This window comes from Mycetocola sp. TRD_SC_2, from assembly GCF_055361225.1.
In genome coordinates this window covers 224,936-450,514 of sequence record NZ_CM143954.1, presented here as the reverse complement: position 1 = coordinate 450,514, position 225,579 = coordinate 224,936, and the positions used below count along the sequence as shown (strand labels likewise).

The following is a 225,579-nucleotide window of genomic DNA, read 5'->3' as shown; positions in this document are numbered from 1 at the left end:
AGCCGTACTGCTGCGGGTCGAGGTTGTAGACCTCCTGGAACAGGAACGACGATGCCGACAGGTATGCGAACAGGCCCGAGAAGCTCATTCCGCCGATGACGGCGACGCCGACGAACACGCGGTCGCTGAACACTGATCGATAGCGGTCACCGACCGTGGAGTGCCCGGCGACGACCCGTCGCTCCGGCGGCAGGGTCTCGACGATGAAGAGCGACACCGCAACGATCACCAGTACCCCGTACAGCGCGAGGAATACGAACAGTCCACGCCAGTCGAGGAACAGCAACAGCTGGGAACCGATCACCGGAGCGAGGATCGGGGCGAGACCGTTGACGAGGGCCAGGCGTGACAGCATCCGCACGAGGGGTTTTCCGCCGAAGAGGTCTCGGACCATGGCCATCGCAACCACGCCACCGGCGGCGGCGCCCGCGCCCTGCAGAACCCGGAAGACGCTGAGCCAGACGATGTCGGGCGCGAGGGCGACACCGATGCTTGCGGCGATATGCACGCTCGTCGCGAGGATGAGCGGGAGTCGTCGCCCGACCTTGTCGCTCCACGGTCCCATGAACAACTGGCCGACGGCGAACCCGATCGTCGTTCCGGTGAGGGTGAGCTGGATCAGGGTCGCTGAGACGTTGAGGTCGTCCTCGAGCAGGGGGAAGGCCGGCAAGTAGAGGTCGATGGTGAACGGTCCGAGTGCTGTCAGCGAACCGAGAACGAGAATGTAGACGAGTCTCTGGCGGCGCGAAAGGGCGTCACCGGGGTGCACAACGGTAGTCACGAGTTGGGTCCTAGATACGAAGCGAAGGGGCTGCGGATGCCACGGGCAGACTGCCGGTGCCCTGACCGTAACCGCGTCGAAAGCGCGGTATTCCCATCAGGCGATGCATCATCGAACCGATTCGAGACCGACGGTACACAGTAACAGGCGTCTGGACTCCGGCCCTGAGAACGGTCGGGGGCTGACACGACGCGCCCTCGCGTCTACGATCTACGCCCTCTCGACGCTGTCGCGTACCCGGGAATTCAGGCCGGTGCAGCCACGCTTCCGGCGAGTCGCGCCGGGTCGTCGATAAGCGGCTCGAACGCGAGCTCTGCCGCCCCGATCAACAGCAGGTCCGGCCCGAGAGTCGCCCTCACGATCCGCACACCCTCGTACGAGGCGGCGAGCGTCTGAGCGGCAACGAGCCGGTCGAGCAGTTCGGAGTTCGCAGCGTAAATCGAGCCGAGGAACCCGCCGAGCACGACGAGTTCGGGATTGAGCACATTGATCGCGTTCCGGAGAGCGATGCTCAGGATGCCGAGCTGGCGCTCCACCTCACCGCAGATCTCCGGTGCGTCCGACTCGAGCAGCGCCCGCTCCAGTTGAGCAGGATCGGCGGACTTCAACCCGAGCAGGTCGAGGAGCCGGCCACGGTTCACCTCATCCTCAAGCGCCCCGCCCGTCGATGGCTGATCCGGTCCGTCCGGCGCGGTGACGAGGTTGTGCCCGAATTCGCCCGCGTACCCGCCGACTCCGCCGAGCGGGGTTCCGCGAATGATCACGCCACCACCGATACCACTCGCGCCACCGTTGAGGTAGATCAGGTCGGCGACTTCGCGCCCCGCACCGAAGTTGTGCTCGGCGAGAGCGCCAAGGCTCGCGTCGTTCGCCGCCCGCGCCGGATACCCGGTCGCGTCGGCAAGCAGGGTCGCAACGGGTTCGTCGACCCAGCCGAGGTGCGGTGCCAGGCGAACGAGACCGTCCGGCATCCGCACGAGACCGGGCACGGCGACTCCGACGCCGACAATGACAGCGGATGCCGGCAGCTCGGCACGCAGGCCGGCGATCAGTTCCGCCGTCACCCGGACCGTTTCGGCGACACCGAGTGGTTCGTCGACTTCGTGGCGCACCCTGGACACGACCTCGCCGTGCATCCGGACGACACCGACGGTGATGGCATCCTGCTCCGGGTTCACGGCAAAAGCCACGCAATCCGGGTGTGGCCGAACGACGGGTGACGGCCGGCCGACACCGCGGGCGCCGTCGGGTTCGGCCTCAACGACGAGGTGCAGGGCGGCCAGTTCGCTGACCAGCGCCGCGACCGTCGACCGGTTCAGTCCGGTCGCCCTGGTGAGAACCGAGCGCGATACGGCGCCCTCGCGGTGAACCAGCCCGAGGATCCGGGAGAGGTTGTACCGCCGGACCGTGTCGAGGTTGGTGCCGCGATTATTCACTGTTCACACCGGATTCTGTCGCTGGGCGGCGGGATTCCGCCTGCTGGGAACGATACCGACAGCGCGCGCCGTGTGCACCATCCCTCGCCGATTGCGTCAAACGGCGCCACCCCACGCCACCCGCACCACTCGCTAGTCTTGATCAGCTTCCGCCCGCAGTTTCGAGAGGTCCACCGATGTACGTCGACATGCCAGCAGCCCAGCTCCCCGACTACCGCAGCAGCCAGGTCGACCCGGACGACTTCGATGCGTTCTGGGACGAGACGATCGCTGCGGCGCGCGCCGCGGCATCCGCCGTCGTTCTCGAACCGGTGGATTCACCATTGGCAACAATCGATGTGTTCGATGTGACGTTCTCCGGTTTCGATGGGCAACCGGTCAAAGCCTGGCTGCGCGTGCCGAAGGGCGTGACCGGCCCGCTTCCGGCCGTCGTGCACTACGTCGGTTACGGCGGCGGCCGCGGCCATCACCTCGAGAACCTGCTCTGGGCATCGGCGGGCTTCGCTCACTTCCAGATGGATACCCGCGGGCAGGGCAGCGGGTGGTCCATGGGCGCGACCCCGGACCCCGTCGGCACCGGCCCCCAGTACCCCGGGGTGATGACGCGCGGCATCGACAGCCGCGAGAGCTACTATTACCGCCGCCTGTTCACCGATGCCGTGCGGGCGATCGACACCGTTCGTGAGCTTGCGTTCATCGATGCTGGGCGCATAGCGGTCTTCGGCCAGAGCCAGGGCGGCGGTATCGCGCTCGCCGTTGCCGGCCTGGTTCCCGACATCGCCGCCGTCGCCCCGTGCGTGCCCTTCCTGTGCGACTTCCCCCGCGCAACGGTCATGACCGACGCGTACCCGTACAAGGAGATCCGCGACTTCCTCGCCGTTCACCGCGACAAGGCGGAGGCGGTCGCGGCGGTGCTCCCCTACTTCGACGGGGTGAACTTCGCCCGCCGCGCCCAGGCGCCTGCCCTGTTCTCGGCAAGTCAGATGGATGCCGTCTGCCCTCCGTCGACGATCTACGGCGCATACAACCTGTACCCGGGCGAGAAGTCGATCTCGCTCTGGCAGTACAACGGCCACGAGGGCGGCGGTATCGTCGACGAGCAACGGGCGATCTCCTTCTTCCGAACGATCGACGGGAACCGATGACCGAGTACTCGAACCCTGTCCTATCCGGGTTCCACCCCGACCCGTCTGTCTGCCGCGTCGGTGACACCTTCTACCTCGCGAGTTCGTCGTTCGAGTACTTTCCCGGCATCCCCCTGCACTCGAGCACCGACCTCGTCACCTGGAACCGTATCGGCCACGCCATCGACCGGCCCGGGCAGGTGCCACTGCACGATGTCAACGACTCCGGCGGGCTCTACGCCCCGACCCTCCGCCATCACGACGGCGTGTTCTATCTCGCCTGCACGGTCGTCGGTGGCGAACATCCGGGCTCGTTCTACCTCACAGCGACGGATGCCGCCGGGCCGTGGTCTGAGCCGGTCTGGCTCGACGACGCCCAGGGCATCGATCCCACGATCTACTTCGCCGACGGCAAGGCGTGGTGGGCCGGATGCCGCCCCGCTGCGTCACCGGAATGGGAACAACAGACCGAGATCTGGTTGCGCGAGCTCGACCTCGACGCCGGGGAGCTCGTCGGCGACGAGCACGTGCTCTGGACCGGGGCACTCCGGGGTGCGATCTGGTCCGAAGGTCCGCACCTGTTCGACCACGACGGCTGGGTGTACCTCGTGACGGCGGAGGGCGGAACCGAGCGCAACCACGCCGTGTCGATCGCCCGGTCGCGCAGCGTGACCGGGCCGTTCGAGGGCTGCCCGCGCAACCCGATCCTCACGCACCGGCACCTCGGTGAAGACTTCCCGGTACAGAACGTCGGCCACGCCGACCTCGTCGAAGCAGAAGACGGCTCCTGGTGGGCGCTCGTTCTCGGTGTGAGGTCTCTCGACGGATTCCACGTGCTCGGTCGCGAAACCTTCCTCACCCCGGTCAGCTGGCAGGACGGCTGGCCCGTCCTCAACCCGGGCGTCGGCCGGCTCAGCGAGACCGGCTCCACTCCGTGGTCCGGCGGCACACCGCGCCCGGCGACGCTGCACGACGATTTCACGGCGAGCGCCACTCTCGGCGCCCACTGGCTCAGCGTCCGCGGCCCGGCGGACTTCGTCGATTGCGGCGGCGATGGCCTCGTGCTGCTCTCCACCGATACTGACCTCAGCGGCGACGGGACCCCGGCATTTCTCGGCATGAGGTTGCGTGACCCCGAGATGCGGGCATCCGTTCGGGTCGCGCGTCCCGAGCACGCGACGGCGGGACTCGCCCTGCGTCAGAGCGCCGCATTCCACCTCCGGCTCGAGCTCAGCGTCGACGAGCACGGCTGGCGCGCTGACGCGATCGCGCACGAGAACGGTGTCGACTCCGTCGTCGGCACGGTACTCGGCGACCTCGATCCTCATGACGGCGACATGACCCTCGCCGCCGAGCTGCACGGACTCGAAGTACGCTTCAGCATCACGGTCGGCGAGGACACGCACACGGTCGCCGAAGCCGACGCCCGCATCCTCAGCTCGGAGCGTGCGGGCGGATTCGTCGGCACGCTCGTCGGCCCGTTTGTTGCCGGCGGCCTCGGCGCAGCGGTCACGGTGCGGAGCTTCCACTACCGTCCGGGCGTTTCCTGACGCCAGCCAGTGCGGCTCGATGTGGGTTCTGGAGGGAAAACAGGGGATCCGGGCATGTATTTTCGGCGAACCCCGCGATTCTCCGCCCGAACGTTCAGGAGACCGGCGAACGGAGTAGCCGGAACGGCATCCGCCGTGTAATATGTTCACATATCCAACAAATCACCAACGATGCTGAAACCGGAGCATGCAATGAGCCTGACCCCCACCCGCGACGACAAATTCTCCTTCGGACTCTGGACCGTCGGCTACAACGGAGCCGACCCCTTCGGCGGCCCGACCCGTGCTCCGCTCGATGCCGTGCACGCTGTCGAGAAGCTGTCCGAGCTCGGCGCGTACGGACTTACCTTCCACGACGACGACCTGTTCGCCTTCGGCTCGACCGACGCTGAGCGCCAGACGCAGATCGACCGCCTCAAGCAGGCCCTCTCCGACACCGGCCTCATCGTGCCGATGGTCACCACCAACCTCTTCTCCGCTCCGGTCTTCAAGGACGGTGGCTTCACCTCCAACGACCGCGACGTGCGCCGCTTCGCTCTCCGCAAGGTGATGCGCAACCTCGACCTCGCCGCTGAGCTGGGTGCCAAGACCTTCGTCATGTGGGGTGGCCGCGAGGGCGCCGAGTACGACGTCGCCAAGGACATCCGCCAGGCGCTCGAGCGTTACCGCGAAGCCGTCAACCTGCTCGGCGACTACGTCACCGACAAGGGTTACGACATCCGTTTCGCGATCGAGCCCAAGCCGAACGAGCCGCGCGGCGACATCCTGCTGCCGACCCTCGGTCACGCCATCGCCTTCATCAACACGCTCGACCGCCCCGAGCTCGTCGGCGTCAACCCCGAGGTCGGCCACGAGCAGATGGCCGGACTGAACTTCACCGCCGGAATCGCCCAGGCCCTCGATGCGGGCAAGCTGTACCACATCGACCTCAACGGCCAGCGCGGCATCAAGTATGACCAGGACCTCGTCTTCGGTCACGGTGACCTGCAGAATGCGTTCTCGCTCGTCGACCTTCTTGAAAACGGTGGACCGAACGGTGGACCCGCCTACGACGGCCCCCGTCACTTCGACTACAAGCCGAGCCGCACCGAAGACGAGAACGGCGTCTGGGACTCCGCAGCAGCGAACATGCGCACCTACCTCCTGCTCAAGGAGCGGGCAGCGGCGTTCCGTGCCGACCCTGAGGTGCAGGAAGCACTCGCCGCCTCGCGCGTCGACGAGCTCGCCACCCCGACCCTCGGTGAGGGCGAGAGCTACGACGACTTCCTCGCCGACCGCTCCGCCTACGAGGACTTCGACGCCAATGCGTACTTCAACGGCAAGGGCTTCGGTTTCGTTCGCCTCCAGCAGCTCGCTCTCGAGCACCTGCTGAACGCGCGCTAGATCTCCACACCGGGCGTGAGCCCCGTCGGATTGGCGAGCACCATCCGTCGGGGCTTACGTTCTTTTTCTCCCTGAAATCCCCCGAAAGGCCTCATGACCCTCGTCGCCGGCGTCGACTCCTCGACCCAGAGTTGCAAGATCGTGATCACGGATGCCGCTACCGGCGCCATCGTGCGGCAGGGCCGCACGTCGCACCCGAACGGCACCGAAGTGGCGCCGTCCGCCTGGTGGGAGGCACTCACCTCCGCGATCGCCGAGGCCGGGGGTCTCGATGACGTCGCCGCGATCTCGGTCGGCGGACAGCAGCACGGCATGGTCGTGCTCGATGCGGACGGACGCGTCATCCGCGACGCCCTGCTCTGGAACGACACCCGCAGCGCACAGGCCGCGCGCGATCTCATCACCGAAGTAGGCGCTGAGGAGTACGCCCAGCGACTTGGCGTCGTGCCGGTCGCGTCGTTCACCGCGTCGAAGCTCCGCTGGCTGCGCGATGCCGAACCCGAGAACGCCGCTCGCGTCGCCGCCGTCGCACTCCCCCACGACTGGCTGACCTGGCGCCTCCGCGGCTTCGGTCCCGCCGGCGAATCCGAACTCGGCCCCGTGCTCGATGAGCTCACGACCGACCGGTCCGACGCCTCGGGCACCGCATACTGGTCCGCCGTCTCCGGCGAGTACGACCTCGACCTGTTCGAGCGCGCTCTCGGCCGCTCCGCCATTCTGCCCCGCGTGCTCGGCCCCGGCGAACAAGCCGGAACCACGACGGCTGGAACGCTCGTCGGTCCTGGCGCCGGCGACAACGCGGGCGCTGCGCTGGGCCTCGGCGCGGCATCCGGTGACGTTGTTCTCTCGATCGGCACGAGCGGCACCGTCTTCGCCGTCACCGAAACCCCCGCGACGGATGCCTCGGGCACCGTCGCCGGATTCGCCGACGCCTCGGGACTGTTCCTCCCCCTGATCGCGACGCTCAACGCCGCCCGCATCCTCGACTCCATCGCCGCGCTGCTCGGCGTCACGCACGACGAGCTCGGCACCCTCGCGCTCACCGCGGAGCCCGGCTCCGGCGGACTCGTGCTGCAGCCGTACTTCGAGGGCGAGCGCACCCCCAACCTCCCGGATGCCACCGCAACACTCTTCGGCATGACGCTCGGCTCCACGACACGCGAGAACCTCGCCCGCGCCGCGATCGAGGGCCTGCTTTGCGGGCTCGCCGACGGGCTCGAGGCGGTTCGCGCTCAGGGTGTCGAAGCGCGCCGCATCCTCATCGTCGGTGGCGCTGCCCAGAACCCGGCCGTGCAGCAGATCGCCGCCCAGGTCTTCGACGTTCCCGTGGTGATCCCAACGCCGGGCGAGTACGTCGCGGCCGGCGCTGCCGCCCAGGCCGCGTGGGTTCTCACCGGCGAGCGCCCGGCCTGGCCGCTGTCGATCGTCGCCGAACCCAAGGTCGACTTCCGTCCGGTCATTCGCGAGCAATACCGCGCGCACCGCGCCTGACCCCGGCCGTCCCCGCGTCGCCAGCCGCGTTGTCACCCGTTCCGGACGAATACACGCGTCGCAACGAGTGAATCCGACCGGAGTGAGTGAATTCGCGGGCGGGTGCCGCGGCATCCGCCCACGTCTTACGACCACAGCGTCGGCATCGCAGCAGTTCGCCCGTATCCGCGCTCGTCGGTCCACAATGTCGGGTTTCGCCCGATGTTTCCGGCATACCGGACCGATGAGCCGCAACGGAATCCCTCGAGCGCCTTCAGTTGTCACTAACGCAGCCTTCACGGCCTCTTTGCACGCGTTAGTGACAACCAAACCGCGGGCGGCGCGTGCAATTGTCACTAACGCACCTATAACGGCGTCTTTGCGCGCATTAGTGACAACTGAACGGCGGTCGGATGCTGCGGGGCGCGTTCATCCGTCCGGAATGTCGAGATTCAGCCTGGTGTTCCCGGCATAACGGACGGATGAGCTGACGGCCCTACTTCATCGTCCCCTGACTGACCGAACCCTGTAGCTGACGCTGGAAGATCACGTAGGCCACGAGCACCGGCACGATCGTGATGATCACCGCAGCGAACAACGCGCCGAAGTCGACGGCATATCCGGCAGACGACGCGAACGACGCCATGCCCTGCGAGAGCACATAGTTGCTCTTGTCGGTGTTCAACGCCACCGGCAGGAGGAACTGGTTCCACAAGCCGAGAAAGTTGAAGATCGCGACGGATGCCATTCCCGGCTTCGCCATCGGCAACATCACCTGGAAGAAGGTGCGCCACTCTCCGGCGCCGTCGATCGCAGCCGCTTCAGCGATTTCATCCGGAAGCCCCTTAAAGAAGGAGTACAGGAAGAAGACAGTGAACGGCAGAGCGAATGCGACGTAGGTGAGGATGAGGCCGGGCAGCGTGTTGAGCAAACCGATGTTGCGGAGAACGAAAAACAACGGAACGATCGCGAGGAACACCGGGAAGGTGAGGCCAGCGAGCATCAGGTAGTAGATCGCCCTGCTGCCGAAGAACTTGAACCGGGCGAGAACGTAGGCACACATCGCCCCGAGGATCATGACGATCACAAGCGCGAAACCGACGACGATGACGGTGTTGAGGAAGTAGTTGCCGATTCCCTCCTGCGTCCACGCCGAGACATAGTTGTCGAAGTTCCAGTTCTCCGGGAGAGAGAACGGCGACGCGAAGATCTCCTTGGTCGTCTTGAAGCTCGTCATCAGCGTCCACACCAGCGGAAGGATGACGATGAGCGACCAGATGATCAGGACCGTGTGCGAGAACGCTCCGACGGCTTTGTCGCCCGGGGTGTTCTTCGGCTTGCGGGTGAACGCCGGTTTGGGCGTTCTGCGCGTGGGCCCGCTTGTGGTGATCGACCGTGTTGCAGTCATGACCGACCCTCCTCTTCCTTGCCGCCGGCGATCCGGTTAACGGTGAACACGATCGCGGCGAAGATCAGGGTGACGATGGCAAGCACGACACCCATCGCACTGGCCTGGCCGAATTCGCCCTTGTTGAAGGCCGTCCGGAACAGCTGCTGGCTCATCACGAGGGTGGAGTTGTTCGGGCCACCGCCGGGGTTGAGGGCCTGCATGTAGACGAATGCGTCGAGAGCCATGATCCCGAGGTAGATGTACGCGGTCTGGATGTTGTCGCGAATCAGCGGGATGGTGATCGACAACGCTGTGCGCAGTCGACCGGCCCCGTCGATGCGAGCCGCCTCGTAGGTTTCAGCGGGAACGCCCTTGATCGCAGCGACGAACAGCACCATATAGAAGCCGACAAAACTCCACACGATGACGAAGATCGTCGCCCCCATGGCGGTTCGTTCGTCGCCGAGCCAGGGGAACGACTCGAACATGTCGATGCCGATGAGTCCGAGCATGCCGTTGAGGAGCCCGCCCGGCGTGTAGATCTGACTCCACAGGATGCCAATGATGATCGCCGGAATCACGTAGGGGAAGAACGAGACAACGCGGTAGAAGCTCGAGTTGCGCAATCCCCGGATGGGCCCGTGGCTGGGCCCGCCCACGGTCACCATGGTCGCGAGGATGAGGCTCAGCACGATCGTGATGAGCGGAACGACGACCGCCAGCAGAACGTTGTTCCAGAGCGCCGTCATGAAGATGTCGTCGTTGAAGAGTCGGATGTAGTTGTCGATCCCGATGATCTCCATGTTGGGGCTGAATCCCGACCAGTCGGTGAGTGAGTAGAACACGGCCTGAGCGAACGGCCAGATCACGAAGATAAGGAAAATTGCCAGCGGCAGCCCAAGGAAGACCACCATGAAAGTCACGTAGTCGACGGTGAGCTTGCGCCGGCGCCCACCGGCAGCCTTTCGGCTGCCGGTGGGGCCCAGGGTCGTCGCGATCGCCGCCCCTGGGTCTGCGCCGGCGGCTGTCATTTGATTTCGATCTTGTTGACGGAGTCGTCGTTCCTCACCTTGTCGGTGATGGCCTGGAGGCCTGAGGTGAGTGTGGCGACATCCGAGTTGCCCTCGAGGAACGTGTTCCAGACCACGAGCTGGTCGGCGTTGGTTCCGTAGAGGTCGACGAAGCCCCAGGTGAAGATGTTCTCTCCTGCGGCGTCGAGCATTTCGGTCTGCGAGACGAGAGCGGTCGATCCGAATCCGTCTGCGGGCACGAGGTCCTTGACGATTGTCGGGGCGAGCTTCTCTTTGGCGAAGTTCGTCGCGGCTTCCTTCGACAGCATGGTGCGGAGCAGTTCCTTACCTCCGGCGACGTTCTTGCCCTGCGAGGGAACAATGAACGGCTCGCCTGCGGTGGAGTGCAGCGCCTCGACCGGCATGGCCGAATCGCCGGAGACGACCATGGCGGGGAAACCCTTCATGGCGAAGCCCTCTGCCGTGTTGTCCTTCATCTCGTTCTCGATCCACGAGCCTGACGGGTAGAGCAGTGCAGCCTGGTCGTTGCTCCACTGCGCCTGAGCTGCCGTGAACTGCGTTCCCGATCCGCCCGGCTTCATGTAACCGGCAGCGATGACCTCGTGCATTCCTTCGAAGACACTCTGCACGGCGGGCAGCGACCAGCAGCCCTCCTGCAGGTTCTCGAGAGCCAGTCGGACCTCGTCGCCGCCCTCCTTGATCGCGGATTCGATGGCGAGGGTCTGGTAGTACGTTGCCGCTTCCTTACCGAACGCGAACAGGTACTTGCCGGCTTCCTTGGCCTTGGCACCGAGCTCGAGTGCTTCTGCCCACGTGGTGGGCGGCGTCCAACCGTTCTCCTCGAACAGGCTTGAGGAGTACCAGACTCCGTACACCGTGAGCACGTAGTTGATCGCGGCGAGTTTGCCGTCGAAGGTGCCGGGCTTCAGCACTCCGCCGTACAGCGTGTCGCGGATCTTCTCGCCCTCGAGGTTCTCGGCGTCGATGACGTCGGTCAGGTCCTCGAGCTGTTCCAGGATCGTGTTGAAGCCGATGGCCTGCGCACCGGAGTTGTCGATGAGGTCCGGCGGGTTGCCACCGACGAAGCGCGGCTGCAGCTCCTGCGCGATCTGTGTCGACGACGCGACCTTGGCAGAAACTCCGTCGTGGTTCTTCTCGAGAATCTTCGCCGCGAACTCGACGTAGTCGACGCCGTAGCCACCGTCGAAGATGACGGAGTCGACGGAGGAGTCAGCCGCGAGGCCGAACGGATTCTTCGCTGAAACCGCTCCTCCTGGTGCTGCGGGAGCCGTCGGTCCTCCTGTTGCGCAGGAAGCCAGGGTGCTGCCGAGGGGAATGAGTACCGCTGCGGCGATTGCGCCGCGAAGGACATTCCTTCGGTCCATCGTGACGTTCTGGAAATTCATCATTGTGTGTACCTTCCGTGTGGTTGGGGGCTTGGGTAGGGGTCAGGCTGAGCGACGGATGCGGTCGCGGTAGAGATCCTCGAGCGCCGAGTTGTGCTCGTCTCCGCCGGGGATGTTGGCAGAGATGTAGAGCGGTGGCACGGCTCCCCGTTCGGAGATCCGGCGGGATACCTCGATGGTGAGGAGCTGGGCGATGAAAGCCGAGGTGATCGAGGAGATCGCCCCGACTCCGATCTCGCCGGGGAGCGAGAGGGTCGTGTCACCGAACGGCGCGCGGTTGTCGATCACGACGTCGGCAACCTCGCTCAGCCGCTTGCCGCTCGGGTGTTTCGGCTCGACAGCGTTCGTGTGTTCGATGCTGGTCACGGCAACGACGGGGTGACCGAGTTCCTTTGCGCGCAGCGCGACTCCCACGATGGATCCGTTCACACCGGAGTTCGAGGCGATGAGGAACACGTCGGCGGGGTTGATGGGCGACACCGTGAAAAGTTCATCCACGACGGATGGATCACGCTCGAGGCTCGAGCCGCCGAGGACGGAGACGTCGCGGCTGCCGTGCAACACAACGTCGCGGAGCGCGAGGTTGTTCGTCGGGATGAGCCCGCCTGCCCGGCCGGCGATCTCCATCGCGAACGCCTGCGAATGACCTGTCCCGAACGCCTGGACGACCCCGCCGTTGTCGAGTGCGGTGATGATCAACTCGATGGCTTCGTCGTATCCGCCCGCGGATGCGGTGTCGGCGATCGCCTGCAGGCGACTGGTCGCCTGGGCGAGGAATTCGGGGATGAGGTCAGACATTGGCGATACTCCCGGGGGTCGGTCGGGGCTGGACAGCCCGGCGGGTCCCGCGCACAGGGAGTGCGGGGCGGCGGTGCTCGGAAACCGCCATCGCCGAGGCGGCGAGGCGGGTGGCGATCTCGGAGAAGTCGAGCTGGGCGACGAGCAGGTAGAGCAGGTCGAGGACGAAGAGCTGCGAATGCTTCGCGGACAGGTCGTCTGGCTGCAGGTAGAGCTCGGCCGCCGCGGTGATCACCGTGACGTCAGCAAGCTCTGCGAGCGGCGAGTCGGCGCTTGCGGTGAGGGCGATCGTGAATGCGCCGGACGACTTCGCCTGCGACAACATCTGGATGGTTTCCTCGGTGCGTCCGGTGTTGGAGATGCCGACTGCCATGGCGCCATCGCTGAGGATCGCCGCGCTCGTGAGTCCGCCGTGGACCTCTCCCCAGCAGTGCGCGTTGATGCCGATGCGATAGAGGCGGCTCTGCAACTCCGCCGCCATTCCCGCGCTCCCGCCGATGCCATAGATGTCGACGTGGCTGCACGAACTGATGCGGCGCGCGATGCCGGCGAGGAGGTCGATGTCGATGAGGTCGGCGGTGGTCTGGAGCGAGTGCATGTGCGAGTGGAGCAAGGTACTGAGCACATCGCGGGGTGAGTCGTCGGGATCGAAGCCACGGCCGATGTCAGCGCGCCAGGACTCGTGTGCATCTCCCCGCCCGACGTCGCTCGCGACGCCCACCCGGAACTGGACGTAGCCGGAGTATCCGATCAGACGGCAGAACCGGGTGACCGTGGCGGCGGAGGTGCCAGCGCGCTCGGCGAGTTCGGTGATCGACCAGTCCAGAGGGGCAGTGGGATTTTCGAGCAGGAGCTCAGCGATTTTCACCATGACACTGGACATCTGTGGCAGGTTTGCCTGAATGCGATTGGATACACGAACGCCGCCTTCGGTCGATCCCATCGTTGACGTCGTCGTCATAGCTGAAAATCCATTTCATTGATTCTTCGCTTGGATGAAAACTATTCTTATAACTCCCCGCGGTCAATGATCCGATGTGAAAAATAGGTAACGAATGCGTTTCTTCCGGAATCCGGAGCGAGAATGACCGCCTTTCTGGGGGTCGACGCTGGCGGCACGAGCACTCGGGCCGTGCTCGTCGAGGCCGATGGTCGCTGTCTGGGCTACGGCCGGGCCGGCGCGGGTAACCCGATTTCTGCAGGAACGGAGCACGCGGCGGCCGAGATTCTCACCGCTGTTCATACCGCGACCGCAACCGCCGGCATTGCGTCGGCTGATGTGGGGCCCGGCGTCCTCGCGATGGCGGGATCGGGCGTGAACTCCGATGCCTCATGGATCCGGGCGGCCCTGTCCGACGCTGGCTTTCGCGGGACCGTCGAACTTCGCTCCGACCTGCTCGCCACGTTTTTCTCGGGAACATTCGAACCGGACGGGTACGCGCTCGTCGCCGGAACCGGAGCGGCGGGCATCCGGGTGAGAAACGGCGGGGTCGACCTCGCCGCGGACGGCCTCGGCTGGCTGATCGGCGATGTGGGCTCGGGCTACTGGATCGGCGCACGCGTGGTGCGCGACGCGGTTGCCGCGCTCGATGGCCGCGCCGGCCCGACCGCCCTCACCGGGCTGCTCCTCGACGCCCTCGGCATCGAGGCGAGCGGGCGGCACGCAGACGGCAGGCCGGCCGCCCTTCTCGGGGTGACGGATGCCGTCTACCGACTCCGACCGGTGGAGCTGTCACGATTCGCGCCCCTCGCCTTCGCCGCGCACGGCGATGACGCCGCCGCCCGCATCCTCGCCGAAGGTGCCGATGCCCTCGCCCGGTTGTTCGGGGCGGTGGCGATGCCGGGCCTTGTCGCCCCGCTCGTCCTGGGTGGCAGCATCCTCGCCCAAAACAGTGTCGTGGCTGGTGCCGTGATGACGGCGGCGGATGCCTCCGGCCTGGTCTCGCAGATCCGGCAGGTCGACGACGGGGTCGTCGGCGCTGCCGTACTCGCGCTCCACTCGGCCGGAGTACAGGTCGACGCCAGCGTCTTCGAGCGCATCACCGGCTCGCTCGCCGGCCTGCGCTGATCCTCAGGCGCGCAGCATCCGGTACTCGAACGGGGCGAGACGGATGCCGGAGACCTCACGACCGTCGAGGTCGGCACCGTTCACCGCGATGTCGACGTCGTCGCTGCCGTGGTTGATGATCGTGAGAACGTCGCCGCGCCTCGCGACCTCGACACTGCGGTCAAGACCGGCAAGGAGAGGTTGCACGCCGGCGGCCTCGAGAACGAGCGAGACGATCGCGGCCGCTCCGGCGGCATCCGGAACGGTCGACAGGTAGTACGCGCGCCCGTCGCCGTTGTGCCGAACGGTGAACGCTGGGCGTCCGTCCTCCCGGCCTCCCGTGTAGGTGCCCAGCACGGTCGTGCCATCGACGACGGAGATGTCCTCGGCGAGGAAGGACCCCACGACGGTGCCGAACTCGCCGGTGACCGTCGCCGACTCCTGGCCGGGCCCGCCCGGGAACGCGAGCGCTCCGAAGTCCTCGAGACGGATGCCGAGCACGTCGCGCAATTGCGTGAGGAAGCCGCCGTCCCGGAACCGGTCGGCCTCGTCGACGACATCGCTGAAGGCGGTGACGAGGAGGTGTCCGCCGTTCTCGGCGAAGGAGCGCAGGTTCGCCGCTCCCGCCTCGCGCAGAAGATAGAGGGAGGGGGCGACGACAACGCGGTAGCCCGCGAGGTCCGACGTCGGCTGGACGAAATCAATCTGGACGTGGGCCGCGTGCAGTGCCGAGTACCAGCCCTGCACGAGTGCGAGGTAGTCGAGAACGACGGGGTGGTCAGTGCCCTCGATCGCCCACCAGTTCTCCCAGTCGAAGACGATGGCGACGCGGGCATCACGTGATCCCGCCGACAGCTCAGGCAGGGCGGCGAGTTCGGCGCCCAGGCCGACGACTTCGTGCCACGTTCTCGTCTCGGTGCCAGCGTGCGGCAGCATCGCCGAGTGGAATTTCTCCGCTCCCGCTGTGGACTGGCGCCACTGGAAGAAGAGGATGCCGTCGGCGCCCCTCCCGACGGCCTGCATGCTGAGCGCCGCCATCTGGCCCGGCGCCTTCGGCGCGTTGGTCGGCCGCCAGTTGAGTGCGTTCGTCGCCTGCTCCATCAGGAGCCACGGCACCTCCGGCTTGAGCGAGCGAATGAGGTCGCGCTGCAACGCTGCCGCCCGGAAGCTCTCGGGATCGTTCGGGTCGGGGTACGCGTCGTCGCTGATGACGTCCATCTCCTCGGCCCAGCGCCAGTAGTTCGCCGGCTTGAACGCACCCATGAAGTTCGTCGTGATCGGCTGCGTCGCCCCTGACGCCCGAATGATGTTCTTCTCCATGAGGTAGCACTCGAAGAGCGCGTCGGAGGTGAAGCGGCGGAAGTCGAGGGCCTGCCCCGGGTTGTGGCTGTACGGCGCCTTGCGGGGAGGGAAGATCTCGTCGAACGAGCCGTACCGCTGCGACCAGAAGTAGGTACCCCACGCATCATTGAGCACCTCGACCGTCGTGTACTTCTCGCGCAGCCAAACCCGGAACGCGTCTCGCGCGGCATCCGAATAGTCCGCGTTGAGGTGGCAGCCGTACTCGTTGTTGACGTGCCACATCACGACGGCCGGATGTTTCGCGTAGCGTTCCACGATCGCGGTCACGAGCTCGGACGCGAGACGCCGGTACACCGGTGACGACGGAGCGAACTGCTGACGGCTTCCCGGCCAGTAGATGGCACCGTTCTCGTCCTGCGGCAGCAATTCCGGGTAGGTGGCTGACGCCCACGGCGGCGGCGATGCGGTGGCGGTCGCGAGGTCGACGGCGATGCCGCCCTCATGCAGAAGGTCGATGATGCGGTCGAGCCAGCCGAAGTCGAATTCGCCCTCAGCAGGCTGGATCCGCGACCAGGCGAAGATACCGAGGCTCACCATCGTGACGCCGGCCTCGCGCATCCGTGCGACGTCCTCCGGCCAGATCTCCTCGGGCCATTGCTCCGGGTTGTAATCTCCGCCGTAGTGCATCTGGGCCGGCCCTTCGTCGTTGAGGTGGTTGACATCCCATAGGATAGTGAATCGATTCATTAGCTTACAGGCCGACTCCCCTCGTCTGCCGCAGCAAATCAGTGAATCGTCCATCTAGTCCGCCAGTTTTGCCATGTCGGCACACCGCCTTGAGGCGTAGTTTCAGCATGTCGGCCGCTCCCCCGGCGGCTGGCACCCACACCATTTTCTGCAAAGGAGCACCCATGCATCGCACCACTTCCCGCCGAACAGCGAGGTTGGCGGCAGTGACGGCATTCGCCACCGTCCTGATCCTCCCGCTCGCGGCTTGCTCGAGCGAGACGGGCTCGACCTCCGGGTCCGCCGAGGATCCCGTCGAACTCACCTTCCAGGCCTGGGTGCCGAACATCGACAAAGCGGTTGATGCCTTCAACGACGAGCACGACGACATTCACGTCACCCTCGAGACGATCACGGCTGGACCCGATGGCGGTTACGCCAAAATGCTTTCTGCGGTGCAGGCAGGCAATCCTGTTGACGTCGTTCAGCTTGGCTACGACGCCGTTCCCGATTTCCTGGTCAACGATGCCCTCGAAGACATCACGGAATATGCCGGGGACTCCGCGGACCTGTTCACCGAATGGCAGTGGAACACCGGGGTCTTCGACGAAAAGGTCTACTCCATCCCGCAGGCCAGCGGTCCGCTCGGGCAGTTCTACCGTGCTGACATCTTCGAGTCGCTCGGCCTCTCACACCCGACGACCTGGGATGAGTACTACGAAGCTGCGAAGGTCATTCGCGCCTCGGACCCCGATCGTTACATCGCCGCTTTCGCGTTCAACCAGGCGCCGTGGCTCATTGGGCTGTCACAGCAGGGTGGAGCCAACTGGTTCACCCCTGAGAACGATGCCTGGACAGTAGACATCGCGGACGAATCGACGCTCAAGGTCGCCGAGTTCTGGCAGAAGCTCATCGACGAGGACCTCGTCAAGCTCGAGGCGGACTTCTCGAGCGAATGGAACGCCGACATCCAGAACGGCAACGTCGTCAGCTGGATCTCCGGATCATGGGCCGACGCCATCGTTCGCGGCACCGCGCCTGACACGGCGGGCAATTGGGCTGTCGGTGCCGTCCCGCAGTGGGAAGCCGGAGAAGAAGTCTCGGCGACATGGGCCGGCGGATCAGCCAACGCTGTGCTCAAGGGGTCAAAGCACCCCAAGGAGGCGGCGGAGTTCGCTCTGTGGCTCAACAGCAATCCTGAAAGTGTTTCCATCCTCACGAGCGTTGGAGCCGGCTGGCCGGCCATCACCGACCTTGCGAGTGTGGACTCGCTCCAGGACGACCCCGAGGTCTTCGAGTTCTACGGCGGCCAGAACATCTGGGACGTGTTCGCTGAGTCCGACGCCAACGTCGACAACGACTGGACCTGGCCTCCGCTCTCGTCGACGCTCTTCGCCTCACTGACCGACAACGTGAAGTCAGCGGTCGAAAACGGAACCCCGCTGACCGATGCATTCGTCAAGACCGAAGAGGACATGCTCGCGTCCTTCACCGACAAGGGCATCTCGGTCAACAAATAACCACAGATTGGGCCGGGCGTGCTGTCATGCCCGGCCCTTTCGTTGCGCGTCATCAGGAGAAAAAGCATGACAACAATCGCCCCGCCGCCCATTCGCACCGCGAAAGCGCGCGCGAAACGCGGCACTTCCGCCGTCGCGCTGTGGGTGCTTCTCGCGCCCTTCCTTGTCATGTTTGCCGCGTTCTTCGTGCTTCCCATCGGCTATGCCGTCGTCGACAGCCTGTACTCGACGAAGTCGAGCGGACTGGGCTTCGGAGCACCGGAACGCATCTTCGTTTTCCTGGACAACTATGCAGCCGCGTTGAGTTCGACATCGTTCGTAGCCAGCCTCGGTCGGCTCTTGCTCTTCGCCATGATCGAAGTGCCACTGATGGTGGTTACCGCGCTCGTTCTCGCTCTGCTTCTCGAGTCAGGCAAGGGCAAATTCCCGAGGGTTTTCCGGGTGATCTACTTCATGCCGTACGGCGTTCCCGGCGTTATCGCGTCTCTTCTCTGGGGATTCCTGTACATTCCGGCGACGAGCCCCATCCTCCAGGGCCTCTCAAACGTCGGCATCGACATCACTCCGCTCAGCTCCGATTCCGTGCTCTTCGCCATCGCCAACATCGCACTCTGGGGCTTCGCCGGCTACAACATGCTCATCCTCATCGCAGCGCTCAACGCGATTCCGAGCGAACTCTACGAGGCGGCGAAGCTCGACGGTGCGTCCGAGTGGTCGATGATCGTGCAAATCAAGCTCCCGCTCATCCGTCCGTCCATCATCCTGGTGACCCTTTTCACGATCATCGGCACCTTGCAGCTCTTCGTCGAACCTCTCGTGCTCCGGCCGCTCACGACGGCGATCAGTTCGGACTTCGCACCGAACCTCGCCGCATACAACCAATCGTTTTCGCAGGGGAACCCGAACCTCGCGGCAGCCATGGCGGTCATCGTCGCGCTCATCGCCTTCGTGTTTTCCTTCACCTTCCTGCGCATCGTCAACCGTAAGGACAACCGAGCATGGTAAACCCCAAGGCCACAAACGGACGCGCATCGACCGTATTCGTCAACGCCGCGATGATCCTCGCCGCGTCGTACTTTCTCCTCCCGATCGTGTGGGTTCTCATCTCGGCGACAAAGAGCCCGGGAGACCTGTTCAGCACGTTCGGTCTGTGGTTCTCCGACTCGCCCCAGGCCTGGCAGAACCTCACCACTCTGTTCACCCAGGACAACGCCGCCTTCGGTCGCTGGCTCCTGAACAGCCTGCTGTACTCCGGCGTCGGTGGGTTCGTCGCCATGATCCTCTCCGCAGGAGCGGGGTACGCCATTGCGAAGTACGCCTTCCGCGGGAAAGAACTACTCTTCTCACTGGTACTCGGCGGCGTTCTCGTCCCTGCAACGGTCATCGCGCTGCCGCTGTATTTCCTGCTCAACTCGGTCGGCCTCACCGGTACTTACTGGAGCGTCCTCCTGCCGAGCATGGTCAGTCCCTTCGGCGTCTACCTCGCGCGCATCCACGCGAACGGATCGGTACCCGATGAGATCATCGAAGCGGCGCGGCTTGACGGCGCCGGCGACGTGCGCATCTTCGCCACCATCGCGTCGCGCATGATGCTGCCCGCCCTGGTCACAATCTTCCTGTTCCAGTTCGTGACGATCTGGAACAATTACCTCCTGCCGCTCGTCATGCTGAGTGACACCAGGAGTTTCCCGGTCACCCTCGGCCTCACACTCTGGAACTCCCAGACCCAACGGGACCCGATGTTCTACCAACTCGTGGTGACGGGCTCAGCAGTGTCCGCCATTCTCCTCGTCGTCGTGATGATCTCTCTTCAGAGGTTCTGGAAAGCAGACCTCACGGCGGGAGCGACGAAGGGATAACGCGGATGCCCTCGAGCGCCCGGATCGAGACGGTCACCTCCCAGCCGTGGAAGCACGCTCTTCTGCGGCCGGCGATGTCGAACAGCATCGATAGATCCGACCGGATTCGTCTCACGAACCGGTTCGTGGAGATTGACGGCGCCCCCGGGATTCCGGTCTCCGGAGAGATCCACTACAGCCGGGTCCCGCGCCGCCAGTGGGAAGAACGACTGCGTCTCATGAAGGCCGGTGGTGTCACCGTTGTCGCGACGTACGTCATCTGGATCCATCACGAGGAGCACAGGGGTCGGCCACGGTTTGACGGCAATCGTGACGTCGCCGCGTTCGTCGATCTCTGTGCGCACATCGGCCTCGACGTTGTCCTTCGCATTGGACCGTGGTGTCACGGGGAGGTTCGCAACGGTGGCTTTCCGGACTGGGTGGAGGCAGAGGGTACTGTCACCCGCACGAACGACCCAGGCTATCTGGACCTCGTCCAAACCTGGTTCGGGCACCTCGGAAAGCAGCTCGCGTCACGGTGCGCCGCCGACGGGCCGGTCATCGGCATCCAGCTCGAAAATGAACTGTACGATCGGCCGGAACACGTCCGCACCCTCAAACAACTCGCACGGGCGGCGGGCCTGATCGCTCCGGTCTGGACGGCCACGGCGTGGGGCGGAGCCGCGCTCCCCGAGGGTGACGTGTTGCCTCTGTATGGCGGCTACGGTGACGGTTTCTGGGTCGACGCCGACGCTGAGTGGGACCCGACATTCCGTTCGCACTACTTCTTCTCGCACACCTGGGACGACCCCGGTATCGGTGCAGATCTCCGCGACGACGAGCCCGGCGACGGTGGGCGCGCAACCGGCAGTGAACCGTTGGTGGGCAGGATGTTTCCTCCCGCCACCTGCGAGATCGGTGGCGGTATGGCGACCGCTTATCACCGCCGCCCAAAGCTCACAGGACTCGACATCGCAGCGGTCGCACACACGAAAATTGGAAACGGCTCCGCCTGGCAGGGCTTCTACATGTTTGCCGGTGGCACCAATCCGGCGGGCGACACCGGCATGCAGGAGAGCCATTCGACCGGCTACCCAAACGATCTGCCGCGTTTCGACTACGACTTCGGCGCGCCGATCTCCGCTGCCGGGCAGCTCGCCGAGAGCTTCGGCATACTCCGCTCACAACACATGTTTCTCGCAGCGTTCGGACGTTCGCTGGCAGAGATGCCGTCAACCCTTCCCGACCGCCTTCCTTCCGGGATCGATGACACCACGACATTGCGCTGGGCGCTCCGCAGTGACGGAGAGAGCGGAGTCGTCTTTCTCGGATGGCACCAGCCTCACGTGCCGTTGCCGACGGCGCGCGGCGTCCAGTTCCGGGTCACCCTCGGCAGCGAAACCATCGAATTCCCCACCGAACCCGTCGACATTCCCGCAGGCACGCTCGCACGCTGGCCGGTGAGTTTTCCGCTCGGCGCGGCGCGCCTGGACTGGGCGACAGCATCACTCCTCACCCTTCTCTCCGATGGAGAAGGCAAGCCCACGCTGGTTCTCCAGGCAGAACGGGGCATCCCCGTGGACATCGCTCCCGGTGACGGCGCGGTGCTCACTGTCGCTCCCGACTCCAGGGCATCTCTCACGAAGCGCGGAACGTCCTGGCGACTCGAGTTCGGTGATGGGCCAGCTGTCCTCACACTCAACGACGGATCGGCCGACCTTCTTGTACTTCCGGCGGGGCTCGCACCGCACGCCTGGGCGTTGGACACTCGGCTGGGCCGTGAGCTTGTCCTCAGCGAAAATCCGATCTGGGTCGGCGACGACGGCACCCTGCGGGTTCGAGCCTCCCGATACCCGGTGCTGCAGCGATTCGTCCCCACCCAGAGGAGATTCGCTGAGGTCGCCGTCAGCTCCGGAGCCGCACGGACGACTCCTCGTTCCGAGCTCCCGGTGACCAGGCTCAGGTATGCACCATCACCGCCGCACGAATACGGCCTCTCCTCCGGGCGCCAGTCTGCCCCCGGCGACGATCCGAAGATGTCCTCCGTCTATCGGTTCACGTTGCCACCGTCGCCAGGAACCCTGGCCGAGGACGTTCATCGAGTTCTCGAGATGTGCTGGGAAGGCGACGTCGCGCGCCTCGCCGTCGACGGCTCCACCTTCGCCGACCGGTTCTGGGACGGGTCCGGGTGGACAGTGGCGCTCGACGACGTTGCTCCCGGAGCGGATCTCACCGTGTCGATCATCCCCCTGCCTCGCGAGTCATCGGTCCACCTTCCTGCCGACGCGGAACGGCGGCGCCGCAGCACCACTGAGCCGTTGGACGACCTCAGCCGGGTCTGCCTTCTCGAGACGTCTGTCTGGCGGGAAACAATCGTCTGACCTGGCGAAACCTCCCGGGGCCAGGCGGCTCAGCCCTTGCGCTGCGCGCGATAGGCGCTGGGGCTCTGGCCGTGGACCCGACGGAACTGGCGTGAGAAATAGAACTGGTCGGAGTAGCCCACCTCTCGCCCCACCTCAGCGATGCCCAGAGTGGTCGTATCCAGCAGCAGTCGGGCACGCGCCATCTTCAGGGCCGTGTGGTGTGCAAGAACACCGCCGCCGGTCGCCTGCCGGAACAGTGTGCTGAGGTGCGAGGGAGACACTCCGACAAGCGCCGCAAGCTCAGGCACCTGGATCGTTCCGTCGACCCGTTCCGCAAGATAGAGCATCGCCCGTTCGATTGGCTCACCCCGCTCGGGTAGTTTTCGATCCACAGCCAGCTGAGTCATGAGCCGCCATGCCATGCCCGCTGTCGACAGCAGGCGCGCTGGCGACGTGTCTCGTTCCAGCGAGCTGACGATCTCATCGAGCAACGCGGTGACCCGGTCGACGCTCCGCAACATGAGGGCGGGACGGGCGGCCGTTGCTCCCGTCGCCTCGACCAGGTCGGCCGCGTCTGCACCACGAAGATGGCACCACCAGATCGTCCAGGGAGAATCGTCGGATGTTCCATACGAGTGCGGCACTCCCTGCTTGAGGATCACCGCCGTCGACGGTCCGACACGAGTTCGCTCCCCGTCGATCTCGACCCAGCCGACCCCGTGCACGCAGACGATGACGATGGTCTCCGCTATGCCGACCGGTCGCTCACGCCTGTGCCTGTGTGCTCCGGGAAAATAGCCGGCGTCAGTGACAACAAGCTGGCGGGTCACTGGAGCGGTGAGCGCTTCTGCGATTGCCGGGCGCGGAACCACACACATCCGCTGGTTCGCGAAGCCGTCCATCAGGTCCATGAGAGGAAGTCTCGCACATCGTCGGTTTCTCCATATTCTTGCGAGCAAATGTCATGGTGCCTGTAGCGGCGCGCCCGTAGCGTTGGGCGAGTGATTTCATCGTCTGAACCCAGCGCCATCGTGTTGCCTGTAGCGCCTCCTGCTCAACAGGAGATCCTCGACGCTGGCGGGGTTGCCTGCTGGAGCGAACCGATCTCGATCGACACCTACGAGCCCGCCGCGCCAGACCGGTACCCGCTGTTCCTTGACCGGCGCGTGTACCAGGGCTCGAGCGGCAAGGTGTACCCCATACCCTTCACCGACCGCATCTCCCGCGAGAAGACCGCCCGCACCTGGCAGGCCATTCACATCGAAAACGCCTGGCTGCGTCTCGTGCTCCTGCCCGAACTCGGCGGCCGCATCCACATCGGCTACGACAAAACTCGCGACTACGACTTCTTCTACCGCAACAACGTCATCAAGCCCGCCCTCGTCGGACTAGCCGGCCCATGGATTTCCGGCGGTGTCGAGTTCAACTGGCCGCAGCACCACCGCCCGGCAACCTTTTTGCCGATGGACTGGAGAATCGAGCGGGACGGCGATTCGGTGACGGTGTGGCACAGCGACATCGACCCGCTGCAGCGGATGAAGGGGAGTCACGGCATCCGGCTCCGCGGCGACAGCACTCTCATCGAGGTGACCGGTCTTCTGAACAACCGCACTGATGAGCCGCAGACGTTCCTCTGGTGGGCCAACGTCGCCGCGCGCTCACACGACAACTATCAGTCGTTCTTCCCCACGGATGTCAGCCACGTGGCTGACCACGCCCGCCGCGCTGTCACTCGGTTCCCGCGCGCCGATCAGCCGTACTACGGCGTCGACTATGCCGAGCTGGCGAAAGGCGAAAACAAGGACGCCGACCGCATCGACTTCTACGGCAACGTCCTGGTACCGACCTCATACATGATCGTCGATACCAAGGATGATTTTTTCGGCGGCTACGACCACGACGTGAACGCCGGTTTCGTTCACTGGGCCGACCACACGGTGGCGCCTGGCAAGAAGATGTGGACATGGGGCGACGGCCCGGTCGGCCACGCCTGGGACCGGCATCTCACGGACACCGATGGGCCATACGTCGAACTCATGGCCGGCGTTTTCACCGACAACCAACCGGACTTCAGCTACCTGATGCCAGGGGAATCCCGTCAGTTCAGCCAGTACTGGTACCCGATTCAGGACATCGGCCCCGCGCAGCAGGCAACGAAGGACGCCGCTGTGAACCTCGCCGTCGTCGATGGCGCGGCAACGCTCGGCATGGTTGTCACGTCGGTACACGACGATGCCACGGTGCGCCTGCGGCGGGGAGAGGCTGTCATCGGTGAGTGGCAGACCGGTCTGGAACCCGGCATAGCCTTCACCCTCACCACCGCTGTCCCCAAGAACGTCGCGGCACACGATCTCACTGTGGAGGTGAGCGTCGCCGAACGGACTCTTCTGACGTGGACACCGAGAGAAGCTGCCATCGACCCACCGCCGCCCGCTTCGGCGACGGAGCCGCCGTTGCCTGCAGACATCGTCAGCGCTGACGAGCTCTACCTCACCGGTGTGCACCTCAGCCAGAACCGTCACCCCACCCGTGCCGCTCGTGACTACTTCGACGAGGCGCTTCGGCGTGACCCCTTCGACGCACGCTCGAACACCGCCGTCGGAGCGATTCAGTTCGCACGGGGTGAGTATCCGGACGCGATCGCCTCCTTCGTTCGGGCAACCGAACGGCTGACCGCTCGCAACCTCAATCCGACCGACGCCGAGACCAGTTATCGCCTGGGGCTGGCGCACGAACGCGTCGGCAACCTCGACGAGGCGCGTGAGCGCTTTGCGAAGGCAACGTGGGACGGCAAGTGGGCGTACGCCGCGCATCTGGCGCTGGCCCGGCTGTTCGCCCGCGCCGGCTCCACCGAGAACGCCCTGTCACACGTTCGGCTCGCGTCACGGTTCGATTCCGAAGCCGTCGCGCCGCACACCATGGAGGCTGTCATACTGCGTCGGCTTGGCGAGCCGGCCGACGGGTCGGTTGCGGCGGCACTCGATCGGGACGCTCTGGATCCTTTCGCGCTCTACCTCGACGGCAAGCTCGACTGTGTCGACCCGAAGACCCCGCTCGTTCTCGCGATCGACCTCGCCCGGCTGGGTGAGTTCGAGGCGGCGATCACGCTCGCCGGATCCATCCTCGATGTCGCACCCGGGCCGCTGGGCAACCCGGTCCCAATCGCGCGATACCTCCGTGCCACCTGGTTTGACGCGCTGGCTGATCACACCGGAGCGAAGGCCGAGCGCGAGGCGGCGCAGAACGCAGACACCATATATGCGTTCCCTTACGGCCTCGACGAATACGACGCTCTGATCGAAGCCCTTCGCGCGAATGACACGGATGCCGTCGCCTCCGGCCTGCTCGGGTGCTGGCTTCTTGACGCGGGACGAACCGCTGATGCTGCCACGCACCTCGACCGCGCGACATCCTCAGGATCAACGGATCCTGTCGCCTGGCGGAACGCGGCAGTCGCAACGGTGAACACCGGCGGCTCGCTCGATCGCGCCTCCGCTTTTTATGAGGGCGCGCTCACTCTGAGCCCGTCGGACCCCCGCCTCGTGTTCGAGCGTGACCAGTTGGCGAAACTCCGGAACGAGAGCGGTACCCGACGTCTTGCCGCGATCGAAGCGGCGGGCGCCCAGGTGCTCGACCGTGACGACCTCGCCGTCGAGTACGCGACACTGTTGCTCGACCAGTCGCTGCCAGAAGCTGCCCTTTCCATTGTGACGGGCCGCGATTTCCAGCCCTTCGAGGGAGGCGAGGGCAAGGTCCTGGCCGTTTATGATCGCGCCACCCTGATGATCGCCCGTCGCGGTCTGGAAGAGGGAGTTCCGATGGCCGAATACCTGCGCTCAGGCATCGTCCCTCCCGAGAGCCTGGGCGAAGGCCGTCACCCGGCCGACCCTCAATCCGAGCGGCTCGTCCTTCTGGGCGATGCCCTCTCAGCCGAAGGGAAAGCGAACGAAGCGGTTGACGCCTGGCGGAAGGCTGCCGCCGGAAGCGGGCCGCTCGCTGTCGGCGTCCCCGCGTCGAAGGCCACCTACTGGATTGGAGTGGCTCACTCCCGTCTCGGCAACGCCGATCGTGCCGCGGAAATCTGGGATACCCTCGACGAACGAGCGACTGAAATCGAGGCATCCGCCGGGACCGTCGACTACTTCGCAACGTCACTTCCCGAGCTCCTTCTCTTCGACTCCGGTGCCGCGATCGACCGACGCAGCGAGATCGAGACGCTCCGCACGCTCGCAGCTCACGGCCGCACACTCACTCCGACGGAAGGACGCGCATGACCGAGCGATATCTGGGTTCCGGCTACGCGGTCGAGGACACGACGCCGCTCACCGGAAGTGTTCCGGCACACCTGCCTCAGCGTCTTGCGATAACCCTCTTCGACTTCTCCTGGTACACGCGTGCCGGTTCCGGAGAACCCTATGAAGACATCGATCGCGTGGTAGCGGATGCCGCCGACCGCGGCTACAACGCTGTGCGTATCTGTGCGGCTCCTCTCTTGCTCTCCGAAGAGATGGGCCTGGGTGAGCTCTCCTCCGAGCTCGAGATCGAGGGACTCGGCGCTGCACCCTGCGGCGGATTCTACGGTCAGCGCACGCGCTGGTATGACACACCGGGCGGGTATTCGATCGACGTTCACGCCCGACTTCTCGACCTCTTCGCTGCCTGCCGCAAGCACGGACTCGTGGTGATTCTCGCGAGCTGGGAGTACCAGCAATCGACGAGCTTCGCCAGGGATCGTCGATGGTTCGATGCAATCGACGCCATTCCGCTCGACCAGCGTTTCGCTCACCTCGCCCGGGCGTTCGACGCCCTGCTCACCGATCTCGACGAGCACGGCTACTCCGACCTTGTCGCGTTCACCGAACTGCACAACGAGATCGATTTCTCCATACTGCCCGCTGCACCTGACGGCGGGGTCGAGGCGCTCGACTGGCTGCGAAGCCGGCATCCGGGCTCGCTCGTCACCGTGAGCTACGGCAAACCACCCCACCTTGCCATGCACTCGCTGCCCGACAGCTTCGATGTCGCCCAGTTCCACATCTACAGCTACGGCGTGCTCGACGCGCTCCAGAAACTCATCGATATCCGGTCGGAAGGAACCGAAGGGTTCCCGAATGCTCTGCTGACGTCGATGCTGAAACCGGGAGCCCCCAGTGTGGCCGACTACGGTCGCGCCGCCGCGTGGAAATTCGATGCGACGGTCATCACCGACCAGATGATTTACGGTTACGACTGGATCGACGCAGACAAGTGGGACCTCTGGCTCTACAACGCGTACGGCGAGCACCGGGAGGTCATGCACCGCGAGATTGAGTCCCGGGTGACGGCGGTCGCCGCATGGGCTCGGGCACACAACATCCCGACCGTTGTCGGCGAGGGCTGGGTCGGATACACGCCCCTCGAGGGCACGTTCGAGGAGGGCCCCGTTGGCCGCGATCTCGCGGAGCACGGGATTCGCACGGCACTCGCGCAGGGGGTCTGGGGCATGGTCCTCTGCTCGAACGCAGCCCCGCACCACCCGATGTGGTCGAACGTCGACTGGCAGCAGCGGATGAACGCCGAGATCCTTCGGACCCCAGTCGCTTAGCGGACTCGGGCGGCGCGTGCCTCGTCGCGCGCACGCTTGCGTTCGAGGATCACCACGGAGGCGAAGACGAGGCAACCGAGACCGGCGATCACGAGTGGGACGAGCTGCCAGGTGAGCACGATGGCGAGGCCAAGGGCGACCACGAGGTAGACCGCTCCGAGGAGGTCGGCACCAAGCGATGGCAGCGTCGCACGAAGCGCCATGGGCCAGCCGGTCTCGCGCCGCCAGAGCGCGGCGGAACGCACGAGCACCAGCCCTGTGAGCACGAGTCCAACGACTCCCGCGGCAAAGACGAGCGGACCGCCCGGAAGGATCCCGCTTGATGCGAGCGCGAGGTCGAGCGTCAGCACGAGCACCGCGACGATCGTGAGAGCGCCGATCGCGAACGATCCGAGCAGGGCACGCCTCATGTCGCGAAAGAAGATTCCGACGGATGCCTCCTCCGCGGCAAGATACCGGCGCAAGTGAGTGCTCCCCGCAGCGAGCGCAGCCGGAAGTGTGACCAGCGCGATTCCCGACACGGTGACGAGCACGCCCACCCAGAGCACCTCACCGAAGAGAGCAAACGCCCCCGCGGCTCCCGGCCACCGCGCAACGGAACCATCCGTCGACGCGACCCGACGGGCGGCATCCGTTGATCGTCTCGACATTCGCTAGCCCTTGAGCCCCTGGGTGGCGACCCCGTCGACGAGGAATCGCTGGAAGATGATGAAGAACAGCATCACCGGCAGGAGTGCGAGCACGGAGATGGCGATCGTCGCTCCATAGTCCGACGTGCTCGTCTGGTCGTTGTAGATACGCAGCGCGAGCGGCAGCGGATACTTCTCGGGTGAGTTGAGGTAGAGCAGAGGACCGAGGAAGTCGTTCCAGCTCCAGATGAAGGCAAAGATCGACGACGTGATGATCGCCGGCTTGATCAGCGGGAGCGTGATCGCGAAGAAGATTCGCGGGTGGCCAGCGCCATCGATCCGGGCCGCCTCATCGAGTTCGCGCGGCAGGTTCCGGATGAACTGGACCATGAGGAAGACGAAGAACGCTTCTGTCGCGAGGAACTTGCCGACGAGGAGTGGCCAGAAGGTATCGATCATGCCGAGGTTACGGAAGATCATGTACTGCGGGATGATCAGCACGTGGAACGGCAGGAGGAGCGTGCCGATCATGATGGCGAAATAGATCGGCCTGCCCTTGAAGTCGATGCGGCCGAACGCGTACGCAGCCATCGATGATGAGAGAACGGTTCCGACGACGGCACCGACGCCCAGCAGGAGCGAGTTCCAGAAGAACTGCCAGAGCGGAATGCCCGCGACACCCTCGAGGACCTTGATGTAGTTGTTGATGGTGGGGTTCTCGGGCAGGAACGTGCTGTTCCCACCGAACTCCACGTTCGGTTTGAACGAGGCACTGATCATCCACACCAGCGGGTACAGCACGAGGGCGACGAGGACGACCATGGCGATGATCCAGGCGATCGTCGCGCCGCTCTTGCGCCGATTGATCCGTCGCCGTGGCGCGGGAACGGCGGGTGGTGTTGCGACCGGAAGTTCTGTAGCGGTCATTTGGTGTCTCCTGCGTATGTGACCCATCCCTTGGACGAACGGAACAGGAAGAAGGCGATAACCCCGACGGCGAGAAGGAGCACCCAGGCCATGGCCGAGGCGTACCCCATCTGGTTGTTCGTGAATGCGCGGGTATAGAGGTAGACGGTGTAGAAGTTGGTGGCGCCTGCCGGTCCGCCTGTCCCTGACCCGATGATGTACGCCGAGGCAAAGATCTGGAACGCGTTGATCATCTCGAGGAGAAGGTTGAAGAAGATGACGGGCGAGAGCATGGGCAGTGTCACGCTGACGAAGCGGCGCCACGGGCCTGCACCATCCATCGACGCGGCTTCGTAGAGCTCCGCCGGCACACCCTTGAGCCCGGCGAGGAAGATGACCATGGGAGCACCGAACTGCCACACGGCGAGGAGGATCATCATGGGAAGGATCCACTCCGGGATTCCGACCCAGCCGCCGATGTTGATCCCGAACGTACTGAGGGCGCCATCGACGGGGCCGTCGGTCGAGAACATGGCGCGCCAGACGATGGCGACGCTGACGCTCGCGCCGATGAGGCTCGGTGCGTAGAACGCCGAGCGGAAGAACCCGGAGCCCCCACTGCGGTAGTTGAGCAGCATGGCCACGCCGAGCGCAGCCGCGAGTTTGATCGGTGTGCCGACGAGCACATAGATCAGGGTGATTCTCACCGAGTCCCAGAATTTCTCGTCCTGGGCCATGCGGGTGAAGTTGTCGAAACCGATCCACTCGGGAGCGGTGAAGAGGTTGTAGCTCGTGAATGCCAGATAAAGAGACACGAGCATGGGACCGGCGGTGAGGACAACGAAGCCGACAAGCCATGGCGAGAGGAAGAGGTAACCGGCGATGTTGTCGGTTGCCCGCTGGCTCCTGCGCTTGCCCTGGCGCCCGGGCGCCGACCCCGCCGTCCGGCGGGATGAACCCGCCGGACGGCGGTCAGACACCGCAATACCGTTCTTTTCTGGCATGGTTGCCGACTCCGTTGTCATTCGTTGTTGCTAGTTTCCGAGCGTGATGGCTGTTTCATCGAAGAAGCGCTGAACAGCCTCTTCGACGGTCTCGGCACCGAGGCCGATGGACTTGCCGTGGTCCCAGAAGTCCTGCTCGATGGCACCGTAACCGATGACGGGAACGGGCGGGGCGTCACCGATGCGGTCGGCGATGGACTCCTCGTATTCCAGCACCTGCGCGTCGGGACCCTCGAGGGTGGCACCAGCACGCTGGCTCTCAGAAGCGGGGATTCCACGGCTTGCGCCGAAGATCGCACCGACGTCCTCGTTGTTGATCATGAAGTCGATGAACGTCGCCGCCGCCTCGGGGTGTTCGGTCGAGGCGGAAGCAGCCAGCTGCAGGGCGGGCTTGAGGTACAGGTCCTTCGCTGAATCGTCAGACGTCGGAGGGGCAGCCATCAGAATGCTCGACGCGCCCGAGTCGCCCAGGTATCCGGCCAGGAAGTTGTCCCAGCTGAACTCGCTGGCGGCTTCACCAGCGCCGAATCCCGACATCGGGTTCAGCTCTTCGAGGCGCTGCTGCGGGATTCCCGAGTTCTCGCGGATGTCGGCTCCGGACTCCCAGAAGGTGGTGAGTTCTTCTTCCGTGAAGTTGAGCTGGCCGTCTTCGGTGAAGAGGTCCTTGCCCTGCTGGCGCAGCCACAGTTCGAAGTTCTGAATGCGCTGTGTGTGGTCTGTGCCACCGTAAACGCCATCGCCCTTGGAGGTGACGTCAGCGACGAAGGCCTCGTAGTCGGACCAGTCTCCGCCACCCGGGTACTGTTCGGCGCCGACGCTCGAGAGCAGGTCCGCGTTCTGGAACAGTGCCCACGAGTTCGTTCCGGTCGGGAACGCGAAGGTCTGGCCATCGATCTGGCCGGTCTGGAGCACCGATTCCTCGATACCTGACGTGTCGACGGCGGAGTCGGTGAGGTCGAGCAGAAGGCCGCGCTCACCGTATTCACGGAGGTACGAGTAGTCGAACTGCATGACGTCGGGCAGTCCGCCGCCGGCGCCTTCCGTGGTGCGCTTCTCCCAGTACGAGGGGAAGTCGGTGAACGTTCCGTTGACCGTGACGTTCGGGTATTCCTCTTCGAACAGGTCGATGGCTTCGTTGTACCGAGTAGCCCGGTCATCGTTGCCCCACCAGGTGAAGTTGAGCGTGACTTCCTCGTTGGGGTCGAGCGTTTCCTGGGCGTCTGAGCCACCACCGGAGCATCCGGTGAGGGCAAGGGCCGCGGTCGCGGCGATTGCTGTGGCCGTGATCATGGCACGCTTGGTGCGGGTTCTGAACATCTTTGTCCTCCTGGAGAACGTCTTCGTAGTCCGAAATGGGGTTTGCGCTGGGAAAGCGTATTCCGACAGCATAGGTTGAATCGTTCCAGCGGTCAATGCCACGATCGGGAAGCCACACACACTGGAGTACAACGATGTACATAATCCTAGAGAGGGCCGAAAATGCCGCAATTCGATATGCCACTTGCCGAACTGGAGCGATACCTGCCCGAACGGCGGGAGCCCGCCGGCTTCGACTCCTTCTGGACCGAAACGCTCGAGGAATCCCGTCGATTCGACCTCGCACCACGCTTCGAGCCCGTCGATGCTGGCTACACCGAACTCATCACCGAAGACGTGACCTTCGCCGGTTTCGGCGGGCACCCCATCAAGGGCTGGATGCTCCGCCCGCGGCATGCGACCGGCCCGCTTCCCGTCGTGATCACCTACATCGGTTACGGAGGCGGACGTGGGCTCCTCGGCGAATGGACGACGTTACCTGCCGCCGGCTTCGCACACTTCGTGATGGACCTCCGCGGGCAAGGGGCGGGGCACCGCACCGGAGCGACGCCGGACGGGGACGCGAGCGGACCGCACCTCGGTGGCTTCATGACGCTCGGCATCGACGACCCGCACGACTACTACTACCGCCGGTTGTTCACCGACGCGGTCCGCGCCGTCGAAGCGGCCCAGTCGCATCCGTCCGTCGATCCGACGCGCACGTTCCTCTCGGGCGGGAGCCAGGGCGGCGGAATCGCCCTCGCATCGGCCGCGCTGTCGCCGACCGTCGTGGAGCACGCGCCCATCGGTGTGGTCGTGGATGTCCCGTTCCTCTCGCACATCCGCCGGGCGACCGAACTCGTCGACACCGCTCCATACGCTGAGATCGTGCGCTACCTGCGCACCCGCAGGCACAGCGAAGACCGCGTGTTCGAGACCCTGTCGTACGTCGACGGTGTGAACTTCGCGGCGCGCAGCGAGGTGCCCGCGCTGTTCTCCGTCGGGCTGCTCGACGACGTGTGCCCGCCGTCGACCGTCTACGCGGCGTTCAACCACTACGCCGGACCGAAACGGATGGTCGTCTACCCGTACAACGGACATGAGAACGGGGGCCCGTTCCAGGATGCCGAGCACATTTCGTTCTTCCGGGAGCGGCTCGACGCCTGACGCCGGTCACGCGAGCGGCGCACCGGGAAAGACGGGGTCCCTGGTGCAGTTCAGCTCGTCATGCTGCACCGCGACGGTTGCGACGTGAATAGCGGATATCCGCGCGTCATGGCCGGAGGCATCCGCAATTTCGACCCCGTCCCAGCCGGGGTGGGTGAAGTAGAAGACGAGTCCTCGGTCGCCGCGCACCACCACGTCGACATGACGACCGACCTGGGCGTCGAGCGGATGCCTCCCCGCCTCCGCGAGAATCAGTTCGCGTCGTTCCCAGGCGATGCCGTCGATCGACCGGTGGACCCGCTGCCCCCGCCACTCGTCGGTGAGCATCCACCACCATCCGCCGAGCTCGAACACATTGGGGCCCTCGTGCGGTGGACCGTCGATGACGCGCCCTTCGACCGCCCAACCGGCGAGGTGTGCGCTCACGGCAGCCCACGTCGTGCTGTCGTCGGCTTCATCTTTGTACCAGAGGCGATACCGACCATCCGGCGTTCGCGCGACAGCAGCGTCGATCACCCGGTCAGAACTGAGCCGCAGCTCGCCGATCCGGGTCCAGGAGAGCAGGTCGGAGCTCGTGAACTGGACAATCGACCGGGGATGCCCGCTCCAGCCGGTTGACACCCCAGCAATCCAGGTGAGGAAGAGGTGGTATTCGTCGTTCTCCCGGATCACCTCGGGTGCCCAGTGGGTGTTGAGTTCTGGCGCGGATGCCGGGTCGAGCCCGTCGACGACGCCGCGATACTGCCAGCTTCGACCGGAGTCCGTCGACACCGCCACACCGATGCGGCTTCCGTGGACCCAACCGACCCCCTCGGTATCGACAGTCGCGCGACGCTGGGTGTAGAACATCCACCAGTCCCCCGTGAGGTGATGCTGGATCACGGTGGGGTCGGTCGCACCGTCGAACACCGGGTCGCGGAAGATCGGCTCGCTCATGCGGCGAGCGCTGTCGCTATCTGGCCGGCGTCGAGCCGACCGTCGGCGACGAGGAGCGCCCAGCCCCAGGACGCGGTCGCGCGGGCGCCGAGCGTCCACTCGGTGAAAAAGAACGGTGCGGCGCACAGCATCGGGGTCGCGGTACGCACGAACCACGGCGAGAGCGCGACGGGGTTCGAGGTCGCGGCAGCCATCACGACGGTGGCGACATCGGTCGCAAGGGCAAGCCACGGCGCCGTGGCGCCGATCGCCGCGGCCTCGTCGAGTACGCCAGACGGATCGAGAACGACAGCATCCTGGAAGAGCGGGGCGGCTCGCAGGAACAGTCCCCCGTACCCCGCGTTCTCCCGCCCGGCCGTTGTCGGGCTGCCGAAGCGCACAGCCTCGTCGAGGGAGTTCGTCCACTCGCTCGTGATGTCGAGTCGCCACATCCCGGGGTGTTCGGCGACGGGTCGCGGAGTCATCGTCCGACTCTCCGCGAGGAAAGGGCGACCGGAACCGGTCCGCCAGTGAAGGCTCTCACGGACCTCGCCGTCGATCACCTCGATCGACTGCCGAGCCTGGGTGCCGTTGTTGTCGAGCTGCAGGTATCCGCGGTCGGTCGTATAGGTCACGCCACCCCAGAGATTGACGCCGTCCGGTTCACCGGGCACGGCGATGTTCGCCACGGCGAGCGACAACCCCCAGTGCCAGTCATGATCCGGCGGCCGGACGTCGCTCACGACGACGCCCCCTGGGGTACGAATCGGATGCAGGAACGGCCGCGGTGATTCGTGCGCCGGTTCATCTGCCCCGTCACCGTACCCGGCCACCGGAGTGGCGCCGATCCGAAACTCGACCCGCTCGTCGGTCCGTTCGATCGCGATCATTGCTCCGCCAGGCCCGGCCGCAGATCGGTGACCGGCGAACGCATGCCGCCGCGAAGACCCTGCTCCTCGACGATGCGTGACCGCTCAACGGCGGATCCTTCGCGGGCGGACGCATAGAGGGCGGCGACGATCTCGAGCGCGCGAGTCGGCTCGGCGGCGACCGCGGGGAGCGGTGCTCCCGAGCGCAGTGACGCGTACACCTCGCCCAGCAGGGCGTCATGTCCGCTCGGCACTTCCACCTCGGGCAGACGCCAGCTCGCCGCTGTCTTCTCGTCGATGTGCGGCGCCGGAGTGATTCGCCAGTCTGCGTGGCCGTGGCCGTACAGGTGCTCGAGTTCGATCGTCGCGTTCTCGGTGTCGATGCGGATCGCGCTGGACTCGCGTGATGAGACAACGCTCGACAGCACGGATGCCACGGCGCCCGACTCGAACTCGACGGTCCCGGTCGACGTGTCCTCGGTCTCGAGATCGCGTGACACCCGCCAGAGCCTGCCCTCGGCACGCGTCCAGTTGCCGAGGAGGTACGCGAGCAGGTCGATCTGGTGGATGCCATGGCTCAGCGTCGTTCCGCCACCCTCGGTCTCCCATTTGCCGCGCCAGGGCACCGCGTAGTAGTCACTGCCGCGATACCAGAGGGTCGAGCAGGTGGCGAGGAGGGGCCGGCCGAGGGCCCCTGAATCGAGAAGGTCCTTGACGTGGTTCGCCGCGGATCCGGTGCGCTGCTGGAAGACGACGGCGAGTTGCCTGCCAGCGCAACCGGCAGCATCCGTCATCACGTCGACCTCGCTGAGACTCAACGCGGGAGGCTTCTCGACGATGACGTGGGCCCCGGCCGCGAAGGCGATACTCGCCTGCTCCGCATGCCCGCCCGGCGGAGTGCAGAGGTGGACGACGTCGACCGCTGACGACGCGAGGAGCGCCTCAAGGCTGTCGAAGGACGCAGGAACGGCGTGGGTCACGGCGAACTCGGCGGCCCGGCCGGGCATGGGGTCCACAGCGGCGACGAGGTCGACGTCCGGCAGCAGCGCGAGCGCCTCTGCGTGCAGCCGCGCGACCGCCCCGGTGCCGACGATGGCCGCGCGGAGCGGTCCCGGATTTGTTGCATGAACCATCCGAAATGCCCTCCTCGGCGAAGAATGGCTCCCAGAGTAACAGGGAAAGCGTTCTCCGATGCCGGGTGGCGAACGCGGTGCACGCCCGCCTTCGTGCCACAATGGCATCCACTCGCTCCGCCACCGTCGCCGTCACAAGAGAGCCCCATGGATCAGTCCGTTCACTCGAACCCCGTCACCCTCCACGATGTCGCCCGTGAGGCCGGAGTCTCGCTCGCCACCGCATCCCGAGCACTCAACGGCAGTGAGCGCAAAGTGAACGAGGCCTACCGGCAGAAGGTTCTCGTGGCAGCAGCCCGGCTCAACTACACGCCCAACCTCTCGGCGCAGGCGGTCGCTCGCGGTACGAGCAATGCGGTCGCGCTCCTCGTCGCCGACATCGCCGACCCTTACTTCTCCTCGATCGCCGCGGGCACCATCCGGGCGGCGGAAGAAGCGGGCCTCGTCGTCACGATGTCGGTCACCGCTCGCAGCGCGGAGCGGGAACTCGACCTCGTGCGGGCCCTTCGCGGCCAGCGCCCCCGTGTCATGATCCTCGCCGGTTCCCGGTTCAGCGACGCCGACGGTGAAAAAGCCCTCGTGGCCGAACTCACCGCCTACCAGTCCACCGGCGGGCGCGTCGTGTTCATCAGCCAGCAGGCGCTCCCCTTCGACACCGTCATGATCGACAACTACGGCGGAGCCCGGCAGCTCGCCCGCGACCTCGTCGGTCTCGGCTACCGCCGTTTTGCCGCGATTTCGGGGTCCCCAGGACTGCTCACGGCCCGCGACCGGTTGAGCGGTTTTGTCGACGGTCTCGCCGAACACGATTTGTCGATCGACGCCGAAAACATCGTCCACGTCGACTTCAACCGCGATGGCGGCTTCGACGGTGCGACCCGCTTGAACGAGCGTGGCCTCGACGACGTCGACGTCATCTTCGCGGTGAGCGACGTCATGGCGGTCGGCGCTCTCTCCGCGTTGCGCGAGGCCGGCCACGTGCCTGGCGAGACCATCGCGGTCGCCGGGTTCGACGACATCCCGACGGTCCGCGACATCACCCCTGCGCTCACGACCGTGCACATTCCCCTCGAAGAGATCGGGATGCGGGCACTCACGATGGCCCTGTCAGATGAACCGGATGCCGTCTCCGGCGAACCGATCACCACCTCCGTGATCGTGCGGGCGAGCACGCCCCAGCGCTGATCCGCCCCCTCTTTGTTGCGGTGCTGGCGGAATTGAATTTTCTGTCCTACACTCGGGTAAACGCTTTCCCGCATCGCTGCAGGTGCGGAGATCCCCGAACTCAGGAGAAACATCGTGTCAGAGTCGACCATCGGAATCATCATGAACGGCGTCTCCGGACGCATGGGTTACCGCCAGCACCTGCTGCGCTCCATCCTCGCGATCCGCGAAGAAGGCGGCGTTCTGCGCGCGGACGGCACCCGGGTCCAGGTGGAACCGATCCTCGTCGGACGCAACGAGCAGAAGCTCAAGGAGCTCGCCGAGAAGCACGGCATCGCCAACTACACGACGAACCTCGACGAGGCACTCGCCGACGACCGGTGGCAGATCTACGCGGACTTCCTCGTGACGAAAGCGCGAGCATCCGCCATCCGCAAGGCGATCGCCGCAGGCAAGGCGATCTACACCGAGAAGCCGACCGCTGAGAGCTTCGAGGAGGCGCTCGAACTCGCCCGCCTGGCCGAAGAAGCCGGGATCAAGAACGGCGTCGTGCACGACAAGCTGTACCTGCCCGGCCTGCAGAAGCTCAAGAGGCTCATCGACTCGGGGTTCTTCGGGCGCATCCTCTCGGTTCGTGGCGAGTTCGGCTACTGGGTCTTCGAGGGCGACTGGCAGGACGCACAGCGCCCGAGCTGGAACTACCGCAAGGAAGACGGCGGTGGAATCATCGTCGACATGTTCCCGCACTGGAACTACGTGCTCGAGAACCTCTTCGGACGCGTCGAGAGCGTCTATGCCCGTGCCGTCACGCACATCCCGAACCGGGTCGACGAGCGTGGCGACGTCTACGAAGCAACGGCTGATGACGCCGCATACGCCGTGTTCGAGCTCGAGGGCGGCATCGTCGCCCAGCTGAACTCGAGCTGGACCGTTCGGGTGAACCGCGACGAGCTCGTCGAGTTCCAGGTCGACGGCACCCACGGCAGCGCTGTCGTCGGCCTGTTCGGCTGCAAGATCCAGCCTCGCAACGCGACGCCCAAGCCGGTGTGGAACCCCGACCTCGCCGAGACGCATGACTACGACACCGACTGGCTCGAGATTCCGACGAACGATGTCTTCCAGAACGGGTTCAAGACGCAGTGGGAAGAATTCATCCTCCACGTCGTTGATGACGCACCGCACTCGTTCGACTTCCTCGCCGGGGCGCGCGGCGTGCAGCTCGCCGAGCAGGGACTGAGAAGTTCGGAGACCGGCGCCAGGATCGACCTCTCCCCCGTCAGCATCCCTGTCCCGGCATGAGCGACCTCACTCTGCTCGCAGCGGACGGCACGGTGAGCTCGGTCGAGCTCACCGCCACCCCGTCGTACACCCGCCCGCGACGTCCGCTCGAATCGCGGGTCGCGTACGCGGCATCCCACGTCATCCCGAAGCCGTTCGCCGACAATACCCCTGGGCAACCGGCGGACATCGACTGGGATGCCACGCTGGCGTTCCGTCACCACGTCTGGTCCTGGGGCCTCGGCGTCGCTGACGCGATGGACACCGCCCAGCGCAACATGGGCCTCGACGCTGCGGCGACCCGCGAACTCATCTCGCGGAGCGCCGCCGAAGCGCGATCCGTGAACGGGCAGCTCGTCGTCGGCGTCAACACCGACCACGTCGACGACGAGAACATCTCGATCGACGCGGTCATCGACGCTTACAAGGAGCAACTGCACTTCACCGAGGATGCCGGCGCCGGCGTCGTTCTCATGGCCAGCCGCCACCTCGCGAGGGCAGCGCACTCTGCCGACGACTACGTGCGGGTCTACCGGGAGGTGCTCGCGGCAGCGACGACCCCGGTAACGCTGCACTGGCTGGGCAAGGCGTTTGACCCGACGCTCGCGAGCTACTTCGGCTCCACCGACTTCGAGGCATCGAGCGCCACCGTGATCGAGATCATGTCGGAAAACGCCGACAAGATCCGTGGCATCAAGATGAGCCTGCTCGATGCCCAAAGCGAGGTGTCGGTCCGCCGCCGCCTGCCGGCATCCGCGACGATGTTCACCGGTGACGACTTCAACTACGTCGATCTCATCGCCGGGGACGACGTCGGCTACTCGGATGCTCTCCTCGGCGCGTTCGCTGCACTGGCCCCGAGCGCGTCGGCTGCGATCCAGGCGCTCGACGCCGGGAACCCGGACGAGTACCGTCGCATTCTCGGCCCGACCGAAGCGCTGTCGCGGCAGATCTTCGCGGCGCCGACGTTCTACTACAAGACGGGTGTGGCGTTCCTGGCCTGGCTCAACGGGCACCAGGCGGCGTTCAGCATGGTCGGCGGCCTGCACTCCGCGCGCAGCCTGCCGCACCTCTCCGAGATCGTCCGGCTGGCCAACGCCTCCGGAGCGCTCGAGCGCCCCGAACTCGCTGCGGCCCGCTGGCACAGCCTCCTCACCCTGAACGGAATTTCCGCATGACGAACCCCCGGCTGTCGCTCAACCAGGCGACCATCAAGTTCGCCTCCCTCGCCGAAGCCCTCGACGTGACGGCGGAGGCGGGCTATTCGAGCATCGGGCTGTGGCGCGAACCCGTGCAGGAGGTCGGGGTGCGTGAGAGCGTTCAGCTCATCGCTGACTCAGGGCTGCGCGTGTCGAGCATGTGCCGTGGCGGGTTCTTCACCCTCCCTGAAGGTGTCGCCCGCCGCGCGGCCATCGACGACAACCGTCGTGCGATCGATGAGACAGCGGCGGTCGGAGCTCCCGCCCTCGTGCTCGTCGCCGGAGGCCTGCCCGACGGATCACGCGACCTCGCCGGCGCCCGGTCACGGGTGACGGATGCCATCGGCGAGCTCGTCGACTACGCGCTTGAGGCCCAGGTCACCCTGGCGATCGAGCCGCTGCACCCGATGTACGTATCCGACCGCGCGGTCGTCTCGACCCTCGGCCAGGCCCTCGACATCGCCGAGCAGTTCCCGGCCGAAGCGGTCGGCGTCGTCGTCGACACCTTCCATGTCTGGTGGGACCCTCAGGTGCTCGACCAGATCGCCCGCGCGGGCTCCACCGGCCGTATCGCCAGTTACCAGGTCTGCGACTGGGCGACACCTCTCGCCGCCGACGTGCTTCTCTCCCGTCACTACCCCGGCGAGGGCGTCATCGACTTTGAACCGCTGACCCGCGCCGTGATGGACACGGGCTACGCCGGCGATATCGAAGTCGAGATCTTCAATCAGGCGATCTGGGATGCCGCGTGGCCAAAGGTCGCGCGCCGAACGGCATCCGCGTTCGACACCGCCGTCGCACCGCACCTCGCCGACGTGGCGGCCCCTGCCCGCTAAGCACTCGCTCCGCTACGCTTCCCTGAAACGGCAATCGAGAGGGAAGCGGTGACCATGGCCTCATCCATCCGGGCGGGGCTGTGCTCGGTCACCTTCAGAGAGTCGAGCGCCGACGACGTCATCGCCTTCGCTGTCTCGGCGGGACTCGAGTCCATCGAATGGGGCGGAGACGTGCACGTGCCATCCGGCGACGTGCACTCGGCACGGGAGGTGGGCGAGCGCACCCGCGCTGCCGGCCTCGACGTTGCATCCCTCGGTTCCTATTACCGGTGCGACGGGGACTTCGCTCCGGTCCTCTCGACGGCGGCCGCGCTCGGGGCGCCGCGCGTGCGGGTCTGGGCAGGAAGCACAGGCTCGGCGGATGCCACGGCGGACGAGCGCGAGCACGTCGCCTCACAACTGGGAAACGCTGCGTCCCACGCCTGGGACCTCGGTATCGAGCTGGCACTTGAGTTCCACGGCGGGACGCTGGCCGACACCGCTAAATCTGCGCTTGACCTGCTGAGCCGGTCGAGTGCGACGAACGTGTCGTGCTACTGGCAACCCGGCGTTGCTGCCGACGACGACACGGCGCTGGCCGAACTGGCGCACCTGGCGCCACGGCTGTCGACGCTCCACGTGTTCTCCTGGTGGCCGCGGGACGAACGGCTGCTCCTGTCTGCCCGCGGCTCGCTGTGGACCCAGGCTCTCGCGTTCGCCGGGACCCTTCCCTCGGTTACTGACGCGCTCCTCGAATTCCTGCCCGGCGATGACCCGGCTCTCCTCGCCGGTGAAGCGGCCACGCTCCGCACCTGGCTCGATGCGCCGGGGCAATCCCGCTGAAGCCGGCGCACTGGCTCGCGTTTCGATCCGCTCCGGACCGATGCATCCGCTACGCCGGGTGAACTCGTCCGCAACGGAAAACGCGGGGCTCGGTGACTCAAGGAACGGCGGCAATATCAGTATTCGCTGAGAGTTTGCTATGGTCGATGAGTTCGAGGTCGTTGTTCCTCGCCACCAGCCGTTCGTGCCAGAGCAGCCCAAACCGGGCGCCGCCGAATGTTGCAGGTATCGAGTAGGCAGACCCAGGGCGTCGGCGTAGGGCCGACGCAGTGCCCGAAAATCACCCGGTCGTCTGTGAAACCCGCGGACCGGCGGTGAATCCCCACCCGGGGTTCGGCGCGCGTGAAAAGAGGCGGAGCCTGCCCGAAAACGGCTTCGACTCAACCAACGAGAGGACGCCGATGGAAATCGAAATGCAGCAACTGGGGGCGCCGATAATCATCGCCCTGCTCGTACTATTTTTCGGCGGCACGATGGTCATGTCGGTCATGATCAGCAAGAAGAAGGAGAACGCCGACGGTTACATGACCGCCGGGAACAAGATCGGTTTCGGCATTTCGGCCGCATCGATGACCGCCACCTGGATCTGGGCGTCGTCGATGTATGCCTCCGCGACATCCGGCTACACCTACGGCCTCTCCGGGCCGATCCACTATGGGCTCTGGGGCGCCCTGATGATTCTCTTCATCTACCCGTTCGGTCGCCGCATCCGCAAGGTCGCACCCCGCGCCCACACCCTCGCCGAGGTGATGCGAGCTCGCCACGGCCGCTCCAGCCAGCTCATGCTCGCCGGCTCGAACGTGCTCGGAAGCGTGATCAGCCTCACGTCGAACTTCATCGCCGGTGGTGCGCTCATCTCGATGCTCTCGCCGTTCAGCTTCGGACAGGGCATTCTGTTCGTCGCCGGAGGCGTGCTTCTCTACACGCTGTGGTCGGGCTTCCGGGCATCCGTGCTCACTGACTTCGCCCAGGTCGTCGCCATGCTCGGCGCTGTCGTCGTCATCGTGCCGATCGTGTTCTTCGCCTCAGGCGGGACCGACATGATCGCTGCGGGCGCCGCCAACCTCACCCCGGAGCAGTCGAACTTCTTTTCGTCAGACGCGTTCCTCAACCAGGGTGCTCCATACATCGCCGCTGTGCTCGCCTACGCCATCGGCAACCAGACGATCGCCCAGCGACTCTTCGCCGTGCGTGAAGACCTCATCAAGCCGACCTTCATCACCGCGACCATCGGTTACGGTGCCACCATCATCGGTGTCGGCATGCTCGGCGTCATGGCGCTGTATCTGGGAATCGAGCCGCTCAACGGCGACACGAACAACCTCATCCCGCAGATGGCCAGCACGTTCCTCGGCCCGGTTCTGCTCGGCGTGCTGTTCGTCATGATCATCGGCGCACTGTCGTCGACGGCTGACTCAGACCTGTCGGCACTGTCCTCGATCATGATGGCGGATGTCTACGGCCAGAACATCGCCAAGAAGGGAAAAGCCAACCCGAAGACGATGCTCCTCATCGGTCGCATCACGATGATCGTCGCGACGGGCACCGCGCTCTTCTTCGCGACAAGCCAGTTCAACATTCTCGACCTGCTCGTGTTCGTCGGAGCACTCTGGGGGGCACTTGTCTTCCCGGTGATCGCGAGCTTCTACTGGAAGAAGGTCACCAACGCGGCCTTCTCCGTGTCGGTACTCGTGGCCCTGGTCGTGTTCCTCGTTGTTCGCTTCGAGTGGATTCCGCTCACCGGCGCCTACGGCATCGTCATCGACGTGCTCAGCGTCGTCGGCATCGGTGTCGTGCTCGGCATCATGGCATTCGGGTTCTTCGGAAAGCGCGTCGGGATGACCGTCGGAATCGTGGCGGCACTGGCATCCGCTCCGTTCGTCATCGGGTTCCTTCACACGTACGCGGTTCTCAGCGGATCCCTCGTCGCATATGCGGTAAGCACGATCATCTGCTTCCTCATGTCGTTCAGGAGTTCACAGAACTTCGACTTCGCCCTCATCAAGGACCGCACGGGCGACTTCGACCCGGAAACGGCCGATGCACCCACCGTTGCACTCGACCCCGACGCGGCTCCTGCCGCTCGATAGGAGATTCCCATGGCAATTCTCATCACCATTTACATGCTCATCTGGCCGGTCGTCGTCGCCGGCGTGCTGTTCGTGCTTGTTCGCGCGTTCCTCAAGGACTGGCGCGCGTCACGGGCAGCGGGTCGCGACATCATTTAGCCCGCTCATCTCGCGGTGGGGTCCCGTCGTTCGCGGAGGGGCCCCATCGGCCGTTGACGGCGGGTGCAATCGCCGTCCCCCCGCGTTTTCATCCGCTGCGGACGAGCTCACCTTGCGTACCGAGTGTTTTCGGTCCGCAACGGGTGAAGACGCCGCCGGCTATCGGGTGCGCGCGAGCTGCGCGCCCGCCTCCCGCAGCCAGTGCACGGTGTCGGCCATCGCGGCATCCGCACTGCCGGCGAGCTCGGTGAGCGAGACGGCCTCGGCGAAGCCAGCGGGCTCGGCCGTTATTGCACCTGCGACCAGCATCGGCGTGGCACCGAACCGCTCGGCCAGCGACCGGGCGTACGACGGCACCTTGCCTGCATCCGACTGCCCGTCGAAGCGGCCCTCCCCGGTGACGATCACAGATACGGATGCCACGGCCTCCGGCGCCCGCATCACCTCACCGACCGCTTCGGCACCGGCTGCAAGAGCAGCACCCCAGGCAAGGAGCCCATACCCGGTTCCCCCGGCTGCGCCGGCACCCGGAGCGTCGGGGTCGGCACCGAGCAGGGTTGCGAGCCGGGCAAGACCGGCGTCGAGCACGGCGACCTGAACCTCATCGGCGCCCTTTTGCGGACCGAAGATCCGGGCTGCCCCGGTGTCGCCGAGCAGCGGATTGGTGACGTCACTGAAAATGGTGGCGCCACCGACCGGGACCCGCCGGAGCCTGGAGACGTCGACCGAGGCGATGGTACTGAGCCCACGTCCTCCCGGCGTGACCGGAGTGCCGTCGGCATCCGAGAACACGGCGCCGAGAGCTGCGAGTGCTCCCATACCGCCGTCGGTCGATGAGCTTCCCCCGATCGCGAGCACGAGCCGGTCGACCCCGGAATCGAGAGCTGCGGCGATGGCCTGCCCGAAACCGACGGTGTGCGCGTCCATCGGTCGCAACGGGTCGAGCAGAGTGATGCCGCTCGTGGCCGCGAGTTCGATGACGCCCGAGTTGTCCGGGAGCAGGATCCAGCTGGCGTCGACGTCTCTGCCGTCGGGGCCGGTCACCGTCACCGGCATCCTCCGGGCTCCCGGAACGGCGAGTTCGAACGCGTCGAGGGTTCCCTCGCCGCCGTCGGCCAGTGGCATCCGGAGAAGGGTGTCTTCTGGGCGCACCGACAGCCAGCCCTCGGCGAGCGCGTTCGTCACCTCGATGGCGGTCGCTGTGCCTTTGAAGGAGTCGGGCGCGATCGCCACGCGAAGGTCGGTCATGCTCTCAACCCTGCCATGCGCCCCGGCTGTGTTTCGAATTCCGCACAGCAGAGATCAGTGGCGCGGAGGCGCGGTCGATTCACGTACGACCAACTCGGGCACGATGCGAGGCAGGTCGGCGGCGTCCTCGTCCCGCAGCACGGCGAGCAGCTCGGTCATGATGTCGCGACCGAGGCCGTCGAAGTTCTGCCGCACCGTCGTGAGCGGGGGCGCGAAGTGCTCCGCCTCGGGAATGTCGTCGTACCCGACGACGCTGACGTCGCGCGGCACGGTCAGCCCCGCCTGGGCGAGAGCATGGACGACACCGAGCGCCATCTGGTCGTTGCCGACGAACACAGCGGTCATCTCCCGGTCCATCGCGAGCGCCCGGCCATGCCGGTGACCGCTCGCCGGCGTCCAGTCGCCGATCAGGTGCTCCCGCGCGACGAGCCCCGCTTCGGCGAGAGCGTCGCGCCAGCCGCGGAGGCGCTCGAGAGCATCCGTCGAATCGCGCGGACCGGAAATGTGGCGGATGTCGCGGTGCCCGAGGCTGATCAGGTGATCGACGGCGGCGCGGGCCCCCGCGTATTGGTCGAGGGCGACGCTGTGCACTCCGGGGCGGCGCCCAGCGTCCACCGCGACGAGCGGCACACCGAGGTCGATGCCGAGAATCGCGTCGAGTGCACCGGCGTGGGCGGCGATGAGCACGATCGCCTCGACGTTCTGGCGCAGGAGGAGCTCAACAGCGGAACGCAGCGACGCAGGATCCGAATCGAGCATGCTCGCCATACTCACCGCGTATCTCGCGTCGCGCGCGGCGTCGTTGAAGTGCAGCGCCGTCGACGACGGACCGAAGTCGGGCCCGCCCGTGGTGATGAGACCAATCGTGCGCGATCTGCGGGTGACGAGCGCCCGTGCAGCCTGCGACGGCGTGTAACGCAGCTGTTTGATCGCCTTTTCGACGCGGTCCCGTGTGGCCGGCCGCACGTTCGGCAGATCGTTGAGCACCCGAGACACCGTCTGGTGGCTGACGCCGGCGAGCCGGGCCACGTCGAAGATGTTGGCGACGCGATCGCGCTCGTCACCGTTCGTCGTCACCACTTCGGCCCACTCCTGCCCGACGACCCGTGCGCCTGCCTGCTCAATCAATTATCCCGTCTCAGCGAACCGGCAACGTGCACGGATGTCGTCGGGCGGCTCCCTCAGACCCGTCGCGCCGTCAGCACCTTCTGCAGGATGATGAAGACCAGCAGGAGAGCGCCGATGAAGATGCGCGTCCACCACGACGTGAGGTTGCCGTCGAAGGTGATGAGAGTCTGGATGGTTCCCAGGACGAGAACGCCCAGGACGGAACCGAGCACGAATCCGTACCCGCCTGTGAGGAGCGTACCTCCGATGACGACGGCGGCGATGGCATCCAGTTCGGTGCCGATCGCGGTGAGCGCGTAGCCCGACAGCGTGTAGAAGCTGTAGAGCACGCCGGCGAGACCGGAACAGAAGCCGCTGATCACGTACACGAGAACCTTGGTCCGTGCGACCGGAAGACCCATGAGCACGCCGGATTGCTCACTTCCGCCGATCGCGTAGACCGTGCGCCCGAGTCGCGTGTAGTGCAGCACGAAGACCGCAGCCGCGACGACGAGGATCGCGATGATCACGCTGGGAGTGATGCTCAACCGGGGCAGGATCGGGATCCGGGTCTGTGCCAGTGCGACGAACACCGGGTCCACGATCGAGATGGTCGTGTTGCTGATGACGTAGCAGAGCCCCCTGGCGAGGAACATCGCGGCGAGCGTGGCTATGAACGGCTGAATCTGGAAGTAGTGGATCATCAGGCCCACGAGCAGCCCGAGGAACGAGGTCAGGACCAGGACGAGCGGGATGATCACTCCCGGGGACCACCCCGATTGCAGCAGGGATGCCGTGATCATCGTCGACATCGCCAGAACCGCGCCCACGGACAGGTCGATGCCTCCGGTCAGGATGACGAACGTCATACCGACGGCGAGGACCAGGAGGTACGCGTTGTCGATGAAGAGGTTCGCGATGACCTGCGGGTTGGTGAAGCCGCGGTAGCGGAAAGCACCGGCGACAAGCATGCCGACGAGCAGTACGGCGGTCACGATGACGGGACCGTACTTGGGGTTGGTCAGCCAGTCGCGGACCTGACCGAGCCGGCTTGGCGTTTCAGCGGGCCGGGGAGCTGGGGCGAGGACGGTCATGCTGACACCTCCAGAGTGCGGCGCAACTGGGCCCGGCGGTGCCAGGAGTCGATGAGCTCGGTGGTTCTCGGGGATTGGAGAAGGCACACGGCGGTGACGACGGCTGCCTTGAACACCATGGTGGCGATCGGCGGGATGCCGACCGTGTACACCGTTGTCACGAGGGTCTGAATCACGAGGGCACCGATGAGCGTTCCGAACAATGAATAACGGCCGCCGGCGAGCGACGTGCCACCGATGACGACGGCAAGGATCGCATCGAGTTCGATGAACAGCCCGGTGTTGTTCGCGTCAGCCGCTGTCTGGTTGCTGGTGAGGACGAGGCCGGCGATGGCCGCGCAGAACGCGGTGAACACGTACACGCTGATCAGCAGCCCCCGGGAGCGGACGCCGGCGAGGCGCGAGGCCTCCGGGTTGATTCCGACCGCTTCGATCATGAGGCCGAGCGCCGTGCGCCGGGTGAGCACAACGGCGAACAGGAACAGCGCGGCGGCGATGAGAACGGAGACGGGGAGACCAGCGAAGAATCCGGAGCCGAGCACTTTGAACGGTGGGCTGTTCACCGTCAGGATCTGGCCTTCGGTGATGAGCATTGCGACACCGCGTCCTGCGGTCATCAGGATGAGGGTGGCGATGATCGGCTGGATACCGAGAACCGAGACGAGGAACCCGTTCCACACCCCGAGCACGAGGGAGATGAGGATCGCGGCGATCACCGCGACGGCGACGGTCCCCGGGTTCCCTGGGTCGGAGGAGCCGAGGATGATCGAACACGCGACGGCACCCGAGATCGCACAGATCGCGCCGACCGAGAGGTCGATGCCGCGGGTCGCGATGACGAGCGTCATGCCGATCGCGATCATCAGCGTTGGCGATCCGTTGCGGAGAATGTCGATGAGGCTGCCGAACAGGTGTCCGTCTCGGATCTGCACCGAGAAGAATCCGGGGAACGCGATGAGGTTGATGAGGAGAAGGACGGCGAGCATCGCCACGGGCCAGAACAGCCGGTGGGCCATCAGCCGCCTCATGCGACGACCTCCGTTTCGGCGCCGTCGGCGATGATCGCGAGCAGATCATCGGTGGTGAGGTCGTCGTTGTCGATATCGGCGACCATCCGCCGGTCACGCATCACGGCGATCCGGTGACTGAGCCGCAGCACTTCTTCGAGCTCCGCTGAAATGTAGACCACGCTCATTCCGTTCTCGGCGAGGTTGGACACGAGTTTCTGAATCTCCGCCTTCGCCCCGACGTCGATACCGCGGGTCGGCTCATCGAGGATGAGCAGTCGCGGCGCGATAGCCAGCCAGCGGGCGAGCAGCACCTTCTGCTGGTTGCCTCCTGACAGGTGCTTGAGGAGAGCATCCGGATTGGCGGGGCGGATGTTGAGGGCCTGGATGTAGCTCTCCGCGAGCTCGTTCTGCCGCTTCTTCGGGATCGGACGGAACCAGCCCCGGTCCGCCTGCAGGGCGAGGGCGATGTTGTCTCGAACGGTCAGTTCGTCGAGGATACCCTCGGCACGGCGGTTCTCACTCGAGTAGACGACCCTCTTGTGGATCGCCTGCCTCGGGGTGCGGAACCGCGCCGGGTTCCCCGCGACGGTGAGCGTTCCGGCATCCGCCCGATCGACGCCGGAGAGGATGCGGGCAAGCTCGGTGCGGCCGGAGCCGAGCAGTCCGGCGAGGCCGACGACCTCACCCTCGTAGACCTCGAGGTCGATCGGCTCGATCGAGCCTTTGCGGCTGAGACCGAGTGCGCGGACGTATGGCACGAGTTCGTCTTCGTCGACGGTCTGCGCCTTGGTTTTGCGCTCGAGTGCGTCGAGCACGGTGAGTTCCTTGCCGATCATCTTCTGAACGAGTTCGATGCGCAGGATTTCGTCGGTGAGATACTCGCCGACGAGGGTGCCGTTGCGCAACACCGTGAGCCGGTCGGAGATCTCGTAGACCTGGTCGAGAAAGTGCGAAACGAAGAGGATCGCAACGCCATCGGCCTTGAGCTCGCGAATGATGCGGAACAGTTCCTGCACCTCGTCGGCGTCGAGGCTCGAGGTGGGTTCGTCGAGGATGAGGACTCGCGCGTTGATGTCGGTCGCCCGCGCGATCGCGATGAGTTGCTGCACGGCGAGCGAGTGCGAACCGAGCCGGGAGTTCGGGTCGATGTCGAGGTGCAGCCGCTCGAGGAGTTCGACAGCACGCTTGCGCGTCGCTCTCCAGTCGATCGCCCCGAACCGGCGGGGTTCACGACCGAGCATGATGTTCTCGGCCACCGTGAGGTTGGTGAGGAGGTTGACCTCCTGGTAGACGGTGGAGATACCCGCGTCCTGGGCGTCCGCCGTTCCGGAGAACGAGACCTGCTTTCCGCCGAGGGTGATGACGCCGCTGTCGATCCGGTAGACGCCGGTCAGGGCCTTGATCAGGGTCGACTTGCCCGCACCGTTCTCGCCCATGAGCGAGTGCACCTCACCGGGGAACATGCGAAAGCTGACGCTGTCGAGTGCTTTGACCCCGGGGAAGGTGATGGTGATGTTCTCCATCGAGACGGCTGGCTGGGGTTCGGTCATGCTGAAACTTTCTATCGTCGACCGTCGTTGGTCGAGTAGCGACACGAGGAACGAGTGCCGCGTATCGAGACCTGGCGATCTCGATACGCGGCGCGCGGTTTGCTGCCTAGTACTGACGGTCAGGCAGAGCCTCGATGGCTTCTTCCTGGGTGAACGTCGTCTCCTCGGTGATGATGCGCTTTTCGACTTCCTCGCCGGCCACGACCTTCTTCACGATGTCGACGAGCTGCTTGCCGAGCAACGGCGAGCATTCGACAATGAAGTTGATCTTGCCATCGGCGAGTGCCTGCATGCCGTCCTTGACGGCGTCGACGGTAATGATCTTGATGTCTTCACCCGGCGTCATGCCGGCTGCTTCGATCGCTTCGATCGCGCCGAGGCCCATGTCGTCATTGTGTGCGTAGATCACGTCGACGTCAGGGTTCGACTTGAGGAGCGCCTCGGTGACCTGCTTGCCGCCTGCGCGGGTGAAGTCACCGGTCTGGGATGCGACGACCTCGAACTTTTCGTCGTCGGCGATCACCTCGGCGAATCCTTCGGCGCGGTCGATGGCCGGAGCGGCTCCCGTCGTGCCCTCGAGCTGGATGATGCTCACCGGATCGGTCGAGTCCGCGTACTCCTCGACGAGCCATTGCCCGGCCTTCTTGCCTTCCTCCACGAAGTCGGAGCCGAGGAAGCTGACGTACAGCGACTCGTCCTGGCTGTCGACGGCACGGTCGGTCAGCACGACGGGAATTCCGGCGTCCTTCGCCTCCGTGAGCACGGCATCCCAGCCGGTCTCGACGACGGGCGAGAACGAGATCACGTCGACTCCCTGCTGGATGTAGGAACGGATCGCCTTGATCTGGTTCTCCTGCTTCTGCTGGGCGTCGGAGAACTTGAGCTCGATGCCCGCCTCCTCGAACGCAGCCTGTATGTCCTTCGTGTTGGCGGTACGCCATCCACTCTCGGCACCGACCTGCGCGAAACCGACGACGATCTCGCTCGGGTCCTTCGGTCCGTCCCCTGTTCCACCACCGCCGCTGCCGCCGCCCTGGGCGCAACCGGTGAGTGCGAGCATCATGGCGCCGATGGCGACAGCCGCTCCGAATGTCTTTTTCACAACCAAACCTCCTTGTTCGGCCGGCGACGAGACGCATGCTGTGTCGTGGTGCCGGGCAGCCAGTCCGTTCTGGCCGTGCTCGAATGTTAGCGCTCACATTTCCGCCGACACAAGTGCCTCTTTCGGGAATGTTACCGATTTGTGAGCGTTAACACCCGCAAACGACAAAACCCGCCCATCGGCCGTTGGCCAGAGGGGCGGGTTCGTTCGTGTGAGCTTAAAAGCCCTGCGCGAGCCGGTAGTACGCGTTGTTCCAGCGCACCTCGCGGCTGAATCCGCCCAGAGTCGTCTCGTTGTCGATGACGAGGAGCTCCGTGCCGGCGATCTCGGCGAAGTCGCGGAAGACCTCGACATCGACGGCGGTCGTCATCACCGTGTGGTGGGCGGCTCCCGCGGTGAGCCACGCGGCTGCCGACGTGGCGAACGACGGCTGCGGCTTCCACACGGCACGGCCGACCGGCAGGTTGGGCAGTGCCTCGGCGGGCTCGATGACGTCGACGACGTTCGCGACGAGACGGAACCGGTCGCGCATGTCGCTCATCGCGACGACGACGGCGGGGCCCGGGTCGGCGTTGAAGACGAGGCGGACGGGGTCGTCCTTGCCGCCGATGCCGAGCGGGTGGATCTCGAGCGTCGGCTTCTGCGACGTAAGGCCGGGGCTGACCTCGAGCATGTGGGCACCGAGGATCTGCTCCTCACCCGGCACGAGGTGGTAGGTGTAGTCCTCCATGAGCGAGGCTCCGCCGGGGAGCCCTGCCCCCATGACGGATGCCGCGCGCACGAGGATCGCCGTCTTCCAGTCTCCCTCTGCACCGAAGCCGTAGCCCTCGGCCATCAACCGCTGCACGGCGAGGCCCGGCAGCTGCCTGAGCGCGCCGAGGTCCTCGAACGAAGTGGTGAACGCGCCGAAACCGCCCTCCTCAAGGAAGGTCCGCAGTCCGATTTCGATGGCAGCGCCGTCGCGGAGGGACTCGTGGCGGTCGCCGCCCTTCCGCAGCTCGGGCACGACGTCGTACAGCTCTTCGTACTCGGCCACGAGCGCGTCGATGTCGCTCTCGGAAGCCGCGGCGACGGCGTCCGCCAGTTCGTTGACGCCCCAGGTGTTGACCTGAACACCGAACCGCAGCTCAGCCTCGGTCTTGTCACCCTCGGTGACGGCGACGTAGCGCATGTTGTCGCCGAAGCGGGCGAGCTTGAGTTCGTGGGTTGCTGCCCAGCCAGCGGCTGCGCGCATCCAGGTCCCGACCTGCCGGGTGACGGCCGGGTTCGAGACGTGGCCGACGACGGTCTTGCGTGAGACACCGAGGCGGGTCTGGATGTACCCGAACTCACGGTCGCCGTGCGCTGCCTGGTTGAGGTTCATGAAGTCGAAGTCGATCTCACCCCACGGCAACGCGACGTTCGCCTGCGTGTGCAGGTGCAGCAGCGGCTTCTTGAGAGCGTCGAGGCCGGCGATCCACATCTTCGCGGGAGAGAAGGTGTGCATCCACGCGATGAGGCCGATGACCCTGTCGTCGGCGTTGGCGTCGAGCGCCGCGCGACGGATCGAGTCGGAATCCTTGAGCACCGGCTTCCAGACGACCTTGACGGGAACATCGGATGCCGCGCCAAGCGTCTTCGCGATCTCCTGCGACTGGTCGGCGACCTGCTTGAGGGTCTCTTCACCGTAGAGGTTCTGGCTTCCGGTGAGGAACCAGACTTCGTAGGAGTCGAGGGAGGTTGAGAGTTTAGGCATTGGGATCTCCTTGTGAGTCGTTGAGGTATGTCAGCCAATCCGCTGGTCGAGTAGCTCGCGAAGCGAGCGTATCGAGACTCTGCGACGAGATCTCGATACGGCCGCAGGCGGCCTACTCGCTCAGCGGCGCTGAGTCTTGTGAGTCGGCGAGGGCGCCCTGCGGCGCCTGGCCGTAGACGTTCTGATAGCGGTCGAAGAGGGAATCGATGGCGGGCTGCGGAATGGGAACGGGGGCGCCGAGCTGGCGGGAGATGTGCACGGTGCGAGCGACGTCCTCCACCATGACGGCCGCCTTGACGGCATCCTTCGCGTCCTTGCCGATGGTGAACGGGCCGTGGTTGGCCATGAGCACCGCGCGACTGCGGTGGCCTGTCAGCGTCTCGACGATGCCGCGACCGATCGAGTCGTCACCGATGATGGCGAACGGTCCGACCGGGATCTCGTCACCGAACTCGTCGGCCATCGCTGTGATGACGCACGGGATCGCTTCGTTGCGTGCGGCCCACGCCACGGCGTAGGTGGAGTGCGTGTGCACGACTCCACCGACCTCGGGCATATGCCGGTACACGTATGCGTGAGCGGCGGTGTCGCTCGACGGCGAGCGGTCCGACCCTGGCGTGCCGGGAATCACCGCGCCGTCAAGGTCGCAGAGGATCATGTTTTCGGGTGCAAGGTCGTCGTAGCTCACGCCGGACGGCTTGATCACGAAGAGGTCGGCACCGGGGACCCGCCCAGAGACGTTACCGCCCGTCCAGACGACAAGGCCGTACCGCACGAGTTCCCCGTGCAGGCGGGCGACATCCGCTCGGACCCGGGCAATGGCGACTTCGATTTCGGGGGGATAGGTGCTCACGCGAGAGCCTCTCTGTTCGTCATGCGATTCTCGATTCTAACGTTGTAAATCAGGTCGGATGCGGAAAGTTGCGAGTCCACGGAGGCTCGCGTCTTCTCCGCGCAGTTCTGTGGTCAGCCGCGTTCCACTTTGCAGGACGATGCGGTCACACGTCCCGACGAGTTGAGCCGGGTCCCTGGCTTCGAGGATCACGGCGGTGCCAGCGGACGCGATGTCCTCGAGCAGGCGGCGACGGAGTACTGTGTCGGGCTCCGAAAGACCGGAGAACGGCTCGGTGACGAGAGCAACGCGCGGCGGTGCCGACACCCAGCCGGCGAGAACCTCGTTCATCGCGTCTGTCGACGGTCGGGAGCGGGCGCCGGGAAGAGCGTCGAGAAGGGACGGCACCGCGCGGGGCACATATTCCCGCCGCGGGTCGACCACGCCCATGCGGGCAAGCCGGGCGAGGGATTCACCCGAGACGCTCGTGGGGATGCCGCCGATCAGGCCGACATCGTAGGTCGGCGGATGTTCGGAGATGAAGAGCACGCGAGCGGCGATGGCTCGCTCGACCGTGGACAGATCGACCGGTTCCCCGTCGAGAAGTGTCGTCCCCGTCACTGTGCCCCCGGTCGAGGCGCCGAAAATGCCGAGCACCAGATCTTCTGCCCCGCCGAGCCCGACGACCTCACCGGCGCGGACCGAGAGCGACGCGTCCTCGACGACCAGCCGGCCGCGCCGAACCGGATGGGAGACAGAGATGCCTGCGAGTTCGAGAACAACCGGGCCGAACACCTTCTCCGGTCGAGGCGCTGGGGGCTCGATACCCCCGAGGAGATCCGTCAGGTGACTCGCATCTTCGGGTGTCGCCGTACCGACGATGGCGCCGTTCCGCACGACCGCGACGAGGTCCATGGGGCGCGGGCTGAGCCGCACCTGGGCGAGGCTGTCGACAACGACGAGAATCCGGACTCGTTCTGCCGCCCGGGCGAGTGCCGTGAACCACCGCGTCGATTCGTCCTCCTGAAAGCGATCGAACCGCTCGTCGACGATCAGCAGGTCCGGTTCCCGCGCGAGTGCGCGTGCGAGTTCGACCATGCGCTGGCCGACGGCGTCGAGCTCGAGCACGGGAGTGGACGGGTGGACCCCCAGCCCGACCGCGTCGAGCAGAGTCATCGCCCGGCGTTCGCGCGGTGCAGCGCGGAGGAAAAAGCGTGAGCCCTCGGCTCCGAGGAGCACGTTGTCGGCGACGCTCTGGAACGGGATCAGCTGGGACTCCGCCCCGATCACGGATGCTCCGTCAGCGACGGGCAGACCACCGACGACGGCGATCAGCCGCGCGCGGTCCGGCAGTTCGCCGAGGAATGGCATCCGCATCTTCTTTCTTGCAGCGATCCCGGCCGCCGCACTTTCGCGGGCGGCCGGGATCACAGGTGTTACTTGCCGCCTGAGCGGCGCTTGTTATAGACGTCGAAGGCGACGGCGAGCAGAAGCACGAGGCCCTTGACGGCCTGCTGCCACTCAATACCGAGGCCGAGGATCGACATACCGTTGTTGAGCACACCGATGATGAGACCACCGATGATGGCGCCACCGATGGTTCCGACACCGCCCTGCACCGCCGCTCCACCGATGAATGCCGCGGAGATGGCCTCGAGCTCGAAACCGTCACCCGCCTTCGGGCCGGCCAGGTTGAGGCGGGCGGTGAAGATCAGACCGGCGAGGGCCGCGAGCACGCCCATGTTGACGAACAGCAGGAAGTCGGTCTTGCGCGTCTTGATACCGGACAGTTCGGCGGCGTGGCGGTTGCCACCGATCGCGTACACGTGGCGGCCGAAGACACTGCGGTTCATGATGATGCCGTAGATGAGCACGAGCACCGCGAGCACGATCAGGGTGACCGGGATGCCCTTGTACGACGCGAGCGCGTAGGCGAAGAATCCGATGGCGACCGTGATGAGCACGAGCTTGGCGACGAACCAGACGATCGGCTCGACCTCCTGGCCGTACTTGGCGCGGGCGTTGCGGGTGCGGACCTGGCCGACGATGAGCGCGACGACCGCGACGGCAGCGACGATGAGCGTCAGCGGGTCAAGGTCGAGGTCACCGAAGACGTTGCTGAGGAACCCGTTTCCGAGGGCACGGTATTCGGCGGGGAACGAGCCGATGTTGGCGTTACCTAGAACAACGAGCGCGAGGCCGCGGAAGATCAGCATGCCCGCAAGCGTCACGATGAACGCCGGTATGCCGACGTAGGCGATCCAGAAGCCCTGCCACATTCCGACGAGCGCACCGATGCCGAGCGACATGATGATGGCGAGCCACCAGGGCAGTCCCCACGACACGGCGAAGACGCCCGAGCAGGCACCGACGAACGCGGCGACGGATCCGACCGAGAGGTCGATGTGGCCGGCGATGATGATCATCACCATACCGATCGCCAGTACGAGGATGTACCCGTTCTGAACGATGAGGTTCGAGATGTTCTGCGGGCGAAGCAGGATGCCGTCGGTCACGACGGCGAAGAACAGCACGACCGCGAGAAGGGCGAGGAAGATGCCGTTCTTGCCGAGGTCGGAGAGCAGGTGGCTGAGCCAGCTCGTGAACTTGTTCTCTACGGGGTGGATTCCGCCGCCGGCAGCGGTTTCCTCGGTCACCGGGGACTGGGTGTTTGACATGTCAGGGTTCTCCTTGGTGGTGCCGAGCGCGCTAGCGCGGCTTTTCCATGGTCATGAGCTTGAGAAGGGATTCCGGGTTTGCTTCCTCGATCGGAAGCTGGCCGGTGATGCGTCCCTCGCTGAGGGCGTAGATGCGGTCGCAGATGCCGAGCAGTTCCGGCAGTTCGCTCGAGATGACGATGACACCCTTGCCCTGCGCTGCGAGGGCATTGATGATCGCGTAGATCTCGTACTTCGCGCCGACGTCGATTCCTCGGGTCGGCTCATCGAGGATGAGGACCTCAGGGTCGGAGTAGATCCACTTCGACAGAACGACCTTCTGCTGGTTTCCACCAGAGAGCTTGCCGGTCTTGGCGAGAACGTTCGGAGCCTTGATGTTCATGCTCGTCCGGTAGCCGTTGGCGACCTTGTACTCTTCGTTGTCGTTCACGAGGCCGTTCGACGACAGCTTGTCGAGCGACGCGAGTCCGATGTTCCGCTTGATGTCCTCGAGCAGGTTGAGGCCGTAGTGCTTGCGGTCTTCGGTCGCGTACGCGATGCCGTTCTTGATGGCCTCTGAAACGGTGCGGGTCTTGATCTCCTTGCCGTGCATGAAGACCTTGCCGCTGATCCGGCTGCCGTAGCTGTGTCCGAACAGGCTCATCGCGAACTCGGTGCGCCCGGCGCCCATGAGGCCCGCGATGCCGACGATCTCACCGGCGCGCACGTTGATGCTCACGTCGTCGACCATGACCCGGGTGGGGTCCTGGGGGTGGTGGGCGGTCCAGTCCTCGACCCGCAGGATCTCGTCACCGATGTTCGGCGTGTGATCCGGGTAGCGGTGTTCGAGGTCGCGACCGACCATGTCTTTGATGATGCGCTCTTCCGTGACATCCATTTTCTGGATTGTCTCGATCGTCTTGCCGTCGCGGATCACGGTGACCGTGTCTGCGACCTTTTTGATCTCGTTGAGCTTGTGGCTGATGATGATCGACGTGATTCCCTGCTCCTTGAGGTGCAGGATCAGGTCGAGCAGGTGGTCGGAGTCCTCATCGTTGAGGGCGGCGGTCGGCTCATCGAGGATGAGCAGCTTGACCTTCTTCGACAGCGCCTTGGCGATCTCGACGAGCTGCTGCTTGCCGACACCGATCTGGAGAATCTTGGTGGTCGGGTTCTCTTTGAGGCCGACGCGAGCGAGGAGTGAGGCAGCTTCGTGGTTGGTCTTGTTCCAGTCGATCAGCCCGAATGCTCCCTTCTGCTCGTTGTTGAGAAAAATGTTCTCGGCGATGGAGAGGTGCGGGCTCAGGGCGAGTTCCTGGTGGATGATCACGATGCCCTTGGCCTCGGAGTCCCGGATGTCCTTGAACTCGACCACTTCGTCCTCGAAGACGATGTCGCCGGAGTAGGTCCCGTGCGGGTACACACCCGAGAGGACCTTCATGAGTGTCGACTTGCCCGCGCCGTTCTCGCCGCAGATCGCGTGCACAGTGCCACGCTCAACGTCGAGTGTGACGTCCGATAGTGCTTTCACACCGGGGAACGTCTTGGTGATGCTGCGCATCTCGAGGATGTTTGTGGTCACTTCCGCACCTTCTTCATACCGATTACCTGCTCCGTTCGACCGACTGCCGGTGGGAGAGAATACTCTCCCACCGGCGGCGGGCGTTACTGAAGAAGGGTGTTATCCGATTTCTTCTTCGGTCCAGTAGCCGGACTCGACCAGGACCTCGTTGACGTTGTCCGCGACAACGATCTGCGAGTCGAGGAGGTACGACGGAACGACGAACTTGCCGTTGTCGTAGTCTTCCTCGTTGTTCACCTCAGGCTCTTCGTCGTTCAGAACGGCGATCGTCATTTCGACTGCGGCCGTTGCCAGCTTGCGGGTGTCCTTGAAGATGGTCGCGTACTGCTCGCCCGAGTTGGCGATGGCCTTCACGGAGTCGATTTCAGCGTCCTGACCCGAGATGATGGGCCATTCGTCACCGGTCGTGTAACCAGCGTCGGTCAGAGCCGAGATGATTCCACGGGAGATGCCGTCGTACGGCGACAGAACGCCGTTGACCTTCGAGCCGTCGGAGTAGCTCGACGTCAGGATGTTCTCCATGCGCTTCTGAGCGGTTTCGCCGTCCCAGCGGAGCGTTGCTGCCTGCTCGAAGCTGGTCTGGCCACTCTTGACGACGAGCGTGCCTGCGTCAATAAACGGCTTCAGGGTGTCCTGAGCGCCGTCCCAGAAGAAGGTCGCGTTGTTGTCGTCGGGTGAACCGGCGAACATCTCGATGTTGAACGGGCCAGCGGGTGCGCCGTCGACCGGCTCGCCCTCGAGGTCCGTCAGGCCGAGGCCGTTGAGAACGGACGTAGCCTGCTGGACACCGACCTTGTAGTTGTCGAACGAGGCGTAGTAGCTGACGTTCTCGGTGTCGCGGATGAGACGGTCGTAGGCGATGACCGGGATCTCGGCATCAGCGGCGTCCTGGAGGACCTGCGTCAGCGTGGTTCCGTCGATGGAGGCGATGATCAGGGCTTCCGCGCCCTTGGTGATCATGTTCTCGATCTGTGAGACCTGGGTGGGGATGTCGTCTTCTGCATACTGCAGGTCGACCTTGTAACCCTCAGCCTCGAGCTGCTCCTTGACGGCGTCGCCATCCTGGATCCAGCGCTCGCTCGACTTGGTGGGCATTGCGACGCCGACGAGCTGGCCTGAGCCTGCTGCTTCGCCGTCTCCGCCGCCTGCTCCGCCGCCCTGTGAGCACGCTGCGAGCGACACGACCATTGCGCCGGCCGCGAGTGTCGCGATGACAATCTTCTTCACTGTGTTTACCTCTCTGTAATCGGTGCCATGGACGTCTTTGTCGCCTGAAATTTCAGACAGGTGCGGTTTCCGTACGAGCAGGCTGCGTCCATGAATGCCACGCTCGATCCCTTCGCCGGAACGAAGGGAGGTGGGGAACCGTGAAAAAGGTGTGGGGGTTTCTCTGCCGATTTCGCACACCAGCGATTTCGACTGTTGCAATGTGACCGTTCACATTGTCGTCACATGTTACGCAGAAAACCGCCGTCTGTGTCAAGTTGCAAGATCTCGGTTTGGTAACCGCCGCCGGATGCCGTATCCCGCGAGTCAAAACGACGGGCGCGCCGTCGACGCGCGAACAATGAGTTCCGGCTGGATTCTGCCGGTGTATCCGGCCGCCCCGTCGTCCATCGTCCCCAGAAGCTGGGCGACGCAGCGTCTCCCCAGTTCGGGGAAATCCTGCTTCACCGTGGTGAGAGGAGGCCAGAAGTGGGCTGCTTCGGGAATGTCATCGAAGCCGACGATGGAGACGTCGTGCGGCACGTCCTGGCCCGCATCACGGATCGCGTGCATCAGCCCGAGCGCCATCTGGTCGTTGGAGGAGAAGATCGCGGTGAAGTCGCGGACCCGCATGAGTTCACGTCCGGCGTAGTAACCGAACTCGGCTGACCAGTCGCCGAGGATCGGAGCCGTCGTCGGAACATCCTGCGCGTTCATCTCCTCGAGGAACCCGCGCATCCGTGCTTCCGCCTCGATCCAGTCCTGGGGACCGGCGAGGTGGTAGATATTCCGGTGACCGAGTTCGATGAGGTGACGGGTCGCCAGCCGGGCGCCGGCGACCTGGTCGACGGCGACGGCGTGGTCGTCGGTGCCCTCACTCGTGTTCATCGTCACGAACGGCACGCGGAGGTCGAGGTTGGAGATGGCGCGGAAGACCCGCACCTGGGGCGCGATGATCACGAGTCCCTCGATGGCCTGCGCGTTGAGGTGGTTGAGTGCGGTCAGGATCGACGACTCATCCGTCTTCGTGATGTTTGCGGTCGAAACGAGGTAACCGGCATCCTGCGCCGCGCTCTCGATGCTCTGGATGATGCTCGACGGCCCGTATTGCGAGCGCTGGGACGCCAGCACGCCGATGGTGCGTGAGCGGCTGGTGACGAGGGCCCTCGCCGCGCGATTGGGGCGGTATTGCAGGTCGTTCATCACGTCGAGCACGCGCTGCTTCGTCGAATCACGGATGCTCGGGTGATCGTTGAGCACGCGGGAGACGGTCTGGTGACTCACCCCGGCGAGGCGTGCGACGTCGCGGATGTTCGGCGCTTTGCTTCTGTCGACGCTGTCTGTCACCGGAACACCCTTGAATCCATGTGCACGGTCACATCCGCGCCAGTACGTCAATTATGCACGGTGCGAACTGGAGCGCGAGCGGGGGCTCTTCGCGTCGGAACCCGATGTGACACCGAATGTGACGACCTGGGTCGGTTGTCACACACCTGTCACATCGACACGGGCCTCCCGCTGCTCCGGCGCACGGACGCCGGTTCCGACGCGAGACCCGAGGCCGAGCGACAGAACTGACAGCAGGGCAGCGAGGGCGAAACATCCGGCGAACGGCCACGCGCCGCCGAGACCGAGGAGCGCCGCGAAGACGATGCCGGTCGACGCGAGGGCGAGAGCGCCGCCGAGGGAATCGGCGATCGACAATGCTGAGCTGTTGAAGCCCTGGTCGCGTTCTGACGAGTACGACAGCGTCATCACACTGAGCCGCGGATACATGAGTCCCATCCCCGCTCCGCCGAACAGCCAGCCTCCGATGATGACGGCCGGGTGCAGTTCAGCGGCGGCCGTCACGACCGCCAGCAGGATGGCGAGGAGTACGAGGGCGGTGCCGATGCGCATCGCATTCACCGAACTGAGCGAGCTTACGAGTTTGCCCTGCAGCCATGATGCACCGGCCCAGGTCAGCGCGGCGCCGGTGAGGGCGAGCCCGGAGAGCGCGGCCGAGAAGTCGTAGCGCTCCGCGAGCAGGTACGGAATGTAGACCTCGGCCCCGAAGAACGCGGCGGCCACGAGCCCGCGAAGGAGAATGACGGTCGGAAGCCCGCGTGCGGCGCGGAGCGACCCCGGAGGCAGGAGCGGGCGCACCGCCACGAGCGCAACAGCGATCGCGGCGACGGCGACGATCCCGATGAGCGCCCCGTCGAGACGCGCGGAGAGGTTGAGGCCGAGCACCGCTACGGCGGCGAGCACGGCCCACGCAACCTTGCCGAAAGCCCAGGCGGGCTTGTCGGCCGCTGCGTCCTGGGAGCCGCCGCGGAGCATCCGCAGTGCAGGAACGACCATGAGCATCGCGAGAAGCACGAGGCCGACGACTCCGAGGAACACCCAGTGCCAGCTCGTGAGTTCGGCGACGACGCCGGCGGCGAACGGGCCGACGAGCGAGGGAACGACCCACGCGGCGGCGAACCCGGCGAAGATGCGGGCATGCAGCGCAGGAGGGTAGATGCGGGCGACCACGACGTAGAGGGCGACGTTCATGGCGCCGGATCCGAGCCCCTGCACCAGCCGGCCGATGAGGAACACCGTCATGTCGGTGGCGAGGCCACAGATGAACAGGCCGATGATGAACACGGCTACCGAGGAGACGAGCGGCGCGACAGGACCGTTGCGGTCAGACCAGTTGCCGGCGAACACCATACCGATCACCCCGGTGGCGAGCGGCCCGGCGAAGGCGAGCGCGTAGAGCGCAGCACCGTCGAGGTCTGCGCTCACGAGCGGCATGATCGTCGTTACCGCGAGCGATTCGAACGCGGCGAGGAATACGAGGGCGCACGCCCCGATCGTCACCCACAGGTAGGGCAGCAAGAAGATCCCGGGGAGCGCGTCCGGGTCCCGGCTCGCGGACGCCGCTCCGGGAGGGGTGTCGGAAGTCACCCGTCGAGCTTATTCGCTTCCAGCCCCCTTACGCGTGGGCATTTCACGCCTTCGAGGAACGCAAACCGCTGCCAAACCGGCAGCGCAGAGCAGTTTGCGTCCCTCGAAGGGTACTGGCGTCAGTTCGGTGAACCGCCGGAGACCACGAGCGTTGCTCCACTGGTGTAGCTGGCGTCCGCGCTCGCGAAGTAGACGTACGCGCCGGCGATCTCGGCTGGCTGGCCGGGGCGACCATACGGGGTGTCTGATCCGAACCCGCCCAGGTCGTCGGCGTCGCTGGCCGAGTCCGGCTGGAGGTTGGTCCAGAACGGACCCGGGAGTACCGCGTTGACGCGGATGCCACGGGGAGCGAGCTGCTGCGCGAGCGCCTTCGTGAAGGTGACGATCGCACCCTTCGTGGCCGCGTAGTCGAGCTTGTCCGCCGACGGCTTATTGGCCTGGACGCTGCTCGTCGTGATGATGCTGCCACCGGCAGGAATGTGCTCGAGGGCTGCCTTGGTGAGCCAGTAGAGCGAGTACACGTTGGTGCGGAAGGTGAGGTCGATCTGGTCGGTCTCGAGGTCGAGGATGTCTGGCACGTTGTTCTGGTAGCCGGCGACCATCACGAGGGTGTCGAGTCCGCCGAGTTTCTCCGCGGCGGCCGCGATGGCATCCGTGCATTCTTTCTCGTCCGAGATATCGACCTGCAGCGACGCCGCGGTGACCCCGGCCTTCTCGATGTCGGCGAGCGCTTCGGCAGCACCCTCCTCGTCACTGTGGAACGTGAACACCACGTCTGCGCCTTCGCGGGCGAACGCCAGAGCTGTTGCGCGACCGAGGCCGGAGTTCCCGCCGGTGATGAACGCCTTCCTGCCTTTCAGCCGCGCGTTGCCGCTGTAGGTCTCCTCGCCGTGGTCGGGCTTCGGCGACATGACCGGTTCGTCGCCCGAGTCGTCGGCTTCGAAGGGTGGACGTGGGTACTGGTCGAGTGGGTTCTGGAGGTCCATTGCCCCAGTAGACACGTCGAGTCACGCCGGGGTCCACCCCCTGCGAAAAACGGCCGAGCTGCTCTACGATTCACCGCTCAGCGCTTCTTGAGCGCCTTGCCGATGGCGCGGTCGACATCGGTGAGCAGGTCATCGACCGACTCGAGTCCGACCGACAGGCGGATGACGTTCCCGGGCACGGCAAGCTCTGTCCCCGCGACGGACGCGTGGGTCATCTCAGCCGGGTAGTTCACGAGCGACTCGATCCCACCGAGCGACTCGGCGAGCTGGAACACCCGCGTCGACTCCGCGAACTTGCGCGCGACCTTCTCGCCGCCTGCGAAGGCGAGCGACAGCATCCCGCCGAATCGTGACATCTGGGTCCCCGCGAGCGAGTGTCCCGGGTGCGATTCGAGGCCGGGGTAGTACACGGTCTCGATGGCGGAGTGCTCGGAGAAGTACTCGGCGATCGCCTGTGCGTTGTCGCTGTGGCGCTGCATCCGCACGTCGAGGGTCTTGATGCCGCGGCTGGTGAGGAACGCGTCCATCGGTGCCGAGACAGCGCCGGCGGCGAACTGCATGAAGCGGACCTTCTCGTGCATCTCGTCGTCGTTGAGCACGAGTGCGCCGCCGATGACGTCGGAGTGCCCACCGAGGTACTTGGTGGTGGAGTGCACAACGACGTCGGCGCCGAGGGCCAGCGGGTTCTGCAGCGCGGGTGAGGCAAACGTGTTGTCGACGACGACGGTGAGCCCGGCAGCGTGACCGATCTCGGCCAGCTCGGCGATGTCGGTGATCTTCATCAGCGGGTTCGACGGGGTCTCGACCCAGAGCACACGCGTGTTCTCGGTGATCGCCGACTGCACGGTGCGGAGGTTCGACATGTCGACCACGCTGTGGGTGACGCCCCACGCGCCGAAGATGCGCGCAATGAGGCGGTACGTTCCGCCGTACGCGTCGTTGCCGAGCACGATGTGATCGCCAGGCTTGAGGATGCCACGGAGCAGGGCGTCTTCGGCGGCGAGGCCGGATGCGAACGAGAGCCCGTGTTTGCCTCCCTCGAGCGCTGCGAGCTGCTCTTCGAGCCCGTTGCGGGTCGGGTTTCCGCCGCGACCGTACTCGAAGCCGTTTCTGAGCCCGCCGATGTGGGTCTGCACAAAGGTCGACGACTGGTAGATCGGCGGGATGACGGCGCCGGTCGTCGGGTCGAAGTCCTGGCCGGCGTGGATCGCGCGGGTCGCGAATCCGGAGTTCCTGCTCTTCTTGTTCTTTTTGTTCTTGTTCTTCTTGTCGTTCTGGTCGGAGCTCATGGGGTTTTCCTCGTCGTCGTCATTCGCGGGGTCAGTCGCTGAGCGAAGTCAGCAGGTCCTGGCGGGTGAGCACGGCGTCCGGCTTGCCGTCGCGGGTCACCATGAGGGCGTCGGATGCCGTCAGCGCGAGTCGCGCTGCGGCCAGCGAGTCACCGGATCCGATGATCGGCAGCGGGGCCTGGGTGACGGTTGCGATGGCATCCGTCAGCTTCGCATCCCCGGTGAAGACGCTGTCGAGAAGGGAACTCTCCGAGACCGAACCGACGACCTCGCCCATGACGACGGGAGGTTCGGCGCTGAGGACGGGGAGCTGTGACACACCATGCTCGGCCATGATGCCGATCGCGTCGTGCAGCGTGTCTGTTGGGTGCACGTGCAGGAACGCGGGAAGGTCCCCACCCTTGGCGCTGATCACGTCTCCGACGGTCCGCTCCCCCTCGGTGTGGTCGATGAAGCCGTGCGAGCGCATCCACGAGTCGTTGAAGATCTTGGCGAGGTAGCCACGGCCGCCATCGGGCAGCAGCACAACGACGACGTCGTCTTCGCTGAGGCTCTCCGCCGCCTTGAGCGCGGCAACGACGGCCATGCCGCTCGATCCGCCGACGAGGAGGCCCTCTTCGAGCGCGAGCCGGCGGGTCATGGCGAAGGATTCGGCATCATTCACAGCGATGACCTCGTGAACGACACCGGGGTCGTATGCGCCTGGCCACATGTCTTCGCCGACACCCTCGACGAGGTACGGGCGCCCGGTGCCGCCGGAGTAGACCGAGCCCTCGGGGTCAGCGCCGATGATGCGCACGGTTCCGTTGGACGCTTCGCGGAGGAAGCGGCCGGTTCCCGTGATGGTTCCACCGGTTCCGACGCCGGCGACGAAGTGGGTGAGCTTGCCCTCGGTGTCATTCCAGATCTCGGGGCCGGTGGTCTCGTAGTGACTCAGCGGACCGTTCTGGTTGAAGTACTGGTTCGGCTTGAATGCGCCAGGAATCTCGGCGGCGAGCCGGTCGGAGACGCTGTAGTACGACTCGGGGGACTCGGGCGCGACCGACGTCGGCGTGACGACGACCTCGGCGCCGTAGGCGGTGAGCACGTTGCGCTTCTCTTCACCGACCTTGTCTGGCACGACGAAGATGCAGCGGTACCCGCGCTGCTGCGCGATGAGGGCGAGGCCGACTCCGGTGTTTCCACTCGTCGGTTCGACGATGGTGCCGCCTGGCTTCAGCTCACCGGATGCCTCGGCAGCGTCGAGAATGCGCGCCGCGATGCGGTCCTTCACACTGCCGCCGGGGTTGAGGTACTCGACCTTCGCCAGCACAGTGGCACGGGTGCCGTCGGTCACTCGGTTGAGCCGGACCAGCGGGGTGTTTCCCACGAGGTCGACGATGCTCTCTGCGTACTTCACGTTCGTCCGTTCGGTGATGGGTTTTCGTTCGGGTTCGCTCAGGAGGTGCAACCCGGTGCGGCTTGTGGCCGCCGATTCGAGCCTAGCCGCTGCCTCCGTTCTGTTACAGGGCGTGATGCTCTCTCGACGTGACCGTCCCGCTCGGCCAGCCTCGCGGCATCCGCTCTGGCGCCCGCTTGCATCCGTCTCACCGCGTGCTCCCAGCAAACCCCATTCCGGGCCCATAAACTGGAGACGCCCGGACCCCATGCGAGCGTATGGACGAGAACCCGGGTTCCCACACCACGAGAGGCCACTGTGACCCCGCGAAGCGATTCCCCCGGCAGCAAGAGCGGCAACCCTGCGAGACAGCTGACCATCAAGGAGCAGCGGGCCGAGCAGCGTGCCCAGAAGGTCGAAGCGTTCAAGCGGGAGCAGGCGAAGAAGCGTCGCGCCAAGAAGATCGGCATCATCACCGCTGTCGTCGCCGGTGTAGCGATCGTTGGGTTGCTCGTCGCCTCGCTGATCCTCACGCAGCCGAAAAACGCCTCGTACACCGCCGGTGGTTCCGGCGCCGAGATCGAGGGCGTCGAAACCTTCGAGAACACGAACAACCACGTCGAGACTGCTGTGCAGTACCCGCAGACTCCCCCCGCCGGTGGCGACCACAACCCGGCCTGGCTGAACTGTGGCATCTACACCGAGGTCCAGCCGAGCGAGAATGCCGTGCACTCCCTCGAGCACGGTGCGATCTGGGTCACCTATGACCCGTCGATCTCGGACGAGGAGCTTGACTTGCTGAAGACCAAGCTTCCCTCCACCTACGTGATCCTGTCTCCGTTCGAAGACCTCCCGGCCCCGATCGTTCTCTCCGGCTGGGACGTCCAGCTTCAGGTCGACGAGGCCTCTGACGAGCGCATCGGCGAGTTCTTCGAGGAGTACTGGAAGAGCGAGAACGTTCCGGAACCCGGCGCACTCTGCACCGGCGCGGTCGACGGTCCGGGCAAGGCGTAAGTTGGCTGGCGTCGAGTTCGAGACGGATGCTGCGGCATCTGCTGACGAGTCGACTCCCGTCTCGAGGCGGCGCTCCCCACTCGCACTCCTCGCGCTCGCCCTTGTCGCTGTCGTCGTTGTCGGCATCGTCGCGTTTTCGGTCGGACGGTTGTCGACGCTCGGTGATCCGACGCCGACGACCGACAGCGCTGAGGCAGGCTTTGCGCGCGACATGCAGACGCACCACAACCAGGGCGTCGAGCTGTCGATGATCATTCGTGATCTCACCGACGACCCCGACGTGCGGCTGCTCGCCTACGACATCGCGACCACGCAGGGTGCACAGTCAGGCATGATGCAGGGCTGGCTCAGCGTCTGGGGTCTTCCCGCGCACTCCACCGAACCGGAGATGACGTGGATGATGCGGCCGACGCTCGAGGGCGACGGACACAACCACGGATCCGGTGAAAGCGCCCACGAGCCGGGCGAGCCGATGCCGGGGCTCGCGACGCAGGAGCAGATCACCGAGCTGAAGGGCCTCACCGGAGTTGCCGCCGAGCGGATGTTCCTCGAACTCATGATCGCCCACCATCAGGGTGCGATCGACATGGCGGAGGCTCTGCTCGACCGCAGCACGAACTCCACCGTCCGCACCTTCTCGATCGGCGTGGTGAAGAGCCAGGACTCGGAGATCGACCTGATGGAGTCGATGCTCGAGGAGCGCCCCGCGCCGTAGGGACCCGTGCCGTGGGTGCGTGCGGGTGCGCCCCGACCGTGTACGCGCGCCGTTCCGGATGTCCGCGCCCGCGGCATCCGTTCACTTGTCACTAACGCGGGTAAAAACGCGAAGTTATCCGCGTTAGCGACCGCCGAACCGCGCCGCCCCCTCGTCCGTCGGCTTCAGTTGTCACTAACGCAGCTAAAAACGCGACTTTGCCCGCATTAGCGACCACCGAACCAACCTGGGAGGCGGATGCTGTCGTCCACAGGACGCAATTCATCCACCGATTCTTCGTCGGCCACTGTGGTGGACAGAGACGATGACAATGTTGACGGATGCCAACACGCCGGCCACTCCCACCGCAACTTCCAGTCACATTTACCGTCAGCGAAGCTCGAGATTTCGGTCTCAACCGTTGGCGGCTTGGCGGGCCAGACCTCGAGCGCCCATTCCGCGGTGTACGTTCCCGGCAGGTCGCCGCTCCTCCTCTCTCCGACCCGGCCGACGCGAGTCGTATGGAGGTGCGCCGTCTCGCACAGGCGTACGCCCTGCGAATGCAGCCTTCGGAGTTCTTCAGCCACACCACTGCGGCCGTGCTGTGGGACGTTCCGCTTCCGCGACTGACCGATTCAGTCCTTGATGTGAGCGTTCCGAAGCCGCAGCGCGCCCCGCGGAGCATCGGCGTTCGGGGACATCAGGCACATCCGCAGCTCGTCCACGTCACCACCCGGAGCGGACTCCGCCTCACCACCCCCGCATCCACGTGGGCGAGCCTCGGCCCGCTCCTTCACCCGTACGATCTCGTGGCCGCGGGCGACGCCATCGTCTGCCAGCGCACTCCGTCGGCCGGCAACGGCAGCGCCCAGCCGCCCCTCGCCACGCTGGACCAACTCCGTGCTGCAATCGACGCCGGCCGTCGCCCCGGGGTGGGCGCCCTCCGCGACGCGATCGGGCGCATCCGCACCGGGTCGTGGTCCCGCCTCGAGACTTGGGTGCGACTCATCCTCATTGACGCAGGCCTCCCCGAGCCGTTGCTCAACGTCGACGCTTTCGACGACGCGGGCCACTTCCTCGGATGCGTCGACCTCGCCTACCCGGACCTCAAGATCGCGATCGAATACGAGGGCGCGCACCACTGGCAGACAGCCGGCCAGATCCAGCGAGACATCGACCGGCTCGAACGACTCGTCGAAAACGGATGGCGCATCGTGCGCCTCACCAAACGTCACGTCTTCTCCGATCCGGCCGAGGTGGTGCGGCGCGTGTCCGTCGCACGGGAGCAGCGGGCGGCACGGCGCTAGCTCCCGGCAGAGCACCCCCCGATCGTGTGCTCGCGACACGCACCCGCACCACGCTAGCCTCAGGCTCAACGGCGTTCGCCGATTTCCCCAAGCCCGCGAGGAGGCGGCGTGGTACCGAGGGCAGAGCGGCGATGGGCCGCCACGATTGCGGCAACCCTCGTCCTGGTCCTGAGCGGGTGTACCCCCGAGGCCGCCTGGATGACGGCACCGTCGGTGTCACCGACACCGACACCGACACCGACAGCATCCGAAAGAACATCGCCGAAACCCACCATCCCTCCCCCCGTCCTCGAGGTGGGACGGGTCGTTGCGACGGGAACCCTGGTCGGAGACGGTCGGGTCTCCGGGGACGTCGACGTGCGGGTGACCGGTAACGGCACCTATGAGTTGCGGCTGCTCGACCTGCGCACAACCGTCAGCGGTGACATCGAGGTGAGCTGGATGCCAGGCGCCGTAAAGCCCTCTGCGTGCCGGGGGTACCGAATGTCGTTCGGCACGATGGCCCCCGAAGACGATGGCGGCGTCTTCGGGGTCGGCAAGGATCCGACCCGTGGTGACCCCAGCTACTTCCGCACCGTCCTCCTGACACAGTCGGATGAGGCCGCTTTCGAGGGTGGTTGTCACCACTGGGTCCTCGCCATGGCCACGCTGACATGGACACTCCCCAACATGCGACCCGGCTTGGTCGTCAAGGACTCCGGGCGCACCGGCGGCGCATCGGGTCACGTGGCACTCGTTGACGGCGTGCCGCGCAGCTACACCGTCAGTCGCAACGATCTCTTCAGGGAGGTCGCCGCTCGATTCGGGGTCACCGTTTCCGACATCCTCTACCTCAATCCCACACGCGCCCGGGGTCCGCAGAAATCGCTCCTGGAGACGGGCGAGATCCTCAACCTCAGCAAGGATCACCGCTGAGACGGATGCTCCGCGGCCCTCAGTCGACGAGGGGCCGGCTCCCCAGCTGTTCCTCGAACATGCGCGCATACGTTCCGTCGAGGGCGAGAAGCTCCGCGTGCGTTCCCGTCTCGGCGATCCGCCCGGCCTCGACCACGAAGATCACGTCAGCCTTCACGATCGTCGACAGCCGGTGAGCGATCGCGATGGTGGTTCGCCCAGCGGATGCCGCCTCCAACGCCCTCTGGACGACCCGCTCCGAGATCGTATCCAAAGCGCTCGTGGCCTCGTCGAGCACGAGCACCGCCGGGTCCTTGAGCATCACCCGGGCGATCGCGATGCGCTGCTTCTCTCCTCCGGAGAGACGATAGCCGCGCTCACCGACGATGGTGTCGTAGCCCTCTTCAAACGAGGCAATCGTGTCGTGGATGTTCGCAGCCCGCGCCGCTTTCTCCAGCTCCGCGTCCGTGGCATCCGGTTTCGCGTAGCGAAGATTCTCGGCGATGCTCGCGTGGAACAGGTAGGTCTCCTGGCTCACGATCCCGATGTTCGAGACCAGCGACTCGGCCTGCAGCTCGCGCACGTCGGTACCCGCGAACAGCACTCGCCCGCCGGTCGCGTCATAAAACCGGGGCACGAGGTACGACACCGTCGTTTTGCCAGCCCCACTCGGGCCGACGAACGCCGCGAACTCCCCCGGTGCAATTGAGAACGAGACTTCGTCGAGCGTCGGGCGTGAATCCGGTGTGGCATCCGGGTAGCGGAAGGTGACCCGCTCGAACTCGACGCGACCGAGCGAGTCGCTGCGCGGATCGACCGTCACGGCATCCGCTCGGTCCGAGATGGTGGGTGTGAGATCGAGATACTCGAAGATGCGGGCGAACAGGGCGCCGGATGTCTGCAGGTCCAGTCCCACTCGCATGAGCGCCATGAGCGGGAAGAGAAGCCGTGACTGCACGGTCGTGAACGCCACGATCGCACCGGCGGTGATGTCGGTGGCCCCGCCCGTGACGAGGAAACCGGCGACGAGGTAGACAATGGCGGGGATCGACGACAGGAAGATGTTGACCATGGCGAAGAACCACTGGCCGCTCATCGTCTGCTTCACCTGGAGGTCGACCTGCTCGTCGTTCGACCGCTCGTAGCGTCGAATCTCGGTCGGCTGCTGGTTGAAGCTCTTCGAGAGCAGCACGCCCGACACGCTCAGTGTCTCCTGCGTGATGGCCGTCATGTCCGACAGCGACTCCTGCGTCTTGGTGGCGATCCGCGCCCGGACCTGCCCCACCCGGCGCTGGGCGATCACGAGGATCGGCATGAGGATGAGGGCGACGACGGTGAGCTGCCAGTTGATCAGCACCATGGCGACGAAGGCGGCAAGCACGGTGACGGTGTTGCCGAGCACGCTCGAAATGGTGTTGCTCAGCGCACCGGCGACACCGCCGACATCGTTCTGCAGGCGAGACTGGATGACACCGGTCTTGGTGCGGGTGAAGAAGCTCAGCTCCATCGACTGGAGCCGGCGGAAGAGCGCGACCCGCAGCTCGCCCATAACAGTGTTTCCGACGGTCGCGGTGAGCCAGGTCTGCCAGACGCCGAGGCCTGTGGCGAGCACGAAGATGCCGACCATAACCGCCACGATCCGGGTCAGGGCGGGCATATTGGGTCCGCCCTCGGGCGGGAAGAGCCCCACGTCGAAGGCTTGCTCGACGAGCAGGGGCGGGATCACGCTCAGCGCGGCCCCGACGAGAACGAGCACCACCGTGAGGGCGATCTTCGCCTTGTGCGGAGCGAAGAGAGCAGCAACCCGCGAGAACAGGTTCGGAATTTTCGGCGCCGCTGCGTTCACCGCGCGTTGGGCTTCTTCGTCGCCACCACCACGCATCCGGCCGCCGCCACCCCGGCCGCCGCCGCCATGCATACTCATGGACTCACCCTAACCCCGGCATTCAGTGCGGAATGCCGGGGTTCGGATAGTGAGAGAATGCGCGGGATTACCCCTTCGTGGCGCCGGCGAGGAGGCCACGCACGAAGTACCGCTGCAGGCTGAAGAACACGATCAGCGGAACGATGAGTGACACGAACGCCGCCGCCGTCAGTCGTTGCCAGTCCTGGCCTCGCGTACCGGTGAGCTCCGCGAGTCGCTGGGTGAGCGGCGCGACATCCGCCGTTCCGCCCGAGAAGATCAGCGCCACAAGCAGATCATTCCACACCCAGAGGAACTGGAAGATGGCAACGGATGCGATCGCCGGGAGGGCGAGAGGGAGGACAATCCGGAAGAAGATCTGCCCGGGGTTTGCACCATCGACGCGTGCGGCTTCGATGACCTCTCCCGGAACCTCCGAAATGAAGTTGTGCAGCAGGAAGATGATGAGCGGAAGCCCGAACATCGTGTGGGCGATCCACACCGGCAGGTAGTTCTGCTCGGGGATCATCGGGATCACATCGTGAAGACCGTTCTGCAGCGGACGCAGGAACTGCGTGAACATCTGCAACAGCGGCAGGAGAGCCATCTGCAGTGGAACGATCTGCAGCGCGAAGACGAGGATGAACAGCCAGTTCGATCCCTTGAACTTCATCCAGGCGAACGCATAGGCGGCCATCGCGCCGAGGATCAGCGGGAAGATCGTTCCGGGGATCGCGATCGCGAGCGAGTTGACGAAGTACGAGCCGAGCTGCGGTGACGACTGCGACGACGAGAAGAGCACTTCTGCGTAGTTATCGAAGGTGAAGCCCGGGTTCTGGAAGATCGTCCACCAGCCGGTCCGCTGAATGAGCTCTGCCGGCCGGAACGAGGAGACGAACAGACCGAACGTCGGAATCGTCCAGACCACCGCAATGATCAGCGAGACGATCGTCGCCGTGCGAGAGGTCAGGCGTCGCTTCACCCGGCGTGACTTCGTTCCGACCTCGATGTCGGCGCCCTTGTCGAGCTTCTTCCCGGTGTCGGTGTCGGTCGTGGTGGGCACAATCGGTGTCGTGCTCATCGGATCTCCCTCTGCTTCCGCATGACTCGGATGTTGTAGATGACGATCGGCAGCACCAGCACGAAGAGCACGAGTGCGAGGGCCGACCCGCGCCCGGGTTCGGCCGCGCGGAACGCCTGGGTGTACATCTCGTTCGCGATGACGCTGGTGTTGAAGTTTCCGGCGGTCATCGTACGCACGATGTCGAACACCTTGAGTGTTGCGATGGAAATAGTTGTGATGACGACGACAAGCGAACCGCGGATGCCGGGGAGCGTCACGTTCCTGAATCGCTGCCACGGGTTCGTTCCGTCGATTTCTGCGGCTTCGAGCTGCTCGACGGGAACGGCCTTGATGGCAGCCGAGAGAACGACCATGGCGAAACCGGTCTGGATCCAGATCATCACGATGATGAGAAGGAAGGTGTTGATCGGACTGGTCTGCAGCCATTGCACGGGTTCTCCACCGAACCAGACCACGATCTGGTTGAGAAGTCCGATCTGCTCGCTACCGGACTGGCGGTAGTCGTAGACGAACTTCCAGATGATGCCGGCGCCGACCATGGAGATTGCCATCGGCATGAACACGAGGACCTTGTAGATTTTCTCACCGCGGGACTTGTCGATGAAGACCGCGTAGGCCAGCCCAACAATGGTGGAGACGATCGGTACCAGCAGGACCCAGATCACCGTATTGATGAGCGTGTTGACGATGGCCGGCTGGGTAAACATCCAGACAAAGTTGTCGAGACCGTTGAACTCACCGGTGTTGTTGGTGAACGCGAGAAGGCTCGTCCGGATGGCCGGGTAAATGAGCCCGAGGAAGACGAGGATCAGCGCGGGGGCCAGGAACACGGCCAGCTGCCCGTAGTCTTTGCCGCGCTTCGGCGCTCTGTCAAGGAAGAAGAAAAGGAGGCCGATGATGGCGGCAAAGATAGCGAGACCACCCACCACCTGGATGATCTTGCCGATGAGGTCAGCGGTCGTCATGAAACTGCGCCTTTCCGAGAAGGGAGATTACGGGCGGGGCCGCCGGAAGGCGACCCCGCCCGTAGTCGGGAGTGAACAGTTAGCTCTTCGGCCAGCTGCTTTCGATCGCGTCGACCGTCTCCTGGGTGCTGTCGCCGGAGATCCAGGCGACGATGCCCTTGAAGAACGAGTCGGCACCGACCGCTGCCGGCATGAGGTCAGAACCGTCGAAGCGGAACACGGCATTCTCGTCTTGGAGAATTTCGATACTCTGCTTCAGCACGTCACTGGATGCGTTCTCGGAGTCGAGGCCCTTGTTGGCGCTGATGACACCGCCGAGCTTGACCCGGTTGTTCGCCCAGGTGTCACTCGAGAGGTAGGCACGAACCGCGTCGACCTCTTCACCCTCGGTGAACGCGACGGGGAACTCTCCACCGCCGGTCACAGCCTTCTCACCGTCGGCTTCAACCGAAGGGAGCAGGAATGCGAAGACGTCGCCGTCGGGGCTGACTTCGGTTCCCTCGGGCCAGAAGCCCTCGTAGAACGATGCCTGGTGGTGCAGTGAGCAGGTGCCATCAAGGATCGGCAGGCCCGCATCGCCGAACTCGGTGGAGATCACGCTGGAGACGTCGCCGAGTCCTCCGTTGACCATGTCGGGGTTCTTCACGATTTCGCCGACGGCGTCGAAGGCTTCGACGATCTGCGGGTCGTTGAATGGGATCTCGTGGTTGATCCACTGGTCGTAGACCTCGGGGCCTGACTGGCGGAGGACGTAGTCCTCGATCCAGTCGGTGCCCGGCCAGCCGGTGGCGTCACCGGAGCCGAGTCCCACGCACCATGGCTTGTGGTCACCCTCTGCTGCGATCGTCTCGCTGAGCTCGGTGAGCTCGTCGAGGGTGGTGGGCACTTCGTACCCCTTCTCCTCGAATTCCGCCGGTGAGTACCAGACGTAACCCTTGATGCTCGCCATCAGCGGAGCGGAGTAGAAGGTTCCGTCGTGGCTCCCGTAGCCCTTCCAGTCTTCGCCCCAGAACTCGTCGACGTTCGATTCGACGGCTTCGGGGGCCTCGATCAGCCATCCTCCGGCGGCGAGCCGCTGGAGCAGACCGGGCTGTGGAACGATTCCGATGTCAGGGGCGTTGCCTGCTTCTGCGAGCACAGCGATCTGCGCCTCGAATTCCTTGGTGCCCTGGTAAGCCACGTCGATACCTGTGCAGGTCGCGAAGTCAGCCCAGGACTCGACGAGCCGGTCGGCCTCGGCGTCGAGAATCGTTCCGCCGATGGTGACTTCGGGGTTGTCGTCGAAAGTGCCGTACGCCTCGTAGTCGGCGCAGTCCGTGTCGGCCTTGTCCCCGGCCGCGACGTCGCCGGTACAGCCGGTGAGTGCGAGACCGACGATGCCGGCTGCCGCGAGCGGCGCCAGGATGCGGCGATGGGTCTTGAAGCTCATCTCTGTTCTCCTCGTTGAGTGTGATTGTTCTCGGGCTGAAGCTGTGGACCTCGCCCCGCTGGTGCATGCCGGCACCCATAGGGAACCGGTTCCATGCAAAAGTTACGGCACCCCACACGGATATACAAGCACGACCAGGTAACGAATTCGGCCGATGATCGCGCTCTCTCGCGGGATCATCGCGGGGAAGAGCGGAAGCCGCTGCGCGCCTCGTGCGCGCAAATCCTGAAACCGGTTCCATATTCCGGATCTTGTTGGCTATTCTCGATTCCACAACGCCTTCCCGCCCTGGCGCGGGAAAGCGTCCCCAGCGTCGGGAGGCCACCTTGGGTAGTGCAATCGCGGATGTCGCGGCGCGCGCTGGCGTCTCCAAGGCCACCGCCTCCCGCGCGCTCTCGGGCAAGGGGTACGTCGCCGAAGCCACCCGGCAACGGGTCGTGCAGGCGGCGAAGGAGATCGGGTTCGTCGCGTCGCCCAACGCCGCCAGCCTTGTCACAGGCAAGACGAAAAACATCGGCGTCGTCATCCCATTCATCAACCGATGGTTCTTCGGTGAAATCCTCGAGGCGATTGAATCGGCGCTGCTCAACGGTGGCTTCGACATGACCCTGTACAACCTGCATCCGGGATCGACCGACCGCGACCGCGTGTTCGACTTCTTCCTCGCCCGCAAGCGGTTCGACGGTGTGATTGCTGTCGGAGTCGAGCCGACCGCAGAAGAGTCGGACAGGCTTCTCCGACTCGGGATACCGATGGTCAGCGTCGGGGCCCCGGTGACCGGCATCCGTTCGCTGACGATCGATGATGTCGCGGCTGCGAGGGTCGCGACAGAGCACCTGCTCGGGCTTGGGCACCGCACGGTTCTGCACATCGGCGGCCCCATCGCCCACCAGACCGAGAACACCGTGCACAACATGCGCCTGGCCGGTTACCGGCAAGCGATGCTTGCCGCTGGTCTCGAGTCGGAGGTACGGGCGACGCAAACGGCAATGAGCGTGCCCGGCGGGTATGACGCCGGCACCCACGTCCTGAGCGACGCGACGTCGCGACCGAGTGCCGTCTTCGCTGCGTGTGACGAGATCGCCATCGGAGTCATCATCGCCGCCCGCCGGATCGGAATCCGGGTGCCTGGCGACCTGTCTGTCATCGGCATCGACGGCCACGAGTATGCCGAGATGTTCTCGCTCACGACGATCGAGCAGCGTCCGCGTGACCAGGGTCTCGCGGCCGTCACCGACCTGCTTTCGGCAGTGGCGGGAGAGCCGTGCGCTCCCGAGGTGGTCGACATGCCGGCACGACTGGTGGTGCGGGCAAGTACCGCCCATGTCCGGATTGTCGCCGACGCCGTGTGAGTACAAAAAGGGCGCCGCTCCCCGGAGGGAGCGACGCCCGATTTTTGACTACCGAGTTCGGTAGCGCAGTCAGTCCGCAAGTATGAGCCCCGAAGGGCGCAAATTACTTGAGGGTAACGGTTGCGCCAGCCTCTTCGAGAACAGTCTTTGCCTTCTCGGCGGTTTCCTTGTTTGCACCCTCGAGGACGTTGCCCGGAGCGCCATCGACGACGGCCTTCGCCTCGCCGAGACCCAGCGAGGTGAGCTCGCGAACGGCCTTGATGACCTGGATCTTCTTGTCGCCGATCGACTCGAGAACGACGTCGAAGGAGTCCTTCTCTTCGACCTCTTCTGCGGCGGCACCGGCAGCAGCCGGTCCAGCAACAGCAACGGGTGCAGCCGCGGTGACCTCGAAGGTCTCCTCGAATGCCTTGACGAACTCGCTGAGTTCGATGAGCGTGAGGCCCTTGAACTGCTCAAGCAGCTCTTCAGTTGACAGCTTTGCCATGATTTTCTCCCTTAGATTTCTTTGGTCTACTCACCGCTGTCCCAGGTTTGAACCTAGGAAGCGGACTCCTGCTTCTCACGCAGCGCGTCGACCGTGCGAACGGCCTTCGACAGCGGTGCGTTGAACAGATATGCGGCTCCGAACAGCGAGGCCTTGAAGGCGCCGGCAAGCTTGCCGAGCAGAACTTCGCGGGACTCGAGGTCGGCGAGCTTGCCTACCTCTGCGGCGGTCAGGGCGTTACCGTCAAAGTAACCACCCTTGATCACCAGGAGAGGGTTTGCCTTGGAAAAGTCGCGCAGGCTCTTTGCAACGGCGACTGGGTCTCCGTGCACGAATGCGACGGCCGACGGACCGACGAGCTCTTCGTCAAACGACGAAATGCCCGCGTTGTTCGCGGCAATCTTGGTCAGCGTGTTCTTCACCACGGCGTAGGTTGCGTCTGCACTGATGTTGGTGCGCAGCGTCTTGAGCTGAGCAACAGTGAGGCCGCGGTACTCGGTCAGCAGTACGGCAGTCGAGCTCTGGAATTTCTCCGTGAGTTCGGCAACCGAGGCTTCCTTGTTCGCCATAGCCACTCCTTGATTAGTCTTCCTCGCACCGCGGAAGCGAATGCGAGCCAAAAAGGCAGTTGGTTTTCGGCAGAAAAAAAGCTCCGGCGCAAGCGCACGGAGCAAAAGGAGAAAGAATCTCGATGTTGTTACGTCCACCTGCGCGGGTCGTCTCAGCTGAGAACCTTCGATCGGATGCTTGCTTACGCACGCACGCCGAAAACCTGCGGTCTTTGGTTTTGTCTCACCCTACGGCATCCGTCGCCCTCGGCCAAATCGGGCGACCTCGCTCTCAGGCCAGCGGGCTGAGGTGGAGTTCGCGGAGCAACGCGGCGGGGTCGTCGTAGATGGCGATCGCACCCGCGGAGAGAAGTTCGGCGGAGGAGAAACCACCGGAGAGCAAACCGATGGTCTGGACACCCGCGCGGGATGCGGCGAAGCAGTCCCAGACGGAATCGCCCACGAAGATCGCTTCACCGGCAGAAACTCCGGCTTTCTCGAGGGCGACAACGACGACGGATGGATCGGGTTTCGCTGTCTCGACATCATCGGCGTTGGTCGTCGCGTGGAGAAAAGTGTCGACGTCGAGCGTCGCGGTCAGCAACTCGAGCTCATCCTCGGGCGCCGACGTGGCGAGGACGACGGTGGTGCCACGCTCCGAGAGCACGCGGATCAGATCACGGGAGCCGTCGAGAGCTTCGAGTCGTGGCGCCAGTTCCTTGTAGTAACGGGAGTGCAGCTCTTTCGCCTTGTCGCCGAGTTCGTCGGCCCGATCGCCGAGGAGAGCGCCGAGGAGCCTTGCCGAGTCCTGCCCGATCGCGCGATGCACCCGCCAGGCCGGCACGAACACGTCGAGGTCGGCGAAGGCGTGGGTCCACGCTTCGACATGGAGATAGTTGGAGTCAACGAGGGTTCCGTCCACGTCGAACAGCACGGCCTTGAGTTTCCCGGTCATGACATCCCTTCGGTTGAGCCGCAACTCTAGCGGCGCAGGATCAGATGTGCAGGAGTGGCTCGATCGGTTGAGTTTGCCCTGCTCCTCCTGCTATCCCGGTTCTGCCAGCGGAAGAACCACCCGAAATGCGGTGCGCCCCGGCTCCGATTCCACCGACACCGATCCGCCGTGGGCGTCGACGACGCCGGCGACGATCGCGAGTCCGAGTCCTGTTCCGCCCGACGCACGTTGCCGCGATTCGTCTCCTCGAACGAACCGCTCGAACACACTGTCGAGAACGGTGGGGTCGATGCCGGGGCCGTTGTCGAGAACGGTGATCACGGCATCCGTTTCGGATCTCTCGAGTCGCGCTGTGACCCGGGTGCCGGGCGGCGTGTGCACGCGGGCGTTACCCAGCAGGTTGGCGATCACCTGGAACAGCCGCTGGGTGTCCCCCGTAACGACGACGGATGCCTCGGGCAGCTCCAGATCCCACCGATGCTCGGGCGATGACGTTCGCGCGTCACGGACCGCGTTGTCGAGGAGCATCGCGAGGTCGACACGTTCGCGGCCGAGCTCGCGGCCCTCGTCGAGCCGCGCGAGGAGCAGAAGGTCTTCGACGATCGTGGTCATCCGGATGGCTTCGGACTCGATCCGACCGAGCGCGTATGTCGCATCCTCGGGCAGTTTCTCGCCCGAGCGCCGCGTCAGCTCTGCATAGCCGCGGATCGACGCGAGCGGCGTGCGCAGTTCATGGCTTGCGTCGGAGACGAACGTCCGCACTTTGTTCTCCGAAGCCTGCCGGGCGGTGAGAGCGTTCGCGACGTGCCCGATCATCCGGTTGATGGCCGCACCGACCCTGCCCACCTCGGTGTCCGGGTCTGCATCCTGCTCCGGCACGCGAACGGCGAGCGCCACCTCTCCCCGGTCGAGTGGGAGATCCGACACTTCGGATGCCGCGAGTGCGACCCGGTCGAGCGGGCGCAGAGCCAGGCGAACAATGACGTACGCGGCGGACCCGGCAATAGCGAGGGCACCAAGTGAAATTCCCGCGACCACGGCGATCAGTTGCGCGACGGAGGCGTCAAGATCAGTGAGAGGCAACCCGACGACGAGCACTCTTCCCCCGTTTTCGACGGCGACGACGCGGTAATTGCCGAGTCCGGGCAGGTCGAGCGACACAGGATCCGCCCCGAGCGTCACAGGGAGCAGTTCCGTGAACTGTCCGGTCGTGAGCGGAAGCAGCGTTCCCGCCTCATCGGTATAGCCGGCGTACCGCACGACCCCGCCGTCGATGATCGCGCCCAGGGTTCCGGCAGCCTGGCCGGGCGCCCCGATGAAGTCGGGTACCGGCGGTTGCTGCTCGGTAGGGAACCGCCCGCCGCGTGGAACATCCGCGGCACCGGAGGAGCGAGTTGTCGCCGCAATAAGTTGACTGTCGACCCGGTCGAGCAGGACGGCCCGCACGCTCAGCACGCTTGCCGCCCCGATGACGATAGCGGCCAGCGCGAGAAGCGCCACGACCGCGACGACCAGCCGCCTGCGGAGCGTCCACGACGGCATCCGGCTCACGCGGGGATCCCTGCCGGCTTGAGCAAATACCCGGCGCCGCGAACCGTCTGGATCATGGGCTCGCGTCCAGCGTCGATTTTCTTGCGCAGGTAGGAGATATAGAGCTCAACGACACTGGCCCTGCCCTCGAAGTCGTAACTCCACACCCTGTCGAGGATCTGCGCCTTGCTCAACACCCTGCGGGGGTTCCGCATGAGGAACCGCAGCAACTCGTACTCGGTCGCGGTCAGCTCGATCGGTATGCCCGCCCTCGTCACCTCGTGACTGTCTTCGTCGAGGCTGAGGTCACCGACGGAGAGAATCGGGCCGTCGGATGCCGCGGTGAGCGTCGAGCGGCGAATCAGACTTCGCAAGCGGGCGACGACTTCTTCGAGACTAAACGGCTTGGTGACATAGTCGTCTCCCCCGGCGGTGAGTCCGGCGATCCGTTCGTCGAGTGCGTCCTTGGCGGTGAGGAACAGGACCGGCACATCGTCGCCGTCGCCGCGGAGTCGGCGCAACACGCTCATGCCGTCGAGGTCGGGCAGCATGATGTCGAGCACCATCGCGTCAGGGCGAAATTCCCGGGCGATCTTGAGAGCCGCGCGGCCGGTGCCTGCTGAGCGGACCTCCCAGCCCTCGTAGCGCAACGCCATCTTCATAAGATCGGTCAGGCTCGCCTCGTCGTCGACGACGAGGACCCGGATCGCGCTGCCATCGGCACGGCGCAGAGGCGCCGCTGGCTGGGATGTCGGGGACAAGAAGGTGCTCACATTCCCAGTATGTGGGTCCCCCTTTGAGAAGCCTATGAGTCAGCTGGGTGCTGGCGGCAGCGGGCAAACACTCAGGAACGGCATAGCGCCGCCATAACCGTCGTCCCTACCGTCAGAAACGCCGCAGCCACCCGAGCTCCGGAGAAACGCCGGCCCCCGGCTCGAGAACGAAGGAAGATCATGTTCGGAACCTATCTACGGCGGGAACTCGTCGGACGTCGAAAACAGACGATAATCGTCGCCATTGGGATGGCGCTGGCCATTGCCCTCGTCATCGTCGTCAATTCGGTGTCTGTCGGCGTCAGGGACGCTCAGTCCGCCGTGCTGGCATCCGTGTACGGCGTTGGCACGGACATCACCGTGGTCATGACACCCGAACCGCCCGCTGAGGGTGAGGCCGGTGGAGGAGGACCTGGAGGGGGCGGCCCGTTCGAATTCGGGGCCGACGACGGCACAGCGACAGACGACGGCACGACCACGGTCAGCCAGTCGCGACTATCCGCCGGGCGTGGCTCGTCCACCTTCGACGAGTCAGCGCTCGATACCGTCCTTGCTACAGACCACGTCGCAGCCGCGGCCGCGACGCTCTCCCTCACGAACACAACGTTCGACGGCGAGCTCCCCGACGCCTCCGGAGCACAGCCGCCTGGAGAGGGCGGCTCTGGTGGGGGCGGAAGCTCGTTCGACGTGGATTCCTCCACAGTGCTTGGGCTCGACCCGGCCGGCAGCAGTGTCGGACCGCTCGCCGACGTCACCCTCGAGGAGGGCCGCAGTCTCGACAGCGGAGACACCGGTGAATACGTGGCCGTGCTCGATGCTGCTTACGCCACCTCGGAGGGGATCGCCGTTGGTGACGCGATCGACATCGGCGGGACGGACGTCGAGGTCGTCGGAATCGTGGCATCCGCCTCTGCTGAGGCGACGACGACGGCGAACGTCTATCTTCCTCTTGATGTGGCCCAGTCACTGGCTGGGCTCGATGGCCAGGTCTCCACCATCTCCGTGCAGGCCGCGTCGTCGACCGCGATCGCGCAAGTGAAGGCGGACATCGAGGCCGAACTGACGGATGCCACGGTCAGCACCCAGGAGGACCTTGCATCAAGCGTGTCGGGATCTCTCGCGTCGGCATCCGGACTTGTATCAGGGCTCGGCCTGTGGCTTTCGATCCTCGTTCTCGTGGCCGCCTTCATCCTCGCCGTCCTCTTCACCATCTCGGGCGTCTCCCGCCGTACGAAAGAATTCGGCACGCTCAAGGCGATGGGCTGGTCCAATTCACGGATCGTCGGCCAGGTCGCGGGTGAGTCCACGATGCAGGCGCTCATCGGGGGAGTTCTCGGGATCGTCGTCGGCCTCCTCGCCGTCGTCGTGATCAACCTGTCCGGCATCACCCTGGCTGGTTCCGCGACCAGCACCAGCCCGGGCGGCGCTGGCGGACGGCGCGGCGGCGAATCCGGCTTCGGAGGAGCGGCGGAGTCGGCCGCCGCGACGACGGACGTCATCCTCAGTGCGCCAGTCACTCCGCTCGTGATCGTTCTCGCGGCCGGAATCGCCATCACCGGCGGTCTCATCGCCGGGGCTTTCGGCGGCTGGCGTGCGTCACGGCTGCGCCCTGCCGAGGCCCTCCGTTCGGTCTCCTGATCCCCTCTACACGAAAGAACCCATGTACACACTTCACGCTCTCTCCAAGACCTACCGCCAGGGTCCCAAAACCATCACGGCGCTCAACCGCGTCGAGCTCGCCATTCCTGACGGCCAGATGGTCGCGATCCAGGGTCCGACGGGCGGTGGCAAGTCAACACTGCTGCAGATGCTCGGCGCTCTCGACCGCCCCAGCGCCGGCACCATCCGGCTCGGCGACGACGACCTCTCTTCCCTATCTGAGTCGAAGCTCACCGGAGTACGGGCGCAGCGGGTCGGGATCGTCTTCCAGAGCTTCAATCTCATTCCAACGCTGACCGCCCAGGAGAATGTCGAGATGGCACTCGTGCCGCTCGGCGTGCCTACGGCTGAACGGGTGCAGCGCGCCCAGTCCGCCCTCGGCTCCGTAGGACTCGGCGACCGCGCCGGGCACCGACCGGCCGAGCTTTCCGGCGGCCAGCAACAGCGGGTCGCGATCGCCAGGGCGATCGTGAAGGATCCGTCAGTACTGCTCGCAGACGAACCAACCGGTGCGCTCGACGAAGACACCCGTGACGACATCATGGATTTGCTCGAAGAGCTGTGGCGTGAACGTGGACTCACACTGATTCTGGTCACCCACGACTCCGCTGTCGCGAAACGGGCCGAACGCAGGCTGCACATCAGGAACGGATCGCTGACAGATATTACCTAGGCAACCGACCCCCCGAAATGCCAGTACTGGCCCGAAAAATCGAGATTTTCGGGCCACTACTGCAGTTTCGATTTCAGGCGCCGTCGCGCCAGCTGTGCTTCGGCGAGTAATCGAGGATTCGTCGCGCCTTGTCGATCGACAGCAGGGTGTCGTGTTCGCCGACCTCGCGCGTCACGGGCACGTCGGGAAAGACCTCGGCGAGCAGCTCAGCGTTCGGCCTGCTCGACACCGTGTCGGCTGCCGCGATGATGAACCGGTCGAAGCCCACGCTTTCGAGTTCCAGCCCGCGAAGCACCGCCTGGGCGCCGTCGCGTGCGTCGATGTATCCCCACAGGTTCCACTTGCGGTTCGACGCGTCCTCGTCGAACGACGCGAACTCCGCGTAGTCCTCGGGGTACATCACATTGGAGAACCGGAGCGCCACGATCTTGAGATCCGGGTTCCAGCGCACCAGCTCGATCGCCATCTGCTCTTCGAGGTGCTTGACGAGTGAATACGTGCTCTCCGGCCGGGCCGGATATTCCTCGTCGACGGGCACATAGGGCGGTGGAACGTCGAACGGCAGGCCGAGCACGGTCTCGCTTGACGCGGTGACAATGTTGCGGATGCCGGCTCGGATGGACGCCGAAAGAACGTTGTACGTCGCGAGCATGTTGTTCGAGAACGTCGCGGCGTTGCTCGTGAGGCCGGGTGCCGGGATGGCGGCCAGGTGAACGACGGCGTCGAATCCGTCGTGCTGGTCGTCAACGCCGAGGAGAGCGTCGAGGGTTTGCCCGTAGTCGGTGAGGTCGACGCGCACGAAGCCCTTTCCGCGCTCACCCGTGGCATCGAGGTTGATCACCTCGAGCCCCGCCTCGCGAAGTTCCCGGACCACCGTGCGGCCGAGCTTGCCTGATCCCCCTGTGACTGCGATTCTCATGCGTTCAGTCTGGTCGAGTTTCACCTCGGCGGGAACAGGGTTGCGCCCGACGTGGTTGGCTTGGAGCATGCAGCTCGTTCTCTACACCTCAGCATTCTGTGCGCCGTGCGCCCAGGCACGTTCCGTGCTCGAGGATGCCGCCCGGCTGGTTCCGCAAGCGACGGTCATCGAACGCGACGTGGCGCGTGAGAACGCGATCGCTGCCGATGACGGCATCCGCATGACGCCGACCGTCGTCGTCCTCACCGACGACGGCACAGAAGTATTCCGCGCCGCAGGCGTTCCCACCCTCAATCAGGTACTCACCGCGGCCGCCCAGGCCCTCTGACCCCCCAACGCGCACGCGCGCAGATCGGCCCGCCAATGACGACGCTCCCGACACCTCGATTCCCCGACCCGCGCAACGCTCCGTCGTTGAGATGGGGCATCGTCGGGCCTGGCGCGATCGCCACGGACTTCACCCGGGCGGTCCTGACCCACACGAGCCAGAACGTCGTCGCCGTGTCGTCGCGGTCTTCGGAACGTGCGTCGCAGTTTGCCGCGGCTCACGGCATCCGTCGTTCGTACGGGAGCCACGACGACCTCTTCGCCGACCCGGACGTCGACGTCGTCTACATCGCGGTCCCGCACACGGAACACGTGAGGCTTGCCCTCGACGCGATCGCCGCCGGGAAGCACGTCCTCGTCGAGAAGCCGATGGCGACCAGCGCTGCGGACGCCGCCCGCGTTGTGAGCGCGGCCCGCGACGCCGGCGTCTTCGCGATGGAAGCGATGTGGTCGAAGTACCTGCCGAAGTTCGACGTGATTCGCCAGCTGCTCTCCGATGGCGCCCTCGGCGACGTGAGGTTGTTCAGCGCAGACTACGGGTTCCGCGCGCCGTACGATCCGGATTCCCGATTTTTCAACCCGGCGCTGGGCGGCGGTGCGTTGCTCGACCTCGGCGTCTACCTCGTCTCAACCGCCTCATTCGCCCTCGGTGCCTTCCCGTCGATCACCGCGCAGGGACTGCTCTCCCCGACCGGCGTTGATGTCCAGTCGTCGCTGCTGCTCGAGACGGCGACGGGGGCACAAGCGCTTCTGGCGACGACGCTTCTCGCCGACACCCCGAACACGGCGAGCATCTCCGGAACTGGCGGCCGCCTCACCATCGACCGGGTGTTCGTCGGCCCCGGCGGGTTCACCTTCTCGCCAGCGGGGGCGGATGCCGTCCGTTACGAAGACACCTCCGGTCTCGTCTGGCGTGAGGGGCTCAGCTATCAGGCTGCCGCAGTCGCGCGCTCTATCTCGGACGGGCTGACCGAATCTCCCCTCCATTCCCTCGACGAGACACTGTCGGTGCTGACCGTTCTCGACGAGGCACGCCGACAGATCAGCGCTGGCGGGCGTGTCGCAAGAGGCGAGGCACAATAGAGGGGTGCCATCCACCTACCTCGACCGACTCGTCGCTGACTCGACGGACCGGGTGGCATGGCTGCGGGCTCGATCCCGCGGAATCACGGCCACGGATGTCGCACGACTCTCCGGTCCGGCCGCCATCGACGCCGTCGCCACAGAGAAACTGGGCGGAGGGCCCGGCTTCTCTGGCAACCGCTTCACCGATCACGGTCGCGCTCGCGAACCGGAGATCGCCAGCTGGGTCGCAGCCACCCACGGAATCGCACCGTCGTCGGCTCTCTTCCACGCTGAAATCGAGCGACGCCACCTGGCCACTCCCGATGGACTCGCCGTGACGGCATCCGGGGCCCTTGTCCTGGCCGAGATCAAGACGACGACGAAAGCATGGCGCTCCGTCCCGCGCAACTACCTGCGCCAGATCTGGTGGCAGCAGTACGTGCTCGGAGCCGAACGCACCCTCGTGGTGTGGGAGGAGCACAGCAACTTCGTCCCGGTCGACGACGAGCCGAACTGCCGGTGGATCGAGCGCGACGATCGCGAGATCGGCAAGCTCGTCGGCCTCGCCAACAACCTCATCGACGAGCTGCATCGCCGCACCACGCGGCCGCCGTCGCGCCACCTCGTTCACGACGACCCGTACGACATCCCGTAGCCCAGCCGCCTTGCTCGGTCACTATTGGTCGTTCTGGTTCTTGCCCGGTCGGTAACGGTCGCGTGATCGCCGCGGTCTCGGCCACAAGCGACCGAGCAGCGCCGCCGGGAGCTCGTTTCAGCCATAAATGACCGAGCAGCCCCAACTTTTTCCACCCGGGAACCGAGCCGTAACACCCCTGACTCATTGCCCGGGTTAGCTGGGCGTCATGGTCACGGCGACGGGGGAAAATCATGCGTGAAGGCGTCTGGCTGACGTGGCAGACTCGGGACATGACGACGACGAGAGACGAGTTCAGTGCACCACACGACCTGACGGTTCCGGAGTCGATGCTGGCCGCGGTGATCGACGGCCCCGGTGACCCGGACGTGTTCCGGCTCAGCACCGTGCCACCACCGGCCCCGTTCGTGTCGGAGTTCGTCGTCAAGGTCGTCGCCGCAGGGATCAATCCGATCGATGCAAAAACGCGATCGGGCAAGGGCGTATCGGCCGGGCTTTCATACCCCGCCATTCTCGGAAACGACTTCAGCGGTATCGTCGTGAAGTCACCATACGAGGCGCATCCCCTCTCCCCTGGCACCGAGGTTTACGGCATGGTGGGCGTTCCACGTCTGCCCGGCACCTACGCCCAGTACATCGCTGTGCCGAGCCTCTCGCTCGCGCGCAAACCCGCGAGTCTCTCCCACGTCGAGGCAGCGGGCGTGCCGCTCGCCGCGCTCACCGCGTGGGGCATGGTCGTCGACGTCGCAAAAGCTCACCAGGGGCAGCGGATGCTCATCCACGCCGGCAGCGGAGGTGTCGGTCACTTCGCTGTGCAATTCGCCCGCTACTTCGGAGCGTACGTCATCGCAACGGGGTCGGCACGCAACCAGGACTGGCTCCGCGAGCTCGGGGCATCCGAGGTCATCGACTACACCGCGACGCGCTTTGAGGACGCGACGAGCGACATCGACGTCGTCATCGACCTCATCGGCAACGTGCACGACAACACCGGATCGCGGTCGCTCTCGGTGCTGACACACGGAGGACTCATCGTGAATGCGCCGACCGGGAGCTGGCCCACATTCTTGGAGGAGGCGGCCGCTGCCGGCGTCCGGGCAACGACGTACAAGGTGGCGCCGGACGGTGACACGCTGTCGACGATCAGCAGGCTGCTCGAGTCACGCGACGTGCGGGTCTTCGTCGATCAGGTCTTCGATCTGTCAGACGTCGCCGAAGCACACCGCGCTCTCGAGTCTGGACACACCCGCGGCAAGATCGTGCTCACCGTCCCGGGCCGCTGACCCTCACAACTCGCGTTCCATCACGAAGTCGTTTTCGAGCCGCGCCCCGAGCTGAAACGTCTTTCTCCCGACGATCCGGAAGCCGCTCTTCTCGTAGAACCGCACAGCGCGGGCGTTCTGCTCGTTGACGCCGAGCCAGATTCCTGAAGCAGCGGTCTTCCCGGCTGCGTCGAGCGTCGCCGCGATGAGGGGTGCGGAGACTCCGCGACCGTGTGAGCCGGCGAGAACGTAGACCTTGCTCAACTCGATCGTCGGTCGAATGGTCAACGCCGAGGCGACATCCGGATCCGAGGGCTCACCGAGCACGAGCATCGTGTATCCGCACATGCCCTGTTCGTCTTCTGCCACGAGAATCCGTCGGCCGGGATCACTCAGGTATCCGTCGAACCGCTCGGGGCTGAGGTGAGCCGCGATGAATGCCGCGATGTTCTCCGTGTCGCTGCCCGGCGGGCACGCGAGCGGGAAGGTGACCTCCGCCAGTTGAGCCAGCCCCGCGGCATCCGTCGTCGTCGCCTGCCTCACCGATATCGTCACGTCACCCAGTTTAGAACGGAGCGGGCACGCAAAAGGCCCCGCGAAGCCGCGGGGCCTTTTGTTTCGTTCGCGAGGAACTAGATGCTGTTGATGTCCATCGGGATGCCAGGACCGAAGGTGGTCGAGACGGTGCCCTTGAGGATGTAACGGCCCTTCGAGGAGGACGGCTTGAGACGGTTCACCTCTTCGAGGGCCGACTGGATGTTCTCGTTGAGCTGCTCGGGAGCGAACGAGGCCTTGCCGACGACGAAGTGCACGTTGGAGTGCTTGTCGACGCGGAACTCGATCTTTCCACCCTTGATCTCGTTGACGGCCTTGGCGACGTCAGGCGTCACGGTGCCGGTCTTCGGGTTCGGCATGAGGCCGCGGGGTCCGAGGACCTTACCGAGACGACCGACCTTGCCCATGAGCTCAGGGGTCGAGACAGCGGAGTCGAACGAGGTGTAGCCAGCGGCTACCTTCTCGATGAGCTCGTCGCCACCGACCTCGTCAGCGCCGGCCGCGATAGCGGCTTCTGCTGCGGGGCCCGTTGCGAAAACGATGACGCGGGCGGTCTTGCCGGTGCCGTGGGGAAGGATCACGGTACCGCGGACCATCTGGTCTGCCTTGCGGGGGTCGACACCGAGCTTGAGAGCAACCTCAACGGTCGAGTCGAACTTGGCCGAACCGGTCTCCTTGGCGAGTGCGACTGCTTCCTGCGCCGTGTAAACCTTGTCGGTGCCGATCTTCTCGGCGGCGGCCCGGTAGGCCTTTGACTTCTGTGCCATGTGAATTTCTCCAATTCGAGAATGTGGTCATTTGCGCCTGGCCGGCGCTGCCACGTATAAAAATCTGAAGGCCGCGAGCGGTGCTCACTACCTGGAAAGGCTTACGCCTCGGTGGTGATACCCATGGAGCGAGCGGTACCGGCGATGATCTTCGAGGCAGCCTCGATGTCGTTCGCGTTGAGGTCGGCCATCTTGACCTCTGCGATTTCGCGGACCTGGTCCTTGGTGAGCTTGGCAACCTTGACGGTGTGCGGGGTTCCTGAACCCTTGGCAACGCCTGCAGCCTTCTTGATGAGCTCAGCAGCCGGCGGGGTCTTGAGGATGAACGTGAACGAACGGTCCTCGTAGACGGTGATTTCAACCGGGATGACGTTTCCGCGCTGGGCTTCCGTCTGGGCGTTGTATGCCTTGCAGAATTCCATGATGTTCACGCCGTGCTGACCCAGTGCCGGGCCGATGGGCGGGGCGGGGTTGGCGGCGCCGGCCTTGATCTGAAGTTTGATCAGACCAGTAACCTTCTTCTTCGGTGCCATGTTTCTTCCTTCTTATTGGGTTTCGAGCTCCCGCCGAATGACGGATGCTCTCCCGCAGGCCCGGTTGGGCCGCGGTGGTTGGGGAAATCTAGAGCTTGGTGACCTGATCGAAGCTGAGCTCGACCGGGGTCTCGCGCTCGAACAGTGAGACGAGCACGGTGAGCTTGCCGCTCTCCGGCTTGATCTCGCTGATCGAACCGGGAAGGCCCGCGAACGAGCCTTCCTTGATCGTGATGGTCTCGCCGATCTCGAAGTCGACCTCTGCCGGGATGGCGCGGGGGGTCTGACCGCCCTTGCCACCGGTGGACTTCGCCGGGGCGGTGTCCTTGACCTCGACGAGGCTCTTCAACATGTTGAAGGACTCTTCGAAGCGCAACGGTGTCGGGTTGTGGGCGTTGCCCACGAAGCCGGTGACGCCAGGAGTGTGACGAACGACGGACCAGGAGTCTTCGTTCAGGTCCATGCGCACGAGCACGTAGCCCGGGATGCGCACGCGGGTGACCATCTTGCGCTGGCCGTTCTTGATCTCGACGACATCTTCCATCGGAACTTCGACCTGGTAGATGAAGTCGGCGACGTCGAGCGAGCCCTTACGCTGCTCGATGTTCGCCTTGACCTTGCGCTCGAAGCCGGCGTAGGAGTGGATGACGAACCACTTGCCCGGAAGGCTGCGGAGTTCGGCCCGGAAAGCGTCATACGGGTCGACGTCTGCGGCTTCTTCGTCGGCAGCCTCGGGCTCGTCGCCGGTGTACGGCGCGACCTCGGGCTCCTCCGCTGCTTCTTCTTCCTGCTCGACCTCGACCTCGTCGCCGATCGCCAGTGCGGCGGCTTCGACTTCGGCGGCTTCGTCGATCTCGAGCGCGTCGTCTACGACGGCGTCGGCTTCGGGATCGTTGGCTTCGGCGAGGGCATCGAGAACAGCGTCGAGATCGACAGCAGCGTTCGGGTCTTCGACGTGCAGCGCTTCGTGCTCAGCAGGCTCAACGGAGTGCTCCTGCGAGGCGAGCACGTTGCCCTCCTGTGCTTCGTCGGGTTCGCTGGACTGCTCAGCGGCAGTTGCCCAGTCGACGTCGTCCAGATTTCTCTCAGACACCTAAATCTCATTCCTGTTGCTTGTGGTGTGGCTTCGTGGGCCACAGTTCGTGTCGATCTTTCGATCGGATGCCGCCCTACCGTCAGGCGGCGGGAGTCCCGAAGACGAAGACGACGAGCCAGCCGAACAACTGGTCCAGGCCGTACACCAGGGCCATCATGATCACGACGAACACGAGCACGACGCCGGTGTAGCTGAACAGCTCTTTTCGGGTCGGGGTGACGACCTTCTTGAGCTCAGCGATGACCTGCTTCAAAAACAGGATGATCCCGGCAAAGGGTCCACGCTTTGCCGCGCGGTCCTTCTTTGCTGCTGCGACGATTTCCTCGTTCGGTTCGTCGATCACGTTTCGGGCCACCTGGATACACCTTTCATGTGCCGGTACTTCGTAGAATTTCACTACCGACGCGCAGGGCGGACAGGACTCGAACCTGCAACCTGCGGTTTTGGAGACCGCTGCTCTACCAATTGAGCCACCGCCCTATAACCGGTTTCTTCCCCGGTCAGGACACTGAAATCCGACGCACTTCTTCTCGCCGGCGTTTCGCGTGATCCGGAAAGGAAACAGGAAAATAGGCGCAAAGAAGCTTGGCAGATTTCAACTACCTCGTCCAAGCATACAGGGGGATTTCGACTCAGCAAAGCTGGCGCCCGCCTGCGCCGGGGTGCCGTCGATCGAAACCGCAGCAGTTCCTCGAAAACCGCGGTTTTTTCAGCGCCTACTGCCTAATCGATGGCGGAACGTGCTAAACCGAGAACGAGCACCACCATCGGGAGGAACAACAGATGACCACCACGGAATATGACCTCATCGTTCTCGGCGGAGGCGCCGTCGGTGAGAACGTCGCGGATCGGGCCGTGCAGGGCGGGCTGAGCGTCGTCGTCGTCGAGAATGAACTCGTCGGAGGGGAGTGCTCCTACTGGGCTTGCATGCCGTCGAAAGCACTGCTCCGATCAGGGCAGGCACTCCGCGCGGCGCAGCGTGTGCCCGGAGCCGCCGAGGCGGTGACAGGGGAATTGAAGGTGGATGCCGTTCTGGCCCGCCGCGATTCCTTCACGAGCAACTGGTCGGATGACTCGCAGGTGACATGGCTCGACAGCGCCGGTATCGACCTTATCCGCGGCCACGGCCGCATCACCGCGCCCAAACAGGTGACCGTGACCGGCCCAGACGGAAGCAGCACGGTTCTGACCGCCAGGCACGCGGTCTCTGTCGCCACAGGTTCACGCGCCCTCATTCCCGACATCGACGGGCTGCGGGCCGTGTCGCCGTGGACCAGCCGCGAAGCGACGAGCGCCAAGAAGGCTCCGGCCAGCATCGTGATTCTCGGCGGCGGGGTTGTCGGTGCCGAAATGGCGACCGCGTTCGCCGACTTCGGCACCGACGTGACGATTCTTGCCCGAAGCGGACTCCTCGGAGGGATGGAACCGTTCGCCAGCGAACTCGTCACCGAGGCGCTGCGTGAGCGCGGAGTCACCGTCCTCCTCGACACGACGGCGAGCCGAGTGACCCGATCGGATGCCGGCGTCACGGTTGAGACCGCGGACGGGCAGTCGATTCTCGCCGAGGAGATCCTCGTTGCGACCGGCCGCTCCCCCCGCACCAATGACATCGGTCTCGACGCGATCGGCCTCCAGCCGGGCGACTGGCTCGACACCGACGACACCATGCTCGTCCGCGGTTTCGACTGGCTCTATGCAGCCGGCGATGTCACCCACCGCGCGCTGCTCACCCACCAGGGCAAGTACCAGGCGCGAGCATCCGGCGACGTGATCGCCGCGAGGGCAGCAGGAAAGCCGGTGTCGGATGGCGCGTGGGGCACCCACGTGGCGACAGCTGACCATGAGGCGGTCCCGCAGGTGACGTTCACCGAACCCGAGGTGGCATCCGTCGGCCTCACGGAAGACGCCGCGAAGAAGGCCGGGTACGACGTGCGCTCGGTCGACTACCAGATCGGCCATGTCGCCGGCGCGAGCCTCTATGCCGACGGCTATCGCGGGCAGGCGCGGATGGTGGTCGACGAGCAACGCAAGGTCATTCTCGGCGTCACCTTCGTCGGCCCGGACGTGAGCGAGCTGCTGCAGGCGGCGACCATCGCCGTCGTGGGCGAGGTCCCGATCGACCGGCTCTGGCACGCAGTGCCCGCGTACCCCACCGTCAACGAGATCTGGTTGCGACTCCTCGAAACGTACGGTCGACCGGGCAGCTGACCCCCGCGGCATCTGAAGGCTTTTCGTCGAGCCGAGAAGGCGGGCCTTTACAGCCAGGGCACCCCGGCGTACTGTTTCCTATAGGATATTTTCTAGTTGCTGTCGCTACAGCACCCCGTCGAACCCCACTTGCAATGGAGCAACCATGCCGTCTGAGAAGCCTTCGTATACAGCCGAGACCTGGCCGATCGCCACGTGTCTCCACGGCTTCGCCCCGGTCGACAAGCAGGGTCTCGCCATGCACGACGCCCCGGCCGAAGTCTGGGACGACATGTTCGCCCAGGTCGCGGCCGTGGGGTTCACCCTCGCAGAGCTCGCCGACAGCCACGTGCGCCCCGCCGACCTCGAGCCCTCCCGCCGCGACGAGTTCCTTTCCATCGCCAAGGCGCACGGCGTCGGCGTCCCCTCGGTTCACCTCCAGCGCCAGAGCGTGATCATGCCGGGGCATGAGCAGAAGAACCTCGCATACGCGCACCGCACCATCGACGCCGCAGCCGAGTGGGGCATGGAGGTCTTCTCGACCGGGCTCCACCAGCCGTTCAGCGACGCCCAGAAGAAGGCGCTGTGGTTCTGGACCGCCGAGGGCCCCAAAGACCCCGACGATCGCGACGTGTGGAACACCGCTGTCAAGCGCATCCGCGAACTGGGCGAGCACGCGGCATCCGTCGGCCTGCCGCTCTCACTCGAGATGTACGAGGACACCTACATCGGTACCGCTGACTCCGCCGTGCGTTTCGTCGAGGACGTGGGCCTCGACAACGTGGGCATCAACCCCGACGTCGCCAACCTCATCCGGCTGCACCGCCCGGTCGAAGACTGGCGCGAACTGTTCGCCAAGACGCTCCCGTACGCCAACTATTGGCACGTGAAGAACTACACCCGCGACGAGGCTGCAGACGGCAGCTGGTACACCTCCGTTCCATCGACGATGGAAGCCGGCCTCATCAACTACCGGCAGGTGTTCCGTGACGCGATCGCGCTCGGTTACAACGGCATCATCCTCGCCGAGCACTACGGCGGAGACAGCCTGGGCATGTGCGCCACCAACCAGAAGTACATCCGCTCACTCCTTCCCCGGGCATAGGAGAACATCATGACCAACCGCATCATTGCCATCGTCGGCTCCGGATATATGGGTGGGGGCATCGCCCAGGTTCTCGCGCTGTCGGGCGCGACCGTCCGCCTCGCGGATATCTCCGAGGAGATCGCTACGAGCAACTACAACCGCCTGATCGAGGAAGCCCGCCAGTTCGTCGCTGACGATCTCTTCCCCGCGGATGCCGTCGAGCGCATCCAGGCGAACGTCTCGCCATCCGCGTCGATCGAAGAGGCTGTCGCAGACGCCGACTTCATCGAAGAAGCGGTGCCAGAGAAGATCGAAATCAAGCACGCCACCCTGAAGCGCATCAGCGAAGCAGCACGCCCGGACGCCATCATCGGCTCCAACACCTCGACGATCCTCATCAGCTCGCTCGCTGAAGCCGTCGTAAACCCGGAACGCTTCCTCGGCGTCCACTTCTCCAACCCGGCTCCCTTCATCCCAGGTGTCGAACTGATTCCGCACGGGGCAACCGACGCGACGGCCATTGAACTCGTCGAGGAGATCGTCGCTGCGACCGGCAAGGAGACAGCGAGGGTCAAGGATGCCACGGGCTTCGTGCTCAACCGCCTCCAGTACGCGCTGTTCCACGAGGCAACCCAGCTCGTCGAAGAGGGCGTCGCCACCCCCGAAGACATCGACACCATCGTGCGCACCACCTTCGGGTTCCGCCTGCCGGTCTTCGGACCGTTCGCCATCGCCGACATGGCCGGGCTCGACGTCTACTCGTTCTGCTACGCATCGCTGCAGACCCGCTGGCCCGAGCGATTCGCCACCCCCGACTCGCTCAGGGAACTCGTCGACGCAGGCAAGTTCGGCACCAAGACCGGCGCTGGCTACCTCGACGTTCCGTCCGAGCGCACCGCCGAGCTCATCGCCTACCGCAACAAGGCGTACGTAGCCATCAAGAAGCTCATGGATGAGCTCGGCCCCGCCCCCATCCACCCCTCGAAGTGACGATCGCGGGGTCAGTGCGCGTGCGAATCCGAACGGGAGCGTGAACGAACCTTTTCGATATGGTCGCGCATCGCTGCCGCAGCTGCCTCGGGCTTCCCGGTCCGGAAAGCGTCGATGATGCGCGTGTGCTCGGTGACGGCATCAGCAGCGTCTGTAATGCCGCTGAGGACGGTCTGCCGCATGCGGTGAACCCTCGTCGAGATGACCTCGGACATGTCGATGAGAAACGGATTGTCCGTTCCCTCGAAGATGAGGTGGTGGAAGTGCCAGTCCACCGCGAAGTATTCACGGAGCAAAGCAACAGAGAGCGTGCCGGCTTGAGCGGCGGCCTGCACTTTCTCGGTTACGGCGCGGTGTTCTTCGAGCGTCGCCTCAAGCAAGGGCACGAGGGAGTCAGCGTGCCTGGCAGCGAGCGATGCTGCGCCACCCTCGAGCACGATGCGGGTGTCGAAGAGGGACTCGAGTTGCCCGTCGGTGATCTGCGGCGCGACACGGTACCCCTTGAGCGGTTCACGCGTGACGAGCCCTGTTCGTTCGAGCTGCACGAGGGCTTCACGTACCGGCGTCGGGGAGACATTGAGATCGCGCGCGATGGCGTCGATCGACAACCGGGTGCCTGGTGCGACGGTCTGACCGACGAGCATGTCGAGCACGAGGTCATACACGCGGTCCCTGAGGCCCTTGCGTTCGATCACCACCGCCTTCCCGAGCGGGTAGGTGGATTCAGCCATTCGTTCTCCTCGGGACTTCGGTTCCGAGGCCAGCAGCGCGAGTGCCCGCTGCTTCTGCAGCTTCGTCGAGGATGATGCGGAGGGATTCGGGATCGTGAGCGAACCGCCCGAGGAAGATCCCGTCCACGCTGTCGGCGATGACGCCGAGCAGGCCTGGCCCGGCGCTCCCGCCGTAAATGACGGCGGAGTTCGGGAAGTCCGACAGCGCACGCACGTGCTCACGCAGCGCTGAGCACACCTCGCTGATGTAGTCGGCCGACGCTGGCTCGGGAGCGCCGATCGCCCAGTGGGGTTCATAGGCGACGATCACGCGACCGCCGTGCCCGGCCTGGCGGCTCGCGTTCAGCGCTGAGTCGATCTGGGAGATGCAGTCGCCGATGGCGGCATCCGTCGTGGTGCGCACCGTCTCACCGATGCACAGCACCGGGTCGAGGCCGTTGCGCAGCGCGGCATCCGTTTTCGCGGCGACGACGACATCGGTCTCACCGAAGAGGCGGCGGCGTTCGGCGTGGCCGACCTCGACGACGCGGCAGCCGAGCTCGGCGATCTCGGCACCGCTCACTTCGCCGGTGTAGGCGCCGGAGTCCTCGGTACTGAGATCCTGGGCACCGACGAGGGCGAACGGACCGAAGGCGTCGAGCGCAGCGGGCACCGACAGGTAGGTGGGGATGACGAAGAGCTGCACGGTGCCCTCAGCGATCGCCGGGTGCTCCCGGGCGATCGCCGCGACGCTCCTGCACCAGTCGACGGTCTTCGCGTGGGAGAAGTACATCTTGTGGCTCACTCCAATGAGGAACCGGGGTGAGCCAGAAATAGACATCAAACGCCTTCGTAGCTGCAGATCTCCTGCACCTTGTCGTTCGATGCACTCGACTCGTCAAAGGTGTAGGTGAGCCACTCACGCGCGAGGCGACGGGCGAGTTCGAGGCCGACGACCCGCTGGCCCATGGTCAGGACCTGGGCGTTGTTCGACAGCACCGCCCGCTCGACCGAGTAGGAGTCGTGGGCGGTGACGGCACGAATGCCGGCAACCTTGTTCGCCGCGATGGCGACGCCGAGGCCGGTGCCACAGACGAGGAGGGCACGGTCTGCCTCGCCCCGCGCGACCATCTCGGCCGCCGCGATCGCGATCGTCGGGTAGTTGGTACCACCGTTCGCGTCGACGCCGACGTCGGTGACCGACGCGACGAGGTCGTTGCCCTCGAGGTCTGCCTTCAGGACTTCTTTGTAGTCGAACCCGGCGTCATCTGAGCCGACGACGATACGTAGTGCGCTCATGGTGTTGCTCCTTTTTCTGGTGAAGTGAAAATCAGCTGTCGGATGCCGCGCGCAGCACGTCGAGGACGGCGGCGGCGATCATCGCGAGGGAGACGGCGCCGGGGTCTGCGACTCCGAGGGCTTTATCGCCGTGCGAGCGTGCGCGACCCATTCCCGGCATCATGTCGGCGGTGGCGTCAGTGGCGTTCTTCGCCGCGGTGCTCGCGGCAGCCCACGCGTCGATGAGGGTGTCACCGGCTTCGACACGCTCGGTGAGAACCTCGGCGAATGGCACGAGCGCGTCGACCAGGGTCTTGTCGCCGACCTTCGCCTTGCCGAAGTCCATGACGGCCTGGCTGGCGGAACCGAGCGCATCGGCCACGCCCGCGGACTCGACGGAATCGGTGTCGCCGAGGCGCTCTCCGATGGTGCGGAGGATGACGCCCCAGATGGCACCGGAGGTTCCACCGCCCTTGTCGGACCAGGCGTCGGCGGCGGAGGCGAGGACGCTCTGCGCACCGGCACCCTTCTCGAGCGACTCGTGCGCCGCGTCAACGGCCGCGTGCGATCCACGCTTCATGCCGATGCCGTGGTCACCGTCGCCGGCGACCGCGTCGATGCGACCGAGCTCGTCGGCGTTCGCATCGATGACGGTCTTGACGGCATCCAGAGCCTTGACGATCGTGGTCGCGGCACGGCGGGAGTCGTCGCTCGCGTCCGGAATGACCTCGTCAGCGGTCGAGTCGTCGATCTCGCCGCGTTCGACGAGCGAGGTGGAGTCGACGGAACCGGTGCGGAAAGCGGGAGTGTCGGCGGGAGCACTCCAGAGCGTCTCCAGCTCTTTGTCCAGCCAGAGCAAGGTCAGAGAGACACCGGCCATATCGAAGCTCGTGCAGAATTCTCCGACCTGGGGGTCGACGAGCTCGATACCGGCTTCTTCGAGGAGCGTCGCGACGCGGGCGAAGACGATGTACATCTCTTCGTTCTTGACGGAGCCGAGGCCGTTGAGGATCGGCACCACGCGAGCGCCTCGCACCGAGATCCCGTCGGGGATCTCGACGTCGGCGAGCAGTCGCTCGACGAACAGGTCGCCGAGGCCGTCGGCTGTCGGGATGTCCACCTCGTCGATGCCCGGCTCGCCGTGGATGCCGAGGCCGATGGCCATCCGGCCCTCGGGCACGCTGAAGAGCGGTTCGTCAGCGCCGGGAAGTGTGCAGCCGGTGAATGCGACACCCATGGAGCGGGTGCGGTCGTTCGCGAGGATCGCGGCGCGCTCGACGCCGTCGATGTCATAGCCCGCTGCTGCAGCCGCTCCAGCGATTTTGAAGACGGTGAGGTCGCCGGCGATGCCGCGGCGGCGATCCTTCTCGTCGGCCGGTGCACTGAAGATGTCATCGGTCACCGTGACGGTGCGGCAGTCGATTCCGTCGGCGCGGAGCTTGTCCTGCGCCTCGGTGAAGTGGAGAACGTCTCCGGCGTACTTGCCGTAGCTGAACAGGATGCCACGGCCCTGGTCGCTCGCACGGGCGACGGATTCGACCTGCTTGGCAGACGGGGAAGCGAAGAGGTTGCCCATCGCAGCGCCATGGGCAAGGCCATGACCGACGAGGCCGCCGAACGCGGGATAGTGACCGGAGCCACCGCCGATGACGAGCGACACCGTGGGCTCTTCGGACCGGGTCGCGCGAGTGACACCACCCGACACCTTCCTGACCCAGCGGCCGTTCGCGCGGACGAATCCGTCAATCATTTCGTCTGCGAAGTTCTCGGGTTCGTTCCAGAGCCTGGTCATCTATTTCTTCCTCGCCGTTGAGCTGCGATCATCGACCGATCGTCGGTTTGCCAAGGGTAATCCTATAGGATATTTTCCCCGCTGGGAAGAAGTTTTCGAGACCGCGGGAGTCATCTGCACGGCAATCGCCCCGAGAGCGACGGCGCTTCTCATCCTATGTTTTGAGCAGATCATTCGTCAGCGAGGCTCGTGTGCTTCAAGGAACGAATACACCTCGACCTCGTCGACACCGGGAAAGGTTCCGGTGGGAAGCGCGGCGAGCAGACTCGTCGGCGTGCGTGCCGCCGGCCACGATGAGTGAGCCCATTTGTCGGCGAGTTCGCTCGGCGCACTCTTGCAGCAACTCTCGTCGGGGCAGGTCGACTGGGACCGGTTCGTCGTCTCGCGGCCGCGGAACCATTTCACGTGCTCAAACGGCACGCCGACGGTGATCGAATAGTCCCCCTCTTTGGCCTTCTCAATCCGCGACGTGCACCAGTACGTCCCGTTGGGGTTGTCGGTGTATTGGTACCAGGGGCTGAACCGATCCTCCGCGGCGAAGACGGTGAAGGCGGTCCATTTGCGGCAGACGGTCGTCCCCTCGACAGCGCCGAGGGCATCCGTCGGGTGTTTCACCCCGTCGTTGGAGTACGCCTTCACGATGGTGCCTGACTCGTGCGCTTTGGTGAAGTGCACCGGGATGCCGAGACGCGCGGTGGCGAGGTTGGTGAACCGGTGCGCCGCGGTTTCGTACGACACGGCGAAGGCGTCGCGGAGGTCCTCGAGCGAGATGCGACGGAAGTTCTTCGCCTCGGTGAGGAACCGCACAGCGTCTGCCTCAGGCAGCAGGATCGCGGCGGTGAGGTAATTGGTTTCGACGCGCTGGCGCAGGAAGTCGGCGTAGCTCGTGGGCTCCGAGTGACCGAGCACGTGGCTCGCGAACGCCTGCACCACCGGCGAGCGGGAGTCCCGGGATGCCGACTGCTGGGTGGGCAGGTAGATGCGACCGTTTCTCGAGTCGGTCACCGACCGGGTCGAGTGGGGCAGGTCGCCGACGTAGTGGAGGGTGAAACCGAGATGGTTGGCCATGTCGCCGACGAGTTGCTGCGACACCGGGCCGCCGGTATGGCCGACCGCGGTGAGGAGCCGCTTCGCCTGCTCTTCGAGCTCGGGAAAGTAGTTGTCGCGTGCACGCATCGTCGCTCGCAGCGATGCGTTCGCCCGCCGCGCCTCCTCAGGAGTGGCGGCGCGCTCACGGTGCAACCGCTCGACCTCCTGGTGCAACGTGAGGATTGCGCGCAGGGTGTCGTCACTGTGCGCTTTGGAGACACGGACGGGTGTGATGCCGAGCGCCGAGAACACCGGGCCGCGCTGGGCGCGCTCGACGGCGATCTCGAGAGCGGCCCGGGCGGAGGGCGCCTCGTCTCGCAGAAGATCGTCGGTTGTTGTGGCGAGCGCCGTGGCGATCTGGCGAAGCATCGACAGCCGCGGCTCGCGCTTGCCGTTCTCGATCGTCGAGACCTGCGACGGGGCACGGTCGATGGCGGCACCGAGTTGCTCGAGCGTCATTCCGCGTGAAATCCGCAATTGACGGATGCGACGACCGAGCGTCAGTGCGTCGACGGCGCTTTCGCCAGAGACGGGCGTGGCGAAAAGCCGGGTGTCAGCTGCGGTGCTGGTCATGGTGCCATCGTGCCATTCGGCATCCTTTTCACCTAACAGAACAATCGATGTTTTTCTACGGACCAATCCGGTTCGAGCCGGTTGTGCGGCACGCAGACTCGGTTCACACGACGATCTCGATACGGCCGCAAGCGGCCTCCTCGATCACCGGCCAACACCGAAGGAGCACAACGATGAGCACCGACAACATCCGCCCAGGCGACATGACCCAGACCGCAGAAGAACTGCAGCTCGAGTGGGATGCCAACCCCCGCTGGGAAGGCGTTCGTCGCGACTACACAGCCGCCGAGGTCGTCGCCCTCCGCGGAAGTGTTCGTGAAGACGCCACCATCGCCCGGCGCGGTGCCGAGAACCTGTGGAACCTCATTCACTCCGAGGAGTGGGTGCCGGCACTCGGCGCCCTCACCGGCAACCAGGCCGTGCAGCAGATCCGCGCCGGCCTCAAGGCGATCTACCTCTCCGGCTGGCAGGTTGCAGCAGACGCGAACCTCTCCGGCCAGACCTACCCGGACCAGTCGCTCTACCCCGCGAACTCCGTCCCCGCAGTGGTACGCCGGATCAACAACGCGCTTCTCCGCGCCGATCAGATCGAATTCGCCGAGGTCTCGACAGGCTCGACCACCGCTTCCGGAATCGACTGGATGGCGCCGATCGTTGCAGACGCCGAGGCGGGCTTCGGCGGACCGCTCAACGCCTACGAACTCATGTCGTCCATGATCCAGGCCGGAGCAGCAGGTGTGCACTGGGAAGACCAGCTCGCGAGCGAGAAGAAGTGCGGCCACATGGGCGGCAAGGTCCTCATCCCGACGAGTCAGCACATCCGCACCCTCAACGCGGCTCGGCTCGCAGCCGACGTCGCCGGCGTGCCGAGCATCATCATCGCCCGCACCGACGCCCTCGCGGCAACCCTGCTCACGAGTGACGTCGACGAGCGTGACCGCCCGTTCCTCACCGGAACCCGCACGGCTGAAGGCTTCTACGAGGTCACCAACGGCATCGACACGGTCATCTCCCGGGGACTGGCCTACGCCGAGTACGCCGACCTGCTCTGGGTCGAATCGGCCGAGCCGGACCTCGAACTCGCTCGCCGCTTCGCCGAGCGCATCCACCAGGACTTCCCCGGCAAGAAACTTGCCTACAACTGCTCGCCGTCATTCAACTGGAGATCCCACCTCGACGACGCGCAGATCGCGACCTTTCAGAAGGAACTCGCTGCCATGGGTTACGCCTTCCAGTTCATCACGCTGGCCGGCTTCCACGCGCTGAACCACTCGATGTTCACGCTCGCCCAGGACTACAAGAACCGCGCCATGAGCGCATACGTCGAACTGCAGGAAGCGGAGTTCGCCTCGGAGGCAGACGGTTACACCGCGACCAAGCACCAGCGCGAAGTGGGCACAGGCTACTTCGACCGCATCGCAACGGCCCTGAACCCCGGGAGCGCCACCCTTGCGCTCGTGGGGTCGACCGAAGAAGACCAGTTCCACTAACCACTTTTCGTTGGTCGAGTAGCGAGGCGTATCGAGACCACAGGGTCTCGATACGCACGGTTCGCTTCGCTCACTGTCGCTACTCGACCAACGGTGTACAGCAAAGGACTCAGATCATGACCACACTGCTCGCCGAACCCGGCACCTCCACCACATCCCCCATCCAGACCCAGCAGCCCGCCGGCCCCCGCATCGAGGTCGTCGGCCGGATGCACGACCGGTTCGACGAGATCCTCACCCCCGGGGCGCTCGCTTTCCTCGCCGAACTGCACCAGCGCTTCGCCGGTCGCCGCCACGACCGGCTCGCCGACCGCATGCGCCGCCGCTTCGAGATCGGCAACGGCCGTGACCCGAAGTTCCGCGACGACACAGCATCGATCCGAGCGGATGCCACGTGGCGCGTCGCCGGTGCCGGACCCGGCCTCGAAGACCGACGCGTCGAGATCACCGGTCCGACCGACCGCAAGATGACCATCAACGCGCTCAACTCGGGTGCGAAGGTGTGGCTCGCCGACCAGGAAGATGCGACGAGCCCGACCTGGGCCAACGTCATCGGCGGCCAGATCTCGCTGTTCGACGCGATCCGTCGCCAGATCGACTTCACCAGCCCGGAGGGCAAGCAGTACACGCTCACCACCGGCGACATGCCGACGATCGTGATGCGGCCTCGCGGCTGGCACCTCGTTGAGAAGCACCTGAAGTTCATCGACTCCGCAGGTGCCGCCATGGCGGCATCCGGAAGCCTCACCGATTTCGGCCTGTACTTCTTCCACAACGCCCAGGCACTCATCGACTCCGGCCGCGGACCGTACTTCTACCTCGCCAAGCTCGAGTCGAGCGAAGAAGCACGGCTGTGGGACGACGTCTTCTCGTTCTCCGAACAGCGTGCAGGAATCGAACACGGAACCATCCGCGCAACAGTGCTCATCGAAACGCTGCCAGCGGCGTTCGAGATGGAGGAGATTCTCTTCGAGCTTCGCGACCACTGCGCCGGCCTCAACGCCGGTCGCTGGGACTACATCTTCTCGATCATCAAGAACTACCGCGGCCGCGGTGCCCGGTTCGTTCTGCCCGACCGCAGCGACGTCACCATGACGGTGCCGTTCATGCGGGCGTACACCGAACTGCTCGTGAAGACCTGCCACAAGCGCGGAGCTCACGCGATCGGTGGCATGAGCGCGTTCATCCCGAACCGCCGCGACCCCGGGGTCACGGCGCGGGCCATCGAGAAGGTGTCCGCTGACAAGAAGCGCGAGGCAGGCGACGGTTTCGACGGCACCTGGGTTGCGCACCCCGACCTGATCGACGCCGCTCGTGCCGAGTTCGACACGATCCTCGGCGACCGTCCCAACCAGGTCGACCGCCAGCGGGATGACGTCGAGGTGACCGCTGCACAGCTGCTCGATGTTCACATCGGACAGGCGGTGACGGATGCCGGGCTCCGCGACAACGTGTCGATCGGCGTCCGCTACCTCGAATCCTGGCTCCGTGGCATCGGCGCTGCTGCCATCGACAACCTGATGGAAGACGCCGCTACGGCAGAGATCAGCCGTTCGCAGATCTGGCAGTGGATCCACCAGGACGTCCGCACCGACGACGGTGCGCCGATCACCCGCGACCGGGTCGAGCGCATCCTCTCCGAACTGCTCTCCTCGGTGGAGCGCTTCAACGGGGACCGGTTCGACGACGCCGCCGATGTGTTCCGTGAGGTCGCGCTCAAGGACGAGTTCCCGACCTTCCTGACGGTCGGCGCGTACTCGAGGTTCCTGGTCGACCTGGCCTAGTGGCATCCGTCCTCTCGTTGATCGAGTAACGAAGCGTATCGAGATCCCCAACACCGGATCTCGATACGCTTCGCTGTTCACTGCGCTTGTCGAAGTGGGATCAACGAAGCCCCTTGACGACTTACTTGCTTTTTGCAAGCATGAGTCCAGACGGTGACCGTCACCGCCGGATCGATCAAGGAGAAACTCGTGACTGATATCTTCGTCAACCTCCCCACGACCGACCTGGAACGCGCAAAAGCGTTCTACACGGGTTTCGGCTGGCAAATTAATCCGATGTTCACCGATGAGAATGCCGCGTGCATTTTCGTCGACAAGAACATCTACTTCATGATTCTGAAGCGTGACTTCCTGGCCACCTTCACCGACAAACAGATCATCGACCCGAGGACGCACGCCCAGGCATCCATCGCTTTCAGCCATGAGAGCCGCGAAGCCGTTGACACATTGACGGAGCGGGCGCTCGCCGCCGGTGGGACCGAGCCGCGGCCGGCTCAGGACTACGGGTTCATGTACTCGCGGGACGTCGAAGACCCGGACGGCAACATCCTCGGGTTCTTCTACATGGACCCCGTCGCCTCCGAACAGGGACCGGACGCGTACGTGGCCGAGCAGGGAGCCCAGGCCTGAACGGCCGCCCATGGCAGCCAGGAACTACGGCCAACACTGCGGTGTCTCGACTGCGCTCGAGCTGGTCGGCGAACGGTGGGCCCTGCTCATCGTTCGCGACCTGCTCGTGGGGCCGAGACGGTACACCGACCTCAAGGCCGGGCTGCCGCGCATTCCCACCAACATTCTCAGTACGAGGCTGAAAGAACTGCAGGAGGGCGGCGTCATCCGCCGCGTTCCGATCCAGCGTTCGATCGTCTACGAACTCACCGACTTCGGGAGGGAACTCGACGACATCGTCCTCGCCCTCGGCCGCTGGGGATCCCGGGCTCTCGGCGAACCTGAGCCGGGCGACCTCATCACGTCGGACTCGATGACGATCACTCTCCGCTCGGCATTCCGGGCGGATGCTGCCGCCGACCTTTCGCCCACCACCTACCGGATGCGGATCGGAGACGTCGACCTCTCCGTTCGTGTGGACGGCGCCGCCCTGCGCATCACGTCGAGGAGCACCGCGGACGCAACGGTCGATCTCGAATTCGCGACGGGTGCAGGCATTCATCGGCTGATCAGCGGGGACATGACGGCGGAAGGGGCACTGGAGCGCGGGATCGTGCGGATTCTCGCCGGAAATCCTCTTCTCCTGGAGCGTTTCGCCGACACCTTCCGCGTTGGGCGGCACGCGGTACCCTCATAGGGTGAGCACACCACGAGCACTCTCCACGAAGATTTCCGCCATCGCCGAGTCAGCAACGCTGAAGGTCGACGCCAAGGCTAAGGCCCTGCAGGCCGATGGCAGACCCGTGATCAGCTACGCGGCGGGCGAGCCCGATTTCGGCACGCCCCAGCACATTGTCGACGCGGCGATTGCCGCTGCGAGCGACAAGAAGAATCACCGGTACACGCCCGCGGCCGGCCTGCCGGACCTGCGGGATGCGATCGCGGCGAAGACTCTGCGCGATTCGGGACTCGAAGCATCCGCCAGCCAGGTGCTCGTCACCAACGGCGGCAAGCAGTCGGTGTACGAGGCGTTCCAGGTGCTGCTCGATCCGGGTGACGAAGTGATCGTTCCGACGCCGTTCTGGACGACCTACCCCGAGGTCATCGCCCTCGCCGACGGTGTTGCCGTCGAGGTCTTCGCCGACGCATCGCAGGATTACAAGGTCACCGTCGAGCAGCTCGAAGCCGCCAGGACCGACCGCACCAAGGTGCTCCTGTTCGTATCGCCGTCGAACCCGACCGGTGCCGTGTACTCGCCGGAGGAGACCACGGCGATCGGGCAGTGGGCGCTCGACAACAACCTCTGGGTCATCAGCGATGAGATTTACCAGAACCTGACCTACTCGGGCGCGAAGGCGCTCTCGATCGTCGAAGCTGTGCCCGGTCTCGCCGAGCAGACCCTGCTCGTCAACGGAGTCGCGAAGACGTACGCGATGACCGGCTGGAGAGTCGGCTGGACCGTCGGACCGGCATCCGCCATCAAGGCGCTCTCGAACCTGCAGTCCCACCTCTCCGGAAACGTGAACAACATCGCGCAGCGGGCCGCGATCGCCGCGCTGACCGGGCCGCAGGACGACGTCGAGGCCATGCGCTCGGCGTTCGACCGGCGCCGCGGCGTCATCGTCTCAGAGCTCAACAAGATCGAGGGCTTCCGCACCCCGACCCCCGAGGGCGCGTTCTACGTCTACCCCGACGTTTCCGCTCTGCTGAACCGGGAGTGGGGGGGTGTGACGCCGACGACCTCGCTGGAGCTCGCCGACCTCATCCTCGAGAAGGCCGAAGTGGCATCCGTTCCCGGCGAAGCGTTCGGGCCGAGCGGATACCTGCGCTTCAGCTATGCCCTCGGCGACGACCAGCTGCTCGAAGGTGTGCAGCGGCTGCAGAAGCTCTTCGGCTGACGCACCGCAAATTCACGAGATCACCCCGGCCTTGCCGGAAGTGGCAGCTCGATCCTGAATCCGGGGCCAGCGCGCCTAGAGCGAGAGACCCACGAACACGGGCTCCGGCTGCAGCACGACGCCGAACTCAGCGGCGACCCGCGCCTGCACGAAACGCGCGAGCGCCGCGATCTCATCCGCGGTCGCGCCGCCGGTGTTCGTCAGCGCGAGGGTGTGCTTCGACGAGATCGCCGCGCGGGATCCTGGCAACCGGAAACCACGACGGATGCCGGCACGCTCGATCAACCACGCAGCGCTCAGTTTCACCCGGGCGGCGTGTTCGAACGACGGGCGGGGGATCGAACCGTCCCACTCCCCCAGGGGAATGACGACGGCGGCGTCCTGGCCGTCCTCGAGGGGCCAGCGCGGAGCATCCGATGGCAGTGACCGGGCGAAAGACTCGGAGACGATCGGGTTCGTGAAGAACGATCCGGCGCTCCAGGTGTCGGTATCCGTGTCGTCGAGCACCATGCCCTTCGACGCCCGCAGCTCGAGCACCGTGTTACGGACGTCCGCGATCGGGAGCCGAGCGCCGAGCTCGACACCGAGCGCCGACGCGAGCTGCGGGTAGGCGATCGGGGCGCTGAGTCCCGCGTCGTCGGACAGCTCGAGTTCGAGGGCGACGACGACGCCGTCGCGCTCCGGAACAGATCCGCCGTGCCGCTTGAGCACCGAGGTGCGATAGCCGAGGCCCAGTTCGCCTGCCGGCACGGTGAGGAGTTCGTCGAGGTCCCGGTCGAGCAGCTCGATCGAGACGAGCACCGACTCGAGTTCCTGCCCGTAGGCGCCGATATTCTGGATCGGCGCAGCACCGCACGAACCCGGGATGCCGCTGAGCGCTTCGACCCCACTCCATCCGTTCTCGACCGCGTACGCGACGAGGCCGTCCCAGGACTCGCCTGCCTCCACCCGAAGCCGCACCCGGCCGGGTGCGGACTCGAGTCGCTCGATGCCGCGAGTGAGGATCTGCACGACCGTGCCATCGAAACCGTCGTCGGCGGCGAGGGTGTTCGACCCGCCACCGAGCACGAGCGGGTGCTCACCGTTCGCCCATTCCTCGCGAACGGTCTCGACGAGGCGCTCGCGCGTGGTCGCCGGAACGAGTCGCTCCGCCGGCCCGCCGACGCGCAGGGTGGTGAGTTGAGAGAGGGTGGCGCTCATCGCTCAGGCCAGCTCGACGACGACCTGGGCCTTGCCGAGCACCGTCGCCCCATCGAACGTGACGGTGAGGTCGATCCTGGCGGTGGTCTCGGTCACGGCACCGACCTTCGCGACCACGGTCACGAGCGCACCGGTTTCAGGGTCGACGACCACGGGCCGCGTGAACTTGACCTGGTAGTCGACGACTCGCGCCGGGTCACCGGCCCAGTCGACGACCGGCTGCACCGCGAAGCCCATCGTGAGCATCCCGTGCGCGAGCACACCGGGAAGACCGACGGATGCCGCAACGTCGTCGCGGTAGTGGATCGGGTTGAAGTCACCGGATGCGCCGGCGTACCGAACGAGCGAATCACGCGTGAGCGAGAACTCGCGTTCCGCGACGACATCGCCGACGCTCAGGCTGTCGAGCCGCGGCGCGCTCATTCGCCACCCCGAACGACGAGGGTGGAGACCGAGGTGACGACATGCGCACCGGACGAGTCGAGCATCTCGGAGGAAGCGGTCACCATCGCGTGTGGCCCGAGCGTCTTGACGCTCGTGACGGTAAGCGTCGCGGTGAGCTCGTCGCCGGCGACGATCGGCCGGGAGTAGCTGAATCTCTGGTCGCCGTGGACGACCCGGGAGAAGTCGATTCCCGCGTCCGGCTCGGCGAGGAGCTGGGCCAGTGTGTGCTCCTGGATCACGACGGGAAAGGTGGGAGGGGCCACGACGTCCGCGTGACCGGCTTGAGCCGCGGCATCCGGATCGAGGTGGATCGGTGAGGTGGCGAAAACAGCGCGGGCGAACTCGCGTACTTTCTCGCGACCGACCAGATAGGGCGGGGCCGGCGGGAACACGCGACCCTGAAGTTCGGGGTTTACTGACACACGTCAAGCCTACCCGGCGCCCTCAAGGTGCCGGGCGTGCCTGCGCTACTTGCGTCCGCCTCCGAGAAGGCCGCCGAGCAAGTCACCGATGCCGCCACCCTTGCCGCCGGAATCGCCGCCGCCAAGGAGACCACCGAGCAGATCACCGATGCCGCCACCGGATGCCCCTGAGCCGCCTGAACTGCCGGAGTCGCCGCCGAACATGCCACCGAGGATTCCGCCGAGGCCGCCTTCTTTCTCCGGAGTCGGCTTGGAGGCGTTGGGCTGCATCGGCTCGGTCGGCTGCGTCTGGGTCGCGCTCCCCCGCTCCTGGAACTTCTTGGCGAGGTAACTGAGGACGATCGGCGCGAGGATCGGCATCAGTTTGCCCACGACCGGGCCGAGGCCGCCACCGGCCGCCGCAGCCGGCTGCGCCCCGAGGGTTGCGACGACCTGCTCCTTGTTGGGGCCGAAGATGTGGGAGACGATCTTCTCGCCGTCATTCGTGTCGACCTCAGCGAGGTTCACTCCGCCGTCGACGAGCGCCGGGGAATGCTTCGACACGGCTTTCTCGATGGATGCCGCGCCCTTCGGGTCCTTCGCGTTGGCTTCGAGACCGCCGACGAGGGCGGGCAACGCCTGTTCGACGGCGGCACGTGCCGTCTTCTCATCGACACCGAGCTTCGCGGCGACGTCGCCGATCGGGATCTGGTTCATCAGTTCGTCGAGGGATGCCATGGGGTCCTTCCGGTCCGGGCCGCTCGTCATCGAAGCGGCTGTGACCTCAGGCTACCGACGCCCGCAAAAAGCCGGGTAGGGGTAGCGCTGCGTCAGGAGGAGGGAGTTCGCAGCGCCTTGACGACGAGTTGCGCCGCCACGGCGACGAGGAACGCGGCGAAGAGAAGGTTTGCTGCCTGCGGCGTGAGCAAGCCGGCGACGACGGCGCCGAGCGCTGTCGTCGTACATGCCGAAACCCCGATCACGGCGGCGGCCGGCAGATCGACGTTCCTGCGCACCATGTTGCCGATGGTTCCGGAGAGGGCAGTCGGGATCATCATGAGCAGGCTCGTGCCCTTCGCAACGAGGTCGCTTGCCCCGAACAGCAGGATGAGCATCGGTACGACGACCGCTCCCCCGCCGATACCGAGGAGTCCTGACAGCACACCGGTCAGGAGACCGAGCGCCACGAGACCGACGATCGATCCCGCGGTGATCGCGATCGTGGCATCCCGCGACGGAATGACGATGAACAGGCTGACGATCACGACGACGAGAAAAGCGACGAAACCCCAGCGCAGGGCCCGGCGCGGAATCCTGCTGAGCAGGTGGCTGCCCAGTTGCGCCCCCACGATAGCGCCGGCGGCGAGGAGCGCGGCGGCGATCCAGTCAACGGAGCCGCCGACGGCGTAACTGATCACGCCGACGACCGACATCGGGACGATCGCCGCAAGTGACGTACCCGCCGCCATTCGCTGGTCGGTCGACACCAGAGCGAGGAGAGCAGGCACGATGAGAATACCGCCACCAACACCGAACAGGCCGGACAGGAACCCTGCGGCAAGGCCGATGATAACGAGACGCACCCAACGTCCTGCTGTGTGTTGCTGTGGCATCCGTCTCCTTGATCGAGTTTCGACGCTACCACCGGCCCGCGGTTCGCTAGTTTGTAACCCATGCGAATTCGGGATGCCACGGCGAACGACTGGGATCGAATCTGGCCGTTCCTTCGCGACATCGTCGCTGCCGGCGAGACGTACTGCTGGCCCGTCGATACCAGCGAGGAGGCCGCGCGCGTCTGGTGGATGTCGAAGCCTGGCGGGCGGGTGTTCGTAGCCGTCGACGACGCTGGCGCGGTGCTGGGAACCGCTGAGTTGCATCCGAACCAACCGGCCGCCGGGTCCCACGTCGCGAACGCGGGGTTCATGGTCGCGCCTGCCGCGGGTGGGCGGGGCGTTGGCCGAGCTCTCGCGACACACGTTCTCGACGCTGCCGCCGGCGACGGCTACCTCGCGATGCAATTCAACGCGGTGGTCGAAACCAACTCCGGCGCGATCGCACTGTGGCGTTCGCTGGGTTTCCGGATCCTCACCACGGTCCCCGAGGCGTTCGCCTCACCGAGTCGCGGACTCGTCGGGCTGCACATCATGCATCGTATGCTCGAATCGCGAGTGTGAGGCTGGCAGAATCGTAGTCAGGCGAGCGTTCCAGCCGCCAGGAATTGAGGGTCCCGATGAAGGTCATTGCCGATATTGAGGTATGTGTCGCCGCGGGTGTCTGTGTGAATATCGCCCCGACCGTGTTCGATCAGGATGATGAGGTCGGCAAGGTCATCCTGCTGAACGCCACGCCGGATGCCGAAGACTACGAGGCCGTACGTGACGCAGTCATCAGTTGCCCGTCCGCTGCGCTTCGCCTGCTCGAGGACTAGTGACGGCTGAACCCTCGCGCGTTGTCATCGTCGGCGCATCCGCTGCCGGACTGACGACCGCCACCGCGCTGCGCCGGAACGGTTACGACCGCGACATCACTCTCGTGGATGCCGAAACGCGCGCCCCGTACGACCGCCCGCCCCTGTCGAAACATCTCCTCTCCGGAGAGTGGGCCGAGGAACGCCTGGCGCTCAAGACCGACGCGGAACTCGTCGACCTGGCCGTCGGCATCCGATCGGGAGTGCGTGCGACACAACTCGATGTGGGAGCGCAGCGCCTGGCCCTGTCGGACGGGTCGGAGCTCGACTTCGACCGGCTCGTGCTCGCGACCGGCGTGCGCCCCCGTGTGCTGCCCGGGAGCGCTGAACTTCGTGGAGTGCACACGCTGCGGACGCTCGAGGACGCGCTCGCGCTTCGGGGTGACCTGCGGCCGGGTGTGCGGCTCGTCGTGGTGGGCGGCGGGTTCCTTGGAACCGAAGTCGCCGCGACCGCGGTCGGGCTCGGCGCCGATGTGACCCTCGTCAGTGCCGCTCCGACTCCGCTCGAACGGAGTCTCGGTCCGGCGATCGGTGCGCAGGTCGCGTCGCTGCACCGGGCCCGCGGAGTCGTCCTGCGGACGGGGCCATCCGCCGCCGTGGTCTCGCTTGTTTCGTCCGACGGTGCGGTAACCGGGGTCGAGCTTGCTGACGGCACGCGGCTGGCGGCGGATGCCGTCTTCGTCGCGATCGGCGCGGAACCGGACCTGGGCTGGCTCGCCGGGAGCGGCATCCCGATCGGGGACGGCATCGAGTGTGCGCCGGATCTGTCCGTTGCGCCCGGAGTTTATGCCGCTGGGGATGTCGCGCGGTGGGAGAACCCGGTGTTCGGGGAGGCGATGCGGGTTGAACACCGCACGAACGCCACCGAGCAGGGGATGCATGTGGCCAAGCGGATCGTCGAGGGCGACGCTGTGCCGTTTGCGTCTGTGCCGTACTTCTGGACCGACCAGTACGACCTCAAGCTGCAGGTACATGGCTGGCTGCGCGGGTACGAGGAGGTTCGGGTCGTCGAGGGTTCGTTCTCAGATGGACGCATGGTCGCGTTGTTCCGGCGCAGGGAGCGGCTCGTCGGCGTGATGGGGATCGGTGCGGCGAAAGTGGTGCGAGGGTGGCGGCAGCACGTCCTCGATGGGGCCGCGTGGGCATCCGTCGTCGACGCGTGAGTTCGTTCGCTCGGCAGCGGTGCGGCTGCGGCATGTCTTCGTTGCACGGCGGCGGCGGGTGGCTTCGTGCACCGGCGCCCATGGGCGCGCGCCCAGCGCTGATCGGGCCCAAAGGGCGGTTCACACCCAACACGAACAACCCTTCCGGACCGATCGATCCGCCGAACGACCCTTTGGGACCGATCGACCCGGCCCGAACCACGAACTCGTGCTCGAGACACCACATTTGGCTGCGCTCAAGTTCGAGTCGCCATACTTCGCTCTTCACAGGAGCGATGCACAGCAGATTCTGGTGTCTCGTCGCGCCTGACTCCGAGGCCCCGAGGCGCTGACGCGACACCCCACCTCAGAGGCGGTAAGGGAACGGACGCCCTACCGTGCCGCGGCGCTCGGCCGCGTAGTGCTCGCCCAGACGCCGGAAGCCCTCGTCGAGCGACACCGCGGGAGTCCAGCCGAGGTCGGCACGCGTCCGTCGCTGATCGAACCAGTGCGCCGTCGACAACTGTTCGGCAAGGAACCGCGTCATCGGCGGCTCGTCGACACCAGGCTTGATGCGCCAGACCGCTTCGATGAGCGACCCGGCAGCACGGGCGACGGATGCCGGCACTCGCCACCTCGGGGAATTCACACCGGCTGCAGCGCAGATCCCGGCGAGGAGTTCGGTGACCGGGCGCGGTTCACCGTTGGTGAGCACGTACGACTGCCCGTGAACCTCGTCGACCCTGGCAAGCGCCGCCGCGATCGCCGACGCGGCATTGTCGATGTAGATCGTGTCAATGAGCGCGGCACCGGAGTCGAGAAGCGGAAGCCGCCCATGCCGGGCCCGCTCGACCACACGTTCGACGAGCTGGGTGTCGCCAGGGCCCCAGACGAGGTGCGGACGAACGGCCACCACCCGCAGCGAAGCGGAGTCGGCGGCGAGCGCGAGCAGCTCCGCCTCAGCCTTGGTGCGCGCGTAGTCACCCCGAGCGTTCGCCGGGTCTGCGGGCAACGCGTCATCACCGACGATCGACGAGCCCGAGTGCGCCACGGACGGCGACGACACAGAGACGAAGCGTTCGATCCCGGCGGTTCGGGCGGCGTCGATCAGGTTGCGCGTACCGCCCACATTGACACGGTCGAAGTCCGCGGGGTTCCCGGCGAGCGAGACCTTGGCGGCGAGGTGCACGATCGCGTCGCATCCGTCGACGGCGTGCGCGACGGCATCCGTATCGGTGACCGACCCGAGAACATCTGTCGCCCCGGCAACACCGGACGGCCGACGCTGAAAGCACCGCACATCGTGGCCAGCGGCGATCAGCTCAGCCGCGACGGCCCCACCGAGCAACCCGCTCGCGCCGGTGACGAGCACTCTCACGGCGCGACCATCCGCCCACCCGAGAGGATGCCGTCGGCCCAGGTCGAGAGCGCCGACCGGTTGATCTTGGAATTGTGACGGATGTCGGTGGGCAGGCGAGGCACGACAAGCACGGCTGCGAGCGGCACGTCCACGGCATCGCGAATCGCTTCGGCGAGCTCAGGGTTCGCGAGCGAGACCCGGCGAGTGGGGTTCGTCGTCTCGACGACGGCGACGACCTGCTGCACGCCGCGCGGTCCGACACCGACGATGGCGGCGCGAGCGACCTCGAACACCGACTGGGCCTGCAACTCGGGCTTAACCGGGGTCACGACGCCGTCGGCCGTGACGAGCACGTGCGGCATCCGCCCCTCGACCCATAGGCGCCCGGACTCGTCGAGGTGCCCGACGTCTCCGGTGCGGTGCCAGCGCTCCCCCGGAACACCGCCGAGTCGACTCGCCCGATGGGTGAGCCACAACCGGTCGTAGTGGTCTTCGACGTGCGGCGCCGAGACGAGGATTTCTCCGGTGACGGATGCCGCCTCCGTCAGGTCCCCTGTCGCGTGCCCGTTCTCGTCGAGCGGCGAGATACGCACACGCGTCGGGCCAGACGGTGTGCCGACGCAGACGCCGCCAGCGCCGTCTTGCGTCGCAGCATCACGGATGCCGTCGAGCGTGATGTCGGTCATCAGCAGGCCTTCGGTCATGCCGTAGGGCGTGTGCGCGCTGGCCGACGGCATGAGCGCGGAGATCGCGGCGAGCAGCGGCTCCGACACGGGAGCGCCGGCTGAGAGAAAGTTTTCGACGCCGTGAAGGGCAGTGCGGTCATCGTCGGTCAGGGCTGCGGATGTCGCGACCACGTTCGCGACGGCGGCCGGCGACAAGAACACGACGGTCGCGTCGACGGCTTTCACAGCGGCGGCCACGGCTGTCGCGGTGAGCGTCTTCGGCGCCGTGACATCCATGTCGGGCGTGACGGAGCGGGCGCCGAGGGCAGGACCGAGCAGTGCGAACGGGGCGAATCCGGCGACGAGCCCGGTTCCGACGCCGACTCCGTATTGGGCGGCGAGCGCATCGCGCACGGCGGAAAGCTGGCCGTGCGTGTAGACGACGCCCTTCGCCGGCCCGGTCGAGCCGGACGTGAAGAGGATCGCGGCGGTGTCACCCGCGGTGGGAGGTTCCGGCATCCGTTCGTCCGAGCCGAGGGCGACGAGCTCCGCGAGCGAGTGCGAGACGCCGAGCGCACGGCGCAACGGCGCCGGGTAGGTCGTGGTCGAGATCTTCTGCCCTGGCCAGCCGAGCGCCCGGGCGGCGCTGAGGCCCGGTGTCGCGCCGATGACGTGGTCCGGGCAGGCGCCGCGAACCGCGCGGGTCAGCCCACCGAGGCCAAGACCGGCGTCGGCGACGACGACGATGGCGCCGATGCGCAGGCACGCGTAGAGAACGGCGACGAGGTCTGCGCTCGGCGGGATGAGGAGCGACACCCGGTCGCCCTTCTTCACGCCGGCAGCGCCAAGCCCGGTGGCGAGCTGCCGCACGCGCTTCGACAGGAGTTTCCACGAGACGATGCGAGGAGCATCGCCGCTCGGCGGGACCATGTCGATGACGGCGGCGTCGTCGCTGCCCTGCAGCTCGTCGAGATAGTGCCAGAGCGGTGCACGTTCGTCCTCGACCGGAGCGGCCGGGAGCTCTTCGGGGGTACGGATGCTGTCGCCCAGCCAGGTGAGGACGGCTGACGCGTAGTCCACGTCCTCGGCGACGAGGTGCCCCGCGCCTTCGAAGCGGTGAACGTCGGCGTGTGGCATCCGGTCGATCAGGTCGTCGAGGTAGCGGTCGCTGAAGATCGGGTCGCGGGGGCCCCACAGCATCAGCGCGGGAACACGGAGTTTCGTCACACCATCGGCGATGCGCTCGAGTTCGTCCCAGCTTTCATGTTCGGCTGAAACAGGGATGTCGGCGACGAATCCGCCGATACCGCCGCGACGTTCGGCGCCCCGGTAGGGCGCACGGTAGCCGTCCTTCACCGCCGACGACAGCGGCGGGTGCGCGAGCGCCAGCGTCGTCTCGAGGAACGCCGGGGTGAGCACTGTTCCCCGGCCGAGAACGCCTGGCTGCAGCGCGATCCGGAGCGGCGCCGGAATCGGCTTGTTCTCGGGCTGGTGAATCGCGGTGTTCAGCAGCATCACCCCGGTGAGCAGCTCCGGGTGGTCGACCGCCCAGCCGAGCGAGACGACACCGCCCCAGTCGTGCCCGAGGGTGAGCACCGGTCCGGTCAGGCCGAGCGCGTCCGTGAGGTCACCGAGGTCCTGCACACGCCGCGCGAGCGGGCGCTGGGTGCCCGTGCGCTCCGAGAAACCCATGTCGAGCTGGTCGACGGCGATAACGCGCCAGGCGTCGCCGCCTGCAGCGGCAGCATCCGTCGCCGCATCGACGAGCCGGCGCCACAGGTACGACCAGGTCGGGTTGCCGTGCACGCAGAGAATCGTTCCGACCGGCTCGACGCCGAGCTCAGCAAGGCGGTCGGCGTTATCGAGAAGGTGCCATCCCCGATCGACGGATGCTCCGCGCTCGACCACGCGCACCACGCGTGAATAGGAGGAATCGAGTCCGTCGAGACCGGCGGGGGGAAGCGTCGCCGGGGCGAGGGTGCCGCCGACGGCGGGCAGGCGCCCAGTCACCAGGCGATTTCCATCATGGCGGTGTTCAGGCCGGAGCCGACACCCATGAGGAGCACCCGGTCTCCGGGACGCAGACTCGCGGTTTCGCGCTCAAGAGTGATGGGGATGGACGCGGGGCCGACGTTGCCGAGCTTCGGATAGGTGAGCGGAACACGGTCGCGGTCGATACCGACAGCCTTGATGATCGCGTTCGTGTGAACATCGGACACCTGGTGCATGATGTAGCGGTCCATGTTGGACCAGGTCCAGTCGCGGCGCGCTTCTTTCCAGGCCGAGACGACGAGTTGCATCCCGCCCTTGAGGAGGGCCTTGGCGTCGGTGAACATACCGTCGACGCTGCCGACGCAGAGTTCGTTGAACTGGGTCGCGGCGCGGGTGACGCCGCCGAGGATGCGATGGCCGCCCGGGTTCGTGTCTGCCCGGCCGAGCACGGCGGCGGCAGCGCCTGAGCCGAGGGTGAGGCTCGCGAACTCGCTCATGAAGTCCTTGCGCCCAATCCCGTCCCGGCCGAGGCGTTCGATGGTGTTGTTCTGGATGTCGTCAGCGTCTTCACCGTCGATGATCATCGCGTATTCGATCTGTCCGGAGTCGATCAGCTGGGCGGCGAGGCTCATCCCGTTGACGAAACCGAGGCACGCGTTGGCGATGTCGAAGTTGATCGCCGATGAGGGCAGCCCGAGACCGTGGTGCAGCTTCACCGCGACGGAGGGTTCGAGGTGCTTACGGGTGACCGACGTGTTGATGAGCAGGCCGATCCGGTCCGCAGATACTCCGGCGGAGGCGAGGGCCCGGTTTCCGGCGTCCACCGCTGCGCGGTCGAACGACTCGGTCTCGGCCCAGTTGCGGCGTTCGTGCACACCGGCCACACGCTGGAGCAGACCGGTAGGCAGCTTGAGCCGTTTCAGTACCGGGTCCAGCCGGGAGTCGATCTCCTCCGACGTAGTGATGCGGGAGGCAAGGGTGGTCGCGACAGACAGCAGCGCGACATTGCGATGCGTGGTCGTTGCGTTTCCATCCAATGGGAACTCCCTGTCGACGTGTAACCGGCGCTGAAATTCGCGCCCCTAGATTTTACGTCCCTATCGCCTGATGGTTGACCGGGCTTGCGCTCGGCCCCTCAGGGCTGCGTAGGCAACAGGAGGTATGTGAAAAGCCCCAAGGTGGCGAGACCTTGGGGCTACATGGGAAGAGGCTTTGAGAGCCTTTCCCCGTAGCAGGAGCGGGATTCGAACCCGCGACCTCACGATTATGAGTCGTGCGCTCTCACCAACTGAGCTACCCTGCCGCGAAACTTCGCCCGGGCTTACCGAGAAAGTAACGAGCCCCGAGTCGGGTTTGAACCGACGACCTCTTCCTTACCAAGGAAGTGCTCTACCACTGAGCTACCGGAGCGTGACCACACAAAATGGCACCAGTAGAGAATAGCATCACTCAGGAGCGTTCCCCGACCGCATAGCCCCGAGAGCGCGCTCGACGTAGCATTAGGGCCAGGACGATCCCATGACCGAGAACCCGAACGCCCCAACTCTCGACCTTGTGCTCAGTAACCGATACCGGCTCGTGCGCCTGATCGGTTCCGGCGGCATGGCGAGTGTTTATCGAGCCCACGATGAGGCGCTTCGGCGGGACGTGGCCATCAAACTCTTCCGCGCTGCCGCCACCGGCCCGACCGAACTCCGACGTCAGGCCAGCGAGATCTCTCTCCTCGCGACCCTCACGCATCCCGGTCTCGTCGCCCTGTTCGACGCGGGCACCGATGAGTCCGACCCGCTCAACCCGCGGTCGTACCTGGTCATGGAACTGATCCGGGGTTCCGACCTCCGGAACGCCATCGATGAGAAAGAGCTCCGCAGCGAAGATATCCGGGCTATCGGCGCTGACCTCGCAGACTCGCTCCATTTCATTCACGACAACGGCGTCGTTCACCGCGACATCAAACCGGCCAACATCCTGCTCGCCCACACGAACGGCACGGATACCCGCCCGCACCCGAAGCTCAGCGATTTCGGTATCGCCCGCCTCGTCGACGACAGCAGGCTGACCGCAACGTCGTTCACGGTCGGGTCGGCCGGCTACCTCAGCCCGGAGCAGGCGCGTGGCGACGACGTGGGCCCGCCCACCGACGTCTACTCGCTTGGACTCGTGCTGCTCGAGTGCGTCACCGGCGAACGTGCCTTCAGCGGCTCCGGCAAGGAGGTGGCGTTCGCTCCCATCACCCGTGACCCCCAGATCCCGGAGGGGCTCGACCCGCTCCTCGCCGAAACGATCGCCGCCATGACGGCCCGGAACCCGAACGACCGCCCGACCGCGCACGAGGTGGCCCTGTCGCTTCGGGGAATCGCCCCGCTCCATGGTTTCCGTAAGAGTGCGGATGCAGAAACGGATGCCACGGCCGCGATGACCGCTCCAACGGCAGCGTCGACGGAGGCACGAACGGAGGCGACGTCGTCGCGCTCGAGAACCGAAGCGTCACCTGCAGCACCCGCGCAAGACGTCACCGCCGTTCTCGAGCAGGGCCCACCGCCCCTTCCGACCGCCGTACCGGAGAAGCCTCGCCGTCGTCGTGCCCCACTCATCGCGGGTGTCGTCGTCGCACTTCTGCTGATTGCTGCCGCCGCTTTCGGCATCTCCGCACTGAACAACAACGCGATCGACCAATCCACCCCGATCGAGTATCCAGCGGTGCCCGGCACCGTCGGCGAGCACCTCGAGGACCTTCAGGAAAGCGTGGAACCGTGAAATTCTCCGTGCGAACAGCCGCCGCAGGCGCCGTCCTCGTTCTCGGGCTGTCTGGCTGCCAGGCAAGCCCATCCGACCTGAGTAGCGCAACAGCGGAACAGTTCCAGTCTCGGGTCTTGTCGATCACGACCTCCGTGGCGAACGGCGACCACGCTGCGGCGATGGATGCCGTCACCACTCTCGAAACGGAACTCGATGCCGCCGCCCAGAACGGCAGCGTCTCGTTCCCGCGTCACCAGCGCATCGAAGCGGCACTCGACCTCGTACGGGCCGACATCCAGGCCGCTCTCGACGCCGCCGCACCCGAGCCAGAACCCGCTCCCGCTCCCGCGCCGGAGCCGGAACCCGAACCAGTCACACCGACCCCGCCCGTCAATGACGATGATGACGATGAAGGTGACGACGAAGGCGACGGTGGAAACGGAAGCGGAAACGGAAACGGCAACGGGAACGGCAACGGCAACGGGAAAGACAAGGACAAGCGCGACAACCCGAAGAAGAACAATGGGAACGGGAACGGCAAGCCCAACGGCAAGGACTAGCCGCGCCGCCGTTCGTCACCCCATCGTTGAACGCGCTACTTGACCGCTCCCGCGGTCAGCCCGCTCACGATGTACTTCTGCAGGTACAGGAACAGCGCCATCACCGGGAGCGCGGCGAGCACGGCACCTGCGGCGAAGACGCCCCAGTTGCTCGTGAACTCCTGTGACACGAACTGGTAGAGGCCGACGGCGAGCGTCTGCTTCTCCGGTGTCACCAGCACAACGCTCGAGATGACGAAGTCGTTCGTCGTCGCAATGAAGCTCAGCAGCCCGACCACCGCAAGGATGGGAGCGACGAGGCGCAGGATGATCGTGAAGAAGATCCGCGCGTGTCCGGCGCCGTCGAGCTTCGCGGCCTCGTCGAGTGACGACGGAACCGTGTTGAAGAACCCGTACATCAGGTACGTGTTCACCCCGAGCGCGCCACCGAGGTAGACCATGATGAGCGCGATCTGGTTGTCGAGGCCCAGAATCGGGAAGATGTCCCCGAGTGTGGTCAGCAGCAGGAAGATCGCGACAACGGCGAGCAGCTGCGGGAAGATCTGCACAATCAGGAGCGAGAGCAACCCGATGCGTCTGCCGGTGAATCGCATCCGGCTGAAGCAATACGCAGCGAGTGCGCCGAGGAAGACCGTTCCGATCGACGTCGTGATGCCGATCACGAGGGTGTTCATGAACCAGGCCGCGTACGGCTGCTGCGGCGAGTTGAACAAGGTCGCGTAGTTGTCGAACCCGATGGCCGAGAACAGCCCGTTCGACTGCAGCAGCGTGCCGTTCGGGTTGAGCGACGCCGACAGGACGTACAGGAGCGGGAAGACCGAGAAGATGATCATCGCGATACCGACGAGGTGCCGCCAGCCGGTCGCCGCGAACCAGCGCGGAAACGAGAACGGCCGCTTCGCGCGGGTGGCAGGAATCGCGGATGCCTCGCGAGGGAGGGCAGGTGCCGTGGTAGTCATTAGTTCAGATCCTCCAGGGCCTTGGTCTGCCGGAAGCTCACCACGGCGATGATCGCGACGATGAGGAAGATGATGATCGAGAACGCGCTGGCCAGCCCGTAGTCACGGTTCGCACCGACGAAGGCGACCTTGTAGACCATCGAGATCAGGATGTCGGAGCCTCCGACGTTGATGCTCGCTGACGCATCACGCGGCCCACCGTTGGTGAGCATGTAGATCAGGTTGAAGTTGTTGAAGTTGAAGGCGAACGACGCGATCAAGAGCGGGGCAATCGAGACAAGGAGGAGGGGAAACTTGATCCGCCTGAACACTTGCCACGGGTTGGCGCCGTCCATCTTGGCCGCTTCCTGCAGTTCGTCCGGGATCGACTGGAGAGCACCGGTACAGACGAGGAACATGTACGGGAACCCGAGCCAGAGGTTGACGAAGAGGATGCTGCCCTTCGCCAGCCATTCATTGGTCAGCCAGGGGATGTCTGCCCCGCTGAACAGGGTCAGGTTCACGAACCCGAAGTCCTGGTTGAGCATCCCGGCCCAGACCAGCGCGCCGAGGAATCCGGGGAAGGCGTAGGGAAGGATCATGAGCACGCGGTAGAACTTGCGTCCACGCATCCGCATGTCGTTGAAGACGATCGCGAGGAACAAGCCGAGAACGAACGTCGTCGCGACGCTGAGGAGCGCGAAGGCGAACGTCCAGAGGGTGACGCTGACGAGCGGCCCGCGGATGCTCTCGTCGGTGAATGCCTTGGTGTAGTTCTCGGCACCGACGACGACACTCCAGCCCGGCAGGAGTTCCTCGCCGTCGGCCGACGTGAACGCACCGTTTCCGGTGTCCGAGTAGACGACGCCGGTGTCGGTGTTCGTCATCGTGTCTGCGGCTTCGTCGAAGCTCAGGGTGGAGAGGTAGAGGTACGCGCTCGATCCGTCCGGCGTGCGAAGAGCGCCGTCGTTCGGGTCTTCAGAAACCTGCACGGTCATCGCCGCGATCTGGTCCTGGTTGCTGATGATGTCGGCGAAGTTGAGGGTGTTGTATCCGGCGAGCCCGACGGCCTTGCCACCCGACATCTCGGCGCCGGAGACCTCGTCGAGCGGAGTGTCCGTGTTGCCGACGAGGACGTCACCGTCCGGGTCGGTGACGAGGAAGTTGAAGGTGCCGAGCTGCTCAACGATCGCGAGGTCGTAGGTGGCCGAATCGGGGACCCGGTACTGGGCGGACTGGATCAGCGACGTGACCGCGTCGTCCTTGGTGCTGTTGTGGCCGGTGCCGTAGTTGGTGACCGAGATGTACGCGGTGTAACCGATGACGAAGACCTGGAAGATGAGGAGAAAGACGAGACCCGGCGCCAGGTACTTGGCCGGAAGCATCCGCTTGGAGAAGTAGATGATGTTGATCGCCGCGGTGAACACGACGACGATCCCGAAAATCAGCCAGTCCTGCTTGAGGAACAGGATGAAGAGAGCGTAAACGGCGATCGCGTCGACGACGGCGAGCAACCCGATTTTGACCAGCAGCGCGACGACGCCGCCTGAGGCGTGATCCGCGATGCGCCCTGCGCGCTTGGATCGCTTGGATTCGGCGACCTTGGGGGAAGTGCCGGAGGGCTGCGTGCCTGTACTCATTGTCGCCTCAGTGTTAATGCCGGCGACCTCGTTGGGGTCGACGGGAAGAGTATGCCGGCCGGGAGCGGATGCGTCCCGGCCGGCAGCTCGTGATTATTCTGCGATCGCAGCCTGGATGTCTGCGGTCATCTTCTCCCAGAGGGAGGCGGGGTCTCCGCCATCGATGATCGCGGCTTCGGTGACACCCCAGAACTGCCAGACCTTGCCCATCTGCGGGATGGACGGCTGCGGCACACCGTTGGCGCCCACTTCACCGAATGCGGCGACGATGGGGTCAGACGCGGCCTTCTCGAACGAGGCGGAGAGTGCCGGCGGGCGCTGTCCCTTTTCGAAGAGGGCGGTTTGGACTTCTTCGGTGCCGATGAAGTTCGTGAGGAACTCGTTGGCGGCGAGGGTGTTCTTGCTCTTGGCCGAGACGAAGAAGCCCTGAACACCGACGAACGGCTGGGCGACCTCTCCACCGGCGGACGGGATCGGGTCGACGGCTACGTCGATGCCGGCTTCCTGAGCGTCGCCGACATTCCACGGGCCGGTGAGGAAGTACGGGCTCGCGCCGGAGTTGAACTTCTCCTTGGCGATGTCACCGGTGACCGTGGTGCTCAACAGTCCTGCTGCACCCTGCTCGCCGAGCCAGGTCGCGAACTCGGTGTTCGCTCCGATCTGGAGGTCCTCCGGGTTGTAGCTTCCGTCATCGTTGGTGCCGAAGACGGGGGCGCCGAACGAGGTCTGGAACGGGTACAGGTGGTACGGGTCGCTCTCGGGTCCGACCTGAACGAGGAACGGGAACTCGGTGCCGGCGGCCTGGCCGTCTGCGACCATGTCGTCGTAGTCGGTCGGGGCTTCGGGCGCGAGGGCCGTGTTGCGGAGGAGAGCGATGTTCTCGATCGCGTATGGCAGACCGTAGGTCTTGCCCTCGTAGCTCATGGCCTGGATGGCGACATCTTCGAAGTCAGCGGCTTTGTCGCCGAGCTCGATCGGCTGCGCGACACCGTTGGTGACGAAGTTGCCGAGCCAGTCGTGCGCACCGATGGTGATGTCGGGGCCCTTGCCTGATGGGACCTGGGCGATGAACTCGTCCTGGATTTTGGCGAAGTCCTTTTGGACGAGCTTGACCTTGACGCCGGACTCGGCGGTGAAGTCTGCTGCAGCGTCCTTGAGCACCGGGGCGCGGTCGGCGTCGACCCAGACCGTCAGTGTCGCGTCGGACTTGGAGTCGTCGCTCGCAGCGTCGCCTCCCCCTGCGCAGCCGGCGAGTGCCAGCGTTGCGACGGCAGCGAGCGCGCCTGCCTTCAGAAGTGAAGAGTTTTTCACCCTCATTGGTGTGTGCCTTTCATCGAATGTGTCGAGTGAATACCCGGCCCCATTGCCTCCGCGGATTCCGGGGCTGTTCCCGGTTCCCCTTCGGGGAACTCCTCGTCAGTGAAAGACCGTTCTCTCGGGCCCGCATACTGCAAGCGCTTCCAGATATACCCGCTCGGTCTGGAAAGTACAACCTGACGCGCACTAATGGATGCCCGATCGTAACCTCGTGATATGAGACCTGTGAGCAAGCGCTTACACATTGCCGGGTGGATGGCTTAGAGTGGCGGCATGAATTTGCGCACCAGCACAGAGTGGTGGCGTTCCGCCGCCATCTACCAGATTTATCCCCGGTCCTTCGCTGACGCCAACGGCGACGGTCTCGGCGATCTGCCCGGAATCACCTCGCGGCTCGACTCCCTGAAGTCGCTCGGCATCGACGCGATCTGGCTCTCCCCCTTCATGACCAGCCCCCAGAAGGATGCCGGCTACGACGTCGCCGACTACTGCGACGTCGACCCCATCTTCGGAACCCTCTCTGACTTCGACGCGATGACCTCGAAAGCGCACGACAGCGGCATCCGCGTCATCATCGACCTCGTTCCGAATCACTCTTCCGATGCTCACCCGTGGTTCCAGGCCGCACTCGCGGCGGGGCCCGGCTCACCCGAGCGCGCGCGCTACATGTTCCGCGATGGCAAGGGTGAGAACGGCGACACCCCGCCGAACAACTGGGAGAGCGTCTTCGGCGGGCCAGCCTGGACCCGCACAACGAACCCGGACGGCACCGCCGGCCAGTGGTACCTGCACATCTTCGATTCCAGCCAGCCCGACTTCGACTGGACCAATGAAGAGGTTCGCGAGATGTTCCGCGGCGTGCTCCGGTTCTGGCTCGACCGTGGTGTCGACGGATTCCGTGTCGACGTCGCCCACGGCATGATCAAGGCTGACGGGCTGCCCGACTACACCCCTCCCGCCGAAGGCGGCAGCATGGGCGGCAACACGCCGCTCGGACTCGAGCCGGGGATCGACGACATCGCGACCGAGGAAGACGAGGGCGCACCCTACTGGGGCCAGGAGGGTGTTCACGAGATCTACCGCGACTGGCACGTCGTGCTCGAGGAGTACGAGGGCGACCGAGTCCTCTGCGCCGAGGCCTGGGTCTACCCGCTGTCGAAGATGGCGAAGTGGGTCCGCCCGGACGAGATGCAGCAGGCGTTCAACTTCCCGTACCTCGAGACGCCGTGGGAGGCATCCGCTCTCCGCACCGTCATCGACGAGTCCATCGAGGCGTTCGGCGCTGTCGGTGCACCGAGCACCTGGGTTCTCTCCAACCACGACGTCGTGCGCCACGCCTCGCGACTGGCACTGACCGCCGAGAACCCGCAGGGTCACGGCATCGGGCCGAAGAGCCCGGGCCAGCCGATCCGCGAGGTCGGCCTGCGTCGCGCCCGCGCGGCGTCTGCGCTCATGCTCGCCCTGCCCGGCGGCGCTTACCTCTACCAGGGCGAGGAGCTCGGCCTTCCCGAGGTCATCGACCTGCCAGACGATTCGCGCCAGGACCCCACCTGGTTCCGCACGAACCGTGAGAAGTATGGTCGTGACGGATGCCGCGTGCCGATTCCGTGGGAAGCGGGCGCTCCCGCCTACGGCTTCAACGACACGGGCGCGGCCTGGCTGCCCCAGCCGTCCGACTGGGACCGGTACGCCCGCGACTCCCAGGTGGGCGTCGAAGGTTCGACCCTCGAGATGTACCGCGACGCGCTGCGCCTGCGCCGCGAGCACACGCTCGGTCTCGGTACCCTCACGTGGATTGACGGACTCCCGGATTCCGTCGCGGCCTTCAGCAACGGGAATGTCACCGTGATCGCGAACACGGGAGACACCGCCGTAGCGCTGCCCGAGGCCTTCGCGTCCGCCGAGCTTCTGCTCGCTTCTGCGGAGTTCGACGGAGCATCCGTCGGTGCAGACTCGACCATCTGGGTCCGCACGCCGTAGTACGCGGTTTCATCGAGGGCGGGGAGCTTCGGCTCCCCGCCCTTTCGCGTGCGCCAGCGGCATCCGCTCACCCGTCCGTGAGTTTTCGGCATACGGGAAGGACTGGACGTGAAACGGTGTTCCTCCCGGAGACGGCCCGCACGGGCCGGCGAAAGGACACCATGACCATCGTCGTCACCGGCGCAACCGGAGCCCTCGGCCGCCACATCATCGACCACCTGCTCAACCGTGGTGTCGAACCCGCCGCGATCGTCGGGGTCGGCCGCAACCGCGACAGGCTTGCCGAGCTCGCGAAGTCCGGCGTTCGCACCGCGTTCCTCGACTACTCCGATCCGGGCACCCTCGACGCCGCGTTCGCCGGCGCCGACACCCTCATGCTCGTCTCCGGCAACGAGGTCGGGCGACGCGTCGAGCAGCACATCAACGTGATCGAAGCGGCCAAAAAGGCGGGCATCTCCCGCATCGTCTACACGAGTGCACCGCAGGCTGACACCTCCGCGCTCATCCTCGCGCCGGACCACAAGGTGACCGAGCAGCTCATCCGGGATTCCGGCATCCGCTTCACCATCCTCCGCAACGGCTGGTACACCGAGAACTACGCCGCCACCATCGAGCAGGCGCGGGCGACCGGCGTATACCTGGCAAGCAGCGGTGACGGCAGAATCGCGAGTGCGTCACGGACGGACTACGCCGAGGCGGCGGCGGTCGTGCTGACGACCGACGGCCACGACGGGCGCGTCTACGAACTCTCCGGGGATGCCGCGTGGGACGGAACCGAGATGGCGGCCGCTCTCAGCACAGTCACCGGGCGCGACGTGGTGTTCTCATCGGTGTCGCCTGACGAGCACCGCACCGCCCTGCTCGCAGCAGGCGTCGACGAGGGAACCACAGGCTTCCTCGTCGCCCTGGATCAGAACACCCGGGATGGGCTGCTCGGCTCGACAACCGGCGAACTCTCGCGCCTGATCGGCCGCCCGACGACTCCGCTCCCGGAGGGACTCACCGCGGCAACGGCTCTCAACGCGTGAGGCGACCTGGGTCAGGACGCTGTCTTGCCGTGCACCAGTCGGGCGATGTAGTAGAGCACCGCTCCGACAGCGAGCAGGATGCCGCCGAACAGCCATACAAGTGGCTCCTGCTGGGTGAGCAGCAGGATGCATGATCCAACCCCGAGGATCGGGATGATCGTCCACACCCGGAAGTGTTCATGCTCCACCTTGTCCTTGCGCAGCACGAGCACCGAGATGTTCGTCGAGATGAACACGAACAGCAAGAGGAGAACGACGGTTTCGGCGAGCGTTCCGAGATCTCCGATGAGCGTCAGCAGCATCGCGACGACGGTGGTGGCAACGATCGCGACCCACGGCGTCCTGCGCTTAGGCAGCACCCGGCTGAGCGGGCTCGGAAGCAGACCGTGCTCCGACATCCCGTATGCGAGCCGGCTCGACATGATCATGGTGAGCAGCGCACCGTTCGCAACAGCGACGAGAGCGATGAGGCTGAACAGCCACTCGGGAATTCCGACACCGGATGCCGCGACGACCGCCAGCAACGGACCTGTCGATTCGCTCAGCTCCGACGCCGGCAGGGCGATGGCGCTCGCCAGCCCCACGAGGATATAGACGACACCCGCCGTCGCGAGCGAACCGAACAGCGCGAGGGGATAGACCTTGCTCGGGTTGCGGATCTCCTCCGCAACGTTCGCGGAGGTCTCGAACCCGACGAAGGAGTAGTACGCGACGATCGCGGCACCGAGCGTGGCGACGGCGGGTACGGAGCCCTCCGGGAACTGACCGACGCGGGAGACGTCGCCTCCGCCGTTGCCCAGCATGATGGCGACGACGACAATCACGATGACGAGGCCCGTGAGCTCGATGATCGTCATCACGACGTTGCTCTTCATCGACTCGCTGATGCCGCGAGCGTTCAGGCAGGCGATGAGCGCGAGGAACACGATCGCCGCGGGGATCGGCGGCACGTCGATGAACGTTGTGAGATATTCGCCCGAGAACGCGAGAGAGAGGCCGGCAGCGCTCGTGACACCGGCAGCGAGCATGCTGAAACCGACGAGGAACGACACGATCGGCACCTTGAACGCCCGCTCGGCGAACACCGCGGCGCCTCCGGCCTTCGGGTACTTGGTGACGAGTTCCGCGTAGGAACCGGCGGTGAGGAGAGCGAGCAGGAGCGCAAGCACGAGTGGCGCCCAGAGCGCGCCACCCACGTTCTCCGACAGCACACCCATGAGGGCGTAGATGCCCGCTCCGAGCACATCACCGAGGATGAACAGAAAGAGCAGGGGGCCGGTGATTTTGCGGCTGAGTTTGGTCGGCGGGCGATCGTCCGTCGTCGGTGTCTGCGGGCTTGTTGCTGCGGTCATGGTGGTTCCTCCGGCTGCAACTGTAGAAGCAGACGCGGATCCTGACCGATTTTCCGTGGGGCCTTGCGCGAATCACCCGGATGAGGCAGCGCGCATCAACCCAGGATGGATGCCTCGGCGCCGGCGTCGAGAAGCAGGTCGTGCAACAGGTCGAACAGCTCGGGATCGGCGGCCAGGGTGAAGTCGCTGCTCGCGGCAGCGCCGTGCAGTCCCGCGACGCGGGCACCCGCCTCCTGTGCGATGAGAGCACCGGCAGCGTGGTCCCACGGGTTCAGCCCTCGCTCGTAATATCCGTCGAGCCGCCCGCACGCGACGGAGCACAGGTCGAGTTCCGCTGACCCCATGCGGCGGATGTCACGGACGTCGCCGATGAGGTGCTGCACGATGCCCGCCTGCCAGATACGCCGGTCGGCGTTGTAGGCGAACCCCGTTCCGAGGAGTGCGAGCGGCGCTGGCACTCCGGTGTTCGCGCGGATCGCGGAGCCGTTGAGCGTCACACCCTCGCCGAGCGCAGCGGAGAACGTCTCACCTGCTGCCGGGTTCACGACCGTCGCGGCGAGCGCCTTCCAGCTGTGGGGGTCCGGCTCGCCCTCGACGACGGCGATGCTGACGGCGTAGTTCGGGATGTTGTAGAGGTAGTTGACCGTTCCGTCGATCGGGTCGACGATCCAGGTCAGCCCGCTCGTGCTCGTCGAGGCCGCGGACTCCTCGCCGAGGAAGCCGTCGTCCGGCCTGGCGTCCGCGATGAGGCTGCGGATCAACTTCTCCGATTCGTGGTCGGCGAGCGTGACGACATCCTCCGCCGAGGACTTCGTGGCCGAGACGGTCACACCTTCGGTGCGCCTCCGGAGAATCAGCTCCCCGGCTTTCTGGGCGATCTCCGTGGCCAGGTTCTGCAACTCGCGTGTCATGCTTCCCACGGTAGACCACTCGTTCTCAGGCGTCAGGTTCGCACTCCGGATCGACGCCGGGCGGACACGAGACGTGCGACTTTGATGCGGCCCAGAGTCCGTCCTCGGCGATTCGTGTCCGGATCCGCGTGAGCGCGGCTTCGAGGGCATCCTGCTCGGCGGGAGTCAGTGGATCGAACACGGCTTCACGAACGAAAGTGACGTGCCCGGGGGCCGCCGCGCGGATTGCCGACCAGCCGGCATCCGTCAGGACGACGTCCTGACCGCGACCGTCGTCGCACGAGAGTGCGCGCTCGACGAGCCCTTTGGCTTCCATTCGGCCGACGAGGTGCGAGAGGCGGCTGCGTTGCCAGCCGAGTTCTGCGGCCAGGTCGCCGGCGCGCATCCGTGGTTCCGGCGCTTCGGAGAGAGCGGCGAGGACGGAGTACTCGACGATCGACAACGCGGAGTCTCGCTGAGCCTGTCGGTCCAAGGCTGCAGGGAACCCCCAGATGAACTCGCGCAGAGTCAGCCAGACCTGCTTCTCGCGGTCATCGAGCCAGCGCGCTTTCTGAGTATTCTCTCCGTTCATATCCCGCTCCTCGCTAGTTAGTTGACACGACAATCAAAGTGCGTCAGACTCATACTGTCAGACTAATTGACACATCAACTACAGGAAAGGTCTTCATGACTAAGATCGCCATTGTCACCGGAAGCACCCGTCCAGGCCGCGTCAACCGCGGCGTTGCCGAGTGGGTTCTCGCCCAGGCGCAGCTGCGCTCGGACGCAGAATTCGAACTGGTCGACATTGCGGACTTCAACCTGCCGCTGCTCGACGAGGCGTATCCCGCCGCGTACCAGAACTACACGAACGACCACACCAAGGTCTGGTCGGCCAAGGTCTCCGAATTCGACGGCTACGTGTTCATCACCGGCGAGTACAACCACACGGTCACCCCGGCGCTCACCAACGCGCTGTCGTACCTGAACGCCGAGTTCAACAACAAGGCCGCCGGCATTGTCAGCTACGGCTCCGCCATGGGCGTCCGTGCCGCCGAGCACCTCCGCGGCGTCCTGTCCGAGCTGCAGATGGCCCATGTCCAGAAGACCGGCATGTTCAGCCTCTTCACCGACTTCGAGAACTTCAGCACCTTCGCACCGACCGAGCTGTCGGCCGCGACCCTCGCTCCGGTTCTCGACCAGCTCGTGCCGTGGGCCAAGGCCCTCGAAGCCGTTCGCGAAGGCGCACTCGTCTCAGCGTAATATCGCTTCCTCCGACAGGGTGTCCCGCTTCAGCGGGGCACCCTGTCGCCGTTAATGCCAGCGACCCCGGCACTCCAGTCAGGTTCCGCAGTAGGTCCGGTATGCCCCGAAGGTGTCAGGAGCCGGGGCAGCGTAGCGCTCGAGCCCGGGGCGTTCCTCGTAGGGGTCGGTCAGTGCTTCGAGGAGGCGTTGGACCGGGCTCAGGTCGCCCTGGTTCGCCGAGGCGAGGGCCTCCTCGACGAGGTGGTTCCGTGGGATGTATACGGGGTTGGTGCTCTCCATGACATCGGCGTCCGGCTCCAGCGCGAGCCAGCGTTCGGTCCAGCTGTCGATGGCGGCGTGGTTGAGAAAGAGATCGCGTACCGGGCCCGGGTTCCCGCGTGCAGCAGCACCGAGGCGGCGGAAGAACGAGGTGTAGTCGATCAAGTTCTCCTGGAGCACAGCGATCAGGTCACCGACGAGGGGCGAAATCACCTCGTCATCGAGCTCGCCAGACAGACCGAGCTTTCGGTTCATGCCCTGAACCCATTCGGCGCTGTAGCGCTTGCGGAAGACCTCGAGCGCCTCTACCGCACGATCGACCGCCTGATCCTGATCGTCGTGAATAAGCGGGAGAAGAGTCTCCGCGAGCCGGGCAAGGTTCCATTCCGCGATGACCGGCTGCATCCCGTAGGCGTAACGCCCGCCATGGTCGATTGAACTGTAAACAGTGGCCGGATCGAACGTATCCATGAACGCACACGGACCGTAGTCGATGGTCTCACCCGAGATCGTCATGTTGTCGGTGTTCATCACCCCGTGCACAAAACCCACGAGCATCCATTGGGCGACCAGCGAGGCCTGGGCCGTAGCTACCCCGTGGAACAGTGCGAGATAGGGATTCTCCGCTCCAGCGGCATCCGGATAGTGACGCGCGATCGCGTGGTCGGCCAGGCGACGAAGAAGTGCGAGGTCGCCCGTGGCTCTGGCGTACTGGAAGCTGCCGACGCGCAGATGGCTGCTCGCCACGCGAGCGAGAACCGCCCCGGGCAGGAGGGTTTCGCGCTGCACTGAGTGACCCGTCGCGACGACGGCGAGGGATCGGGTGGTCGGGATCCCCAACGCATGCATCGACTCGCTGATGAGGTATTCCCGCAGCATGGGCCCGACGGCGGCCAGCCCGTCTCCACCGCGCGCGAATGGGGTTCGCCCGGATCCTTTGAGATGAAGATCACGGATCTGGCCGTCAGCGCCCGACAGCTCCCCCAGGAGCAGCGCACGCCCGTCACCGAGCCGCGGGGAGTAACCGCCGAACTGGTGCCCGGCGTACGCCTGCGCCACCGGACTTGCCCCGCTGGGAACGAGGTTGCCGACGAGCATCCGGATTCCGTCGGGACTCCGCAGGTCGTCAGCGTCCATGCCCAGCTCGGCCGCGAGGGGCTCATTGAGCAGGAGCAGCTGCGGGTCCGGCGCGTTTTCGGCCCGCCAGGCAATCGCCATCTCGGGGAGCTCTTCGGCGAATTGTTTGCCGAGAATGACGGCAATCTGCTGTGCGGTACTCATGGGGTCGAGGGTACCCGCGACATCAGGGCATGACCATAACGTTGGCCGTGAATTACGGACCCGCGGGAAAGCAGTTCCCTACGTGAATCCGGGGGAATCAGCGCTCGCCGATCGCGCCTGACTTCTTCGCTCGTCGTGCCGCGACGAAGGAACGCACGCCGAGACCGATGTACGCCAGCAGGAGGACAAACGTGATGGCGCTGACGATGACCGCCAGCGGGCGCTCCGCTGTTCCGGCGAACACCTCGCCGATCTGAACGACGTTCATCGCTGTGCCAGCAAGGCCGATGAGGGCGACGACGAGCGCGATGTGAACCCCGAGCTTGGGTTTGCGCAGGGCGACGAGTCCACAAATCAGCAGGATGGCGCCGAGGATCGAGGGGATCAACGCGGTCCAGCTGGCAAAGTCGGTGGCCGCATAGCTGACCACGCCCAGCACAATCAGGATTCCGCCGAGGATGAGGGTGATCCGGGCCATGTTTCGCTCTCCTTCTGGCGCAGGGCGCCTAATAGAAAAGCCCCGACCGAGGCCGGGGCTTTTTCTCTTTTCTTCGAGCGACAAAATGTCCGTCGCTATCGATAGTGCTGTGGCGAGTGAGGGATTCGAACCCCCGAATGCTGAGCAGTCTGATTTACAGTCAGATCCCTTTGGCCGCTTGGGTAACTCGCCAGACGCTCCCGACCGACTTGTACAGACAACCGAAGGCGCTTGAAAATAGTACTCTGTGGCGGTCGATTTCTGCGAATCGGCGGGCCCTCAGAGCACGGGAGGCAACTGCAGGAGCGCCCCTTCTGACCGGCAGGTGTGCGCGGCGATGAGCATCGCGTCGTCGAGAAGCCGTCCCCACTCCACGTCACCAGCAGGAACACCCTCGAGAACGAGCGTGCGAACGGCCGCCGCGAGCGTCGCATCCCCCGCTCCCATCGTGTCGATCACCGGGCCGGGCAGGTCCGTGATCGGCCGCGTCACCGTTCCTGTCGGGGTGACAACGGATGCTCCACCTCGGCCGGCCGTCGCCAGGACATTCGCGGTTCCTGCCTGCCTCAACCGATCGACGAGCTGGCCCAGCCCGACGCCGTACAGCAGCTCGGCATCCTCATCGCCGACCTTGCAGAGAAGAGAGGTCGACGCGAGGCGTTCGAAGTTGGAGACGAACTGCGCGGCGTCGTGCAGCATGCCAGCGCGGGGGTTCGGATCGATGACGAGTCGCCGGGACGGGTTCGCCACCGCATCTTCGAGAGCTGCTGACTGCTCGTCATCGTCGAAGGGGAAGCAGCTGACGACGACGAGCCTGGCGTCGGCGATCGCGAGCCGTTCCTCGTCGCCGAACCCGATCCTGCGCTGCCTCGCGGCCTGGTTGAAGCTGTAGGTCGGTTCGCCCTCGCTGCGGTCGCTCGTCGCGCGCGAAGAGCCGAGGAGCGACGGCGTTGCAATGAGCTCAACGCCGTACTGGTCGAGGAATTCGCGGATCCGCTCACCATCGGCGTCGTCGCCGACCATGGCGAGGAGCGTGGTCGGAACGCCAAGCCGAGACAGCCCGACAGCCACGTTGAGCGCGGCGCCGCCGACGAACTCGCGGCTCCCACCGGCATCCCGCAATTCATCGATGAGGGCGTCACCGATCACGACAACCCGTTCGTCTTCCCTGTGCATGAATGCCCCTCTCGTCCGGTACCGAGGTTCCCACATCGGGATGCTCCGGCGCCACCGCGCTCGAGACCCCGGCGCCCCGCTCTCCTGACCGCGGCGCCCTCGCTAAGCTGACTCGAGCATTCACTTGGCAGGTCGGAAGGGTCCCATGGCGGGCATCGAAGAGGTCGCACGTCGCGCGGGCGTCTCGACGGCGACGGTATCGCGAGCGTTGAGCGGCCGTGGCTATGTGTCTGAGACCACTCGCCAGAAGGTCACCACCGCCGCTGCCGAGCTCGACTACGTCGTCTCGTCGAACGCCTCGAGCCTCGCCTCCGGCCGCACCCGGAACGTCGGGGTCGTCGTTCCGTTCCTCAACCACTGGTTCTTCGCGTCGGTGATCGAGGGGGCGGAGAGCGCGCTCTTGCGCCAGGGATACGACCTCACGCTCTACAACCTCACCGGCGGCGGAGAAGCACGCCAGAGTGTCTTCGACCACTTCCTCCTGCGCCAGCGCGTCGACGCCGTGATCGCGATCGGCCTCGAACTGACTGAGGCCGAAGTGTCGAGCCTGCACGCGATGGGCAAACCACTTATCGGCGTCGGCGGCCCGATCCCCGGCGTGCTCAGCCTCACCATGGATGACGTCGCCGTCACCCGGCTCGCCACCGAGCACCTCCTCGCACTCGGCCACACTCGCATTGCGCACATCGGCGGCGGCAAAGAGTTCGACCTCGACTTCCACCTCCCCAGCCATCGCCGCACGGGCTACGAGGACGCACTGCGGGATGCCGGCGCACCGGTCGATCCCGCTCTGTTCCGCCCCGCGGACTTCACCCTGCCCGGGGGCTATGAAGCCACAAAACAGCTGCTCGGCAGCCCGCACAACCGGCCGACGGCGATCGTCGCGGCATCCGATGAGATGGCGATCGGAAGCATCCTCGCCGCGCGCGATCTCGGGCTCACCGTGCCAGGAGACCTCTCTGTTGTCGGAATCGACGACCACCAGCTCGCGTCATTTTTCGGGCTGACGACGGTCGCCCAGTTCCCGATCAGACAGGGAGAACACGCCGTCGAGGCGCTCATGCAATTGCTTGAGCCTTCACACGGCGAACCGTCGAGCGCAGACGTGCCACTGCCGTACGAGCTCATCGTGCGGTCATCGACGTCGCGCCCGGCTGAGTGAAGCTCAGCGCCTGCCCCTTCGGCCGCGGAAAGCTCTAGGCTGGGGCCATGGCTGATTCATCGTTTGACGTGGTTTCAAAGGTCGACAAGATGGAGGCGGACAACGCCCTCCACCAGGCGCACAAGGAGATCGAACAGCGTTACGACTTCAAGGGCACCGGAGCATCCATCGCCCAGTCCGGCGAGAAGATCCTCATGAAGGCGAACAGCGAGGAGCGCGTGAAGGCGATCCTCGACGTGTTCCAGTCGAAGCTCATCAAGCGCGGCATCTCATTGAAGAGCCTCGACGCCGGGGAGCCGTATGCGAGTGGTAAGGAATACCGCATCGAAGCGGAGCTCAAAGATGGAATCTCGCAGGAGAACGCGAAGAAGATCAACAAGATCATCCGCGACGAAGGCCCCAAGGGCGTCAAGAGCCAGATCCAGGGCGACGAACTGCGCGTGCAGTCCAAGAGCCGCGACGATCTCCAGTCGGTCATCGCGCTGCTCAAGGGCAAGGATCTCGATCTCGACCTGCAGTTCATCAACTTCCGCTGATCTCGCGAACATACCGGTAGCTCCTCCACGCCGATAGGCTTCGCGCAGAAGCGCTAACGGTTGGAGTCCGGATGAGTGTTCTTGTTCTCGGTGCCGGCCCGGTGGGGTCGACCGCCACCGCGGCGTTTCTCGAGCGCGGGACCGATGTTTCCGTGGGCACCCGGTCGGGGACCCCGGTTTCCGGCGCCGCCACCGTGCGCGTCGACGCCTCGGACGCCGATGCGCTGACTCGCGCCGCCGACGGTCACTCGACGATCGTCGTGTGCACCAATCCGCCTTATGCCCGGTGGCGCACCGAGTGGCCGCCGATCATCGACGCCGTCGTGCGGGCCGCCCGTGCGACGCACGCGGACATCGTGATGGTCGGGAACCTCTACTCGTACGGAAAAGCGACGATGCCGATGACGGAACGCTCACCGGAGCATCCCGCCGACTCGAAGGGCGAGGTGCGGCGCGACCTGTGGGCGACACTGCGCCGGGCGACCGAGCGCGGTGAGGTGCGCGCCGTCGAGGTGCGGGCGAGCGACTACTTCGGCCCGGGAGCGGGCGCGGACGCGCACCTCGGCACCCGGTTCTTCGAGCCGATCCTCGCGGGCAAACGCTCGGCGGCGATCGGGGATCCCGCGCTGCCCCACAGCTGGGCGTACCTTCCCGACCTCGCGAGCACGCTCGTCGCCGCGGCCGAATACACCGGGGACTGGGGCCGGATCTGGCACGTGCCTGCCGCCACCGACCTCAGCCGCACCCAGATCTGCCGGCAGGTGAACGACCGCTTCGGCGTTTGGGGCTCGGTCTCGGCCCTGCCGTCCTGGCTCATCAGGGGAATCGGACTCGCCAGCCCGATGATGCGCGAGGTTGCGGCCTCGAGCTACCAATTCCGGATGCCGTTCCTCTCGGATGCGTCGGAGACGGAGCGCGAACTCGGCGCCAGGGCCACGGACTGGAACACGGCCCTCGACGCTACCGTGGCGTTTTACCGCCGGTAGCAGGGTCGAGAGTTGCCCGGTCTCGCGGGTGTTCGCGCGCCAACACCCGCAAGACCGGGCAACTCGATCACGCGACCCCGCGGCGAACGAGCAGGCGGCCGCCGAGCCCGACGGCGAGGACCGCGACACCCACGCCGATGCCGAGCGGAGGGAGCGTCGCGACGAGGACGAGGCAGCCGGCCATGCCGAGCACCTGCAGCCACCGGGGGAAACGCCGCATCGGCGCATCCTGCCCGAAGGCGGCGAGGTTGGCGACGAAGTAGTAGAGCAGCACCCCGAATGACGAGAACGCGATAGCCCCACGGAGGTCGGCGACGAGCACGACCGTGATCACGATCGCACCGAGCAGGAGTTCTGCCCGGTGCGGCACATGGTAACGCGGATGCACCGCCGCGAGAACGCGGGGCAGGTCGCCCTCGCGCGCCATCGCGAGGCTCGTCCTGCCGATGCCGGCGATGAGGGCGAGCAGAGCTCCGAGCGAGGCAGCTGCCGCACCGACCTGGACGACCGGTGCGGTCCAGTCCCAGCCGCCCGCCGTCGCGACATCGACGAGGGGTGCCGCCGACGCCGCAAGCTGCTGCGGACCAATCGTGCGCAGGGAGACCACGGCTACGACGGCGTAGATCGCGACGACGATCGCGAGGGCGGTGAGGATGGCGCGGGGGATGGTCCGCGCTGGGTCGCGTACTTCCTCCCCCATGGTGGCGATGCGCGCGTACCCGGCGAACGCGAAGAACAACAGGCCGGCGGACTGCAGGATGCCGTAGAGGCCCGCGTCGAACAGCCCTGGCGCGAGCGACCACGTGCCTGCGGTCGTGCCCGCCGACACTCCGACGCCTGACCCCGGAGCGGCCGCCAGCCCGGCAGCGACGACGATCGCGAGAACGAGCAGGGAGACGACGACGAGCATCCGGGTGAGAGAGGCGGTCCGGGTCACCCCGAAGTAGTTGACGATCACGAGCGCGGCGACGGCGAGCGCGGCGACGGGTTTCTCCCAGCCGACCGGTGCGGCGTAGGCGGCGAAGGTGAGTGCCATGGCCGCACAACTCGCGGTCTTGCCGATCACGAAGCTCCACCCGGCCGCGAACCCCCACCACTCGCCGAGACGCTCGCGCCCGTACAGGTAGGTGCCACCGGACGACGGGTACTGGGCGGCGAGCTGGGCCGACGCGGTCGCATTGCAGTAGGCGATGATCGCGGCGAGAAGGAGCCCGACGAGCAGACCCCAGCCCGCTGCGGCAGCCGCGGGAGCGAACGCCGCGAAGACCCCGGCACCGATCATCGACCCCAAACCGATGACGACGGCGTCGCCGAGTCCCAGCCGCCGGGAGAGTGAGGGATGTTGCGTCACAGCCCCCACTCAACCACAACGAGGTAAACGGCAGGATTTCCCGAGTTGCCGGGTTTCGCGGGTGTTCGCGCGGACGCACCCACGAAACCCGGCAACTCGAAGACTCAGATCACACCGGCAGCTCGTCGAGCGCGTCGTCTTCCTTTCCGTCGGAGACCCCGCGCTCGAGCGTCTGGCCGCGGAAGAAGGCCGGCCGGCGGATCGCCTGGATGATCATGATGACCACGCCGGAGATGATGACGACCATGCCGAGGATGAAGACGAGGCCGACGCCGGCAATGTTGGATCCTGAACCGTACTCGGGGTCCATGCTGTCGGTGATCGTCGTGAAGAACAGCACGGCGAGGATGATGCCACCGATGAGCGGGAACAACAGCTGGAAGAAGACGTTCCGCGCCGAGGCGAACAGCTGCCTCCGGAAGTACCAGACCGTCGCGAACGCCGTGATCCCGTAGTAGAAGCAGATCATCATGCCGAGCGCTGTGATGGTGTCCCAGAGAACGTCCTCGGAGATGAAACGCATGACCGCGTAGAAGGTGGATGCCACGACGCTCGACACGATCGTCGCGTAGCCCGGGGTGAGGAACCGCGGGCTGACCTTCGCGAACTTCTTCGGCAGGGCGCCGTAGTGCCCCATCGCGAGCAGCGTGCGTGCGGGAGACACGAAGGTGGACTGCAGCGACGCCGCCGAACTCGAGAGCACGGCGATCGACACGAGGATCGCGAGCGGCCCGAGCACGGGTCCAGCGAGGGCGAAGAACACGTTGCCCTGGATGTCCTCGTTGCCGAGCCCGAACTCTCCTTCACCGATACCGGCGAAGCTGATCGACGCTGTGGCGATGAGCAGGTACAGCACGACGATGATGAGAACGGTGAGGGTGGCAGCGCGGCCAGGGGTGGACCTGGAACCCTTCGTCTCCTCGTTCATCGTGAGAGTGACATCCCAGCCCCAGAAGATGAAGATTGACAGCGAGAGCCCGGCGGCGAAGGAGCTGAACGACTCGACGGCAAACGGGTTGAACCAGTCGAGGCTGATCGGAACCGCATCGAACGCCGTGCCGTTGGAGACATGGACGAACGCGACGATGCCGAAGATCAACAGCACGATCACCTGGAACCCGACGAGCACGTACTGGACTTTCTGGGTCGTCTGCATGTCGCGATACGAGATCGCCGTCGCACCGAGCATGAAGGCGAGACACGTGACGACGTTGATCACCGGGTTGAGCGCGAGGTTCGCGATGTCGGGGTTGTTCACGATCTGCGCGAGCATCAGGTAGAAGAAGTCCACCGCGATACCGGCGAGGTTCGAGAGCACGAGGATCGTCGCGGCGATGAGGCCCCATCCGGCCATCCAGCCGATCCACGGGCCGAAGGCGCGCGTCGCCCAGGTGAACGAGGTTCCGCTGTCGGGCATCGCGCGGTTGAGTTCGCGGTAGCCGAAGGCGACGAGAAGCATCGGGATGAAGCCGACGAGGATGATGGCCGGCACCTGCAGGCCGACCTCGGAGACGGTTGGGCCGAGGGCCGCCGTCATCGTGTAGGCGGGCGCAATACAGGAGATGCCGATGACGATGGCGCCGAGCAGGCCCACCGATCCGGCGCTGAGCCCCTTCTTCGAGAGCCCGCGGTCGGATTTCGTTGTGCTCATGATGTCAGTCCTCAAGGGTCAGAACGGAGTCCCGCGGGACGACGATCATTGGGACGGGTAGTTCGCGCAGCATCTTTGCTGCTGTCGTGCCCAGGAAGATGTGGCGGGGTGTGGCGAGGCGACTCGACCCGACGAAGAGGACCTCTTCGGGTTCCCAGTCGATCGAGGTGACAGCATCCTCGACACGATTTCCGGATGCCGTCAGCACGGCAACGTCGATGTCCTTCGGCAGGTGGTCGGCCGCGTAGGTCAGCACCTTTTCCGCGTGCGTCGCGGCACGTTCCGCCACCTCCGGAGGCGTCGACATGTCGTCCATGTCGAGTGTGACGAGGGAGAGGAGGCGGAGCGGAACGTGGGCCTGGCGCGCGATCAACACCGCGGCATCCAGCAGTTCACTCGCACCGGCACGCGTGCCGAGGGCGCAACTGATCCGGGTGATGCCGTTGAGGCCGATCGTCGAGCCCGAGCCGTCGGGGGCGAGGGCGACGGGCACAACGGCTGAGTGGAGGAGCGCGCTCGCAACACTGCCAATGGTGGCGCGGCCGAGCAGGCCGCCTCGGGCGGCTCCGACGACGATCATCGAGCCCTCGAGATCGCGGCTGACGTCGAGAAGCCCCCGGGCGAACGACTCGGCGTAGACGATGTGACCCTCAGACGGAACATCCCTCGGGACGACCGCCGCGGCATCCCGAAGCCACCCTTGCGCGGTCTCGTGCAGGAACCGTTCGTAGCCCGCGTCTGACGGAACGAGCGTCGGGCGCGCTTCGCTCCGGAGGACGATGACGATGTCGAGACTCGCCCCCATGGAACGGGCGAGCCGGACCCCCAGCGCGAGCGCATCCGCGCCGGCGGGGGTGTCGGTGTAACCAACGATGTAACGCATAGGCGGTTCTCCAGTGAGGGTCGGGCTAGGGCGGGACGGTTTCGGGTCGGGGGCGGGATTCGGCTCAGGCCGAGTGTCTGGCGAGGATCATGGCGGCGGTTTCGCGGCCGACGCGGATCGCGCCGTCGACGTGCTGGTATCCCTCGGCGGCGAGGTCGCTGCATGACCAGTGGATCGGCCCGACCGGTGTGCGCTGGTCGGCGCCGTACCGGGCGAGTCCACCCATGTCGAAGCTCGCGGCGTACGCGCCGCGCGTCCATTCCTCCGAAGCCCAGTCGCTCTCGTAGTACACGACCGGGTGCATGGCCTGCTCGCCGAAGTAGTGCGACAGCGACGTGAGGATCGCCTCACGACGTTCCTCGGCCGACAGCGCGAACACCGCATCGGCCTTCTTGTCGCTCACGAAACCGACGAGGGTGCCACGCGGGTCGTCGTAGTTGGTGTTGTCGTAGGCCTCGTGCACGATCTCGTACGGGCTGAACGACGTGCCCGACAGACCGGCGTCGCGCCAGAACGGGGTCTCATAGACGGCGTGCACCTTGATCACGAAACCGAGCGACATGTGCTGGTGCATCTGCTGCTGGCGGCGCGGCAACGGCGGCTGGAAGTCGATGCGTGAGTACAGGTTCGGCGGAACGGCAACGATCGCGTGGCGGGCGTGCACGGTCATTCCGTCAGCGGATGCCGTGACTCCGGTCTCGCTCCACGCCAGGCGGCGTACCGGCTGGCTCAGGAACACGTCCTCCCCCAGTTTTTCGGCGAGCAGCAGCGGAACCTGCTGGAGGCCACCGATGACGCGCTTGTCGAGGATGAAGTCGGCGTCGACAAGGTTGGAGAAGCTCCCTGCGGATGCCGCCATCAGGATCGCCTGCAGCGCACTGAAGGAGTGGGCCGGCTTGGTGATCATGGCCTCGGCGATGAAGAGCGCGATGTTGTCGCGCGCCTCGATGTCGTCGGTCTGGCTTTCGAGCCACTCGAGCCAGGTCACGGAGTCGAGTTCCTCGGCCATCGCGTGAGCCCACGGTGCCTTCGGACCGATGTCGGCGACGAGGGCGTCGAGCACGGCGATGAGGCGCTCCATCTCGCGCTGCGTCGACGCCTTGACCGGGAACAGCTCGCCGGTGAACCGGGTCAGGTCCCCGATGGCGTTGATGTACACGCTGTCACCCTCGCGGTACCGCGAGTACGTCTCGAGACCGAGCTCGGCGAGCGTCTCGATGAGCGCATCCTGGTCAGGAGACACCCATTGGCCGCCGATCTCGAGCGTCGCACCCTCGATGTCGTTCGTCCACAGCCGGCCACCGACCCGGTCGCGCGCTTCGAGCACGGCGACGCTGAGGCCCGCCTTGCGCAGGGCGGTTGCGGCGGTGAGGCCGGATGCCCCGGCACCGATGATGACGACGTCGCGTTGCAGTTCGGTCACGGGGTTCTCCTCGTTGTCATTCGCTGATCGAGCAGGTCGCCTGCGGCCGTATCGGGATCGCCTTTCTGGCTACTCGCGTGAACGTCGTTCACGCGAGGCTCGACATGACGTGCTTGATGCGGGTGTAGTCCTCGAGCCCGTACGACGAGAGGTCCTTGCCGTAGCCGGACATCTTGAATCCGCCGTGCGGCATCTCGGCGGCCAGCAGGATGTGAGTGTTGATCCACACCGCACCGAAGTCGAGGTCGCGGGAGACCCGGAGGGCTGTGCCGTGGTCGGTAGTCCAGACGCTCGAGGCGAGGGCGTACTGAACGTCGTTCGCGAGCTCGATCGCCTCTTCTTCGGTCGAGAACGTCTGCACGGTGAGAACCGGGCCGAACGTTTCCTCCTGCACGCAGGCATCCACCTGGTTCACGCCGGTGATGACGGTCGGGGCGAAGTAGAAGCCCTTCTCGCCGACCCGGTGGCCGCCGGTGACGACCTTGGCGTGGTCGGGCAGCGCGTCGATGACGCTCGACACCTTCTCGAAGTGGGAGGCGTTGTTGAGCGGGCCGTAATAGGCGTCGGGGTCCTCGGCATCGCCCGTCCTGGTCGCTTCCGCAGCCGCGACGAGAGCATCGACGAACTTGTCGTGGATCGACTCGTGCACGAGCACGCGGGTGACGGCGGTGCAGTCCTGGCCGGCGTTGAAGTATCCCGCTCCAGCGATCCCCTCGGCCGTCGCCTCGACATCGGCGTCGGCGAAGACGATGGCGGGGGCCTTCCCGCCGAGTTCGAGGTGAGCGCGGTGCAGGTTCTTCGCAGCGGATGCCGCGACCGCCATTCCAGCGCGCACGGAACCGGTGATCGAGACGAGCCCCGGCACCGGATGTTCGGTCATCGCCTGGCCGGTGGACCCGTCGCCGAGGACCACGTTGAGCACACCGTCCGGAAGGATCCCGTGGCTGAGCCGGGCGAGCACGAGGGTTGACTCGGGGGTGGTGTCGCTCGGCTTGAGCACGACGGTGTTTCCGGCGGCGAGGGCCGGGGCGATCTTCCAGATTGCCATCATGAGCGGGTAGTTCCACGGGGTCACCTGGGCGACGACGCCGATCGGTTCGCGGCGGACCCACGAGGTGTGATCCTCGAGGTACTCCCCCGCGCTCTTGCCCTCGAGCACGCGGGCAGCGCCGGCGAAGAACCGCAGGTGGTCGGCGCCCGTCATTACCTCTTCGACCCGGATCGTCTCTCGTGGCTGGCCGGTGTTGCGGTGCTGGGCCTCGACGAGCTCATCGGCGTTCGTCTCCATGGCGTCGGCGAGGTCGAGGAGCATGCGCTGGCGCTGCCCCGGTGTGGTGCGTTTCCACGTGCGGAACGCCGCCTTCGCCGCGTCGAACGCCGCATTCACATCCTCGGCCGTCGAGATCGGTGACCGGGCGACGACCTCGCCCGAGCCCGGGTTGACGACGTCGAGCGTGTCGCCGGGTGAGGCGTCGACGAACTGGCCGCCGATGTAGTTCTGGAGGGTGCTGAGTGTGGTCAACGTCATTGTTCTGTCCTTTTCTGCCGAGGAACCGAAGCTCAGGAGGCCGGCGTCATGGTGTATTTGGTCGAGAGGTACTCGTGGATTCCTTCGAAGCCACCCTCCCGGCCGATCCCGGATTGCTTGACGCCACCGAATGGGGCGGCAGCGTTCGAGATGACGCCCACGTTGAGCCCCATCATTCCGGTCTGGAGTTTGTCGATCATCCGTTGTCCGCGGGCGATGTCCTGTGTGAAGACGTAGCTCACGAGACCGTACTCCGTGTCGTTCGCGAGCCTTACGGCATCCGCTTCGTCGTCGAACGGAACGATCGCGAGGACCGGGCCGAAGATCTCCTCGCGGAGGATGTTCGAGCCCTTCTTCACATCGGTGAGAACGGTCGGTTCGTAGAAGCTACCGTCGCGATCGACAGCTGAGCCACCGGTGAGCAGCGTCGCGCCCTTCGACACGGCGTCGTCGACGAGTTCGGTCGCCTTGGTGACAGCTCGGTCATCGATGAGTGGGCCGATGGTGACGCCGTCTTCGGTGCCGCGACCGATACCGAAGGCCTTCACGCGCTCGGTCACGCGGCGGGCGAACTCGTCCGCGATCGAGGAGTGCACAATGAAGCGGTTCGCCGCGGTGCAGGCCTGGCCGACGTTGCGGAACTTCGCCGCGATCGCGCCGTCGACCGCGGCGTCGAGGTTCGCGTCTTCGAAGACGACGAACGGGGCGTTCCCGCCGAGCTCCATCGACGTGCGCAGCACGTTCTTCGCTGACTGCTCGATGAGTTTCTGGCCGACCGGGGTCGATCCGGTGAAGCTCAGCTTGCGCAGGCGCGAGTCGTTGAGGAGCGGTTCGGTGACGGCACCCGACGACGAGGTCGTGATGACGTTCACCACGCCTGCGGGGAGACCAGCGTCTTCGAGCAGCTTCGCGAAGTAGAGCGTGGTCAGCGGGGTGAGCGATGCGGGCTTGATGATGACGGTGCAGCCGGCGGCGAGCGCCGGCGCGATCTTGCGGGTGGCCATCGCGAGCGGGAAGTTCCACGGGGTGATCAGGTAGCTGGGCCCGACAGGGTGCTGCGACACCGTCATGCGCCCGGTGCCCTCGGGGTTGACGCCGTAGCGACCGGTGATCCGTACGGCTTCCTCGCTGAACCAGCGGAGGAATTCGCCGCCGTAGGTCACTTCGCCGTTCGACTCGCTGAGCGGCTTGCCCATCTCGAGCGTCATCAGGAGCGCGAACTCGTCACGGCGCTCCTGCATGAGGTCGAAGGCCTTACGCAGAATGTTCGAGCGGGTGCGCGGGGCTGTCGCCGCCCAGTCGTCCTGCGCGGCGACGGCTGCGTCGAGCGCGGCAGTGGCATCGTCGGCGGACGCGTCGGCGATCGACGTGAGGACCGCACCGGTCGACGGGTCCGTCACGTCGATCCGTTTCTCGGTCTGGCGCCATTCGCCGCCGATGAAGAGTCCGGTGGGGACTTTCGCGATCAGTTCCTTCTCGGTGGTCATGCGTTCTCCAATGCGGTCAGGACGATGTCGATGCCCTCGGTGAGCAGCTGGTCGGGAATGGACAGGGGTGGCAGGAAGCGGATGACGTTGCCGTACGTTCCGCAGGTGAGCACGATGACGCCCTCCGCGTGGCACGCTTTCGCGATCCGGCCGGTCAGCGCGGCATCCGGTTCGTTGGTGTCGGGGTCGACGAACTCGACGGCCATCATCGCGCCGCGGCCCCGGATGTCTCCGATGCGGGCGTCGGTCTTCTGCGCTTCGGCGAATCGCGCCTGGATGGTGTCGCCGATGCGGCGTGCCGCTCCGGCGAGGTCGTCCTCTTCATAGGTTTCGATCGCGGCGAGGGCTGCGGCACACGCGAGCGGGTTGCCGCCGTAGGTACCGCCGAGGCCGCCGGCGTGGGTGGCGTCGAGGATCTCGGCGCGCCCGGTGATGGCCGACAGCGGCAGACCGCCGGCGATGCCCTTGGCTGTGACGACGATGTCGGGCACGATTCCTTCGTGCGCGCTCGCGAACATCTCGCCGGTGCGGGCGAACCCGGTCTGGACTTCGTCGGCGATGAAGACGACGTCATTGGCACGGGCCCACTCGACGAGGGCAGGAAGGAAGCCATCGGCCGGGACGATGAACCCGCCCTCGCCCTGGATCGGCTCGAGGATGATGGCGGCGAGGTTCGCGGCGCCGATCTGCTTTTCCATCATCGAGATGGCCCGCCTGGCGGCTTCAGGTCCGCTCAGCCCGTCGCGGAACGGGTACGACATCGGGGCCCGGTAGATCTCCGAGGCGAACGGACCGAAGCCGCTCTTGTACGGCATCGACTTGGCGGTGAGCGCCATCGTGAGGTTGGTGCGTCCGTGATACGCGTGGTCGAACGCGACGACGGCCGACTTGCCCGTGTAGCTGCGGGCGACCTTGATGGCGTTTTCGACGGCCTCAGCACCGGAGTTGAACAGGGCACTGCGCTTCTCGTGGTCGCCGGGGGTGAGCCGGTTGAGCGCTTCGGCGACCTCGACGTACGAGTCGTAGGGGGTAATCATGAAGCACGTGTGGGTGAACGCAGCGACCTGTGCCTGCACGGCTTCGACGACACGGGGTGCGCTGTTGCCGACTCCGGTCACAGCGATGCCCGAGCCCAGGTCGATGAACGAGTTTCCGTCGACGTCGACAACGACGCCGCCACCGGCTGCCTGGGCGAAGACCGGCATCGTGGTTCCGACAGCGGATGCGACGGCTCGCGTCTTGCGCGCCATCAGCTCTCGCGAGCGTGGCCCGGGAATCGCGGTCACGATCCGGCGTTCCTGGGCGAGGGTCGGCCCTCCGGTTGCGGTCGTCAGGGTGGTGGGCATCGGTGCAATCTCCTTCGGGGCTGTGCTTGCCACACTAAGAGCAACTCCACCAAACAGTAACCTGACGAATTGTCCACGCCAGGCCAGTTCTTTCGCCAGTCTGTCAAAGCGCGTACGGTGGGCGCATGCAACCAACCGTCTCCCGGCTGCTCGGCACCCGCGCGCTCGACCTGAGGCTCCTGGCCGGTGGCGGGTCCGAGAGGCTGACAGCACCGGTCTCGTGGATCCACAGCTCCGACCTGCCTGACCCAACACCGTTTCTCGACGCGGGCCAGGTCGTTCTCACCACAGGAACGCAGTTCGGCGCGGATTCGGCGGCCGGGGGCGATATCGACGCTTACGTCGACCGCCTCGTCGGGCACGGCATCGTGGGTGTTGGCTTCGGTACCGAGGTCATCCGCGAAGGAACACCACCCGAACTCACCGCCGCGTGCGAGCGCGCCGGGCTCCCGCTTTTCGAAGTGCCGTACCGGGTGCCGTTCATCGCCGTCATCCGCGAGACGGCGGACCTGCTCGCTGCGGCCGCGCACGCCCGGGATACCTGGGCGCTCAACGCCCAGCGGGCCATCTCGTTCGCGGCGCTCCGGCCGGATGCCCTGGCTGCGATTCTCAAGGAACTGTCGCGGCAGATGCGCCGGTTCGTGGCCCTCGTCGACACCCGCGGGACGTTTGCACTGAGCTTCGATGAAGCATCCGCCGTTCCGGATCTGGCCGACGAGGCCGCCCGGTCACGGGTGCTTCAGGAAGCGGAACGGCTCATCGGCCGCGGCCAGCGCTCGAGTTCGACCATGGCGGTGGGCACCGGACGGGTCACCCTGCAGACGCTCGGGCGCCGTGGCGCGCTGCGTGGCGTTCTCGTTGTTGCCGGCGAGAGCCCACTGGATTCGGCCGACCAGACCGTCGTGACGAGTGTCGTTGCCCTGACCGGCCTCGCTCTCGAGCAGAACCGGGAGCTGACGCGGGCGCGAGCCCGCTTGCGCAGCGGACTGTTCCAGACCCTGCTCGAGGGAAACGTCGCGCTCGTCGGGCGGATCGTCCGCCAGATGGGCGGCGCGCTTCCCGCCGAGCCGGTGAGCTTTCTCGCGCTCGCTCCGGCAACCGGTGCGCGTGATGCCCTCGTCAGCGAACTCGAGGCACGCGACGCGGAGTTCTCCGGCACCCTCTTTTTCGCCGCGAGCGACGGGCGCGTGATTGTCGCCGTTTCCGCAACGGATGCCACGCAGCTCGCGACAGAACTGGGTTCCCTCTCGTCCCTCCCGGTCGGGATCTCCGAGCCGCTCAGGTGGAGCGAAACAGCGACGGGGGCGAACCAGGCCGCGCAAGCGCTCGCGCGGGCGACGCGCGCCGAAACGGGCAGCGGCGACGCGGCATCCGTCGTCGCCTTCTCCGAGGTCGCGGAACGCGGCATCGCCGCCCTTCTCCCGCACGCCGACGCCGCGGAGATCGCGCGGACACTGCTCAGGCCGGTGCGGGAGTACGACGCAGCCAACAGCACGGACCTCATCGGCGACACCCGCGTGTGGCTGGAACACCACGGCCAGTGGGACCCGGCCGCTCGAGCCCTCGGGATCCACCGGCACACCCTCCGCAACCGCATCTCGGTCGTGGAGAAGCTGACAGCGGCCCCTCTCACGACGGTCGAGGCGCGGACCAATCTGTGGCTGGCGCTGCAACTCGACTGAGCGTCGCGTCGATCGGGCCCAAAGGGCGATAGCTGCAGACTACGGATTACCCTTGTGGACCGATCGATGCGAGCACGACCGACGGATGCCGTCAGTCGAGGTACGCGGACGCCCAGCGCGCGATCTCGGCGTACGCCGCCGCGCGCACCGCTGGCCTGGAGAGCAGCACGTCGTGGAGCGCCCCCTCGATGCGCGTGACGGTCACCGTCGGAGCAAGCTTGAGCGAGTGCTTGGCGATGTCGTCGACGACGAGAACGATGTCGCTCGACAGCATCTCGGGTGTCCAGGTCGCCGACAGGGTGGAGCGGGCAGACACGAGGCTCAGCACCGGAGCGGTGATCGAGAGTCCTTCGTCGACGCGGGCGTGCCCGGCGAGAACTGCGGCGAGCCAGGCCGGGTGCGCCGGAAACCCGCGGGCCGGACGCCAGTCGGTGTTGTACTCCCACTCCCCGTCCATCGCCTTCGACACCGCACGGCTGTAGAAGCCGAGGTCGACGTTCGGCAATTGAGCGCGAGGGTCGATCCTGGCACCGATGTTGGCGAGCGGCGCGATCGCACGTCGAGCGATCGCGCCGGCCTGGAATTCGAGCCATGGGCTGTTGAGCACGAGGGCATCGACACGACCCGGATGCCGGTCGGCCCACAGGCTGAGCGTGAGCGCGCCGGTGGAATGCCCCATGAGAAGCAGCCGGCGTGACCCGTCTTCGCTGTCCGGCCCGTGGCCCATCACGGTGAGCGCCGCCTCGAGGTCTTCGTCGTACACGTCGAGACTCGCCGCGTACCCGGGTGTCTGTTCCGGGAGCAGACTGCGCCCGTACTTGCGCAGGTCGAGAGCGAAGAACCGGGCGCCGCGTTCCTCCCAGAACTGGGCCAGCTCGGTCTGGAAGAAGTAGTCGGACCAGCCGTGAACGTAGAGCACGTCCCACCCTGCAGCGTCGGCGAACGCGGTGCGCAAACCGGCGAATCGCGTGGGGCGCCGACGCACGAGCGTTGCGACGACCTCACCTTGCCAATCGTCCTTCAACGGCAGGGTGAGCGATTCGAACGGGGATCCCAGGATGTCGGGGACCCACCGTCCGCCGCTCACGTTCGGGACGGCGGCCACCGGATGCTACGCCTGGGGCGGGAGGGGAGGCTGCTGCTGCCCGAAGTTCTGCGGCTCGCCCGGCTGCTGCGGGTAGCCCTGGGGCGCCTGCTGCGGCGCCGGCTGCTGCTGCTGCTGCTGCTGCTGCTGCTGCGGGTAGCTCTGGGGCTGGGCGCCCTGGGGCTGAGCACTTTGGGGCGCAGGGTGACCGTAGGCCTGCTGGCTCGCGGCCTGTGGCGCATGTTGGCGGGGCGGGAGCAACCGGGCGATGAGGACGCCGAGCGCGAAGAGGCTGCCGTAGACGAGCCCGGTCGAAATCGACCCGACGATACCTGAGCTCACGATCGACTGGACGAGGTACTCGCCTCCGGTGACGACGGACCAGATGAAGTTGATCACGAGAAGCGCGGCAGCACCGACGGCTGCGGCGATGGCGAGCTTTTTGAGCAGGTCGACCGCTGAGGCCGCCTTCGCGAGCGAAGCGATGTAGAGGGCGCTCACCGCGGCACCCGCGACGAAGACGACCGCGATGAAGATGCTCCAGAACGTGCCGAACAGGATTTCAGCACGGAATCCGTAGACGGACCTGCTGATGATCGAGAGGATGCTCGCGACCACGGCGTATCCGACCACCACGGCACCCCCGAACATCACCTGCCGCAGTACGGACTTATCGAGCGGAGGCCGCTGCGACTGCTGCTGCTGCTGCTGCTGCGGGTAACCCGCTGGGGCTCCCGTCGGCTGGCCGTACGGGGTCTGGGGATTCGCTGGGTTCGACATGGTCCCCACCCTATCGGGCGGGAACACATCGACCCATGGGGAGATCTGCCCTAAACCGTCGCTGTCTCGTTGCGCGAGATCGACACCATGTCCTCGCGGGGAACGACCTTCACGCGAGCGCGACCGTGCGGTGCGCCGAGTGAGATCTCGTGCTGGTCGAGGTTGTGCCACCCGTCGACGTCGGTGTACTTCACACCGCGGGACTCGAGGAGTTCGACGACCGATTCCTCGGACGGCGACTCAGGAGCCCACCAACTGCCTTCACCGTTGATGACGTGGCGAATTGTTTCCATGGCATCCGATTTGGTGTGCCCAATCAGGCCGACGGGGCCGCGCTTGATCCAGCCGGTGGCGTACACACCGGGAACCACATCGTTGCTGCCCTTCTTCAGGGCGACACCCTCGCGGTTCGGGATGACGCCGTGCTTCTTGTCGAACGGGATGCCCTCGAGCGGCGACCCGAAATACCCGACAGCCCGGTAGAGCGCCTGGACCGGGACCTCGCGGATCTCGCCCGTCCCGACGACGCCACCCTCGGCATCCGGTCGGGTGCGTTCGTAACGGAACGCGGCGACGCGGCCGTTCTCGTCGCCGACGACCTCGAGCGGTTTCGCGTAGAAGTGCAAGTGAAGACGGCGAGAGGCGGTACCTGCGGGTCGCTGGCGCCACTTCTGCAGGATCTTGTCGATCACCATCACCTGCTTGTTGCTCGCGATGGCGGTCTTCGATGCTTCGTCATAGTCGAAGTCCTCGTCGTAGAGCACCATGTCGACGTCGTTGAGTTCGCCGAGTTCCCGCAGCTCGAGCGGGGTGAACTTGACCTGGGCCGGCCCGCGGCGGCCGAACACGTGAACGTCGGTGACCGGGGAGGCCTTCAGGCCCTCGTACACGTTCTCGGGGATCTCCGTGGAGAGAAGATCGTCGGCGTGCTTCGCGAGCATGCGGGACACGTCGAGCGCGACGTTACCGTTGCCGATGACGGCGACTGACTGAGCTTCGAGCGGCCACTCGCGCGGCACATCGGGGTGGCCGTCGAACCAGCTCACGAAGTCGGCGGCACCGTAGGAGCCCTCGAGTTCGACGCCGGGGATGTTGAGGGGAGCGTCGCGGACGGCTCCGGTCGCGAAGATAACGGCGTGGTAGTGACGCTTGAGGTCCTCGAGGGTGAGGTCGGTGCCGAAGTCCACGTTGCCGAAGACGCGGATGTCACCGCGGTCGAGCACCTCACGGAGTGCGTTGATGATGCCCTTGATGCGCGGGTGGTCCGGAGCTACTCCGTACCGAACGAGTCCGTACGGCGCGGGGAGGCGGTCGAACAGGTCGATCGATACCTCGAACTTGCGCTCCGCTTTGAGGAGGATGTCCGCAGCGTAAATTCCTGCGGGTCCGGCGCCGACAATCGCGACTCTCAGTTTGGTCATCTGCGTCTGGTTCCTTACTTGCTGCGGTCGACGATCGTCTCCGCGAATCGTGTCAATGCCTGCTTCACGGGGCCGTCCGGCAACGGCTCGAGAGCCGCGACGGCGTCTGCAGCCCAGCGGTGTGCTTCAGCGAGGGTACGGGTGGTTACGGGGTGCTGTCGAAGTTCAGTGATCGCGGCGGTGAAATCGACGGATGCTTCACCATCGGTTCCGCCCGCTGCTTCCGCCTCGATGCGGCCCAGGAGCGCGGCTGCATCGTCGTCCGTTTCGGCAAGAACGCGGAGGTGAATGAGCGGCAGGGTCGCGACGCCGGCGCGGAGGTCGGTGCCAGGCACCTTGCCGGTTTCCTCGGGCTGCGGCGACAGGTCGATGACGTCGTCGATGAGCTGGAACGCAACACCGATCTTCTCGCCGTACTCGACGACGGCGGGCTCGTACGATTCGTCGGCGCCGGAGAAGATGACTCCGGCCTGCGCGGCTGCGGCGATGAGCGAGCCGGTCTTGTCTGCGAGCACCTGGAGGTAGTGCGCTTCTTCGTTCTCGCCGTCCCTGGGGCCAACGGTCTCGTGGAGTTGGCCGAGGACGAGACGTTCGAATGTGTTGGACTGCAGCTTGATCGCTCGCTCTCCGAGCCCGGCCATGAGCTGGCTGGCGCGGGCGAACAGCAGGTCGCCCGTGAGGATGGCGACCGAGTTGCCGAAGACGGCGTGCGCGCTCGGCACACCGCGCCTGCGGTCGGCGTCGTCCATGACGTCGTCGTGGTAGAGCGAGGCGAGGTGGGTGATTTCGATCGCTTCGGCCGCGGTGATCACGTCGACGGTGTTGCCGCCGCCGAGTTGAGCGGTGAGAAGGATGAGCATGGGCCGCACGCGCTTGCCGCCGGCCTCGAGGAGGTACCGGGTGGACGCATCGGCGATCGTGTCGGCGAACATCAGCTCCGTGTCGAGCCCGCGTTCGATCTGCTCGAGGCCGTCGTCGACGGCCGCGAGCAGTTGCCTGGTTTTAGGCGAGGCGAAGATGCGGTCGGTTGAGCCCAGGTGGCTGGACAGACTCGTGGCACGCCGCGTGGCACTCGGATTCACGTGTCTAGCCTACCCGTGCCCGGCTGAGAGATTATTTCTCCTCGATACCCCAGGGGGAACCGTAGCCGCGCGGAGTATCCGCTGCCAGCAAATCGAGGAACGGTCGGGCGTCGAACGCCTCGGGGCCGAGCACGCCGGCGCCTGTCCAGACGCCGGTTGCGAGCAGTTCGAGTGCGATCACGGGGTTGAGTGCGGTCTGCCAGACCACCGCCTGTGACCCGTACTCCGCCATCGTCCGTTCGTTGTCTGCCACGTGGTAGAGGTAGGTGGAGCGGGGCTTGCCGTCCTTGCCAGTGCCCCGGACCCACACCCCGGCGCACGTTTTACCGTGCATGCGGTCGCCGAGGGTCGCCGGGTCAGGGAGTCCGGCCGCGACGACGTCGCGGGGAGCGACCTGGACGCCCTTCACCGTGAGCGGCTCGGTCTTGTCGAGCCCGAGGGTGTGGAGCACCTTGAGCACGTTGATGAATTCATCGCCGAGCCCATACTTGAAGGTGACCCGCTTTGCTTTCGTCCACCGCGGCATGAGCAGGACTTCTTCGTGTTCGACGTTGACGCACTCGACGGGTCCGATGCCCTCGGGAAAGTCGAAGACCTCCGGTTCACTGAACGGGGGCGTCGTGTACCAGCCGCGGTCTTTCTCGAAAATCACCGGCGGATTGAGGCACTCCTCGATCGTTGTCCAGATCGAGAACGACGGGGCGAAGTCGTAACCGTCGACCGTGAGGTTGGCTCCGTCGCGGACGCCGAGTTCGTCGATCTCGGAGAATAGTTCGTCTTCGGCATAGCGCGCGAACACGTCGCTGAGTCCGGGCTCGACGCCGATCCCGACCAGGGCGAGCCGACCGGCATCCGCCCATTTTTCTGCCTGGGCGAACTGCTCATCGCCGAGCTTCACACCGGGGAGTTCGTGCGGTTTCTCGGGATGCGGTCGAGACAGGCTCATCGCCATGTCGAGGTACACGGCGCCGGCGGCGAAACAGCCGTCGAAGATCGGCATCACGAAGCGTGGGTCGACGGCGTTGAGCACATGGCTGATGTCGTGCTCCCGGATGAGGCTCGCGACGGCGTCGCTGTTGGAGGCGTCGACCTGTGCGGCAACAAGGCGATCGTCGGCGATGTCATCGACGAGCGCCTGGGGCCTGGCCGGGTCGTAGTCGGCGAGGACGAGCGTGTCGAAGAAGTCGCGACGGACGGCGATGCGAACGGCGGCTGAACCGACTCCCCCGCTGCCGAGGATCAGAATGCGCATGGGTTCCTTAGGTCAGCCCGCCGTCGACCGAACGGCCGTAGGTCTCGGGGGTCTCCGGCACGAGCACGGCGGTGTCACGGTTGAGGCTCTCGCCACGGAAGAACGGTTTCGAGTTCGGGCGGGTCCACCAGATCAGCATGAGGACGACGCCGAACGCGAGAGCCCCAACACCGACGACGAAGGTACCGCCGATGCCGAAGAGCACCGTGTAGCCGTAGTCGACGTCGTACATGTCGATGCAGGACTGGATGAACGCGTAGCCGAGCATCAGGCCGCCGAGAAGCGGGAACAGCCCCTTGAAGAAGAAGTCCCGTGCTGAGTTGAAGAGGTCTTTACGGAAGTACCAGACGCAGGCGAAACCGGTGATGCCGTAGTAGAAGGCGATCGCGAGACCGAGCGACAGGATCGAGTCGGCAAGGATGTTCTCCGAGATGAAGGTCATGCCGACGTAATAGACGATGGCGACGGTTCCCATGACGAGGGTCGAGAACGACGGGGTGTGATACTTCGAATGCACGGTGGCGAACCGGCGGGGAAGCGCCTTGTATGCCGCCATCGAGAGGGTGCCGCGAGCGGTGGGAAGGATCGTCGTCTGGGTCGACGACACCGCCGAGACGAGGACCGCGACGACAAGGATCCAGGCCCACGGGCCGAGGACGAGATCTTTCAGGGCAAGGAACACATCGGTCGCGTTGTCCTCGTTGCCGAGACCCGCGCCATCCGTTCCGAGTCCCGCGTACGACATCGCGGCGACCGCGACGCCAACGTAGGTGACGAGGAGGACGACCGTGGTCACGAGGGCGGCGAGGCCGGGGATGCGCTTCGGGTCCCTCGTTTCTTCGTTGAGAGCAAGGCAGGTGTCCCAGCCCCAGTAGATGAAGAGAGCCAGGAGCACAGCCTCGATGAAGCCCGAGTAGTCGGTGAAGGCGAGCGGGTTGAACCAGTCGAGCGAGACCGGGGTGGGGTTCGGTGCTGTGCCGTTCGCGACGTGGACGAACGCGACAATGACGAACAGGGCGAGGGCGATGTATTGCACGGCGAGGAGGATGTTCTGCATCCGCTCACCGAACTCGACGCCGCGGTAGCTCACCCAGGTCATGAGGGCGATGAAGAGCACGCCGGTCGCCGTGACGAGGGGAACGTTGGAGGCGAGCGATCCGTCTCCGACAAGGAGCCAGAGGTACTGGCCACCGATCTGGGCGAGGTTTGCCAGAACGACCATACCGGCGACGGCGACGCCCCAGCCGCCCATCCAGCCGACGAATGGACCGAACGCCTTGGTGCCCCACGTGAATGTGGTGCCGCAGTCGGGCACGGCCCGGTTGAGCTCGCGGTAGGCGAAGGCGATGAAGAGCATCGGGATGAACGCAACGATGAACGCAATCGGGGCCTGCGCTCCGACCGCGAGCACGACGAAACCGAGGGTCGCCACGAGCGAGTAGACCGGAGCGGTCGACGCGAGCCCGATGACCACCGAGCCCCAGAGGCCGAGGGTGCCCGCCGCTAGTCCTTTTCCTGAGCCGCCTGATGCGGCCGGACGCGAGGCATCCGTCGACTGGAATGTCATGCCCGAAAGCTACTGCCGGGTTCTTTCGACTGTCAATGCCCTCAGTCGGGGTGGTTCCGTGCACGTTGACGGATACCGTCAAGCGGCGGATCATGGATCATCGTTGGGCTGAAAACGAAAGAAACCGGGAGCGAAGATGATCTTGAGAGGCATGGCCACCGTCAGCTATTTCGCCGACGACATCGACGCGGCGCGGGAGTGGTACTCGAAGCTCCTGGGCGTCGAGCCCTATTTTGTTCGCCCGGAGGTCGGGCCGGCGGCATACATCGAGTACCGCATCGGCGACTACGAGCACGAGCTCGGCATCATCGACCGCCGCTACTCACCACACGCGGCCGTGACCGATCCGGCGGGTGCTGTCGTGTTCTGGCACGTCGACGACATCGAGGAGACGGTTGCGAAGCTGCTCGCACTCGGCGCACGGGAACACGAGCCGATCACTCCCCGGGAGGCCGGCTTCGTGACAGCGTCGGTCGTCGACCCGTTCGGGAACATCCTGGGCGTGATGCAGAATCCGCACTATCAGGAGATCCTCGAACTCCGCAGCGGCTCGATGCTGGGTGAGTGAATGGTGAGCCGCGGGCGCCTTGTTTTCACTCACTCCGGTCGAATTCATTCGGCGTAGCGGGTGAATAGGACCGTGACGGGTGAAAACGCGAACGGACGCCGCGTTGACGCCCGTCAGCGACGCCAGTGCGATGGTCGCGACACCGATTCGGGGAGCAGCGTCGAGGCATCACCCTGGGCCGCATTCACCTGGAACTGGGTGAGAAACAAGGCCTCCGACAGCTTCGCGCCGCCGAGTTCCGCGTCGCGGAAGTCCGCCCCGAGCACATCCGCGTGTGACAGATTCACCGAACGAAGGTCCGCCCCAATCAGCCAGGCACCGCGGAGATTCGCTCCGCGCAGATCCTGCCCGGCCAGGTGTGCCCCGAACAGTTCTGCTCCAGGGCGCGGACGACGGGCATCCGGCGACAGCTGGGCGCCGCCACGCACGAGTTCACTGACCTGGGACAGCAAGGGTCCGAGCGTCTGCCGCAGCCCGTCGATGTCTGCCTCGGCGATGTTCTCGGGGGAAGCCCTGGTCAGCGCCTCGATGTCGGCGTACGCCTGCTCCAGTTCGTCGCGAACAGGCGCAGCCTCCGCACGGGATGATGCATCGTCGAGATACACCAGGAGTTCCTGGAGCTGACGGACGAGCGGGAAGGTGGCGAACATTTTCGCCCGGACCTCGGGGTCGTCGCGCCAACTCGCTCCACCGAAGGTGTGCTGCGTCACCTTCTGGCCGGCACCGAAGCAGTCGAAGACGGTGCACCCCTTGAACCCGCGTTGACGCAGTTCCGGGTGGATGACACACAAATAGCCGTCGTCGAGGTTGACGCAGGGTTCACCCGCGTCCTTCGTGAAGGCGAAGTCAGCGGAGCGCGCGAAAGCCAGCGCGACGCAGCAGAGCCCGACGCAATTGGAGCAGTCGGCGCGCAGGCCGTCGCGGCGATGAACCGGGGTCATCGGGATCAGTTCCATGGCGCACCTCCCTGCTGCACTTCAGTCTGCCATCGGAGCTGCGCCCATTGTCCTATCGCTGGCGTGAAGATGAGCGGATGCCGGTGGCTGAGGAACGGCGGATAGTGGCACGGATGCGGCGCCGGAACAACGGCTGGCGGATCGTTCTCCCAGCGGTGAGCCTGTAATCGGAACAGCATCCGGCGAGAAGGGACGAACTCATGGCGGAACGCAACGTTTCCGATGCTCTCGTGGAACGGCTCGGCACGTGGGGTGTCGACCGCATCTTCGGTTACAGCGGCGACGGCATCAACGGACTCATGGAGGCACTGCAGCGAGCCGGCAACCAGCCGAGATTCATTCAGGCGCGGCACGAGGAGTGGGCCGCGTTCATGGCTGTCGGCCACGCGAAGTACACGGGTGAGGTGGGTGTCGTCACCTCGACGCAGGGTCCGGGAGCGGTGCACCTCCTGAATGGGCTCTACGACGCAAAGCTCGACAGCGTTCCGGTGGTCGCGATCGTCGGGCAGCAGGCCACGAGCGTGCTCGGCTCCGGCTACATGCAGGAGATCAACCTCCCGGCGCTGTTCGCCAACGTCGCGAGTTTCGTTCAGAGTGTCGTGAGTGCCGAGCAGATACCCATGGTGATCGACCGTGCCTTTCGGTCCGCGCTCGCCAACCGGGCGCCGGCCGTCGTCATCGTGCCCCATGACATCCAGAAAGAGCCCGCTCCGGAACTGGAGCACGAGCACGGGATCGTTCACACCGCCTCGGAATACCGAGCTCCGCGCGTTCTGCCCCACGTCGACGACCTCGCCGCGGCGGCCGAGGTGCTCGCGGCCGGCCAGCGGGTGGCGCTTCTCGTCGGGCAGGGCGCGATGAGGGCCCAGGACGAAGTCGTCGCGATCGCGGATGCTCTTGGTGCGGGTATCGCGACGAGCCTCCTCGGCAAACCGTTCGTCGACGAGTTCCTCCCGAACGCCGTCGGCACTATGGGTCACCTGGGCACGACGTCGAGCGCTTTTCTCCTCGACACGTGCGACACCCTGCTGATCGTCGGCTCGAACGACCCCTGGACGGAGTTCTACCCCGCTCCAGGGCAAGCTCGGGCGGTGCAGATCGATATCGACGGGCAGGTCGTCGGCAACCGATACCCGGTCGAGGTGGGTCTCGTCGGGGATGCCGCGATGACGCTCGGCGCGCTGCTTCCCCGCATCGCGGAACTCGCAGAGAAGCACCCGAGGTCGGGGAAGTGGCGCGAGGCGGTCGAAGAATCGGTGCGCCGCTGGCGAAGGGTTGCTGACCAACGGGCGGGCGTTCCTGCGATTCCCGTCAATCCCGAACGTGTTCTCGCCGAGCTTGGCCCGGTACTCCCGAATGATTCATTCCTCGCGCTCGACGTCGGCAGTGTCGTGTACTGGTACGCCAGACAACTCCGCCTGCCGAGGGGAGTCGTCGCCCAGGTCTCGGGAACCCTCGCCTCCATGGGTTGCGGGGTTCCATACGGCATCGCCGGAAAGCTGGCCGCACCGGACCGGCCGATGGTGGTGCTCTCCGGTGACGGTGGCTTCCAGATGAGCGGGGTGACCGAGTTGATCACGCTCAGCCAGCTGTGGACCGAGTGGGAGGACCCCCGCTTCATCGTCTGTGTGCTGAACAACGGCGACCTCGCGGAGGTCAGCTGGGAGCAGCGGGAGATGGAGGGCGGGCCACGGTTCGACGAGAGCCAGGACCTGCCAAGATTCCCCGCTGCCGAGTATGCCGAACTTCTCGGACTGAACGGGGAGCGCGTCGATGACCCCGATGAACTCGCAAACGCGTGGGCTCGTGCGTTCGAGTCGGACCGGCCATACGTTCTCGAAGTCATGACCGATGCGTCGATCCCCCTTCTGCCCCCGTTCCCGGCGGGCAAGGAGAAGCTGAAGCAGATGCGGGCGGCGCTCGACCAAGAAGGTGAGTCAGGCAAACACGCCAAGGGCCTGCTCGACACGTACGCGTCCCACGAGGACTCCGACCACGCCTGATCGCGGCGTCCAGCCCCCCCGCGATAGCGCTCTAGACGCGGGGCTTCGTGCCCCGGTGCAGCGCGACGATTCCGCCGGTGAGGTTTCTGAACTTCACTTCGGTCCAGCCGGCACCGCGCAGCCAGGAAGCGAGCTCCGCCTGCGCCGGCCACGCCTGAATGGACTCGTTGAGGTAGTCGTAAGCGTCGGGGTTCGAGCTCGATACCTTCACCAGGAGCGGCGTGACGCGCTGCAGGTAGAAGTCGTAGAGCCCCTTCATCACCGGGTTCGGCGGGGTGGAGAACTCGCAGATCACGATGCGGCCGCCGGGCTTGGTCACCCGGAACATCTCGGCGATCGCCTTCTTCGGCTCGACGACGTTGCGGAGCCCGAACGAGATGGTGGTCGCGTCGAACTCGTCGTCGGTGAACGGGAGATCCGTGGCATCCGCTTCGACGAACTGCATGTTGCGGACCCGACCGTACTTCTCGCGGCCGACCTCGATCATGCCAGGCGAGAAGTCCGCGGCGATGACCGTCGCGCCCGACTTCGCGATCGAAGCGCTCGACGTTCCGGTACCTGCAGCGAGGTCGAGGATGCGGTCGCCGGGGTGCGGGTCGATTGCCTTGGTCGTCGCTACCCGCCAGAGCATGTCGTTGCCGACGCTCATGACGGTGTTGGTGCGGTCGTAGTGGGTCGAAACCTGGTCGAACATGGCGGAGACCTGCGACGGTTGCTTGGAGAGATCTGCCTTGTTCATTCCCCCAGTGTACGTCCGGGCCGTGGCCCTCGGCTGAACCGCAGAGAGCGGGCGTACGCTGGGTGAGTGACTTCACCCGGCACACTTCCCACCGCCACCCAGCGGCTCGTCGTCGAGACCCAACAGGTCGACGACACCCGCTCACTCCTCACACTTGTCGACCCTCAACGCCCTCTGCTGTGGCTCCGGAAGGGCTGCGGACTCGCGGGAATCGGCGAGGCCATCCGTCTCGAGTTCTCAGGTCCCGACCGCATGCGCGACGCTGCCGCCGTCTGGCGCGACATCGCCGCGGCTGCAACGGTTGACGACCCGCTTCGGATGCCGGGGACCGGCCTGGTCGCGTTCGGCACGTTCGCGTTCGACGACTCGTCCGCGCAGATCAGTGCGCTTCTCGTGCCGCAGGTCGTTCTCGGCCGACGCGACGGGGTCTCGTGGATCACCCGCATAAGGCTGGATGCCACGGCGTCGGATGAAACCGACTCGCTCGCGACCGCCTTCGGACCCGCTTATCGGCTCACCCTCAGGCCAGGCGCTGAGCCGCCCGAGAGTTTCCAGGCGCACGTCGCTCAGGCCATCGACCGCGTCCTCGCCGGCGATCTCAGCAAGGTGGTGCTGTCCCGCGACCTCACCGGGCGCATCCCCGCCGACGCCGACTTGCGCCGCGTCGTCTCGGACCTCGCCGTCGGATACCCGGACTGCTGGACCTTCGCGGTCGACGGCCTCCTCGGCTCCAGCCCGGAGACCCTCGTCAGTGTGCAGGACGGCTCCGTCACGGCTCGCGTCCTCGCCGGAACAGCCTCGCGGGGTGCGGATGCCGCCTCCGACCAGCAGGCTGCCGTCGACCTCGCGACGAGCACCAAGGATCAGGACGAGCACCAGTTCGCCGTGCAGAGCGTGCTCGCGTCGCTGCGCCCGCACACCTCCCACGTGCTCACGAGCGAAATCCCGTTCACGCTCAAATTGCCCAACCTCTGGCACCTCGCCACCGATGTGGAAGGCACGCTCACCGACAACGCGACCTCGCTCGACCTCATCGACGCGCTGCATCCGACCGCTGCCGTTGCGGGGTCGCCGACGCCTGCTGCCGTCGCCCTGATCGCGGAACTCGAGCCGTTCGACCGGGGCCGCTATGCCGGACCGGTCGGCTGGGTCGGAGCCGACGGCGACGGTGAGTGGGCGATCGCGCTCCGCTGCGCCCAGGTCGATCCGGATGGCACGGTTACCGCGTATGCAGGTGGCGGGATCGTCGCCGAGTCCGTTCCGGAGAAGGAACTCGCCGAGACACGGATGAAGTTCCGCCCGATCGTCGACGCCTTCGGCTGAGCCGCCGAGCCGCGCTGTTGGCGCGCCATCACGTTGCCGCGAGCCGCTTCTTCTGCTCCTCGACGTCGAAGTCGGCTGCCGGCCACTGCGGATCGATCGCAATGAGTGCGTCGAGCAGGAGCCGCTGAACGGCGATGCGCGCGTACCATTTCTTGTTCGCGGGAACCACGTGCCACGGCGCCGCCTCACTCGACGTGCGCTCGAACACCTTCTGGTACGCCTCCTGGTACGCGGGCCACTGCTGGCGCTCGTCGATGTCGCCCGGGTTGAACTTCCAGTACTTGTCGGGGCGATCGAGCCGTTCAGCGAGTCGGGATTTCTGCTCGTCCGAGCTAATGTGCAGCATCACCTTCACCATACGGATGCCACGGGCCGCCAGCTCCGTTTCGAACTCGACGATCGCGTCGAACCGGCGCTCGATCTCCGTGTCATCGGCAAGAGACCGCACCCGGGCGATCAGCACGTCTTCGTAGTGCGACCGGTCGAACACTCCGATCAGGCCAGGCCCCGGCACCTCCTTCTCGATCCGCCAGAGGAAGTCGTGCGCCAATTCCTCCTTGGTCGGCGACTTGAACGCGGCGAGGGCAACGCCCTGCGGGTCGACCGAGCCGACGACGTGGCGGACGATCCCGCCCTTGCCAGCGGTATCCATCGCCTGCAGAACGAGGAGGACCGCATCCGTCGCCCCGCCCTTCGACGCCGCGAACAGGCGTTCCTGCACCTCTCCGAGGGCGTCAGCAGCTCGGACCAGTTCCGCCTTGCCCTCTGCCTTACCTCCGACGAAACCCGGGGTCGAATCCGGGTCGAGGTCTGCGAGCACGAAACCGGGTTCGGCTCGCAGCGTGGTCAACGGTTCGGCGGTCCAGGCGGAGGCTTGCTTCTTCGATGAACTCATCTGCACAGTGTGACCGCGATACGGCGGCTCCTCAAGAGCTTGCGCATCGACGACGCATCCGTCAGCGGGTGAGCGGAACCTCGATGAGAACCCCGGATGCCACGGGCGCGGTGAGCGCCTGATCCAGCTCCCCGCGGGTGGTCGCTTTCAGGTACGTCCAGCCATACGCGCCAGCGAGGGCAGCGAGGTCCACCCGCTGCGGGGTGTAGAGCACCCGATCGAAATCGGCGCCATCGGTGGACTCGGCAACCTCGAGCCCGTCGAAGATCGTGCCTCCGCCGTCATTGCCGACGATGACCTGGATCCGTGGCACCGTCTCACCCATCCCGCCGAGCAGGGCGCCGATGTCGTGAAGGAGGGTGAGGTCGCCGAGCAGCACGCGCGTGATGCCGGCGCCGTCGACCTGGCTTGCGAGAGCGATGCCGAGTGCGGTCGACACCGTCCCGTCGATACCAGCGAGGCCGCGGTTGGAGTGCACCCGAATCTTTTTGCCCGGCACGGCTTCGTCGACGTCACGAATGAGGCGGGATGCACCGAGCACGAGCCTGTCGTGTGGCCAGGTGGCGCCCCAGACAGCGAGTGCGAGCATTCGTCGGTCGACGCGGGCGCGAATCGCCTGGAACTCACCCTTGACGTAGCCCAGCCGGGTCGCCGGGTCGTATGAGGATGCCGCTTCGAGATCGGGTGCGACGTCGTGCGACTTATCGTCGGAGATCCGCCGGGACTCCTGCACCCACGAGCTGATCCAGGCCCGGTCGATACTGCCGTCGACAACGTTCACGGCACCGACGACGTGGCTTGCGCGCCGACCGGGGTTGTAGACCTCGTCGCCGGCGGGCGCGACAACAATGACCTCGACGCCGTCGCGGGCGAGCAGCGCAGGCACCTGGCGGCTCAGCGTCGGATGGCCGAACACGACTGCCCGTTCCACCCGGCCACCGAACTCCGGATCGGCGAGCAGCTCGCGGTAGGCGACGACGAGGTTCCGCCCGAATCGGGCGCCACTGGAGACTTCAGCGAGCAGCGGCCAGCCGCCGGCGTGCGCGAGCGATTCAGCGACGGGACCGGCGCCGTGCCCAGCGATCACAATGGTCCGCTTTCCACGCTCGAGCAGCATGCCGGGACGAGTGATGCGGGCGGCACTCGCTTCGGGCCGCGAACCGGGTTCGATTGGGTCGAGCGTGACGAGAGGGGTCGAGAGCGGTTCGCGCATCGACAGGTTCAGGTGAACGGGCCCCGCTCCGGCGGGGCCGATCCCGATCGCGGCGTCGACGGCCACGTGGGCGAGCTCGCGAGCGGATGCCGCGTCATCAGCCGCTCCCATCGGCGCGGGAACGTCGCGGGTGAGTCGCGCGGCAACGCCGAAGAGTCCGGCCTGATGGGTGGTCTGGTTCGAACGGATGCCGCGGAGCTCGTCCGGGCGGTCGGCGGTCAGGAGAAGCAGCGGCACCCCGGAATGGTGAGCTTCGAGCACCGCCGGGTGCAGGTTCGCGACCGCGGTTCCGCTCGTCACGATGACAGCAGCGGGCACGCCGCTTTCGACGGCGAGTCCGAGCGCGAGAAAACCTGCGACGCGCTCATCGATTCGCACATGCAACCGGAGGGAGCCTGCGCGTTCGAGCGCGGCTGCGGCGAGGGCGAGCGCTTGCGATCGCGACCCGGGGCAGACGACGACGTCCTGCACCCCGAGACGCACGAACTCCTCGAGGAGTGCTACCGAAAAGGTGGTTGCCGGACTGGCGTCAGGCATCCGTTCTGCCCGTGTCGTCGGGCGAGTGCCCGGCCGAGCCGTCAGGGCTGTCGTCTGGAGTCGGTGTCGCCTTGCCCGTCACGTCCGGGTCTGGTGCATCCGAGTCGAGCGCCGCGAGTTCATCTTCGAGACGGCGGATGCGCTCGTCCTGGTCGTGGTCGCGACCGAGCGTCCCGATGAAGGCGGGGTCGTCGTCGGGAGCGAGGCGCGGCTTCGCGGCCTGATCGGCACGTGCGCGACCGATCGCGAACCAGAGAACGACGCCAAGCACCGGCAGGAGAAGGATGATGAGGATCCAGGCCGGCTTCTTCAATCCGCGAACCCGGTTCGCGGGAATTAAGGCGCAATCGATCACCGAATAGATCGTCGCAACAACGAGACCGACTATCAGAATGATCCACCAACGCATGCCCCCATCGTAGCCCCGAGTTCTGGGAACTTGCCCCTCGTCGGCCAAGGGGTAGCGGGCTCCCTCCCAGCGTGCATGCCTACACTGGAGTAGTGAAACGCATCCCTCCCGTCGTGTACTACACCGTGCTCCGCCTGCTCACGTTTGCGGTTCCGCTGACCCTTCTTCTCCTGGTCGGGATCGAGCCATGGATTGCGACGATCATCGCTGCCCTCATCGGCCTCAGCGTTTCGTACATCTTCCTCCGCGGCCCGCGCGAAGCGGTCGCCCGTGACCTCTACAACGCCCGCCACGGGTCGAAAGAGACGCATACCGACGCAGCGGCCGAGGATTCGGTGACGGATGTTGCGGCATCCGGCAATTCCGCCAGCGAACGCTGACCTGCCTCCAGCAGGCTCCTACTTCCAGAACGCCCAGAGAAGCGCGGCTCCGAAGAGGAGCTGGACGAGACCGGACAGCTTGAGCGCGAGGATGAACTCTCTCGCGGTGCGAGCGGTCGCGACGATAAGCGCAGCGGGAAGCGCTGCGAGCAGGCCGAAGAGCGCGAACCACGCGATCGGATAAAAGACCGCGAGCCAGACCGCGATGCCAAATGGCGCGAGCAGGCACACGATGTAGAACACCTTGCTCGGCGTCGAGCCGAGCAGAACGGTGAGAGTGCGTTTGCCTGCGGCCTTGTCCTGTTCGATGTCGCGGATGTTGTTGACGACGAGCGTCGCAACCGAGATGAGACCGACGCCGATCGCGCCGAGCCAGGCCTCCTGGTTAAGCGTGAAGGACTGCACGAACGCCGTGCCGAGGGTGGCGACGAGGCCGAAGAACACGAAAACGAACAGTTCACCGAGGGCGTTGTACCCGTACGGCCGCCCGCCGCCGGTGTAGAACCATGCGGCGAGGATCGCGACAGCTCCCACAGCGAGGAGCCACCACTGCGCGGTGATGATCGTGAGGATCAGGCCCGCCACGGCAGCAATGCCGAAGAAGATCAGGGCGACGATGAGCACCGTTTTCGGACGGGCCTTTCCACTGCCGACGAGCCGGAACGGGCCGACCCGGTGCTCGTCTGTGCCACGGATACCATCGGAATAGTCGTTCGCGTAGTTCACGCCGATCTGCAGGCTGACCGCGATGGCGAGGCAGAGCAGTGCGCGCACCCAGTGGAACTCGCCCGGGTTGTTCGCAACGGCGGCGGCTCCGGTGCCGACGAGGACCGGGGAGATCGACATGGAGAGCGTGAAGATCCTGGCACCCGCGACCCAGTCGCCGAATGTGGCCGGACGAACCTGTTCGTAAGGCTTCGCCGCGGGGTTCCCGCTTCTCCCCCGACCCTTCGGCGTGGCGCCGCTCGGCGACTGTGGGGGCGTGAGCCTTTGCTGTTTAGCTGCCACCGGGCAACCTCCCTCTGTTCCGCGAGAAGCTTACCTGCGCTGGCGGGAGCGTCTGTTCTCTCAGAGCAAACAGAGCCGGACTGGACATTTTGAGCGCGATTTCCTACCATTTTTTCAAGAGTTGAGTCACCTCGACTCAACCCCACATACCCAACATCGAACCCTACGAACAGAAAGGAAACTTCAATGGCACTGAACTTCGACCCGTTCCGCGAACTCGACCGAATGACCGACACTCTGCTCGGAGTTCGTCAGGGTCCGCGCGTGATGCCGATGGACCTGTACCGCGAAGGCGACCACTACGTTCTCGCGGCAGACCTGCCCGGAATCGACCCGGGGTCCGTCGACATCGACGTGGACGGACAGCTGCTGACGATCCGCGCCGAGCGCACCCTCGGGGCAGCGGAGGGAGCCAAGTGGATCGCGCGCGAGCGCATGGCCGGTTCCTTCCTCCGCCAGCTGAACCTCGGGCAGGGAATCGACGTTGAAAAGATCGCCGCGAACTACACCAACGGTGTTCTGAGCGTCACGATCCCGGTGAGCGAGCGTGCAAAGCCGCGCAAGATCGAGGTGGCGGCAGGTAACGAGCAGGAGAACCTGACCGTGAAGGAAGGCCAGAAGTCCGTCGACGCCTGATCCGCGTTCACGACAGGCGGCCGGGGCACTCGTCCCGGCCGCCTTCGCGTGTTCACGGTCTTCCTGTGGATCACACGGCGTCGAGCGCCGAGTCTTCGCCGTTCTCTTTCAACGTCACCGCGACGATCGCCACGATCGCCAGCCGGTCTGGCTTGCCGGACGGCAGCAGCGGCAGCTCATCGAGCCGGACGATGTGCGCGGGGCGTGAGGGTTTGCCCAGGGACGCCGCGACGGCATCCGCTATTTCGGTCAGTGACGGATGCCTGGCGCTCGTCACGACGACGGGCACCTCTCCCCACTCCCGGTGTGCGGCAGGGACGACCACGGATTCGGTGAGGTCGGGAAGACCGCGGACCACCCGCTCGACCCGGTCGAGCGAGACGTTGACGCCCCCGGAAATGATGACGTTGTCGGCGCGGCCGAGCACGCGCAGTTCACCGTTAGCGAACTCGCCGAGATCACCGGTGCGATACCAGCGCAGGCCGTCGGCGACGGTGAAGGTGCGGGAGGTGAGTTCGTCGTCACCGAGGTATCCCTCCGCGAGCATCGGACCCGCGAGTTCGATCTGCCCGTCGACGATGCGCACGTGCACCCCGGGCAACGGGATCCCGTTGTAGACGCAGCCGCCCGAGGTTTCGCTCGAACCGTAGGTGCGGAAGATGGGGAGCCCGAGCTGCTCGGTGCGCTGGAGCAGCTGTGGTGGTGTTGCCTGCCCCCCGACGAGGATGCCGTCGAAGCGGCGCAGTGCCATCAGGCCAGCCCTCGACTCGAGCAGCCTCGCGAGCTGAAGCGGCACGAGGGATGTGTAGTGCTGCTCACCACTGAGGGAACGGGATGCCTCGGCGAAGGCGGCGGGGTCGAACCGTCCCGGTGGAAGAACGACGGGAACGGTGCCGGCGGCGATCGAGCGGGTGAGCACCTGAAGCCCGGCGACGTAGTGGGCGGGAAGGGCGAGCAGCCACTGCCCCTGCCCCTCGAGTGCCGTTGCACTCGAGGAAGCGCTCGCGAGGAGGGCATCGCAACTGAGGGCGACCCGCTTCGGGATGCCGGTGGAACCGGACGTCTCGAGGACGACGCCCACGGGCTGCGCCACGGTTTCCTGAGCGCTGGCGTGAACGGCGTTGCCGCCTGCATCGCCCGCATCGCCGTCGACGGGAGTGATGGCTGGGCCCGAGCGGTCGAGGGCTCGGCGCAGCTCCACCATGAGGTCGAGGGGCCTTCTCGCCGGCACCCGAACGAGCATCCGCGTCATAATCTCAGTGTAGGCACGGGCATGGTCGGCTGTCGGGCCGGCATCCATCGAGATCGCGCGTTCGAGGGACGCAAACTGCTCTCAGACCGACGTGTGAGAGCAGTTTGCGTCCCTTGAAGCCGCTTGGGTCAGAACTGCCACGGATACGGCGACCAGTCGGGCTCCCGTTTCTCCAGGAACGAGTCCCGGCCCTCGACCGCCTCGTCGGTGCCGTATGCGAGCCGGGTCGCCTCGCCGGCGAACACCTGCTGGCCCATGAGCCCGTCATCGACGGCGTTGAACGCGTACTTGAGCATCCGGATGGCAGTCGGCGACTTGGTGAGGATGGTGCGGGCCCAGTCCAGTGCCGTCGACTCCAGCTCGGCATGCGGGACGACGGCGTTGACGGCGCCCATCTCGTATGCGCGCCGTGCGGAGTACTCCTCGGCCAGGAAGAAGATCTCACGGGCGAACTTCTGCCCGATCTGGCGGGCGAAATACGCGCTGCCGTAGCCGGCGTCGAAGGAGCCGACGTCGGCATCCGTCTGTTTGAATTTGCCGTGTTCCTCGCTCGCGATCGTGAGGTCGCAGACCACGTGCAGCGAGTGGCCGCCGCCCGCCGCCCAGCCCGGCACGACAGCGATGACGACCTTGGGCATGAAGCGGATGAGTCGCTGCACCTCGAGAATGTGGAGGCGTCCGCTGCGGGCGGTGTCGACGCCTGAGGCGGAGTCGCTCTCGGAGTACTGATAGCCGTCGCGCCCCCTGATGCGCTGGTCGCCGCCGGAGCAGAACGCCCAGCCGCCGTCCTTCGGGCTCGGGCCGTTGCCGGTGAGCAGCACGACGCCGATGCGCGGATTGGTGCGGGCATCTTCGAGGGCCCGGTAGAGCTCGTCAACCGTGTGGGGGCGGAAAGCGTTGCGGACCTCGGGCCGGTTGAACGCAACCCGTGCGATCCTGCCCGTGAGGTCGTGGTGGTAGGTGATGTCGGTCAGCGAGCCGAAACCGGCTACCTCTGCCCATTGGCTCTCGTCGAAAATCTCAGACACCGTCATGAATCCAGCCTAGAGCGCCGGGTCGTGCTGCCTCTGCCGTGGAGCCGGCCGCCCCGCAACGGGTGTTTTTCGGGTCGTCACCTGTTGCGCGCGATCGACACGGCAGAATGGGGGCATGCCTGACACACTGTCGTTCGCCCGGCCCCTGCCGGACCTCGCTGAGTTGATCGCGTCAGCACGAGTCGTGACCCTTCCGCTCGCGACCCGGTTCCGCGGCATCGAGGAACGCGAGGCGCTCCTCCTCGAGGGCGAGAACGGCTGGGCTGAATTCTCGCCATTCCTCGAGTACGACGACGCCGAAAGTACCACCTGGTTGCGGGCTGCTGTTGAATTCGCGTGGGGTGACCTTCCTGCCCCGTTGCGCCGAAGCATCCCGGTCAATGCGACGGTACCTGCCGTCCACGTGGACCGCGTCGCCGGCATCCTCAAAAGATTCGACGGATGCCGCACCGCCAAGATCAAGGTCGCGGAACGCGGGCAGACCCTCGTCGAAGATATTTCACGGGTTCGGCGGGTGCGTGACCTGATGGGCCCTGAGGGCCGGATCCGGGTCGATGCCAATGGCGGCTGGAACGTGGACGAGGCCGAGCATGCCATCCACGCCCTCGCCGAGTTCGACCTCGAATACGTCGAGCAGCCGTGTGAGACCGTGCCCGAGCTCGTGGAGATCCGGCGCAGGACCAAGTACATGGGCGTTCCCATCGCCGCGGATGAGAGTGTGCGCAAGGAGGACGACCCGATCGCCGTCGCGAGGAGTGGGGCGGCAGACATCCTCGTGCTCAAGGCCCAGCCGCTCGGGGGAATCCGTCGCGCGCTCGACGTGATCGCAGAGGCCGGGCTTCCCGCTGTCGTGTCGAGTGCGCTCGACACCTCGGTCGGCCTGTCGATGGGGGCGTGGCTCGCTGCCGCCGTCCCCGAACTCGAATACGACTGCGGGCTGGGCACCGCATCGCTCCTGTCTGCGGATGTCACGGACGATCCACTGCACGCGGTGAACGGGTCGATCGATGTGCGGCGGGTCATCCCCTCGCCGCGACTGCTCGACGGCTACGCGGCATCCGCTGAGCGTCGCGAGTGGTGGCTGGACCGCCTGAGGCGCTGTTACGCGCTCCTCTGATCGCGATCACCCCACCCTTCGTTGATCGAGCCCGTTTGTCGTTGATCGAGCCCCTTTGTCGTTGATCGAGTAGCGAAGCGTATCGAGATCCCCCCTCTTCGCTGATCGAGTAGCGTTCGCGAGGAACGAGCGCCGCGTATCGAGATCGCCTCCCTCTTTGCTGATCGAGTAGCGTTCGCGAGGAACGAGCGCCGCGTATCGAGATCGCCTCCCTCTTCGCTGATCGAGTAGCGTCGCGAGGAACGAGCGCCGCGTATCGAGATCGCGCTGTGAACAACTCCCCGTTCTCCACGATCTCCGATTAGTTCTGACGGCGCTCGCCTGAGCCGGGCATCCTGCCGATATGCCCTACGTCTACATCCTCCGCTGCGCCGACGGTTCGTACTATGTCGGGAGCACCCGCAACCTCGAGAACCGGGTCGATCAGCACAACAGTGGTTTCGGCGCTGAGTACACAAGAAACCGTCGCCCTATCGAGCTCGTGTTCGCTGCCGAGTTCGACAACGTCGGCGATGCTTATGCCATGGAGAAACGGGTTCAGGGCTGGGGCCGCGCAAAGCGCGAAGCCCTGATCGAGGGTCGCTTCGGTGATCTGAAAGCGCTGAGCAAGAAGAAGTTCCCGAAGAAACCGACAGCGACATAGGCCTCATCGGTGGTCGTGCAGCGACGCGAGGAACGAGCACCGCGTATCGAGACCGGATCTCGATACGCTCCTCCGTCGCTACTCGATCAACGAAAAAGGCGCACCTTCCGTCACCGGTTTCTGAGCTCGTCGAAGTACGATCAACGAGGAGGGGCTAGAGGCCCGAGTACGCGTGCAGACCCTTGAAGAACAGGTTCACAACCGAGAAGTTGAACATCACCGCGACGAAGCCGATGATCGCGAGCCACGCGGACCGTGATCCACGCCAGCCGCGGGTCGCCCGGGCGTGGATGTACCCGGCGTAGATCACCCAGATGATGAAGGTCCAGACCTCTTTGGTGTCCCAGCCCCAGTACCGACCCCAGGCGCGCTCGGCCCAGATCGCGCCGGCGATGAGGGTGAACGTCCACAGGATGAAGCCGACGATGTTGGTGCGATAAGCGAGGTTCTCGAGCCGCTGCGCTGTCGGCAGGGTGGCGAGGAACTTGAGCTTGAGGGTCTTCAGATCGGCTCCGCCCGCCTGACGGCGGTGCTGCACGAGCTGGAGCACCGCCAGTGCGAAACCGAGAGCGAAGAACGCGGTCGCAGCAGACGCGACGAACACGTGAATGATGAGCCAGGCCGACTGCAGCGCCGGCGGAAGCGGTACGACCTCGACGTAGAAGTTGACGGCGGCGATCCCGAGCAGGACGAGAACGAGGCCGGTGATGAAGGTACCGAGGAAGCGCAGGTCGATCCGCAGCAGCACCACGAGGTAGACGGCGATGATGAGCAGGGTTCCGGTCAGGCCGAACTCGTACATGTTCGCCCACGGCACCCGCTCAGCCGCAACACCGCGCGTGATCACCGACGTGAGGTGCAGCAGGAAACCAAGCACCGTGAGCGCGAGCGCGACCCGAAGCACCGGTGAGCGCCGGGCCGCGACCTGCGGGGCGTCAGCGTCGGGGCGGGTCAGTGTGGCGACGGGACCTTCGCCGTCCCTGGCGGCCACGACTCCTGCAGCGGCACCCGATGCAGCGCCCCCGGATGCCATCCCATCGGCTACAGCCGTGACGTCGGCCGAGCGACGGGCGAGGTCGAGCGAGAACGCGATGAAAGCGAGCGCATACAGCGCCATTGCCGACCAGAGGGCGAGCACTGACAGTTGGTTGAGATCCACGATCTAAGGGTACCTCTCGGTTGTGCGGCGTAATTCTGCGGATGCTGCCCGTGTGCGGCGTCGGCGAAGAAGGGCGTTGACCACTCGCCAGCCCACGAGCAGCAGGCCCAGCGCGAGCGTTGCGACGATGATGAACGGCGCGGCGGTGCCCTGTCCGGATGCCGCGCGGAGCAGCATCCCTCCGGCCACGGTCACGATCCAGATCCAGACGCCCTGGCCCACGCTGACCGGTCGGTGAAGGATTCCGACAACGAGCCAGGCAACAGCGAGCGCCGCGGCGAATGGCCACCAGGCGATGAGCAGGCCGACGATGCCGGGGTTTTCCTGGTGCGTGCCTCGGCCCACAATCACGAACAGCAGGGTCGCCGCGAGGTCAAAGCCGAAAGCCCGCGCGCTGTAGCCCCACGAGTTGCTCATCGGGGCAAGCCGAGGGCGGTCCCGTGGCGGTAGGCGAGGGCATCAACTGCTTCGCCCAGCCCAGGGTCTTCACCCCGCGCGAGTCCGGCGTATTCGACCCGGACGGTGCCGTCTGCGTTGTCGGTCGCCTTGATCCACACGCGGCGGCGGGGAATGAACAGCGAGGTCAGCAGTCCACCGAGGATGAGGATGGCGAAGGTCAGCACCCAGCCCTGGGTCGGGTCGCGGTGCACATCGAATGAGGCGAAGCGTGCGACGGATCCCGTGAAGTCTGCGGTCGAGACGGAGTCGTCTGCGAGCGCCGCGGCATCCGGATTCGCGTTCTCGAACGTGATCGAGCCACGGCCACCGGGGAGTTCCTGGCTCTGCCCCGGCATCAGTTCGATCGAGTCGACACCGGTCTTGCCCCCGGTGAGCTGGGTCATGTCGTCGATGTCGAGCGAGTACACGGACTTCGGCGCACCATCGTTGATGCCGAGGTCACCGGAGTAAACGTTGAGCGTGAGGACGGGGAAGACAAGGTCGGGGTAGGTCGAGGTATACGCGCCGGTCTCCAGCTCGTAGGCGGTCGGGTACAGGAACCCGATCATGCCGAGCTGTTCTTCAAGGCCGTCCGGGACTTTGATCACACCGAGGGAAGTGAGGTTGCCGTCCTGGGGAAGGAACGGCACCGAGTCGGTCCAGACGACGTCGCCGTCCGGGTCGCGCACGGTGATGGTGGGCGCGTACCCGTTGCCGAGCAGGTAGATGTCCGTTCCCTCGAACCGGAGCGGGTCGTTGACCTTGACGGCGCGTTCCTCGGTGTCACCGTTGGGCAGCCGGGTGGTGACGTTCGCGGTGAAGTCGACCGGCTGGCCGTATGCGTCGAGATTCTCCTTCTCGTACGTCACATCGAACTGGTCGAGGGTGAGAGCATACGGCGTGAGGTCGTCGGCATTGTAGAAACGACCCGGGTTGAACGAGTTGAAGTCGAGGAGGGTGTTGACGAAGGTCTGGCCTTCGACCACGACGCGCTGCCCCGCGTAGCCGAGCCCGCCGCCGATCGCGACGGTGACAAGCATCCCGACGAGGGCGGAGTGGAAGACGAGGTTGCCGGTTTCGCGGAGGTAGCCGCGCTCGGCCGAGACGGACACATCGCCGTTCTTGCCCTGATACAGCTCGGTCCGGTAGCCGGACTTCCTGAGCAGCGTGTGCGCGGATTCGATCGCCGCACCGGCATCGCCGCCGCCTTCGAGGGTGACTTCGGTGTGCGCAGCCAGACGCTCCAGTCGAGCCGGGGTCCGCGGGGGCTTGGACCGCATGGCCTGGAAGTGGTGCTTCGTGCGCGGCACGACACAGCCGATGAGCGAGATGAACAGCAGCAGGTAGATGCTCGAGAACCAGACGGAGCCGTAGACGTCGAACATCTGGATGTTGTCGAGGATCGGCGCGAGATCCGGGTTGTCGGTGAAGTACTGGATGACGCCGTTGGGGTCCGAACTGCGCTGCGGCACGAGCGAGCCGGGAACGGCGGCGATCGCGAGCAGCAGGAGCAGCAGCAACGCCGTGCGCATGCTCGTCAGCTGTCGCCAGACGAACCGGAGGGTGCCGACGAAGCCAAGCTTCGGCTGGATGATGTCGTTCGATGGATCGTCGGCGCTTTGGGGGGCGCCCGCGTCAACGTAATCAGATGGCCGTGACATAACCGTCTATCAATACTCCGACTCGTGACATGAGAACTCCCCACAGACCGGACACCATGAGCACACCGATGAGGATGAGCAGGATGCCGCCTGCGACGTTGATCGCGCGGATATGCCGTTTCAGGAATGCAACCGATCCGGTGACCCAGTCGAGGCCAGCCGCGACCAGGAGGAACGGAATCCCGAGGCCGAGGCAGTAGACGAGACCGAGGAGCGCACCGCGCCCGGTGGACCCCGAACTCAGACTGAGCGCCTGGATGGCGATGAGGGTGGGGCCGAGGCACGGCGCCCAGCCGATCGCGAAGACCACTCCGAGGAGCGGGGCTCCTGCGAGACCGGTCACCGGGCGGAACGAGGATTTCACCGTGCGTTGCAGGAACGAGAACTGGCCGACAAAGACCAGCCCCATCACGATCACGACGACGCCGAGGACGCGAGTGATGACATCCTGCCACTGCACGACGAACGCGCCGATCGTGCCGGCGAAAGCGCCGATGAGAACGAAGACGATACTGAAACCGAGAACGAACAGCAGCGCGCCGAGCATCACCCTGGATCGGGCGGGTGCCTGCTTGGTGCGTGGACCGTTCGACATGCCGCTCACGTAACCGAGGTACCCGGGAACGAGGGGCAGCACGCACGGCGACGCGAACGACACCAGGCCGGCGAGCAGCGCGATGGGGACGGCGGCAACGAGCTGGCCGTTGAGGACGATCTCACCCGGGTTCATGTCGGCGCTACTCCGCGATCGCGTCGCTGATGAGCGTGCGAAGTATTGAGGCGTCCCTGAGCTGGCCGAGGATGCGAGCCGAGACCCGGCCCTCTTTGTCGAGCACGATCGTCGTCGGCACGGCCTTCGGCGGAACGGTTCCGGTGAAGGCGAGCTTCACCGCGCCGTCCTGCACGTCGAGGATCGACGGGTAGGTGATGCCGTAGCTCTCGTTGAACGAGAGGGCGGTGTCTGCCTGGTCGTAGACGTTGACGCCGATGAACTGGGCACCCTTGCCGTCGAATTCAGCGCTGAGTTCCTGCAGGTCCGGTGCTTCGGCTCGGCAGGGAGCACACGCGGCGTACCAGAAGTTGACGACGAGCACATCGCCGGCGAAGTCGCCGGACGAGATCTCTTCGCCGTTCTCGATCTCGCCGGAGAAGCTGATGGATTCGCCGCGCTCACCCTCGGGAATCTCGGTGACTGATCCGTCGCCCGCGATGTAGCCCTTGTTGCTGCCCTCTTTGTACTGCTCGGCGAGCGGGTCGCTGGAGCAGCCCGCAAGAAGGAGTGTGGCGGCGAGAGCGACCGCGACCGTGCGCATCCGCCGTCTCATACCGCTCCCACGTCCGTTGCATCCTCGGCGAGTGGCGCGGCCGGGTCGGTATAACCGACCTCGACGAAGACACCATCCCGGTGCTCGAACGTCGTGATGCTCGACAGGGCGCAACGGCGCTGGCGCGGGTCGTGCGGCAGCCTGCCGTCGCCGAGCGCGGAGTGGACCATCCAGATCGGCAGCTGGTGGCTGACGAGGACAACGTCGCCCGATGGTGTCGACTCCCACGCGTCGCGCACGGCATCGAGCATGCGCGCGACGATCGAGACGTACGGCTCACCCCACGTGGGCTTGCTCGGGTTGCGCAGCGCGAACCAGTTGGCGGGGTTGCGCAGGGCGAGCCGCATGACGGTGCCCTCGAAGTGATTGGTGGGCTCGATGATCCGTTCATCGGTTTCGATGCCGAGTTTGAAGCGATCAGCGATCGGCGCCGCTGATTCCTGTGCCCGCTGGAGGGGGGATGCCACGAGTCGCGTGATCTCACGGTCGCGCGCTGCGAGGTCGTCGGCGGCGGCGGCCGCCATCCGTTCACCGAGTTCGGACAGGCGGTACCCGGGAAGGCGCCCGTAGAGGACGCGGAGGGGATTATGCACCTCGCCGTGACGGACGAGATGGATCTGGCTGGCTACCACACCTCCCAGTCTACGTTTCGTAGAACTTGGAAAGTACCGTGAGCGCTGCCGCCCGACAGAAGCACGAATCCGCGGGAGTTGACGGCTCGCGTAAGCTTGACCCCCGTGACTACACGCGCATTGATCAAGAACCTGGCCGACCTCCCCGAGGGCCCCGTCTCCGTCTCCGGTTGGGTCGAGACCGTCCGCGACCAGAAGAAGGTGCAGTTCATCGTTCTCCGCGATGAGTCCGGCGCTGCCCAGCTGGTCAATCCGGCGGTTCGCGAACTGAACGACGAAGACGAAGCATCCGCGTCGAAGCTCGCGATCACCGAGACGATCTCCGCCCTGGCGCACGGCTCGTTCATCACGGTCACCGGCACGCTCAAGCACGACGAGCGCGTGAAACTCGGCGGGCTCGAGATCAAGCTCGACACCCTCGACGTCGTCGGAGAGGCTCTGCCCGACACCCCGATCGCTGCGGATTCGAGCCTCGACAAGCGCATGGACTGGCGCTTCCTCGACCTGCGCAACCCGAAGCAGAACCTCATCTTCCGCATCCAGACCACGTTCGAGCACGCGCTTCGCACCTACTGGATCGACAACGACTTCATCGAACTGCACACCCCGAAGCTCATGGCGTCAGCGAGTGAGTCACGTGCCGAGCTGTTCGAGGTCGAGTACTTCGACACCAAGGCCTACCTCGCGCAGAGCCCCCAGTTCTTCAAGCAGATGGCGCAGTCGGCCGGCTTCGGCAAGATCTTCGAGGTCGGGCCCGCGTTCCGCGCCGACCCGTCGTTCACCTCGCGCCATGCCACCGAGTTCACCTCGATCGACTCCGAGATCAGCTGGATCGACTCGCACGACGACGTCATGCAGCTGCACGAGGACCTCATCGTCGCTGGGTTCAGCGCAGTGAAGGAGAAGCACGGCGAAGAGATCAGGACACTGTTCGACATCGAGGTCACCGTTCCCACGACTCCGTTCCCGCGGATTCCGCTCGCCGAGGCCAAGCGGATCGTCGCCGAGCGCGGCTACGAGGTTCCCCGTGCAGACGACGACATGGACCCCGAGGGCGAGCGCCAGATCGCGGCGTACGTCGCCGAGACATTCGGGCACGAGTTCGTGTTCCTCACCGACTACGCGTCAAGCATCCGCCCGTTCTACCACATGCGTCACGACGGCGACGCGTCGATCACCAAGAGCTACGACCTCATCTTCAACGGTGTCGAGATCTCGACCGGCGCGCAGCGTGAGCACCGCATCGACGTGCTCATCGAGCAGGCCAAGGAGAAGGGCCTCGAGCCCGAGGAGCTCGAGTTCTACCTCGACTTCTTCCGCTACGGCGTTCCCCCGCACGGTGGCTTCGGCATGGGCCTCGCGCGCGTGCTGATGCTCATGCTGCACGAGACGTCGATCCGCGAGGTCACGTACCTGTTCCGCGGACCGACCCGCCTGCTTCCGTAGGCCGTTCGACGGGTTCGGCCACCGGCGCGCTTTCACGCATTGCGGCCGGATTCACCTGTCACGACGGGTGAATCCATCCGTGACGAGTGAAGACGCGGATGCGACGCGCGTCAGACCTCGAAGTCGACGGCGACGCGGTCCTCGCGGACCTCACCGATGTACTTGCCGACCCGCTGGTGTTCCGGGTGCACCGAGTACCGCTCGAGCGCATCGGCGTCGTCGAAGTCCGCGACCAGCACGACGTCCCAGTTGACCTCGGGGAACAACACGTTGCTGCCGACCTGCAGCGCGCGGATCTCGGGGATGAGCGCCGGGAGCTCGTCCATCTGACGGGCGATCTCGGCGGCGTGCTCTGCCTTCGTGGCGGCGTCCGTCGCGGCAAGTTTCCAGCAGACGATGTGGCGGATCATGTGAGCTCCAGGAGTGCGGTGGTCAGGCGAGCCGGGTCGATCCGCCAGTAGTTGTGGACCCGCCCGTTGATGAGCAGGACGGGGATCTCCTCGACGTGCTTCGCTGACAGCGCCGGGTCGTCGAGGATCGAGACCTCGTCGAGGGTGATCACCGGAGCATCCGTTCTCGTCGAGAGATCGTTGATCACACCGGTGACGACCGTGCGCGCGTCATCGCAGAGATGACAGCCCGGTTTGCCGATGAGGGTGAGGGATGCCGTTGCCACCGATCCAGCCTAATTGGCGAACTGCGCCACGAGGGAGTCGGTTACGCGGTGCCAGTGCCCGAGCATCATGCGTCGTTCGTCGCGGTCGGCAAGGTCCCCGTGGTGGACGTCGACGGTGGTGCCGTCGCCGGCCTTCGTGAGGGTCAGCGTCAGGGTGGTCTCGTGCGGCCAGTCCTCGGGGTGCCAGGTGAGCTTGAGGAGTTTCTTCTCCTCGTAGCCGCGGATCACGCCGCGCACGCCGTCGTTGGTACGGAATCTCACGCCCTTCTTCGACGGAAGCTCTGCGATCTCGCCGAGCCACATCGGCAGCCCGGGGCCGGTGAGGTAGGACCAGACCTCGGGAACCGAGGCTGTGACAGTCTTGCGAACCCCGACGTCCCAGCCGGCGTCTTTGTTCGTGCCGGCGGTGTTCTTCGATTCGCTCATATACCCGAGCTTAACGGTTACAATTTCGCGCAGGTACCGTTCGCACTGGAGGCATCATGGCGTTGTTCCACATCAACCCCGGGTCCATGCACAAGAACCCGTACTTTTCGCAGGCGACCCTCGTCGATGGTGGTCGCCTCCTTTTCGTCGGCGAGCAGAACGGGGTGGATGCCACGGGCGCGATCGTTCCCGGAGGAGCAGGCGCGCAAGCGGCCCAGGCGGTCGAGCAGCTGAAGGCGATTCTCGCCGACGTCGGTGCCGACACATCCGCCGTCGCGAAGCTGACCGTCTACTTCAGCAAGGATGTGACGCTCGATGAGGTGTTCGGGCCGGCGATCGAGAAGTGGGGATCACAGCCAACGGCCATCACGGTGCTGCAGGTGTACGCCCTCGCCCGCCCGGATGCACTCGTCGGAATCGAGGCGGTCGTCAACCTGCCTGCCCTCGACAGCGGCGGGCACGAGTTCGCGAGCTCTGTGGTGCCGCCACCGCTGGTCGAGTAGCGAGCGCCAGCACCCACACACCGCTGGTCGAGTAGCGAGCGCCAGCGAGCGTATCGAGGCCGTGTCCGGTAACCTCGAACTCACCGAACTCGAGGACCTCATGAGAGAACTGCACGCGCACCTGGTCATGCTGCTGACCGCGTCGTTCCTCGTGCTTGCGGTCGCACAGGGTGAGCCCTCCACCGTGCTCGTTGCCGGAGTCGCCGTCCTGGCGGCATCCGCTCTTCTCGGTGCGCGGTACCTCGCGGTCATCATCATCGCCCTGAGGCTCATGGTGGGGTCGCGGTCACGCGAACACCGAGAGTCCCTGACGCGGATTCCAGCACCCAGCCACCCCAACACGGCGGGACGGCCCCAGCCGCGAGCACCCGGCCTGTCAGAGGCGGTCGCGTAGCCCTTCAGTAAGAGGAGAGCCGCGACCATTCGTCGCAACCCTTTCCCTCTGACCGTTAGGACTCCCCTGTGGACATCTATTCGTTCGCGCCCATCGCGATCGTGCTCGACTTTGCCTACTCACTCGTTTCCGGCCTCGCCGGACTGCTGACTCCTGTCGCGGGCTCGCTCGCCACCGCGGCGGCGATCATCGCGATCACCATGATCGTTCGCACCGCCCTCATCCCGGTCGGCCGCTCCCAGGTGCGTGCCGAGTTCACTCGCCGCCGGCTCGCGCCCAAACTTCAGGAGCTCCAGCGCCGCTACAAGAAGAAACCCGAGGTCCTCCAGAAGAAGACGATGGAACTGTATGCCGCAGAGAAGGCGTCACCGCTCGCCGGGTGCCTCCCCACACTCCTGCAGGCACCCGTGATCTCGACCGTCTACGGTCTGTTCATCCTGCAGGGGATCAACGGGCATCCGAATGAGCTGCTCACCGAGGAAGTCCTCGGCGTCGCGCTCGGGATGCCACTCGTCGGCTTTCTCGGGTCGGGTGCGGTGTGGCCGGGCGTGCTCGTCTATGTCGGGCTGCTCGCGGTGATCGCGGGCGTCGCCTGGTTCTCGCGGCGGGCGGCGCTCAAGAACGCACCGGTCACACCGGAGTCCGTGCCGCCCGCGATGCAGAACCTCACGGGGACACTCAGCTGGATGCCGTTTCTCACGGTGGTCTTCGCTGCCATCGTGCCTCTCGCCGCGACGCTCTACCTCGCGGTCACGACGACGTGGACGCTTGTCGAACGCGCAGTGCTGCGGCGGCGTTACGAGGCTATGGCGACGGAGTAGCTCGCATCTCTTGGTTGATCGAGTAGCTCGCGCAGGGAGCGTATCGAGATCGCAGCGGGATCTCGATACGGCCGCGGGCGGCCTACTCGATCACCGGGGCGGGCGGGCGAACCGCCTACTCGATCACCGGGGCAGGGCGGCCGGATACGCCAAAAAGCGCCAGCCCACGAGGGTCTGACGCTTCACTGGTGCGTTGCTTGTTACTTCTTGTTGCGACGCTGGTGACGAGTCTTACGAAGCAACTTGCGGTGCTTCTTCTTCGCCATACGCTTGCGGCGCTTCTTGATTACAGAACCCACTACTTACCTCACAAAGTTGGCGGTGGCCGCGGATGCCACGGCCGGCAGTAAAAAATGCCTCGGGACAGTCTAGCTGATTCGCGAGGCGCAAGCTCCCACGCCGAGGTCAGGCGCTGTCAGCGACGTGTTCAGACAGGAATCGCGGGGACCGCAAACGTGAAGGCCCCTACTTCCCAAGCTTCTTGCTGACCGCCTGCACAGCGGAGGAGACGCGGTGCGTGGTGTCCGCAACCGCGTGCCCGATGGCATCCGCCATGGTCTTCGCCTGGTCGGTGAGGGCGTGCTGACCGAGCCCGACCGCCTCGGCGATGTCGAAATCGACGCTGAGGAACGGGATGAGCCAGTCCTCGACGGTCTCGAGCGGGGAGTATTCGAGCCGGTAGTAGCGGTGCTGCCCCTCCTCGCGCACGGCGACAAGGCCCGCCTCGCGGAGGACCTTCAGGTGCTTCGACACGGTGGGCTGGCTCAGACCGAGGGCTGTCACGATCTCGGAGACGCTCGTCCCCCCGTGCGAGACGGCCGAATCGCTCTCGTACCGGTCGAGGAGGATCTGCAGGATGTCACGCCGGGTGGCGTCTGCAATCACGTCAAAAATGTCAGCCATCCCCCAAGGCTAGTGACTCTCAGCACGGAGTACCATGACATCGGTCCCAACTGAGCCAAGAACGGGGGAACCGTGACGGGCAGTACCACCGAGGGCCGACCTCACATTCTGGTTCTCACCGGATTCGCCCGGCTCCGCGAGATGGTCAACGACTTCACCGGCCGGTCACCATCCCGATTTGCGCTGCTTGTCTTTTCAGCGCTGATCCTGCTGTTCACGTTGCTGTTCTCGATGCCCATCGCCGCCTCCTCAGGCACATCGACGCCGCTCGCCGACGCGTTCTTCACCGCTGTGTCGGTCATTTGCGTCACCGGGCTCTCAACGGTCGACATGGCGACGCACTGGTCGGTCGTCGGCCACATGCTCGTCTATATCGGTGTGCAGATCGGCGCCGTCGGCGTTCTGACGCTCGCATCCATCCTCGGCATGGTCATCTCGCGCCGGCTCGGCCTGCGCGCGAAGCTCATGGCCGCGAGCGACTCCAACCCCATGCGCGGCCACCGTGGCCCCGTCGCCGAGGGCCAGGCGGTGCGCCTCGGTGAGATCGGCAGCCTGCTCGCCACCGTGGCACTCAGCCTCGTGGTCATCGAACTGGTCATCGCCATCCTTCTCTTCCCGCGGATGCTCATCGACGGCGTTCCTCTCGGGGATGCCATCTGGCACAGCTTCTATTACTCGGCCATGGCCTTCACGAACACCGGCTTCACCCCCAACGCCGAAGGGCTCGGCACGTTCGCGAACGACTACTGGTTCCTGTCGACGCTCATGCTGGGAGTGTTCCTCGGGGCGCTCGGATTCCCCGTCATCTACGCGCTGAAGCGCCACCTGTTCCGCACCAGATTCTGGTCGTTGCACGTCAAGCTCACGCTCGTCACGACGCTCATCCTTCTTTTCCTCGGCGCGGGTGCCTTTGCACTCCTCGAATTCGACAACGCGAAGACGTTCGGCTCCCTCAACGCGAGCGACACCGTGTTCCAGTCGATCTTCCTGTCGATGATGACGAGGTCAGGCGGGTTCGCGTCGATCGAGATCGCCGACCTCAACGGCTCAAGCCTGCTCGTCGCCGACATGCTCATGTTCATCGGTGGCGGTTCGGCGTCGACCGGCGGCGGCATCAAGGTGACGACCCTGGCCGTCATCTTCCTCGCGGCCCTCGCCGAGGCGAAGGGCAGTCCGGACATGGAAGCGTTCGGGCGCCGAATCCCACCGGACGTGCTCCGCGTCGCCCTGAGCGTCGTGCTCTGGGGTGCCACCATCGTCGCGTTGTCGTGCATCATCCTGCTCCAGATGACCAAAGCACCACTCGACCACGTTCTGTTCGACGTGATCTCGGCATTCGGCACCGTCGGCCTGTCGACCGGACTCACCGGTCAAGTCGATAATCCCGCCAAGTATGTGCTCGCCATGACCATGTTCCTCGGCCGAGTTGGTACAGTGACACTCGCTGCGGCCGTCGCCGCCTCTACAAGCACGAGGCTCTACCGCAGACCCGAAGAAAGGCCCATCGTTGGTTGACCGTATCAAGCACGATGCTCCTGTGCTCATCATCGGACTCGGCCGGTTCGGTGCCGCGTGTGCCGGTGAGCTGGACCGCCTCGACCGTGAAGTGCTCGCGATCGACGCCGGAGCGGAACTCGTGCAGAAGTGGTCCGAACGGATCACCCACACCGTGCAGGCTGACGCCCGCAACATCGAGGCGCTCAAGCAGATCGGCGCGCAGGACTTCTCGATCGCCGTCGTCGCCGTCGGCTCCTCGATCGAGGCGAGCGTGCTCATCACCGCAAACCTCGTCGACCTCAAGATCCCCCAGATCTGGGCGAAGGCCGTCTCTCAATCGCACGGCAAGATCCTCGCCCGGGTCGGCGCCAACCACGTCATCTACCCCGAGGCCGAGGCCGGTGAACGTGTCGCCCACCTCGTCAGCGGCCGGATGCTCGACTTCATCCAGTTCGACGACGACTTCGCCCTCGTCAAGATGTACCCGCCGAAGCCGATCCGCGGGCTACCGCTGGGCCAGAGCGGTGTACGCTCGAAGTACCACATCACCGTCGTTGGCGTGAAGTCCCCCGGCAAGCCGTTCACCTACGCCACGGCCGAGACCGTTGTCACCGACCACGACCTCATCATCGTGTCCGGAACCACGGCCGACATCGAAAAGTTCGCGTCGCTCACGAGCTGACCTGCGCGTCTGTTCATCTACTGCGGACGGATTCACCTGATACGCCGGGTGCTTGCGACCGGGATGGATGACAACGCGGATGCCATCGGCTCCGTCGAGCGGACGACTCCGGTTACGAACCGGCGGCGAGTTCCTTCGCCCGCGCGAGCGCGGCATCCGTTGCCTCGTCGAACGTGCGCTTGAGGTTCGCGCTCTGCAGCACGGCCACGGCGCGCTCGGTCGTGCCTTTGGGGCTCGTGACCTGGATCCGCAGCTCTTCGGGCGACTGATCGGACTGGGCAAGAAGCTCAGCGGCCCCGCGGAATGTGCCGTTCACGAGAATCGCCGCCTGCTCGGGCGTGAAACCCTTGCTGATCGCGGTCTTCGTGAGTTCCTCGATCAGGAGGAAGACGTAGGCGGGACCCGACCCGGAGATGGTGCTGAGCGCGTCGAGCTGCGACTCGGGCACCTCGATGACCGTCCCGACGGTCTCGAACACGGCGCGGCCGACGGCGAGATCCTCGTCGCTCGACCGGGTGCCCGCTGACAGCCCGGTGACGCCTCGCCCGACGACCGAAGGGGTATTGGGCATCGAGCGCAACACGGCGACGGTGTCGGGCAGCAGCGCCTCGAACGTGGCGACCGTGACGCCGGCAGCGACGCTGATCACGATCGTGCCCGGCTCGAGAAAGTCGGCGATCTCGCGGAGCAGGTCAGGAACCATCGCGGGCTTCACGGCCACGAGAACGACGCGCGCTCCGGCGACAGCGGTGCGGTTGGCATCCGCATCGTCCTCGAGAGCGATCGACGTGACCCCGGGGAGTTTCGCGAGTTCAGCCGCCTTGGCATGGGTCCGATTTGTCACCCGGATGCCGCCGGTCACCTCGGCTCGCGGCTGGAGCAGACCGGAAAGGATCGCCGACCCCATCGAGCCGGTACCGAGAATCGCAATGCTGGGGATCGTTTGAACGTCGCTCACCCCGCCAGTGTATTGGTCAGCTGCTGGTTGCCAGGCGGACGGTCCGGGTGGACTCGCGCTCGATCAGATGCGGCGACTCGGTCACCCGACTGGGGTCTGGCTTGCCGTCGAGCACATCGAGGAACACGTGCGCCGTCTGTGCGCCGTAGTCGACCCGATCGTGCATCAACGCGGAAAGCGGTGGGGACGCGAGCTGGCAATGCACGGAGTCGTCCCACGCAAATATCGCGACATCCTCAGGAACCCGGAGTCCCGCCTGATGCACGACGTCGAGGCCGGCGAGCGCCATCACGTCGTTGTCGTAGATCAGTGCTGTCGGACTGGGCTGCTCGCTCAGCAGAACGGTGGTCGCCGCCGCGCCGGCCTCGGCGGTGTAGTCCGCTTCGACCACCCGGGTTTCCACACCGAGGCGGATACCGGCGTCGACGAAGGCATCGTCGCGCACGATGGTGTGCATGAGCCCACTCGGCCCGGCGATCCGGCCGATCCGCTGATGCCCGGCCGCAGCCAGAAAATCCATCGCCTCCCGCATGGTGGAGGCGTTGTCGGTCGACATCGTCGCGAAGTCCGGGGCGAGAAGCGGCGACGCCATGATCACAGCGGGCATCCCCAGTTCGCGCAACAGGTCAAGACGCTGGTCCTCGGGAGCAAGGTCCGAGACGATGACGCCGGCAACCTGTCTGGTCTCGTGCCACCGCCGCAACGTCGTCATTTCGTCGTCGAGGTCGACGACGACCTTGAGCAGGAGGGTCATGCCGCGTTCGGCAAGCACGTCCTCTGCTCCCCGAAGAAACTGCATCCAGAACGGTTCGAGAGGGACGCGGCGTCGGGGCTGGTGCAGGCAGAGCCCCACCGACGCCGGAACGACTCGCTCACTTCGTGACGAGATCATTGACTGAACATAACATCGGGAAGACGGTCGGAAGAGACTCTGGCAGGTCCCCAGTAAGGGTGAAAACGGCGGTCGATCCGGCCGGAAGTGTGACGAGCCCACGGTCGACGGTTGCCTCTGGATGGAGCCGGTCCGCCTGGATCACGATGTCCTTGACGAGAGAGGTCGCGCGGAGGGTGAGCGTCGCGCCCCCTTCGACCCGCTCCACCACGACATCGAGAGCGGATGCCGTCGGAACGAGCGCGAGCTCGGGGTCTCCGGCGAAGTACCAGAACGCGCTGTTGACGCCGTCTGCACTCGCCTCGACGAATTCCGCCGTGGCATCCTTCACCGCGAGAACGCAGCCGTCGAGCGGCAGAAGCACGATGCCTCGAGGCTCGACATCGATATCGACGAAGTGCCCGGCGATGGCGGTGCCGTCAAGCGCGAGTCTGGAGATGCTCACCGTCGCCCTCCAGCGTTCCGCGGAGTCGTTGTGGGCGACGAGCACGGGAACGCCGTCCCGCGGCTGAATCGTCAGCAGCCGGTCGGCATAAGCATGCTTGAGCGCGTGCCACAACGGTTTGCGGTGCCCGGCATAGTCGACGGCGGCCCACGAGATCACGGGCCAGTCGTCGTTCAGCTGCCAGATGATCGAGCCCGTGTTGAGCGGCCAGAGCGACCGGAAGTGCTCGATGCCGTACCGGAGCGCGCGAGCCTGGTTCAGCTGGGTCGCCCAGTGCCACTCCTCGATCGAGCGGGGCGCAGGCAGGTGATCGCCGAGCCCGCGTTCGAGCTTGAGATTGCCCTGATCCGCTTTCTGGTGCACGAGCATCTCCGCCCCGTACGGGTCGAGCGGTTCATCGTGAACGGATGCTGTGAGCGTCGACCAGGCGGGCGGGCCCTGGAACCCGAATTCGCTCGCGAACCGCGGCTGGTACTCGCCGTAGGTCGTGTAGTCCTTCGAATTCCAGACATCCCAGATGTGAGTTGTTCCGTTGCGGGGATCATTGGGGTGCGCGTACCGGGTGAAGGAGAACGGGCTGCCGGGCGAGTACGGCGTCGCCGGATCCAGTTCGGCGACGAGAGCGGGGAACAGGTCGAAGTAGTAGCCCTCTCCCCAGGTCAGGTCTCCCAGCTTCCGGCGCCAATCCCACTCCAGGTAACCCCAGATGTTCTCGTTGCAGCCGTTCCAGAGGGCGAGGCTCGGGTGGGCTGAGAGGCGGGTGATTGCCTCGCGCGCCTCAGCCTCGACTTCGCTGTACAGCGGATCCTCTTCGGCGTACGCGCCGCAGGCGAAGAGGAAGTCCTGCCACACGAGAACGCCGAACTCGTCGCAGGCGTCGTAGAAGTCGTCGGACTCGTACATGCCACCGCCCCACACCCGCAGCATGTTCATGTTCGCGTCGACGGCATCGGTGATCCGTGTGCGGTACCGCTCGCGGGTGATCCGCGTGACGAAAGCATCGTCCGGAATCCAGTTCGCCCCACGGATGCCGATCAACTGCCCGTTGACGAAGAAGGAGAACGGCGCACCGTGCTCATCGGGAGCGGTGTCCAGGGTGACGGTGCGGAACCCGATCCGTCCGTTCCAGGCGCTGTCGCCCGCTGTCACCGCCACGTCGTAGAGCGGCTGCTGCCCGTAGCCGCGTGGCCACCAGAGGTCGATTGCTCCGGCGTCAACGCGCACCGCGGCATCCGTCTGGCCCGGTTGCACTCGGAGCGTCTCGGTTCGCCCGTTCACCGTCACCGAGAGATCGGTAGCCGATGTCGCGGCCGCCCATTCGAGGTCGACGGCAGCGGTCAGGACCCCGGTAGTTCCATCGATCTCGGTAAGCGGGCGGACCGAAGCGATCCGGACGCCGGACCAGGATTCGATGCCGATCGACTTCCAGATGCCGGAACTCGAGACGTCGATGCCCCAGTCCCAGCCGAAGTTCGACGCGACCTTGCGGATCGCGTTGAACGGGTGATGCATGACCGTTGGGCGCGCGCCGAGAAGGGCCTCCTGCTCCCGCGCGAACTCGATCGGGGAGCGGAAATCCACGACGAGTTCGTTCGCACCCTCGACGAGGAGTGAGCCGATGTCGAACCGGTAGCTGCGGTGCTGGTTCTGGGTACGGGCGACCTCAACGCCGTTGAGCGTGATCGTCGCGGCGGTATCGAGCCCGTCAGCGACGAGGTCGTGACGATCAGCGTCTTCACCATCCCAGACGAACGAAGTGCTGTACCGCCAGTCGCAATACCCGATCCAGGCCTGGATCGTTTCGTTGGCGCCGTCGAACGGGTCATCGATGAGCCCGGCGGCGAGAAGGTCGAGCTGCACTTCACCGGGAACCGTCGCCGGGACGTCTCGACCGGCGATTCCGGCGTCGATCGGTCCACCCGTCGCTCGAAGAATCCAGGAAGCGCCGTCGGCGGTGTTGAGGGGTCGGAACGTCACGCTGGTCTCTTTTCTTGGATTCGGAAAACACGGGTGTAGCGATGCGTCGGTTTTGATCCAATCACTTCTGGCTCTTTCCCTCGCGTCGTTGTCATGATAGAAACTATCTTAGGCGAGTTAATAAAGCCGGGCACAAAAGTGTTTTCGGTCGCCCGTTCCAAAAGGATGATGGAGTCCATGACGATATTCGAGAACCCCTCCCTGCAGCTCTACACACTGCGCGATGCCCTGGCAGCGGACTTCGACGGCACGATGGATCGGGTAGCCGCGATCGGCTATCGCCAGGTCGAGCCGTACCGATTCGTCACCGCCGTAGACGAGCTCGAGAGGACACTCGCGTCAACCGGGCTCGTCGCACCATCTGCCCACGTCGGGCTGCTCTCCATCGACGACCAGCGCCCGGTGTTCGAGGCATCCGTCCGCCTCGGCATCGGTATCGTCATCGACCCGCACGTCGACCGCGCGCTCTGGACGACCGCCGACGACATTGCCGCCACCGCCGAGAAGCTCAACCGCGCAGCACAGACAGGCGCTGAGTTCGGTGTCACGGTCGGCTACCACAACCACCACTTCGAACTCGAGAATCGTATCGACGAGCGTTTCGCGCTCGACCTGCTTGTCGACGCACTGGACCCGGCGGTCGTGCTCGAGATCGACACCTACTGGGCCCAGGTCGGTGGGGCCGACCCGGTCGAACTCCTGAAGCGTCTTGGTGATCGCGTCGTCGCCATCCACATCAAGGATGGAGACGGAAGCCTCGATATCACGAAGCAGGTTGCCGTCGGCTCGGGCTCCCTGCCTATCGAGCAGATCATCGCCGCTGCACCCCGTTCAGCCATCGGCGTCGTCGAGCTCGACGGTTTCGACGGCGACGAGTTCGACGCCGTCACCGACAGCTTCAACTACCTCACCGGAAAGGCCTCAGCATGAGCGGCTCCGGTCCCGTTGGCATCGGCATCATCGGTGCCGGCGTCATCAGCGAAACCTACCTCGAGAACCTGCAGTCGTTCCCCGACGTGAAGGTGCACGTCATCGGCGATCTCTTCGAAGAGCTCGCCGCAAAACGCGCCGCCCAGTTCGGCATCGAGTCGAGCGGTGGCGTCGAGACAGTGCTCTCACACCCCGACGTCGAGATCGTGGTCAACCTGACCATTCCCACAGCGCACGTGCCCGTGGCGTTGCAGGCGATCGCTGCCGGAAAGCACGTCATCGGCGAGAAGCCGTTCTCTCTCGATCGTGCCAGCGGACTCGACCTCCTGTCGAAAGCGGCGGATGCCGGCCTCCGTGTCGGCTGCGCGCCAGACACGTTCCTCGGCGCTGGTCTGCAAGCGGCATTGCGCGCCATTCACCGAGGTGACATCGGCACCCCACTGACCGCCCTGACACTGATGCAGTCCCCCGGGCCGGAATCGTGGCATCCGAACCCCGCCTTCCTCTTCCAGGAGGGCGCCGGCCCACTCTTCGACATCGGTCCGTACTACCTGACAACCCTCGTTCAGGCCTTCGGATCCGTCGTGCGCGTTGCCGCGTCAGGGTCGACGGCGCACTCGAAGCGGGTAATTGGTTCGGGCCCCAAGGCGGGTGAAGAGTTCGATGTCACCGTGCCGTCGCACGTTGGCGCGCTGCTGCAGTTCACCGAAGGCGCGACGTCCCAGAGCGTGTGGAGCTTCGACTCGGCCATCCGCAGACAGGGCTTCGTCGAGATCGCCGGCACCGAGGGGACCCTGGTCCTCCCCGACCCGAACAATTTCGACGGCGACGTCGTGATTCACCGTCGCGGTTCCGACACCTCCGAGATTCTCGAGTCGACCGTCGCCAGCTCCACGCGGGGCACTGGGGTGCTCGACCTCGCCAGGGCGATCCGCGAGGACCGCCCTCATCGGGCATCGGGCGAGCTGGCGTACCACGTCGTCGACACCATGGTCGCGGTGAGCGAGTCGATCACGACCGGGGAGTTCGTCGGGGTGGAAAGCGCCGCACCGACTGTGACTCCGCTTCCCGACGGCTGGGACCCGCACGAATCCACCGTCTAGCCAGGCGGGACGCGCCGCGAGGGTCACCTCGCAGGCGACCAATCACAGAACCCACACATTCAGGCCACGCACCACCAACCCAAAGAAGGGCATCACAATGTCTCACGCAATGAAGCGGAAGAGGGCTACTGTCGCGGGCGTCATGCTCGCCTCCGCGCTCACCCTGACCGCCTGTACAGCGTCAACCGGCGACACGAACGGAGGCGACAACTCCGGCGACTCCGAAGTCGTCGTTTACACCGGCGTCACGGGCGACTTCGCAGAAAACTTCAACCCGTTCATCGAGGGAAACCTCCAGTCGACGCGCGGCGTCATCTACGAGCCGCTCTTCTTCTACAACATCACGGCCGGCGGTGACCCCGAGCCGCTGCTGGGCGAGTCCTTCGAATTCAACGAAGCAGGAACTGAACTCACCATCACCATGCGTGAGGGCGTGAAGTGGAGCGACGGAGAAGCGCTGACGGCCGAGGACGTCGTCTACACCTTCGAGCTCATCACTGAGGTCCCTGCCTTCAACACGGCGGGTTACGACGGCCAGGCGGAACTGGTCGATGAGAACACCGTCAAATTCACCTTCCCTGAGCCATCATTCACCGACGCCGTCTCGTACATCGGCAACACCCCGATCGTCCCTGAACACATCTGGGCCGAGAAGACAGACCCGACGACCGACCAGAACGCGGAGCCCGTCGGCTCGGGTGCCTTCACCCTCAGTGAGTTCAATTCACAGAACTACCTTCTCGCCGCAAACGAGGACTACTGGGGTGGACGACCGGAGATCGATACTGTCCGCTATATCTCACTGACCGGCAACCAGTCGGCAACGGACACCCTGCTCCAGGGCGAGATCGACCTCGCCGGCATCTTCCTTCCCGACGTCGAGGGCGTCTTCAAGGGCACTCCCCTTGAGTACACCAACACGCCGCTCAACCAGACGTCGTTCTTCACCTGCTCTGACCCGTCTCTCGGCTGCACCGGTCCGCAGACCGACGTCGCCGTGCGAACCGCGATCTACAACGCCCTGAACCGCGACCAGCTGAACTCCCTGGCCTTCTCCAGCTACAACGGCCAGATGTCGCCAACGTACGGTCTTCTCGACCGTGACGAGAAGTGGATCGCCGACGAGTTCAGCGAGCCGGTTCCCGGAACGCCGAATGTCGACGCAGCGATCGAAGCACTCGAAGGAGCCGGCTACGCCCGCGGGTCCGACGGGATCTACGCGAAGGACGGCGAACGAGTCAGCCTGACCGTTCAGGTCGTCACCGGCTGGACCGACTACATCGCGGCGATCGACGCTTCGGCTGAGCAGCTGCTCGAGGCAGGCATTGAGTTGAAGCCAGCACAGGTGTCGTTCCAGGAATGGACGGCGAACAAGAGCAACGGTAACTTCCAGCTTTCGCTCGACTCCCTCGGTCAGGGCGTTGCCGCAGATCCGTACTACCTCTACATGCGCTACTTCCACTCCGACAACACCGCAGCCGTTGGCGAAACCTCCGGTCAGAACTTCGCGCGCTACAGCAACCCCACTGTCGACAAGGCGATCGACACGGCAGGCGCGACGCTCGATGAGGCCGTCAAGGCTGAGCAGTACGCCGTCGTGCAGGCCGAGATCGTGCGGGACATGCCGTACATCCCGATCCTCGTCAACTCGGCGCTGACCATCTACAACACCGACAACGTGCAGGGATGGCCGACCGAGGCCAACCTGTACGCCTACCCGCGCCCCGACCGGGCCTGGGACAACGGCATCGTCTTGAAGACGATCAAGCCGGCGAACTAACCCGTGTTCCGGGGAGGAGTTAAAGAGAGGCAGAACCAGTGAGATATATCGCTCCCAAGCTCGGCTTCTATGCCGTCGCGCTGTGGGGCGCGTTGACCGTGAACTTTTTGCTACCACGCATGTTGCCGGGAAATCCCGTCGACATTCTCGTGGCCAAGCTCTCAGCTCGCGGTCCCGTGACCGACGAACTTCGCGACAGCCTTGAACTCCTCCTCGGAGGCGCCCCCGACCAGGGATTCCTGGAGCAGTACTGGGTCTACCTGGTCGGGATCTTTACCGGAAACCTCGGGATATCGATCACCTACTATCCCGTTCCGGTGGTCGAGATCATCGGCCAGGCACTGCCCTGGACGCTCGTCATGATCGGAATCGGAACGCTGCTCGCGTTCATCGTCGGCGTCACGCTGGGGATGCTTGCCGGCTGGAAGCGCGGATCGTGGCTCGACAACCTCGTGCCCGTCACGACCATGTTCCAGGCCGTCCCGTACTTCTGGCTCGCGCTCGTGCTGCTCTACATCCTTTCGGTTGGCCTCGGAGCCTTCCCGGTCAGCGGTGGCTACAACTACAACGTCGCGCAACCCGGGCTGACGTGGGACTTCATCCAAACGGCGATCTACCACGGCACCCTCCCCGCGCTCACGATCGTCATCTCGTCGTTCGGCGGCTGGCTGCTCGGTATGCGGAACATGATGGTCTCGACACTGTCGGAGGACTACATCGTCACCGCAGAGGCCAAGGGCCTTCGGCCGGTGCGCATCATGACCGCGTATGCCGCCCGCAACGCGGTCCTGCCCTCCGTCGCCGGCTTCGCGATCTCGCTCGGCTTCGTGGTTTCGGGGTCGATCGTGACTGAACAGGTCTTCTCGTACCCAGGCATCGGCAGCACACTCCTCCAGGCCGTGAACAACAGCGACTATGCGCTCATGCAGGGCCTGTTCCTCGTGATCACCCTCGCGGTGCTCGGTGCGAACCTCATCGTCGATCTGCTGTACGGCGTGATCGATCCACGAACCAGGGCGAACGGGTAAGGGACCATGTCACACGAACCATCACGCGCCGTCAACGGCGGCACTGAGCCGACACCGGGTGAAGCAGCCGCAACGGTGGCGGCATCCGCCCGAACCGACCAGGAGATCATCTTCTCCGACCTCGCCGTACCGGGTACGGCATCGACCAACATGGCTCTCCGGGCGGACAGCGCCTCACCGCTGACGGCGAACTTCGCCGCGGTGCGGACCGATCCAAAAAAGGAGGCTCCGCGGTGGCGTTCCGTCCTGCCACCGATGACGCCGAAGCTCGCGACCGGACTCATCCTGATTGCAGCTATCGTGCTCTTCGGAGTCCTGGGGCCGGTGTTGCTGGGGAATCCCCGCTCCATTCGTGACATCGGCAGGACGCCGCCCGGCGGAGAGTTCCTGCTCGGCACCACGCAAACCGGTCAGGATGTCCTCGCCCAGCTCGCACACGCCACCCAGGGTTCGCTGCTGATCGGGCTCGTGGTGGGAATGCTCGCACTCATCCTTTCGATGATCTTCGGGGTCATCGGCAGCTACATCGGTGGCTGGCTCGACGAAACGTTCTCGCTCTTCACCAACATCATGCTCGTCATTCCCGGCCTGCCGCTGGTGATCGTGATCTCCAGCTACGTTCAGGACAAGACCATCTGGGTACTCGCGGTCGTGCTTGCGATCACGAGCTGGGCGGCATCGGCACGGGTGCTGAGGTCTGTGACTCTCTCACTTCGCAGCCGTGACTACGTCGCCGCTGCGCGAGTATCCGGCGAAAAGCCCTGGCGCATCATCGTGGTCGAGATCCTCCCCAACCTGATTCCGGTCCTGGCCTCGCAATTCGTCCTCGCGATCATTGCCGCGATCCTCGCCGAGGCCGGGTTGAGCTATCTCGGCTTGGGCGCCTCTGGCACCTTCACCTGGGGAACGATGCTCTTCCAGGCGCAGAACGGATTCGCACTCACGCTGGGAACCTGGTGGTGGTTTGTTCCGCCGGGAATCCTCATCGCGGTACTCGGTGGGGCACTCTCTCTCGTGAACTTCGCGATCGATGAGGTCGTCAACCCGAAGCTTCGCACCACGACCCTTCGCAAAGACAAGAAGCGCCTGAAGCAGCGCCTTCACACCACAATTGAGGGAGGTGTGCCGGTATGACCGACGACACGCTACTGAGCATCCGTGACTACAACATCGTGTACGAGACGGAACGACCGGTCCACGCGGTCCGCGACGTCAACCTCGAGATACAGCGGGGAGAGATTCTCGGGCTGGCGGGAGAGTCAGGCTGCGGCAAGACCACCCTTGCCTACGGCATCAACCGGCTGCTTCGCCCGCCGGCAGTCATTCGAACCGGGTCAGCCATCCTCCACGACAAGGACGGGTATGACATCGACATCAACGCTCTCAAGGTCAAGGAGTTGCGGGAGTACCGCTGGGATAAGGTGTCGATGGTCTTCCAGGGCGCCATGAATGCGCTCAATCCAGTCATCAGCATCGAGAAGCAACTCGGCGATATTTTCAGCACGCATCGGCCTCAGATGTCGAAGGCCGACCGCCGTGAGGAGAGTGCAGGTCTTCTCGACCTCATCGGTGTTGGACGCGATCGCCTGAGGTCGTTCCCCCATGAGCTGTCAGGGGGAATGCGTCAGCGCGTCATGATCGCGATGGCGCTTGCGCTCAAGCCACAGCTCATGATCATGGACGAACCGACGACAGCTCTCGATGTGCTCGTCCAGCGGGACATCCTGCAGGAGATCAGCGAGTTGCGTGCCCAGTTCGGGTTCTCTGTCATCTTCATCACCCACGACCTCCCGCTGCTCCTCGAGATCAGCGACCGGATCGCCGTGATGCTCCAGGGTGAAATCGTCGAGCTCGGCACGGCTGAGCGCATTTTCCGTCGACCGGACCACGTATACACCGAACGACTTCTGCAGTCATTCCCGAGCCTCACGGGCGAGCGGGGCGGCTTCATTCGCAGCGGCAACGATGAGACCAGAACAAAGGACGAGGCGATCGCATGACCACTCTCGAATTTCGGAACGTGTCGAAGGAATACCGGGTGCGCGGATCGGGCAAGCTCAAAGCGGTCAATGATGTGAGCTTCACACTCGAGCCGGGCAAGACGATCGCGCTTGTCGGGCAGAGCGGGAGCGGCAAGTCAACGATTGCGAAGATGCTGGTCCAGCTCGAGCGCCCGACCAGCGGAGAAATTCTGCTCGATGGAGAACCGGTTCCGCGGTTCGGCCGGGGATTGCGCGACTACCGCCGTCACGTTCAGATGGTCTTCCAGGATCCCTTCGCATCGCTCAACCCGTTCCACCCCGTTGAACACCACCTCGAGAGACCCCTGCTTCTGCACAAACGGAGCACCCGGGCGAACCTTGGCGCTGAGGTCGAACAGCTTCTCACCCGAGTGCAGTTGACTCCGGCCTCAGAGATGCGTTCCAGGAAGCCCCACGAACTCTCCGGCGGTCAACGTCAGAGAGTTGCGATCGCGCGGGCTCTGGCTCCGAAGCCGAGCGTACTCATCGCTGATGAGCCGGTTTCGATGCTCGACGTGTCGATCCGCTTGGGGGTGCTGAACCTGCTCGGCGACCTGCAGCGTGAAGAGAACCTCGGGGTCCTGTACATCACACACGACCTCGCGACCGCCCGTCACTTCAGCGACGAAATCATGGTGCTCTACAAGGGTGTCGTCGTCGAGAGCGGACCGGCTGACGATGTGATCCTCAACCCCCAGCACGAATACACGAAGCGGTTGCGGGACGCGTCGCCGAACCCGGAGTCCCAGTTCGCAACCCAGTAGCACTTCTCGGCGAACGTCGAGACGGAGAGAAAGAGAGCACCAGCGCGATGCAGAGCATGCAGGTCACCCAGGAGAAGACGGTCGCACTTGTCGAGGTCGACGACGATTCCCCTCTCGGCGAGTACGAGGTTAGGGGCAGGACGCTCGTCACCCTCATCAGCCCCGGCACCGAACTCGCGAGTGCCTTCGCTCCGGCCGATGCCAGCGCTGTCGATTACCCGAAGTCGATTGGCTATGCCGCTGTTTTCGAGATCGAGGAGATCGGGAGCAAGGTCACCCGTCACTCTGTGGGGTCGCGTGTTTTCTCAACCGGCCCTCATCAGTCACAGCAGCGCGAGCATGAAGATCGGGTTGTTGAACTTCCGGCCGGGCTCGCTCCCGAAATTGCCGTCTATGCGCGGCTCATTGCCGTTCCTGCTGCTGCTCTCATCACCACGCGAGCGCGGCCCGGTGATCGCGTTGGCATCGTCGGCCTCGGGCTGGTCGGACATCTCGGCGCGAAGGCCTTTTCTGCCAGCGGATACCGCGTGACCGCCTGGGACCCGGTGGCTGAGCGAAGGGAAGGGCTGAGTGACGGCATCCGGGTGCTTGCCGCGCCCGTGCTTGATGACCCCGATGACGTGTTTGAACTCGTCGTCGATGCGTCAGGTCATGACGGCGCCACGGTTCAAGCGGCCGGCGTGGTGGCCAAAAATGGCGAACTCGTCCTGACCGGTACCCCGTGGGCGAAACGAACGGATGCGTCCGCTCACGAACTCCTGACACTGATCTTTCACCGCTACCTTCACGTTCGCAGCGGCTGGGAATGGCAGTTGCCCGTCACACCCAGTGATTTTCGCCAGGGGAGCGTGCTGTCCAACTTCCGTCTCGCACTCAACTGGCTTGCGACCGGCGATGTCACGGTCGACGGGCTGAGCGAGACGATCTCCCCCACCCACGCACAGCGCGCCTTCGACTCGCTCGCGTCACGCGCGCCTGGCCCACTGACGTATGTCTTCAACTGGAGCCTCTGACGCGAGTAGGATGTCAGTCATCGGCAGAGGGAACATCCCGCTTTCTTCACTCACTTTATTAAGCGGTTTAAGTTACCATCCTTCTATGACCGACAAAAATCGCCGTCGCGCCTCGTCGAAAGGCAAGACACTCGACCTCATCCGTTCTGCCGGCCCGATCAGCCGCGTGGAGTTGGCCGAGCTGACCGGACTCACCCAGGCGACGATCTCGACCGTCGTGCGTGAACTACTCGCCGATGGCGTCATCAGCGAGACCGGTCGTGGTGAGTCCACCGGCGGCAAGCCGCGCATGCGCCTCGAGATCAATCCAGCCTCCCGCCTCGCCATCGGCGTGCATGTCGGGCAGGACTACATCACCTACGTCGTCGCCGACCTCGGCGGTACGGTCGTCGGACGCACACGCGTCGATGGCCCTGGCGACGCTTCCCCGATCACCGTCGTCGGTCGCATGTCCGACGACATCGAGTCGCTCATCATCGGTCTCGATCTTGACCGCGCGTCGATCGTCGGCATGGGTCTCGCTATCCCCGGCCCGATCGACCGGGAGAACGGCACCGTTCGCGGGGTTCCGTCGCTCGTGGGCTGGAGCGACTTCCCGATCCGCAGGGCCCTCGCGACGAGCACCGGTCTGCAGTGCGAGTTCGACAACGATGCGACCGCAGCGGCGATCGGTGAGTATTGGCTCGGGGCGACCGAAGGCTACGGCACCTACGCATCTGTCTACATGGGCTCGGGAATCGGAACGGGCATCGTGATCGACGGAACGATCTACCACGGCGTCTCGTCGAACGTCGGGGAGATCGGTCACATCACGGTCGATGCGAAGGGACTCGCCTGCCCCTGCGGCAACATTGGCTGCCTGGAACTGTATGCGGGCCCACGCGCTGTCGTTGAGAAGGCGGTGGATGCCGTCGCAAACGGCACCCTGGACGTGCCGCTCACCGGCAGGATCTCGGTCGACTTCGCGACGATCGGCAGCGCTGCGGAGAAGGGCGACAGTTCCGCACGAGCGCTCATCGAAGAATCGGCCGAATACCTTGCCACGGCGCTCGTCTCGATGGTGAACCTCCTCGACCTGCAGCTGATCGTGCTGGCCGGCAGTGCTTTCTCCACCGCAGGGTCGACTTACGTGCAGATCATTTCGCGCATCCTCTCGGAGAGAACCCTCGCGAGAGGCATCCACGGGGTCGAAGTGCGGATGTCGGTGAATGGGAACGATGCCGCGGCGCTCGGAGCCGCGACACTCGTGCTGCAGGACCGACTCTCCCCCCGCTCGCTGCGCTCCGTCACGTTCGCCTGATCCCGGAAACTCCCATGACACCACCCTCCCCCACCCGCCTCTCGATCGACGGCGGCCAAACCGGCACGCGCCTGCGCCTCAGTGATGTGAGCGGCGTGCTTGCCGAAACCGAGGGTGCAGGCGTTCTCACCGACCGCTCCGTCGTCGACCAGGTCACCGACCTCGCGCTGCAGCTTGCCCGGACCACCGGTTCACGTATCGACGAACTCGCCGTCGGCACCTCCGGGCTCACCCCGGCCGCCGCGAACCCGGACGCCCTCCTCGCCGCCACCCGATCGATCGGCGTGCAGCGCGTTGCGCTCGCCCACGACTCGATCACCGGGTACCTCGCAGCCAACGGCACCGCTTCTGGTGTGATGCTCGCGGTGGGGACCGGGGTCGTCGTTCTCGCACTCTCGGAATCCAGCGTCGCAAAGGTCGACGGCTGGGGTTCCCTCCTCGGTGACGCGGGAAGCGGATATTGGATCGGCCGGGCAGGCCTCGACGCCGCCCTCCGGGCGTTCGACGGGCGCTCACCCCACACAACTCTCGAAGCGACCGCAATTGCCCGGTTCGGTCCGCTCGACGAGCTCTACATGGTGCTCCAGGCCGATCCGATGCGGGTGTCCCGCATCGGATCCTTTTGCCGGGACGTCGTGGCTGCCGCGACGAGCGGAGACGAAGCCGCCTGCGGAATCGTCACGGCGGCAGCGCACGAACTCGCCCACTCGGCGGCGAGCGCCCTCGCCCGCGTCGGCTGGGAAGCGGGCACACCGGCTCGGGTCGGAGCCGTCGGCGCGCTCGCGACGCACGCAGTCCCTCTGCGGGAAGCACTCGGTGCCGCCCTCGCATCACGCGCCCCCGGTGCCGTGCTGGAGGCACCACTCGGGCTCCCCCTCGACGGAGTGCAGTCGCTCCTCGACGTGAGCCCGTCGAATCCGTTGAGCCCGTACATCTACTCGGCACACGTCGAACCGACCGCTTCCTGAGCCTCGCCCGCACGGGGAGACTCGTGCTTACCCCGGCAGCGTGGTAGGCATGAGGCATGACGCCGCAGCTGAACATCACCGGAGAACCCGCCGCAGACGACCTGCTCTCGACGGATCCCCTGGCGCTGCTCGTCGGAATGCTCCTCGACCAGCAGGTGCCGATGGAGACCGCCTTCGCCGGCCCGGCGAAGATCCGCGACCGCCTCGGGGCCTTCGACGCGCGGACGATCGCCGCCCAGGACCCCGAGGCTTTCGTCGAGATCTGCCGCACTCCCCCCGCTGTGCACCGGTATCCGGGGAGCATGGCCGCACGCATCCAGACGCTGTGCCAGAGTCTCGTCGAGAACTCGGACGGGGACGCATCCGCGCTGTGGACGACCGGCGAGCCGTACGGTCACGAGGTGTACCGGCGGCTCCTTGCTCTTCCTGGCTTCGGCGAGCAGAAGGCCCGGATCTTCGTGGCACTTCTGGGAAAACAGTATGGCTTCACCGGCGCCGGTTGGCGTGAGGCGGCCGGTTCGTATGGCGACGATGGCAGCTACCGATCGGTGGCCGACATCGTCGACGCCGATTCCCTCACCCGAGTGCGGGAGACGAAGCGTGCGGCGAAGGCCGCAGCGAAGAAAGCGACCTAAACGAGAGCGAGGACCCCATGTCGACACGAATGCTGGTTGGTGTCAGGAGTTTCGACACCGGACGAACGGCGGTGCGCTGGGCCGCGGAACGGGCTCAGGCGAGAGGGCTCTCACTCCATCTGGTTCACATCGTCGACGAGGGGATGCGGCGCGCAGGCAACGCAGGGCTGCTCGAAGCAGCGCGTTCCGACATCGAGCAGATGCTCGCAACGGCGGCAGAACTTGCCAACACAGTGGCTCCCGGCATCTCGGTCACCGCCGAAACCCTCGAGGGCGAACCGCAGGCCGAGCTGATCCGGTTGTCGCAGGACGCCGAGATAGTCGTCGTCGGCAGCGATTCAGACGGGGACGACAGTTCGCGCAGGCACGGCAACCGCGGATTCCGCATCGCGGCGGCGAGCACGACACCGGTCGCCGTGATCCCGATGATTGACCTCACCGGCCGGGAGGGGGTCGTCGTCGGCGTCGACGGGTCACCGATCTCGGAGCACGCCCTCGTCTTCGCCGCTGACGAAGCCGACCGTCTCCGGGAACCGCTCATCGCGGTGAACGCGTGGCCGAACCCGGTCGTCTACGGCTACGACCTCGCGTTCCCGGTCGAGTACGTCGAAGACCTCACCCAGATCGGCAACGAAACGCTGACTCGCGCTCTCGACGGCGTGATGGGCACCCACCCCACTGTTCCGGTTCGCCGGATCGTCACGGAGGGCGACCCGATCACCGTCCTGTCGGATGCCGCCGAACGCGCGTCGCTCATCGTCGTCGGCAGCCACGGTCGCGGAGCGGTCGCCCGGTTCCTTCTCGGGTCGGTGAGTCACGGCATCCTCGCGCGGCTCGTCGCACCGACGGTCATCGTGCGCTGACTCGTGGATGCGCCGCTCAGCGCGACCGTTCTGCCGAACGGAAGAAATCGGTGAGAACGGTCGCGCAGGCATCCGCTTCGACACCGGCGATGACCTCGACCCGGTGGTTGAGCCTCCGGTCACGCAACACGTCGTAGACGCTTCCCGCGGCGCCCGCTTTCTCATCCCATGCACCGAACACGACTCTCGGGATGCGCGCGGCGAGGATCGCACCCGCGCACATGACGCAGGGTTCGAGGGTGACATACAGGGTCACATCAGTGAGATGCCAGTCGCCGGATGCCGCAGCTGCGGCCCTGATGGCCTCGACCTCCGCGTGGGCGGTCGGGTCCTGCCTCGCTTCGCGCGCATTGAGGCCTGTCGCGAGAAGCGAACCGTCCGACGCGACGACGACGGCACCGACGGGAACGTCCTCCGTCTTGAGCGCCTCGTTGGCCTGGTCGAGGGCGCGGAGCATCCAGGTGCGATCGACGGGATCGACGGGGAGCGGCATCCTGGGCCTCCTGTTCTGCCGAAAGCCTATTGGACGCCGCCGATGCGTCAGCTTTCAGCGGCCGGTGCCGACTCGAGTGCCCGCCGGAGGAATCCGTCGTGCTGCGCGAGAAGCACTTCTGCCGCCGCCGGGCGGATCCCCGCGAGTTCCACGAGGATCGCCGCCTTCACCGATCCTCCGACTGTGGCAAGCGTTCGCGAGGCGGTTGCGGCATCGACACCGGTAGCGAGCATGACGGTGCGCTCCGAGCGGGCGATGAGTTTTTCGTTGCTCGCCTTGAGGTCGACCATGAGGTTGCCCCAGGTCTTGCCGAGCCGCACCATTGTCAGCGTGCTCAGCATGTTGAGCACCATCTTTTGCGCGGTGCCCGCCTTGAGCCGGGTCGAGCCAGTGAGGAGTTCGGGCCCGACGACGACGTCGATGCCGACCTCGGCTGCCGCCCCGAGAGCGGATGCCGCGTTGCACGCGACTCCGGCGGTGAACGCCCCGCGGCGCCTCGCCTCCGCGATAGCCGAGAGCACGTACGGCGTGCGTCCTGACGCCGAGATGCCGACGACGCTGTCGTCCGGGCCCACGGACAGGTTCACGACGTCGGCGACGCCGGCGTCCGCATCATCCTCGGCGCCTTCGACGGCCGCCACGAGTGCGGTCGGACCACCGGCGATGACTCCGACGATGCGACCGGGATCGATACCGAATGTGGGAGGTGCCTCACTCGCGTCGAGCACCCCCAGGCGCCCCGGTGTGCCGGCACCGAGGTAGATCAGGCGGCCGCCTGAAAGCATCCGCTCGGAGATGTTGTCGACGGCGGTTGCGATGGCCTCCGTGACGAGCGCGACAGCCGGGGCGACCTGCGCGTCTTCCGAGTTCATTGCGGCGACGAGTTCCCGAGTCGAGAGGAGGTCGAGGTCGGCGTATTTCTCGTTCACACGCTCGGTGGAGAGATCGGCGAGAACGGCATGCAGGGCGGGAGCATCGGAGTCGGGCACAGAATCCTCGATTTCTTCGGGTGAGAAAACAGTACCGATCCGGGGCTCGCTGCGCTGGGGAGAAGTTCCGCCGTCCGGAAGACGACCGGCAGGCGGTAGGTTTGGAGCATGCGAGTGCACGTAGCCGACCACCCCCTGATCACCCACAAACTCACCGTGTTGCGTGATCGGACGACCCCGTCTCCGGTGTTCCGCGCCCTCACCGAGGAGCTCGTCACCCTGCTCGCCTACGAGGCGACACGCAATGTGCGGACCGAGACGGTCGACATCGAGACCCCGGTCACCTCGACCACCGGTCTCGCGATCAGCCAGCCGCGCCCCCTCGTCGTGCCCATTCTTCGTGCCGGACTCGGCATGCTCGAGGGCATGGTCAAGCTGCTCCCGACCGCTGAGGTCGGGTTCCTCGGCATGGTCCGCAACGAAGAGACGCTCGAGCCGACGACGTATGCCGAGCGCTTGCCAGACGACCTCTCGGATCGGCAGTGCTTTGTTCTCGACCCGATGCTCGCCACCGGCGGCTCGCTCGGTGCCGCGATCGAGTTCCTGTTCGACCGGGGTGCCGTCGACGTCACCGCGATCTGTCTGCTCGCAGCGCCCGAGGGCATCGCCGCACTGGAGAAGACGACGGAAGGCCGCGACGTCACCATCGTGCTCGGCGCGATGGATGAGCGTCTCGACGAGAACGGGTACATCGTGCCCGGCCTCGGTGACGCCGGCGACCGCCTGTACGGGCTCGTCTAGCTCTTCGCTTTCGTAGGCTTTCCGTCCACGTGGGCGGCGCGGTTGCGCACCGGCGCCCATGGGCGCCCGACCACACCCTCGGCACGCAATCGCGTCGCCCGCTTCGTTGTCGTACGCTCCGCGGGACGAATGTCGCAGCATCCGTCTTGCTCGGCCGGTTTTGGTCGCATCTCGTCGCGACGAACGACCAGAAGTGACCGAGCAACGAGCTTCTCCAGCCAGAACTGACCGAGCAAAAACGTAACGCAGGTCCTTGCGTTGATGGGCGCACACCGTTCGTTGCGGAGAAGAATCGCCGCAGTAATCCCAGTTTCTCCGCAGAACCTTCGAAATCCCGAGATAATTCGTCATGCGGTGCAAAGATTTGACACACTGCGACGCCGTGGGGTTAACTCATCGACATGACTGATAACGCGCGTCCCCTGAGCTCCTTCGAGCCTCGTGGAACTGCCGGCATGATGATGGCCGGCAGCGCAGTCATGTGTTGTCGAATGTGTCGCTAACCGCGTAACCCGTCGCCCCGCGCCCGCCGACACACCTCGTCGCCGCTCGCGTCCCGGATGCCACACACCGCATTCGTACCCGGCCACGCACAGGCCACATTCCGAACCGCCGCCGACATACCGGCATCCGTCGTACCTTTCTGGCCGCGGTTCGACACACATGCATCATCGTCAAAGGAACTTTCGACATGTCACTCGCACACGCAACTTTCGCTCCCTCCGCCGCCCCCGCAACCGCGCCCACCGCAGCACCAGACCAGAGCTCAGGGCCTCGCCTCCGCGCCGTCCCGGCAGGCACCGAAGCCCGGGGCTTCGTGCTCTACGTCGGCATCGATGACGCCAAGGCCGCAGCGGCAGGCACCAACCTCGGCGCCATCGTCCAGGCGCTCAAGGCTCTGACCGCCGAGCTCGCCCCCGAATCAGAGACCTACGCCGCTGTGGCACTCGCCCCGGAGGGCGCAGGCGGTCGTGACGTCGACGTCGTGCGGCTCGCGCTTCAGGACCCGTCCGCCCTCGCCAAGCACCGCCAGGTCGAGGAAGACGAGGAACTCGACCGCGCACACGCCGGCGTCGTCATCGACATCTCGCGCAAGCGCCTCGTGCTCGACAACGAGCCCGTCGGCCTCACCTTCAAGGAGTTCGAGCTGCTGCAGTACCTCGTACTGCGTGAGGGCCGCACGATCGACCGCACCGAGCTCATCTCCTCACTGTGGAAGGCCGGCGACGAAGACGAGGTGCCGAACGAGCGCACCATCGACGTCCACGTCCGTCGCCTTCGCGCCAAGCTCGGACGCTACGAAGACATCGTGCGCACCGTTCGCGGTGTCGGCTACCGGTTCGACCGTCACGCCGACGTGTCGATCCGTCACTCCTCCACCCCTTCACCCGACCTCTTCTAGAGGCCGGTTTCAGTCCGCGAATTCGGCGAGCCGGGCGGCGAGATACGGCGCCGTCCGGCTTTCCGGATGCTCCGCCACCGTCGCGGGGATCCCTGCGGCGAGGATGCGCCCACCGGCGTCACCGCCTGACGGACCCATATCGATGATCCAGTCGGCAGCGGCTGCCACGTCCATGTCGTGCTCGACGAGGACCACCGTGTTGCCGGCGTCGACGAGCCGGTTCAGCTGTGTCATCAGCAGCCGGACGTCGGCGGGGTGCAGCCCCGTCGTCGGCTCATCGAGCAGATACAGGGTGTGACCGCGGCGAGCCCGCTGCAGTTCGGTGGCGAGCTTGATCCGCTGTGCCTCTCCGCCAGACAGTTCGGTCGCCGGCTGCCCGAGGCGCAGGTAGCCCAGTCCGACGTCGCCGAGCGTGGCGAGGCTGCGAGCAGCGGCAGGTACATCCGCGAGGAACCCGGCGGCGGTCTCCACCGTCATCGCGAGCACATCGGCGATCGTCTTGCCCCGATAGAGGATCTCCAGCGTCTCGGCGTTGTATCGCGCTCCGTCGCAGGTCGGGCATGCCGCGTAGCTGCCGGGCAGAAAGAGCAGTTCGACGGTGACGAAGCCCTCGCCCAGGCACGTGTCGCAGCGCCCGCCGGCCACGTTGAACGAGAACCGGCCGGCGTCGTAGCCGCGCGTGACGGCATCCGGTGTCGCCGCGAAGGTGGAACGGACCGCGTCGAACAGGCCCGTATAGGTGGCGAGATTGGAGCGGGGAGTGCGGCCGATCGGCCGCTGGTCGACGCGCACGAGGCGGTCGACGGTCTCGAGGCCAGCCACGTTGGCGACGATGGTCTCTTCGGTTTCCGCCGGCTCGGTTCCGTCGGCGTCGGTCTCGGGCTCAACGGGTGCGTGAGAACCGCGGTCGCGCAGCCCCTCCCGCACGGCGTCGGCGAGGACGCGGCTCACGAGCGTGGACTTGCCCGAGCCGGAGACGCCGGTCACGACGGTGAGCACACCGAGCGGAACCTCCACGTTGAGGTCGCGCAGATTGTGCCGGGTGACGCCCGTGAGTTCGAGGCAGCCCGCCGCCGCTCGCGGGACCGGACGCCCGGGCCGGATGTCAGGGTCGCGCTCGAGGAACGGCCGGGTGACGGATGCCTCCACGTCGGCGAGTCCGGCAACGGGGCCACTGTAGAGAACGGCCCCGCCACCGGAGCCTGCGCGCGGGCCGACGTCGACGAGCCAGTCGGCGTTGCGGACGACGTCCATGTTGTGTTCGACGACGAAGACGGTGTTGCCGGATGCTTTCAACTGTTCGAGGACGACGAGGAGAGGTTCGGCGTCGGCGGGATGGAGCCCGGCGGACGGTTCGTCGAGAACATAGACAACGCCGAACAGCCCTGAGCGCAATTGGGTGGCGATGCGGAGACGCTGCATTTCGCCCGGCGAGAGCGTCGGTGTCTTGCGGGCGAGGCTGAGGTAGCCGAGCCCGAGTCCGCTGAGCACGTCGATTCGGGCGAGGAGGTCTGCGGCGATGGTCACGGCGACTTCGGTCACCTCGCCCGATGATGCGGACGAGACGGCGGCGGTCGCTGTCGCCAGCTCGGCGGTGGGCCGGAGGATTTCTGCGAGGTCGGCCAGCGGCATCCCGTTGAGGTCGGCGATCGTGTGCCCGGCGAAGGTGACGGCGAGCGCCGCCTGGGTGTGGCCGCTGCCGCCGCACAGGTCACACGGCCCGGTGTCGACGAAGCGGAGTGCGCGCTTGCGCGCCATCTCACTCTTCGAGTCGGCGAGGGTGTGGAGGATGTAGCTCTTGGCGCTCCAGAACCGGCCCTTGTACGGCTTGGCGACACGGTCTCTCTGGGGTGTGACCTCGACGACGGGCTGTTCGTCGGTGGAGATGAGCCAGTCGCGCGAGGCCTTCGGGAGGTCGCGCCAGGGCGAGTCGATGTCGTGGCCGAGCTCGGCGACGACGTCGCGGAGGTTCTTGCCCTGCCATGCGCCTGGCCACGCGGTGATGGCGCCGTCGCGGATGCTCAGCGACGGGTCGTGCACGGCAGACGACTCGGTCACTGTGTGGGCGATGCCGAGGCCGTGGCAGCGGGGGCACGCTCCGATGGCGGTGTTCGACGAGAAGGAGTCGGACTCGAGCCTGGCGGCACCGGCCGGGTAGGTTCCCGCGCGGGAGAACAGCATCCGCATCGAATTCGACAGGGTCGTGAGCGTGCCGACGGTGGAGCGGGAGCTCGGGGCACCCCGGCGCTGCTGCAGGGCGACGGCCGGCGGCAGGCCGGTAATCGAGTCGACGTGCGGCGTGTTTCCCTGGGCGATAAGGCGGCGCGCGTACGGGGCGACGGATTCGAGGAACCGACGTTGTGCCTCCGCGAAGATCGTGCCGAACGCGAGCGAGGACTTGCCGGAGCCGGAGACACCGGTGAACGCGACGATGCTGCCGCGGGGCACGTCGACGTCGACATCCTGGAGGTTGTTCTCGCGAGCGCCGCGGACGCGGACGAAGCCGTCGTCAGGAGGGGTCGGGAGGGTAAGGGCGGGGTCTTGCAGCGAAATCGACATCGTCCCCACACTAAGTGGGGCACCTCGGACCCGCCGGGCATTGACAAGGGCGGGTGGTTCGCGAGTTGCCCGGTTTCGCGGGTTCTCGGGCGCTGGCACTCGTGAGACCGGGCAACTCGTGCACCGGTCGTTGTAGCATCGACGCTCCGGGCACGAACGATGAAAGGACGCACATGAGAGCGGAACAACTCACCGATCCGGTGGCCTATCACGCCGAAGGTCCCGTCTGGTCTGCCGCGTGGGGCGGCCTCCGGTGGGTCGACATGCTCGCCGGTGACATCCTCTCGCTGACGGATGCCGGTGGCGTCGTCCGCCGCCACGTCGGCACGACCGCCGCCGCATTGCGACCGCGTCGCGGAGGCGGCGCAGTAATCGCGCTCGAGCGCGGGTTCGCTCTTGAGAATCCCAATGGTTCGATTACTCCCCTGCACGAGATCTGGACCGATTCGAGCATCCGCATGAATGAGGGCGGATGCGACCCCGATGGCCGCTTCTACTGCGGATCGATGGCCTACGACCAGCGCGAGCGGGCAGCAACCGTGTACCGGCTTGACGCCGACCGAACTGTGCGTCCGGTGCTCGAGGGTGTCACGGTGTCGAACGGTATCGACTGGAGCCCGGACGGATCGCTCGCGTACTACAACGACACGGCGACTCACAGCATCCAGCTTTTTGATTACGACCGGGATGCCGGGCTCACCGGCCGACGCACCTTCGTCGCGATGGAGAACGACGAAAGCCCCGACGGCCTGAACATCGACGCCGATGGCGGGGTGTGGGTGGCGATGAACGGATCAGGGGAGGTCCGCCGTTACCGGCCCGACGGCCGCCTCGATGAGGTGATCGAGGTCGGCGCCCGCCAGGTGACGGCGTGCACACTCGGTGGGGCGAACCTCGACGAGTTGTTCATCACCACATCGAGGGAGAACCTCGAGCCGGGCGATGACCCCCTCGCCGGGTCGCTCTTCTCGGTGAAAGTGGGCGTGCGCGGGATGCCGGTGCGCGAGTTCGCGGGCTGAGTATCGGCCGCCGCGGTCACCTTCAGAGAGATGTCCAGCCCTGCAGCTGACGCTGCTCGAATCCGTCGAGGAGCAGGTCGAGCGCAAACTCGAACTCGAACTGGTCATCGCAGCCGCGCCCGACGACTGACCCTCCATCGTGTGGTGTCGCCGTGGCGACCGTGACGATATTCGGGTAGTACTCCATCATGTGCGCGAACATGGCGGCCTGCTCCTCCGGGCTGGGCTGCTTCGGTTCGGACTTCGAATCGGGGGCCTGATCGAATAGCTCCTGGGTGAACCCCCACATCCGGCCGCCGAGCACATGCATGACGTGGTGGGCCAGGTCTGCAGTGAAACCGCCGGAAAGGAAGATCCCGGCGATGGAGTCTTGATACTCCAGGACGGCGGGAGTCGGGCTCGTGCGCGATTCGATTGCCTGCCGCGCCCACGGGTGGCGCTGGAGCGCGCTCCTGGCCGACAGCACTCGTTGCCGGATCGTGCTTTTCCAGTCGGCCTCGGTCGCCGGCGGATCGATTTCCCGGATGATCGTTTCAACCATCCCGTCGACGAGACCCTCTTTGTCTGCGACGTGTTTGTAGAGCGCCATCGGAACGACGTCGAGCTCCTGAGCAAGTCGGCGCATGCTCAGCGCGTCGATGCCGATCTCGTCGGCGAGCGCGACCGCTGTCTCCAGCACGCGACCGCGGTTCAACCGCGCCCGACCGGATGCCTCCTTTTGCGGCGTCATCTCTCTGCTCCCGAACGAACGCCCGCAGGCTCTTGACAAGTGTACAAAGTACACCCTACCGTTTGACGCAAGGTGTACGCCGTACACCTCACCCGCTTGGGACTTCATCGCGGGAACCGCACCGAACACCGGGATCGTTCTCGGTGGCATCCTCGAAGTGATCGTCGCCCTCGCCTGTATCGGCACCGCCGTCGCCCTCTATCCCGTCGTCAAACGACAAAACGAGGGACTCGCTCTCGCCTTCGTTGCCATGCGCATTCTCGAAGCGGCCGCCATCTTTGCCGGGGTGGTCGCCCTCATGTCGGTCGTCTCGCTCCAGCAGGCGGGCGTCGGAGACGACGGGATCATCACCGGCAAGGCCCTGCTCGCTCAACACACCTGGACCACGCTTCTGGGGCAGGGAACGATCCCCGCGATCAATGCACTCCTTCTCGGCCCACTGATGTTCCGATCCGGGCTCCTGCCGCGAATCTTGCCCATCTTTGGCTTCATCGGCGCCCCGCTCCTCATCATCGGCGTCATCGGGGTCCTCCTCGGCCTGTGGGGACCGACATCCCCGATCTCCGGGGTCGCCGCACTCTGCCTGACCATCTGGGAGTTCGGCATGGGCATCTACCTCCTCACCCGGGGCTTCAGAACCGACGCCCTCGCGAGGCTTGCGGCACGGGACCCGCGCGCATCGGGCGCTGGGGTGACGCGATGAGAGCGGCCGTGTATCGCCGCTTCGGCGGCCCCGATGTTATCCGCGTGGAGGAAATCCCACGGCCAGCTGTGCGGCGCGATGAACTGCTCGTTCGGGTGATGGCCAGCACCGTCAGCGCAGCTGACCACCGGTCCCGCACCAAAGACGTGCCGCGCGGACTGAAACTGCTGAGTTCGCTCACTCTCGGATTCTTCACGCCGCGGCACCGCATCCTGGGAATGGACATCTCCGGGGTCGTTGCGGCGGTCGGGGCGGATGTCACGGAGTTTCGTCCCGGCGACGAGATCATCGCCATGCTCGGTTCGAGCTTCGGCGGCCACGGTGAGTACGTCGCTGTTCACCACGACGCACCGATCGCCAGGAAGCCGGCCGCACTGTCGTTCGAGGAAGCAGCCGCCCTGGTGTTCGGCGGAGTCACCGCAGCGGCTTTTCTCTCCGAGGTGACGTGGGGCACGACACCATCGGTCCTCGTCATCGGCGGGTCCGGTGCTGTCGGAACCGCCGCGGTACAACTCGCCCACGGCTCAGGAGCTCGGATCACGGCGATGTGCAGCGCCGGCAACGCGGATCTCGTGCGTGACCTCGGTGCCGAGCGCGCCCTCGACTACACCGAGACGGACATCACACAGGAACCGGCCACCTATGACGTGATCGTCGACTGCGTCGGAAACCGATCGTTTGAGCAACTGGAACGACTGATCCGACCGGGCGGAACCCTCCTCGCGATTGTGGCCGACCTGCCGAGTATCGTCACCGCGGGCAGGAGAACGCGCCGAACCGGTAAGCGCATCGTTACCAGCGCGGCATTCACGAAGGACCACCTCGCCGCCGTCGCAGACCTGGCGACCACGGGGACGTTGCGGCCCGTAATCGACCGAACTTTCGGTTTGGGCGACATCGCTGAGGCCCATCGCTATGTCGACACCGGCAGAAAGCGGGGCAGCGTCGTCGTCAGCATTGTCGACCGCCAAGCTAGATGAGACTCAGCCACCATTCGTGGGGAACCGTCATCGGTCATGGATGGTGCCTGCCCCTTGAATTGGGTTCACACGTCTCCGGACGGATGTCGTTTGCACTGGTAGGAATGGGGAAACCACTCGCGTGGATATCGGCGATGACGCCGGTGACCACCAGCGACGTACAGCCGAGAACGAACGACGGGGCATCAGGTGAACTCATTCGAAAGCTGGGTCGAGCACTTCCAAAGCAATGAAGAGCGCCACCGCGCGCAGGAAGCCCTCATCCCGTGGCAGGTACCGACGACCGTAACCAGACACACCCGGCAAGCCTTCATACGCTCGTTTCAACGATTTGAACTGGGCGAGGGAGGGGATGGTGCCCAGATTCTCGCCATGGCAACCGCAGCCGGCGATCCCACCTACGCCACCGCACTCGGACAGCTCGTGCGAGAGGAACAGAAACACTCGGCCCTGTTTCGGCGCGGACTGGAGCACCTGAACGCTCCGACGCTCAAATCCCATTGGTCCGACGTGGCGTTCCGCCAGCTTCGCCACCTGCTTGGGTTGCGCACAGAAATCGGCTTGTTCCTCATCGCCGAGAGCATAGCGATGGGGTACTTCATCGCTATCGCGGAGCATGCGCCCGATCCCGTTCTGCGTGGCATCGGGCAACGCATCGCCGACGACGAGCGTAATCACATCCGCTTCCAAATCGATCGGCTACGCGTGGGCTTCCGCGCCACCCCTGCGCCCGTGCGCATGCTAGTGGGGCTCGGCTGGGGCGTTGTCGCGGCAGGAGCGGTAACGGTACTCGTCATCGACCACGGAGCGGCCCTGCGATCATGCGGAATCGAGCCTCTCCGATATTGGGGGCGAGCGATGCGGAACTTCAGAGTGGCCGCACGTTCGGTACTCACGAGGCCTGATGCCACACTTCTTGGCCCTCAACACGAACCCTTATCCGGAACCCTCAACGGGGACGCTAGTATGACCGCCCGCCGGCAGAGCGTGCACAACACTTAGGATGCTGCCAAAGCATCCTTCCCTGAGATAAAACTCTCATCCGAGAACTCGAGACGCGAAATGAATCTGCGATACCTGAATCGGCGAAAGGCCGTGCCGCTACTACTTCTCGCTGTCGCCATCATCGGCCCTGTTGTGTTCCGCTTGACGAGACCGTCTGACGAAAATCTGAGGGTCTGGACGTGGTTCATCCTCCCGTGCCTGGCAATCATCCTCCCTGCAATGCGGGTACTTCTGAGGAAGGAAAAAACGAAGTCACGGCGACTCTGGCAGGTGATGATGCAGCACCAGTCCGAAGACTTGAAGTCCATGTTCTTTCTCTATCCAGAGACTCGCGCCGCTCTTGAACGGTTGGGCTGGAAGTCGACGATCAAGATGTTTCCGACACAACCCGTCCTCGGGGTAGTCTTCGGGACTGATCTGACGGTCTGGGAGCCTGGTCAAGCTAAGCCGACGCTCCGAATCCCCTTCTCCCAGATAGAAAGTATTGAACTCACGCACTTGAACATCGACATTTGGGCCTATCCGTCAGTATGCCTGAAGATGCCGAATCTCGGCTTGCGTCGAAGCGAGCTCGTCCTGAATCTGGTGGAGGCGGACGGTAAGACTCTCAGCGAAGGGGCCCGAACGCGCTTCGTCGAAGAACTCAGCTCGAAGCTATTGCGCGCCTAACGGGGAAAGGGAACGACGCTCCCCTCCGCGTTGAGTAACTCCAGATGAGATCAGGGCTATCCGAGAAGGTCGAGCCGCTGGAGCAGCATGTCGCCGGCGGCCGCAATAATCGAAACGGCATAAAAGGTCACGACCGCGCCTATCGCTGCAAACCTGATGATCTCGGTCCGTCGAGCGCGAGAAATTATCCGCGATGCAAGCAGTCCGGCGACCGTGACGATCGCGATCGTTTGACCTGCAACAGTTGCGAAAGCCATCCGCACGTACGCGGCAGCGTCAGGTGCACTGTAGCTATTAGCCAAAAGTGCCAGCAACCCGGGAATCACGAGGACGCCCGCTACCAGGAGGAGCGACGCTTCCCACTGGCGCAAGAGAGTGGTGTCGGCGCGGCGCGTCTCTACGTTGGTCATGCGCTCAAGCTATCGGCTGGCTCGTGGTTTGTCTCCAGCACATCCGGGTCACCACGCGGCATTTCGTTGAGCCTCGCGACTCTTAGACCTCGGGGCAGGTGTCCTCCGGTATGGAACCTCCACCGGGCATGAGAGCGAAGACATGGAGCAACCTCAGGGTGCAGCAGCGGCCATGGGAAACTGGAACGGTGATCACAACGCTAACTCTCCCCATCTCCCTAGCGGCCAATTCGGGAACGTTCGCTCTTCGCCGCGCAGCCGAGAATGACCTCAGCGCGCTCGTGAACCTGCTGTCCGACGACCCGATCAGCGCCACAAGAGGCGACAGAGCTGACGAGTCCGACACCGGGGTTTACCGTGCCGCCCTCAGGGAACTGATCGGAGATCACTCCAACGAAGTCCTGGTAGTCGTGGGCGAAACCGATGAGCCGTTGGCCACAATGCAACTCACCCGCATCCCGGGCATGGCCCGGAGGGGCTCCACCCGACTGCTAATCGAGGCCGTGCGCGTGGGCAGTAGTCACAGGGCTAGTGGCATCGGATCAGCCATGATGCGCTGGGTCACCGAGACGGCAGCTCCAGCAATTGGCGCATCGCTTGTGCAGCTCACTTCTGATGACGCACGGAGGGATGCACACCGCTTCTACGAGCGGCTGGGGTTCGTCGGATCGCACCGCGGGTTCAAATTCCGAGTGGAATGACCCAAATCTAGAGGCTGAGTTAAAAACGAGACTCTCATCGGGAACCGTCAGCGGACCTCATCCAGGGTATCGACTCGTGTCGGCTCCTTCGCGGAAGTCCAGTTCCATTGCGCCAGCGTCGAGGGTCGCTGCGGCGACTTTGCATTGAGTCAACCCGAACTGCTCCGATAACGCTCCCGGCAACTTGGGGACCGGATCGCCACCCAGCCCACTAGGTTGAAACCAACACCCGAATGATCCGATCTCGTGCGCAACTGAGCTAGGCTCCACCGCCATAGGCAGGAAGAGTAGGCGATGTCGAAACGCTCAATCGTAATCACGACCACGACAACCACGCTGGCTGCTGGCGCCATTGCAGCCGGCCTCTGGGTCACAGGCGGCGACCCGCTTCGTGGGATTCAGGAGCTCGTCGCGCCACGATCGACTATGACGGTGGAAGACGTGTTCAACGGCTTCGAAGGGCAACCGGGCCTTCCTGTCACTAGTCCCCACGACATCACGGCCCAGGCATGCGCCGGCGAGGTCAGATGTTCCCAAGCCGTCCGAGCGGACCAAATCACTGTCTACCAGTTCGAGGACCGGGACGATGCCGAAGCGCTCACAGCCGCTCTCGGTGACAACGGATACCAATCGGACTGGATCGTCCTCGAATACCAAGGCGCGAAGTACGACACCGACTCAGCGCAGAGTAGCTACGCCACAGTGGTCGACGGGATGTGGACAAGCGAGTAGGGCTTTAGCCGGGGATGATTCGACCCAGCAGACGACGTCACGCTACGACGATGAGCGGATAGGACGAGGCACTCGCCGATGGTCAGTCGCTTCACTCGTCGGATCGTCTCACGTCCTCGATGGTCGCATAAACAGCCCGTATGCCGGACGCCCATCGAGGCACGAACGTCCAACGGTTACCGCGCGCGCTGTCTCTCTCACGGTGCAGGTATAACCGTCACAAGCTGGCCTCGTACCGGCGGACTCCACTGTGAATGTTGGTGTCCCCACGGCGCGGCTTCGCTGTTTTGGAGACGGTGGCAGCTGTGATCGAACCGAGGACGATGAAAATTCCAGCGAACTGTAGAGGGGTGAGTACTTCTCCGGCGATCATCCAACCGAGGAGTATTGCCACGACTGGACTGAGCAGGCCGAGGAAAGCTGGGGTGCTCGCGGGAAGGCGTGCGATGCCGCGAAACCACAGGACATAGGCGAACGCGGTTCCGACCGCAGATAGATAGCCGTAGCCCATGATGTTCTGTGTTGTCAGCGGGGCGGTAGGGAGACCCTCGAAGACCAGCAGGATGACCAGCAGGGTGAGCCCTCCCGCGACAAGCTGCCATGCTGTTGTGGTCAGCGGGGGTGCCGGCTGTCCCCACTTTTTGGCGAGCACGATCCCGGATGCCATAGATAAAGTGCCGGCGATTGCTGCCACGATGCCGACAGTGTCGAGGCGCGCTTGCGCCTGAAGGACGATGAGACACACGCCGAACGCACCGGTCGCGCCGGCCGCCGTCACACGCCAGGTCAGCCTTTCGCGGAAAATCAGGGCCGCCAGAATAATGACGACGAGAGGCTGAAGCCCGCCGACGACGGCAGCAACACCGCCTGGGAGCCGGTAGGCGGCGATGAAGAGCAGTGCAAAGAACGCGCCAATGTTGAGAACGCCGAGCACCCAGGACTTCCACCACCAATCGCCGCGCGGCAGTCGGCGGCACAGCAGCAGCAGAAGAAGCCCGGCAGGAAGCGCGCGCAACGTTGCTGCGAGCAACGGCCGATCCTCCGGCAAATACACCGTGGTCGTCAGATATGTGGTTCCCCATAGGGCGGGGGCCACCGCCGTCGTCACGAGAAGGAGGAATCGATTGCTAAGCACTTAACCATAATACCTAAGCGCTTAGCAATTGCTAGTCTGGATGCATGGCAGACCATGTGGATCGAATCCTTGAGCAGTGGCATTCCGAGAAACCCGATCTTGATGTCTCGCCGATGGCGGTCATTGGTCGGTTGACCCGAGCTGCGGCTGCCGTTGAATCGCGCCTGGCCAGCACATTCGCTCGGCATGCTCTGGACTCCGCATCTTTCGATGTGCTCGCCACACTGCTGCGAAGTGGTGTCCCCTATCGGATCGCCCCGGTAGAGCTAGCGCGTGACGCCATGATTTCGACGAGCGCGGTCGCTCAGCGGCTGAATAAGCTCGAAACGCGCGGGTTAGTCAGGCGGGAGGCAAACCCGAATGACGGCCGGGGCACGCTGGTCTCGCTCACCGATTCTGGACGAGAACTTATCGAGGCGGCGTTGCCCGACCACCTCGAAACCGAGCATGCGGTCATCGCGGCGCTTAGCGTCGAGGAGCGAGCGAACCTCGCAGAGCTGCTTCAACGAATTCAAGAAGCGGCTAGCGCATGACACGCGGCGGCGCTTTCACGACTTCCGCAAGCCAGAGACTGAGTGGAGTCAGAGCTGCTTACGCATCTTGACGGTCGTTGTTTCATATCCAACTGACTCGTACAGTCCTCGCGCGGCCGGGTTGTGGCCGAACACGCTCAGGCCTAGCGTCCGTGCGCCTGCCTCTCGGGCATGGTGCTCAGCGAGCCGCATCGCCGCTCGCCCGTAGCCCTTGCCGCGGTACTCAGGCTGGCGACGGTCAAGCGAACCCGGGCGGCACAGACGACAAGCGGAACGCTCTACGGGAGCGCTGGCATCATTCCTCAACGTCGACAAGATATTCGAGTGCGAGTTCATCGCCACCGTCAGCGGCCAACCATAGGTATCGCTCTGCTTCATCGTCTCGGTCTTGCTCCGATAAAAGAACGTACATATTCCACGACGCCTGAACCTGGCCGCGGTCGCTGGCTTGGCGCAACACAGCCTCAGCACGTTCGACGTCACTGATGCTCTCTAGATAATTTGCGTAGGGGATGGCGCTGTCCCCATCTCCCGCTGCGATGGATGCTTCGAAGCGAAGCACGGCCTCGGCCATCTCACCGCGCTCAAGCAGAAGACAACCCAGATCGGTTCTGGCGTCCTCCCAAACGCTCTCCGCCCGCCGTAATAGAGGTTCTGCTTCGGTGACGTTTCCTTCGTGGTATTCCCAGTGACCAAGCATCCCGGCCGCCGAGTCACCCAACTCGGACGGGTCTTCCATGACGATCCGAGCGAGGCGCTTTGCTTCCTCCGTCTCACCGATGGAATAGAGGTATTGCGCATACACCGCCACGGCCTTCACGCTCCCTGCCATCACCAGTTCCAGATACAACGGGAGGAGCCGCTTGGTTTGGCCGTCCTCCTCCAGAAACATGAGCAGGTTTTCCCCACTCTCGATCTCTCCGGCGGTCCAACCCCTTTCGAAAGCTCGGAGTGCGTCATCCCACTGTCCAAGGGCAGCATGGCTGTTGCCAAGGTTCAGGCAGAACGACTCGTCGCCCAAGTCCACTGCTTGGGCAAACAGTTCGATAGCGGTTGCGTGTTCGCCGCGCTCCGCAGCGTCGTTTCCGTCAGCTATCAGCTGGTCGATGAGTTCATCGTCACTCATTCGAAATCCCGCCCCCATACCGATCACCGATGCAGCTATTGCTAGATGAACCTTGGCACAGTTCGCGCTTCCCGATGCGCACCGAATGTTGGCAGGATCCGGAGCAGAGGGATAGCGCTCGAGTCCGTAAGCCGGACCTACTGCGGCATTGTCCGCCGTTGTGACACATATCCCTCCAACACTGAAGCGATATCCGTAAGGGCCGCCCGAAATGCATTCCCGCTAGGTACTCTCTTGCGCACAGTGTGGCGGGCTAGAGTGCGGCACCCTGACGCCACGACGCTTCGGGTGGATTACGCGCCTGAGCCTCGCAGCCCGAGACGCGTCTGACGGCCGGTGCGCTCACCGAGCTTCGATTGTTTGCGATCAGTCTCATCTTGCTTGGCACAAGTCTCAACTAGCTTGGCGGTCGACAGCAGAACCAAGAATTTGCTGCCGCGCAGAACCAATTTCAAAAATAACGTTTCGATAACTAGACGCCGTTACCTTTCCGTTATATATTCAGAGAGCGTTAGTTGTTTTGCTGTGGCAGCTACCGCGGAATGTGATTGCAGGACACTCTTGGTGCAAGGGGAAGGCCGGTCGTAAGCCTCTACGACCGGCCTTCAATCCGTTAACCGGGGCTCCGTCGTCTGCCCGATAGCCTGAAAACATGAGCGACAACAACACGGATGCCACTCCACAGGCACGCGGCTCAGCCCGGCGGATGAGGCTGGTGGCTCTCGCGTGCTTCGCCGTCGGCCTGCTCATCGTTCTTGGCGGGATGCTCCTCGGCCTGCGCTGGGTGCTCGTCAGCGACGTCGTCGCCCTCCTCGTCGGTCTCCTGCTCCTGCTGCTCGGCGTCGCCGCGACGGTGACCGGGATCGTGCTCTTTTATCGCGGCACCGCCTCGACGACACGCAACTCCGGAAAGACACGCGGCACCCTCTAGGCTTGGTCGTCAGGAGGACGTGAATGACCGATCGCGAACTGGCGGTAGCCGCCTGGGAATCGCTGTTCCGCGCACAGGTCGGTGTCATCCGCGTCCTGGCCTCCGAGTTCCCGACCCGAACGATGTCGCTCAACGAGTACGACGTGCTGTTCAACCTGTCGCTCCAGCCGAACCACCGGGCGAGGCTGCGCGACATCAACCAGCTCGTGCTGCTGAGCCAGCCCAGCGTCAGCCGCCTCATCGACCGCCTCGTCGCCCGCGGTCTCGTGTCGAAGCATCCGGATCCCACCGACAAGCGTGGCACGATCGTCGCGATTACGGATGCCGGCTTCGCGCAGTACCGCGACGCGGCCCGCATGCACATGGATACGATCACCGACCTCATGGGCTCGGCGCTCACCGACGATGAACTCAAGCAGCTCACGAAACTGACGGCGAAGATCCGTCGCTCGAGCCCGGACCCCGACGCCGACTGATCCTCCGCACGGTCGTGTCCGTTTTCCGCTAGCCGCGTGGCATCCGCTGTGTCAGGCTGACGGTATGGACTTCACCGAGCGGTATCGCGTCATCCAGGCGAAGGACTCCCGTTTCGACGGGCAGTTCATCACCGCGGTGCGCTCGACCGGAATCTACTGCCGGCCGTCGTGCCCGGCACGAACGCCGAAGCCCGAGAACGTCACCTTCTACTCGACGAGCGCCGCCGCGCACGAGGCCGGCTATCGTGCCTGCAAACGCTGCCTGCCCGAAGCAGTACCCGGCACTCCGGCGTGGAACCTCCGTAACGACCTCGCCTCGCGTGCCATGCGGCTCATCGGCGACGGTGTGATCGAGCGCGAGGGTGTGCCAGGGCTGGCCGGACGGCTCGGCTACTCATCACGGCACCTCACTCGCGTGCTGCACGAAGAACTCGGCGCCGGCCCGCTCGCACTCTCCCGTGCGCACCGGGCCCAGACTGCCCGCACCCTGCTCACGTCGACCGACCTGCCGATCGCCGACATAGCGTTCGCTGCCGGGTTCGCCAGTATCCGCCAGTTCAACGACACGGTGGCGGAGGTGTTCGAGCTCACACCGGGGCAGATCCGTGCGAAACGGTTACGTTCCACGACGGCACCCGGATCGTTGTCGCTGTCCCTCCCGTATCGGGAGCCGTTCGACGCTGCCGGCGTGTTCGCCTGGCTGCTCCCCCGGGCCGTGGCCGGCGTGGAGGTGGCGACCGCCGATTCCTATGCCCGCACCCTTCAGCTTCCCGGCGGTCCGGCGCGGTTCGAGGTCCGCCTCGACGGCCGCGCCCTCCGCCTGGACGCCCAGCTCACCCAGCTCGGGGATCTGCCCGTGCTCGCGTCGCGCGTGCGGCGATTGTTCGACCTTGACGCCGATCCTGTCGCTGTCGACACGGCCCTTCGGGAGCATCCCGAGCTGGCGTCGCGAGTCGACGCGATTCCGGGCATCCGCCTGCCCGGTGCTGTCGATGCCGAGGAGATGCTGTTCCGGGCGATCGTGGGGCAGCAGATCACCGTGGCCGCCGCGCGGACCCAGCTGAACCGGCTCGCCGCCGCCTGCAGCACCGACCTCGAGCCGACGACTGGTGCCCCCGGGCTCACCCGGTTGTTCCCGACTGCGGCCCAGATCGTGAAGCACGGCCGGGATGCGCTCGTCGGCCCCCGGGCAAAGATCGAAACGGTGATGCGGATCGCTGACGCCCTTGCTTCCGGCGAGCTTCGCCTCGACCTCGGCGATGACCCGACCGACCAGCACCGGCGGCTCACCGCGTTCGCCGGGATCGGCGACTGGACGGCGGGCTACGTCGGGATGCGTGTGCTCGGCAATCCGGACGTGTTCCTCTCCGGTGACGTCGCCGTGCGTTCCGGCGCCCGCGCGCTCGGGCTGCCCGGTACCGCAAAGCCGCTCACCGACTGGGCGGCGCGGCTGTCACCGTGGCGCTCGTACCTGTGCCTCCACCTCTGGCGATCCGCCGGCCTCCCGGCAGCACCCGTCATGCCCGCACCCGCGACCGGCGTTCCCGGCGCCCCTATTCCCGAGGAGACCCTCGCATGACCACTATCGAACCAGCTCTCTCACACACGCTGTCGACACCCGATGGCTCGTTCAGCATCATCGCGCGCGCGGACGGGGCCGTTCTCGCTTCCGGCTGGACAGCATCCCTCGACGCACTGCTCGCCCGCATTGCGCCCGCGCTGCGGCCGACGGACGTGCATGAGGGCCACATCCCGGCAGCGGATGCCGTCACCGCATACTACGACGGAGACGTCGCCGCCATCGACGCGGTCCCCGTTGCGCAAATCGGAGGCGAGTTCCGGATGCGGGGCTGGACCGAGTTGCGGCGAATCGCGCCCGGTCATCCGCGCAGCTACACCGAGTTCGCGGCGGCGATCGGCCGGCCCACCGCCATACGTGCTGCGGCGAGCGTGTGCGCGACCAACGCGCCGGCGCTGTTCGTGCCGTGCCACCGGGTGCTGCGCACCGACGGCACCCTCGGTGGTTTCGCGTGGGGCGTCGACGTCAAGCGCTCGCTGCTGGCCCGGGAGGCCGCCGCCGCTACACGCTGAACGGATGCCGCGAAACGGATGCTGCGCCGCGGCATCCGTCGCCCGTCACGTTGCTCGGTCACTTTCGGCTGGTGCGCCTCGTTGCTCGGTCACTTTTGGCTGGAGCGTCTCGTTGCTCGGTCAGCTTTGGCTGAACTTCTCGCCGCACTCTCGCCAAAAACGACCGAGCAGGACCCGAACGACCATTTGCGACCGAGCAGCAAACGCCGCGTCAGCCTTCCTGACGCAACTGCTTCGCTTCGAGCACCGCCTTTGCTTCGGCCTCGATCGCGGCGTCGATCATGACCGTCGAGCGCAGCGGCAACTGCACGGCGTATTCGGCCTTGATGCCGGCACGCAGTTCGCGCACCCGCTCGATCTCGGCGTCGACCTCGCCGCCGTAGAGGAGCGCCATGTTGCTGAGGTACAACCACAACAGGAACACGATGACGCCACCGAGCGTGCCGTACGTCGCGTCGTAGCTGCCGAAGTTCGACACGTAGAAGAAGAAGCCGAGGGTCGCGGCGGCCCACACCACGAGTGCTGTCGCCGATCCGACCGTGAGCCACCGGAACTTGTGCTGCTTCACGTTGGGGGTGAAGTAGTACAGCATCGCGATGATGAGCATCGCGAGGAGCGCAAGGACCGGCCACTTGGCAATGTTCCAGACGAGGAGCGTCGTGTCTCCGAGCCCGATCAGACTGCCGACAGCTTCGGCGATGTCTCCGCTGAGCACGAGGATGAGCGCCATGAGGGTGAGCGTCACGAGGGCAACGACGGTGATGAGCAGGATCACCGGCTGGAACTTGAGCAAGGGACGACCTTCGAGAACCCCGTAGATGCGGTTCATGCCGCGTGAGAACGCGCGGACGAAGCCAGCGGCAGACCAGATTGCACCGAGCAGGCCGACGACGAAACCGAGGCCGGCGGCGGGAGTGGCGGTGAGCGCCTCGATCGGCCCCCGAAGCGTCTCGGCCGTGTCCTCCGGTGCAATCGACGAGAACAGGGCGAGCAACTGTTCGGTGACGTTGGAGTCCTGGTTGACGAGAGACAGCAGCGAGACGATCGCGAGCAGTGCGGGAAACAGTGCGAGCACGGCGAAGTAGGTCAGGCCTGCAGCGACGTCGACGACCTGGTCCTTGGTGAACTCGCGCAGGGCACGCCGGTACACGGGCAGCAGATCCTTGAACCGCAGCTTCGGCGGCGTCCGAATCTCGGCGTCCGACGGTGCATCCTCGGCGAGTTCCCGGACAGATGGTGCCGATGCGATGACGGTGTCGCGGTCGTCTTTCTCGTCGCGCTCGGTTTCGCCCTCAGCGCTCGTCATGAGCGCCTTCCCCGCTGTGGTCGCCCGTCGTGATGGCGATCACGGCGGCGATGACGATGGCGACGAATCCGGCGACGACACCGATGACCATGCCGAGCGAGACCCGCCGGCGAATCTCACTCACCGTGGAGGCAAGATCCTCGCGGATCTCCTCGAGATTCAGGTTACGGACCTGTTCACCCATCGTCTCGCTCCGGTCGTCACGGTTCGTGGGGAGCGTCATTGCGACGCCATTCTCATCAGCCATGCCCTTCACCATAATCGCCCCGCTCGACATGGAGGTAGGGCTTGCCCTCGCATCACACCAATGCCAGCGCCGCAACCCGTGTTTGAGCGGCGCGAAGACCTCCTATCCTGATTTCGTGGCCAGTATCTCCGTCGTCATCCCCGTCTATAACGACGCCGATCTGCTTCGGGTGTGCCTCGAGGCACTCGAACAACAGACACGTGTGGCCGACGAGATCGTCGTGGTCGACAACGCCAGTACGGATGACACGGCGCAGGTCGCGCGTGCGGCTGGCGCGCGCGTGGTGTTCGAGCCCGTGCGCGGCATCCCCGCAGCGACGAGCGCCGGTTTCGACGCGGCGACCGGCGATATCTTCGCCCGGCTGGACGCCGACTCCATTCCCGCCGACGACTGGCTGGAACGGATCGAGGCGACCTTCGAGGCCCGACCGGAGGCATCCGCTGTCACCGGAACCGCCGATTTCTATGGCGGGAACTCCCTCTCGCGCTGGTTCGGCGGCTCGTGTTACCTGCCCGCTTACTTCAGCGCGATGGGGATACTGCTCGGCCACCCGCCTCTGTTCGGCTCCAATTTCGCGATGCGCGCGAACGCCTGGCCGGCCCTGCGGGACTCTGCCCACCGCGACCGGGCCGATGTGCACGACGACCTCGATCTGAGCTTCCAGTTCCGGCCGGACATGACGGTGCTCTACGACAAGGCACTGCGGGTCTCGATCTCTGCCCGGCCGTTCGCGAACCTCAGAGCGTTCGCGCGCCGGGTTCGCCTGGGCGTCGTCACTGTCGCCGTCAACGTGATGCAGGAATCACCGGTCGAACGCCGGAGACAGCGGGCGCTCCCCAGCCGCCAGACGAGCGACAGACCTCAACCGGGCTTCGGGTAGTGCGCTGACCGCAGCAATCCGGCCAGGTGGACGGCGTTCGCTGCTGCGGCTGCCAGAGCGGATGCCGTGACCTCCGGCGTGCTGTCGAGGTCCTGGTAATCGGTCGTGTGCATGGCCTCACCGTTCCAGTACGAAACTCCCTGCGCCGGGATCGTGAAACCGTAGTCGTTGAGCGCCTGAAAGAGGTCGGCGCTGATCTTGTGTGCTCCATCTTCGTTTCCGACGACCGCAACGAGTGCGACCTTGTCGTACAGAATCGGCCGGCCGGCGGCATCCGTCTCGGAGAGTTCAGCGTCGAGTCGCTCGACGACGCGAGACGCGACGCTCGACATGTGCCCCGCCCACGTGGGTGTGCTGACGAGCAGAATGTCAGCGGCGAGGACTCGCTCACGGATCGACGGCCACTCATCGCCCTCACCCATGTCAGTCTGCACGCCGGGCTTCACGTCGTGATCCACGACCCGGATCTTGCTCGTCGAGACCCCGTGGCCCGCGAGAGCGTCGAGGAACTGGTCAGCGAGGAGGTCGCTGCTCGACCGCTCCGGTGACGGGGTCAGAGTACAGACGAGGGCGAGTGCGGTCAGAGATGAGGAATCCATCGGGCCAGTGAAGCGAGGATGACGGACCTCAGTCAAGGCCTTGCGGCGGGCCTCGCTTGACCGGTCGATCGATGCACCGGCAGACTGGGCCATCGACCAAAGGAGACAGACATGGGCGACATCCCCAACCGCGCGAACGACACCGACGACGACGCACTGCTCGGCCCCGGCAGCACGGCCACAGGGGGCGGCACGTCACAGGATGCCGCCGACGACGGCGACGAGGCTGAACCGCGGATGCCTCCCCTCGATCCGGGCGGAAGTGTTCCGACCCAGCTCGCTGATGAGAGAACCCAGCACGAAGATGTGTAAGGTCCCGGCGCCGTCAATCCCCTGTCAAGGGCCTTGAGCGGCGAAGCGCGTTCTGCCTACTCTGGTGTTGTTCGGCCGCGGATTTCCGCGGGTCGCCAACACAGAAAGCGAGGGACCTTATGGGACTCGGAGACAAGATCGGCAACGCCGCAGAAGACGCCAAGGGCAAGGCCAAGGAAGGCTTCGGTGACGCCACCGACAACGAAAAACTTCAGGCTGAAGGCCAAGGCGACCAGACAAAAGCCAACCTCAAGCAGGCTGGCGAGAACGTGAAGGACGCCGTCACCGACAAGTGACGTCACTTCACCCGTGGCCCGGCTCCGCTGCCTTTGCGGAGACCGGGCCATTTCTCTGCCCGCTCTCCTTCTCCTCGCGCTTTTCCTTCCACGTCGTCACGACCATCGGGCCCTGGCGCAGGAAGCGCGCCCTGGCGAAAAGGTAGAAGCCATAGATGATGAATCCGCTCGCCATCACAATGAGCAGCGCCGTACCGAACGGTAGTGAACCGACCAGACGAAGCGCACCGTCGAGGCCAGTGGCCTGGTCTGAATCAGTGAATGCGGCCGATGACAGGAACAGAAGTCCGGTGATGACCAGGGCGATCCCCTTCGCCACGTGCCCGACGATGCCGAGTGCGCCGACGACCAACGACCGGCCGCCGTCCATCGGCTCCATCTCCTCACGGAAGTTCCGTGACACCCCGCGGAAGACGAGGGTCCCCCCGACGATCCCGACTCCCAGGCCGACGGCCGCGAGCGCGAAGACACCGCCGGGCGTCCCGAGTAATGTCGCGCTGAGCTTCTGCCAGGTCTCGGAGGCATCCGACCGGCCCCCGAGCGCGTAAAACCCCACGACGACAGCGATGGCGGCGAAGCCGACGGCTTTCGCGACGTTGGTCATTCTCCTCATGACGATGAGCCGCGGAGTGGTCGATTCGACCTGAGCGGCCTCGGTCCACTGGAGCAGCGCGAGCCCGAACAGGGCGATCGTCGCCGCCCACAGGAGGAAAACGCCGCCGGGAATATCCGAAACGGTCGTGAGGGCGCCGGACTGATCCGCGTTTCCGGCGCTGCCCCACGCGACGCTGATGCCGATCACACCGATGAGAATGTGGATCACGCCATTTGCGACCAAACCAGCGCGGGCGAATCCGCGGACCCGCGGATCACGGTTCGCCTTGCGCGCCGCGGCCTTCACCTCGTCGCGCTTTGATTGGTCGGTCACTGCTACATCCTAGGAACGATCGGACGTGACCACGCGCGACCGCAGCCGCCCGCGACGTTCCCACTACTGGTAGGTGCGGGCGATCACCCACTCGTTATCCACCCGGACGGCATCGACAACCACCGATTCGCCGTTCTCATCGGTTGCCTGAAACCTCCAGCCGATGCGCGCGAGCGGAGAGTGAGTCATCAACGGATGCGAGAACTCCGGTTCACCGTAAAGCGCCGTCGGGGTGTCGGTCACTCGCCACCGGCGGTCGCGCCAGTACATCCGCTGCGGCAGGGTGCCGTCTGTCCAGATCGTCGCCGATCGATCCGTCACTGTGTTCATGATGCCTTCTTCGTAGATATGTTCGAATGTTAACGAAGCATAGACCGAAGCTCGCGACACGCCAAGAAGGAATCTCTCCCCGAGGCCGGAAGCGCGCCTTCTCCGCGGTTCATCAGGTCTCCTGCGTAGGCTGGAGACCTATGCGACTCCTTCTCATTCGTCACGGCCAGACTCCCGCCAACGTGCTCGGGCAGCTCGACACAGCTCACCCCGGTCCAGGACTCACAGACCTCGGTCTCCGCCAGGCGGCTGCCGTGCCGGACGCACTCGGGCACGAGAGGATCGACGGACTCTTCGTCTCCACTCTCCTGCGCACTCAACTCACCGCCGAGCCCCTCGCCGCTGCCAGGGGCCTCGAACCGCTCATCACCGACGGGCTCCACGAGATCGAGGCGAGTGACCTCGAGGGTCGATCGACTTACGCCGACCACATGCGGTACATGGACGTCGTGCTCTCCTGGGCCGCGGGCGACCTGGAACGCCCCATGCCGGGTGGTCCGAACGGCCACGACTTCTTCGGCCGCTTCGACAGCGCGATCAACGACATCGGCAACGAACACGACGGCACCGTCGCGGTCGTCAGCCACGGAGCGGCGATCCGGGTCTGGGCAGCGGCGCGCTCGACCAACATCGACGCCGAGTATGCCGCCACTCACGATCTCGCCAACACGGGTGTCGTCGTGGTGACCGGCAGCATGGCCGAGGGCTGGGTCGTCGAGGAATGGGATCGCGCACCCATCGGTGGCGCGGAGCTCGAGGACGTCTCCGCAGACGACCCGACCGGCGAAGCTGTGGTCTGAGGCTCAGGCCTCGAGGGCCCTTCCGCCGGTATTCACGCGCCCTTCGGCGATCAACCACCTCAGCCCGTCAGCGATAGCGTCGCCCGACGAGAACCGTGGCGAGTAGCCCAGGTCAGCAACGGCCGCGACGATGCTCATCGACGGGCTGCGACTCACGTGGTCGCGAGTGGCATCCGCGTGCTCGGACGACAGACCGGCGAGCATCTCCTCGAACGGCAGATAGCGGAGGCGTGCCTCCTGCCCGAACCACCCTGCGGCCGTTTCGGCGATGCCGCGAAGGGTCATCGCCCGATCCGACACCACGTGATAGCTGTTCCCCGCTGCGATCCTCGGCCGCTCGATCGCGCGCTGGAAGCACTGGGCAACATCGTCGGCGTGCACGTGGTGAACGGTCTCGAGACCGAGGTTCGGAAGCACCAGTTCGCCGCCAGAGGCGAGCGTCTCCCACACGCTCAGATCGAAGTTCCCCGCTGCGTTCACCATCGGCCAGCCCGGTCCGGTGATGTGGCCGGGGTGGAGCACCGTCGCCGGCAACCCGCCCCCTCGGGATTCAGCGAGGAGCAGGCCCTCGATCGCGGCCTTGCCGACGCCGTACTCGCCGAAGGGCCGTCGGGCATCCATCTCCGTCGTCGGAACGGCGACGCCGGCGCCGTGAACCCAGATCGTTCCGCAGCTGACGAGCAGTTCCACCCGACCGCGGATCGCTTCGACGAGCTGCCGGGCCGAGTCCTCCGTGAAACACATCATGTCGACGACGATGTCGGCCCCGAGATCAGCGATGGCCGGCGCGAACGATCCGTCCGCGTCACCCGCGTCGCGGTCGAGCGTGACCCGCGTGACCTGCTGCCACGCGGCATCCGTTCGATACGGATCCCGGATGCCACGACTCACGGCGACGACGTCATGCCCGGCCCCCACGAGGCGTGGAATGAGGTAACTGCCGACGTGGCCGGTGGCTCCAATAACGACGATGCGAGACATGGGTCCTCCCGGGAACGATGGATGCTCGTCAGGTAACTGTAGGGAACTCCGGCTCGAGAGACGCAAGGGTTGCGGCGAATTGCCGGGAGCCTTTCCAGGAGGACCGGCATCGCCTTCAGATCAGCGGCTGAGCGACTCGTCGTGCTCGCGGTGCGCCTGCTTGAGGAGCGCCATCAGCTTTTCCTCGTCGTGAGCAAGCTTGAGGTACTTCGGTGGGAGGGCGCGGATCGCACTCTCCTCCTCGAGGAGTCTCGAGAAGACCCGGTTCCGCTCGGCGGCGTCCGTCGTGTACTCGAGGTTGATGTAGTCGGTCGCGTGGCGGCGTGCTCCGGAGATGGCGGACTGCGCCTTACCCTTGGGGCTCACGAGAGACGCGATGACGGTGACGATGAGCACACCGAGGATGACGGTGAGCGACAACCCGGTGCTGATCTCGACGACCGGGACGTGCTGGCCGCCGTTGATGAATGGGACGGTGTTCTCGTGCAGCGCGTGCAGGACGAGCTTGACACCGATGAAGGCGAGGATCGCCGCGAGTCCGTAGGAGAGGTAGACGAGGCGGTCGAGCAGACCATCGATGAGGAAGTAGAGCTGACGCAACCCGAGGAGCGAGAACGCTGTCGCGGTGAAGACGATGAAAACGTTCTGGGTGAGACCGAAGATCGCAGGGATCGAGTCGAGCGCGAACAGAATGTCGGTTCCACCGATCGCGACCATGACGAGCAGCATCGGCGTGAGAACCTTGCGGCCGTTCTCCACGGTGAGGAGCTTGTCGCCGTCGTAGTGCGCTGACGTGGGCAGCACCCTTCGGGCGATCCGGATGATGAAGTTGTCGGCGGCATCCTCTTCGTCGCTCTTGGGCTTGAGCAGGTTTCCTGCGGTGAGCAGCAGGATGAGCCCGAAGAAGTAGAAGATCCACGCGAACGAGTTGATGAGCGCTGCACCGAGGAAGATGAATCCAGTGCGGGCGATCAACGCGAAGACGATACCGAAGAGCAGAACCTTCTGCTGGTCCTCGCGAGGGACCTTGAACGACGCGATGATGATGAGGAAGACGAACAGGTTGTCGACCGACAGAGCCTTCTCGGTCACGTACCCGGCGAAGTATTCACCGCCCGAGTCACCGCCACCGAAGATCAGTACGCCGAAGCCGAACAGGATGGCGATTCCCACGTAGAGCGACGACCAGATCGCAGCTTCCCTGAGCGTCGGGACGTGAGCCTTGCGCACGTGGAAGATGAAGTCGAAGGCGAGAAGCCCGAGGATGAAAACGATCGTCAGACCCCAGACGAGCGGCGATACTTCCATCGAAAAATCCTCTTCTTCCCGGCCCCTCGGCCAGCCTCATTTTGGGTACACGTCAGCGTACTTTATAGAACGAGCTGAATTCTGAGCATTGCGCCCGGAAAGACCGCGGCGGCAAGCCCCTTGTCGGAGCGATCAGGTCCTGCCTACGGTGATCGTCCGACGATAGTGGAGGACGCGACATGACATCCAGAAATTCGAGGTCCGGGCGCGGGGCGACCCTGACCCGGAACGTTGCTCCCGGCATCCACCGCCTCGAGCATGCCTACGTGAATTGTTATCTGGTCGAGGAGGCCGGTGCGGTGACTCTCGTCGATGCCGCGTTCCCCTCGACGTGGCGGCACCTCCTCTCGGCGCTGTCCGAGATCGGGCGGTCACTGACGGATGTCTCGGCTCTCGTGCTCACGCACGCCCACTTCGACCACGTTGGTTTCGCCGTGCGGGCGGTGCAGGAACTTCAGGTGCCGGTATGGGTTCACCCCGGCGATCGCCGACTCGCGGCACACCCGTACCGCTACCAGCGCGAGCGCACTCCGTTCCTGTATCCGCTCAAGTACCCGAAGTCGATCGGTGTCATTTCGGCCATGGCGGCGGCGGGCGCCCTCACCGTGAAGGGCGTCAGCGACGTGCGCGAGTTGCCGTCATCAGGCGTACTCGACGTTCCGGGGCATCCGACAATCGTGTTCTCACCCGGTCACACGAACGGGCATTGCGCGTTGCACTTCCCGGATCGGGATGCCCTCATCACCGGTGACGCGCTCGTGACGCTTGACCCGTACAAGGGCGCGCGTGGCGCGCAGATCATTGCCGGAGCCGCGACTGCGAACTCCCCACAGGCGTTGGATTCGCTGACGGCCCTCGCTGAGACCGACGCGACGATCGTGCTGCCGGGCCACGGAGAACCGTGGCTGGACGGGATCCGTTCAGCAGTGCAGGCGGCGCAAGCCACCGGCGCCGCCTGACCTGACGACCTATCCAGCCAGAGGCCGCCGCAGCTCAGGGCCAGAGGGTCGAGTACACCGGCTGGGTCGAGTCTTCCATCGAACCGATGGTGCTGGCCCGCCAGGTTGTGACGACGAGGCCGTCGCGGAAGTACAGCTCCTCAGACACCACCCAACCCTCGGAGTCATCGGCGTTCGGGCCGTTGGAAATGGCGCACACCGTGATCTGCTCGCGGTTTTCACAGCTGAAACCGTCCTCGACCGCAGCAGAAACCAGGGCATCCTTCTGGACCGAGGTCGTACTGTTCACCGCGGTCGACATGCCACCCTCGGTGGGAACGCCCCACCGGCATTCGATCCCCGGCAACGACTCCCTCGCGGCCTCGACAGCGTCGAAGCGGGAGATGCCGACATCGTCGAGCGAGGGGTCATTGAGTTCGACGTCGGCCCACGTCTTCAGGAACTCGGCACTGTAGATGGAGAGGCAGTCGGACGGCAGAGGAGCACCCGGCTCCTCGGTCGGTGTCGGGGTGGCGCTCGGAGCGGGCGCCGGGCTTTGTGTCCCGGTTGCGGACGGCGTGGGCGTGGCCGATGGCGTCGGTTCGGATGCCGCGGGAGGCGACGGCTGGTTGGTGAGCGCAAC

At 65.4% G+C, this 225,579-nt stretch carries 216 protein-coding genes and 4 tRNA genes (2 of these 220 only partly in view); 93 read left to right on the top strand and 127 right to left on the bottom strand.

The features are described from left to right. A protein-coding gene (locus ACWA1Q_RS02260; RefSeq protein WP_463759165.1) for a multidrug effflux MFS transporter crosses the window boundary here: on the bottom strand, positions 1 to 781 show its 5' portion. The gene continues 449 nt to the left of window position 1, outside the view; the window shows 781 of its 1,230 coding nt (coding positions 1-781); its start codon is at positions 779 to 781; its stop codon lies off the left edge, out of view. Between the two features lie 245 nt (positions 782 to 1,026). Then, on the bottom strand, positions 1,027 to 2,217 hold the full coding sequence (locus ACWA1Q_RS02255) for an ROK family protein (protein ID WP_463759163.1): 1,191 nt from the start codon (positions 2,215 to 2,217) through the stop codon (positions 1,027 to 1,029). Between the two features lie 176 nt (positions 2,218 to 2,393). Between ACWA1Q_RS02255 and ACWA1Q_RS02250 the strand changes: the two genes are divergently transcribed. The 4 genes from ACWA1Q_RS02250 (at position 2,394) to xylB (ending at position 7,765) form a co-directional block, all read left to right on the top strand. Continuing rightward, positions 2,394 to 3,362: an acetylxylan esterase gene (locus ACWA1Q_RS02250; RefSeq protein ID WP_463759161.1), complete on the top strand. Its 969-nt coding sequence runs from the start codon at positions 2,394 to 2,396 to the stop codon at positions 3,360 to 3,362. Beyond that, positions 3,359 to 4,891, top strand: a complete 1,533-nt coding sequence (locus ACWA1Q_RS02245; protein WP_463759160.1) for a glycoside hydrolase family 43 protein — start codon at positions 3,359 to 3,361, stop codon at positions 4,889 to 4,891. The genes ACWA1Q_RS02250 and ACWA1Q_RS02245 overlap by 4 nt, the downstream gene beginning before the upstream one ends. Positions 4,892 to 5,083: 192 nt before the next feature. Continuing rightward, entirely contained in the window at positions 5,084 to 6,274 is a 1,191-nt protein-coding gene (xylA, locus tag ACWA1Q_RS02240) for a xylose isomerase (protein WP_463759158.1), read from the top strand. A 93-nt stretch (positions 6,275 to 6,367) separates the two neighbouring features. Then, positions 6,368 to 7,765: a xylulokinase gene (xylB, locus tag ACWA1Q_RS02235; RefSeq protein WP_463759157.1), complete on the top strand. Its 1,398-nt coding sequence runs from the start codon at positions 6,368 to 6,370 to the stop codon at positions 7,763 to 7,765. Positions 7,766 to 8,240: 475 nt separating this feature from the next. Here xylB and ACWA1Q_RS02230 read toward each other — a convergent pair whose 3' ends face one another. From ACWA1Q_RS02230 to ACWA1Q_RS02210, 5 genes are read right to left on the bottom strand one after another with little or no spacing between them, the layout of a single operon-like run. Then, a complete protein-coding gene (locus tag ACWA1Q_RS02230) occupies positions 8,241 to 9,152 on the bottom strand; it encodes a carbohydrate ABC transporter permease (RefSeq protein WP_463759155.1) in 912 nt (303 codons plus the stop codon). After that, entirely contained in the window at positions 9,149 to 10,165 is a 1,017-nt protein-coding gene (locus ACWA1Q_RS02225) for a carbohydrate ABC transporter permease (protein ID WP_463759153.1), read from the bottom strand. The genes ACWA1Q_RS02230 and ACWA1Q_RS02225 overlap by 4 nt, the downstream gene beginning before the upstream one ends. Continuing rightward, positions 10,162 to 11,571, bottom strand: a complete 1,410-nt coding sequence (ngcE, locus tag ACWA1Q_RS02220; RefSeq protein ID WP_463760911.1) for an N-acetylglucosamine/diacetylchitobiose ABC transporter substrate-binding protein — start codon at positions 11,569 to 11,571, stop codon at positions 10,162 to 10,164. Before ngcE ends, ACWA1Q_RS02225 begins: the two co-directional genes overlap by 4 nt. Before the next feature lie 42 nt (positions 11,572 to 11,613). Further along, positions 11,614 to 12,369 carry a sugar isomerase domain-containing protein gene (locus ACWA1Q_RS02215; RefSeq protein ID WP_463759151.1) on the bottom strand — a complete coding sequence of 252 codons (756 nt, stop codon included), beginning with the start codon at positions 12,367 to 12,369 and terminating at the stop codon, positions 11,614 to 11,616. Further along, a complete protein-coding gene (locus tag ACWA1Q_RS02210; RefSeq protein ID WP_463759149.1) occupies positions 12,362 to 13,252 on the bottom strand; it encodes a MurR/RpiR family transcriptional regulator in 891 nt (296 codons plus the stop codon). Before ACWA1Q_RS02210 ends, ACWA1Q_RS02215 begins: the two co-directional genes overlap by 8 nt. 201 nt (positions 13,253 to 13,453) lie before the next feature. Between ACWA1Q_RS02210 and ACWA1Q_RS02205 the strand changes: the two genes are divergently transcribed. Next, a complete protein-coding gene (locus ACWA1Q_RS02205) occupies positions 13,454 to 14,437 on the top strand; it encodes an N-acetylglucosamine kinase (protein ID WP_463759147.1) in 984 nt (327 codons plus the stop codon). 3 nt (positions 14,438 to 14,440) lie between these two features. Here ACWA1Q_RS02205 and ACWA1Q_RS02200 read toward each other — a convergent pair whose 3' ends face one another. Beyond that, positions 14,441 to 16,465, bottom strand: a complete 2,025-nt coding sequence (locus tag ACWA1Q_RS02200; protein WP_463759146.1) for a beta-galactosidase — start codon at positions 16,463 to 16,465, stop codon at positions 14,441 to 14,443. A gap of 164 nt (positions 16,466 to 16,629) precedes the next feature. On the opposite strand from ACWA1Q_RS02200, the gene ACWA1Q_RS02195 reads away from it, so the two are divergent. The 4 genes from ACWA1Q_RS02195 (at position 16,630) to ACWA1Q_RS02180 (ending at position 22,183) form a co-directional block, all read left to right on the top strand. Continuing rightward, positions 16,630 to 17,964, top strand: coding sequence for an ABC transporter substrate-binding protein (locus ACWA1Q_RS02195; RefSeq protein ID WP_463759145.1), 1,335 nt, complete (start codon positions 16,630 to 16,632; stop codon positions 17,962 to 17,964). A 66-nt stretch (positions 17,965 to 18,030) separates the two neighbouring features. After that, positions 18,031 to 18,969, top strand: a complete 939-nt coding sequence (locus tag ACWA1Q_RS02190; protein ID WP_463759143.1) for a carbohydrate ABC transporter permease — start codon at positions 18,031 to 18,033, stop codon at positions 18,967 to 18,969. Continuing rightward, the gene (locus ACWA1Q_RS02185; RefSeq protein ID WP_463759141.1) at positions 18,963 to 19,823 is read left to right on the top strand and encodes a carbohydrate ABC transporter permease; all 861 of its coding nucleotides are present in this window, start codon (positions 18,963 to 18,965) and stop codon (positions 19,821 to 19,823) included. The genes ACWA1Q_RS02190 and ACWA1Q_RS02185 overlap by 7 nt, the downstream gene beginning before the upstream one ends. A gap of 5 nt (positions 19,824 to 19,828) precedes the next feature. After that, a complete protein-coding gene (locus ACWA1Q_RS02180) occupies positions 19,829 to 22,183 on the top strand; it encodes a beta-galactosidase (RefSeq protein ID WP_463759139.1) in 2,355 nt (784 codons plus the stop codon). A gap of 29 nt (positions 22,184 to 22,212) precedes the next feature. Here ACWA1Q_RS02180 and ACWA1Q_RS02175 read toward each other — a convergent pair whose 3' ends face one another. Beyond that, the gene (locus ACWA1Q_RS02175) at positions 22,213 to 23,076 is read right to left on the bottom strand and encodes a helix-turn-helix domain-containing protein (protein WP_463759138.1); all 864 of its coding nucleotides are present in this window, start codon (positions 23,074 to 23,076) and stop codon (positions 22,213 to 22,215) included. A gap of 90 nt (positions 23,077 to 23,166) precedes the next feature. Between ACWA1Q_RS02175 and ACWA1Q_RS02170 the strand changes: the two genes are divergently transcribed. Then, a complete protein-coding gene (locus tag ACWA1Q_RS02170; RefSeq protein ID WP_463759136.1) occupies positions 23,167 to 26,439 on the top strand; it encodes a DUF5107 domain-containing protein in 3,273 nt (1,090 codons plus the stop codon). Further along, positions 26,436 to 27,749 (top strand): cellulase-like family protein, encoded by a 1,314-nt coding sequence (locus tag ACWA1Q_RS02165; RefSeq protein WP_463759134.1) that lies wholly within the window; start codon positions 26,436 to 26,438, stop codon positions 27,747 to 27,749. Before ACWA1Q_RS02170 ends, ACWA1Q_RS02165 begins: the two co-directional genes overlap by 4 nt. Here the strand turns inward: ACWA1Q_RS02165 and ACWA1Q_RS02160 are convergent. From ACWA1Q_RS02160 to ACWA1Q_RS02145, 4 genes are read right to left on the bottom strand one after another with little or no spacing between them, the layout of a single operon-like run. After that, positions 27,746 to 28,399 (bottom strand): hypothetical protein, encoded by a 654-nt coding sequence (locus ACWA1Q_RS02160; protein WP_463759133.1) that lies wholly within the window; start codon positions 28,397 to 28,399, stop codon positions 27,746 to 27,748. The genes ACWA1Q_RS02165 and ACWA1Q_RS02160 overlap by 4 nt on opposite strands. A gap of 3 nt (positions 28,400 to 28,402) precedes the next feature. Beyond that, the gene (locus ACWA1Q_RS02155; RefSeq protein ID WP_463759131.1) at positions 28,403 to 29,305 is read right to left on the bottom strand and encodes a carbohydrate ABC transporter permease; all 903 of its coding nucleotides are present in this window, start codon (positions 29,303 to 29,305) and stop codon (positions 28,403 to 28,405) included. Then, positions 29,302 to 30,288: a carbohydrate ABC transporter permease gene (locus tag ACWA1Q_RS02150; protein ID WP_463760909.1), complete on the bottom strand. Its 987-nt coding sequence runs from the start codon at positions 30,286 to 30,288 to the stop codon at positions 29,302 to 29,304. The genes ACWA1Q_RS02155 and ACWA1Q_RS02150 overlap by 4 nt, the downstream gene beginning before the upstream one ends. A gap of 30 nt (positions 30,289 to 30,318) precedes the next feature. After that, the gene (locus tag ACWA1Q_RS02145) at positions 30,319 to 31,605 is read right to left on the bottom strand and encodes an ABC transporter substrate-binding protein (RefSeq protein WP_463759130.1); all 1,287 of its coding nucleotides are present in this window, start codon (positions 31,603 to 31,605) and stop codon (positions 30,319 to 30,321) included. Positions 31,606 to 31,767: 162 nt separating this feature from the next. Here ACWA1Q_RS02145 and ACWA1Q_RS02140 point away from each other — a divergent pair, with 162 nt between their 5' ends. After that, positions 31,768 to 32,751, top strand: coding sequence for an acetylxylan esterase (locus ACWA1Q_RS02140; protein WP_463759128.1), 984 nt, complete (start codon positions 31,768 to 31,770; stop codon positions 32,749 to 32,751). A 6-nt stretch (positions 32,752 to 32,757) separates the two neighbouring features. Here ACWA1Q_RS02140 and ACWA1Q_RS02135 read toward each other — a convergent pair whose 3' ends face one another. From ACWA1Q_RS02135 to ACWA1Q_RS02125, 3 genes are read right to left on the bottom strand one after another with little or no spacing between them, the layout of a single operon-like run. Continuing rightward, positions 32,758 to 33,687 (bottom strand): family 43 glycosylhydrolase, encoded by a 930-nt coding sequence (locus tag ACWA1Q_RS02135; RefSeq protein WP_463759127.1) that lies wholly within the window; start codon positions 33,685 to 33,687, stop codon positions 32,758 to 32,760. After that, a complete protein-coding gene (locus tag ACWA1Q_RS02130; RefSeq protein WP_463759125.1) occupies positions 33,684 to 34,556 on the bottom strand; it encodes a DUF6807 domain-containing protein in 873 nt (290 codons plus the stop codon). The genes ACWA1Q_RS02135 and ACWA1Q_RS02130 overlap by 4 nt, the downstream gene beginning before the upstream one ends. Beyond that, entirely contained in the window at positions 34,553 to 35,668 is a 1,116-nt protein-coding gene (locus tag ACWA1Q_RS02125) for a Gfo/Idh/MocA family protein (protein WP_463759124.1), read from the bottom strand. Before ACWA1Q_RS02125 ends, ACWA1Q_RS02130 begins: the two co-directional genes overlap by 4 nt. 147 nt (positions 35,669 to 35,815) lie before the next feature. On the opposite strand from ACWA1Q_RS02125, the gene ACWA1Q_RS02120 reads away from it, so the two are divergent. From ACWA1Q_RS02120 to ACWA1Q_RS02090, 7 genes are all read left to right on the top strand, one after another. Continuing rightward, entirely contained in the window at positions 35,816 to 36,853 is a 1,038-nt protein-coding gene (locus ACWA1Q_RS02120) for a LacI family DNA-binding transcriptional regulator (protein ID WP_463759122.1), read from the top strand. 141 nt (positions 36,854 to 36,994) lie between these two features. Beyond that, positions 36,995 to 38,131 carry a Gfo/Idh/MocA family protein gene (locus ACWA1Q_RS02115; protein WP_463760907.1) on the top strand — a complete coding sequence of 379 codons (1,137 nt, stop codon included), beginning with the start codon at positions 36,995 to 36,997 and terminating at the stop codon, positions 38,129 to 38,131. Further along, positions 38,128 to 39,288 (top strand): dihydrodipicolinate synthase family protein, encoded by a 1,161-nt coding sequence (locus tag ACWA1Q_RS02110; protein ID WP_463759121.1) that lies wholly within the window; start codon positions 38,128 to 38,130, stop codon positions 39,286 to 39,288. The genes ACWA1Q_RS02115 and ACWA1Q_RS02110 overlap by 4 nt, the downstream gene beginning before the upstream one ends. After that, positions 39,285 to 40,145, top strand: coding sequence for a sugar phosphate isomerase/epimerase family protein (locus tag ACWA1Q_RS02105; RefSeq protein ID WP_463759120.1), 861 nt, complete (start codon positions 39,285 to 39,287; stop codon positions 40,143 to 40,145). The genes ACWA1Q_RS02110 and ACWA1Q_RS02105 overlap by 4 nt, the downstream gene beginning before the upstream one ends. A 54-nt stretch (positions 40,146 to 40,199) precedes the next feature. Next, positions 40,200 to 40,967 (top strand): sugar phosphate isomerase/epimerase family protein, encoded by a 768-nt coding sequence (locus ACWA1Q_RS02100; RefSeq protein ID WP_463759118.1) that lies wholly within the window; start codon positions 40,200 to 40,202, stop codon positions 40,965 to 40,967. A gap of 401 nt (positions 40,968 to 41,368) precedes the next feature. Then, positions 41,369 to 43,057, top strand: coding sequence for a sodium:solute symporter family protein (locus ACWA1Q_RS02095; RefSeq protein WP_463759116.1), 1,689 nt, complete (start codon positions 41,369 to 41,371; stop codon positions 43,055 to 43,057). Between the two features lie 9 nt (positions 43,058 to 43,066). Continuing rightward, entirely contained in the window at positions 43,067 to 43,195 is a 129-nt protein-coding gene (locus ACWA1Q_RS02090) for a putative transporter small subunit (protein WP_463759114.1), read from the top strand. Between the two features lie 159 nt (positions 43,196 to 43,354). Here ACWA1Q_RS02090 and ACWA1Q_RS02085 read toward each other — a convergent pair whose 3' ends face one another. From ACWA1Q_RS02085 to ACWA1Q_RS02005, 17 genes are all read right to left on the bottom strand, one after another. Next, positions 43,355 to 44,443, bottom strand: a complete 1,089-nt coding sequence (locus ACWA1Q_RS02085) for a glycerate kinase (protein WP_463759113.1) — start codon at positions 44,441 to 44,443, stop codon at positions 43,355 to 43,357. 54 nt (positions 44,444 to 44,497) lie between these two features. Further along, complete coding sequence (locus tag ACWA1Q_RS02080) at positions 44,498 to 45,571, bottom strand: LacI family DNA-binding transcriptional regulator (RefSeq protein WP_463759111.1); 1,074 nt, start codon at positions 45,569 to 45,571, stop codon at positions 44,498 to 44,500. Between the two features lie 53 nt (positions 45,572 to 45,624). Then, entirely contained in the window at positions 45,625 to 46,644 is a 1,020-nt protein-coding gene (gene yjfF / locus ACWA1Q_RS02075; RefSeq protein ID WP_463759110.1) for a galactofuranose ABC transporter, permease protein YjfF, read from the bottom strand. Further along, entirely contained in the window at positions 46,641 to 47,672 is a 1,032-nt protein-coding gene (locus ACWA1Q_RS02070) for an ABC transporter permease (protein WP_463759108.1), read from the bottom strand. Before ACWA1Q_RS02070 ends, yjfF begins: the two co-directional genes overlap by 4 nt. Continuing rightward, the gene (locus ACWA1Q_RS02065) at positions 47,669 to 49,204 is read right to left on the bottom strand and encodes a sugar ABC transporter ATP-binding protein (RefSeq protein ID WP_463759106.1); all 1,536 of its coding nucleotides are present in this window, start codon (positions 49,202 to 49,204) and stop codon (positions 47,669 to 47,671) included. The genes ACWA1Q_RS02070 and ACWA1Q_RS02065 overlap by 4 nt, the downstream gene beginning before the upstream one ends. Positions 49,205 to 49,310: 106 nt before the next feature. After that, on the bottom strand, positions 49,311 to 50,306 hold the full coding sequence (locus ACWA1Q_RS02060) for an ABC transporter substrate-binding protein (protein WP_463759104.1): 996 nt from the start codon (positions 50,304 to 50,306) through the stop codon (positions 49,311 to 49,313). Positions 50,307 to 50,523: 217 nt separating this feature from the next. Continuing rightward, positions 50,524 to 52,041: an L-arabinose isomerase gene (gene araA, locus ACWA1Q_RS02055; RefSeq protein ID WP_463759103.1), complete on the bottom strand. Its 1,518-nt coding sequence runs from the start codon at positions 52,039 to 52,041 to the stop codon at positions 50,524 to 50,526. 112 nt (positions 52,042 to 52,153) lie between these two features. Then, a complete protein-coding gene (locus tag ACWA1Q_RS02050) occupies positions 52,154 to 52,894 on the bottom strand; it encodes an L-ribulose-5-phosphate 4-epimerase (protein ID WP_463759101.1) in 741 nt (246 codons plus the stop codon). A 36-nt stretch (positions 52,895 to 52,930) separates the two neighbouring features. After that, on the bottom strand, positions 52,931 to 54,244 hold the full coding sequence (locus tag ACWA1Q_RS02045) for a sugar ABC transporter ATP-binding protein (protein WP_463759100.1): 1,314 nt from the start codon (positions 54,242 to 54,244) through the stop codon (positions 52,931 to 52,933). A gap of 65 nt (positions 54,245 to 54,309) precedes the next feature. Beyond that, positions 54,310 to 55,551, bottom strand: coding sequence for a multiple monosaccharide ABC transporter permease (gene mmsB, locus ACWA1Q_RS02040; RefSeq protein WP_463759099.1), 1,242 nt, complete (start codon positions 55,549 to 55,551; stop codon positions 54,310 to 54,312). A 31-nt stretch (positions 55,552 to 55,582) separates the two neighbouring features. Further along, positions 55,583 to 57,112: a multiple monosaccharide ABC transporter ATP-binding protein gene (mmsA, locus tag ACWA1Q_RS02035; protein WP_463759097.1), complete on the bottom strand. Its 1,530-nt coding sequence runs from the start codon at positions 57,110 to 57,112 to the stop codon at positions 55,583 to 55,585. 99 nt (positions 57,113 to 57,211) lie between these two features. Beyond that, the gene (gene chvE, locus ACWA1Q_RS02030; protein ID WP_463760905.1) at positions 57,212 to 58,300 is read right to left on the bottom strand and encodes a multiple monosaccharide ABC transporter substrate-binding protein; all 1,089 of its coding nucleotides are present in this window, start codon (positions 58,298 to 58,300) and stop codon (positions 57,212 to 57,214) included. Between the two features lie 345 nt (positions 58,301 to 58,645). Beyond that, positions 58,646 to 59,665, bottom strand: coding sequence for a LacI family DNA-binding transcriptional regulator (locus ACWA1Q_RS02025; protein WP_463759095.1), 1,020 nt, complete (start codon positions 59,663 to 59,665; stop codon positions 58,646 to 58,648). Between the two features lie 138 nt (positions 59,666 to 59,803). Beyond that, positions 59,804 to 61,252: an MFS transporter gene (locus ACWA1Q_RS02020; RefSeq protein ID WP_463759093.1), complete on the bottom strand. Its 1,449-nt coding sequence runs from the start codon at positions 61,250 to 61,252 to the stop codon at positions 59,804 to 59,806. A gap of 119 nt (positions 61,253 to 61,371) precedes the next feature. After that, positions 61,372 to 62,238 carry an SDR family oxidoreductase gene (locus tag ACWA1Q_RS02015; RefSeq protein ID WP_463759092.1) on the bottom strand — a complete coding sequence of 289 codons (867 nt, stop codon included), beginning with the start codon at positions 62,236 to 62,238 and terminating at the stop codon, positions 61,372 to 61,374. 77 nt (positions 62,239 to 62,315) lie between these two features. Beyond that, entirely contained in the window at positions 62,316 to 63,527 is a 1,212-nt protein-coding gene (locus ACWA1Q_RS02010) for a cystathionine gamma-synthase (RefSeq protein WP_463759091.1), read from the bottom strand. A 31-nt stretch (positions 63,528 to 63,558) separates the two neighbouring features. Then, a complete protein-coding gene (locus tag ACWA1Q_RS02005; protein ID WP_463759089.1) occupies positions 63,559 to 64,926 on the bottom strand; it encodes a cystathionine beta-synthase in 1,368 nt (455 codons plus the stop codon). 297 nt (positions 64,927 to 65,223) lie between these two features. On the opposite strand from ACWA1Q_RS02005, the gene ACWA1Q_RS02000 reads away from it, so the two are divergent. From ACWA1Q_RS02000 to ACWA1Q_RS01985, 4 genes are all read left to right on the top strand, one after another. Continuing rightward, positions 65,224 to 65,919 carry a DUF3105 domain-containing protein gene (locus ACWA1Q_RS02000; RefSeq protein WP_463759088.1) on the top strand — a complete coding sequence of 232 codons (696 nt, stop codon included), beginning with the start codon at positions 65,224 to 65,226 and terminating at the stop codon, positions 65,917 to 65,919. Position 65,920: 1 nt separating this feature from the next. After that, a complete protein-coding gene (locus tag ACWA1Q_RS01995; protein WP_463759086.1) occupies positions 65,921 to 66,634 on the top strand; it encodes a DUF305 domain-containing protein in 714 nt (237 codons plus the stop codon). A gap of 539 nt (positions 66,635 to 67,173) precedes the next feature. After that, positions 67,174 to 67,920, top strand: a complete 747-nt coding sequence (locus ACWA1Q_RS01990; protein ID WP_463759084.1) for an endonuclease domain-containing protein — start codon at positions 67,174 to 67,176, stop codon at positions 67,918 to 67,920. Positions 67,921 to 68,028: 108 nt separating this feature from the next. Then, the gene (locus ACWA1Q_RS01985; protein ID WP_463759082.1) at positions 68,029 to 68,835 is read left to right on the top strand and encodes a hypothetical protein; all 807 of its coding nucleotides are present in this window, start codon (positions 68,029 to 68,031) and stop codon (positions 68,833 to 68,835) included. Positions 68,836 to 68,854: 19 nt separating this feature from the next. Here ACWA1Q_RS01985 and ACWA1Q_RS01980 read toward each other — a convergent pair whose 3' ends face one another. The 4 genes from ACWA1Q_RS01980 to ACWA1Q_RS01965 form a co-directional block, all read right to left on the bottom strand. Then, positions 68,855 to 70,732 (bottom strand): ABC transporter ATP-binding protein, encoded by a 1,878-nt coding sequence (locus ACWA1Q_RS01980; protein WP_463760904.1) that lies wholly within the window; start codon positions 70,730 to 70,732, stop codon positions 68,855 to 68,857. A 73-nt stretch (positions 70,733 to 70,805) separates the two neighbouring features. After that, positions 70,806 to 71,798, bottom strand: a complete 993-nt coding sequence (locus tag ACWA1Q_RS01975; protein ID WP_463759080.1) for a carbohydrate ABC transporter permease — start codon at positions 71,796 to 71,798, stop codon at positions 70,806 to 70,808. Beyond that, entirely contained in the window at positions 71,795 to 72,766 is a 972-nt protein-coding gene (locus ACWA1Q_RS01970; RefSeq protein ID WP_463759079.1) for a carbohydrate ABC transporter permease, read from the bottom strand. Before ACWA1Q_RS01970 ends, ACWA1Q_RS01975 begins: the two co-directional genes overlap by 4 nt. A gap of 79 nt (positions 72,767 to 72,845) precedes the next feature. Then, positions 72,846 to 74,195, bottom strand: coding sequence for an ABC transporter substrate-binding protein (locus ACWA1Q_RS01965; protein ID WP_463759077.1), 1,350 nt, complete (start codon positions 74,193 to 74,195; stop codon positions 72,846 to 72,848). Positions 74,196 to 74,521: 326 nt separating this feature from the next. Between ACWA1Q_RS01965 and ACWA1Q_RS01960 the strand changes: the two genes are divergently transcribed. Next, on the top strand, positions 74,522 to 75,547 hold the full coding sequence (locus ACWA1Q_RS01960; RefSeq protein ID WP_463759076.1) for a LacI family DNA-binding transcriptional regulator: 1,026 nt from the start codon (positions 74,522 to 74,524) through the stop codon (positions 75,545 to 75,547). A 103-nt stretch (positions 75,548 to 75,650) separates the two neighbouring features. Here ACWA1Q_RS01960 and rplL read toward each other — a convergent pair whose 3' ends face one another. The 5 genes from rplL to ACWA1Q_RS01935 form a co-directional block, all read right to left on the bottom strand. After that, a complete protein-coding gene (gene rplL / locus ACWA1Q_RS01955) occupies positions 75,651 to 76,034 on the bottom strand; it encodes a 50S ribosomal protein L7/L12 (protein WP_463759074.1) in 384 nt (127 codons plus the stop codon). Between the two features lie 53 nt (positions 76,035 to 76,087). Beyond that, positions 76,088 to 76,603: a 50S ribosomal protein L10 gene (rplJ, locus tag ACWA1Q_RS01950; RefSeq protein WP_463759072.1), complete on the bottom strand. Its 516-nt coding sequence runs from the start codon at positions 76,601 to 76,603 to the stop codon at positions 76,088 to 76,090. A gap of 271 nt (positions 76,604 to 76,874) precedes the next feature. Next, positions 76,875 to 77,537 carry an HAD family hydrolase gene (locus ACWA1Q_RS01945; RefSeq protein WP_463759070.1) on the bottom strand — a complete coding sequence of 221 codons (663 nt, stop codon included), beginning with the start codon at positions 77,535 to 77,537 and terminating at the stop codon, positions 76,875 to 76,877. A 90-nt stretch (positions 77,538 to 77,627) separates the two neighbouring features. After that, positions 77,628 to 79,079: a sensor histidine kinase gene (locus ACWA1Q_RS01940; RefSeq protein ID WP_463760902.1), complete on the bottom strand. Its 1,452-nt coding sequence runs from the start codon at positions 79,077 to 79,079 to the stop codon at positions 77,628 to 77,630. Positions 79,080 to 79,084: 5 nt separating this feature from the next. Further along, on the bottom strand, positions 79,085 to 79,840 hold the full coding sequence (locus ACWA1Q_RS01935) for a response regulator transcription factor (RefSeq protein ID WP_463759068.1): 756 nt from the start codon (positions 79,838 to 79,840) through the stop codon (positions 79,085 to 79,087). Between the two features lie 180 nt (positions 79,841 to 80,020). Between ACWA1Q_RS01935 and ACWA1Q_RS01930 the strand changes: the two genes are divergently transcribed. Next, positions 80,021 to 81,478: an ABC transporter permease gene (locus ACWA1Q_RS01930; RefSeq protein ID WP_463759067.1), complete on the top strand. Its 1,458-nt coding sequence runs from the start codon at positions 80,021 to 80,023 to the stop codon at positions 81,476 to 81,478. 22 nt (positions 81,479 to 81,500) lie between these two features. Continuing rightward, a complete protein-coding gene (locus ACWA1Q_RS01925) occupies positions 81,501 to 82,172 on the top strand; it encodes an ABC transporter ATP-binding protein (RefSeq protein WP_463759065.1) in 672 nt (223 codons plus the stop codon). Between the two features lie 73 nt (positions 82,173 to 82,245). On the opposite strand, the gene ACWA1Q_RS01920 is transcribed toward ACWA1Q_RS01925, so the two are convergent. Further along, positions 82,246 to 83,091 carry an NAD-dependent epimerase/dehydratase family protein gene (locus ACWA1Q_RS01920; RefSeq protein ID WP_463759063.1) on the bottom strand — a complete coding sequence of 282 codons (846 nt, stop codon included), beginning with the start codon at positions 83,089 to 83,091 and terminating at the stop codon, positions 82,246 to 82,248. Positions 83,092 to 83,158: 67 nt separating this feature from the next. Between ACWA1Q_RS01920 and ACWA1Q_RS01915 the strand changes: the two genes are divergently transcribed. From ACWA1Q_RS01915 to ACWA1Q_RS01900, 4 genes are all read left to right on the top strand, one after another. Next, positions 83,159 to 83,419, top strand: coding sequence for a thioredoxin family protein (locus tag ACWA1Q_RS01915; RefSeq protein ID WP_463759062.1), 261 nt, complete (start codon positions 83,159 to 83,161; stop codon positions 83,417 to 83,419). Between the two features lie 35 nt (positions 83,420 to 83,454). Continuing rightward, the gene (locus ACWA1Q_RS01910) at positions 83,455 to 84,501 is read left to right on the top strand and encodes a Gfo/Idh/MocA family protein (RefSeq protein WP_463759060.1); all 1,047 of its coding nucleotides are present in this window, start codon (positions 83,455 to 83,457) and stop codon (positions 84,499 to 84,501) included. Positions 84,502 to 84,505: 4 nt separating this feature from the next. Beyond that, the gene (locus ACWA1Q_RS01905; protein ID WP_463759058.1) at positions 84,506 to 85,138 is read left to right on the top strand and encodes a YqaJ viral recombinase family protein; all 633 of its coding nucleotides are present in this window, start codon (positions 84,506 to 84,508) and stop codon (positions 85,136 to 85,138) included. 272 nt (positions 85,139 to 85,410) lie between these two features. Next, positions 85,411 to 86,421 (top strand): NADP-dependent oxidoreductase, encoded by a 1,011-nt coding sequence (locus ACWA1Q_RS01900; protein ID WP_463759056.1) that lies wholly within the window; start codon positions 85,411 to 85,413, stop codon positions 86,419 to 86,421. Positions 86,422 to 86,424: 3 nt separating this feature from the next. Here the strand turns inward: ACWA1Q_RS01900 and ACWA1Q_RS01895 are convergent, their stop codons facing one another. The 6 genes from ACWA1Q_RS01895 to ACWA1Q_RS01870 form a co-directional block, all read right to left on the bottom strand. Continuing rightward, entirely contained in the window at positions 86,425 to 86,955 is a 531-nt protein-coding gene (locus ACWA1Q_RS01895; protein ID WP_463759054.1) for an N-acetyltransferase family protein, read from the bottom strand. A 77-nt stretch (positions 86,956 to 87,032) separates the two neighbouring features. Further along, complete coding sequence (rplA, locus tag ACWA1Q_RS01890; RefSeq protein ID WP_463759053.1) at positions 87,033 to 87,722, bottom strand: 50S ribosomal protein L1; 690 nt, start codon at positions 87,720 to 87,722, stop codon at positions 87,033 to 87,035. A 101-nt stretch (positions 87,723 to 87,823) separates the two neighbouring features. Next, positions 87,824 to 88,255: a 50S ribosomal protein L11 gene (gene rplK / locus ACWA1Q_RS01885; RefSeq protein ID WP_121674022.1), complete on the bottom strand. Its 432-nt coding sequence runs from the start codon at positions 88,253 to 88,255 to the stop codon at positions 87,824 to 87,826. Between the two features lie 88 nt (positions 88,256 to 88,343). Beyond that, entirely contained in the window at positions 88,344 to 89,348 is a 1,005-nt protein-coding gene (gene nusG / locus ACWA1Q_RS01880) for a transcription termination/antitermination protein NusG (protein WP_463759051.1), read from the bottom strand. Between the two features lie 82 nt (positions 89,349 to 89,430). Continuing rightward, positions 89,431 to 89,706: a preprotein translocase subunit SecE gene (gene secE / locus ACWA1Q_RS01875; protein ID WP_463759050.1), complete on the bottom strand. Its 276-nt coding sequence runs from the start codon at positions 89,704 to 89,706 to the stop codon at positions 89,431 to 89,433. Positions 89,707 to 89,758: 52 nt separating this feature from the next. Next, positions 89,759 to 89,831, bottom strand: a tRNA-Trp gene (locus tag ACWA1Q_RS01870). Between the two features lie 303 nt (positions 89,832 to 90,134). Here ACWA1Q_RS01870 and ACWA1Q_RS01865 point away from each other — a divergent pair. From ACWA1Q_RS01865 to ACWA1Q_RS01855, 3 genes are all read left to right on the top strand, one after another. Continuing rightward, positions 90,135 to 91,559, top strand: coding sequence for a dihydrolipoyl dehydrogenase family protein (locus ACWA1Q_RS01865; protein WP_463759047.1), 1,425 nt, complete (start codon positions 90,135 to 90,137; stop codon positions 91,557 to 91,559). A 145-nt stretch (positions 91,560 to 91,704) separates the two neighbouring features. Beyond that, a complete protein-coding gene (locus tag ACWA1Q_RS01860) occupies positions 91,705 to 92,643 on the top strand; it encodes a sugar phosphate isomerase/epimerase family protein (protein ID WP_463759046.1) in 939 nt (312 codons plus the stop codon). Between the two features lie 9 nt (positions 92,644 to 92,652). Further along, positions 92,653 to 93,615, top strand: a complete 963-nt coding sequence (locus ACWA1Q_RS01855) for a 3-hydroxyacyl-CoA dehydrogenase family protein (protein ID WP_463759044.1) — start codon at positions 92,653 to 92,655, stop codon at positions 93,613 to 93,615. An 11-nt stretch (positions 93,616 to 93,626) separates the two neighbouring features. Here the strand turns inward: ACWA1Q_RS01855 and ACWA1Q_RS01850 are convergent, their stop codons facing one another. The 5 genes from ACWA1Q_RS01850 to ACWA1Q_RS01830 all read right to left on the bottom strand — a co-directional run bounded on the left by ACWA1Q_RS01850 (position 93,627) and on the right by ACWA1Q_RS01830 (position 99,057). Continuing rightward, positions 93,627 to 94,346: a GntR family transcriptional regulator gene (locus ACWA1Q_RS01850; RefSeq protein ID WP_463759042.1), complete on the bottom strand. Its 720-nt coding sequence runs from the start codon at positions 94,344 to 94,346 to the stop codon at positions 93,627 to 93,629. Continuing rightward, positions 94,339 to 95,166, bottom strand: a complete 828-nt coding sequence (locus tag ACWA1Q_RS01845) for a triose-phosphate isomerase family protein (protein WP_463759040.1) — start codon at positions 95,164 to 95,166, stop codon at positions 94,339 to 94,341. Before ACWA1Q_RS01845 ends, ACWA1Q_RS01850 begins: the two co-directional genes overlap by 8 nt. Beyond that, entirely contained in the window at positions 95,166 to 95,624 is a 459-nt protein-coding gene (locus tag ACWA1Q_RS01840) for a ribose-5-phosphate isomerase (RefSeq protein WP_463759039.1), read from the bottom strand. The genes ACWA1Q_RS01845 and ACWA1Q_RS01840 overlap by 1 nt, the downstream gene beginning before the upstream one ends. 31 nt (positions 95,625 to 95,655) lie before the next feature. Next, on the bottom strand, positions 95,656 to 97,395 hold the full coding sequence (locus ACWA1Q_RS01835) for a dihydroxyacetone kinase family protein (protein WP_463759038.1): 1,740 nt from the start codon (positions 97,393 to 97,395) through the stop codon (positions 95,656 to 95,658). Between the two features lie 177 nt (positions 97,396 to 97,572). Next, positions 97,573 to 99,057, bottom strand: a complete 1,485-nt coding sequence (locus ACWA1Q_RS01830; RefSeq protein ID WP_463759036.1) for a helix-turn-helix domain-containing protein — start codon at positions 99,055 to 99,057, stop codon at positions 97,573 to 97,575. A gap of 173 nt (positions 99,058 to 99,230) precedes the next feature. Here ACWA1Q_RS01830 and aceA point away from each other — a divergent pair, with 173 nt between their 5' ends. From aceA to ACWA1Q_RS01805, 5 genes are all read left to right on the top strand, one after another. Continuing rightward, entirely contained in the window at positions 99,231 to 100,547 is a 1,317-nt protein-coding gene (gene aceA, locus ACWA1Q_RS01825; protein WP_463759035.1) for an isocitrate lyase, read from the top strand. 116 nt (positions 100,548 to 100,663) lie between these two features. Then, positions 100,664 to 102,331, top strand: a complete 1,668-nt coding sequence (gene aceB, locus ACWA1Q_RS01820) for a malate synthase A (protein WP_463759033.1) — start codon at positions 100,664 to 100,666, stop codon at positions 102,329 to 102,331. 189 nt (positions 102,332 to 102,520) lie between these two features. Next, entirely contained in the window at positions 102,521 to 102,961 is a 441-nt protein-coding gene (locus ACWA1Q_RS01815; RefSeq protein ID WP_463759031.1) for a VOC family protein, read from the top strand. Between the two features lie 10 nt (positions 102,962 to 102,971). Further along, positions 102,972 to 103,637 (top strand): winged helix-turn-helix transcriptional regulator, encoded by a 666-nt coding sequence (locus ACWA1Q_RS01810; RefSeq protein ID WP_463759029.1) that lies wholly within the window; start codon positions 102,972 to 102,974, stop codon positions 103,635 to 103,637. Position 103,638: 1 nt separating this feature from the next. Next, positions 103,639 to 104,838 (top strand): pyridoxal phosphate-dependent aminotransferase, encoded by a 1,200-nt coding sequence (locus tag ACWA1Q_RS01805; RefSeq protein ID WP_463759028.1) that lies wholly within the window; start codon positions 103,639 to 103,641, stop codon positions 104,836 to 104,838. A 75-nt stretch (positions 104,839 to 104,913) separates the two neighbouring features. Here the strand turns inward: ACWA1Q_RS01805 and ACWA1Q_RS01800 are convergent, their stop codons facing one another. From ACWA1Q_RS01800 to ACWA1Q_RS01780, 5 genes are all read right to left on the bottom strand, one after another. Then, entirely contained in the window at positions 104,914 to 106,038 is a 1,125-nt protein-coding gene (locus tag ACWA1Q_RS01800) for a UDP-N-acetylmuramate dehydrogenase (RefSeq protein ID WP_463759026.1), read from the bottom strand. Positions 106,039 to 106,041: 3 nt separating this feature from the next. Then, a complete protein-coding gene (locus ACWA1Q_RS01795) occupies positions 106,042 to 106,461 on the bottom strand; it encodes a MaoC family dehydratase (protein ID WP_463759025.1) in 420 nt (139 codons plus the stop codon). Then, the gene (locus ACWA1Q_RS01790) at positions 106,458 to 106,904 is read right to left on the bottom strand and encodes an FAS1-like dehydratase domain-containing protein (RefSeq protein ID WP_463759023.1); all 447 of its coding nucleotides are present in this window, start codon (positions 106,902 to 106,904) and stop codon (positions 106,458 to 106,460) included. Before ACWA1Q_RS01790 ends, ACWA1Q_RS01795 begins: the two co-directional genes overlap by 4 nt. 45 nt (positions 106,905 to 106,949) lie before the next feature. After that, positions 106,950 to 107,621: a DUF937 domain-containing protein gene (locus ACWA1Q_RS01785; protein WP_463759022.1), complete on the bottom strand. Its 672-nt coding sequence runs from the start codon at positions 107,619 to 107,621 to the stop codon at positions 106,950 to 106,952. 92 nt (positions 107,622 to 107,713) lie between these two features. Continuing rightward, positions 107,714 to 108,496, bottom strand: coding sequence for a sulfite exporter TauE/SafE family protein (locus tag ACWA1Q_RS01780; RefSeq protein ID WP_463759020.1), 783 nt, complete (start codon positions 108,494 to 108,496; stop codon positions 107,714 to 107,716). Between the two features lie 60 nt (positions 108,497 to 108,556). Between ACWA1Q_RS01780 and ACWA1Q_RS01775 the strand changes: the two genes are divergently transcribed. Genes ACWA1Q_RS01775 through ACWA1Q_RS01765 form a run of 3 tightly spaced genes read left to right on the top strand, consistent with a single transcriptional unit; the run spans position 108,557 to position 110,513 of the window. After that, positions 108,557 to 109,057, top strand: coding sequence for an N-acetyltransferase family protein (locus ACWA1Q_RS01775; RefSeq protein WP_463759018.1), 501 nt, complete (start codon positions 108,557 to 108,559; stop codon positions 109,055 to 109,057). Between the two features lie 56 nt (positions 109,058 to 109,113). Further along, positions 109,114 to 109,311, top strand: coding sequence for a ferredoxin (locus ACWA1Q_RS01770; RefSeq protein ID WP_463759016.1), 198 nt, complete (start codon positions 109,114 to 109,116; stop codon positions 109,309 to 109,311). Then, positions 109,311 to 110,513: an NAD(P)/FAD-dependent oxidoreductase gene (locus ACWA1Q_RS01765; protein ID WP_463759014.1), complete on the top strand. Its 1,203-nt coding sequence runs from the start codon at positions 109,311 to 109,313 to the stop codon at positions 110,511 to 110,513. Before ACWA1Q_RS01770 ends, ACWA1Q_RS01765 begins: the two co-directional genes overlap by 1 nt. Before the next feature lie 346 nt (positions 110,514 to 110,859). Here the strand turns inward: ACWA1Q_RS01765 and ACWA1Q_RS01760 are convergent, their stop codons facing one another. From ACWA1Q_RS01760 to ACWA1Q_RS01740, 5 genes are all read right to left on the bottom strand, one after another. Continuing rightward, positions 110,860 to 111,870 (bottom strand): NAD-dependent epimerase/dehydratase family protein, encoded by a 1,011-nt coding sequence (locus ACWA1Q_RS01760; RefSeq protein WP_463759012.1) that lies wholly within the window; start codon positions 111,868 to 111,870, stop codon positions 110,860 to 110,862. Next, entirely contained in the window at positions 111,867 to 114,527 is a 2,661-nt protein-coding gene (locus ACWA1Q_RS01755; protein ID WP_463759011.1) for an alpha/beta fold hydrolase, read from the bottom strand. The genes ACWA1Q_RS01760 and ACWA1Q_RS01755 overlap by 4 nt, the downstream gene beginning before the upstream one ends. Further along, positions 114,524 to 115,546 carry a 3-oxoacyl-ACP synthase III gene (locus tag ACWA1Q_RS01750; RefSeq protein ID WP_463759010.1) on the bottom strand — a complete coding sequence of 341 codons (1,023 nt, stop codon included), beginning with the start codon at positions 115,544 to 115,546 and terminating at the stop codon, positions 114,524 to 114,526. The genes ACWA1Q_RS01755 and ACWA1Q_RS01750 overlap by 4 nt, the downstream gene beginning before the upstream one ends. A gap of 192 nt (positions 115,547 to 115,738) precedes the next feature. Next, positions 115,739 to 115,812: transfer RNA gene (locus ACWA1Q_RS01745), tRNA-Met, on the bottom strand. Between the two features lie 35 nt (positions 115,813 to 115,847). Further along, positions 115,848 to 115,919 (bottom strand) — tRNA-Thr (locus ACWA1Q_RS01740). A gap of 108 nt (positions 115,920 to 116,027) precedes the next feature. On the opposite strand from ACWA1Q_RS01740, the gene ACWA1Q_RS01735 reads away from it, so the two are divergent. Together ACWA1Q_RS01735 and ACWA1Q_RS01730 are read left to right on the top strand one after the other, a co-directional pair. Then, a complete protein-coding gene (locus ACWA1Q_RS01735; RefSeq protein ID WP_463759008.1) occupies positions 116,028 to 117,266 on the top strand; it encodes a serine/threonine-protein kinase in 1,239 nt (412 codons plus the stop codon). 116 nt (positions 117,267 to 117,382) lie between these two features. Next, positions 117,383 to 117,808, top strand: coding sequence for a hypothetical protein (locus ACWA1Q_RS01730; protein WP_463759007.1), 426 nt, complete (start codon positions 117,383 to 117,385; stop codon positions 117,806 to 117,808). 35 nt (positions 117,809 to 117,843) lie between these two features. Here ACWA1Q_RS01730 and ACWA1Q_RS01725 read toward each other — a convergent pair whose 3' ends face one another. The 3 genes from ACWA1Q_RS01725 to ACWA1Q_RS01715 all read right to left on the bottom strand — a co-directional run bounded on the left by ACWA1Q_RS01725 (position 117,844) and on the right by ACWA1Q_RS01715 (position 121,703). Continuing rightward, entirely contained in the window at positions 117,844 to 118,767 is a 924-nt protein-coding gene (locus ACWA1Q_RS01725) for a sugar ABC transporter permease (protein ID WP_463759004.1), read from the bottom strand. After that, positions 118,767 to 120,386, bottom strand: coding sequence for an ABC transporter permease subunit (locus ACWA1Q_RS01720; protein ID WP_463759002.1), 1,620 nt, complete (start codon positions 120,384 to 120,386; stop codon positions 118,767 to 118,769). Before ACWA1Q_RS01720 ends, ACWA1Q_RS01725 begins: the two co-directional genes overlap by 1 nt. Before the next feature lie 93 nt (positions 120,387 to 120,479). Then, a complete protein-coding gene (locus tag ACWA1Q_RS01715) occupies positions 120,480 to 121,703 on the bottom strand; it encodes a sugar ABC transporter substrate-binding protein (protein WP_463759001.1) in 1,224 nt (407 codons plus the stop codon). Between the two features lie 273 nt (positions 121,704 to 121,976). Between ACWA1Q_RS01715 and ACWA1Q_RS01710 the strand changes: the two genes are divergently transcribed. Both ACWA1Q_RS01710 and ACWA1Q_RS01705 read left to right on the top strand, forming a co-directional pair. Then, positions 121,977 to 123,683, top strand: a complete 1,707-nt coding sequence (locus ACWA1Q_RS01710; RefSeq protein ID WP_463758999.1) for a glycoside hydrolase family 13 protein — start codon at positions 121,977 to 121,979, stop codon at positions 123,681 to 123,683. 161 nt (positions 123,684 to 123,844) lie between these two features. Continuing rightward, positions 123,845 to 124,711 carry an SDR family oxidoreductase gene (locus ACWA1Q_RS01705; protein ID WP_463758997.1) on the top strand — a complete coding sequence of 289 codons (867 nt, stop codon included), beginning with the start codon at positions 123,845 to 123,847 and terminating at the stop codon, positions 124,709 to 124,711. A gap of 11 nt (positions 124,712 to 124,722) precedes the next feature. On the opposite strand, the gene ACWA1Q_RS01700 is transcribed toward ACWA1Q_RS01705, so the two are convergent. From ACWA1Q_RS01700 to ACWA1Q_RS01690, 3 genes are all read right to left on the bottom strand, one after another. Continuing rightward, positions 124,723 to 126,063, bottom strand: coding sequence for an APC family permease (locus tag ACWA1Q_RS01700; RefSeq protein WP_463758996.1), 1,341 nt, complete (start codon positions 126,061 to 126,063; stop codon positions 124,723 to 124,725). 95 nt (positions 126,064 to 126,158) lie between these two features. Further along, positions 126,159 to 126,974: an inositol monophosphatase family protein gene (locus tag ACWA1Q_RS01695; RefSeq protein WP_463758995.1), complete on the bottom strand. Its 816-nt coding sequence runs from the start codon at positions 126,972 to 126,974 to the stop codon at positions 126,159 to 126,161. A gap of 25 nt (positions 126,975 to 126,999) precedes the next feature. Beyond that, on the bottom strand, positions 127,000 to 127,545 hold the full coding sequence (locus ACWA1Q_RS01690) for a MarR family winged helix-turn-helix transcriptional regulator (protein WP_463758993.1): 546 nt from the start codon (positions 127,543 to 127,545) through the stop codon (positions 127,000 to 127,002). A gap of 95 nt (positions 127,546 to 127,640) precedes the next feature. On the opposite strand from ACWA1Q_RS01690, the gene ACWA1Q_RS01685 reads away from it, so the two are divergent. Beyond that, positions 127,641 to 128,216 carry an NADPH-dependent FMN reductase gene (locus tag ACWA1Q_RS01685; RefSeq protein WP_463758992.1) on the top strand — a complete coding sequence of 192 codons (576 nt, stop codon included), beginning with the start codon at positions 127,641 to 127,643 and terminating at the stop codon, positions 128,214 to 128,216. Positions 128,217 to 128,294: 78 nt separating this feature from the next. Here ACWA1Q_RS01685 and ACWA1Q_RS01680 read toward each other — a convergent pair whose 3' ends face one another. From ACWA1Q_RS01680 to ACWA1Q_RS01665, 4 genes are all read right to left on the bottom strand, one after another. Beyond that, positions 128,295 to 129,758, bottom strand: a complete 1,464-nt coding sequence (locus ACWA1Q_RS01680; RefSeq protein ID WP_463758991.1) for a protein adenylyltransferase SelO — start codon at positions 129,756 to 129,758, stop codon at positions 128,295 to 128,297. A 97-nt stretch (positions 129,759 to 129,855) separates the two neighbouring features. Then, a complete protein-coding gene (locus ACWA1Q_RS01675; RefSeq protein WP_463758990.1) occupies positions 129,856 to 130,236 on the bottom strand; it encodes a hypothetical protein in 381 nt (126 codons plus the stop codon). A gap of 110 nt (positions 130,237 to 130,346) precedes the next feature. After that, a tRNA-Tyr gene (locus ACWA1Q_RS01670) sits at positions 130,347 to 130,428 on the bottom strand. Between the two features lie 87 nt (positions 130,429 to 130,515). Continuing rightward, positions 130,516 to 131,412 carry a carbohydrate kinase family protein gene (locus ACWA1Q_RS01665; RefSeq protein ID WP_463758988.1) on the bottom strand — a complete coding sequence of 299 codons (897 nt, stop codon included), beginning with the start codon at positions 131,410 to 131,412 and terminating at the stop codon, positions 130,516 to 130,518. Between the two features lie 145 nt (positions 131,413 to 131,557). On the opposite strand from ACWA1Q_RS01665, the gene ACWA1Q_RS01660 reads away from it, so the two are divergent. From ACWA1Q_RS01660 to ACWA1Q_RS01650, 3 genes are all read left to right on the top strand, one after another. Next, on the top strand, positions 131,558 to 132,574 hold the full coding sequence (locus tag ACWA1Q_RS01660) for a LacI family DNA-binding transcriptional regulator (protein ID WP_463758986.1): 1,017 nt from the start codon (positions 131,558 to 131,560) through the stop codon (positions 132,572 to 132,574). Between the two features lie 47 nt (positions 132,575 to 132,621). Further along, positions 132,622 to 133,110, top strand: coding sequence for a YajQ family cyclic di-GMP-binding protein (locus tag ACWA1Q_RS01655; protein WP_463758985.1), 489 nt, complete (start codon positions 132,622 to 132,624; stop codon positions 133,108 to 133,110). A 71-nt stretch (positions 133,111 to 133,181) separates the two neighbouring features. Continuing rightward, positions 133,182 to 134,096: an NAD-dependent epimerase/dehydratase family protein gene (locus ACWA1Q_RS01650; protein ID WP_463758984.1), complete on the top strand. Its 915-nt coding sequence runs from the start codon at positions 133,182 to 133,184 to the stop codon at positions 134,094 to 134,096. A gap of 67 nt (positions 134,097 to 134,163) precedes the next feature. Here ACWA1Q_RS01650 and ACWA1Q_RS01645 read toward each other — a convergent pair whose 3' ends face one another. The 7 genes from ACWA1Q_RS01645 to gabT form a co-directional block, all read right to left on the bottom strand. Then, the gene (locus ACWA1Q_RS01645) at positions 134,164 to 135,447 is read right to left on the bottom strand and encodes an APC family permease (RefSeq protein ID WP_463758982.1); all 1,284 of its coding nucleotides are present in this window, start codon (positions 135,445 to 135,447) and stop codon (positions 134,164 to 134,166) included. A gap of 109 nt (positions 135,448 to 135,556) precedes the next feature. Further along, complete coding sequence (locus tag ACWA1Q_RS01640; protein WP_463758981.1) at positions 135,557 to 137,098, bottom strand: APC family permease; 1,542 nt, start codon at positions 137,096 to 137,098, stop codon at positions 135,557 to 135,559. 4 nt (positions 137,099 to 137,102) lie between these two features. Next, positions 137,103 to 137,981 carry a universal stress protein gene (locus tag ACWA1Q_RS01635; protein ID WP_463758979.1) on the bottom strand — a complete coding sequence of 293 codons (879 nt, stop codon included), beginning with the start codon at positions 137,979 to 137,981 and terminating at the stop codon, positions 137,103 to 137,105. Between the two features lie 64 nt (positions 137,982 to 138,045). Beyond that, entirely contained in the window at positions 138,046 to 139,404 is a 1,359-nt protein-coding gene (locus ACWA1Q_RS01630; protein WP_463758978.1) for a flavin monoamine oxidase family protein, read from the bottom strand. Positions 139,405 to 139,492: 88 nt separating this feature from the next. Then, positions 139,493 to 140,932 (bottom strand): gamma-aminobutyraldehyde dehydrogenase, encoded by a 1,440-nt coding sequence (locus tag ACWA1Q_RS01625; RefSeq protein ID WP_463758976.1) that lies wholly within the window; start codon positions 140,930 to 140,932, stop codon positions 139,493 to 139,495. A 32-nt stretch (positions 140,933 to 140,964) separates the two neighbouring features. After that, a complete protein-coding gene (locus ACWA1Q_RS01620) occupies positions 140,965 to 142,419 on the bottom strand; it encodes an NAD-dependent succinate-semialdehyde dehydrogenase (protein WP_463758975.1) in 1,455 nt (484 codons plus the stop codon). Beyond that, the gene (gene gabT, locus ACWA1Q_RS01615) at positions 142,416 to 143,765 is read right to left on the bottom strand and encodes a 4-aminobutyrate--2-oxoglutarate transaminase (RefSeq protein ID WP_463758974.1); all 1,350 of its coding nucleotides are present in this window, start codon (positions 143,763 to 143,765) and stop codon (positions 142,416 to 142,418) included. The genes ACWA1Q_RS01620 and gabT overlap by 4 nt, the downstream gene beginning before the upstream one ends. A gap of 125 nt (positions 143,766 to 143,890) precedes the next feature. On the opposite strand from gabT, the gene ACWA1Q_RS01610 reads away from it, so the two are divergent. Beyond that, positions 143,891 to 145,447 (top strand): PucR family transcriptional regulator, encoded by a 1,557-nt coding sequence (locus ACWA1Q_RS01610; RefSeq protein WP_463758972.1) that lies wholly within the window; start codon positions 143,891 to 143,893, stop codon positions 145,445 to 145,447. A gap of 91 nt (positions 145,448 to 145,538) precedes the next feature. Here the strand turns inward: ACWA1Q_RS01610 and ACWA1Q_RS01605 are convergent, their stop codons facing one another. Genes ACWA1Q_RS01605 through ACWA1Q_RS01580 form a run of 6 tightly spaced genes read right to left on the bottom strand, consistent with a single transcriptional unit; the run spans position 145,539 to position 152,633 of the window. Next, positions 145,539 to 146,552 (bottom strand): alpha/beta hydrolase, encoded by a 1,014-nt coding sequence (locus ACWA1Q_RS01605; RefSeq protein ID WP_463758971.1) that lies wholly within the window; start codon positions 146,550 to 146,552, stop codon positions 145,539 to 145,541. Positions 146,553 to 146,558: 6 nt separating this feature from the next. Continuing rightward, positions 146,559 to 147,311 carry a hypothetical protein gene (locus tag ACWA1Q_RS01600; protein ID WP_463758970.1) on the bottom strand — a complete coding sequence of 251 codons (753 nt, stop codon included), beginning with the start codon at positions 147,309 to 147,311 and terminating at the stop codon, positions 146,559 to 146,561. A 50-nt stretch (positions 147,312 to 147,361) separates the two neighbouring features. Then, positions 147,362 to 148,732 carry an FAD-dependent oxidoreductase gene (locus ACWA1Q_RS01595; protein WP_463758968.1) on the bottom strand — a complete coding sequence of 457 codons (1,371 nt, stop codon included), beginning with the start codon at positions 148,730 to 148,732 and terminating at the stop codon, positions 147,362 to 147,364. 14 nt (positions 148,733 to 148,746) lie between these two features. Continuing rightward, positions 148,747 to 149,814, bottom strand: a complete 1,068-nt coding sequence (locus tag ACWA1Q_RS01590) for a polyprenyl synthetase family protein (RefSeq protein ID WP_463758966.1) — start codon at positions 149,812 to 149,814, stop codon at positions 148,747 to 148,749. A gap of 31 nt (positions 149,815 to 149,845) precedes the next feature. Beyond that, on the bottom strand, positions 149,846 to 151,066 hold the full coding sequence (locus ACWA1Q_RS01585) for a saccharopine dehydrogenase family protein (RefSeq protein ID WP_463758964.1): 1,221 nt from the start codon (positions 151,064 to 151,066) through the stop codon (positions 149,846 to 149,848). A gap of 7 nt (positions 151,067 to 151,073) precedes the next feature. Next, positions 151,074 to 152,633, bottom strand: coding sequence for an APC family permease (locus tag ACWA1Q_RS01580; RefSeq protein WP_463758963.1), 1,560 nt, complete (start codon positions 152,631 to 152,633; stop codon positions 151,074 to 151,076). A 151-nt stretch (positions 152,634 to 152,784) separates the two neighbouring features. Here ACWA1Q_RS01580 and ACWA1Q_RS01575 point away from each other — a divergent pair, with 151 nt between their 5' ends. Then, on the top strand, positions 152,785 to 153,201 hold the full coding sequence (locus tag ACWA1Q_RS01575) for a VOC family protein (protein ID WP_463758961.1): 417 nt from the start codon (positions 152,785 to 152,787) through the stop codon (positions 153,199 to 153,201). Between the two features lie 113 nt (positions 153,202 to 153,314). Here ACWA1Q_RS01575 and ACWA1Q_RS01570 read toward each other — a convergent pair whose 3' ends face one another. Then, positions 153,315 to 154,157 (bottom strand): pentapeptide repeat-containing protein, encoded by an 843-nt coding sequence (locus ACWA1Q_RS01570; RefSeq protein WP_463758960.1) that lies wholly within the window; start codon positions 154,155 to 154,157, stop codon positions 153,315 to 153,317. A gap of 200 nt (positions 154,158 to 154,357) precedes the next feature. Here ACWA1Q_RS01570 and ACWA1Q_RS01565 point away from each other — a divergent pair, with 200 nt between their 5' ends. Next, a complete protein-coding gene (locus ACWA1Q_RS01565; protein ID WP_463758959.1) occupies positions 154,358 to 156,160 on the top strand; it encodes a thiamine pyrophosphate-requiring protein in 1,803 nt (600 codons plus the stop codon). 31 nt (positions 156,161 to 156,191) lie between these two features. Here the strand turns inward: ACWA1Q_RS01565 and ACWA1Q_RS01560 are convergent, their stop codons facing one another. After that, positions 156,192 to 156,899: a demethylmenaquinone methyltransferase gene (locus ACWA1Q_RS01560; RefSeq protein WP_463758957.1), complete on the bottom strand. Its 708-nt coding sequence runs from the start codon at positions 156,897 to 156,899 to the stop codon at positions 156,192 to 156,194. A gap of 66 nt (positions 156,900 to 156,965) precedes the next feature. Here ACWA1Q_RS01560 and ACWA1Q_RS01555 point away from each other — a divergent pair, with 66 nt between their 5' ends. Further along, positions 156,966 to 158,222 carry an isochorismate synthase gene (locus ACWA1Q_RS01555; RefSeq protein WP_463758955.1) on the top strand — a complete coding sequence of 419 codons (1,257 nt, stop codon included), beginning with the start codon at positions 156,966 to 156,968 and terminating at the stop codon, positions 158,220 to 158,222. 28 nt (positions 158,223 to 158,250) lie between these two features. Here ACWA1Q_RS01555 and ACWA1Q_RS01550 read toward each other — a convergent pair whose 3' ends face one another. From ACWA1Q_RS01550 to ACWA1Q_RS01540, 3 genes are all read right to left on the bottom strand, one after another. Continuing rightward, entirely contained in the window at positions 158,251 to 159,117 is an 867-nt protein-coding gene (locus ACWA1Q_RS01550; RefSeq protein WP_463758953.1) for a PPK2 family polyphosphate kinase, read from the bottom strand. Positions 159,118 to 159,178: 61 nt separating this feature from the next. Further along, the gene (gene menD, locus ACWA1Q_RS01545; RefSeq protein ID WP_463758951.1) at positions 159,179 to 160,867 is read right to left on the bottom strand and encodes a 2-succinyl-5-enolpyruvyl-6-hydroxy-3-cyclohexene-1-carboxylic-acid synthase; all 1,689 of its coding nucleotides are present in this window, start codon (positions 160,865 to 160,867) and stop codon (positions 159,179 to 159,181) included. Further along, on the bottom strand, positions 160,860 to 161,276 hold the full coding sequence (locus ACWA1Q_RS01540; RefSeq protein ID WP_463758949.1) for a PLDc N-terminal domain-containing protein: 417 nt from the start codon (positions 161,274 to 161,276) through the stop codon (positions 160,860 to 160,862). Before ACWA1Q_RS01540 ends, menD begins: the two co-directional genes overlap by 8 nt. A 92-nt stretch (positions 161,277 to 161,368) precedes the next feature. Between ACWA1Q_RS01540 and ACWA1Q_RS01535 the strand changes: the two genes are divergently transcribed. Beyond that, positions 161,369 to 161,656 (top strand): DUF4229 domain-containing protein, encoded by a 288-nt coding sequence (locus ACWA1Q_RS01535; protein ID WP_463758947.1) that lies wholly within the window; start codon positions 161,369 to 161,371, stop codon positions 161,654 to 161,656. 18 nt (positions 161,657 to 161,674) lie between these two features. On the opposite strand, the gene ACWA1Q_RS01530 is transcribed toward ACWA1Q_RS01535, so the two are convergent. After that, positions 161,675 to 162,664, bottom strand: a complete 990-nt coding sequence (locus ACWA1Q_RS01530) for a 1,4-dihydroxy-2-naphthoate polyprenyltransferase (RefSeq protein ID WP_463758946.1) — start codon at positions 162,662 to 162,664, stop codon at positions 161,675 to 161,677. A 186-nt stretch (positions 162,665 to 162,850) separates the two neighbouring features. On the opposite strand from ACWA1Q_RS01530, the gene ACWA1Q_RS01525 reads away from it, so the two are divergent. Continuing rightward, positions 162,851 to 163,300 carry an Hsp20/alpha crystallin family protein gene (locus ACWA1Q_RS01525; protein WP_463758944.1) on the top strand — a complete coding sequence of 150 codons (450 nt, stop codon included), beginning with the start codon at positions 162,851 to 162,853 and terminating at the stop codon, positions 163,298 to 163,300. Between the two features lie 70 nt (positions 163,301 to 163,370). Here the strand turns inward: ACWA1Q_RS01525 and ACWA1Q_RS01520 are convergent, their stop codons facing one another. Then, positions 163,371 to 164,552 carry an AMP-binding protein gene (locus tag ACWA1Q_RS01520; protein ID WP_463758943.1) on the bottom strand — a complete coding sequence of 394 codons (1,182 nt, stop codon included), beginning with the start codon at positions 164,550 to 164,552 and terminating at the stop codon, positions 163,371 to 163,373. 128 nt (positions 164,553 to 164,680) lie between these two features. After that, positions 164,681 to 165,586 (bottom strand): 1,4-dihydroxy-2-naphthoyl-CoA synthase, encoded by a 906-nt coding sequence (locus tag ACWA1Q_RS01515; RefSeq protein WP_463758942.1) that lies wholly within the window; start codon positions 165,584 to 165,586, stop codon positions 164,681 to 164,683. A 115-nt stretch (positions 165,587 to 165,701) separates the two neighbouring features. Between ACWA1Q_RS01515 and ACWA1Q_RS01510 the strand changes: the two genes are divergently transcribed. Further along, positions 165,702 to 166,703 carry an o-succinylbenzoate synthase gene (locus ACWA1Q_RS01510; RefSeq protein WP_463758940.1) on the top strand — a complete coding sequence of 334 codons (1,002 nt, stop codon included), beginning with the start codon at positions 165,702 to 165,704 and terminating at the stop codon, positions 166,701 to 166,703. Positions 166,704 to 167,046: 343 nt separating this feature from the next. Beyond that, complete coding sequence (locus tag ACWA1Q_RS01505; protein WP_463758939.1) at positions 167,047 to 167,346, top strand: GIY-YIG nuclease family protein; 300 nt, start codon at positions 167,047 to 167,049, stop codon at positions 167,344 to 167,346. A 154-nt stretch (positions 167,347 to 167,500) separates the two neighbouring features. Here the strand turns inward: ACWA1Q_RS01505 and ccsB are convergent, their stop codons facing one another. From ccsB to ACWA1Q_RS01475, 6 genes are read right to left on the bottom strand one after another with little or no spacing between them, the layout of a single operon-like run. Next, positions 167,501 to 168,463, bottom strand: coding sequence for a c-type cytochrome biogenesis protein CcsB (gene ccsB, locus ACWA1Q_RS01500; protein WP_463760901.1), 963 nt, complete (start codon positions 168,461 to 168,463; stop codon positions 167,501 to 167,503). Positions 168,464 to 168,508: 45 nt separating this feature from the next. After that, the gene (locus tag ACWA1Q_RS01495; protein WP_463758938.1) at positions 168,509 to 168,922 is read right to left on the bottom strand and encodes a DUF3054 domain-containing protein; all 414 of its coding nucleotides are present in this window, start codon (positions 168,920 to 168,922) and stop codon (positions 168,509 to 168,511) included. Then, positions 168,919 to 170,604 (bottom strand): cytochrome c biogenesis protein ResB, encoded by a 1,686-nt coding sequence (gene resB, locus ACWA1Q_RS01490; protein WP_463758936.1) that lies wholly within the window; start codon positions 170,602 to 170,604, stop codon positions 168,919 to 168,921. Before resB ends, ACWA1Q_RS01495 begins: the two co-directional genes overlap by 4 nt. Further along, positions 170,588 to 171,334 carry a cytochrome c biogenesis CcdA family protein gene (locus ACWA1Q_RS01485; protein WP_463758935.1) on the bottom strand — a complete coding sequence of 249 codons (747 nt, stop codon included), beginning with the start codon at positions 171,332 to 171,334 and terminating at the stop codon, positions 170,588 to 170,590. The genes resB and ACWA1Q_RS01485 overlap by 17 nt, the downstream gene beginning before the upstream one ends. 7 nt (positions 171,335 to 171,341) lie before the next feature. Next, positions 171,342 to 171,917, bottom strand: a complete 576-nt coding sequence (locus tag ACWA1Q_RS01480; protein ID WP_463758933.1) for a TlpA family protein disulfide reductase — start codon at positions 171,915 to 171,917, stop codon at positions 171,342 to 171,344. Positions 171,918 to 171,925: 8 nt separating this feature from the next. Continuing rightward, complete coding sequence (locus ACWA1Q_RS01475; RefSeq protein ID WP_463758931.1) at positions 171,926 to 172,561, bottom strand: histidine phosphatase family protein; 636 nt, start codon at positions 172,559 to 172,561, stop codon at positions 171,926 to 171,928. Positions 172,562 to 172,681: 120 nt separating this feature from the next. On the opposite strand from ACWA1Q_RS01475, the gene aspS reads away from it, so the two are divergent. Further along, complete coding sequence (gene aspS, locus ACWA1Q_RS01470; protein WP_463760899.1) at positions 172,682 to 174,007, top strand: aspartate--tRNA(Asn) ligase; 1,326 nt, start codon at positions 172,682 to 172,684, stop codon at positions 174,005 to 174,007. A gap of 110 nt (positions 174,008 to 174,117) precedes the next feature. Here aspS and ACWA1Q_RS01465 read toward each other — a convergent pair whose 3' ends face one another. The 3 genes from ACWA1Q_RS01465 to ACWA1Q_RS01455 are packed head-to-tail and all read right to left on the bottom strand — an operon-like array spanning position 174,118 to position 175,109. After that, complete coding sequence (locus ACWA1Q_RS01465; RefSeq protein WP_463758929.1) at positions 174,118 to 174,417, bottom strand: Dabb family protein; 300 nt, start codon at positions 174,415 to 174,417, stop codon at positions 174,118 to 174,120. Continuing rightward, positions 174,414 to 174,683 (bottom strand): glutaredoxin family protein, encoded by a 270-nt coding sequence (locus ACWA1Q_RS01460; RefSeq protein WP_463758928.1) that lies wholly within the window; start codon positions 174,681 to 174,683, stop codon positions 174,414 to 174,416. Before ACWA1Q_RS01460 ends, ACWA1Q_RS01465 begins: the two co-directional genes overlap by 4 nt. Positions 174,684 to 174,692: 9 nt before the next feature. Further along, entirely contained in the window at positions 174,693 to 175,109 is a 417-nt protein-coding gene (locus tag ACWA1Q_RS01455) for an SRPBCC domain-containing protein (protein ID WP_463758927.1), read from the bottom strand. Between the two features lie 56 nt (positions 175,110 to 175,165). On the opposite strand from ACWA1Q_RS01455, the gene ACWA1Q_RS01450 reads away from it, so the two are divergent. From ACWA1Q_RS01450 to ACWA1Q_RS01440, 3 genes are all read left to right on the top strand, one after another. After that, complete coding sequence (locus ACWA1Q_RS01450; protein ID WP_463758925.1) at positions 175,166 to 175,612, top strand: RidA family protein; 447 nt, start codon at positions 175,166 to 175,168, stop codon at positions 175,610 to 175,612. Positions 175,613 to 175,673: 61 nt separating this feature from the next. Continuing rightward, positions 175,674 to 176,006, top strand: a complete 333-nt coding sequence (locus ACWA1Q_RS01445) for a DUF6412 domain-containing protein (RefSeq protein WP_463758923.1) — start codon at positions 175,674 to 175,676, stop codon at positions 176,004 to 176,006. Positions 176,007 to 176,074: 68 nt separating this feature from the next. After that, positions 176,075 to 176,827: a YidC/Oxa1 family membrane protein insertase gene (locus ACWA1Q_RS01440; RefSeq protein ID WP_463758921.1), complete on the top strand. Its 753-nt coding sequence runs from the start codon at positions 176,075 to 176,077 to the stop codon at positions 176,825 to 176,827. 200 nt (positions 176,828 to 177,027) lie between these two features. On the opposite strand, the gene ACWA1Q_RS01435 is transcribed toward ACWA1Q_RS01440, so the two are convergent. Both ACWA1Q_RS01435 and ACWA1Q_RS01430 read right to left on the bottom strand, forming a co-directional pair. Further along, the gene (locus ACWA1Q_RS01435) at positions 177,028 to 177,126 is read right to left on the bottom strand and encodes a 30S ribosomal protein bS22 (RefSeq protein WP_003792170.1); all 99 of its coding nucleotides are present in this window, start codon (positions 177,124 to 177,126) and stop codon (positions 177,028 to 177,030) included. 166 nt (positions 177,127 to 177,292) lie between these two features. Continuing rightward, on the bottom strand, positions 177,293 to 177,730 hold the full coding sequence (locus ACWA1Q_RS01430; RefSeq protein ID WP_463758919.1) for an ArsR/SmtB family transcription factor: 438 nt from the start codon (positions 177,728 to 177,730) through the stop codon (positions 177,293 to 177,295). Between the two features lie 72 nt (positions 177,731 to 177,802). Here ACWA1Q_RS01430 and ACWA1Q_RS01425 point away from each other — a divergent pair, with 72 nt between their 5' ends. Continuing rightward, the gene (locus ACWA1Q_RS01425; RefSeq protein WP_463758917.1) at positions 177,803 to 179,245 is read left to right on the top strand and encodes a TrkH family potassium uptake protein; all 1,443 of its coding nucleotides are present in this window, start codon (positions 177,803 to 177,805) and stop codon (positions 179,243 to 179,245) included. Then, the gene (locus ACWA1Q_RS01420; RefSeq protein WP_463758916.1) at positions 179,238 to 179,909 is read left to right on the top strand and encodes a potassium channel family protein; all 672 of its coding nucleotides are present in this window, start codon (positions 179,238 to 179,240) and stop codon (positions 179,907 to 179,909) included. The genes ACWA1Q_RS01425 and ACWA1Q_RS01420 overlap by 8 nt, the downstream gene beginning before the upstream one ends. 112 nt (positions 179,910 to 180,021) lie before the next feature. Here ACWA1Q_RS01420 and proC read toward each other — a convergent pair whose 3' ends face one another. The 4 genes from proC to ACWA1Q_RS01400 form a co-directional block, all read right to left on the bottom strand. Next, positions 180,022 to 180,816, bottom strand: coding sequence for a pyrroline-5-carboxylate reductase (gene proC, locus ACWA1Q_RS01415; protein WP_463760898.1), 795 nt, complete (start codon positions 180,814 to 180,816; stop codon positions 180,022 to 180,024). Between the two features lie 67 nt (positions 180,817 to 180,883). Beyond that, positions 180,884 to 181,759, bottom strand: coding sequence for a LacI family DNA-binding transcriptional regulator (locus ACWA1Q_RS01410; protein WP_463758914.1), 876 nt, complete (start codon positions 181,757 to 181,759; stop codon positions 180,884 to 180,886). Continuing rightward, entirely contained in the window at positions 181,740 to 184,181 is a 2,442-nt protein-coding gene (locus tag ACWA1Q_RS01405; RefSeq protein ID WP_463758913.1) for a glycoside hydrolase family 2 protein, read from the bottom strand. Before ACWA1Q_RS01405 ends, ACWA1Q_RS01410 begins: the two co-directional genes overlap by 20 nt. Continuing rightward, on the bottom strand, positions 184,178 to 184,360 hold the full coding sequence (locus tag ACWA1Q_RS01400) for a hypothetical protein (RefSeq protein ID WP_463758912.1): 183 nt from the start codon (positions 184,358 to 184,360) through the stop codon (positions 184,178 to 184,180). The genes ACWA1Q_RS01405 and ACWA1Q_RS01400 overlap by 4 nt, the downstream gene beginning before the upstream one ends. On the opposite strand from ACWA1Q_RS01400, the gene ACWA1Q_RS01395 reads away from it, so the two are divergent. The 12 genes from ACWA1Q_RS01395 to ACWA1Q_RS01340 all read left to right on the top strand — a co-directional run bounded on the left by ACWA1Q_RS01395 (position 184,359) and on the right by ACWA1Q_RS01340 (position 196,586). Further along, positions 184,359 to 185,111, top strand: a complete 753-nt coding sequence (locus tag ACWA1Q_RS01395) for a sugar phosphate isomerase/epimerase family protein (protein WP_463758911.1) — start codon at positions 184,359 to 184,361, stop codon at positions 185,109 to 185,111. The two genes, ACWA1Q_RS01400 and ACWA1Q_RS01395, sit on opposite strands and share 2 nt — an antisense overlap. Beyond that, positions 185,108 to 186,214 (top strand): Gfo/Idh/MocA family protein, encoded by a 1,107-nt coding sequence (locus tag ACWA1Q_RS01390; RefSeq protein WP_463758909.1) that lies wholly within the window; start codon positions 185,108 to 185,110, stop codon positions 186,212 to 186,214. Before ACWA1Q_RS01395 ends, ACWA1Q_RS01390 begins: the two co-directional genes overlap by 4 nt. A gap of 97 nt (positions 186,215 to 186,311) precedes the next feature. Then, positions 186,312 to 187,994 (top strand): ABC transporter substrate-binding protein, encoded by a 1,683-nt coding sequence (locus tag ACWA1Q_RS01385; RefSeq protein ID WP_463758907.1) that lies wholly within the window; start codon positions 186,312 to 186,314, stop codon positions 187,992 to 187,994. A 38-nt stretch (positions 187,995 to 188,032) separates the two neighbouring features. Further along, complete coding sequence (locus ACWA1Q_RS01380; protein WP_463758905.1) at positions 188,033 to 189,022, top strand: ABC transporter permease; 990 nt, start codon at positions 188,033 to 188,035, stop codon at positions 189,020 to 189,022. 6 nt (positions 189,023 to 189,028) lie between these two features. Next, a complete protein-coding gene (locus ACWA1Q_RS01375; RefSeq protein WP_463758904.1) occupies positions 189,029 to 190,156 on the top strand; it encodes an ABC transporter permease in 1,128 nt (375 codons plus the stop codon). Further along, positions 190,153 to 191,022 carry an ABC transporter ATP-binding protein gene (locus tag ACWA1Q_RS01370; protein ID WP_463758902.1) on the top strand — a complete coding sequence of 290 codons (870 nt, stop codon included), beginning with the start codon at positions 190,153 to 190,155 and terminating at the stop codon, positions 191,020 to 191,022. Before ACWA1Q_RS01375 ends, ACWA1Q_RS01370 begins: the two co-directional genes overlap by 4 nt. Beyond that, complete coding sequence (locus ACWA1Q_RS01365; protein WP_463758900.1) at positions 191,019 to 191,807, top strand: ABC transporter ATP-binding protein; 789 nt, start codon at positions 191,019 to 191,021, stop codon at positions 191,805 to 191,807. Before ACWA1Q_RS01370 ends, ACWA1Q_RS01365 begins: the two co-directional genes overlap by 4 nt. 47 nt (positions 191,808 to 191,854) lie before the next feature. Then, positions 191,855 to 192,820 carry an MDR/zinc-dependent alcohol dehydrogenase-like family protein gene (locus ACWA1Q_RS01360; RefSeq protein WP_463758899.1) on the top strand — a complete coding sequence of 322 codons (966 nt, stop codon included), beginning with the start codon at positions 191,855 to 191,857 and terminating at the stop codon, positions 192,818 to 192,820. An 85-nt stretch (positions 192,821 to 192,905) separates the two neighbouring features. Next, a complete protein-coding gene (locus ACWA1Q_RS01355; protein WP_463758897.1) occupies positions 192,906 to 194,120 on the top strand; it encodes an ROK family transcriptional regulator in 1,215 nt (404 codons plus the stop codon). A 14-nt stretch (positions 194,121 to 194,134) separates the two neighbouring features. Continuing rightward, positions 194,135 to 195,088, top strand: coding sequence for an N-acetylglucosamine kinase (locus ACWA1Q_RS01350; RefSeq protein ID WP_463758896.1), 954 nt, complete (start codon positions 194,135 to 194,137; stop codon positions 195,086 to 195,088). 56 nt (positions 195,089 to 195,144) lie between these two features. Beyond that, positions 195,145 to 195,723 carry an HhH-GPD-type base excision DNA repair protein gene (locus ACWA1Q_RS01345; protein ID WP_463758894.1) on the top strand — a complete coding sequence of 193 codons (579 nt, stop codon included), beginning with the start codon at positions 195,145 to 195,147 and terminating at the stop codon, positions 195,721 to 195,723. Between the two features lie 17 nt (positions 195,724 to 195,740). After that, positions 195,741 to 196,586: a universal stress protein gene (locus ACWA1Q_RS01340; RefSeq protein WP_463758892.1), complete on the top strand. Its 846-nt coding sequence runs from the start codon at positions 195,741 to 195,743 to the stop codon at positions 196,584 to 196,586. A gap of 16 nt (positions 196,587 to 196,602) precedes the next feature. Here the strand turns inward: ACWA1Q_RS01340 and tadA are convergent, their stop codons facing one another. Both tadA and murQ read right to left on the bottom strand, forming a co-directional pair. Then, positions 196,603 to 197,079 (bottom strand): tRNA adenosine(34) deaminase TadA, encoded by a 477-nt coding sequence (gene tadA / locus ACWA1Q_RS01335; protein ID WP_463758890.1) that lies wholly within the window; start codon positions 197,077 to 197,079, stop codon positions 196,603 to 196,605. A gap of 47 nt (positions 197,080 to 197,126) precedes the next feature. After that, positions 197,127 to 198,068, bottom strand: a complete 942-nt coding sequence (gene murQ, locus ACWA1Q_RS01330; protein ID WP_463758888.1) for an N-acetylmuramic acid 6-phosphate etherase — start codon at positions 198,066 to 198,068, stop codon at positions 197,127 to 197,129. A 108-nt stretch (positions 198,069 to 198,176) separates the two neighbouring features. On the opposite strand from murQ, the gene upp reads away from it, so the two are divergent. Both upp and ACWA1Q_RS01320 read left to right on the top strand, forming a co-directional pair. Continuing rightward, positions 198,177 to 198,809 carry a uracil phosphoribosyltransferase gene (gene upp, locus ACWA1Q_RS01325; RefSeq protein WP_463758886.1) on the top strand — a complete coding sequence of 211 codons (633 nt, stop codon included), beginning with the start codon at positions 198,177 to 198,179 and terminating at the stop codon, positions 198,807 to 198,809. A gap of 691 nt (positions 198,810 to 199,500) precedes the next feature. After that, positions 199,501 to 200,211, top strand: coding sequence for a winged helix-turn-helix domain-containing protein (locus ACWA1Q_RS01320; RefSeq protein WP_463758884.1), 711 nt, complete (start codon positions 199,501 to 199,503; stop codon positions 200,209 to 200,211). Between the two features lie 9 nt (positions 200,212 to 200,220). On the opposite strand, the gene ACWA1Q_RS01315 is transcribed toward ACWA1Q_RS01320, so the two are convergent. After that, a complete protein-coding gene (locus ACWA1Q_RS01315; RefSeq protein ID WP_463758882.1) occupies positions 200,221 to 202,770 on the bottom strand; it encodes an excinuclease ABC subunit UvrA in 2,550 nt (849 codons plus the stop codon). A gap of 173 nt (positions 202,771 to 202,943) precedes the next feature. On the opposite strand from ACWA1Q_RS01315, the gene ACWA1Q_RS01310 reads away from it, so the two are divergent. Then, complete coding sequence (locus ACWA1Q_RS01310; RefSeq protein ID WP_463758881.1) at positions 202,944 to 203,789, top strand: SMP-30/gluconolactonase/LRE family protein; 846 nt, start codon at positions 202,944 to 202,946, stop codon at positions 203,787 to 203,789. Positions 203,790 to 203,811: 22 nt separating this feature from the next. Here ACWA1Q_RS01310 and ACWA1Q_RS01305 read toward each other — a convergent pair whose 3' ends face one another. Next, entirely contained in the window at positions 203,812 to 204,519 is a 708-nt protein-coding gene (locus ACWA1Q_RS01305) for a TetR/AcrR family transcriptional regulator (protein WP_463758879.1), read from the bottom strand. A 157-nt stretch (positions 204,520 to 204,676) separates the two neighbouring features. On the opposite strand from ACWA1Q_RS01305, the gene ACWA1Q_RS01300 reads away from it, so the two are divergent. Beyond that, positions 204,677 to 205,222, top strand: coding sequence for a DUF4386 domain-containing protein (locus tag ACWA1Q_RS01300; RefSeq protein WP_463758877.1), 546 nt, complete (start codon positions 204,677 to 204,679; stop codon positions 205,220 to 205,222). A 44-nt stretch (positions 205,223 to 205,266) separates the two neighbouring features. Continuing rightward, positions 205,267 to 206,202, top strand: a complete 936-nt coding sequence (locus ACWA1Q_RS01295) for an NAD(P)-dependent alcohol dehydrogenase (RefSeq protein WP_463758875.1) — start codon at positions 205,267 to 205,269, stop codon at positions 206,200 to 206,202. Between the two features lie 195 nt (positions 206,203 to 206,397). On the opposite strand, the gene ACWA1Q_RS01290 is transcribed toward ACWA1Q_RS01295, so the two are convergent. Then, complete coding sequence (locus ACWA1Q_RS01290) at positions 206,398 to 206,880, bottom strand: hypothetical protein (protein WP_463758873.1); 483 nt, start codon at positions 206,878 to 206,880, stop codon at positions 206,398 to 206,400. 546 nt (positions 206,881 to 207,426) lie between these two features. Here ACWA1Q_RS01290 and ACWA1Q_RS01285 point away from each other — a divergent pair. Continuing rightward, positions 207,427 to 207,876, top strand: coding sequence for a hypothetical protein (locus tag ACWA1Q_RS01285; RefSeq protein ID WP_463758871.1), 450 nt, complete (start codon positions 207,427 to 207,429; stop codon positions 207,874 to 207,876). A 56-nt stretch (positions 207,877 to 207,932) separates the two neighbouring features. On the opposite strand, the gene ACWA1Q_RS01280 is transcribed toward ACWA1Q_RS01285, so the two are convergent. Then, a complete protein-coding gene (locus ACWA1Q_RS01280) occupies positions 207,933 to 208,286 on the bottom strand; it encodes a hypothetical protein (protein WP_463758870.1) in 354 nt (117 codons plus the stop codon). 110 nt (positions 208,287 to 208,396) lie between these two features. Here ACWA1Q_RS01280 and ACWA1Q_RS01275 point away from each other — a divergent pair, with 110 nt between their 5' ends. Both ACWA1Q_RS01275 and ACWA1Q_RS01270 read left to right on the top strand, forming a co-directional pair. Further along, positions 208,397 to 208,987 (top strand): GNAT family N-acetyltransferase, encoded by a 591-nt coding sequence (locus ACWA1Q_RS01275; RefSeq protein ID WP_463758868.1) that lies wholly within the window; start codon positions 208,397 to 208,399, stop codon positions 208,985 to 208,987. Between the two features lie 294 nt (positions 208,988 to 209,281). Then, on the top strand, positions 209,282 to 209,719 hold the full coding sequence (locus tag ACWA1Q_RS01270) for a hypothetical protein (RefSeq protein WP_463758867.1): 438 nt from the start codon (positions 209,282 to 209,284) through the stop codon (positions 209,717 to 209,719). Positions 209,720 to 209,936: 217 nt separating this feature from the next. On the opposite strand, the gene ACWA1Q_RS01265 is transcribed toward ACWA1Q_RS01270, so the two are convergent. Next, complete coding sequence (locus tag ACWA1Q_RS01265; protein ID WP_463758865.1) at positions 209,937 to 210,854, bottom strand: DMT family transporter; 918 nt, start codon at positions 210,852 to 210,854, stop codon at positions 209,937 to 209,939. Between the two features lie 44 nt (positions 210,855 to 210,898). Between ACWA1Q_RS01265 and ACWA1Q_RS01260 the strand changes: the two genes are divergently transcribed. Next, entirely contained in the window at positions 210,899 to 211,387 is a 489-nt protein-coding gene (locus ACWA1Q_RS01260) for a MarR family winged helix-turn-helix transcriptional regulator (RefSeq protein ID WP_463758863.1), read from the top strand. Between the two features lie 48 nt (positions 211,388 to 211,435). Here ACWA1Q_RS01260 and ACWA1Q_RS01255 read toward each other — a convergent pair whose 3' ends face one another. Then, positions 211,436 to 211,579 carry a GNAT family N-acetyltransferase gene (locus tag ACWA1Q_RS01255; RefSeq protein ID WP_463760896.1) on the bottom strand — a complete coding sequence of 48 codons (144 nt, stop codon included), beginning with the start codon at positions 211,577 to 211,579 and terminating at the stop codon, positions 211,436 to 211,438. 103 nt (positions 211,580 to 211,682) lie between these two features. Continuing rightward, positions 211,683 to 212,513, bottom strand: coding sequence for a tetratricopeptide repeat protein (locus tag ACWA1Q_RS01250; protein ID WP_463758862.1), 831 nt, complete (start codon positions 212,511 to 212,513; stop codon positions 211,683 to 211,685). A gap of 652 nt (positions 212,514 to 213,165) precedes the next feature. On the opposite strand from ACWA1Q_RS01250, the gene ACWA1Q_RS01245 reads away from it, so the two are divergent. From ACWA1Q_RS01245 to ACWA1Q_RS01230, 4 genes are all read left to right on the top strand, one after another. Further along, the gene (locus ACWA1Q_RS01245; protein WP_463758861.1) at positions 213,166 to 213,444 is read left to right on the top strand and encodes a hypothetical protein; all 279 of its coding nucleotides are present in this window, start codon (positions 213,166 to 213,168) and stop codon (positions 213,442 to 213,444) included. Between the two features lie 23 nt (positions 213,445 to 213,467). After that, a complete protein-coding gene (locus ACWA1Q_RS01240) occupies positions 213,468 to 213,920 on the top strand; it encodes a MarR family winged helix-turn-helix transcriptional regulator (protein ID WP_463758859.1) in 453 nt (150 codons plus the stop codon). A gap of 64 nt (positions 213,921 to 213,984) precedes the next feature. Then, on the top strand, positions 213,985 to 215,499 hold the full coding sequence (locus ACWA1Q_RS01235) for an AlkA N-terminal domain-containing protein (RefSeq protein ID WP_463758858.1): 1,515 nt from the start codon (positions 213,985 to 213,987) through the stop codon (positions 215,497 to 215,499). Beyond that, positions 215,496 to 216,011, top strand: coding sequence for a methylated-DNA--[protein]-cysteine S-methyltransferase (locus ACWA1Q_RS01230; RefSeq protein WP_463758856.1), 516 nt, complete (start codon positions 215,496 to 215,498; stop codon positions 216,009 to 216,011). Before ACWA1Q_RS01235 ends, ACWA1Q_RS01230 begins: the two co-directional genes overlap by 4 nt. A gap of 211 nt (positions 216,012 to 216,222) precedes the next feature. Here the strand turns inward: ACWA1Q_RS01230 and ACWA1Q_RS01225 are convergent, their stop codons facing one another. Beyond that, positions 216,223 to 217,317: a YihY/virulence factor BrkB family protein gene (locus tag ACWA1Q_RS01225; protein WP_463758855.1), complete on the bottom strand. Its 1,095-nt coding sequence runs from the start codon at positions 217,315 to 217,317 to the stop codon at positions 216,223 to 216,225. Beyond that, positions 217,304 to 217,564, bottom strand: a complete 261-nt coding sequence (locus ACWA1Q_RS01220) for a hypothetical protein (RefSeq protein WP_463758853.1) — start codon at positions 217,562 to 217,564, stop codon at positions 217,304 to 217,306. Before ACWA1Q_RS01220 ends, ACWA1Q_RS01225 begins: the two co-directional genes overlap by 14 nt. Positions 217,565 to 217,679: 115 nt before the next feature. On the opposite strand from ACWA1Q_RS01220, the gene ACWA1Q_RS01215 reads away from it, so the two are divergent. Continuing rightward, positions 217,680 to 218,444, top strand: a complete 765-nt coding sequence (locus ACWA1Q_RS01215) for a glycosyltransferase family 2 protein (protein WP_463758851.1) — start codon at positions 217,680 to 217,682, stop codon at positions 218,442 to 218,444. On the opposite strand, the gene ACWA1Q_RS01210 is transcribed toward ACWA1Q_RS01215, so the two are convergent. Next, entirely contained in the window at positions 218,426 to 219,043 is a 618-nt protein-coding gene (locus tag ACWA1Q_RS01210; protein WP_463758849.1) for a flavodoxin family protein, read from the bottom strand. The two genes, ACWA1Q_RS01215 and ACWA1Q_RS01210, sit on opposite strands and share 19 nt — an antisense overlap. A gap of 111 nt (positions 219,044 to 219,154) precedes the next feature. Between ACWA1Q_RS01210 and ACWA1Q_RS01205 the strand changes: the two genes are divergently transcribed. Both ACWA1Q_RS01205 and ACWA1Q_RS01200 read left to right on the top strand, forming a co-directional pair. Then, positions 219,155 to 219,355 carry a hypothetical protein gene (locus ACWA1Q_RS01205; protein WP_463758848.1) on the top strand — a complete coding sequence of 67 codons (201 nt, stop codon included), beginning with the start codon at positions 219,155 to 219,157 and terminating at the stop codon, positions 219,353 to 219,355. 119 nt (positions 219,356 to 219,474) lie between these two features. Beyond that, positions 219,475 to 219,651, top strand: coding sequence for a CsbD family protein (locus ACWA1Q_RS01200; protein WP_463758846.1), 177 nt, complete (start codon positions 219,475 to 219,477; stop codon positions 219,649 to 219,651). Between the two features lie 7 nt (positions 219,652 to 219,658). Here the strand turns inward: ACWA1Q_RS01200 and ACWA1Q_RS01195 are convergent, their stop codons facing one another. Together ACWA1Q_RS01195 and ACWA1Q_RS01190 are read right to left on the bottom strand one after the other, a co-directional pair. Then, positions 219,659 to 220,579 carry a DUF1206 domain-containing protein gene (locus tag ACWA1Q_RS01195; RefSeq protein ID WP_463758845.1) on the bottom strand — a complete coding sequence of 307 codons (921 nt, stop codon included), beginning with the start codon at positions 220,577 to 220,579 and terminating at the stop codon, positions 219,659 to 219,661. 63 nt (positions 220,580 to 220,642) lie between these two features. After that, the gene (locus tag ACWA1Q_RS01190) at positions 220,643 to 220,909 is read right to left on the bottom strand and encodes a hypothetical protein (RefSeq protein WP_463758843.1); all 267 of its coding nucleotides are present in this window, start codon (positions 220,907 to 220,909) and stop codon (positions 220,643 to 220,645) included. Positions 220,910 to 221,049: 140 nt separating this feature from the next. On the opposite strand from ACWA1Q_RS01190, the gene ACWA1Q_RS01185 reads away from it, so the two are divergent. Next, a complete protein-coding gene (locus ACWA1Q_RS01185) occupies positions 221,050 to 221,709 on the top strand; it encodes a histidine phosphatase family protein (protein WP_463758842.1) in 660 nt (219 codons plus the stop codon). Positions 221,710 to 221,712: 3 nt separating this feature from the next. Here the strand turns inward: ACWA1Q_RS01185 and ACWA1Q_RS01180 are convergent, their stop codons facing one another. Together ACWA1Q_RS01180 and ACWA1Q_RS01175 are read right to left on the bottom strand one after the other, a co-directional pair. Further along, on the bottom strand, positions 221,713 to 222,690 hold the full coding sequence (locus tag ACWA1Q_RS01180; protein WP_463758841.1) for an NAD-dependent epimerase/dehydratase family protein: 978 nt from the start codon (positions 222,688 to 222,690) through the stop codon (positions 221,713 to 221,715). Positions 222,691 to 222,810: 120 nt separating this feature from the next. Next, complete coding sequence (locus ACWA1Q_RS01175) at positions 222,811 to 223,998, bottom strand: TerC family protein (protein ID WP_463758840.1); 1,188 nt, start codon at positions 223,996 to 223,998, stop codon at positions 222,811 to 222,813. A gap of 179 nt (positions 223,999 to 224,177) precedes the next feature. Here ACWA1Q_RS01175 and ACWA1Q_RS01170 point away from each other — a divergent pair, with 179 nt between their 5' ends. Continuing rightward, entirely contained in the window at positions 224,178 to 224,957 is a 780-nt protein-coding gene (locus ACWA1Q_RS01170; protein ID WP_463758838.1) for an MBL fold metallo-hydrolase, read from the top strand. Between the two features lie 34 nt (positions 224,958 to 224,991). Here the strand turns inward: ACWA1Q_RS01170 and ACWA1Q_RS01165 are convergent, their stop codons facing one another. Then, positions 224,992 to 225,579, bottom strand: partial view of a hypothetical protein gene (locus ACWA1Q_RS01165; RefSeq protein ID WP_463758837.1) — the 3' portion only. Its footprint extends 105 nt past the window's final position; 588 of the gene's 693 nt are visible here — the last part of the coding sequence; its start codon lies off the right edge, out of view; the stop codon is at positions 224,992 to 224,994.

Bases quoted from the DNA above. Each gene is read 5' to 3' on its own strand.
- ACWA1Q_RS02120 (WP_463759122.1), top strand. From the start codon at position 35,816: ATGGATCAGTCCGTTCACTCGAACCCCGTCACCCTCCACGATGTCGCC.
- ACWA1Q_RS02215 (WP_463759151.1), bottom strand. From the start codon at position 12,369: ATGTCTGACCTCATCCCCGAATTCCTCGCCCAGGCGACCAGTCGCCTG.
- menD (WP_463758951.1), bottom strand. From the start codon at position 160,867: ATGCCTGACGCCAGTCCGGCAACCACCTTTTCGGTAGCACTCCTCGAG.
- tadA (WP_463758890.1), bottom strand. From the start codon at position 197,079: ATGCCGCTCCCCGTCGATCCCGTCGATCGCACCTGGATGCTCCGCGCC.
- ACWA1Q_RS01210 (WP_463758849.1), bottom strand. From the start codon at position 219,043: ATGGATTCCTCATCTCTGACCGCACTCGCCCTCGTCTGTACTCTGACC.
- ACWA1Q_RS01780 (WP_463759020.1), bottom strand. From the start codon at position 108,496: ATGCCACAGCAACACACAGCAGGACGTTGGGTGCGTCTCGTTATCATC.
- ACWA1Q_RS02105 (WP_463759120.1), top strand. From the start codon at position 39,285: ATGACGAACCCCCGGCTGTCGCTCAACCAGGCGACCATCAAGTTCGCC.
- ACWA1Q_RS01915 (WP_463759062.1), top strand. From the start codon at position 83,159: ATGCAGCTCGTTCTCTACACCTCAGCATTCTGTGCGCCGTGCGCCCAG.
- ACWA1Q_RS02010 (WP_463759091.1), bottom strand. From the start codon at position 63,527: ATGAGCTCCGACCAGAACGACAAGAAGAACAAGAACAAAAAGAACAAG.
- xylB (WP_463759157.1), top strand. From the start codon at position 6,368: ATGACCCTCGTCGCCGGCGTCGACTCCTCGACCCAGAGTTGCAAGATC.
- ACWA1Q_RS01350 (WP_463758896.1), top strand. From the start codon at position 194,135: ATGACACCACCCTCCCCCACCCGCCTCTCGATCGACGGCGGCCAAACC.
- ACWA1Q_RS01735 (WP_463759008.1), top strand. From the start codon at position 116,028: ATGACCGAGAACCCGAACGCCCCAACTCTCGACCTTGTGCTCAGTAAC.
- ACWA1Q_RS01235 (WP_463758858.1), top strand. From the start codon at position 213,985: ATGGACTTCACCGAGCGGTATCGCGTCATCCAGGCGAAGGACTCCCGT.
- ACWA1Q_RS02065 (WP_463759106.1), bottom strand. From the start codon at position 49,204: ATGACCGAACCCCAGCCAGCCGTCTCGATGGAGAACATCACCATCACC.
- ACWA1Q_RS01315 (WP_463758882.1), bottom strand. From the start codon at position 202,770: ATGTCGATTTCGCTGCAAGACCCCGCCCTTACCCTCCCGACCCCTCCT.
- ACWA1Q_RS02145 (WP_463759130.1), bottom strand. From the start codon at position 31,605: ATGTTCAGAACCCGCACCAAGCGTGCCATGATCACGGCCACAGCAATC.
- xylA (WP_463759158.1), top strand. From the start codon at position 5,084: ATGAGCCTGACCCCCACCCGCGACGACAAATTCTCCTTCGGACTCTGG.
- ACWA1Q_RS01480 (WP_463758933.1), bottom strand. From the start codon at position 171,917: ATGCGCACGGTCGCGGTCGCTCTCGCCGCCACACTCCTTCTTGCGGGC.
- ACWA1Q_RS01970 (WP_463759079.1), bottom strand. From the start codon at position 72,766: ATGACGACCGCTGACCTCATCGGCAAGATCATCCAGGTGGTGGGTGGT.
- ACWA1Q_RS01980 (WP_463760904.1), bottom strand. From the start codon at position 70,732: ATGCATGGCGGCGGCGGCCGGGGTGGCGGCGGCCGGATGCGTGGTGGT.
- ACWA1Q_RS01690 (WP_463758993.1), bottom strand. From the start codon at position 127,545: ATGAACGGAGAGAATACTCAGAAAGCGCGCTGGCTCGATGACCGCGAG.
- rplJ (WP_463759072.1), bottom strand. From the start codon at position 76,603: ATGGCGAACAAGGAAGCCTCGGTTGCCGAACTCACGGAGAAATTCCAG.
- ACWA1Q_RS01680 (WP_463758991.1), bottom strand. From the start codon at position 129,758: ATGAGTACCGCACAGCAGATTGCCGTCATTCTCGGCAAACAATTCGCC.
- ACWA1Q_RS02225 (WP_463759153.1), bottom strand. From the start codon at position 10,165: ATGACAGCCGCCGGCGCAGACCCAGGGGCGGCGATCGCGACGACCCTG.
- ACWA1Q_RS01595 (WP_463758968.1), bottom strand. From the start codon at position 148,732: ATGACCAAACTGAGAGTCGCGATTGTCGGCGCCGGACCCGCAGGAATT.
- ACWA1Q_RS02090 (WP_463759114.1), top strand. From the start codon at position 43,067: ATGGCAATTCTCATCACCATTTACATGCTCATCTGGCCGGTCGTCGTC.
- ACWA1Q_RS01640 (WP_463758981.1), bottom strand. From the start codon at position 137,098: ATGAGCACAACGAAATCCGACCGCGGGCTCTCGAAGAAGGGGCTCAGC.
- ngcE (WP_463760911.1), bottom strand. From the start codon at position 11,571: ATGAATTTCCAGAACGTCACGATGGACCGAAGGAATGTCCTTCGCGGC.
- ACWA1Q_RS01720 (WP_463759002.1), bottom strand. From the start codon at position 120,386: ATGAGTACAGGCACGCAGCCCTCCGGCACTTCCCCCAAGGTCGCCGAA.
- ACWA1Q_RS01305 (WP_463758879.1), bottom strand. From the start codon at position 204,519: ATGACGCCGCAAAAGGAGGCATCCGGTCGGGCGCGGTTGAACCGCGGT.
- ACWA1Q_RS01725 (WP_463759004.1), bottom strand. From the start codon at position 118,767: ATGACTACCACGGCACCTGCCCTCCCTCGCGAGGCATCCGCGATTCCT.
- ACWA1Q_RS02015 (WP_463759092.1), bottom strand. From the start codon at position 62,238: ATGGACCTCCAGAACCCACTCGACCAGTACCCACGTCCACCCTTCGAA.
- ACWA1Q_RS01930 (WP_463759067.1), top strand. From the start codon at position 80,021: ATGTTCGGAACCTATCTACGGCGGGAACTCGTCGGACGTCGAAAACAG.
- ACWA1Q_RS02185 (WP_463759141.1), top strand. From the start codon at position 18,963: ATGGTAAACCCCAAGGCCACAAACGGACGCGCATCGACCGTATTCGTC.
- ACWA1Q_RS01560 (WP_463758957.1), bottom strand. From the start codon at position 156,899: ATGAACAAGGCAGATCTCTCCAAGCAACCGTCGCAGGTCTCCGCCATG.
- ACWA1Q_RS02130 (WP_463759125.1), bottom strand. From the start codon at position 34,556: ATGATCGCGATCGAACGGACCGACGAGCGGGTCGAGTTTCGGATCGGC.
- ACWA1Q_RS01940 (WP_463760902.1), bottom strand. From the start codon at position 79,079: ATGCCGTCGTGGACGCTCCGCAGGCGGCTGGTCGTCGCGGTCGTGGCG.
- ACWA1Q_RS01685 (WP_463758992.1), top strand. From the start codon at position 127,641: ATGACTAAGATCGCCATTGTCACCGGAAGCACCCGTCCAGGCCGCGTC.
- ACWA1Q_RS01375 (WP_463758904.1), top strand. From the start codon at position 189,029: ATGTCACACGAACCATCACGCGCCGTCAACGGCGGCACTGAGCCGACA.
- ACWA1Q_RS01900 (WP_463759056.1), top strand. From the start codon at position 85,411: ATGACGACGACGAGAGACGAGTTCAGTGCACCACACGACCTGACGGTT.
- ACWA1Q_RS02230 (WP_463759155.1), bottom strand. From the start codon at position 9,152: ATGACTGCAACACGGTCGATCACCACAAGCGGGCCCACGCGCAGAACG.
- ACWA1Q_RS01800 (WP_463759026.1), bottom strand. From the start codon at position 106,038: ATGAGCGCCACCCTCTCTCAACTCACCACCCTGCGCGTCGGCGGGCCG.
- ACWA1Q_RS01400 (WP_463758912.1), bottom strand. From the start codon at position 184,360: ATGGACTCCATCATCCTTTTGGAACGGGCGACCGAAAACACTTTTGTG.
- ACWA1Q_RS01370 (WP_463758902.1), top strand. From the start codon at position 190,153: ATGACCGACGACACGCTACTGAGCATCCGTGACTACAACATCGTGTAC.
- ACWA1Q_RS01550 (WP_463758953.1), bottom strand. From the start codon at position 159,117: ATGAGTTCATCGAAGAAGCAAGCCTCCGCCTGGACCGCCGAACCGTTG.
- chvE (WP_463760905.1), bottom strand. From the start codon at position 58,300: ATGGTCGTGTCGCTCGCAGCGTGCTCACAGGGCGGCGGAGCAGGCGGC.
- ACWA1Q_RS01205 (WP_463758848.1), top strand. From the start codon at position 219,155: ATGGGCGACATCCCCAACCGCGCGAACGACACCGACGACGACGCACTG.
- ACWA1Q_RS01280 (WP_463758870.1), bottom strand. From the start codon at position 208,286: ATGACCAACGTAGAGACGCGCCGCGCCGACACCACTCTCTTGCGCCAG.
- ACWA1Q_RS02100 (WP_463759118.1), top strand. From the start codon at position 40,200: ATGGCCTCATCCATCCGGGCGGGGCTGTGCTCGGTCACCTTCAGAGAG.
- ACWA1Q_RS01625 (WP_463758976.1), bottom strand. From the start codon at position 140,932: ATGACGTTGACCACACTCAGCACCCTCCAGAACTACATCGGCGGCCAG.
- ACWA1Q_RS01465 (WP_463758929.1), bottom strand. From the start codon at position 174,417: ATGATCCGCCACATCGTCTGCTGGAAACTTGCCGCGACGGACGCCGCC.
- ACWA1Q_RS01650 (WP_463758984.1), top strand. From the start codon at position 133,182: ATGAGTGTTCTTGTTCTCGGTGCCGGCCCGGTGGGGTCGACCGCCACC.
- ACWA1Q_RS01200 (WP_463758846.1), top strand. From the start codon at position 219,475: ATGGGACTCGGAGACAAGATCGGCAACGCCGCAGAAGACGCCAAGGGC.
- ccsB (WP_463760901.1), bottom strand. From the start codon at position 168,463: ATGGCGCTGTATGCGCTCGCTTTCATCGCGTTCTCGCTCGACCTCGCC.
- ACWA1Q_RS01450 (WP_463758925.1), top strand. From the start codon at position 175,166: ATGGCGTTGTTCCACATCAACCCCGGGTCCATGCACAAGAACCCGTAC.
- ACWA1Q_RS01810 (WP_463759029.1), top strand. From the start codon at position 102,972: ATGGCAGCCAGGAACTACGGCCAACACTGCGGTGTCTCGACTGCGCTC.
- ACWA1Q_RS01230 (WP_463758856.1), top strand. From the start codon at position 215,496: ATGACCACTATCGAACCAGCTCTCTCACACACGCTGTCGACACCCGAT.
- ACWA1Q_RS01850 (WP_463759042.1), bottom strand. From the start codon at position 94,346: ATGGCTGAATCCACCTACCCGCTCGGGAAGGCGGTGGTGATCGAACGC.
- ACWA1Q_RS01710 (WP_463758999.1), top strand. From the start codon at position 121,977: ATGAATTTGCGCACCAGCACAGAGTGGTGGCGTTCCGCCGCCATCTAC.
- ACWA1Q_RS01505 (WP_463758939.1), top strand. From the start codon at position 167,047: ATGCCCTACGTCTACATCCTCCGCTGCGCCGACGGTTCGTACTATGTC.
- ACWA1Q_RS01250 (WP_463758862.1), bottom strand. From the start codon at position 212,513: ATGAGTGACGATGAACTCATCGACCAGCTGATAGCTGACGGAAACGAC.
- ACWA1Q_RS01795 (WP_463759025.1), bottom strand. From the start codon at position 106,461: ATGAGCGCGCCGCGGCTCGACAGCCTGAGCGTCGGCGATGTCGTCGCG.
- ACWA1Q_RS01705 (WP_463758997.1), top strand. From the start codon at position 123,845: ATGACCATCGTCGTCACCGGCGCAACCGGAGCCCTCGGCCGCCACATC.
- ACWA1Q_RS02070 (WP_463759108.1), bottom strand. From the start codon at position 47,672: ATGAGGCGGCTGATGGCCCACCGGCTGTTCTGGCCCGTGGCGATGCTC.
- ACWA1Q_RS01920 (WP_463759063.1), bottom strand. From the start codon at position 83,091: ATGAGAATCGCAGTCACAGGGGGATCAGGCAAGCTCGGCCGCACGGTG.
- ACWA1Q_RS01175 (WP_463758840.1), bottom strand. From the start codon at position 223,998: ATGGAAGTATCGCCGCTCGTCTGGGGTCTGACGATCGTTTTCATCCTC.
- ACWA1Q_RS02160 (WP_463759133.1), bottom strand. From the start codon at position 28,399: ATGTCGAGACGATCAACGGATGCCGCCCGTCGGGTCGCGTCGACGGAT.
- ACWA1Q_RS01240 (WP_463758859.1), top strand. From the start codon at position 213,468: ATGACCGATCGCGAACTGGCGGTAGCCGCCTGGGAATCGCTGTTCCGC.
- ACWA1Q_RS01660 (WP_463758986.1), top strand. From the start codon at position 131,558: ATGGCGGGCATCGAAGAGGTCGCACGTCGCGCGGGCGTCTCGACGGCG.
- ACWA1Q_RS02200 (WP_463759146.1), bottom strand. From the start codon at position 16,465: ATGAATCGATTCACTATCCTATGGGATGTCAACCACCTCAACGACGAA.
- ACWA1Q_RS01365 (WP_463758900.1), top strand. From the start codon at position 191,019: ATGACCACTCTCGAATTTCGGAACGTGTCGAAGGAATACCGGGTGCGC.
- aceB (WP_463759033.1), top strand. From the start codon at position 100,664: ATGACCACACTGCTCGCCGAACCCGGCACCTCCACCACATCCCCCATC.
- ACWA1Q_RS01575 (WP_463758961.1), top strand. From the start codon at position 152,785: ATGGCCACCGTCAGCTATTTCGCCGACGACATCGACGCGGCGCGGGAG.
- ACWA1Q_RS02140 (WP_463759128.1), top strand. From the start codon at position 31,768: ATGCCGCAATTCGATATGCCACTTGCCGAACTGGAGCGATACCTGCCC.
- ACWA1Q_RS01865 (WP_463759047.1), top strand. From the start codon at position 90,135: ATGACCACCACGGAATATGACCTCATCGTTCTCGGCGGAGGCGCCGTC.
- ACWA1Q_RS01600 (WP_463758970.1), bottom strand. From the start codon at position 147,311: ATGTCGAACCCAGCGAATCCCCAGACCCCGTACGGCCAGCCGACGGGA.
- ACWA1Q_RS02115 (WP_463760907.1), top strand. From the start codon at position 36,995: ATGAACGGCGTCTCCGGACGCATGGGTTACCGCCAGCACCTGCTGCGC.
- ACWA1Q_RS01635 (WP_463758979.1), bottom strand. From the start codon at position 137,981: ATGCGTTACATCGTTGGTTACACCGACACCCCCGCCGGCGCGGATGCG.
- ACWA1Q_RS01565 (WP_463758959.1), top strand. From the start codon at position 154,358: ATGGCGGAACGCAACGTTTCCGATGCTCTCGTGGAACGGCTCGGCACG.
- ACWA1Q_RS01945 (WP_463759070.1), bottom strand. From the start codon at position 77,537: ATGACCGGGAAACTCAAGGCCGTGCTGTTCGACGTGGACGGAACCCTC.
- resB (WP_463758936.1), bottom strand. From the start codon at position 170,604: ATGTCACGGCCATCTGATTACGTTGACGCGGGCGCCCCCCAAAGCGCC.
- ACWA1Q_RS01775 (WP_463759018.1), top strand. From the start codon at position 108,557: ATGCGAATTCGGGATGCCACGGCGAACGACTGGGATCGAATCTGGCCG.
- ACWA1Q_RS01990 (WP_463759084.1), top strand. From the start codon at position 67,174: ATGCAGCCTTCGGAGTTCTTCAGCCACACCACTGCGGCCGTGCTGTGG.
- ACWA1Q_RS01580 (WP_463758963.1), bottom strand. From the start codon at position 152,633: ATGACATTCCAGTCGACGGATGCCTCGCGTCCGGCCGCATCAGGCGGC.
- ACWA1Q_RS01700 (WP_463758996.1), bottom strand. From the start codon at position 126,063: ATGACCGCAGCAACAAGCCCGCAGACACCGACGACGGACGATCGCCCG.
- ACWA1Q_RS01910 (WP_463759060.1), top strand. From the start codon at position 83,455: ATGACGACGCTCCCGACACCTCGATTCCCCGACCCGCGCAACGCTCCG.
- ACWA1Q_RS01695 (WP_463758995.1), bottom strand. From the start codon at position 126,974: ATGACACGCGAGTTGCAGAACCTGGCCACGGAGATCGCCCAGAAAGCC.
- ACWA1Q_RS01965 (WP_463759077.1), bottom strand. From the start codon at position 74,195: ATGAGCTTCAAGACCCATCGCCGCATCCTGGCGCCGCTCGCGGCAGCC.
- ACWA1Q_RS02110 (WP_463759121.1), top strand. From the start codon at position 38,128: ATGAGCGACCTCACTCTGCTCGCAGCGGACGGCACGGTGAGCTCGGTC.
- mmsB (WP_463759099.1), bottom strand. From the start codon at position 55,551: ATGTCAAACACCCAGTCCCCGGTGACCGAGGAAACCGCTGCCGGCGGC.
- ACWA1Q_RS02150 (WP_463760909.1), bottom strand. From the start codon at position 30,288: ATGCCAGAAAAGAACGGTATTGCGGTGTCTGACCGCCGTCCGGCGGGT.
- ACWA1Q_RS02045 (WP_463759100.1), bottom strand. From the start codon at position 54,244: ATGCCATTCCTCGGCGAACTGCCGGACCGCGCGCGGCTGATCGCCGTC.
- ACWA1Q_RS01390 (WP_463758909.1), top strand. From the start codon at position 185,108: ATGAGCGGCTCCGGTCCCGTTGGCATCGGCATCATCGGTGCCGGCGTC.
- ACWA1Q_RS01655 (WP_463758985.1), top strand. From the start codon at position 132,622: ATGGCTGATTCATCGTTTGACGTGGTTTCAAAGGTCGACAAGATGGAG.
- ACWA1Q_RS01860 (WP_463759046.1), top strand. From the start codon at position 91,705: ATGCCGTCTGAGAAGCCTTCGTATACAGCCGAGACCTGGCCGATCGCC.
- ACWA1Q_RS02195 (WP_463759145.1), top strand. From the start codon at position 16,630: ATGCATCGCACCACTTCCCGCCGAACAGCGAGGTTGGCGGCAGTGACG.
- ACWA1Q_RS01170 (WP_463758838.1), top strand. From the start codon at position 224,178: ATGACATCCAGAAATTCGAGGTCCGGGCGCGGGGCGACCCTGACCCGG.
- ACWA1Q_RS02095 (WP_463759116.1), top strand. From the start codon at position 41,369: ATGGAAATCGAAATGCAGCAACTGGGGGCGCCGATAATCATCGCCCTG.
- ACWA1Q_RS01785 (WP_463759022.1), bottom strand. From the start codon at position 107,621: ATGGCATCCCTCGACGAACTGATGAACCAGATCCCGATCGGCGACGTC.
- ACWA1Q_RS01285 (WP_463758871.1), top strand. From the start codon at position 207,427: ATGCGGGTACTTCTGAGGAAGGAAAAAACGAAGTCACGGCGACTCTGG.
- ACWA1Q_RS01525 (WP_463758944.1), top strand. From the start codon at position 162,851: ATGGCACTGAACTTCGACCCGTTCCGCGAACTCGACCGAATGACCGAC.
- ACWA1Q_RS01675 (WP_463758990.1), bottom strand. From the start codon at position 130,236: ATGGCCCGGATCACCCTCATCCTCGGCGGAATCCTGATTGTGCTGGGC.
- ACWA1Q_RS02125 (WP_463759124.1), bottom strand. From the start codon at position 35,668: ATGGTTCATGCAACAAATCCGGGACCGCTCCGCGCGGCCATCGTCGGC.
- rplL (WP_463759074.1), bottom strand. From the start codon at position 76,034: ATGGCAAAGCTGTCAACTGAAGAGCTGCTTGAGCAGTTCAAGGGCCTC.
- ACWA1Q_RS02085 (WP_463759113.1), bottom strand. From the start codon at position 44,443: ATGACCGACCTTCGCGTGGCGATCGCGCCCGACTCCTTCAAAGGCACA.
- ACWA1Q_RS02245 (WP_463759160.1), top strand. From the start codon at position 3,359: ATGACCGAGTACTCGAACCCTGTCCTATCCGGGTTCCACCCCGACCCG.
- ACWA1Q_RS01835 (WP_463759038.1), bottom strand. From the start codon at position 97,395: ATGACCAGGCTCTGGAACGAACCCGAGAACTTCGCAGACGAAATGATT.
- ACWA1Q_RS01310 (WP_463758881.1), top strand. From the start codon at position 202,944: ATGAGAGCGGAACAACTCACCGATCCGGTGGCCTATCACGCCGAAGGT.
- ACWA1Q_RS01345 (WP_463758894.1), top strand. From the start codon at position 195,145: ATGACGCCGCAGCTGAACATCACCGGAGAACCCGCCGCAGACGACCTG.
- ACWA1Q_RS01540 (WP_463758949.1), bottom strand. From the start codon at position 161,276: ATGCGTTGGTGGATCATTCTGATAGTCGGTCTCGTTGTTGCGACGATC.
- ACWA1Q_RS01520 (WP_463758943.1), bottom strand. From the start codon at position 164,552: ATGACGCGGATGCTCGTTCGGGTGCCGGCGAGAAGGCCCCTCGACCTC.
- ACWA1Q_RS01320 (WP_463758884.1), top strand. From the start codon at position 199,501: ATGTCACTCGCACACGCAACTTTCGCTCCCTCCGCCGCCCCCGCAACC.
- araA (WP_463759103.1), bottom strand. From the start codon at position 52,041: ATGCCTAAACTCTCAACCTCCCTCGACTCCTACGAAGTCTGGTTCCTC.
- rplK (WP_121674022.1), bottom strand. From the start codon at position 88,255: ATGGCACCGAAGAAGAAGGTTACTGGTCTGATCAAACTTCAGATCAAG.
- ACWA1Q_RS02250 (WP_463759161.1), top strand. From the start codon at position 2,394: ATGTACGTCGACATGCCAGCAGCCCAGCTCCCCGACTACCGCAGCAGC.
- ACWA1Q_RS01495 (WP_463758938.1), bottom strand. From the start codon at position 168,922: ATGAGCAACTCGTGGGGCTACAGCGCGCGGGCTTTCGGCTTTGACCTC.
- ACWA1Q_RS01855 (WP_463759044.1), top strand. From the start codon at position 92,653: ATGACCAACCGCATCATTGCCATCGTCGGCTCCGGATATATGGGTGGG.
- rplA (WP_463759053.1), bottom strand. From the start codon at position 87,722: ATGGCACAGAAGTCAAAGGCCTACCGGGCCGCCGCCGAGAAGATCGGC.
- ACWA1Q_RS01185 (WP_463758842.1), top strand. From the start codon at position 221,050: ATGCGACTCCTTCTCATTCGTCACGGCCAGACTCCCGCCAACGTGCTC.
- ACWA1Q_RS01220 (WP_463758853.1), bottom strand. From the start codon at position 217,564: ATGGCTGATGAGAATGGCGTCGCAATGACGCTCCCCACGAACCGTGAC.
- ACWA1Q_RS01620 (WP_463758975.1), bottom strand. From the start codon at position 142,419: ATGACCACCGAGAAGGAACTGATCGCGAAAGTCCCCACCGGACTCTTC.
- ACWA1Q_RS02175 (WP_463759138.1), bottom strand. From the start codon at position 23,076: ATGGACCTGATGGACGGCTTCGCGAACCAGCGGATGTGTGTGGTTCCG.
- ACWA1Q_RS01180 (WP_463758841.1), bottom strand. From the start codon at position 222,690: ATGTCTCGCATCGTCGTTATTGGAGCCACCGGCCACGTCGGCAGTTAC.
- ACWA1Q_RS01585 (WP_463758964.1), bottom strand. From the start codon at position 151,066: ATGCGCATTCTGATCCTCGGCAGCGGGGGAGTCGGTTCAGCCGCCGTT.
- upp (WP_463758886.1), top strand. From the start codon at position 198,177: ATGCGAGTGCACGTAGCCGACCACCCCCTGATCACCCACAAACTCACC.
- ACWA1Q_RS01610 (WP_463758972.1), top strand. From the start codon at position 143,891: ATGCAACCAACCGTCTCCCGGCTGCTCGGCACCCGCGCGCTCGACCTG.
- ACWA1Q_RS01410 (WP_463758914.1), bottom strand. From the start codon at position 181,759: ATGATCTCGTCACGAAGTGAGCGAGTCGTTCCGGCGTCGGTGGGGCTC.
- ACWA1Q_RS02210 (WP_463759149.1), bottom strand. From the start codon at position 13,252: ATGTCCAGTGTCATGGTGAAAATCGCTGAGCTCCTGCTCGAAAATCCC.
- ACWA1Q_RS01385 (WP_463758907.1), top strand. From the start codon at position 186,312: ATGTCTCACGCAATGAAGCGGAAGAGGGCTACTGTCGCGGGCGTCATG.
- ACWA1Q_RS02190 (WP_463759143.1), top strand. From the start codon at position 18,031: ATGACAACAATCGCCCCGCCGCCCATTCGCACCGCGAAAGCGCGCGCG.
- ACWA1Q_RS01770 (WP_463759016.1), top strand. From the start codon at position 109,114: ATGAAGGTCATTGCCGATATTGAGGTATGTGTCGCCGCGGGTGTCTGT.
- ACWA1Q_RS01485 (WP_463758935.1), bottom strand. From the start codon at position 171,334: ATGAACCCGGGTGAGATCGTCCTCAACGGCCAGCTCGTTGCCGCCGTC.
- ACWA1Q_RS01715 (WP_463759001.1), bottom strand. From the start codon at position 121,703: ATGAGGGTGAAAAACTCTTCACTTCTGAAGGCAGGCGCGCTCGCTGCC.
- ACWA1Q_RS01840 (WP_463759039.1), bottom strand. From the start codon at position 95,624: ATGAGCGCACTACGTATCGTCGTCGGCTCAGATGACGCCGGGTTCGAC.
- ACWA1Q_RS02205 (WP_463759147.1), top strand. From the start codon at position 13,454: ATGACCGCCTTTCTGGGGGTCGACGCTGGCGGCACGAGCACTCGGGCC.
- ACWA1Q_RS01270 (WP_463758867.1), top strand. From the start codon at position 209,282: ATGTCGAAACGCTCAATCGTAATCACGACCACGACAACCACGCTGGCT.
- ACWA1Q_RS01510 (WP_463758940.1), top strand. From the start codon at position 165,702: ATGCCTGACACACTGTCGTTCGCCCGGCCCCTGCCGGACCTCGCTGAG.
- ACWA1Q_RS01275 (WP_463758868.1), top strand. From the start codon at position 208,397: ATGGAACCTCCACCGGGCATGAGAGCGAAGACATGGAGCAACCTCAGG.
- ACWA1Q_RS01245 (WP_463758861.1), top strand. From the start codon at position 213,166: ATGAGCGACAACAACACGGATGCCACTCCACAGGCACGCGGCTCAGCC.
- ACWA1Q_RS02135 (WP_463759127.1), bottom strand. From the start codon at position 33,687: ATGAGCGAGCCGATCTTCCGCGACCCGGTGTTCGACGGTGCGACCGAC.
- ACWA1Q_RS01355 (WP_463758897.1), top strand. From the start codon at position 192,906: ATGACCGACAAAAATCGCCGTCGCGCCTCGTCGAAAGGCAAGACACTC.
- ACWA1Q_RS01515 (WP_463758942.1), bottom strand. From the start codon at position 165,586: ATGACGGTGTCTGAGATTTTCGACGAGAGCCAATGGGCAGAGGTAGCC.
- ACWA1Q_RS01830 (WP_463759036.1), bottom strand. From the start codon at position 99,057: ATGACCAGCACCGCAGCTGACACCCGGCTTTTCGCCACGCCCGTCTCT.
- ACWA1Q_RS02165 (WP_463759134.1), top strand. From the start codon at position 26,436: ATGACCGAGCGATATCTGGGTTCCGGCTACGCGGTCGAGGACACGACG.
- yjfF (WP_463759110.1), bottom strand. From the start codon at position 46,644: ATGACCGTCCTCGCCCCAGCTCCCCGGCCCGCTGAAACGCCAAGCCGG.
- ACWA1Q_RS01395 (WP_463758911.1), top strand. From the start codon at position 184,359: ATGACGATATTCGAGAACCCCTCCCTGCAGCTCTACACACTGCGCGAT.
- ACWA1Q_RS01845 (WP_463759040.1), bottom strand. From the start codon at position 95,166: ATGTCTATTTCTGGCTCACCCCGGTTCCTCATTGGAGTGAGCCACAAG.
- ACWA1Q_RS01570 (WP_463758960.1), bottom strand. From the start codon at position 154,157: ATGGAACTGATCCCGATGACCCCGGTTCATCGCCGCGACGGCCTGCGC.
- aceA (WP_463759035.1), top strand. From the start codon at position 99,231: ATGAGCACCGACAACATCCGCCCAGGCGACATGACCCAGACCGCAGAA.
- ACWA1Q_RS01455 (WP_463758927.1), bottom strand. From the start codon at position 175,109: ATGAGCGAATCGAAGAACACCGCCGGCACGAACAAAGACGCCGGCTGG.
- ACWA1Q_RS01190 (WP_463758843.1), bottom strand. From the start codon at position 220,909: ATGAACACAGTGACGGATCGATCGGCGACGATCTGGACAGACGGCACC.
- ACWA1Q_RS01665 (WP_463758988.1), bottom strand. From the start codon at position 131,412: ATGCACAGGGAAGACGAACGGGTTGTCGTGATCGGTGACGCCCTCATC.
- ACWA1Q_RS01225 (WP_463758855.1), bottom strand. From the start codon at position 217,317: ATGACGAGCGCTGAGGGCGAAACCGAGCGCGACGAGAAAGACGACCGC.
- ACWA1Q_RS01260 (WP_463758863.1), top strand. From the start codon at position 210,899: ATGGCAGACCATGTGGATCGAATCCTTGAGCAGTGGCATTCCGAGAAA.
- ACWA1Q_RS02155 (WP_463759131.1), bottom strand. From the start codon at position 29,305: ATGACCGCTACAGAACTTCCGGTCGCAACACCACCCGCCGTTCCCGCG.
- ACWA1Q_RS02180 (WP_463759139.1), top strand. From the start codon at position 19,829: ATGCCCTCGAGCGCCCGGATCGAGACGGTCACCTCCCAGCCGTGGAAG.
- proC (WP_463760898.1), bottom strand. From the start codon at position 180,816: ATGGGGTCGGCGATCCTTTCCGGTCTGCTCCAGCCGCGAGCCGAGGTG.
- ACWA1Q_RS01925 (WP_463759065.1), top strand. From the start codon at position 81,501: ATGTACACACTTCACGCTCTCTCCAAGACCTACCGCCAGGGTCCCAAA.
- ACWA1Q_RS01360 (WP_463758899.1), top strand. From the start codon at position 191,855: ATGCAGAGCATGCAGGTCACCCAGGAGAAGACGGTCGCACTTGTCGAG.
- gabT (WP_463758974.1), bottom strand. From the start codon at position 143,765: ATGCCCACCACCCTGACGACCGCAACCGGAGGGCCGACCCTCGCCCAG.
- ACWA1Q_RS01340 (WP_463758892.1), top strand. From the start codon at position 195,741: ATGTCGACACGAATGCTGGTTGGTGTCAGGAGTTTCGACACCGGACGA.
- ACWA1Q_RS01430 (WP_463758919.1), bottom strand. From the start codon at position 177,730: ATGGCTGACATTTTTGACGTGATTGCAGACGCCACCCGGCGTGACATC.
- ACWA1Q_RS01975 (WP_463759080.1), bottom strand. From the start codon at position 71,798: ATGAGCACGACACCGATTGTGCCCACCACGACCGACACCGACACCGGG.
- ACWA1Q_RS01255 (WP_463760896.1), bottom strand. From the start codon at position 211,579: ATGCGGCTCGCTGAGCACCATGCCCGAGAGGCAGGCGCACGGACGCTA.